Raw genomic sequence first — 223,593 nt, forward strand, 5'->3', positions numbered from 1 at the left:
TGCTGCAAGCCATCGCCCGGCGCGTCGACCAGACCCCGGCGCGCAAGCAGCGCAAGGCGCCCAAGGAGGCCGTCGCCCCGGCCGAGGCCTTCCACCTGTACCGCCAGGCCCAGGCCCAGCGCGCGCGGGTACTGAACATGCTGCTGCTGCCCATCAACGCCGACTACACCGTGCCCTTGCGCCGCGCGCCCAATGTGCATGCCGCTTGTTTAGCGGCCTGGGGCCCGGCGAATGCCGCCGAAGGCCCGGCCGTCATCACCCTGCGCGAACTACAAGGCCTGACCAGCACCCACGAATGGCGCCGCAAGGGCCTGGAAATTCCGGCGCTGGGCGAGCCGCCGCTGAACCGCATCCACCCGCACTACGGCGTGTTTTCGCCGGTGCGCGGCGAATACATCGACCTGGTGGCCAAAGCTCCCTTGCCGGTGGCGGGTACGGCGTTCGACATCGGCACCGGCACCGGCGTGCTGGCGGCGGTGCTGGCGCGGCGTGGTGTGGCCCAGATCGTGGCCACCGATACCGACCCGCGGGCCCTGGCCTGCGCCCGGGACAACCTGGCGCAACTGGGCGTGGCCAAGCAGGTACAGGTGGTGCAGACCGACCTGTTCCCCGAAGGCCAGGCCACGCTGATCGTGTGCAACCCGCCCTGGCTGCCGGCCCGGCCGGGCTCGCCGATCGAACACGCGGTGTACGACGAGAACAGCAGCATGCTGCTGGGCTTTCTGGCCGGGCTGAAGGCGCATCTGGCTCCGGGCGGCGAGGGCTGGCTGGTGTTGTCGGACTTTGCCGAACACCTGGGCCTGCGCAGCCGCGAAGAGCTGCTGGCGGCCTTCGAACGCAACGGGCTGCAGGTGCTGGGCCGGCTGGACGCCAAGCCGCTGCACCCCAAGGCAACAGATGCCACCGCCGCCCTGCATGCGGCGCGGGCGGCCGAAGTCACCTCGCTGTGGCGACTGGCCGCAGCGGCCTAAAACTTAGCGGTTCAGCAGGCGCGCAGCGGCCGGCCCGCCAGCGCCGGCTTCAGGCCGTCCAGCTGGGTCTTGATGGCTGCGTCCACCGCCGGCAGGCGCAGCTGCACGCCGCGCACTTCAGGGTGCTCGAGCACCACCCGGGCGGTGCGCACGCCGCGCTGGGTCAGGTCGCCCAGCGATTTGTTGGCGGCGGCTTCGCTGTCGAAGCCGCCCAGCGACAAACCGGGCTCCAGCGCCTTGGGCGGGGCCTCGTATTTGACGCGCAGGCCGCGCAGCTCGGCTTTCTTGCGGTCCACCCAGTCGGCATTCGGGTAACGGCCCATGTAGACGATCCAACGGCCGGGCTCGACAGCCTCGTCCAGGGTCCAGGAGCCGGCCGGCAAAACGGCCAGCGACTGGGCCAGCGCCGCACCGCGGGCCGCGTCAAACGGGCCGGCAGTCAGGCATTCGGTGGTCTCGGCGGCGGCAACGGCCGCGCTGGCGACCGGCGTGGGGGCCGGGGCGGCAGCCGCGCTGTTCGGCGGCAGCACTTCCACCATCTCGGGGTGGATCTGCTGCAGCAGGCGCTGCGGCTCGGATTCCACCGTGGGCGCCAGGCCGTAGGCGGCCAGCAGGCCTTGCGACCAGGCGTAGTACAGGCCATTGGCCAGCAGCAAAAACAGGATGACGGCGCGCAGCATGTGGCTAGACCGCCGGGGTGGAAGTGGCGGCCGGGCGCACGCTGACTTCGGCACTGGTCACGGTTTGCAGGCCGTTCGGCGTCTGCAGCAGCAAACCACCCTGGGCATCGACGCCGCGCGCCATGCCCACCGTGCCATTGCTCAGGTTCACCGCCCGGTCGCGCAGCAGATCGCGCTGGTCGAACTGCGCCTGGAACGGCGCAAAGCCGCCGATTTCAAAAGCCTTGAGCGCCTGCACCAGCGGCGCGGCGATGCGCAGCAAGGCCTGGCCCGCGTCCACGTCCGGCAGCACTTCCTGCAGCCAGGCCGGCGCGGTGGACAGGCCATCGCCCGCGCGGGGTGCGATGTTGATGCCGATGCCGACCACCGCCACCCGCTGATCGCCCGTACTGGCGGTTTCGATCAGGATGCCGGCCAGCTTGCGGCCTTGCAGCCACACGTCGTTCGGCCATTTGAGCTGCAGATCGGCATGCAGGCTGTCCACCACGCTGACGCCCACGGCCAGCGACAGGCCCGACCAGTCGGCCGGCGCCAGCGGCAGGGCCAGCGAAAAGGTCAGCGAATCACCGACCTGGCTATGCCAGTCGCGCCCCAGGCGGCCACGGCCGGCGGTCTGCTGCTCGGCCACCAGCAGGGTCGGCTCGCACTGGCCGGCGCGGATGCGGCGCATCAGCTCGCTGTTGCTGGAGTCGATCTGCGGCAGCACCTCGACCGTGAAGTCGGGCAGCAGCGGATACACCGCCTCCCAGATGGATTCGGCGGGCCAGATCATTTGCGCAATTTGCTGATACGGCGTTTGGGGGCCAGCAGGGTGCCGCGGCAACTGGGCGCACCGCACCAGCACGGGTATTCGGCCTTCAGCTTGGGGGTGTAGCGCTCTTCCAGCATCAGGCCGTAGTCGTAGTTCAGCTCTTCGCCGGCCGCGATGTCCTGCAAAGCCACGATGAAAATGCGGCCATCCTGTTCGTCGGTTTCGCAATTCGGCTCGCAGGCATGGTTGATCCAGCGCGAGGCATTGCCGCCGTAGTTGGCGTCGATGACCCGGTCTTCGTCCACATGGAAGTAAAAGGTGTGGTTGGGCTGGCTGGGGTCGTGCGGGTGCCGGTCCTGGGCTTCCTGCCAGGAAATGATCTCGCCCACGTATTCGGCCACGACCTCGCCAGCGGCGATGTCCTGCAGCGCGAACACGCCTTTGCCATGGACGCCGGAGCGCCGAACCTGGATGCGTCGCCCGCTATTTCTAGCGGCTTTAACGGGGGTTTTGGAAGTCACGGGCAAAACTCTGTTAACTTAAATAAGGTGCTCAAGTGTGCGCAATTGCCTTGGTGCAGGCGCAAACCGGCAAATAGGGATTGTAGAAGTGGCCCCGGCTCCAGAAGGAGCAAGGCCTGGCAAAGCCCTCCACAGAATTCAAAAATTAGCGAAAAAACTATGACAAAAACCTTGGTGATTGCAGAAAAACCCTCGGTGGCGCAAGACATCGTGCGCGCACTCACGCCGACGGCAGGCAAATTCGAGAAGCACGACGAGTATTTCGAGAGCGAAAAATACGTGGTCACCAGCGCGGTCGGCCATTTGGTGGAAATCCAGGCGCCAGAGGAATTCGACGTCAAGCGCGGCAAGTGGAGTTTTGCCCATCTTCCCGTCATTCCACCGTATTTCGACCTAAAACCCGTCGATAAAACCAAAACCCGCCTGAACGCCGTGGTCAAGCAGGCCAAGCGCAAGGACGTGACCGACATCATCAACGCCTGCGATGCGGGCCGCGAAGGTGAGCTGATCTTCCGCCTGATCGAGCAGTACGCTGGCGGCTCCAAGCCCCTGGCCAAGCCGGTGCGCCGGCTCTGGCTGCAGTCGATGACGCCGCAGGCGATCCGCGACGGCTTCAACGCGCTGCGCTCCGAAGCCCAGATGCAAGGTCTGGCCGATGCGGCGCGCTCCCGTTCCGAAGCCGACTGGCTGGTCGGCATCAACGGCACCCGCGCCATGACAGCCTTCAATTCGCGCGACGGTGGCTTCTTCCTGACCACCGTGGGCCGGGTGCAAACCCCCACGCTGTCGGTGGTGGTGGAACGCGAAGAAAAAATCCGTAAGTTCGTCAGCCGCGACTACTGGGAAGTGCATGGCAGCTTCGACGCCGAAGCCGGCAACTACCCGGGTAAATGGTTCAACCCCGACTGGAAGAAGCCGCCCCCCGGCCCGGACGGCCAGCCCGACGCCGAGCAGCGCGCCGACCGCGTCTGGAACGCAGCCGAGGCGCAAGCGATTGCCAACGCCGCCCGCGGCAAGCCCGCCACGGTGACGGAAGAAAGCAAGCCCACCACGCAGGCCTCGCCCGCCCTGTTCGACCTGACCTCGCTGCAACGCGAGGCCAATAGCCGCTTCGGCTTCAGCGCCAAGACGACGCTGGCCCTGGCCCAAAGCCTGTACGAACGCCACAAGGCCCTGACCTACCCGCGTACCGATTCGCGTGCCCTGCCCGAAGACTACCTGCCGGTGGTCAAGGAAACCATGGGCATGCTGGCCAATAGCGGCATGAAGCACCTGGCGCCGTTTGCCAAACAGGCGGTAGACGGCAACTACGTGAAGCCCACCAAGCGCGTGTTCGACAACAGCAAGGTCAGCGATCACTTTGCGATCATCCCCACGCTGCAAGCCCCCAGCGGCCTGAGCGAAGCCGAGCAGCGTCTCTACGACTTCGTGGTGCGCCGCTTCATGTCGGTGTTCTTCCCCAGCGCCGAATACCAGGTCACCACCCGCATCAGCACGGTGGCGACCGAGGGCAAGAAGTACGCGTTCCGCAGCGACGGCAAGGTGCTGGTCAAGCCGGGCTGGCTGGCCATCTACGGCAAGGAAGCCGTCAACGACGACGATGAAAAAGATGGCAAGAACCTGGTGCTGGTGAAGCCCGGCGAAGTAGTGCAGACCGCCTCGGCCGACCCCAAGGCGCTGAAGACCCGGCCACCGGCCCGCTACTCCGAAGCCACACTGCTGGGCGCCATGGAAGGTGCGGGCAAGACGATTGACGACGACGAGCTGCGCGAAGCCATGCAGGAGAAGGGCCTGGGCACGCCAGCCACCCGCTCCAGCATCATCGAAGGCTTGATCGCCGAAAAATACATGCTGCGCGAAGGCCGCGAGCTGATCCCCACGGCCAAGGCCTTCCAGTTGATGACGCTCTTACGCGGCCTGGACGTGGAAGAGCTGTGCCACGCCGAGCTCACCGGCGAGTGGGAATACAAGCTGTCGCAAATGGAGCGCGGTCAGATCAGCCGCGCCAGCTTCATGGCCGAAATCGCCGCCATGACCGAGCGCCTGGTCAAGAAGGCCAAGGAATACGACCGCGACACCATCCCTGGCGACTACGCCACCTTGTCCACGCCCTGCCCGAACTGCGGCGGCATCGTGAAAGAAAACTACCGCCGCTACACCTGCACCGGCGCCGACGGCCACAGCGATGGCTGCGGCTTCTCGTTCGGCAAATCGCCGGCCGGCCGCACGTTTGAGCAGGCCGAGGTCGAACAATTCATGCGCGACCGCCGCATCGGCCCGCTGGACGGCTTCCGCTCCAAGGCCGGCTGGCCGTTCACCGCCGAGATGACCATCAAGTTCGACGAAGAAACCAAGAACTACAAGCTGGAATTCGACTTCGGCGACGACAAGAAGGCCGAGGAAACCGGCGAGCTGGTCGACTTTGGCGATGCTCCATCGCTGGGCAACTGCCCCAAATGCGGCAGCCCGGTGCACGAATACGGCGCCAACTTCGTCTGCGAAAAAACCGTGCCGACCCTGGCCCACCCAACCCCCAGCTGCGACTTCAAGAGCGGCAAGATCATCCTGCAGCAGCCGGTGGAAAACGCCCAGATGGCCAAGCTGCTGGCCACCGGCAAGACCGATCTGCTGGACAAGTTCGTCTCCATGCGCACGCGCCGCAACTTCAAGGCCTTCCTGGCCTGGGACGCGGAAGCCGGCAAGGTGAACTTCGAGTTCGCGCCCAGCAAGTTCCCGCCACGGCCCGGTGCCGCCGCAAAATCCACGGCAGCCAAGTCGGCCGCGGCGAAAAAAGCCGCACCGGCCAAGAAGGCAGCGCCCGCTAAAAAGGCCGCCGCCAAGAAAACTGCCGCGGCCAAAACACCGCGCAAGACTGCCAGCACGGGCGGCCTGACCCCCAGCCCGGCGCTGGCCGCGGTGGTTGGCAGCGAGGCCGCGTCGCGCCCACAGATGGTCAAGAAGATGTGGGACTACATCAAGGCCAACAACCTGCAGGACGCCACCAACAAGCGCAACATCAACGCCGACGCCTTGCTGGCACCGGTGTTTGGCAAACCGCAGGTGACGATGTTCGAGCTGACCGGCCTGATCGGCAAACACCTGGCCTGAGCGGCCCGGCTGCAGGGGTCGGCCCGCTTCCGTCTGGCGCGCGCCAAGCGCATAGTGGTGGGCTCGCCACCACCGCCAGGAGGAGCCATGCCTTCGACCATCCGTCTGCCGCGCCTGTGCACAAGCCTAGCCGCCTGCACGGTGACGGCCACCCAGGCCCAGCCCAGCGCCTGGACACCACCCACGGCTTGGCTGCTGTACGGCGTGCCGCTGCTGGCGCTGGTGGGTGCGGTCATCGCGATCTGGATCATCCGCTCGGCACTGCTGCAGGCGCCCAATTGGTCGCTGGCCGATGCCTTGTCCGAGCCCACCGATCTGCCGGTCTATACCGAAACCACCGATGCCGCGGGCCATATGACCCGCAGCCTGCAGTTGGGTGCCGACGGCCAACCCCTGCTGGCGCCGCAGATGCGTGCCAGCAGCAGCCGCGTGATTGCGCTGATGGGCATGGTGGCGATTCTGTTCTTGTTCATCGGCTTCGGCGCGCTGGCCTTGTTCGGCCTGGGCAGCACCGGCCAGGTGCCGGCGCAGATGGACCGCGTGGTCAACTTCCTGGTGGCCGGCATGACGCTGTTTGCGCCCTACGTGGTGAACAAATTCAGCGCGCTGTTCCAGGGCCTGGCCGGCCGCAAATACGCCGCGCTATCTAAAACATAGCTGCCAGCGCAGGTGTTATATGCGCTGGCGGCCTATTTTTTATAAATTCAGGACTTCAGCGCAGCCGTCACCATGATCTCGACCTTGATCTCGGGGCGGGCCAGGCGGGCTTCTACCGTGGCGCGGGCCGGGCCGATGCCGGCCGTACCCAGCCAGGCGTCCCAGACTGCGTTCATGGCGGCAAAGTCGGCCATCGCGGCCAGGTAGATGGTGGCGGTGAGGATGCGCGACTTGTCGCTGCCGGCCTGGGCCAGCACGCTATCGATCTGGTCCAGCACGCTCTGGGTTTGCGCGGCGATCGGCAGGCTGTTGTCTTCCGGCACCTGGCCGGCCAGGTAGGCCACGCCGTTGTGGATGGTGGCGTCGCAGAGTCGGTTGCCGGGGTTGATGCGTTGGATGGTCATGGCTTGGGCTTTCTTGAACAGGGGTGGAAATAAAACCCCTGATCGTAGCGCGCTCAGGGCAGCAGAAAGTTGCGCATCGCGCCGCTGCCGGGCTCCAGCGCATCCACGGTTTCGTCCTTCAGGTCCACGCCCGACAGCTGGCGCCGGCGCGACTCGCGCAGCAGCATGTGCAGCTTGTAGGCCGCATCGAAGTAAGACAGGCCTTCGGGCCGCACGTTCGAGATGCAGTTGCGCGCCGCATCGGTCAGGCCGACCCGCGGCCCCCAGGTCAGGTACAGGCCCATGCTGTCGGGTGCGCTCAGGCCTGGGCGCTCACCGACCAGCACCACCACGGCCTTGGCGCCCAGCAGCTGGCCGACCTCGTCGCCCACCGCCACCCGGCCCTGGGTGACGATGGTGGTCGGGGCCAACGACCAGTCTTCGGTGCCCAGGCGCTGCAGCAGGGCGTGGATGAAGGGCGCGGCGTTCTGGGCTATCGCCAGCGCCGACAGGCCATCCACCACCACCAGCGCCAGATCGAAGGGCACGACCGGCAGATAGCGCTCGGCCAGCTTGCCGTGCGATACGGCGTCGAGCCGGCGGCCCAGGTCGGGACGCTGCAGATAGGTGCTGCGGTCCGGCGCGGCGCTGGCCAGCTGCAGGGCATCGGGGTGGCCGGGCAGCACCGCGCCCAGGTCCTGAGCCAGCTGCGCGGTGTCCAGCGGCAAGTGCACGGCATCGCGGGCCCGCGCATGGGCCAGCTGGAAGTCGAGCTGCGGCTTGGTCGGCAGGCTGATGCCGGTGCGGCCCAGGGCGATGCGCGCGGCGGTCAGGCTGCGCAAGGCCTGCCAGGGGTTGGAGATCACATTCATCATGTCAGGGCCAGTAAAGCGTGGGCAAAGGGCTCGGGCATGGCGCTGCCCAGTTGGGCCATGCCATCGCTTTCGAAGATCTGCATGCGCTGCAACCAGGCCTCGAACTCGGGCGCGGGGCGCAGACCCAGCAGGCGGCGCACATACAGCGCGTCGTGAAACGAGGTGGTCTGGTAGTTCAGCATGATGTCGTCCGAGCCGGGGATGCCCATCACAAAGCTGCAGCCGGCCGCGCCCAGCAGAGTCAGCAGCACGTCCATGTCGTTCTGGTCGGCCTCGGCGTGGTTGGTGTAGCAGACGTCGCAGCCCATGGGCAGACCCAGCAGCTTGGCGCAGAAATGGTCTTCCAGGCCGGCGCGGATGATCTGCTTGCCGTCGAACAGGTATTCAGGCCCGATGAAGCCGACCACGGTGTTCACCAGCAGCGGCTGGAAGGCGCGGGCCACGGCGTAGGCGCGGGCCTCGCAGGTCTGCTGGTCCATGCCATGGTGGGCGTTGGCCGACAGCGCGCTGCCCTGGCCGGTCTCGAAGTACATCACGTTGTCGCCCACCGTGCCGCGGTTCAGCGACAGGGCGGCGCTGCGCGACTCGGCCAGCAAGGCCAGGTTGATGCCGAAGCTGCGGTTGGCTGCCTCGGTGCCGGCAATCGACTGGAACACCAGGTCCACCGGCGCGCCGCGCTCGATGGCCTGGATGGTGTTGGTGACGTGGGTCAGCACGCAGCTTTGGGTGGGGATCTCGTAGCGCTGGATGATGGCGTCCAGCATGGTGACGATCTTCACCACCTGGGGCACGTTGTCGGTGGCCGGGTTGATGCCGATCACCGCGTCGCCGCTGCCGTAGAGCAGGCCGTCGAGCACGCTGGCGGCGATGCCGCTGGTGTCGTCGGTCGGGTGGTTGGGCTGCAGCCGGGTCGACAGGCGCTGCTCCAGGCCGATGGTGTTGCGGAAGGCGGTAATGACCCGGCACTTCTTGGCCACCAGGATCAGATCCTGGTTGCGCATGATCTTGCTGACGGCCGCCGCCATCTCCGGCGTGATGCCTGGCGAGACCGCGGCCAGGGTGGCGCTGTCCACCGGGTCGCTGAGCAGCCAGTTGCGGAAGTCGCCCACCGTCAGATGCTTGATGGGGGCGAAGGCCGCCGCCTGGTGGCTGTCGATGATCAGGCGGGTGACTTCGTCGCTCTCGTAGGGCACGACCGGCTGCTGCAGAAAAGTGGCCAGCGGCAGATCGGCCAGCGCCATTTGCGCGGCCACGCGCTCCTGCGCATTGCCGGCGGCCACGCCGGCCAGCAGGTCGCCGGAGCGCAAGGGCGTGGCTTTGGCCAGCAGCTCGCGCAGATCGCGGAAGCGGTAGGTGTGGGCACCCACCGTATGGGCAAACTGGGGCATGCGGGCCTTTGCAGTGGTTTAGGCAGCGACGCCGGGCAGCGCGGCCTGGCGCTGGCCCTTGGTCAACAAAAAGTAGACCAGGCCGACCGCCAGGAAGCCCACGAACAGGCCAAACACCAGCGGGTTGAAGTAGATCATGGTGACCATGCAGACGCATGCGCCCAGCAAGGCAAACGCCGGCAGGATGGGGTAGAACGGCGCCCGGAACGGCCGCACCATGTTCGGCTCGGTGCGGCGCAGCTTGAACAGGCTGAGCATGCTGATGATGTACATCAGGATGGCGCCGAACACCGACATGGTGACGATGTTGGCGGTCAGGGTCTGGCCGCCGATCTTGATCAACTCGTCGCTGAAGATGGCCGCAATGCCGATCACACCGCCGGCCAGGATCGCCCGGTGCGGGGTGTTGAAGCGCGGGTGGATCTTGGCGAAATACGAGGGCAGATAGGCCTCGCGCGCCAGCGCAAAAATCTGCCGCGAATAGCCGAGGATGATGCCGTGGAACGAGGCGATCAGGCCGAACAGGCCGAGCCAGACCAGCATGTGCAGCCAGTTGCTGTTTTCACCGACGATCAGCTTCATGGCCTGGGGCAGCGGGTCGTTGATATTCGCCAACTTGGTCCAGTCGCCGGCGCCGCCGGCAAACACCATCACGCCCACGGCCAGCAGCACCAGGGTCAGGATGCCGGCGATGTAGGCGATGGGAATCGAGCGTTTCGGGTCCTTGGCTTCTTCGGCGGCCATGGCCACGCCTTCAATCGCCAGGAAGAACCAGATGGCAAACGGAATCGCCGCAAACATGCCGGGAATGGCGGCCATGCTGAAGCCGTCGGCGCCCGACCAGCCGCCCTTGGTGAAGTTGGCCAGCGAGAAGCCGGGCGAGACCACGCCCATGAACACCAGCAGCTCGAAGATGGCCAGCAAGGTGACGGCCAGCTCGAAGGTGGCGGCAATCTGCACGCCCACGATGTTCAGCGTCATGAACACCAGGTAGGCGCCAACGGCGGCCACCTTGGGGTCGAGCGCGGGGAATTGCACGTTCAGGTAGGCACCGATCGCCAGCGCAATCGCCGGCGGGGCAAACACGAACTCGATCAGCGTCGCCGCCCCGGCGAAATAGCCGCCTATGGGGCCGAACGCGCGCTTGCTATAGGCAAACGGGCCGCCCGCATGCGGGATCGAGGTGGTCAGCTCGGTAAAGCTGAAGATGAAGCAGGTGTACATCGCGGCGATGAACAGCGAGGTGACGGTAAAGCCCAGCGTGCCCGCCGAGGCCCAGCCGAAGCTCCAGCCAAAGTATTCGCCGGAGATCACCAAGCCGACGGCGATGCCCCATAGCTGGACGGTGCCCAGGGTTTGCTGCAGCGCGGGTGATTTAGAGGGAGTGGCCATACGGGTTCCTTGCACTGGGTTGGTGTTTGCGCAAAGGAAACCTCTACCCCCTGTGGTGCATAGGCCTTTGCGCCACAGGGGTATTGCAACTTTGATGCCACTATCAGAATTCTGTCGCGGCGGCGACAGTGCTACTTTATTTGTAGCTGCCTGCGCTTATCTTGTCTGCGCAAACGTGGGTTTTATCCCTGAACGCCATCACGCCTGGCGCAGATGCCAGGCTTTGGGCCGGGTAAAGGTCTGGATGCCGTAGGTCGACAGGGTCAGGCCCATGCCCGAATCGCCGTAGCCGCTCCAGGGCAGGCGCGGGCTCACGCGGTCGCAGCAGTTCCAGTAGACGCTGCCGGCGCGCACCTGGGCCAGCACGGCGCGGGCGCGGGCTTCATCGGGGCTGAACACGCCGGCGGTCAGGCCGTAGCGGGTGTCGTTCATCAAGGCCACGGCTTCGGCGTCGCTGGCCACCTTCTGGATGCCGATGACGGGGCCAAAGCTTTCCTCGACCATCAGGTCCATGGTGTGGTCTACGCCGGTGAACACCGTGGGCGCATAGCTGTTGCCGGGCAGGCGCTGGCCGCCGGTCAGCAGGGTTGCGCCCTTGGCGATGGCGTCAGCCACCTGGGCGTCCAGCACGTCCAGCTGGGCGCTGCGGGTCAGGGCGCCGATGTAGGTGGCGTCATCCATCGGGTCGCCCACCCGGAAGCCGCGCACCGTGTCCAAGAAGGCTGCCACAAAGGCGTCAAAGATCTTCTCGTGCACGTAGATGCGTTCCACCGAGCAGCAGCTCTGGCCGGTGTTGTACATGGCGCCGTCGGCCAGCGAGGCGGCGGCGATGGCCGGGTCGGCGTCCTCGCACACATAGGTCGGGTCCTTGCCGCCCAGCTCCAGCTGCAGCTTGACCATGCGCGGCCCCAGGGTCTGGGCGATTTTGGCACCGGTGGCATACGAGCCGGTAAAGAACAGGCCGTCGATGCGCTGCGCCTGCAAGGCCGTGCCCACGCCCGCGCCGCCCACGCAGAGCACGAACACATCCAGCGGCACGCCGGCCGCATGCAGCAGGCGGGCGATTGCCAGGCCGGTCAGCGTGGCGTATTCCGAGGGCTTGTAGAGCACGGTATTGCCGGTCAGCAGCGCCGGGATGATGACGTTGCAGCCCACGAACCAGGGGTAGTTCCAGGCCGAGATATTCGCCACCACGCCCAGCGGCAGGTGCTCGATCTGCTCGGTCATGCCGCCTTCATGGAACACGGTCTGGGTGGCAGTGCTGGCGTCGACCTCGGCCAGAAAGAAGTCGATGCGGCCCAGCAGGCCGTTCAGCTCATTGCGCGACATGCTGATGGGCTTGCCGGTCTCGGCCGTCATGGTAGCGGCCAGGGCCTGCAGCTCGGCCACCACGGCGGCGCGGAAGCGAACGATGCAGTCCTTACGGTGCGCCAGAGGCAGCGCCGCCCAGGCCGGCTGCGCGCTGCGGGCAGCCAGGGCTTTGGCCGCGATGGAGGCCGCGTCGTCGCAGGGCAGCTCGCGGATCAGCGTGCCGGTGGCGGGGTTGTGGATGGCGAGGGTTTTCATAGCGTGCGGAGTTGATCCTTGGCCGCCTGGGCGGCTTGCAGAAAGTCGGTGAGCAGTGGCGTGTCGTCCAGGGTGCCAAGCGCGGGCTGGTGGAATTCGGGGTGCCACTGCACGGCCGCCACGTAGGCGGGGCCAGTGCCGCGGATGGCTTCGACCATGCCGTCCTCGGGGCAGCGCGCCTCGACCACGAAACCCGGCGCCAGGTCCTTGATGCCCTGGTGGTGGATACTATTGATTTTGTAGCTGCTAGCGCCCGCCAATAGTGCGCCAAGCCGGGTTTTCTCTACGATTTCCAGCTGGTGGAAGTGCTGGTCGTAGGTGTCGGCGTCGCGGTGCAGCACGGCCTCGGGGCGCTGGGTAGCGATGTCCTGGTACAGCGTGCCGCCAAACGCCACATTGATCAGCTGCAACCCCCGGCACACGCCGAACACCGGCTTGCCGGCCGCCACAAAGGCATGCACCAGCGCCTGCTCGTAGCCGTCGCGGATACGGTCGCCGCTCCAGCGCTCCTGCAGCGGGGTTTCGCCATAGCTGCCGGGCCAGACATCGGCGCCGCCGTGCAGCACCAGGCCGTCCAGCCACTGTGCGTAGTCGTCGAAATGCACCTCGCCGCGCGCGGTATCGCCCACCGGCGAGGGCACCATCACCGGCAGTGCACCGCCCGACATGATCCAGTGCGCCATCGACTGCTCGACGTACTGCAAGGTCTTCTTGGCAAACGCTGCACGCGCCGGGTCGGGGTGCAGAAAGCAGGCGCTGATACCGATCTTCAAACGGTCTTTCACCATCACAAAGCTGCCTTGAAAAGATTCTCGAAGTCCTCCGCCGTGCAGGGACGCGGGTTGGTCTGGTGGCACATATCGGCGGTGGCGATTTCCACCAGGCGCGGCAGGTGTTCGGAATGCACGCCGTGGTCGGCCAGCCGGCCGCTGATGCCAATGTCCTGCTTGAGCTCGCGCAGCCAGGGCACAAAGGCCTTACCCCCGCCCTCCAGCTTGCACACATGGGCCAGTTCGTCGAACTTGTGCGGCACGGCCACCTGGTTCCAGACCAGCACGGTGTCGATCATCAGCGCGTTGGCCAGGCCGTGGTGCAGATCGCAGACCGCGCCCAGCGCGTGGGCGCAGGAATGCACCGCGCCCAGGTCTTTCTGAAAGGCGATGGCACCCATCATCGAGGCCATCATCATGTCGGATCTGGCCTGCAGATTGCTGGGCTCGTGCACCGCGGTGCGCAGCGCAGCGGCGGCGATGCGCACGCCCTCCAGCGCAATGCCGTCGCACAGCGGGTGGTAGGCGGGCGAGAGGTAGCTTTCAATGTTGTGGGTCAGCGCGTCCATGCCGGTGGCGGCCGTCACGTGGGCAGGCAGACCCAGGGTCAGCTCGGGGTCGGCAAACACGGTCTTGGCCAAAATGTGGGCGCTGAAGACCACACGCTTGAGGTGCGTGTCGTTCTCGCTGACCACGCTGGAGCGGCCGACTTCCGAGCCGGTGCCCGAGGTGGTCGGCACAGCCACGAAATACGGCAGGGGTTGGCTGATGGGCCGCACCTGCGGGTGGTCCCACACGTATTCCAGGATGTCGCCAGGGTGCGTGGCCGGGATGCCGACCACCTTGGCCACGTCCAGCGCCGCGCCGCCGCCAAAGCCGATCACGCAGTCGGCGTTGTGTGCCTTGAACGCCTCGGCGCCTTCCATCACCTGGCTGCAGGTCGGGTTGCCGTGCACGCCGCTGTACACGGCCACCACCAGGCCGTTCAAATGGCTGACGAACTCGGCCATCACCGGCAGGGCGGCCAAGGCCCGGTCGGTGACGATCAGCGGGCGCTGCAAGCCCTGGTCTATCAGATGCTGGGCGACGAGCTTGCGCGCGCCGGCGCCGAACTTGATCGGTGTGGGGAAGGCGAAGGATTGGACGGTCATGGTGTAAAAAATCAGAGTGGATTTCAGTCGTAATAGCCTTTAGCACCCCTTAGCAGGCAACCAACCTTGCTGGCGGGCACCCCATTCCAGAACACCGCGGAACCGGCTTTGCCGGGCCGCTGGTGTTGCCCCCTGCAAGGGGGTTGGCGAAAGACGCGAAGCGCTGCAGCCTGGGGGTGTTCATATGATCTCGAAGTAGCGTTTCATTTCCCAGTCGGTCACGGCATCCAGCCACTGGCGCCATTCCCATTCGCGGGTGGCGGCGAAGTGGTCGACAAAAGTATCGCCCAACCAGTCGCGCGCAACCGCAGATTTTTGAAACAGCCGGGTGGTTTCGATCAGGGTGCGCGGGGCGCGGGCGATATGCTCGGCGCCGCCATTGGTGCCGGTGATCGGCGGGGTGCTGAGCTTCAAGCCTTTTTCCACCCCGTCGAGACCGGCGGCGATGACGGCGGCCATAGCCAGGTAGGGGTTGACGTCGGCGCCCGGACAGCGGGTTTCCAGCCGCGTGGCCTTGGGGCTGCCGGCAATCACACGGAAGCTGGCGGTGCGGTTGTCCACGCCCCAGGTGGGCTTGACCGGCGCCCAGCAGCCGTCGACCAGGCGCTTGTAGCTGTTGATGGTGGGCCAGATCATCGGGCCGAAGTCGACCATGCAGGCCAGCTGGCCGGCCAGGTAGCTTTCGAACAGCTTGCTCATCTTGCGCGGGTTCTTGGCATCGAAGAACAGGTTGTTCTTACCGTCGCTCAGGCTTTGGTGGATATGCCCGCTGCAGCCCGGCAGCTGCTGGTGCGGCTTGGCCATAAAGCTGGGCATGATGCCGAAGCGCGCACCGATCTCCTTGGCCCCGGTCTTGAACAGCACCGCCCGGTCGGCCTGGGCCAGGGCCTCGCTGAAGCCGATGGCCACCTCGAACACGCCCGGCCCGGTCTCGGTGTGCAGGCCTTCGATGGGCACGCCGAAATCGCGCATCTCGTCCATCAAGGCGTTGAAGAACGGCCGGTTCTGGTTCATGCGCAGCAGCGAATAGCCGAACATGCCCGGGGTCAGCGGGGTCGCGCCCACGCCCTTCTTCTCAGCCCAGCTGTGCGGGGTTTCCAGGAAGTTGTACCACTCGAATTCCATGCCGGTCATCACCTGCAAGCCCATTTTCTCGGCCCGCTGGAGCACACGCTTCAGCGTCTGGCGCGGGCACAGCGGGTGCGGCGTGCCATCGGCCAGCACGAATTCGCCCAGGAAGAACGGCACCTGGCTGTCCCAGGGCACATGGCGCGCCGTACCCAGGTCGAGCCGGGCCAGCGCATCGGGGAAGCCGTGCTGCCAGCCGGTGACGCTGGTGTTGTCGTAGCAGGTGTCGGTCATGTCCCAGCCCAGCACCACGTCGCAGAAGCCGAAGCCGCCCGCCGGGTAGGGCTCGGCCGCGCCCAGGAACTTGTCGATGTGCAGGTACTTGCCGCGCAGCACGCCGTCGATGTCGGTCACCGCGACCTTGACCTTGGCGGCGCCGGATTTCTGCAGCGCAGCCAGCGCAGGATGGTGGGAAACGGATTTGGAGTTGGATGCCATCTTGTCTCTTGTGGTTGTAAGCCAAGGGCAGGCACATGGCACTGCATGCGGGCCTACCCGGCTTTGTGGTCTTGTGTCGAGGCCGTTCTATTGAAACGCGTGTGCCGATGGATGTCAATCGGGGAATGCAGATTGTTAACAATCTGCATTTTTTCTTGCGCTGCGCGAGCTTCGCGGTTACACCGTGCAGCGGCGGTGCGCATGTGCACGCCGACCTTGGCGGTCGGCGCAGAGCGCAGCAAGGCACCGCCGGAACATCCGGGCATGCGCGGCACACCCTGCCGCCCGATGGGCTTGGATGGTCAGACACATACGCACTTCAACCCCTTATTCGGGAGCTACATCTGATGAATATTCCAACCGCCAAGGTGGCCGAGCTGAGTGACGACGCACGCGTCTTGCAGGGCATGGGTTACACCCAGGAACTGTCGCGCAGCATGAAGCCGTTCTCCAATTTCGCGATCTCGTTTTCCATCATCTGCATCCTGTCCGGCGGCATCAACTCGCTGTCGCAGGGCATCTCGGGCGTCGGTGGTGCAGCCATTGGCATCGGCTGGCTGATCGGCAGCGCGATCAGTTTTGTGTTTGCGCTGGGCATGGCGCAGATCGGCTCGGCCTATCCCACGGCCGGGGGCTTGTACCACTGGAGCTCCATCCTGGGCGGGCGCGGCTGGGGTTGGCTGACCGCCTGGCTGAACCTGCTGGGCCTGGTCACCGTGCTGGGTGCGATCAACGTGGGCACCTTCTACTTTTTCATCGGCGCCTTTGGCCCGGCGCTGGGCTGGGAGCCCACGTTTACCACGCAAGCCAGCTTTGTGATCGGCATCACCGCGCTGCAGGCGCTGGCCAACCATGTGGGTATCAAACTCACCGCCTTCCTGACCGACATCAGCGGCTACCTGATCTTTGCCACCGCGATTGCACTGACGATTGCGCTGCTGGCCTTTGCGCCCAGCTACGACTTCGCCCGGCTTATCACCTTCAAAAACTACAGCGGGCCGGCCGGCGGCGACGTCTGGCCCGCGACCGACAGCCTGTGGATGCTTTTCGGCCTGGGCTTGCTGCTGCCGATCTACACCATCACCGGCTTTGACGCATCGGCCCATACCGCCGAGGAGACCGTGGGCGCCTCGCGCGCCGTGCCCAAGGGCATCGTCACCTCGGTGCTGTATTCGTCGCTGTTCGGCTACCTGATGCTGTGCGCATTTGTCATCGCCATTCCCGACATGGACAAGGCCGCGGCCAGCGGCGGCAATGTGTTTTTTGCGACGATGGAAGCCGTGCTACCGATGCCGCTGAAGACCGCTTTGTACGTGGCCATCACCGCGTCGCAGTTTCTGTGCGGGCTGGCCACGGTGACCTCGGCCTCGCGGATGATTTTTGCCTTTGCCCGCGACGGCGGCCTGCCGGCGTCCAGCGCACTGAAGCGGGTGCACAGCACGCTGCGCTCGCCGGTGGCGGCGATCTGGACCGCGGCCAGCATTGCGGTGCTGTTTACGCTATACACCCCGGCCTACACCACCATCGTGTCGGTGACGGTGATCTTCATCTTCATCTCATACGGGCTGCCAGTGGCACTCGGTGGCATCGCCTACGGCCGCAGTTGGACCCAGATGGGCCCCTGGGACATGGGACCGGCGTACCGGCTGGTAGCGCTGCTGGTGGTGGCCAGCGTGGCGCTGATTCTGTTCCTGGGCGTGCAGCCGCCGAACGACGCGGCGCTGAAGATCACGATGGTGTTTCTGGCGCTGACAGCGGTGGTCTGGTTCGGCTTCGAACGCCGCCGTTTCAAGGGCCCGCCGGTCACCAGCCTGGGCCGGCGCTAGGGCGAAACCGCCGCAATCTGTGATCCAATTCGGGCCATGCAAGCCGCCGCTCCCCACCAGACCATTGCCCTGCTGCAAAGCAGCTCGCTGACCAGTGTGGTGCAGCAAGAGATCGAGCGCGCCATCCTGGCCGGTGAATACAGCCCCGGCACCAAGCTGATCGAGGCCACGCTGGCGCTGAAACTCGGCGTCTCGCGCGGCCCGGTGCGCGAGGCCTTTCGCATGCTCGAAGAAGGCGGCCTGGTGCGGGTGGAAAAGAACCGCGGCGTGTTTGTGCGCGACATCCACACCGACGAGGCGGTAGAGATCTTTGACCTGCGCGCCCAACTAGACGAGCTGGTAGGCCGCCAGCTGGCACTGCGCATCACGCCGGCCGAGCTGAAGGAAATCAAGGCCATGGTCACCGCCATGGAGCGCAAGGTGAAGTCCAAGGATGCCTACAACTACCACCTGCTGAACCTGCAGTTCCACGACCGGCTGGTAGAGCTGGCCGGCAACCGCAAGCTCACCGAGATTTACCGCAAGCTGATCAAGGAACTGTCGCTGTTCCGCCGGCTGAACCTGGCCGATGGCTGGCTGATGCCTATCACCGCCAGCGAACACCGCCCCATCGTCGACGCCATCGCCTCCCGCGACCCCGAAGCCGCCGGCCGCGCGATGTTCGACCACGCCATGGAGAGCAAGGCCCGCACTGTCACCCACGACCTGAGCCGCGCCGCCACGGAGGCAGAGACCGCGCCGGTGCCCAAGCGCCGCAAAGGCGCAGCCTGAATCTCGCCGGACCCAAGGCCCGCTAAAGCCTGGGTCAGGCGTCCTCGGCCACCCGCGCTTGCAGGGCTGCGGCCAACAGGGGAATGACCGTATCCCAGCCCCCCCCAGCCGGTTGGCGGAACAGCCGCAGCACACCCGGGTACCAGGGCGAGTCGCTGCGCGCGGTCAGCCAGCGCCAATCGGGCAGGTAGTCGGGCAGCAGCAGCCATACCGGTTTGCCCAGGGCGCCGGCCAGGTGGGCCACGGCGGTGTCCACCGTGATCAGCAGGTCCAGCTGGTCCAGAATGGCGGCGGTGTCGGCAAAGTCGCGGATCTGCGGGCCCAGCGCGGTACCCAGCCAAGGGGCGGATTCGCCTTCTCCCGCGCCTTTTTGCAAGCTGATGAAGCACACCCCCGCCACCCCGGCCAGGGGCTGCAGCGTGGCCAGGCTGGGCAGCGAGCGCTCGGCATCGTTTTCAAACTTCGGGTTGCCCTTCCACACCAGGCCGACACGCAGGCCGGCCGTCGGTAGCCGGGGCGCCCATTCGGCGCGCAGCGCTGGTTCGGCGCGCAGATAGGGCAGCGCGGCCGGAATGCTGTCCAGCCGCGTCTGGCAGTAGTAGGGCAGGCTCAGCAGCGGGGTCCAGTAGTCCCAACGCCCGGTGGGCAGCTCTTCGTCGAAGCCCAGCAGCGCATCCACGCCGGGCAGCGTCGCCAGCAGGCGCTTCAGCGGCGGGTGGCACAGCAGGGTGATGTGGCCGGCGCCGCGCGCCTTCAGCTCGGCCGCATAGCGGCCAAACTGCAGCATGTCGCCATGCCCGGCCTCGTAGCCGATCAGCACCGACTGGCCGGCCAGCGGCTCGCCCTGCCAGCGCGGGCAATCCATGTGCGCGGCCAGGGCCGCATACCAGTCGCGCGACTCGAAGTGCGCCCAGCCTTCCTCCAGCCGGCCCTGGCGCAGCAACAGGTAGGCCAGGTTGAAGCGGGTCTTGGCGTGCTGGGGGTCCAGCGCCAGGGCTTCGAGGCAGCAGTCTTCGGATTCCTGCTCCAGGCCCATGCGCGCATACACCACGGCCAGGTTGCACCAGGTGTCGGGGTCGTCGCGGCGCAGCCGCAGCGCCTGGGCGCAGGCCACCTCGGCATCGTCCAGCTGGCGCTGCAGGATCAGCACGCCGGCCAGGTTGAGGTAGGTGGGCGCCAGCGTGGGGTTGTGGGCGATGGACTGGCGGTAGCTGGCCACCGCCTGGTCGAGCGCACCCCGCGCCTCCAGCGCCAGGCCCAGGTTGGCATGGGCTTCGGCCAGGGTCGGCGCCAGCACCAGCGCCTGGCGCAGGCTGGCCTCGGCACCCGCGGCATCGCCGGCCGCCAGGCGCCGCGTGCCGTCGAAGAACAGCGCCTCGGCGCTGGAAGCTGTGTCTGCCATCGGGTAAAACTCCTCTGTCGCCCATGGTACGCGGTGCCGCTTCAATCCTAAAAACATAGCTGCTTGCGCAGGCAGAATAAGCGCTGCGGGCCTGTTTTATCTAAATTTACACCGCCAGCACGGCCAAGCCTTAGGATCAGCCATCCACGCAAGGAGAGACGATGTTCACAGGAATTCTGGTAACCAAGGACGACGCGGGCTACCGCGCCACGCTGCAGGACATTGACGACAGTCTGCTCGGCGAGGGCGACGTCACGCTGCGCGTCGAATGGTCTACGCTGAACTACAAGGACGGCCTGGCGATCACCGGCCAGTCGCCGGTGGTGCGGCGCTTTCCACTGGTGCCAGGCATCGACTTTGCGGGCACGGTGGTGCACAGCAGCCACCCCGCCTGGCGGCCCGGCGACCAGGCCATCCTGAACGGCTGGGGGGTGGGTGAAAGCCATAGCGGCGGCCTGGCCCAGATGGCGCGGGTACACGGCGACTGGCTGGTCGACCTGCCGCCGGTGTTCAGCACCCGCCAGGCCATGGCCATAGGCACGGCCGGCTATACCGCCATGCTCTGCGTGCTGGCGCTGGAGAAGCACGGCATCCGCCCGGCGGACGGCGAGATCCTGGTGACCGGCGCCAACGGCGGCGTGGGCAGCGTGGCTATCGCCCTGCTGGCCGGGCTGGGCTACACGGTGGTGGCGTCCACCGGCCGGCCGGCCGAGGCCGACTACCTGCAGTCGCTGGGCGCCGCCCGCACCATCGACCGGGCCGAACTCGGCACCCCGGGCAAGCCGCTGGGCAAGGAGCGCTGGGCCGGCGTGGTGGATGCGGTCGGCAGCCACACCCTGGCCAATGCCTGCGCGACGACGAAGTACCGCGGCGCGGTGGCCGCCTGCGGCCTGGCCGGTGGCATGGATTTCCCGGCCAGCGTCGCGCCCTTCATCCTGCGCGGCATCACCCTGTACGGCATCGACAGCGTGATGGCACCGCTGGCGCTGCGCCAGCAGGCCTGGCAGCGGCTGGCCAGCGACCTGGACGTGGCCAAGCTGGAAGCCATCACGCAGGAGATCGGCCTGTCGGAAGCGATTGCCGTGGGCACCGAACTGCTCAAGGGCTCGGTGCGCGGGCGGGTGGTGGTGGATGTGCAGCGCGGCCTGGCAGCGGGGAGCGGGCCGCATGCCGGTCAATGACCCGAACCTGGCCTGGGTGCTGCTGGGCAAGGGGCTGGACCTCTACCAGGATGGCGTGTTCATCACCGGCGAGGACGGGCACTTCGTCTATGTGAACGATGCCGCCACCCGCGCCTTGGAATACAGCCGTGAAGCGCTGCTGGCCATGGGGCCGCCGGACATAGACCCGAACATTTCCAGGGAGCGCTGCCTGGAAATACTGCAGAGCCCCCAGGGCCAGGCCTTCGTCATCGACACGGTGCACAAGACGCAGAGCGGCAAACGGATTGCGGTGCAGGTGCATGGCGTCACACTCGGGATGAACGGGCAACTTTTTGCGGTGGCCATTGCCCGCGATATGTCGGAATCCCAGCGGATGCAGGAGACCCTGCAGCAGCGCCAGCAGTATTGGCGCACCTTGCTGGACGAGTTTCCTTTTTTTGTTTGGCTGAAGGACGAACAAAGCCGCTTGCTGGCAGCCAACACCGCCTACGCCAAAGTGGCGCGGGTGGCATCCACGGCGGAGCTGGAAGGCCGGACTGAATTCGATTTCTTTCCGAAGGATCTGGCCGAAATTTATATGGCCGACGACCAGGCCGTCATGGCGGCGGGCGTGGCCCACTATGTGGAAGAGCTCTACCTCGACGAGCACGACCAACGGCGCTGGATGGAGGTGTGGAAGTCCCCGCTGCACGAGCATGGCAAGGTGGTGGGCACGGTCGGCTATTCCCGCGACATCACGGACCGCAAACATACGGAGAGCGAGCTCCAGAAGGCCTTGGCCTTTGCCCAGGGGGTCATTGATGCTTTCCCGGACCTGTTGTTCGAAACCGACCGGGCGGGCCGCTACCTGAATGTGTGGACACGCAACCCCGAGTTATTGGCGGCAAGCCGGGAGGCTTTGCTGGGGCGCACGCTGCAAGAAGTGCTGTCGCCCGAAAGCGTGGCGATTGCCGAGATCGCCTACGTAGAGGCCGAACAGGCGGGTATTTCTTTAGGCCATGTCATCTCGGTCATGACCCCTGTGGGCCTGCGCCAGTTTGAGTTGTCGGTATCGCAAATGCGTGCCATCGGTGACGCAGGTCCGCATTTCATTACGGTTTCACGCGATGTAACGCAGCGGCTGGAGCTGCAGCAGGAGCTGACCAACCGGGAGCACGAATACCGCACCCTGGTCGAAAATTCACCGGATGTGATTGCCCGTTTTGACGTGCAATTCGGCTGCCGCTACGCCAATCCGGTGCTGCTGCAGGCCTTGGGGCAGTCCAGCACGCGGGTGCTCGGATGTTCGCCCGAGGCGCTGTGGGGCGCACAGGCCGGAGCGGTGCTGACGCAGCATTTAACCTACGTGATGGACAACAAGGAATCGGTGGAGTTTGAGCTGCACTGGGCCGATGCCCTGGACCGCAGCATCTGCAGCTTGGTCAGTTTGACCCCCGAAGTCGGCGACGCTGCCAGCGTCAGCAGCGTCTTGATGGTGGGGCGCGATATCAGCCAACTCAAGGCCTACCAGGACAAGATCCACCAGATGGCGTTTTACGACCCGCTGACCGGGATGCCCAACCGGGTGTTGTTCAACGACCGCCTGGCGCAGATGCTGAAGGATGCGGCCTACCACCACTACCAGGCCGGGGTGGTGGTGGTGGATCTGGACCGCTTCAAGCAGATCAACGACACCATGGGCCATGCCGCGGGCGACGCCTTGCTCAAGGAAGTGGCCGTGCGCCTGCGTGCCAGTGTGCGCAGCTATGACACCGTCGCCCGGCTCGGTGGAGACGAGTTCGGCATCCTGTTGCCGCAAATCCGTACGGGGGCCCATCTGGCGCGCGTGGCGGGCAAACTGCTGGCCGCCTTCAACCAGAGCTTTTGGCTGGAGGGGCGGGAGATTTTTGTGTCCTGCAGCGTCGGTATTGCGGTGTACCCGTCAGACAGCGAGGTGGCAGAAGAGCTGCTCAAGTACGCCGACTCGGCGATGTACTCGGCCAAGCGCTTCGGGCGCAACAATTTCCGGTTTTACTCCAAGGACTTGACGGTGCACGCCCAGCAGCGGCTGACGCTGGAGTCCGAGCTGCGCCGCGCACTGGAGCGCGGCGAGCTGGCGCTGCACTACCAGCCCAAGGTGCTGCTGGAATCTGGCACGATAGTCGGCTGCGAGGCGCTGTTGCGCTGGACCCATCCCCGCCTGGGCATGGTGTCGCCGGAGCAGTTCATCCCGGTGGCGGAAGACTCCGGCTTGATCAACGAGCTGGGGGCCTGGGCGCTGCGCGAATCCTGCCGGACCGCCGCCCTGTGGAATGCTGCGGCAGCGCTGCCGCGCAAGGTGGCACTCAACCTGTCGGTCCGCCAAATCCAGGCGCCGGGCCTGGTCGCGCAGGTGGCGGGCATCCTGTCCGAAACCGGTTGCCAGCCCCAGTGGCTGGAGTTCGAGATCACCGAAAGCCTGCTGCTCGGCGAAGACAGCATGGTGGTCAGCGCCCTGCAGGCGCTGCGCGACATGGGTATCACCATCGCGATTGACGACTTTGGCACCGGCTATTCGGCCTTGTCCTATCTGGCCCGGTTTCCCATCGACACGCTCAAGATCGACAAGTCCTTCATCCACTCGGCGACGACCGACCATTTCCGGGCCGAGCTGGTGCGGGCGATTCTGTCGATTGCGCGCTGCCTGAACCAGATCGTGGTGGCCGAGGGCGTGGAAACGCGGGAACAGGCAGACTTTCTGGCTGCCGAAGGCTGCCAGCTGGCCCAGGGCTTTTTGTTCAGCGAGGCGGTGCCCCTGGCGCAGTTGCTGGCTTTTCCCGGTGCCTGCCTGGCACCTCGCATAACTCCCAAGCCACCCGACGGATAAAGCGCCGCCGAAGCATGCAATAGACTGGGTGCGCCAGGCCACCAACCCCCAGGAGAAACCCCATGGAAAGCCCTGAAATCGCCATCACCCGCACCGTCCACGCGCCGCGCCAGCGGGTCTGGGACATGTTCACCCAGGCCGAGCACATCCAGCACTGGTGGGGACCGAACGGCTTCACCAACACCATCAGCGCAATGGATGTGCGGGTCGGCGGCCTGTGGCGCTATGTGATGCACGGGCCTGCGGGTGCAGACGGTAGTCCGGGCACCGACTACACCAACTGGATCCGCTACGCCGAACTGGAAGCGCCCGCGCGCATGGCCTACGCCCACGGTGGCGACGACCCCGAGCACGCCGAATTCCATGCCGAGGTAACGCTGCAGGACCTGGGCGACAGCACGACCCAGGTCACGCTGCGCCTGCTGCTGGCCAGCGCCGAGCAGCGCGCCCAGCTGGTCGAATTTGGCGCGGTGCAGGGCGGCGAGCAAACCCTGGCGCGGCTGGACGCCTATGTATCGGCCACGCCCGACGCCCAGTGCTTTGCCATCGGCCACAGCTTCCCGGCCCCGCTGGCCCAGGTCTGGCAGGCCTGGAGCGAGCCCGCGCGCTTCGCCCAATGGTGGGGACCGGCCGGCTGCGCCGTACAAGTCAAAAAGATGGACTTCCGCTCGGGCGGCGAAACCCATTACGCCATGGCCTGGCCCGGCGTGCCGCCGATGTGGGGCAAGTTTGTCTATGGCCAGATCGTGCCGCAGCAGAGCATAGAGTTCATCAATTCCTTCTCCAACGAAGCCGGCGATATCACCCGCGCGCCGTTTTTCGACGACTGGCCGCTGCGGGTTTTCAACACCGTGACCTTCAGCGAACAAGCCGGCCAGACCACCATCAGCCTGCGCGGTGGCCCCATCCAGGCCACCGAGGCAGAGCGCAGCCGCTTTGCCGGGCATTTCGACTCCATGACCCAGGGCTTTGGCGGCACGTTTGCGCAGCTGGAAGCGTATTTGCTGCGGAAAGAATAGCTGGTTGCGCAGGTAGAACCTGCGCTAGAGGCTGATTTTGTTTGAATCCATCACCAACGGATCTGCTCAAACAAGCCCATCAGCTTAGTGGCCCGGGCCGCATTGAACTGCCCAACCCAGCCGATGCGGCCTCGCAGATGCCCGCGGAAGTCCATCAGGTCGGCAGGGTTCTGCGACGCCGGCCCGTGTTGCACGCACTGGTACAAACAGGCCTTAAGCCGGTCAAAATCCTGCCGCGGCGTATTCGGCTGCGCATTCACCACCACGCCGGTAATGCGTTGCTGTCGGTGCTGCGGCAGGCAGCGGGTTTTGGCCGGATGCAGGGCAAAGCCTTCGTCTTCGGCAATCGCCGCCACCCAGGCCTGCAGCGCCCGAAACTGCGGTCGCAAGGCCGCCGGCCCAGAGAACACCAGGTCATCCGCATAGCGGGTGTAGCGGGCGCCAAACGCCCAGGCCAGGCCGTCCAGGCGTAAATCCAGTCCAAAGGCGCACAGGTTCGCCAGGGTCGGAGACGTTGGCGCGCCCTGGGGTAAATGGGCCGACCGCAGGCGCTTGGCACCCAGCCAATCCAGGCCACCGTCGTCGCGCAATCTGTCCACCACCATCGGGGCGGTGCGGTGGGTGCACAGCGCCGTCAGGCAACGCGCCACACCAACGGGATAGCCCAGGGTGCGCCACAGCGCCATGACCCGGGCCGCGCGTATGCCGCCGAAGAAATCGCGCAGATCGAACCGGATCACCACCGCCTGGCCCGCGTGCGTAGCCGCATGGGTGGCGACCGAACGACCCGGGACAAAGCCGTGCGCCGCCTCGTGTAAGGGGACGTGCTGCAGCAGGCCGGTGTAGAGGGTGCGCTGCACCTGTTTCAGGTCTACCTTCGGAATCTCCAGCAATCGCAATCCGCCGGTGCGCTTGGGCTGCAGCTTGTAGCGGTAGTGCTCGGCCCCCAAGGGAGTTTCGGGGCCCAACCAGGCCAAGCGATCCAGCGGCAGCTTCAGCCATTCGGCCAGATCATGCACGGTCGGCAGATCGGACAGCTGGCAGTTGTCCAGGCCCAGGGGGCGCGGCTGCATGCTGGCCGGGCGCAGTATCAAGCGACGGATGTGCGGTCGTGCGCCGTCGGCAAAGGCTGCGTCGAACGGGCTCTCGGCTTGGATTTCTTCGTCGTCCACTACGGTGGGCTGCCCTGGTGCAGGCGCCAGAATGCGCTGCGTCAGGGAATCAAGGTCCATTTTTTGCCAGCTGACGGCGGGCAGCTGGGCCAGCGGCGCAACAACGGCGTGGAGCCATGCCGGGTTGTCACCCAGCGTGGCAGCAGCCCGCGCCTGCAGGGCGGCTGCACTGGTGCCGCCCGGCTGACCGGCATCGGCCAGCATCGCGCGCGCCAGGCTGCGGGCAATCCAGGTTCGGTAGGAAATGTCGCGCATACACCCCAAAAATAGGTGGCGACCAGCGCGTCAACCAGCAGGTCCGGCGTGGGCAATCTGCGCAAGATGCGCATGCGGCGCACGCACCGAGATGGCTCGGCAAAAAACAACCATGGGGGTACCCCACAGTGCGAGTCAGAGCAACGTATCACCCTGGGCTCACAACACTTGGCGCGCTGGCGCCGAGGCCATTCTACGGGGCGGCTAGGGCAGCGAGACAACAGGTATTCAGCTATTAAATGTGTAGCTGTTAGCGCTGGTGAAATATGCGCTAGAGAGCGATTTTCTTTAAATTTTCAGCAGCCATCGCGCGGAATTCTGCGGAGATGCGCACATCGCCCGCAGCCGCGCTCCAGAACACCCGGGCCAGCGCTGTGGCGCGCTCCCAGGCGGGCAGGGTGGCCGTAGTCGGCTGCAGCCGGCCGGCGGCGAAGTCACGCGGCACCAGCTCACCGCCGACCGGGGCGTAGAGCATGGGCAGCATGTCGTAGGTGGGCGAAAGCGTCCAGTCGTCGTGGTCCAGCAGCAGCGAGATATTGCCGTAATGCCGGTCGGTGTTGGCGATCAGCACGCCAAAGGCTTCGAGGAAGCGCAGGTGCTCGGCGTCGGCGGCGGTGAGCAGGCCGCGGGCCTGCATGCGCTCGGCGGTGGCGGCCCAGTTGTCCATCGCGCCCACGTATTCGGCGTCGTAGACCATCAGCGAGACCATGCCGATACGGCCTTTTTCGGTGCGGTCGAAGCGCTCGGACTCCAGAAACACCCGGCCTGCGCCGCTGTGGATTTGCGTCTTGGCGGCAGGCACACCGGCCTGGGCCAAGGTCTGCAGCGCCAGGTGCTCGCAGACCAGCAAGTCGCGGGTGCGCTGGTCGGTGGGCGCGTCGCCAGCCGGCGAGAACTTGACGATCACGTGCCGGCCGGCGTTGATGGTGCAGAACTTGGGCTGCTCGCCGCCAGCCGACGAGCCCGACAGCGTGCCCTGCATGGCCTGCTCGGCCAGCCGCGGATAGTCGTCGACCGAGGCTACGCGCGAGGCCCGCTCCGGCAGGCTGTGGAAACGCTGGAATGCGGCTTCGCCGACCACCAGATTGCCCGGCAGGTCGTCGCCAAACAGCGCCAGCGCGCGCAGCACATCGTCGTCGCTCCAGTAGCGCGGGTCGTTGCCGAGTTGCAGGTCCGGGTGCGCATGGGCGAAGGTGCGGCCCATGAAGCCCTGGGGACGCATATCGTCCAGAAACCAGGGCAGGCCGTCGAAGCGCTTGCTCAGGCCATCTGCTTCATCGACCCAGACCGCGCCGCTGGCCAGAGGCACCAGGCGCGCAAACGGGCTGGGCCGGCCCTGGGCGTCGATGCGCACCACCGGAATGCTGCGACCCACATCGCGCACCGTGCGCGGCAGCACATAGCGCTGCGAGCGCGCCGCGCCGACTTTCAGCAGCTCGCCCGCCTGCAGCAGCGGTGCCAGCGCCCGCGACACCGTAGGCTGGCTGACGCCCAGCGCGGCCTGCAGCTCGGCCGCCGACACCACGCCGCCGCGCTGGCGCAGCGCTTGCAGGATCTGGGGAGCGAGGGAGGGCATGGCTTTATCTATGTATGAATAGATAAATTCTAGAGTATTCTCAATTTATTCAATAACTTAACTTAGTTCATGAATAGATACTTTAGATAAAAATCACGCCTGTCGATGGCGCCGGGCCCGCAGGGCCAGCTGCCAGGCGCGTTTGATCACCGGGCTCAGCCACAGGGCTTGCATGGCCGCATAGGCGATGACGGCAAAGCCGGCACCCATCAGCGGCAAACCGACCAGCAAGGGCCAGCCCATGGCCTGTACCCAGTCCATCAAGCCCGCCATCCAGTCGACGGCGCCGGCCCCAAAGCTGGGCATGGCCGGCAGGGCATAGGCACCCGGCAGCACCCACTGGCCGAGCTGGAAGGCCAGCATGTACAGCGGCACGATGGTCAGCGGATTGGTATAGCAGGTGGCCAGCGCACCGGCAATCGCGTTGCCGCGCAGCCAGGCACACAGCAAGAAGGTGGCCGGCACCTGCAGCGGCCCGGGAATCAGGCCGCAGAACATGCCTATGGCCACGCCCAGGGCCAGCGGACGGCGATTGAAGTCGAACACGTCGTGCCGGTCCAGCCAGGGCCGGGCGCGCTCCAGCAGGGGGCCATGCAGATGGCTGAGCACCTTGGGTTCCAGGCCGCGCAGCCAGTGGCGCAGTTTTTGTGAGTAGCTGACCATCAGTGTGCGGGCGGACCCGATTTACGCGATGTAGCGAGCGAGGCCACGATGGAGGCCGCAATCAGCGCCGTGGTCACCAGCAGGGCGTAGCCGATGGGGATCTTCACCAGGTCGATCAGCAGCATCTTGCCGCCGATGAAGATCAGCACCAGCGCCAAGCCGTAGGCCAGCAGGTGGAAACGGTCCGCCAGGTCGGCCAGCAGAAAGTACAGCGCGCGCAGACCCAGGATGGCGAAGATGTTGGCGGTGAGCACGATGAAGGGGTCGCTGGTGATGGCGAAGATGGCCGGGATGCTGTCCACCGCAAAAATCACGTCGGTGGTGCCGATCAGCACCAGCACCACGAACAGCGGCGTGTAGTACTTGACGCCATCGATCTGGGTCGACAGCTTTTCACCGTCAAACTCGTTGCTGATTTTCATGCGACCGCGCAAGAAGCGCAGCACCGGGTTTTGCGCAATGTCGGGCTCCTTGCCGGCGGCCAGCCACATCTTGGCGCCGGTGAACACCAGGAACGCGCCGAACACATACAGCAGCCAGTGGAAGGTGGCCAGCAGCCAGGCGCCGGCCAGGATCAGGATGGCGCGCAGCACGATGGCGCCGATGATGCCGGTGATCAGCGCGCGCTTCTGGTACTGCGGCGGCACGCCGAAGTAGCTGAAGATCATCAGGAACACGAAGATGTTGTCCACCGACAGGCTTTTCTCCACCAGGTAGCCGGTGATGAACTGCATGGACACGGTATTGGCCACCGTGCGGCCCTGGCTGGAGTCCAGGTAGGCCCAGAGCAGGGCCACGAACACAAAGGCCAGCGAGAACCACAGCACGCTCCAGCCAGCCGCCTCTTTCATGGTGACCTGGTGTGCGCCCTGGCGCTCCATCACCCACAGGTCGATGCCGATGGCCACCACCACAAAGACGGCAAAGCCCAGCCACATCCACCAGGTTCCGATTGTTTCCATGCTCTGGTTCTCCGCTACGTTGATGCAAAAAATGTTTAAGAGGAGGTGCCCAGGTCCACCGGGGCCAACTCCAGGCGCTTCAGCGGCTGGGTATGGGGCGGACGGGACTGCTGCAGGTGCTTGACCACGCGGCTGACGGCGCGCCGGATGGCGGCTTGCAGCGCGGCATACCAGTCGCTGGCGGTGGTCTTGACGACGATGTTGCCACGGCCACGCAGATGCAACTGCACCTGGCACTGCTTGTCCACACCGCCGCGTGGGCCGTTGGCGTCGCGGTAGCTGACCCGCACCGTGTCAACGAACGCGGCCAGGCGGCGCAAGGCAAAACGCAGCCGCTGTTCGCTGGCCGAGCCCAATTGCTTGGTACCAGGCTTGGTATCTGCGCCTTGGGTTTCCACAATGATGTGCATGGTGACTCCTTGTTCAAGTGAGAAACAGGTCCGTCAGACCGGGAATGTGTCGCCTGGGCCACGACAGGCTGGCGCACAAACGCAATTCTAAAAACCCATCTCTTCGCAAAAAACATGCTTAATGCATATGGACACTTCGTTATTTGCGAAGTATTGCGAAACCGCTATCAGGCCATGGCGACGCGCCGGCTGCTCCACCAGCCCTCCAGGCTGTAGACCAGCAGTGCCGCCCAGATCAGCGCAAAGCCCAGCAAGCGCGAGGCCTGGAACGGCTCGTTGAAGATCCACACCCCCAGCGCAAACTGCAGGGTCGGCGAAATGTATTGCAGGATGCCCATGGTGGCCAGCGGGATGCGCCGGGCGCCGGCAGCGAACAGTAGCAGGGGTATGGCGGTCAACGGCCCGGCCAGCAGCAGCCAGCCGATAGACGCCGCATCGCCGTGCAGCAGCACGCCCTGGCCCTGCCAGGCCCAGTAGCCGAGCACGCCTATGGTCACGGGCGCCAGCAGCATGGTCTCCAGCGCCAGGCCTTCCAGCGCGCCCAGCGAGGCCACCTTGCGCAGCAGGCCATAGAAGCCAAAGGTCAAGGCCAGCACCAGCGCGATCCACGGCAGACGCCCGGTCTGCACCGTCAGCCACAGCACGCCGGCCGCCGCCACGGCCACCGCCAGCCACTGGCCAGGGCGCGGCCGCTCGTGCAGAAACACAAAGCCTAGCGCCACATTCACCAGCGGCAGAATGAAATAGCCGAGACTGGCATCGACCACATGCTGGTGCTGCACCGCCCACACGTAGACCACCCAGTTGGCCGACAGCAGCAGCGCCGACAACGCAAATGCCCCCAATACCCGGGGCTGGCGCAGCAGGGCCGGCATCCAGGCCCAGCGCCGGAGCACGGCCAGCACGACCAGCAGAAACACCAGCGACCACAGCGTGCGGTGCAGCACCACCTCCAGCGCAGGTATGCCCGCCAGTTGGTGGAAGTACAGGGGGAACAGGCCCCAGGCCGTGTAGGCCAGGACCGCGTACAAAACGCCAGGATGCATGGGGAGGAGGGAGTGAAACGAGACAGCGTATAGCTTACCCGCCCACCTGGCCCCACCCTGCCTGCAAGACGGGAATCTTAGGTGGCAGCCTCCGTGGCCACGCGTTGCGCAACGCCCAGGCGGCGCTGTATCTCGGCGTTCACCTCCAGGCGCAAGTGCAAGGCAAAAGCCGTTTCTGCGGTGAGAAACAGCGGCCCCACCAACAGCCCCACGATGTCATCGACAAAAGCGGGGTTTCGGCCCTCGAAGTAATGGCCTACAAACTGGATCACCCAGCCCGCGACAAACAGCCCCAGGCCCCAGCCCAACCACACGAAGGTGGCCTGTGCGGCAAACCACTGGCTGGCCCAGATGCTAAGCGCCAGTTGTGCGGCCATCGCCACACCGAAGCGCACATCCAGCCGAAGGTAAAACAGCACCGACAGCACGGCCACCACGATGGCAGGAGTGAGGGCCACACCGGCCAGCATCCAGCCGGGGCGCGACAACAAGATAGTGACGGCCAGCACGATCATGGGAATGCCCACAAAGTGGGTGGCGACATTGCGCGGGTCCTGGTGGTAGGCCGCATATTGCGTCAGGTGGTCGGTGAGGGTTTTCATACGGGTCTTGTTCTAGCGGGATATTGACGACGCGCCATGATCGGCTTAGCTTTGGCATCCCGTCTGTCGGCTACCCGACACAAACCACCGCAGCCGCACAAACCCTATGCCCGACCCCTCCCGCTATTTGCCGATATTGAATTCTGGACGCTGGTTTGCCCAGCTGCCCGCGGAGTTTGCCCAGGCCCTGTTGCGCATGGCCAAGCTGCGCACACTGCAAATGGGCGATGCTCTCTTTTTGCGTGACAGCCCACCCTGCGGCCTGTATGCACTGGTATCGGGCGCCATTCGCATCTCGGGTCAGAGCGGCCAAAGCAACGACGCGCGCGAGGCCTTGCTGGTGCTGCTGACCCCGCCGCAATGGTTTGGCGAAATTTCGGTGTTTGATGGATCGGCCCGCACCCACCACGCCCACGCCGCCGAGCCCAGCACGCTGCTGCAGGTACCCCACGAGGAACTGCTGGCCTGGTTGCAAGCCCACCCACAGCACTGGCGCGACCTGGCGGTACTGATGGCCGACAAGCTGCGCATGGCCTTTGTGAACATGGAACAGCAAACCCTGCTAAACGCCCCCCTGCGCCTGGCCCGCCGCCTGGTGGACATGGCCCAGGGCTACGGCCAGCGCACCGACGATGGCAGCACGCGCCGTGTACTGGCCGTCACGCAGGAGGAACTGGCGCTGATGATTGGCGTGTCACGCCAAACCACCAACCAGATCCTCAACGGGCTCAAGGACCGTCACATCCTGCGCCTCCAGCGCGGGACGCTGGAAATCCTGGACCTGCAAGCGCTGCGCGCCCTATGCCCATAAAAAAAGCCCGCACCGGGTAGGCTGCGGGCTTCACAGACCGGGGTCTGTAGCAGAGCTTACTTGGCGACCACGCGGGCCATTTCCAACACTTTGTTGGAGTAACCCCATTCGTTGTCGTACCAGCTGACCAGCTTGACGAAGGTGCCGTCCAGAGCGATGGAGGCTTCTGCGTCGTAAATCGAGGTACGGCTGTCACCACGGAAGTCGGTTGCGACGACCTTGTCTTCGGTGTAGCCCAGGATGCCCTTCAGGGCGCCTTCGGACTGGGCCTTCAGCTCGGCGTTGATCTCGGCCAGGGTGGCCGAGGTGTTCAGCTCGACCGTCAAGTCGACCACCGACACATCGCTGGTCGGCACGCGGAAGGCCATGCCGGTCAGCTTCTTGTTCAGCTCAGGAATCACCACGCCCACGGCCTTGGCTGCGCCGGTGCTGGAAGGAATGATGTTTTCCAGAATACCGCGGCCGCCGCGCCAGTCTTTGTTCGATGGGCCGTCCACAGTCTTTTGCGTGGCGGTGGCGGCGTGCACGGTGGTCATCAGGCCGCGCTTGATGCCGAACTTGTCATTGATCACCTTGGCCAGCGGGGCCAGGCAGTTGGTGGTGCAGGAGGCGTTGGAAATGATGGCTTGGCCAGCGTAGCTCTTGTCGTTCACGCCAAACACGAACATGGGGGTGTCGTCCTTGGAAGGAGCGGACAGGATGACCTTCTTGGCACCTGCGTCGATGTGCTTTTGTGCGGTTTCCTTGGTCAGGAACAGGCCGGTGGATTCGACCACGATGTCGGCGCCGACTTCGGCCCACTTCAGGTTCGCGGGGTCGCGCTCTTGCGTCAGGCGGATCTTCTTACCGTTGACGATCAGCACGCCGTTGTCCACCGAGACTTCACCCTTGAAGCGGCCATGCACGCTGTCGTACTGCAGCATGTACGCCAGGTAGTCGGGCTCCAGCAGGTCGTTGATGCCGACGATTTCCACGTCGTCAAAGTTTTGGATGGCGGCACGGAACACCATGCGCCCGATACGGCCGAAACCGTTGATACCGATCTTGATTGCCATTGTCTTATCTCCAGTAGTTAAATCTCAACCCAGCGATGGTAGGCCCGGTGTGCACCGGGCCTACGCCGTTTACTTCTTCTTACGCAGGACTTTTTCGACCGTCATCGCCACGTTCTCGGAGGTGAAGCCGAAGTGCTTGAACAGCACTGGTGCGGGGGCCGATTCGCCGTAGGTGTCCAGGCCGACCACGGCTGCGCAGCCGTATTTCCACCAGCCGTCGGTAACGCCCATTTCGACAGCGATGCGGGGCAGATTGGCCGGCAGCACTTCGGTTTTGTAGGCTTCGGATTGGCGGTCAAATACCGTGTTGCTGGGCATAGAGACTACGCGGACAGCTATGCCTTTGGTAGCAAGCAGGGCTTGGGCAGCGATTGCCAATTGCACTTCGGAGCCGGTGGCGATGATGACGGCCTGGGCCTTCTTCTTGATGCCAACGGCTGCGGGTTCGGACAGCACATAGGCACCACGGCTGATCTCGCCCAGATCCGCCTTGGCGGCGTAGGCGATGTTCTGGCGGCTCAGCAACAGGGCCGAAGGACGGTTCTTGTTTTCCAAGGCCACGGCCCAGGCCACGGCGGTTTCGGCCGTGTCGCCCGGACGCCAGACGTCCAGGTTCGGGATCAAACGCAGGCTGGCGGCGTGCTCGACCGACTGGTGCGTCGGGCCGTCTTCGCCCAGACCGATGGAGTCGTGGGTGAACACGTGGACCACGCGCAGCTTCATCAGCGCGGCCATGCGGATGGCATTGCGGCTGTAGTCGCTGAAGGTCAGGAAGGTGCCGCCGTAGGGAATGAAGCCACCGTGCAGGGCCACGCCGTTCATGATGGCGGCCATGCCGAATTCGCGCACGCCGTAGTTGATGTGGCGGCCACCGTTGCCGACGCCGGTGTGGCTGTCGAAACGCAGATTCGGCGTGCTCTTGGTGTTGGTCAGGTTGGAACCGGTCAAATCGGCCGAACCGCCCAGCAGTTCAGGCAGGGCTGCGGTGAAGGCTTCCAGCGCCAGCTGCGATGCCTTGCGGGAGGCCACGGTTTCGCCCTTGGTGTGGGCGCCGATGACGGTGTCCACAGCAGTCTGGGCAAAGTTCTTTGGCAGATCGCCCTTCATGCGGCGCAGCAGTTCCTTGGCTTCGGCGGGGAAGGCGGCCTTGTAGGCAGCGAACTGGGTGTTCCAGGCGGCTTCGCGGGCGGCGCCGGCGCTCTTGGCGTCCCAGGCGGCAGCGATGTCCTTGGGGATGGTGAACGGGGCGTAAGGCCAGTTCAGCACTTCGCGGGTCAGCTTGATTTCCTCGGCGCCCAGCGGTTCGCCGTGGGCCTTGGAGGTGTTGGCGCGGTTCGGACTGCCCTTGCCGATGTGCGTCTTGCAGATGATTAGCGTGGGCTTGTCGGCCGACTTCTTGGCATCGGCGATGGCTTGCGATACGGCGGCGGTGTCGTGTCCGTCGATCGGGCCCAGCACGTTCCAGCCGTAGGCCACAAAACGCAGGGCGCTGTTGTCGATGAACCAGGGGGCGACCTGGCCGTCGATGGAGATGCCGTTGTCGTCGTACAGGGCGACCAGCTTGTTCAGCTTCCAGGCGCCGGCCAGAGCGGCGGCTTCGTGGCTGATGCCTTCCATCAGGCAACCGTCGCCCAGGAAGGCGTAGGTGTGGTGGTCGACGATGGCATGGCCTTCGCGGTTGAACTCTTGCGCCAGCAGCTTCTCCGCCAGGGCAAAGCCAACGGCATTGGTGATGCCTTGGCCCAGCGGGCCGGTGGTGGTTTCCACACCAGGCGTGTAGCCGAATTCGGGGTGGCCTGGGGTCTTGCTGTGCAGCTGGCGGAAGTTCTTCAGCTCAGCTATTGGCAGCTTGTAGCCGGTCAGGTGCAGCAGCGCGTACAGCAGCATGGAGCCGTGGCCGTTGGACAGGATGAAGCGGTCGCGGTTCAGCCAGTTCGGGTTCTTGGGGTTGTGCTGCAGGTGCTCGTCCCACAGGGCGACAGCCATGTCGGCCATGCCCATGGGCGCGCCGGGGTGGCCGGAGTTGGCCTGTTGCACCGCGTCCATGGCCAGCGCGCGGATGGCGTTGGCCATGGCGGTGGTGGGCTTTGCAGCAGCCGGAGCCGCAGCAGGAAGAACCGCCACTTCGGGGGTGTTTTCGTTCAGGGGGGTGTCGGCCATCGAGGTCAGCTCCGGAGAAAGTTCGGGGTGGATATTCTGGTAAGCCCGTTATTTTACGGGGCTGACACCTTGCGCCTTGTGCTGCCCTGGTAACCCGGAGCGGGTGCGGCAAAGACAGCACAATAGACAACCCCTCGCCCACACCCCCATAACCGCCATGCCGCTTGCCAAAATTGAAGTCCGCCGCAGCCGTCCTGCTGCCGAAGTTGCCGCGTTGATGGAGGCGGTCTACCTGTCCATGCGCGAAGCCCTGAAAGTGCCGGAAGACGACCGCCAGGTGCGCTATATCGAGCACCGCCCCGAGCACTTCTGGGTGGCCCCCGGCAAGACCGAAAACTACACCCTGGTCGAGGTGATGATGTTCCCCGGCCGCAGCATCGATGCCAAGCGCACGCTGTACCAGGGCATCGTGCAGCGCTTGGGCACACTCGGCATTGCGCCGCTGGACGTGTTGGTGGTGCTGACCGAGCCACCCAAGGAAAGCTGGGGCGTGCTGGGTGTACCGGCCTCAGACACCACACCCAAGGTTTAAGCCTTTTAGGCCGCTAGCGCAATAACCATCTGCGGCAGCAGCTATTTATTCAATAGCAAATGCAGCCGTAGCATGACCCGCCCGATAATCCACACCATGCCCGCCCACCCCCTGATTACCCATGCCATCGTGCTCGCCGCAGGCCGCGGCGAGCGCATGCGCCCGCTGACCGACCACACGCCCAAGCCGCTGTTGCCCGTACAAGGCAAACCGCTGATCGTCTGGCACCTGGAAGCGCTGGCGGCAGCTGGTGTGCGCTACGTCGTCATCAACACCGCCTGGCTGGAAGAGCAGATCCCCGCCGCGCTGGGCGATGGCTCGCGCTGGGGCCTACGGATCAGCTATTCCATGGAAGGCCGCGACCACGGCGGAGCACTGGAAACCGCCGGTGGCATCCGCAAGGCGTTGCCGCAGCTGGGAGATGCTTTCTGGGTGGTGGCCGGCGATATTTATGCGCCAAGCTTCCGCTATGAGGCCAGCGCCGCCAATGACTTCGCCCGCAGCAGCGCCCTGGCCCAGCTGTGGATGGTGCCGAACCCGCCCTACCACCCGCGCGGCGACTTCGGCATTGCCGACAACGGTCTGGCGCTGGACGGCCCCGGCCCCGACGGCCAGCGCTGGACCTATAGCAGCCTGGCCCTGGTGCGCGCCGAACTGTGCCGCGCCGTGCCCCTGGGCAGCAAGGCCGCGCTAGGCCCGCTGCTGTTTGACGCGATACGCCAGCAGCGCATCACCGCATCCCGTTTTGACGGCCCCTGGCACAACGTGGGCACCCCCGAACAACTGGCCGAACTCCACTGAAGCGACACACCATGAGCACCCACATCTACGCCCAACGCCGCGCCCAACTGGCCCGTGAAATCGGTCCCGGCGGCATCGCCATCGTTCCCACCGCGCCCGAGCAGCAGCGCAACCGCGACAGCGACTTTCTGTACCGTGCCGACAGCTATTTCTACTACCTGAGCGGCTTCACCGAGCCGAATGCCTGGCTGGTGGTGACCGGCGAAGGCCAGTCCACCCTGTTCTGCGCACCAAAAGATCTGGAGCGCGAAATCTGGGACGGTTTCCGGCTCGGACCGGACGCAGCACCCGCAGTGCTTGCGGTAGATGCTGCATATTCTGTAGCAGACCTGGACACCCAGCTGCCGCGCCTGCTGGAAAACCGCAGCGCTGTGTGGACGCCGTTCGCCACCCACAAGGGGCTGGAAGGCCGTATCGATGGCTGGTTGAACAAGGTGCGCGCGCGGGTCCGCTACGGCGCCCTGTGCCCGGATACCCAGCGCGACCTGTGCAGCGTGCTGGACGAGATGCGCATGTTCAAAGACGCCAGCGAGCAGGACACGATGCGCCGCGCCGCACAGATCAGCGCCGGCGCCCACATCCGCGCCATGCAGCTGTCGGCCCGCATGCTGCGCGCCGGCCAGGACGTGTTTGAGTACCACCTGGACGCCGAACTGCTGCACGAATTCCGCCGCCAGGGCTCGCAGTACCCGGCCTACGGCTCCATCGTCGCTGCGGGCGCGAATGCCTGCGTGCTGCACTACCGCGCCGACAAGGCCCCGGTGCGCAACGGCGAGCTGGTGCTGATCGACGCGGGTTGCGAGCTGGACGGCTACGCCAGCGACATCACCCGCACCTTCCCGGCCAACGGCAAGTTCAGCGGCCCGCAGCGCACGCTGTACGAGCTGGTGCTGGCCAGCCAGGATGCGGCCGTCGCCGCCACCAAGCCCGGCGCCCGCTTCACCGATCCGCATGACGCCACCGTGAAAGTGCTGGCCCAGGGCATGCTGGACGTAGGCTTGCTGGACAAGAACAAGGTCGGCACCGTGGACGACGTGATCGCCAGCCGCGCCTACTTTGCCTACTATATGCACCGCACCGGCCACTGGATCGGCATGGACGTACACGACTGCGGCAGCTATGTGGAGCAGTCGGAGATCGGCGCCAGCAGCCAGCGCAAGGACCCGCTGAGCGGCGAAACCATCACCAACCGGCCGAGTCGCATCCTGCAGCCCGGCATGGCGCTGACCATCGAGCCCGGCATCTATGTGCGCCCCGGCCCGGGCGTACCCGAGGCCTTCCACAACATCGGCATCCGCATCGAGGACGACGCCATCGTCACGGCCACCGGCTGCGAACTGATCAGCCGCGGCGTGCCGGTGGATCCGGACGCGATCGAGGCCCTGATGCGGGATTAAGCAGCTTTTACGGCTCTACGCTATAATAATGATCTCGGTAGATGGGCTTCGCCATGGAGCTCCGCGATGCAACCCAACACATCGCACCACCACGCCGAGCCTGCACCCCCGAGTTTGTCCGCACCCTGTCATGCTGTGCGGACCCAGGGCTCCAAGTGCTTTGCGCGCAAAACCCCTCCCCACCGGGTGCTGCGCAAGACCTGCCTCCAGTGCAATTCCATCGGAAGCCTGTCTAAAACCCGCAGTGTGACAAGACGTATTTCTGGCGCGCCCATTAGTAAGGCCGCCTTGTTTTCCATAATGAATAAAAATAATTCGATTGCTGCCGGCAAATATTTGCTCTCGCCGCTGACCCGTGAACAGGCCGATGGTCGTTTTGGCTCCTCCGTGTCGATCCGTAATGGCTCGCACGACCGTGTCATGCGTTTCGTGGCCCTGTTCGACGATGCCACAACCGCGACACAATACGCAGTTGAGCAAGGTTTGCAGTGGGTGCGCGCGCGCCACGCCAATCCGAGCGCCGCGCACGCCTAAAAACGCCTAAAAGTTACTTACATACTGTCCAATTCTCAAGGAATTTATCCATGGCAAAAGAAGAACTGATCGAAATGAAGGGCCTTGTGTCCGAAGTGCTGCCCGACTCGCGCTTTCGCGTGACGCTGGAAAACGGCCACGTACTGATTGCCTACACCGCGGGCAAGATGCGCAAGAACCACATCCGCATCCTGGCCGGTGACCATGTGTCGCTGGAACTGTCGCCTTACGATTTGTCCAAGGGCCGTATCACCTTCCGCCACATTGCCGGCCGAGCGCCCACCTCTACGCGCTTCGCGTAATTCTGGCGTAAGCAAAACCCCCTACGGGTGCCGCCTTTGGGCGGACCCTACAATCGCAGTCCCTTTGACACAGTGGCTGCCCGGCGCGTTTCCGGTCGGCGGCCATGGCAGGAGACACGCCAGATGAGCAACCCCACGGCTAACGCCGAAGAAAAACGCGCCGAGCTGCGTCGCGCTGCCCTCGAATACCACGAGTTCCCCACGCCCGGCAAGATCGCCATCGCGGCGACCAAACAGCTGGTCAACCAGCATGACCTGGCCCTGGCGTACTCGCCCGGTGTGGCCGCGCCATGCGAAGAGATCGTCAAAGACCCGAACAACGCCTTCAAATACACCAGCCGGGGCAACCTGGTCGCGGTGATCACCAACGGCACGGCCGTGCTGGGCCTGGGCGATATCGGCCCGCTGGCTTCCAAGCCGGTGATGGAGGGCAAGGGCGTGCTGTTCAAGAAGTTCGCCGGCATCGACGTGTTCGACCTGGAGATCGACGAGAAACATGATCTCGACAAGCTGGTCGACATCATTGCCTCGCTGGAACCGACCTTCGGCGGCATCAACCTGGAAGACATCAAGGCCCCCGATTGCTTCTACGTCGAGCGCAAGCTGCGCGAGCGCATGAAGATTCCGGTGTTCCACGACGACCAGCATGGCACAGCCATCTGCGTGGGCGCAGCGATTCTGAACGGCCTGAAAGTCGTGGGCAAAGACCCGAAAGACGTCAAGCTGGTCACCTCTGGCGCTGGCGCTGCGGCTCTGGCCTGCCTGGGCCTGCTGGTCAAGCTGGGTATCCGACGCGAAAACATTTATGTCACCGATCTGGCCGGCGTGGTCTATGAAGGCCGAACCGAACTGATGGACGAAGACAAGATCGTCTATGCCCAAAAGACTTCGGCCCGCACCCTGGGCGAAATCATCGAAGGCGCCGACGTGTTTCTCGGCCTGTCGGCCGGTGGCGTGCTGAAAAAAGACATGGTGGCCAAGATGGCCGCCAAGCCGCTGATTCTGGCGCTGGCCAATCCGAACCCCGAAATCTCGCCCGAAGACGTGAAGTCGGTACGCAGCGATGCCATCATCGCCACCGGCCGCACCGACTACCCGAACCAGGTCAACAACGTCCTGTGCTTCCCCTACATCTTCCGCGGTGCGCTGGACGCAGGTGCATCCACCATCACGCTGGAGATGGAAATTGCCGCGGTGCACGCAATTGCCGAGCTGGCCCAGGCCGAGCAGAGCGAAGTGGTGGCTGCCGCCTACGCGGGTGAGCAACTGGCCTTCGGTCCCGAATACCTGATCCCCAAGCCGTTCGACCCGCGCCTGATGATCAAGATCGCCCCGGCTGTGGCCCAGGCTGCCGCCGACAGCGGCGTGGCGCTGCGCCCCATCCAGGACATGGATGCCTACCGCGACCGCCTGCAAAACTTCGTCTACGCCTCCGGCACGACGATGAAACCAATCTATGACGCGGCCAAGAATGCGGCCAAGAAGCGTGTCTGCTACGCCGAAGGCGAAGAAGAACGCGTGCTGCGCGCTACCCAGATCGTGGTCGACGAAGGCCTAGCCCGCCCGACTCTGATCGGCCGTCCGGCCGTGATCGCCGAGCGGATCAAGAAATTCGGCCTGCGTCTGCGCGAAGAGCTGGACTACGACGTGGTGAACGTCGAGCAAGACCACCGCTACCGCGATTTCTGGCAGACCTACCACCGCATGACCGAACGCAAGGGCGTGACGGCACAAATGGCCAAGATCGAGATGCGTCGCCGGCTGACCCTGATTGGCAGCATGCTGCTGCACAAGGGCGAAGTCGACGGCATGATCTGCGGCACCTGGGGCCACACCTCCATCCACCTGCACTACATCGACCAGGTAATCGGCAAACGCGCTGGCGGCTGTGACAGCACCCCGCAAGATGTGCCGGTGTATGCCTGCATGAACGGCTTGATGCTGCCGGGCCGCCAGGTATTCCTGGTGGACACCCATGTCAACTACGACCCCACGGCCGAAGAGCTGACGGAAATCACCGTCATGGCCGCCGAGGAAATGATGCGCTTCGGCCTCAAGCCCAAGGCCGCGCTGCTATCCCACAGCAACTACGGCCAAAGCAACCAGCCGACCGCGGTAAAGATGCGCCGGGTGCTGGAATTGCTGAAAACCGAGGCCCCCTGGCTGGAAGTGGACGGTGAAATCCACGGAGACATGGCACTGGACGCCGCCGCGCGCGCTGCCGCCATGCCGCACAGCCCGCTCACCGGCAGCGCCAATTTGCTGGTGTTTCCAAATATCGATGCGGCGAATATTTCCTACAACCTGCTGAAAACCGCAGCTGGTGGCAACATCGCCATCGGCCCGGTGCTGCTCGGTGCTGCCAAACCTGTACACATTCTGACCGCCAGCGCCACGGTGCGAAGAATTGTAAACATGACGGCTTTGACCGTGGCCGACGCCAACGTGGTGCGATAAGCCCAAATTCGCCAGCAAGTACTAACTTATTGGCGCCAAAACCCTGCAGAGGCTGCTCATTTTTTGGGCAGCCTCTTGCTTTTTCAGGGTACATGCGGCACACTAGCGCCTTGAAATTTTCGGGTTAACCCGAAGTTCGCAGAAGCCGCATTCACCATGTTCCCGAACGCACACCCCATTACCCGCAGGCATCTAATTGCATTGCTGATAGGGGCCGCATCGGTACTGTGCACCCCTTTGGGGTATGCGCGTCAATCCACCGAGCCAAGCAATTTGCAGGCCATCCGGGTTGCCGAGCTACCTGTACAAGGGCGTGCCACCTACTTGCTGATCCAGCAAGGTGGGCCATTTCCTTTTGATAAGGATGGTACGGTGTTTGGCAACCGTGAACGTATTTTGCCTTCCCAGCAGCGCGGCTACTACCGCGAATACACCGTGAAAACGGTGGGTGTACGCCACCGGGGCGCCCAAAGAATTGTTTGCGGTGGACGTCCCAGAACGCCAGATGCTTGTTTTTATACCAGTGACCACTACGCTAGTTTTCGCCAGATCGTCGAATGAGTTGTAAGGGTCTGGTTCCACAGAATTTTGAAGCCGGGGTAAATTAGATGATTGAAAAGAAAGCGGAGACGGATATGCCTCTTCGCAACGTTAGAACCAATATCGTGCAGTCCATACGCGCCTTCCGGGTGCAGGATCTGCAAGACGCCGCCCTGGGCCTGGGCCAGCATTTCCTGTACGCCAACCTGGCCAATGCCCAGAGCAAACAGGACGTGCTGGACATGATCGCCCAGCAGTTCACTTTTCCGACCCACTTCGGCAAGAACTTCGACGCGCTGTACGACTGCATGACCGATCCATTGCACAAATCGGGCCCGCAGCCTGGTTTTGTGGTGGTTCTGGAGCAAATCCCTGCGCACGCCAAGTTCGACAAGGAAGCGCGCGAGCAGCTGCTCGACATCTTCCGCGAAGCTGCCGACTACTGGGGGGACAGGAAGATTCCGTTCCGATGCTTCTATTCTTTTCTGTAGCCCGTTCTGCACAAAACAGCCAAGCAGAACGGGCGAACGAGGCAGGCAGCGATGCCGTCTCGGGCATTGAGTTGGAGTCTGGCGAAAAGATGCCAACCGACAAACTGGTAGATGTATCCCCATTGGCGCTGCGCATGAGCAGCCCCTTTAACGCGGGATACTGGTTGGCCGCCGCTTAAATCTGAGCTGCGCACCTCCCAACAAAAAGCCCGTCCTTGGACGGGCTTTTTTACATTTGGGCGGCAGTCACTACCAAGGCCAGGGCGATGTACTCGTCCACCGGCACTTCCTCGGCCCGGCGCTGCACGTCGAAGGTGCCGGCAAAGCCCTTGTCGGTCAACCACTTGCCCAGGGTGTGGCGCATGATCTTGCGGCGCTGGCTGAACGCCACCTGGACGATCTCACTCAGCAGCTTCACATCCACGGCCGCCGGATCGGTGCGCGGCAGCATGCGCACCACGGCGCTGTCTACGCGCGGCGGCGGGTCAAAGGACTCGGGCGGCACGAACAGCACGTTTTCCATCGCATAACGCCATTGCAGCATTACGCTCAAGCGGCCATAGGCGGCGGTGGATGGCCGCGCCACCATGCGGTCTATGACCTCTTTTTGCAGCATGAAATGCTGGTCTTCCACCACCGCCACCGCGTCCAGCAGATGGAACAGGATGGGCGTGGAGATGTTGTATGGCAGGTTGCCCACCACGCGCAGCTTCTTGAACGTCGATGCTATGGAATCCGTAGCTGCTTGTGCAGCCTGCAGCTGCGTAAAGTCGACTTTTAATACATCAGACTCGACCACCGTGAGCTGGGGATGCTGGCGCAGGCGCTGCGCCAGATCCCGGTCCAGCTCGACCACGGTGAGGTGGCCCAGGCGCTCCACCAGCGGCTGGGTCAGGGCGGCCAGGCCCGGGCCGATCTCCAGCATGCGGTCGCCGGGCTGCGGATTGATGGCATCGACGATGGCATCGATGATGCCGCGGTCGGACAGGAAATGCTGGCCAAAACGCTTGCGCGGGATGTGTTTCACTGGGGCGCTTCGCGGAATTCGACGTAGGCCCGCGAACGCAGGTCCTGGATCCAGCGCGCATAGGCTTCGTCGAGCTTTTTCTCGCGCACGATGCCGCGCGCAATCTCGCGCCGCTCGCGCTCGGTCAGCGTGGCTTCGCGGCGTTCCAGGAGCTGCACCAGGTGCACGCCAAAGCGCGACACCAGCGGGTCGGCGATCTGGCCCGGTTCCAGATTGTTCAAGACCTCTTCGAACTCGGGCACGAACTGGCCGGGGCTGGACCAACCCAGGTCACCGCCCTGGCTGGCGCTGCCGTCCACCGAATTCTCTTTCGCCAACTGGGCAAAATCCGCCTGCTTGTTCTGGATCCGGCGCTTGAAATCCGCCAGCCGCTCAACAGCCGCAGCCTCGGTCAGGCGCGGGCCGGTGCGCAGCAAGATATGCCGTGCGTGCTGCTGCTGCACCGTGGTGGCCACGCCGCCCTGGCGCTTGTCCAGCACCTTGAGCACGTGGAAGCCGGCGCCAGAGCGCAGCACGGCGCTGATACCACCGACCTCAAGGCCCCGGGTGCCATCGACAAACAATTCGGGATAGCGGTCAGCCGAGCGCAGCCCCAAGGTACCGCCATTGCTGCGATCTGGTGCGTCGGACTGCTCGCGCGCCAGGGCCGCAAAATCGGCACCGGCCACGGCCTTGGCGCGCACGCTCTCGGCCTTGGCCTGCAGTGTGGCGACTTGCGCGGGGGTGGCGTTCTCGGGTACGGCGACCAGCACCATGCCCAGGTTCAGCTCTAGCGCCGACATATCGGTGTTCGCCTGCTGGTCACGCAGGTACTGGTCGACATCGGAATCGCTGATGCGCTGGCGGGCATCGATTTCGCGGTCGCGCAAACGGGTGATCAGCAGCTGGTTGCGCAGCTCTTCGCGGAACTGGGCGGGCACCATGCCGTCCTGGGCCATGCGCTTGCGCAACTCAGGCACGTCCATCTGGTTCTGCCGTGCCACATTCAATTCGGCGCCGTCTACCGTGGCATCGTCCACCTTGATGCCGGATTCGCGGGCCAGCTGGAGCTGGGCTTTTTCGATGATCAGGCGTTCCAGCACCTGGCGCGCCACCGCGCCGGTGTCGGTGGACGGGTTGCCCTGCTGCGCCATTTGCTGCATTGCCCGCAGCACCCGGGTACGCACCTCGTTGTTGGTGATGGGCTCGGAATTGACCACGGCAACGATGAAGTCCGCCTGGCGCTGAGGATCTGCCGCACGCGGAGCCCCCATGCCCGCCAGGCCGGTGCCGGAAGGAGACGTGGGGCGCAGGCCCTGGGCGGAGACGGTCAAGGCCGTCAGCGCCGCCAAGCCCAGCAGCGTCATGCGAGAAATTCGGTGGCTCATGGTACGGGTAGGGGACATATTGGAAGAACGTAAAGGCTAGTCGTACTGGCTGAAGCGGCTGGGGGTGGAAATCTGTTCACGCAAGTACTGGTAGCGGGGGATGTTTTCTTTCAGGACCGACAAGGGGTTGGTGCCCACACCCAGGCGGGTGAAGCCGACAAACTCCAGCTGGAACGCGATTTTCTGGCTTGCGGTGGAGGTACTGGTTTGGGTCCGGCTCAGGACCACCCGGCCCAGCCAGCAACCCGCATCGTATTCAAAGCCCAGCACCGCATCCACCATCTTGCGGTCCTGCATGCTGTAGTTCATGCGGCCCACGCTGTACCAGCGGCCGGCACTAGGCTCTGCGTCGCCCCATGGCGCGCTCAGCGGCCATTGCCAGCCGATGTCGATCTGTTCGCTGGTGCCACGCTGGTAGCGGTAGTTGGCACTGATCACGCGGTAATTGCCCGGGTTCCAGCGTCCGCCGACGGTCGAACGCTCGGAACGGCCGGTCTTGGGGTTGTACTGCACCGTGGAGTCGAAACTCCAGCGCGGGTCCCAGTTCAGCTGTGCGCCGACCAGCACATCGCTGAGCCGATCCGACACCGGCGTGCCGCCAGGCAGGGTGACGTTCTGGTCCGCAAAGCGCAGGCGCTGGGCAATGCCGAAGCGGGCCAGTTCGGCACCGGTATCGGGCTCCAGGAAGCGGGTGGTCAGGCCCAGGGTCAGCAGATTGCTGTCGGAAATCCGGTCATTGCCGGAAAACGCGTTCTCGGTAAACACCGTGGCAAAGTTGAAGTCGTTCGCGCCCGTGTCGTAAATCGGCAGATTGCTCTGGTTGCGGTACGGGGTTCTGACATAGAAGGCCCGCGGCTCCAAGGTCTGGCGCAGCGCCTTGCCCCAGAAACTGGCGTCGCGCTCGAAAATCAGACCGCTATCCAAGCTGAAGGTCGGCACCGTGCGATCGGCGGTGGTGGCGCCATTGACCAACGCTTCGTCAAATGTGTACCGGGTCGCATGCAGCTGCACTTTGGGCGTGAGGAACCAGCCAGGCGCCACCCAGGGACGGCTGATCTGGCCGAGCACAAAGGCCCGCTTGGCGTTCGGCTGCAGCGTCAGGCTGCGGTCGGCGGAAAACTCGGTGTAGTCGCCGTCCACCGAGGCATCCAGGCCGCCCGGCAGGTCATAGCGGGCGTAACGCGCCGTCAGCTGGGGCAGACGGTCGTAGGGCGGCACGATGGGCGAGCTGATGCTCTGTATGGTTTGCCACTTGAGAGTGCGCACGCTGGTCGAAAAATTACCCCGGGCCCAAGACAGCGTAGCGTCGTTGGACAGCAGACGCTGGGTCAGCGTGGACGAGGTTTGCGTAAAGTCGGTCCAGTAATTGTCGTCACTGACCCGGTTCAGGTTCAGGTTCAGGCCCAGCTTACCGACACCCGACAAGCCGGAATCAATCGTTCCGGTATGCGTAAAAGCGTAGCCCCAGCGCGAGCTGTCGCGCAGCTTGTCGTCGGGCATGTAATTGGCGCGCAGCGTGCCACGGTAGTCGGGTTCCAGATAGCGGAATTCGCCCCCGAAATCGACGCCGCGCTTGCTCATCACGGTCGGAAACAAGGTCGCATCCCGATTCGGCGCGATGTTCCAATAATAAGGCACCGTCAGCTCGGCGCCGTTGGTGCTGTCCAGGCCGATGGTCGGCGGCAAAAATCCCGATTTGCGCTTCTCCGACAGTGGAAAGTCCATGGCCGGGAAGGCCATGATGGGCACGTCCTTGAAGCGCAGCACCGCGCCATCGGCCACGCCCACCTCTTCTTCGGTATCGATGCTGATCGAGGTGGCTTTCAGGATCCAGTCGGGCAGCCAGTCCGGGCCAGGCTGGCGGCGGCAGGTACTGTAGGTAGCGTTGTGCAGCACCACGCGCTTGTCGTCGATGAAATCGGCGCGGCTGGCTTCGCCATAGGCCCCGTTTTTCAGGATCTGGTAGCGCGGCTGGTCGAAGAAGCCCTCGAACGCATCCACCTTGAGCTGCAGCGTCGGGCCTTCGTAGATATTGCCGGCGCTGTTAATGTGCACATTGCCACGGGCCTTGAGCAAGTCGTCGGGCTGGTAGTACTCCACCCGGTCGGCCTTGACCACCATATCGCCCTTGCGCATCACCGCATTGCCCTCGATCACCGTGTCCAGATCGGGCCGGCCCAGGGTATGGTCGCCCGAAAAGAAGGTCGGCATCTGGTCGCGCATGGCCTGCGGGATCTGCTCCTGCAGCAAGGGGCTGGACTTGAGCACCAGCGGTGGGTCCATTTCTGGGGCGCCCTGGGCGTGCAAGGCGAACGGCAGCAGCGCGATGGCGACAAAGGCCACCGGCGTCAGGGTGAAGCGGCTACGGCGAAAGCTGCGCTGGAATTCAGGCATCAAAGAGGTGACTCAGTCAGGCGAAGGGGTTGTACAAAGCGGCGGGTCCGTGATCCAGCCAACCCGGATTTGTAGAATGGATTATCCATGAGCCCTCACTCCCCCTCGCCGTCCGCGGCAACTTCTTCGCCATCCACCCCCATCGTCTGGGCTGACGCCCAGCGCGCAACGGCCTTCCACGCCTGGTTGAACGGGCTCGCCGCCCCCCACCAGCTGCAGCTGGACAGCCTGCACCTGGCGGCGGCCGATGCCGGTTTCCGGCGTTACTTCCGCTTGCAAACCGCCACCGGCAGCTGCATCGCCATGGACGCCCCGCCCGACAAGGAGAACTGCCAGGCCTTCGCCCAGGTCGCCACGCTGATGGCCCAGGCTGGCCTGCGCGCTCCCGAAGTGCTGGCCTGGGATGAGCCGAACGGCTTCATGCTGCTCACCGACCTGGGCACGCAAACCATGCTCGACGTACTGCAGCCCGAGACACCGCTGGCCAACACCGGCCTGTACCACCAGGCGGTGGACACGCTGATCACCTGGCAACGCGCGTCCCAGCCCGGCGTGCTGCCGGCCTACGATGCTGCCGTGCTGCAGCGCGAACTGGCCTTGTTCCCCGACTGGTACGTGGCCCAGCACCGCGGCATCACCCTGGACGACAGCCAGCGCGCCACGCTGGCATCGGTATTCGCCCAGATCGTCGCCAACAACCTGGAAGCCCCCAGCGTCTACGTGCACCGCGACTTCATGCCTAGAAACCTGATGGTCGGCGCCGACAAACTCGGTGTGTTGGATTTCCAGGACGCGCTCTACGGCCCCATCACCTACGACATCGCCAGCCTGCTGCGCGACGCCTTCCACAGCTGGGAAGAAGACTTTGTGCTGGACATCACCATCCGCTACTGGGAGCGCGCGCGCAAGGCCGGCCTGCCGGTGGGCGACGACTTTGGCGCCTTCTACCGCAGCGTCGAATGGATGGGCCTGCAGCGGCATCTGAAGGTCGCCGGCATCTTCGCCCGCCTGACCCTGCGCGACGGCAAGCCCAAGTACCTGGCCGACACGCCGCGCTTCATCGCCTACATCCGCGCCACCGCCGGCCGCTACCGCGAGCTGAAGCCGTTGCTGCACCTGGTCGACAAGATCGAAGGCACACAGGCAACTACGGGTTTTGCTTACGGAAGGATGTAGGTCGCCACTCGGCTCGGCGCCACTTTATGCATGGTGACTTTGGCGATTCGCATGTATAAAGAGGCAGCAATTTCTCACGGAGCGTCCCCCATGGCATACGGTACCCGGATGTATTCGGTCTTAGGTTTCTGCCTGGTGCTGGCACTTCCGGGATACGCACAGCCAGCCCCTCCACCCAGCAAGCCAGCCGTAGCTGTGGAGCTGAGCCTGGACGCCATGCGACAGGTGGTCGCCGATGCGAGCAAGCACGGCGCTCCCTGGAACGGCCCCGAATCTGGTCCTGCGGCATACGCGGGCGCCACGGTGGCAATAGTCAGTGAAGATCTGCGCAATGGCGGAATTCTCGGTGTCGGCAAGGGCATCCAGGAAGCCGCCAAAACGATCGGCTGGAACACCAAGATTTACGACGCGGGAGGAACGCCTGCAGGGCGCGCCAAGGCTCTTGCCACAGCGCTGGCTTTGAAACCGGACGGCGTCATCCTGGTCGGCATCGATGTCAAAGAAATTCAAGCCCAGCTGGCCCCATTTGAAGAACGTAAAGTGCCCATGGTGGGCTGGCACGTCGGCCCCAACGCCGGCCCGATTGTCGGCAGTCCGATCGCCATGAACGTGTCCACCAACCCACTGGATGTGGCGCGTATCACGGCCATGGCGGCGGTGGTCGCGTCCGAGGGGCGGGCGGGTGTAGTGGTCTTCACCGACAGCAACTTCGAAATTGCCATGGCCAAGTCCAACGCCATGGCGGATGTCATACGTGCCTGCAAGGGCTGTCGCTTGCTGGAAATCAAGGACGTGGCGATTTCCAAAAGTGCCGAATTGATGCCTGCCGCGACGCAAGACCTGCTCAAACGCTATGGCACGCAGTGGACGCATGCGCTGGCCATCAATGACATCTACTTTGACTATGCCGCGCCAGAACTGACCCATGCCGGCAAATCCAGCAAAAGCGTCAACATGCTTTCCGCCGGCGATGGCAGCGCCGCCGCCTTCCTGCGCATCCGGGCGGGCACGTTCCAGACCGGCACGGTTTCCGAGCCGCTGAATCTCCACGGCTGGCAACTGGTGGACGAATTGAATCGCCTGCTGGCCCGCCAGCCGGTCAGCGGCTACATCGTTCCCGTGCATCTGGTTACCGTCGACAACATCGCTTTCGATGGCGGCGCCCAACGCCAATACGATCCCGACAACGGCTACCGCAACATCTACCGACGCATCTGGAAACGTTAAGAACACACGCAGGAATTCATTGCTGAATATGCACTTGCGGCTACCCCGGTCTCTGCGCAACCAGTTCATACTGGCCCTTTCGGCACTGGCGCTGCTGGTCTTGGCTGGCGGCGTAACTGCCGTGTATGCCTTGCGTGTCAACACGGATGCCACCCAGCTGCTGGCCGAAAAGCGCCTGGTGCAGATGCAGGACGCGCAAGACCTCGTCCGCCGCACCTTGCTCATCGAGCGTGAGGCCTACCAATTGGCCACGGCTGCATCCGTCGACGCCATGCGCGAGAGCTATACCGACATCCTCAAGCAACTGGAAGTGTTCGACCGCACCATAGACCGTCTCGCTGCTGCCGACGAAGATCTTGGTGTGCTCGACCTGCACCAGTCCAGCCAGTTGTTTCGCAATACCGTGAACATCGTCGGGCAACTGCGAGAAAGCGACTTGCAAGCCGCCGCGCCTGCCCAAGGTGGTGCCGAGGCAAACCAGCAGTTCCACACAGAACTGCGCGAACAGGCCGGGCTGATGGTAGAGACGACCCAGGCGCAGTCCGACCGCGTCACCCAGGACTACCGGGACGCCATGCTCGCACTGGCGGAAACCTCGCAGAAAAACCAGCGTTGGGTCACGGTTTTACTGTCGGCCAGCTTGCTGCTGGCATGGCTGGTGGCGCAAAGCTTTCTCGGCAAACATGTGCTGGCGCGCCTGCAATTGGTCAGCAAGAGCCTGCGCAAAACCGAGGTGGGCGAGGGGCATTTTGTGGTTCCGGTACAGGGAAGCGACGAGATTGGAGCCATGGCCCGCGCCGTCGAGCAGTTCCAGGAAGACCGCCAACAGCTGGCCCTGGCCAACGCCGCCTTGCTGGTCGAAAAAACCCGGCAAGAAGAGCTCATCCATAAACTCGCAGAGGCCCACAGCCAGTTGCTGCAGTCGGAAAAGCTGGCCTCCATCGGCCAGCTGGCGGCCGGCGTGGCGCACGAAATCAACAATCCCGTTGCTTTTGTGAACTCGAACCTGGGCACCTTGCAGGGCTATGTGGAAGACCTGTTCAAAACCCTGGCCGCGTACGAGCAGGGCGAAAAAGAAATGAGCCCGGCAACCCAGCAGGCCATGCGTGAACTGAAGCAGCAGATCGACATCGTCTACCTGCGTGAAGACGTAAGCAGTCTATTGGCCGAATCCATGAGCGGCTTGCAGCGCGTCAAACGCATCGTGCAGGACCTGCGGGACTTTTCCCACGTGGACGAGACCGACAAGCAGTGGGCCAACCTGGAATCCGGCCTGGACAGCACCCTGAACGTCGTGGGGAGCGCGCTCAAGGACAAGGCCGAGGTGGTCAAGGAATACGGCAACATCCCGGAAATCGAGTGCATCCCCTCGCAAATCAACCAGGTGTTCATGAATCTGCTGATCAACGCCGGGCAGGCCATCGAAGAGCATGGCCACATTACCTTGCGCACCGGCCTGGACGACGAGAACGTCTGGGTAGAAATACAGGACACGGGCAACGGCATCCCACCTGAAAATCTGGACCGTATCTTCGACCCCTTCTTCACCACCAAGCCCGTTGGCACCGGCACCGGCCTGGGTCTCTCCATCTCTTACGGCATCATCAGCCGGCATGGCGGACGGATCGAAGTGAGAAGCGAGCCCGGACAAGGCGCCACCTTCAAGGTGCTGCTGCCGCGGCATGGCGTCGCCGCACGCGCGAAGGCCCATTCCGAGGTGGCATGAACGAGGGCTGCGCCAGCGCCACACCGGGAAACCGCATAATTGCCCCCTCTCAAGAATACGCAAGCCGCTGCAAAGCCAGACCTCTGGGTCTGAGGGGCACTTGCCCACACCAAGCTCTTGCGCCAGCTTCTTGCGCCTGAACCTGCCATTAAAAATGGCAGTTTCCGCATATACAACAAAGCCTTACAGCTACATAAACAATAGCAATTACCTGTATGCCCCGTTTTTACTGCCCCGCCCCTTTGGCTACCGGGGCCGTTCTCGATTTACCCGCCGGCCCCGCCCGCCACGTGCAGGTGCTGCGCATGCAGCCCGGCCAGAGCATCACGCTGTTCAATGGCCAGGGCGGCGAATTTGAAGCGGTGATCGACCGCATGGGCCGCAGCGATGTGACCGTGACCGTCGCCAGCCACGACCCGGTGGAGCGCGAAGCCGCGCGCGCCGTGCACCTGGTGCTGGGCATGCCGGCCAATGAGCGCATGGACTGGCTGGTCGAAAAAGCCGCCGAGCTCGGCGTGGCCAGCATCCAGCCGCTGGTGACCGAGCGCAGCGTGCTGCGCCTGAACGGCGAGCGTGCCGACAAGAAGCGCGCCCACTGGCATGCGGTCGGCGTCGCCGCCTGCGAGCAGTCGGGCCGGAACCGCGTCCCCGATGTCTTCCCCGTACGCAGCTTTGCCGACTGGGTGGCCTCGGCCCCGGCCGAATCCGCCTTGCTGCTGTCTTTACGCAGCGGCAGCCGGCCCTTGCTGGCCGCCGCTCCCGCCAGCGGCCCCCTCCATTTCCTCAGCGGCCCCGAAGGCGGACTCAGCCCGGCCGAAGAAGATGCCGCCATCGCCCGCGGCTTCCGCCCCGTGACCTTGGCGAACCGCGTGCTGCGGGCCGAAACCGCCCCGCTGGTCGCCCTGGCCCAACTCCAGTTCTAGCCATGGACGATTTACTCCCCACCGACAGCGACACCCGGCTGTCGGATTACTTCCGCGACGCCGACTTCGCCAGCGAATCCATCACCGCCTGGCGCATCGACGCGCAGGGCGCGCTGGTCGACGCGCTGCGCGGCCTGTTCCACGGCCCGTCCGGCCTGGTGCGGCTGCGGCTCTGGGTCTTCATGGGCCTGCTGGGCCAGAGCGAAGCCAGCCTGAACCGCGATGAACTGAATGAGTTGTTCCACGCCGTGCGCCCCGAAGCGCTGGAAACCGTGTTCAAACGCTTCCGCGACACCGGCCTGCTGCTGTGGGACGAAACCCAGCGCCGCACCAGCCTGACGCCGCTGGCCCAGCAACTGGCCGGCGTGCTCGGCGTACTCAACACCGCCCCCCCCGGCGACGGCGAAGACGGCGACCTGGCCAGCCTGCTCGGCCAGGTCGTGGGTGCCGACCAGCTCGGCACCCTGGACGCCGCCCAGGTGCAAATGCTGCAAGCCCAGCTGGGCCGCCTGCACGCCGAATTCGAGGACGCGATTGCCAGCGGTTCCGAATTCCGCCTGCGCGAGGCCCGCAAACGCTACGACCGCGCCGCCCGGCTGATCGACAAGGCCTCCACCGCCATCACCGCCATCATCGGCCACGCCCACGGCCATGTGACCATGGAGCGGGCTGCCCGGGCCCTCGGCCAGGCGCAGAGCCGCCTGCTGGCCATGGCCAGCCAGTTCAACCGCGCGCTGCAGCAGGTCGACCGCGAGCGCGTAACCCTGGGCACCACCGGCATCACCAGCACCGACGTGAAACGCTGGCTGCAAACCCTGGCCAGCCCTGAACACCTGCTGAAAGACGCGCTGTCCCACCCGGTGGGACTGGTCGCGCTGGCCCCCCATGAATTGCTCGATGTGACCGAAGCCGAATTTGAACGCGACCGCCCCACGGCCAGCCTGCCCGATGCCCTGCCCGAATCCCAGGTCGCGCCGGTCGGCGAACTCAGCGCCGTGGCCTTGCCGCAGGCACTGGCCGATCTGTCCGAACTGCTGGCCGCCTGGCATACCGACACCCCCAGCCCGCGCACCGCAGTCGACGCGCTGCTGGGCGATATGCCACAGGACGCGGCCTATGCCGAAGTCGCCTACAAGGCCCAGCTGCTGCCGCTCCTGGGCGACGCCCAGGCCTGCCTGCTGCCCGGAGCCACCGGCGACCTGGCACGCCAACCCTGGCGTGTCGAATGGAGCACCGACTTCCTGACCCTGGACCATCCGACCCTGGCCGGCGTCAGCGCCGGCCAATTGCTGTCCACCGCAACCCCTGAAAAAAGCGAATAAGCCATGGACGAAGCCGCCCTGTTAGTCGCCGAGCTGCTGGCCCGCCGCAGCCTGCCGCGCACCCATCCGCGTGTGAAGCGCGCGCTGGTGAATGCCGAACTGTTTGCCCAGACCGAGCAGCGCCTGGCCGACATCGGCCTGCGCTGGATGGACAACATCTATGCCGAGCACGTCAGCCTGGCCCTGCTGCCCGCCGCGCAAACCAGCGTGATGGGCGAGGCCGGCCTGAACGCCAACAACAACCTGGAGCTGCCGCGCGACGGCGTGGCCCTGCTGGTGGTGCTGTGGTCGCTGATCATCCTGCCTAAGCGCGAACGCCAGACCAGCCGCGCCCCGGTGGCCGAGCCGCAGAACGAGATGTTCGCCAGCAGCAAGCCGCTGCCACCGGTGCGCGATGTGAGCCCGGTGCTGTCGTACAAAGCCTTGCTAGAAGACTACGGCCCGCAGCTCGGCAAAAAGACCCGGCTCGACGGCAACCTCAAGCTGCTGGAGCGCCACGGCTTCATCCTGCGCCGCCAGGACGACATCGCCGAGGGCCCGCTGCTCGACGTGCTGCTGGACTACGACATCCTGGCCCCGCGCATCCTGGATGGCGCCTTGGCCGATGTCCTGGCCCGCGAACAAGCCGCCCGCCAAGCCGAAAAACCTTCCGAAGACTGAAGCCATGTTCCACCTGCAAAGCCTGGAGTTGGTCCATTGGGACTACTGCCAACGCGTCAGCCTGCCGCTGGACGCCTCCATCATCACCATCGCCGGCCCCAACGGCTCGGGCAAGACCACGCTGCTGGACGCGATGCGCACCCTGCTGGGCCTGAAATGCTCGTCGCCGCGCGACTACAAGACCTATGCGCGGCATGCCGGCGCGAATATCGCCTGGCTGCGCGCCGTGGTCGACAACACGGCGCAAACCCGCCAGACCAGCAGCCGCCCGTTCGCCAAGCGCCTGCTGTACAGCGACCAGGTGACCCTGGCCTGCCGCATCGAACGCAACGGCGGCGACTGGCAGCGCCGCTACATGGTGGTCGAGGGCGACGCCAGCATCGAACAGCTGAGCGCCACGCCCGACAAAGACCTGGGCCTGATGGGCATCGAGGCCTGGGGCCGTGTCCTGTCCGCCGCCGGCCTGTCGCCAGCCATCGCCAAGGTGCTGTCGCTGGAGCAGGGCCAGACCGACCGCCTCTGTGAATTCAGCCCGCGCGAGCTGCTGCGCCTGGTGTTCGACGTGTTCGGCGACCAGGAGGTACTGAACCACTACGACACCGCCCGCGAACACCAGCAGCAGCTGGGTCGCGAAATGGCCCAGGCCGAACACGAGCTCGACCACAGCAAGGCCCAGCTGGCCGAGCTGCAAAGCCGCGTCAGCAACTACCAGAACTGGCAGCACAAGGTGCAGGAGCAAGAGCGCCTGGCCACCGAGGTGGTGCCGGTGCTCGAATGGCACGGCCAGCGGCAAAAGCTCACCGAGCGCAGCCGCGAGCAGCGCCGCCAGCGCCAGCAGCACCGCCAGGCCCTGGCCGAACGCGCGCGGCAGAACGCCCAGCTGCTGGAGCTGCTCGAAGTGCGCAGCCAGGCCGACGCCCACGCCAGCCAGCTGCTGCAGGAGCGCGATGCCGCCGCCGTACAGCGCGACAGCACGCGCGACTTCGAACGCCCGCTGGAAGACCTGGCCAAGCGCGAAACCGAACTGCTGGCCCTGGTCGACAAGGAAAGCGACGCCGAAGCCCTGACCGCCCATCTGCAAACCCTGCACACCCAGGAAGAAGGGCTGCAGGCCCGGCACAGCGCCACACTACAAAAAAGAGAGCTAGCAGCGCAGGCACTATCTGCGCTAGAGGGCAAAAACACTCCGCCGCATCCGGAAGACGCGCGGCGCCTGCGCCAGCGCCTGCAGGCGCAGAAAATCGGCCACCGCTTCCTGGCCGAGGTGGTCGAGGTGCGCGACGAGCATTGGCGTGCCGCCATCGAAGGCGTGCTGCGCCCGCTGCGCTGGATGGTGCTGCTGGAAAAAGCCGACGACGTGGCCCAGGCCGACAGCATCGCCTCGGCCGACCGCTACCGCCACTACATCACCGCCCCCGGCGACAGCGTGCCCCCGGCCGACGCCGCATCGCTGCTGGCCCAGGTGCGCTTCGACGCCAAGCTGCCGCGCTGGCTGATACAGCAGCTGCAGAACCTGCGCTGCGTGGCCGACCCGAGCGAAGGCCGCAAGACCAGCGGCAGCTGGATCACGCCCCAGGCCTATAGCTTCGACGGGCGCGGCGCACGCTCGGTCTGGGTCGAGCCGCGCGACCACCAGTTCGGCGCCGCCGCGCTGATCGCCCGGCGCGACGCTGTGGAGCGCGACCTGCGCAAGCTGGATGCCGAACTCGGCCCGCTGACGCAGGAGCTGCTGGCCCTGAAGCGGCAGATCAAGGACTGCCAGAAATCGCTGGAAGGCCATAGCGCGGCCCAAGAGCTGGCGCGCCGCAACGACGAGTTCAGCGCCGCCCGCCAGGCCCTGCCCGGCGCCAAGCAGGCCCGCGTCGCTGCCGCCCAGCATTGGCAGACGCTGGACAAGGCCTATGGCGACGCCAAGACCCGGCACCAGCAGACCGACACCCAGTACCGCCAGCTGGAGCAAAGCCTGCGCCAGAAGAACCAGGACGCCGACCGCCTGGTGGCCGAGCTGCTGCAGACGCGCAAACAGCAGACGGCGAACATCGACACCTCGAACCACCGGCGCCGCCAGATTCCCGAAAAATGGCGCACGGCCGAGGTGCTGCAAGCCCTGGTCAAGACCTACCAGAACGACACCCAGGCCCGGCTGCGCCTGCAGTCGGTGCACGAAGAACTGCAACTCGACACCTGGGAAAAAGACGCGACCGTGGAGGAACGCTACCGCCGCATGGAAGTGCTGGTGCGCGAGCAGGGCTACAGCCTGGGCGACCACCAGGCGAAGAATGCCCAGGCCGGCATCGCCGTACACAACGCCCGCGAAAGCTATATCGAAGTGCTGCGCAGCACGGTGCGGCGCTACCGCAAGAACATCCAGGAACTCGGCGAGCTGGCCGGCGTGGCGGTGAATGCCGACCTGCCGGTGCTGGAGAACGAAGACGCGGTGCTGGCCCAGGCCGGGCTGAAGGTGCACTTCAACTTCGACGGCAAGGGCAGCATCGGCCTGAACGACGGCGAGGCCTCCGGCGGCCAGCAGGTCATCAAGTCGCTGATCCTGCTGGTGGCGCTGCTGAAGGACGACGAAACCGCCTCCGGCGGCTTTGTCTTCATCGACGAGCCCTTCGCCCACCTGGACGTGCGCAACATCCAGCTGGTCGGCCACTTCCTGCGCTCGACCCAGGCCCAGTACGTGCTGACCACGCCGATCACCCACAACCTGGAGGTCTTCGAGCCCGCCGAGATCACCCTGATCACCAGCAAGAAGCCGAAGAACGCGCGCTGGGCGCCGCCAATCGCGGTGGCCAAGCGCCGCCCTCCGTTGGACAAAGCCGCCTGATTTAGATAAAAAAGGCCTGTAGCGCAGATAGTACCTGCGCTACCAGCTACCAAAACAATAGCAATCAGGAGGCGAGTTGCTGCATCTCCTGGTACAGGTCGGCCTTGCCTTCGAAGCCTATGCCGGGCAGCTCGGGCAGGGTCACATAGCCGTTGTCCACCTTGACGCCATCCGGGAAGCCGCCGTAGGGCTGAAACAGGTCGGGGTAGGACTCGTTGCCGCCCAAGCCCAGGCCGGCGGCGATCATCAGTGACATCTGGTGGCCGCCGTGCGGGATGCAGCGGGCTGGCGACCAGCCGTTTTCTTTGAGCATATCCAGGGTGCGCAGGTATTCGACCAGGCCGTAGCTGAGCGCGCAGTCGAACTGCAGCCAGTCGCGGTCGGGCCGCATGCCACCGTAGCGGATCAGATTGCGCGCGTCCTGCATGGAGAACAGGTTTTCGCCGGTGGCCATGGGGCCTGGGTAGTGCTGGGCCAGCTCGGCCTGCAAGGCGTAGTCCAGCGGGTCGCCGGCTTCCTCGTACCAGAACAGGTCGTACTGCGACAAGGCCTTGGCGTAGCTGACGGCGGTTTTCAGGTCAAAGCGGCCGTTCGCGTCCACCGCCAGCTTCTGGCCCGGGCCCAGCAGCTTGAGCACGGCTTCGATGCGCTGGCAGTCTTCGGCCAGCGAGGCGCCGCCGATCTTCTTCTTCACCACCGAATAGCCGCGGTCCAGGTAGCTGCGCATCTCGCGCTCCAGGCCGGCGATGCCCTGGCCCGGCCAGTAGTAGCCGCCGGCGGCGTAGACGAAGACCTTGCGGTTCGCCGTGCCGTTGCCATAGCGCTCGGCCAGCAACTGGTACAGCGGCTTGTCAGCGATCTTGGCGACCGCGTCCCAGACCGCCATGTCGATGGTGCCGACCGCCACCGAGCGTTCGCCGTGGCCGCCGGGCTTCTCGTTGGACATCATCGTGGCCCAGATCTTGTGCGGGTCCAGGTTGCTGCCGTCGTCATCCAGCAGGCTGGCCGGCTCGGCCTCCAACAGGCGCGGGATGAAGCGCTCGCGCATCAGCGCGCCCTGGCCGTAGCGGCCGTTGGAGTTGAAGCCATAGCCTATGACCGGCTTGCCGTTGCGCACCACGTCGGTGACTACCGCGACCAAGCTCAGCGTCATCTTCGAGAAGTCGATGTAGGCGTTGCGGATATTCGATTTGATGGGGCGCGTGGATTCGCGGATGTCGATGATTTTCATGGTCAGAAAGTACGTGGGTGGGTGGAATTCAGCGGGCCAGCGAGGACCCGCCGCAGATCTGGATTTCTTGGCCGGTAATCGCCGCCGCCGGCGGCGACAGCAGGTAGCCGACCAGGGCCGCGACTTCCTCGGGCTGGATCAGCCGCCCCAGGGGCGGCAGCTTGGGTGGCACAGTCTGGCGCGCGGGGTCGGCCAGCATGGCGGTCTGGGTGGCGGCGGGCGACACCACGTTGACCGTCACGCCCTGGGCTACGACCTCGGCGGCCCAGCTGCGCGCCAGGCCGACCAGCGCCGCCTTGGTGGCCGCGTACTGGCTGCGCCCGGCCACACCCTGGGCGACCCGGCTGCCGACGAGCACCACCCGGCCGCGGCCGGCGGCCGCCATGCGCGGCAGCACGCTGTTGGCGATGCGGGTCACGGCGTCCACATGCAGCTGCCACATCAGTGCGCCGCCGGCCGGCTGCAGGCTGCCCAGCGGGGCGACGCGCAGCACGCCGGCCGCATGCACCAGGGCCTGCAGCGTGGGCAGGGCGTCGGCCGCGGCTTCGGTGGCGGCGCCGTCGCTCAGGTCGACCTGCACATGCTGGAAGTGGGCATGGCTGATGGCGGGCGCTGCCACGTCGAAGCCGGTGACCTGCCAGCCCTGGGCCAGCAGCGTTTCGGCAATCGTCTTGCCTATGCCGGAGCTGCTGCCGGTGACCAGCGCGTGTTCATTGTTCGGCACGGATCTTCCCTTCACTGATGATCTTGGCCGAGCGGGCCATGTCCTCGCGCTCGAAGTGCTCGAAGTCCTCGCTGCTGCCGGGTGTCAGCAGCAGGCCTTGCTCCATCAGCTTCTCGCGCATGTCGGTAGCCAGGGCCTTGTTGACTTCGGCGTTCAGGCGCTTGGTGACCTCGGCCGGCAGCTGCGCCGGGCCCCACAGGCCGTACCAGCTGTAGAACTCGTAGCCGGGCACGGTTTCGCCGATGGTCTGCACATTCGGCAGGGTGGGCACGCGCTCCTTGGAAGTCACCGCCACCACCCGCAGCAAGCCGCTCTTGTTGAACGAGGACGAGCCCAGGATGGGGTCGATAAAGCCGTCGATCTGGCCGCCGATCAGGTCCTGGTAGGCGGGCGACGAGCCCTTGTAGGGCACGACCAGGTATTCCATGCCGCTCGCGCGCTTCAGCAGCTCGGTCGACAGATGGCCGGCCGAAGCGGTGGAACCGATGGCAAACGTCATCTTGCCGGGATTGGCCTTGGCGTAGGCGATCAGGCTTTTCACATCGGTGATCGGCAGGTTCTTGTTGACGGCGACCGCCAGCGGGGCCTTGGCCACCAGCGAGATGGCGGTGAAGTCCTTGACCACGTCGTAGTTGGCCGACTTCAGCACCATAGGCGTGGTGGTGAAGGTGGAGGCATTGAACAGCAGGGTGTAGCCGTCGGCCGGCGACTTGGCCACCGCCGACGCACCGATGATGCCGCCGCCGCCCGCGCGGTTTTCCACCACGAAGGACTGGCCGGTCTGTTCGCTGAGCTTTTGCGCCAGCATGCGGCCGACCACGTCCAGCGTGCCGCCGGGCGGGAACGGGATGATGACCTTGACCGGCTTGTTCGGATAAGCCTGGGCCCAGGCAGCGGGCGTGCCCAGACTGGCGCAGAGTGCCGCCGTGACGAACACGGCATGGAGGAATTGTTGGCGTTGCATGGTGTTGTCTCCGGGGGTGCGGGCTCAGCGCTTCAGCAGGCCGGCATTCGCCACGGCGGCGCGCAGGGCGGCCATTTCGGCCTCATTCGGTGCCTCGGTGGGCGGGCGCACGGTGGGCGCGTCCAGCACGCCGGCTAGGTACATGCCCATCTTCATGCGCGCATGGGCTTCGCCCGTGGGTTCGCCGCCGCCGTAGACCGCATCCTTCAGCGGCGTGATCACGGCCTGCACGGCCATCGCGCGTTTCAGGTCGCCGGCCTTTACCGCCTCCCACAGGTCGTTGATCAGGCCGGGAATGAAGGTGGCAAAGCCGACCAGTGCGCCGTCCACGCCCTGCACCATGCTGGCTAGCAGGTATTCGTCGTGGCAGGTCAGGATGGCCTTGGAGGCATCGGCCTTGCGGATGGCGGCGATGTCGGCCGCGTATTTGTTCATGTCGCGCTGGCCGACCTTGAAGGCCTGCACCGCCGGCAGCCGGGCCAGTTCGGCCAGGGTGGCCGAAGAATAAGAGGCCCGGGTCCAGGCCGGGTAGACATGGGCCACCAGGTCCAGGCCGACTTCGGCAATCGCCGCGAAGTAATGCGTCACATGGTCGGGCCGGAAGCCGAAGCGCAGCCAGTGGTGTGGCGGCATCACGTCGAGGCCCCGGGCACCGGCGTCGCGCGCCATGGCTGCGTGCTCGCGGGCATCGGCCAGGCCCTCGCAGACGATGGAGGAAATCACCGGCAGCCGGCCTTCCAGCTCGCTGGCCACGATGCGCGTGACCTGGGCGCGTTCGCGCGCCGTCAGCGAAAACACTTCACCGGTATGGCCGTTGGTCATGATGGCGACCACACCGGGCTGTTGCGCCAGCCAGGCGGCGTGGCTGCGCAGCGCAGCTTCGTCGATCTTGAAATCCGCGGTGAAGGGGCAGGCAATCGCGGGAATAATCCCCTTGTAGTTTTGAATCGTTGGCATGTGTTTGTCTCCTGGGTGCTATGGATCTGAGTGCGAGAGCCGCGATGGTCCAACAGCTGCGCATCACTGTCCAATGCCGTTTTTCTCCTCAGCAGTGCCGGCAAAGCACTGCTTGTTCTTCATTGCTTTATTTGGCGGATATGAACCTCTCCTGGCTCGAAGACTTTCAGGCCTTGGCCGCATCGGGCAACTTCTCGCGCGCGGCCGAGCAGCGGCATATGACGCAGCCGGCCTTCGGGCGCCGCATCAAGGCGCTGGAAGAGTGGCTGGGGGTCAGCCTGTTCGACCGCAGCGGCCACCCGGTGAGCCTGACGGAAACCGGCCAGTGGTTTGTCAGCGTGGCGCAGGACATCCTGCAGCGCGTGGCCCGGGTACCGGAGGAGGCCCGCGCGGTCGCCGATGCCAGCGCCGCCAGCCTGCGCTTCGCCGCCACCCATGCGCTGTCACTCACGTTTTTGCCGACCTGGCTGCGCAGCCTGGAATCGATCGCGCCCATCGGGCCGATACAGCTGGTGTCGGACGTGGCACTGCATTGCGAAGCCCTGATGCAGCAGGGGCGCGCGCAGTTTCTGCTGTGCCATGCGCATGCCGACGTGCCCGGCCGGCTCGACCCGGCAGACTTCAGCTCGGTACGGGTCGGCACCGACACTTTGCTGCCGGTCTGCGCACCCGATACCGCGGGCAAGCCGCGCTACCTGCTGTCCCACACCGGCAAGACCGCCGTGCCCTTGCTCGCCTTCAGCACCGAGTCCGGCCTGGGCCGCATCGTGCGGGCCTTGCGCGGCGAAGCCCTGGACAAAGCCCATGCCGAACCGGTGTTTACCGCCCATCTGGCTACCTTCCTGAAGTCCATGGCGCTGGAGGGCCGGGGCGTCGCCTGGTTGCCGCTCAGCCTGATCGAAGACGAATTGCGCGAGGGCCGGCTGCTCCACGCCAGCCAGCGCAGCTGGTGGGTAGAGGTGGAAATCCACCTGTTCCGCCGCAGCAGTACAGAACCAGCAGCCGCCGAAGCGTTCTGGCGCGTAGCCTCGGGCGCACAACACAAAAGCAACGGCGTACACCATGGACTTTGAAAACGAGCTGGCCGGGCACCGCAGCTACCTGCTGCGCTTTGCGCGCCTGCAGCTGCGCAACGACACCTGGGCCGAAGACGCGGTGTCGGAAACCCTGCTGGCCGCCTTGAGCAAGCCGCAGTCGTTTGGCAACCGATCGCAGCTCAAAACCTGGTTGGTGGGCATCCTCAAGCACAAGGTGCTGGACCTGTTCCGACACCATGCCCGCGAGGTCTGCCTGGACAACGACGACGCATCGGCGGACGAGCTGGACAACCTGGTGTTCAAGGCCGACGGGCACTTCGCCCAGACTCCGTCCGACTGGGGCAATCCCGAGCAGGACTTGAACTCGCGCCAGTTCTTCCAGATCATGGAAGCTTGCACCGAGAAACTGCCGGCCATGCTGGGACGGGTGTTCCTGATGCGCGAATGGCTGGAGCTGTCCAGCGACGATATTTGTAAGGAACTGGGGCTGACGCCGACCAATCTGTATGTCCAGTTGCACCGCGCCCGTTTACGGCTGCGCGAATGCCTGGAACTCAACTGGTTTGGCCATGCCAAGGAGACTTCGTGATTCCACTCAGGCGCACTTGTAAACAAGCCGCGGCGCTGCTGATCGCGCGGGAAGACCGCCGCATCGCGTTATCGGATGCGGTCGCATTGCGCCTGCATTTGCTGGCTTGCAAAGCCTGCCCGCGCTTCGAACGGCAGCTGTTGACCATGCGCAATGCGATACAGCAGTGGCGCAACTACAGCAACGAAGAAGGGCCGGAGACGCCACAGCAAAGCTAGGCGCGGGTTCATCCCTACGCAACATCTACACAAGTTTTTTGTGGTTTCGGGCCAGATGTAGCATAATCACGAAGTACTGTCATCAGTTGGCAGTGCTAGTTTGCGGTGATTGGTCAGTTTCGCGTCTGCTTTAGTCTTCAATGGTTTGTTGATTGCGGTTATCGGACTCCATCGCGTTTTGCGTTTTTTAGAGGAGTCCTTTCATGGGCAACAAACTTTACGTAGGCAACCTGCCTTATTCTTTCCGCGATGAAGACATGCAACAGGCTTTCAGCCAGTTCGGCTCCATCTCCAGCGCCAAGGTCATGATGGAACGTGACACCGGCCGCTCCAAGGGTTTCGGCTTTGTCGAAATGGGCAGCGATGCTGAAGCACAAGCAGCTATCAAGGGCATGAACGGTCAAGCTATGGGCGGCCGTAACCTGGTTGTCAACGAAGCACGTCCGATGGAAGCCCGTCCTCCCCGCTCCGGTGGCGGCGGCGGTGGCTACGGTGGTGGCAATGGTGGTGGCGGCTACGGCGGCGGCAACGGTGGTGGCGGTTACGGCGGTGGCCGCAACAGCTACTAAAATTTGTTTGCTTGGGGCTTGCGTCCCAGCTACAAAATAAAAAAGGACCCTTGCGGTCCTTTTTTGTTGCGTGAAATTTGTCACGTTTAGATGCATCATATTTTTTATTTGAAATCTATTGATCTAGCCGCATAATGCAAAAGTGTGGGTCAGAAACCCACACAGGTTTGCGGTGTCGGTCGGTTTCGCGTCCTAAGTTTCTGTAGATTGCGTCTTCGGGACTCCGTCGCTTTATTAATGTGTTTTTGAGGAGTCCCTTAATGGGCAACAAACTGTACGTTGGCAACCTGCCTTACTCGGTGCGCGACAGCGATCTGGAACAATCTTTCAGCCAGTTCGGTAGCGTCACCAGCGCCAAAGTGATGATGGAGCGTGATACCGGTCGCTCCAAAGGCTTTGGTTTTGTTGAAATGGGTAGCGATGCCGAGGCACAAGCGGCCATCAACGGCATGAATGGCCAACCTTTGGGTGGCCGTAGCTGCGTTGTGAACGAAGCCCGTCCCATGGAAGCCCGCCCCCCCCGCACCGGCGGTGGTGGCTATGGCGGCGGTGGTGGCGGCGGATACGGCGGTGGCCGTAGCGGCGGTGGCGAAGGTGGTGGCGGCTACGGCGGCGGCGGTGGTGGTGGTCGCTCCGGTGGCGGCGGCTACGGCGGCGGCGGTGGTGGTGGCCGCGGTGACGGCGGTGGTGGATATGGCGGCGGTGGCCGCTCCGGCGGCGGGGGTGGCGACGGTGGTTTCCGTAGCCCCTACGGCTCTGGTCCCCGCGGCGGTGGCGGCGGTAATGGCGGCGGCGGTGGTCGCGGCGGTTACTAAAATCCCGGCTGCAATTCTGCAGAACTAAAAAGGCTCCTCAGGAGCCTTTTTTATTGGTCGCTTTAACCCAAATGACTCAATGGATTCCAGGTTCTGCAGTTTGCCGTGGCTTGCGGGCCCGGCCTACCAATAACTTGTCGTACACCGCATTCGGCAAGATGCGCATAAGTTTAGCCACCACACCCATTTGCCACGGAATCACGCGGTAACTGTTGCCTGCTTCAATGGTGGCAAATGCCTTATCTGCAAAATCTTGCGGCTGCATCAGAAATGGCATGCCATAGCTGTTTTTCTGTGTCAGCGGCGTATCGATATAGCCAGGGCAAATGGTGACCACCTTGACCCCGCTCGCGCGCAATTCCCCACGCAAGCTTTCGCAATAAGCGATCACTCCCGCTTTGCTGGCGCAATACGCACCGTGGCCCGGCAGCCCCCGGATGCCAGCCACACTGCCGATGCCTACCAGTGCGCCACTGCCACGCTGTGCCATGGCCTGGATAAATGGGTGAAAGCTGGCGGCCAGACCGAGGTTATTGGTGGCAAAGGTCTGGGCCATGACCGCTAGGTCTTCGTGCATGGCCGTATCCATGCCAATGCTGATACCGGCGCTGGCGATCACCACATCGGGCACGCCCTGGCCGGCAATGCAGGCCAGGCCGGCCGCCACAATGCTGTCCGGCACCGCCACATCTGCACTATAAATTTTATAGCTATCTGCGCTTATTCCTTGAGCGCCAGTCCATGATTCGACTGCCGAAGTTCGGCGCGCCACCAAGGCCAGACGGTAACCGGCCTGGAAGAACCGTAATGCCAGGGCCTGGCCGATGCCGCTGGATGCGCCGGTGATGAAAACCAGTTTGGACATGGTCGGGCTTATGGCGCCGCCTGGGGCAGCAGAATGCCCCGCACGCGTCCGTTCAATTGCATCTGGCGGTCCAGATTGTCGTAGTCCATGGTGTCCGCCGTGAACGTATCCTTGCCGCGGATCAAAGTGACAGGCTTGTTGGAACGCACGCGTTCAGTCTCCATATACGCATGCAAGAAGTCGCTACGGAACTCGAGCCGGGGCTGCACCACCACGCCTTTGCTGGTGACGGCCTCGCGCACCACCACTGCATTGCCAAACAGCTGCACCTCGGAGCCGTCGGCATTGCTCAAGCCGCGGTCGGCAGTGGCCACGGTGACCAGGCCTTCAGGGTTCACCGAGCGGATCCGGACCTTGTCGATTTCGACAGTATCGTTGTCGGGGAAATGCCGGGCTTCCACTCCCAGCACCTCGCTTTTCAAGCGGCCCAGGGCATCGAAGGTCTTGACCGAAAAAGTACGCATGAAGTAGTCGGGCTCGTGCGATACCGGCGCCGCGACACCGGCCGCAGTGAATATCGGCGTATTGCGCACCAGCCAGTAGCTGCACAGCGCAAGCACGGCCATCAAGATGATAGGCAGGTAGATGGACAGGCGCTCCCACGCCGAACGCAATACGGTCTTCACGCGAGATACTCGCGTAGCAGCGCAGCGTAATGGCCGCCGGCCACCAGCAGCAAGTCACACAGCTCCCGGGCTGCGCCATGGCCGCCGGTACGCTGGGTCACATAGTGGGCAGCGGCCAGCACCTCGGCCTGGGCGTTGGCGGGAGCGCAGGCAAATGCACAACGGCGCATCACCGGCAGGTCCGGCCAGTCGTCACCGATGGCGGCAGCCTGCGACCAATCCAGTCCGAGCTCCGCCAGGATGCGTTCGGCGGCAGGCCGCTTGTCTTCGGTTCCAAATACGGCGTGGGTGATGCCCAAAGCCTCTAGCCGCACACGCAGTGGCAGGGAATCCCGGCCGGTAATCACCACCGGGGTGATGCCGGCTTTTTGCAGCAATTTGAGGCCGTGCCCGTCCAGGGTACTGAAGCGCTTGAGGGTTTCGCCTGACTCGGAAAAATACAGGCCACCGTCGGTCAACACACCATCGACATCAAAGAAGACCACGCGGATGTCTTGCGCCTTGAGCAACAGCTCTGGCGGAAATTGAATTGCAGGTGTCGGCATCAGATGACTTTAGCCCGCATCAGGTCGCCAATATGCACCATTCCCACCAAACTGCCATCGGACTCGACGACCAGCACGCAGGTGATGCGGTGCTCTTCCATCAGTTCCGCGGCATCCACCGCCAAGGCATCCGGGCGGATGCTGCGGGGGCGCAGATGCATCACGTCCTTTGCGCATTTGGTCCGCAGATCGATGCCGTTTTCTATCAACCGGCGCAGGTCGCCATCGGTAAACACCCCCAGCACCTGCTGGTGCGCATCCACCACCGCGGTAATACCGCCTTTGGCGCTCATTTCGCGCATCATGTCGCCAAAAGCGGTATCGGGTGCTACGCGGGGCACGTCTTCGCCGGAGCGCATCACGTCGCTCACGTGGGTCAGCAATTTGCGGCCCAGCGCACCGCCAGGATGCGAGCGCGCAAAGTCTTCGGCCTTGAAGCCCCGTGCATCCAGCAAGGCCACAGCCAGCGCATCGCCCAAGGCCAGCTGCGCCGTGGTGCTGGCGGTCGGCGCCAGATTTAGCGGGCAGGCCTCTTTGTCTACGCCGCCGTCCAGCACTTCGGTGGCATGGCGCGCCAGGGTGGACTGCAAGCCACCGGTGATGGCAATCAAGGGCACGCCCTGGCGTTTGAGCACCGGCAGCAATACCGTGATTTCACCGCTCTCGCCGCTGTTGGAAATGGCCACCACCACGTCGTTGACCTGGATCATGCCCAGATCGCCATGGCTGGCCTCGCCGGGGTGCACGAACATCGCCGGGGTACCTGTCGACGCCAGGGTGGCGGCAATCTTGCGGCCGATATGGCCGCTTTTGCCCATGCCCATGACCACCACCCGGCCGCGCACCTCCAGCATCAATTGCACGGAACGGGAAAAAGCATCCGTCAGGCGGTTTTTCAGGCCGGCCACAGCGGCGGCCTCGATGTCAAAGGTCTCACGCGCTTGGCGCAAGGCCCTGGCAGCGTCAAAAGAAGGGGCAAGCGGCGGAGCGGAAGTCATGGCTGCGATTCTATCGGCGTGCCCCCTGCAGTTTCTTTTCAGGGCATGGGCGGTACGCTTGTTAGCATAGGCGTATGACCGCACTGGAACTGACGCTGATGTACCTGCTGGCCGCCGTGCTGGGGGTGGTCACGTTCCGTTCGCTGAAGCTACCGCCCATGCTGGGTTATCTGGTAGTGGGCGTGGTGATTGGTCCGAACGCGCTGGCGCTGGCGCAGAACTCTGAGGGCATCAAACACCTGGGTGAATTTGGTGTGGTGTTTCTGATGTTCGTCATCGGGTTGGAGTTCAACCTACCCAAGCTGCGCGCCATGCGCACGCATGTGTTTGGCCTGGGGATGTTCCAGGTGAGCATCACCATGTTGTCCGCCACCTTTGCCTCGCTGATGTTTGCCACCATGGCGCCCACGCTGTGGAATATGCAATGGCAGACTGCACTGGCCTTGTCGGGCGCGCTGGCGATGAGCAGCACGGCGATTGTGGTCAAGCTGATGGCCGAACGGTTGGAGATGGAGTCCGAGCACGGCAAGCGGGTGATGGGCGTGCTGCTGTTCCAGGATTTGGCGGTGGTGCCGCTGCTGGTGCTAATCCCCGCCTTGGGTTCCTCTCCCGAAGAATTATTTGCCGCCCTGGCCCTGGCGTCGCTGAAAGCCGCAGCGCTGATTACGGTGTTGCTGGTGGGTGGCCAGAAAGTCATGCGCTGGTGGCTGACGATTGTGGCCCGGCGCAAAAGCGAAGAGCTGTTTGTACTGAACCTGCTGCTGATCACCTTGGGCCTGGCCTGGCTGACCGAATTGGCTGGACTCAGCCTGGCTCTGGGCGCTTTTATCGCCGGCATGCTGATTTCGGAAACCGAATACAAGCACCAGGTGGAAACCGACATCCGGCCCTTCCACGATGTGCTGCTGGGCCTGTTTTTCATCACCATCGGCATGCTGCTCGACTGGCGGCTGGTGCTCGAACACTGGAAGCTGGTGCTGCTGCTGCTGACGGTACCTGTGCTGTTCAAGCTGACCATGGTAGCCGCGCTGGCCAAGCTGCTGGGCGGCACGGCCGGGGTATCGCTGCGCACCGGCCTGTATCTGGCCCAGGCCGGTGAATTCGGCTTTGTGCTGCTGACCCTGGCGCAAGAGAACCGGCTGGTACCGCCGGCCTTGTTGAACCCGATCTTGGCCAGCATGGTGCTGTCGATGCTGGCCACGCCCTTCATCATCATGTACAGCAACCGGATTGTGATGAAGCTGGTCAGCAGCGAATGGCTGCAGCAGTCCTTGCACATGACCAGCATTGCGCGCAAGTCCATCAATGCCAACAAACACGTGATCATCTGCGGCTATGGGCGCTGCGGCCAGAACCTGGCCCGCATGCTGGAACGCGAAGGCATTCCCTACATGGCGCTCGACCTGGACCCCGACCGGGTGCGCCAGGCCGCGGCGGCTGGCGACTCGGTGGTGTTTGGCGATGCCGCCCGGCTGCAGGCGCTGATGGCGGCCGGCCTGGCGCGGGCCAGCGCGGTGGTGATTACCTACCTGAGCGTGCCCGGGGCCCTACGCGTACTGGTGCACACCCGTGCCCACGCGCCCCAGGTGCCGGTGATTGTGCGCACCCAGGATGACCATGACCTGGAAAAGCTGCGCCAGGCCGGCGCCACTGAAGTCGTGCCCGAAGCCATCGAAGCCTCGTTGATGCTGGCCAGCCACGCGCTGGCCTTGGTCGGCGTGCCGATGCGGCGGGTGATCCGGGTGGTGCAGGACCAGCGGGATGCACGCTACAACCTGCTGCGCGGCTATTTCCATGGTGCGGATGACGATGGCGTGGACGAGCTGCACCACGAACGGCTGACCACCCTGACCCTCACCATCGCCGCCAAATGCCTGGGCAAACCGCTGGGACGGCTGGCACTGCACGCGGTGGGTGTGCGCGTCATCAGCCTGCGCCGCCAGAATGGCAAGACCGAAATACCGGCCGACGAAACCCTGCTGGAAGACGGCGACACCCTGGTGCTGTCGGGCCAAGCCGCCACCCTGGCCCTGGCCGAAGAGAAATTTTTAAAAGGCTGACCCGCCGGTACAGAAGGCACAATAGCGGCCCGCTCCACTTTGCTTGAATTTCCATGACTAGCTTCAGCGTCAACGCGTATCTCACCGCCCATATGCGTACGGTGCCCGACTGGCCGGCGCCGGGCGTGCAGTTCCGCGACATCACCCCGCTCTTGCAAAACCCCCAGGTCTTCCGCGTGATGATCGACGCCTTTGTGCACCGCTACATGGCGCCCGAGCTGCGCCCCGACGTGGTGGCCGGACTGGACGCGCGCGGCTTCATCCTGGGTGCGGTAGTTGCCTACGAGCTGAACATCGGCTTCGTGCCGATCCGCAAGAAGGGCAAGCTGCCATTCACCACGGTGGAAGAAACCTACGAGCTGGAATACGGCAGCGCCACCGTCGAGCTGCACACCGACGCCGTCAAACCTGGCGACCGGGTGCTGCTGATCGACGACCTGATCGCCACCGGCGGCACCATGATGGCGGGCAAGAAGCTGCTGGAGAAGCTGGGCGCCACCGTGGTGGAAGGCGCTGCGATCGTGGATCTGCCCGAGTTGGGCGGTTCCGACAAGCTGCGTGCCAGCGGCTTGTCGCTGTTCACCCTAGTGGATTTTGCGGGGCACTGAAGGCATGCGGGAGGCCTCTTCCAGGGCCTGGTGGAACGCGGCCACTTCATCCGCCTGGATCGGTTCGTAGCGGCCACCCGTCGCCAGGGTCGCGGGCTGCGACGATACGGCGGCATCCGGGCTGGACAGCACGCCGGGCCGGCTCATTGGCGACGCGGCCAGGTCGGCGTTGTTGCGCCAGTACACCGAGGTGATCACCAGACCATGCTCGGCTTGCGCGGCATGGATGATTTTGGACTCGATGCGGGTGCGCCAGTCGGCCACAGCGGTCCACGACGGCGCCAAATCGACCATCACCAAAAACTGCTGGCCCTGGTCGTCCAGCGCCAGCACTTTGAATTTGTAGCTGCTGGTAAGCACACCGGCCTCGATCAGCGACGCCCGCACCACGCCGTACAAGCGCTCGCGGCGGTCGATGCGGGTATCCCGCAGCCGCGAATCCTGCTGGCTGTCAGGGCCGGTTCTATCGGGAAAGGCCGAAGACGCGGGCGCAGCCGGTGCCGGCGGGGATTTACGGGAAAACCAATTCAACCAAGACATGTTTCGCTTTCCTTCATATCTGCATTCTCATGTCACCGCAGCACGGTTTCTGCTGTGCAGCAAACGCTTGGCCACCACGGCCCCGGCCGCCATGGAAATGGACAAAGCCAGTTCGGGCTTGCGGTGGGTCAATTCGGTAAACCGCATTGGCAGCAAGCCCCATAAAACACAGGCGCTGCCGGCCTGCACGGTGGCACTGCGCGGCAAGCCGGTAAAAAAACTACCCTCACCCACCACACTGCCCGCGCCCACGATCGCCAGCCGGATGCGCTTGTCGGCATCTTCGAAATGCACACTCAGGCTGCCGCTGGCGACGAAATACAAGGTCCGGTCGCTCACGCCCTGCCGGAACAGCACATCGCCCTGCGCCAAGGTCACCGGCAGCAGGTAGTTGGCCAGCAGCTCCCACTGTGCAGACGCCAGATTCAGCGGCAAGCCATCTTTGGCCTTGTTCACCGCGATGGCATCCACAAGGCTTTGCAGCTTGGGCGTATCGTTCGCGGACAAAAATGCATTCATGGCAAAGAGGGCGCTGCTATGCGGGTTAACGCGGTTAATTGTATTCACCACTCCGCGGCTGCGGCGGCACTTACTTACCGATACAAAAGCTGGAGAAAATCACGCCCAGCAGGTCGTCGGCACTAAAGGCCCCGGTGATCTCGTTCAGGGCATTCTGGGCCAAGCGCAGCTCTTCTGCCAGCAAGTCCAAAAACTGGGCCTGCGCCGCGAGATGGGCTACGGCCAAAGCCACATGCGCATCCACGCGCTGCAAGGCCTGCACATGGCGGGCCCGGGCAATAAACACCCCTTCGGGCGAAGCCTGCCAACCCGCGACCTCCAGCAGCTTGTGGCGCAAAGCATGCAGGCCGGCACCGGTTTTGGCCGATAAAGCCAGTACACCGGGCTGCGCCTGGGGCATGGAGTCCAGCTTGTTCCAAACGTCGATCACCGGCACCCTCGGTGGCAGCTTTTGCAGCAGCTCGGCCGCAATCGCCGTATCTGCGGCCTGGTAATCAGGCAGAGCGGCGCGGGTCAGGTCGTGCAGGAACAGCACGGCATCGGCGGTCTCGATCTCGGCCCAGGCGCGCTCGATGCCTATGGCTTCGATCGCATCCTCGCTGCTGCGCAGGCCTGCGGTATCGATCACATGGATGGGCACGCCCTCGATCTGTATGGTTTGCGCCACCTTGTCGCGCGTGGTGCCGGCAATCGGGGTGACGATGGCCAGCTCGGCCCCGGCCAGGGCGTTCAGCAGCGAGGACTTGCCCGCATTCGGCTGACCGGCGATCACCACCTTGATACCCTCACGCAAGAGCGCGCCCTGGCGCGTGCGCTGCATTACTATTTGCAGGTTTTGCTGTAATTTTGATAGCTGCCCGTGCGCATCTGCCTTGCGCAAGAAGTCGATTTCTTCTTCAGGAAAGTCCAGCGTGGCCTCGACCAGCATGCGCAGATGCACCAGGCCGTCGCGCAAGGCGTGGATCTCCTGCGAGAACTCGCCCGACAAGGACCGGGCCGCGCTGCGGGCCGCGGCCTCGGTACTGGCGTCGATCAGGTCGGCAATCGCCTCGGCCTGGGCCAGGTCGATCTTGTCGTTCAGGAACGCGCGCTGGGTGAACTCGCCCGGCTGGGCCAGGCGCAAGCCAATCTCCGCGCCCGCCTCCAGGCAGCGCGCCAGCAGCAGCTGCAGCACCACCGGCCCGCCATGGGCCTGCAACTCCAGCACGTCTTCACCGGTATAGGAATGCGGGGCCGGGAAGTGCAGGGCCAGGCCGTGGTCTATGGCGGTGCCGCCGGCATCGCGGAACGGCAGATAGGTCGCCTCGCGCGCTTTTAGCGGGCGGCCGCACAAGGCTTCGATGACGGCGGCGATATGTTTGCCGCTGACCCGGACGATGCCTACCCCACCCCGGCCAGGGGCGGTGGCGATGGCGGCAATCGGATCTGCATTGCGGGCTTGCATAACTGGCACTTTCAAGAAAAAAGGCCGTTCAACCCAGCAGGTTGAAGCGGCCTTTGGATTTCAACACGGGCGCTGGGCACCCGCTCCGCCCTTAGAACTTGGGCAGATGGAACTTGGGTGGCACGCCCATGCGGGTGTTGATCAGCCATTGCTGGGCAATCGACAAGGCATTGTTGGTAATCCAGTACATCACCAGACCGGCCGGGAAGAAGAAGAACATCACCGAGAACGCCAGCGGCATGAACCACATCATCTTGGCTTGCAGTGGGTCCGGCGGCGCGGGGTTCAGCGAAGTCTGCAGCATGGTGGTCAAAGCCATGACGACGGGCAAGATATAGAACGGATCGGGCGAAGACAGGTCGTGGATCCACAGCGCCCAGGGTGCGTTGCGCATTTCTACGCTGGACAGCAGCACCCAGTACAGGGCAATGAACACCGGAATCTGGATCATGATGGGGAAGCAGCCGCCCATCGGGTTGATCTTCTCTTCGCGGTAGATCTTCATCATCGCCTGCTGCATTTCTTGCGGCTTGTCTTTCAGGCGCTCGCGCATCTCGGTGATGCGGGGGTTGATGGCCTTCATCTTGGCCATGCTGGCGTAGGCCTTGGCATTCAGCCAGTAGAAGGCGATCTTCAGTAGCAGCACCAGAGCCACAATCGACCAGCCCCAGTTCTGGATCACGCCGTGCAGCTTGTCGAGCAGCCAGTACAGCGGCTTGGCCAGAATCGTCACCCAGCCGTAGTCCTTGACCAGCTCCAGGCCGGTGGCCGTGGCTTCCAAGGTCTTTTCCAGCTGCGGGCCCACAAACATGCGCGCCTCCACCGACTTGCTGGCACCGGGTGCAATGCTGTCCAGCGGAGTGATCATGCCCACGGCATACAGATTGGTGTCGACCTTGCGCATGAACAGGTCGCGCTGGATGCCGTCACCCAGCAGCCAGGCGCTGGCAAAGTAATGCTGGACCATGGCCACGTAGCCGTTGGTCGCATGTTTCTCAATCTCGACCTTGTTCTCTTCGATGGCCTTGAATTCGACCTTCTGGTACTTCTTGGCTTCGGTGTAGACGGACGGACCGGTGAAGGTGGAGTAGAACGAGGACTCGCCTGGCGGCTTGTTGCCATCGCGCACCAGTTGCAGGTACAGCTGGGGCGATACCGCGGCGGCACCGGTGTTCACCGCCTCGTGCTTGACATTCATCACATAGGCGCCACGCGCCAGGGTGTAGGTCTTGACCAGCTTCACGCCGCCGACATCGGGCGACTCGAAGCGCACGACCAGCTCGTTGGCGCCGTCTTTCAGGCTGCGTTCGCCAGGCACCACGCTCATCAGCGTCTTGTGGCTGGGCAAGGCCGCTCCCGTTGCGCCGGCTCCGGCGATCAAGCCGGTCTGGGCCATGTAGACACGTTCCTTGCTGTCGTCCAGCAAGACAAAGTTACGCGACTTGTCGGCCATGTCCACCTGTTTGAGCAACTCGCTGCGCACCAGGGAGCCGCCTTCGGTGTCGAAGGTCAGCTTCAGCACATCGGTGCTGACTTCCAGACGTTCACGGGCAGCTGCCGGAGCGGCAGGGCTCGCAGGCACTTGGGCAACGCCGGCCCCAGGCGCGACAGCCGCTACGGGCACAGGAACGCTGGCCGGATCGGCGCTGGGCTTGGCCACCACCGCCGCCTGCTGGGAGGGCATAGGGAAGAAAGTGGCTTTATGGCCGCTAAATACCTGCCACTTGTCCCATAGCAACACCATAGAAAAACCAAAAATCACCCACAGGATGGTTCGGCGGATATCGTTCATGAAGAGGGCTACTTATGTGAAGAAGAGGAAAGCAGATGGCCGAAAAGCCGGGGACTGTCTTGCGGCAATGGGTCGTGCCCACCGTCACACCAGGGCTGGCAACGCGCCAGCCGACGCAATGTTAAGTAAGAGCCGCCGGCAGCACCGTGGCGCTCCAAGGCCTGCAGCGCGTATACCGAGCAAGTCGGCTCGAAGCGGCAGGCCGAGCCCAACCACGGGCTCAACAGCAGACGGTAGCCGCGCACCACGCCCACCAACAGAGCTTGCATCATGCCGATGTCACCCCGGTGACAGCCCGGCCAAACAACTGTTCCAGCTCGGAGCGGACAGCCTGCTTGAGCTGGTCGGAGGTGGCGCTGATGAACAGCTTGCGGTCGAACACGCTGCGCAGGCGCACCACATGGGCGGCCTGCGGAAAGCGGGGTTCAAAAGCCTGGCTCACTTGGTAGATCTGGCGCTTGATGGTGTTGCGCGTCACCGCCCGTTTGGCCCAACGCTTGGGCACCATGGCACCCAGCCAGACGCCCTCTACGCCAAACAGGGCCTGCGGTCGCGTGGACTCGGGCCCTGTGGAAGATGGCATTGGCTTGGCAGCAGCTGGGGTCGGCACAGCACACACATCTAGCGCTGCGCGGTGCAACGCAAAGTGCGCCGTACGTGCAACCGTATGACCTGCCAGCACGGCCTGGAACTGCGCGCGCGTTTTTAGTCGCTGCACGGCAGAGGATGGGCCGAAGTCACAACAAGAAATCGGGAGCGGGGATGCGCGCCAACCGAGGCGCGGACTTAGACAGCCAGACGCTTGCGGCCTTTGGCGCGGCGTGCGTTGATGACAGCACGGCCGCCGCGGGTTTTCATGCGGACCATGAAACCATGGGTGCGGGCACGCTTGATTTTCGACGGTTGGTAAGTGCGTTTCATGATGACATCCTAGAAGAGTTCGGTTCAGCGACCCCCCAAGCGAACCCCAGGGACAATTGCCGAAAAATGAGGGCCTCAGCTTAAATAAAGCCCCTAGATTGGCCCTGAAATCATGACTGCCGCAGTACTAACCGTACTACGCCGAGCCAAGCAACCCACCTTTTCCCGCTTCCGTAGCGTGTAGCCCGAAAAGCTGGCGAGATGAATTTAGTCAGGGAAACCCGGCATTATGGCAAATAATTCGAACACTGGCAAGGCGCACAGCGTTAAAGTGCGGGCCTGGTCGGCGCACAAGCCATCGCCGCCAAATTGTGGATAAGGGCGGGATAAATTACAATGGTCGGTTCGCCGATCCCTAATTTATCCACAGAAGTAGAAGCCTCCATAATGACCGAGGGAACCCCAGCCAACACCGGCGCCGGCCACAGCCTCTGGCAAGCCTGCGTAGAACAGTTGGCCCAGGAACTGCCAGAGCAGCAGTTCAATACCTGGATCAAGCCCCTGGTGGCCCAGGTGCACGATGACTTTTCCAAAGTAACCTTGTTTGTCGCCAACCGCTTCAAGCTGGATTGGATTCGCGCGCAGTACGTGGGCCGCATCGGCGTTCTGCTGGAGAAGCTGTATGGCCAGACCATCCCACTCGAGTTAGTCCTCACTCCGCGGGAAGCACAGGTACGCACACACGCAACTGCATTGGTCTCGCAAGGCGTAGGCCCGATCCCCGAGGCTGCGCCGGTGGGCGAAGACCCGGCTCTGGCCCAGTTTAAAAACCGCCTGAATACCGCGCTGACCTTTGACACCCTGGTCGAAGGCACGGCAAACCGCATGGCACGGGCCGCCGCCATGCATGTTTCCGGTACGCCCGGCCAGTTGTACAACCCGCTGTTCATCTATGGTGGCGTGGGCCTGGGCAAGACGCATTTGATGCACGCCGTGGGCAACCGCCTGCTGGCCGACCGCCCCGATGCCAAAGTTCTCTACATCCATGCGGAGCAATTCGTTTCGGATGTGGTTAAGGCTTACCAGCGCAAGACTTTTGATGAATTCAAGGAGCGTTACCACTCCCTGGATCTGTTGCTGATTGACGACGTGCAGTTCTTCGCCAACAAGGACCGTACGCAGGAAGAGTTCTTCAACGCCTTCGAAGCCTTGCTGACCAAAAAATCGCACATCGTGATGACCAGCGACACCTATCCCAAGGGTCTGGCCGACATCCACGAGCGCCTGGTATCACGCTTCGATTCGGGCCTGACGGTGGCCATAGAGCCGCCCGAGCTGGAGATGCGGGTCGCGATTCTGATCAACAAATCGCGCGCCGAGGGCACCGAAATGCCCGAGGAAGTGGCGTTTTTCGTCGCCAAGAACGTGCGTTCCAACGTGCGCGAGCTCGAAGGTGCGCTGCGCAAATGCCTGGCCTATTCACGCTTCAACCAAAAGGAAATGTCGATCCAGCTGGCACGCGAAGCCCTGCGCGACCTGTTGTCCATCCAGAATCGGCAGATTTCGGTGGAAAACATCCAGAAGACCGTGGCCGACTACTACAAGATCAAGGTCGCCGACATGTACTCCAAGAAGCGTCCGGCCTCGATTGCACGGCCGCGCCAGATTGCGATGTACCTGGCCAAGGAGTTGACGCAAAAAAGCCTGCCTGAGATCGGCGAACTGTTCGGCGGCCGCGACCATACGACGGTATTGCATGCCGTGCGCAAGATTGGCGGCGAACGCCAACAGCTCACCGAGCTGAACCAGCAATTGCACGTGCTGGAGCAAACCCTTAAAGGCTAGCCAAAAGTGCAGGTAAAAACAGGGAAAATCACGTGTTGGTCGAAACCGACGCGCTGGTTTCTCGCAAGGCTCATTTATATAAACATGGGGTTGACATGATCGTTTTGAAGGCAACACAAAGCAAGGTGCTCGCGGTTCTGCAGTCGGTGGCGGGTATCGTCGAACGGCGCCATACTTTGCCGATTCTGGCCAATGTGATGCTGCGCAAAACCGGTGCCACGGTACAGCTGACCACCAGCGACCTGGAAATCCAGATCCGTACCAGCGCCGAGCTGGATGGCGATGCCGGCGACTTCAGCACCACCGTGGGTGCCCGCAAACTGATCGACATCCTGCGCACCATGCCGTCCGACCAGACCGTGAGCCTGGAGTCCAGCCAGAACAAGCTGATCCTCAAAGGCGGCAAGAGCAAGTTCACCTTGCAAACCCTACCGGCCGAAGACTTCCCGCTGGTGCAGGAAGCCGCCAACTTTGGCCCGGCCTTCAGCGTGCCGCAAAAAGTGTTGAAAGCTTTGCTCAGCCAGGTGTCGTTCGCCATGGCCGTGCATGACATCCGCTACTACCTGAACGGCATTCTGTTCGTCGCCGAAGGCACGCAGCTGAGCCTGGTGTCCACCGATGGCCACCGCCTGGCGTTTGCCTCGGCCGCGCTGGACGTGGAAGTGCCCAAACAAGAAGTGATCCTGCCACGCAAGACGGTGCTGGAAATGCAGCGCCTGCTGAGCGACGCCGAAGGCGCGATCGAGATGCAATTTGCCAACAACCAGGCCAAGTTCAGCTTCGACGGCATGGAATTCGTCACCAAGTTGGTCGAGGGCAAGTTCCCCGATTACAACCGCGTGATCCCGAAGAACCAGCAGAACCACATCACCCTGGGCCGCCAGGCGTTCTTGTCCAGCCTGCAGCGCACCGCCATCCTGACCAGCGACAAGTTCAAGGGCGTGCGCCTGAACGTCGAGCCTGGCAGCCTGCGCGTGGCCTCGAACAATGCCGAACAGGAAGAAGCCGTGGACGAACTCGACGTCGATTACGGCGGCGACACCATCGAGATCGGCTTCAACGTGACCTATCTGATCGATGCCTTGGCGAATATGCAGCAAGACATGGTGACCATCTCGCTCAGCGACGGCAACAGCTCGGCGCTGCTGACCATCCCCGAGAACGAGACCTTCAAATACGTGGTCATGCCGATGCGTATTTAACACTATAAAAATAGTAGCTACCCACGCATAACCTATCTGCGCAAAAGGCAGATTTACCTTATAAATTATGCAGCCTCTGGAGCCTGGCTCCAGACAAGCACCGTATGCCATGACCGAAGAACACAAGTCCGCCCCTCCTGTCCCCACCGATGCCGAATCCATGGAAGCGGTGAACACCGGCGACAGCGCAGATAGCTCCAACTTTCAGCCAACGATCGACACCAACCAGGCCGGCGCCACCGAAGCCTACGGCGAAGGTTCGATCCAGATCCTGGAAGGCCTGGAGGCGGTGCGCAAGCGCCCGGGCATGTACATCGGTGATACGTCCGACGGCACGGGCCTGCACCATCTGGTGTTCGAGGTGGTGGACAACTCCATCGACGAGTCGCTGGCCGGCCATTGCGACGACATCCTGGTCACCATCCACTCCGACAACTCGATCAGCGTGGTCGACAACGGCCGCGGCATCCCCACCGGCATCAAGATGGACGACAAGCACGAGCCCAAACGCTCGGCCGCAGAAATCGCCCTGACCGAGCTGCACGCCGGCGGCAAGTTCAACCAGAACAGCTACAAGGTTTCGGGCGGCCTGCACGGCGTGGGCGTGAGCTGCGTGAATGCGCTGTCCAAAATGCTGCGCCTGACCATCCGCCGCGACGGCAAGATCCATGTGATGGAGTTCAGCAAGGGCTTTGTGCAAAACCGCCTGCTGGACACCGTGGACGGCGTTGAAGTCTCGCCCATGCACGTGATCGGCGACACCGAGAAGCGCGGCACCGAGGTGCACTTCCTGCCCGACACCGAGATCTTCAAAGAGAACAACGACTTCCACTACGAAATCCTGAGCAAGCGCCTGCGCGAACTCAGCTTCCTGAACAACGGCGTGAAGATCCGCCTGAAGGACGAGCGCAGCGGCAAGGAAGACGACTTCTCGGGTGCCGGCGGCGTCAAAGGCTTTGTGAACTTCATCAACAAGGGCAAGACGGTGTTGAACCCCAACATCTTCCACGCCATGGGCGACCGCCAGAGCGACCAGAACACCAACATCGGCGTCGAAGTGGCGATGCAGTGGAACAGCGGCTACAACGAGCAGGTGCTGTGCTTCACTAACAACATCCCGCAGCGGGATGGCGGTACCCACCTGACCGGCCTGCGCGCCGCCATGACGCGCATCATCAACAAGTACATCGACGACACCGAAGTCGCCAAAAAAGCCAAGGTTGAAGTCACCGGCGACGACATGCGCGAAGGCCTGACCTGCGTGCTGTCCGTCAAGGTGCCCGAGCCCAAGTTCAGCAGCCAGACCAAGGACAAGCTGGTCTCCAGCGAAGTGCGCGGCCCGGTGGAAGACATCGTCAGCAAGCTGCTCTACGACTACCTGCAGGAACGCCCGGCCGATGCCAAGATCATCGTCGGCAAGATCATCGAAGCCGCCCGCGCCCGCGAAGCCGCGCGCAAGGCCCGCGACATGACCCGCCGCAAAGGCGTGCTCGACGGCATGGGCCTGCCCGGCAAGCTGGCCGACTGCCAGGAAAAAGACCCGGCCATGTGCGAGATCTACATCGTCGAGGGTGACTCCGCCGGCGGCTCCGCCAAGCAGGGCCGCGACCGTAAATTCCAGGCCATCCTGCCGCTGCGCGGCAAGATTCTGAACGTCGAAAAAGCCCGCTACGAAAAGCTGCTGACCAGCAACGAAATCCTGACGCTGATCACCGCGCTCGGCACCGGCATCGGCAAGGCCGGCGGCACCACCGGCAACGACGACTTCAACGTCGCCAAGCTGCGCTACCACCGCATCATCATCATGACCGACGCCGACGTGGACGGCGCCCACATCCGCACCCTGCTGCTGACCTTCTTCTACCGCCAGATGCCCGAGCTGGTCGAACGCGGCCACATCTACATCGCCCAGCCGCCGCTGTACAAGGTCAAGGCCGGCAAGGAAGAGCTGTACCTGAAGGACGCCAGCGCGCTCGACGGCTTCCTGCTGCGCATCGCCCTGGTCCACGCCGCGGTCTACACCGGTGGCGACAACGGCACCACCCTCAGCGGCGACACGCTAGCCGAACTGGCGCGCAAGCACCAGCTGGCCGAGGCCGTCATCGCCCGCCTGCAGAACTTCATGGATGCCGAAGCCCTGCGCGCCATCGCCGACGGCGTAGCCCTGAACCTCGACACCGTGGTCGACGCCGAAGCCTCCGCGACGGCGCTGCAGACGCGCCTGCTGGAACTAGGCAGCGGTGCCGAAGTGGCGGGTGAATTCGATGTGCGCACCGACAAGCCCATCCTGCGCATCAGCCGCCGCCACCACGGCAACATCAAGAGCAGCGTGCTCACCCAGGACTTCGTGCACGGCGCCGACTACGCAGCCCTGGCCGAAGCCGCCAACACCTTCCGCGGCCTGCTGTCCGAAGGCGCCAAAGTGCAGCGCGGCGAAGGCGAACGCCAGAAGGAAGAAAAAGTCACCGACTTCCGCCAGGCCATGGCCTGGCTGATCGCCCAAGCCGAACACGCCACCAGCCGCCAGCGCTACAAAGGCTTGGGCGAAATGAACCCCGCCCAACTCTGGGAAACCACCATGGATCCCACCGTGCGCCGCCTGCTGCGCGTGCAAATCGACGACGCCATCGAAGCCGACCGCGTGTTCACCATGCTGATGGGCGACGAAGTGGAGCCGCGCCGGGAATTCATCGAGACCAATGCGCTGCGGGCGGGGAATATCGACGTTTGATCTGTTGCGCGACGCGGTGGCGCTGCAAGCGCTACGCGCAAGTGTTTTCACCATGGAGCTGCGGCAAGTCCACCCTGCCCACGCCCACTGGCTCATCGTTAATGGATATTCGCAGGCACCGTGTACACACGGCTGCAGCACCCATATAGCCACATTGAGCCCGATTGCCACTACCTCCTGGGGGCAAAGGAATCTTTTTGCGCACGAACTTCAGCAGTTCCAAACTTGTTCGCCTGCTTGGTGACCCGGCCTCCGTCGGCAAGGCTGGCGCCAGCGTGGACTCTGCCGAGCAGCTGAGCGTGCTGCTGGGCGTGTTCGACGCGGTGACGCTGCGCAGCGCGCTGCAGGCGATACACACCATGCGTGCAGCCCCTCTGCCCGCAGGCAAGCCGGCGCAGGTGGGGCGCGGTGTGGATGTCGCCGCACAGGTGCAGCAGGTGCGCCAGGTCCTGGCCCACGCCATCACCACCAAGCCGGTGGCGGTGGCCGATGCGGGTGCCAGCCGGCGGCGGGGTCGCAACCCCGAGCCCATGCCGGTGCCAATACCGGCCGAGCCCGAAGAAACGGTGGCTGACTACGCGGTATTCCGCCAGCGCCATCTGGACCTGCAGCGCCAGATGGATTTGATGCTCCCTCCCTTGCGCGTGAATGTGCGCGAGGCAATTTCAGCGGTGTCGCCCAGCTTGCGGCAACTGGCGGCGCTGGACGCCGTGTGGGAACAAATGCTGGCAGCACGCGAGCAGAAGTTACTGGCCACCATCCCAACGCTGCTGAAGCACCGGTTTGAACAATTGCGCACAGACCCGTCGCAGCCATCCGCCAGGTTGGCGCCCGCCCTGTGGCACCAACCTGGCGGATGGCTGGACCGGTTTGACAAGGAACAGCAGGCCGTCATGTTGGCCGAGCTGGACCTACGGCTGGAGCCTGTCATGGGCCTGGTAGAGGCATTCCAGCGGGAAACCGCGCTTGAGCGTGCGCCCACTGCGGTGCCGCACAAGAATATTGAAAAAGTTGAGAACGCAGTATGAATAGGTTTGTTTTCGCCGCCATCTTCGCCATCGGTCTGCTGGGCGTGGCCTGGGTAGGCTATGGATTTGTGGGCACGAGCGCGCTGGCGCTGGCCGTGACCGCGGTGATAGCCGGGGTGTACCTGCTGGGGGCGTTGGAGCTGCGACGCTTCAGGGCCGACACGGCATCGCTGGCCACTGCGCTGGCCGAGCTGGCGCAGCCGCCCGCTGACTTGCCCACCTGGCTGGAGCGGGTGCCAGCACTATTGCGCAACCCCGTGCGCATGCGTGTCGAGGGCGAGCGCAGCGCTCTGCCTGGCTTGGCGTTGACGCCCTATCTGGTGGGCTTGTTGGTGATGCTGGGCATGCTGGGCACCTTCCTGGGCATGGTGGTGACCTTCAAGGGCGCGGTATTTGCGCTGGAGGGCTCCACCGATCTGCATGCCATCCGCTCCGCCCTGGCGGCGCCCATCAAGGGCCTAGGTCTGTCGTTTGGCTCCTCGGTCGCCGGGGTAGCGGCGTCGGCCGTCTTGGGGCTGCTGTCGGCCATGGCCCGGCGCGAGCGGCTGGACGTGGTGCGTCTGCTGGATGCACGCATTGCCACCGCCTTACGGCCCTTCTCCATGGCGCAACAGCGCCATGACGCCTTCAAGGCCGTGCAATTGCAGGCCCATGCGCTGCCCGAGGTGGCCGCGCGCCTGCAGACCATGATGGACGGCATGGAGCGCCGCAGCCAGCAGTTGAGCGAGCAGTTGCAGGGGCAGCAGGCGCAGTTTCACCGCGAGGTGTCGGGGGCGTATGGCGAATTGGCCAGCTCCGTCAGCGCATCGCTGCAGGCCAGCCTGGCCGCCGCGGCACGCGCGGCAGGCGACAGCATCCAACCCGTGGTCCAGGCGGCGATGGCCGAAATGGCGCAGGAATCCACGCGGCTGCACCAACGTGTCTTTGACGCCACGCAAAGCCAGCTGCATGGCCTGGCCCAGAGCTGGGACGCAGCGGCCGTACGCACAGCCGATGGCTGGGCCGCCGCGCAACACAACCATGTGCGCAGCAGCGAGGCCCAGGCGGCACGATTTGACGCGGCCCTGCAAGGCTTTGCCGATACGTTTGAGCAGCGCTCCAGCACGCTGCTGGCTTCGGTACAAACGGCTGCAGCCCAGTCCCGGGACGCGCAAGCGGCCGCGGACCAACTGCACCTGCAAGGCTGGACGCAGGCATTGCAGTCCACCACCCACACGCTGCAGGGCGAATGGCGTGCCATGGGAGAACAGGCCCTGGCCCAGCAACAGGCCGTGTGCCAAACGCTGGAGAAGACCGCTGGCGCGATGGTGGAGCACACCAGCCAACGCGCCGAAACCACCCTGACACAGGTGGCTGATCTGGTGGCGCGGTCTGAAGCGTTGTTGGCCGCGCATACCGCCGCAGAGGCCCGCTGGACACAGGACCAGAGCGAGCGCCTGGCGCAATTGGCCAAGCTCTCGCACACCGCGCTGCAAGGCTTTGCCGATACCTTCGAACAACGCTCCAGCACACTGCTGGCTTCGGTACAGGCGGCTGCAACCCAGTCCCGCGAGGAACAAACGGCCGCCGATCAGCTGCATCTGCAGGGCTGGACGCAGGCATTGCAGTCCACCACCCACACGCTGCAGGGCGAATGGCGCGCCATGGGCGAGCAGGCGCTGTCCCAGCAACAGGCGGTATGCCAAACACTGGAGAAGACCGCAAGCGAAATGGTGGCACACACCAGCCAACGCGCCGAAACAACCCTGGCACAGGTGGCCGATCTGGTGGACCGGTCTGAAGCTTTGCTGGCCAGCCATACCGAGGCAGAAGGCCGCTGGACGCAGCAGCAGGGCGAGCGCCTGGACCAATTGGCCAGCCTCTGGCGCACCGAGCTGGCAGCATTGCGCGCCGAAGAATCCACCCGTGGCCAGGCCGCAGTGGACCGGCTGGCGCAATTGCAGTCGGCCGTGGTGACCCATTTGGCGACCTTGGGCACGGCCCTGGAAGAGCCCATGGCGCGCCTGATGGCCACGGCAGCCGAGGCGCCCCAGGCTGCAGCAGAAGTGATTGCCCAGCTGCGCAAACAAATGGCCGGATTCAGCGAACGGGACAACCAGGCGTTTGCAGAACGCACCCAGCTGGTGGCGCAACTCGACACACTGCTACAGACGCTGAACCAGGCGGCTGGCGATCAGCGCACCGCCATCGAGTCGCTGGTGGCATCCGCCGCCAGCGTGTTGGACTCTGCGGGCGGCCAGTTTGCCCAAGCGGTGGAGGCGCACACCAGCCAGACCGCACAGGTGGCGGCGCAGGTCACCGGCAGTGCCGTGGAATTGGCCAGCCTGGGCGAAGCCTTTGGCCACGGTGTGCAGTTGTTCAGTACATCGAATGAAAAACTGGCGGACAGCCTGCAGCGCGTAGAGGGCGCCATCCAGCAGTCGGCGACACGCAGCGACGAACAGCTCGCCTACTACGTGGCCCAGGCGCGCGAGGTGATTGACCTCAGCATCGCAGCACAGCAAACGGTGGTGGAAGACATGCGCCGCCTGCGCAGCGCGGAAGGGGTTGCGGGATGAGCGGCGCGGAAGACTGGGACGACGGAGTCGAACAGACCGCGCCCGTCTGGGCGGTGTTCGGCGACCTGATGTCGGGCCTGCTAGGGGCTTTTGTGCTGGTGCTGGTCGGTGTGCTGGTGGTGCAGATGGACCTGGTCACCAATCTGCAGGCCGAAGTAGCCAAGCGCCAGAGCGAAGAGCAGCGCCGCATGGCCCTGGAAAAGGCCCTGGCCGTGCCCTTGGCCACAGGCCGCGTGACCTTGAACAACGGCCGCATCGGCATCAGCGGCAACGTGCTGTTCCCGGTGAACTCGGACCAGTTGCGTCCCGAAGGGCGGCAATTGCTGAAAAGCCTGGTGCCGCCGCTGCAGGTCTACCTGGGTGCGCGGGACGACATGCTGATGGTCAGCGGCTTTACCGACAACCAGCCCATCATCGACCGCAACCAGCATTTCACCGACAACCTGGAGCTGTCGGCCCAACGTGCGCTCACGGTATCGCGCGCGCTGATCGAATCCGGCATGCCCTCGTCGCGGGTGTTTGCGGCCGCGTTTGGTGCCGAGCAACCCGTGGCGTCGAACGATGACGATAAAGGCCGCGCACAGAACCGCCGAGTGGAAATGGCGCCAGTGCCGCGCTCAACAGCCGAGAAGCCACCGACACTATGATGCCGCCAGAGGCTTTCGATGCAGCGGCTGTGCTGGCGTCCTTGCGCAGCGCAGGCGCGCAACATTGGGACCCTGTGCGCTTTCGCTACCTGGAAGCCCTGCAACAGCGTTTGCAGGCTGCACCCGAGCCCGTACGGCGCATCGTGGATGGCAAGCTGCAAACTGCGCTGGCCGCCTATGCCGAGCGTGGCGGACGTAGACCCCGCACAAGTCAGTCCGAATCCATCCCCCCGCCCACCTCGCCACTGGCTGCGTTGAACGCCTACATCCGCACAGCCACGCAGGCAGATGCGGCAGTCAACGGGCCTCCCGTTGGCTGGGGCGGGCGGCCCGAGCTGAAGAGTGTGCAAGGCTTCCGGGAAGTCTGGTCCAAGTTTGCTGTTGTGGACCAGGTGGAGCAGTCGCTCAAACGGGGCCCGGAAAACGCGGGGCCCTTGAATTCCCACATGCTGGTGCTGCGCTCCCTGGCCACGATGCGCGAGCTGTCGCCCGAGTACCTGCGCAGATTTTTGTCGCATGCCGAAACCCTGCTGTGGCTGGACCAGGAAAGCCAGCGCCTCAGGGCTCCGCAGGCGCGGTCTGCACGCCCCAGCCGACGGAAGAAAAAAGGCGACGCTGAATAAGGCTGCGCGCACTGGATCGGAATGGGATACAAGGCGCAAACCGCAGACACAGCTATAGCTATAGCGAGGATTTGCAACGCCGCAGAGCGTTCATTGCAGGGCAGATCGTCAGTTAGCCTGCGATACGTACAGGAGCGACAACGACCTAACTCTGTCGTCCAAAGAATTTTTCACTTATCGTGCGAACCGACAAAGGTTCTTCGATTGGTTCGCACACGGCGATCCCGGTTATTGCAATTTTTTGTCTTCGCGCTTGGCGTCTTCCATAGCCTCAGGCTCCAGTTCCTCGGCAGAACGGTTCAGGTGCACGAACACGCCCCAGGCGGCTAGCAGCAAGGCGGTAGCCACGAGTGCGCTGGCGGCATAGGGTAGCTGCGTAAGGTCTTCGTGCAGCGCCTTGAACGTGGCCACCAGACCTTCGATAGCCAGGGCGACGATCACCACCACGAAGAAGCGCGACAGAAAGCGCCGCGCCCGAGTCGGCGCACTGATGTCGGCATCGCGGATAACTTCTTCTTCGGTGATGGTTTCGGCAATCTGCAAGGCCACCACGGCCGCCGCCAGCAGCCCGATCGCCTCAATGATGGCCTGCGCCGCCACCGCATCCCAGCCGCTGGCAAACGCCAGCCAACCCATGCGTGCAGCAATGGCGATCAGCATGAGCGCAGCGCAGGCAAACAGCAGGGCGATCAGCCCATGGACGATACGGAACAGCGGCAGCAGGGATTTCATGGGACCTATCTTGGCATGGAAGCCATGGCGGAGGAACTGTGGGAACAGTCTGCCTGGTTACGGTTTTTCATTTATATGCAACAGGCAACCAGCGCTTATTAAGCATACGCTAGCAGCTACTTTATTTATAGCAAAGTGATGGGCACTCTATTTGCTAATGGCATCTGATTGGTCACCAAGGCAAGCCAGTAGCCGCGGAACATTGACTGGTTTCACAAAATGAAAGTCGAACCCCGCATCCCTTGCCAAGCTACGGTCCGCATGCTGCCCCCATCCAGTCAATGCGATCAATAAGGGTTGCTTACCCGGTAGCAGGCGCCTGATTTCACGGGCTGTGTCATAGCCATTCATCCCGGGCATCCCAATATCCATCACGACTGCGTTCGGTAAACGCTGGCAAACCGATTCCACGGCCGAATAGCCATCGTAGACAACGGAGACTTCTATCCCTTGTAGTGCAAGAAACTCGGCGAGGCTGTCGGCAGCATCTTGGTTATCGTCCACGACCAATACATGTCGAGGCAAGTTTTGGGCAGAGGGTGCGGTCTGCGCCACCTGCGATGACAGCGGATGCCCCTGCGGCGTGACGGGCACCTGGATGGTGAACTCGCTGCCCAGTCCCAGCCCGGGGCTGCTCGCAGAAATGGTGCCGCCGTGCATCTCGGCGAACACCTTCGCCAGGTGGAGCCCGATCCCCAAGCCAGTCGAGGGCTCACCCGCGGCCCGTTCCTGGGCAAACATGTGGAATATGCTTGCCAGGCCTTTTTTGCTGAGGCCTTTGCCGCTGTCTTTCACCCGAAAGAACACAGAGACGGCATCGACCTCGGCTTTGACCGAAATCTTGCCTTCCGTCGGGGTAAATTTGGCGGCATTGACAATGATGTTTGCCAGACTTTGAACCAGGCGCACTTGGTCTGCGCACAGCGGAATGTCTTGCTGCGGCAGTAGCACCTCCACCTGGTGCCGCCGTTCGCGCAGCGAAGCATCGGCGATTTCAAGTGCATGGCTGACCACTTGCGCCACCGAGGTTTTCGCAGGCTGCAGCTCAATCTTCCCCGTGTTGATGCGGGCCACTTCCATCAGGTCGTCGACCAGCCGCGTCAGGTGTTTAATCTGCCGGTTGACCATGTCCACCAGTTTGGTGGTCTGGGCGGAGGGATACAGGCGCTCGAAAATACCCGCGGCGTTGAGGATCGGCGCCAAAGGATTGCGCAATTCGTGCGCCAGCGTAGCCAGAAACTCGTCTTTGCGCTGGTTGAAAGCCCGGACCTGGTACTGGCGCTCGCGTGCCCGGAGTGCCGATTTGACAAAGCTCAGGAGCGCCATTGTTCGAACCGGCCTCTCCAACAGCGTGACATTTCCCAAATGCTCCACAGCACTCTGTATTTCCAAAGAGTCCATGCCGTTCTTTGTCAGTAATAACACGGGTAAGTCCGACCATGCGTCCTGCTGCGCGATGAATTGGCGCAGCAAACCTATGGTGCCGCCCAAGACCTCTTCCGCCAATAGCAAGGCGCCAACCCCCTCGCTCAGGCGGGTCTCCAACTCTAGGGGGCATCTGCAGATGCGGACTTTGATCTGTGCAGCGTCGAGGAGTTTTTGCGTCAAAAACGCGTCTTGCCCCGTGGGCAAGTAGATGAGTACACCGAGTTCCATCAGGGCGCCGCTGCCGGTGCCTTGTGTTCCGTCAGAGACACTGGCACGCCGGTGAGGATGCCGCGGTAGCCTCGCAAAACCTTGCCCACCTTGATGCCCTCTTCGGACATGGAAAAGGCCCGGATCGTGCGTTCATGGGTGCTGCCGCGCTTCTTGAATACCGATACGGCCTGCTTGATTTCTCCGTCGTCTTCAAAATAGCGCAGCATCAAAACGTTGTCCGCAACGTAGCTGGCATCCAAGGCCGTAGACATGGTGCTTCCCAGCATGCCTTGCTGCACACCCACCAAAATGGTGGCCACTTTGTTCTGTCCCAGATACGTCAAAATTTCATGTAGATGTGTGACCAGGAATCGCTCATCCGGCACCGCCTGTAAATAACCGTTCAAGCTGTCAATCACGACCACGCGGGTACCACGCTGCACCGCTGCCACAATGGCCGCGGAGAACTGCCCCGGCGTTAGTTCCGCAGGATCTACCTGCTGTATGGTTAACTGGCCGGTGGCTATGGCACTGCGCAGCGTCATATTGAGTCCATCGGCACGGTGCAGCAGGTTGCTGGCAGATTCCTCGAACAGGAACATCGAAGTCTTTTCACCGCGCGAGTGGGCCGCTGACACGAACTGCGCCGCCAGCGAAGACTTTCCGGTACCAGGAGGGCCCACTATCAGCGTGCTGGTGCCGTCCTCAATCCCCCCGCCCAACAAAAGATCCAAGTCTTCCAAGCCACTGCTCAGTTGCCGACGTGCATTGATCGATCGTGTCGCAGAAGCCACCAACCGCGGATGGACTTCCAATCCACCTCGATGCAGTACATAGTCATGCAGCCCGCCGACAAAGCTGTGGCCGCGGTATTTGACGATGCGCAGCCGGCGACGCTCTTTTCCGTAGTCCTTCACGGAGTGGTCCAACTGAATGACCCCATGGGCAATGCTGCGGACCTGCAAATCACCCAGTGAAGAGGTGCGATCGTCCAGCAAAAGCACGGTGCACTGGCGCCTTGCAAAAAACTGTTTGAGCGCTAGAACTTGCCGCCGGTAGCGCAATGGGGACTCCGCCAAAAGTTGCAATTCGGACAATGAATCCAGCACGATGCGGACAGGCTTTTTCTCCTCCACTGCGGTCAAGATCGTTTTCAACATATCGGACAACTCCACCTCCGAGGGGTGGAACATCGTGTATTGCGTATCCGAGTTCAGCATATCTTCCGCCGGCAGCACTTCGTGGATATGCAGGCCGGTTATGTCCCAACCATGGGATAAGGCAACCGCAGCAAGCTCCTGCTGGGTCTCTGCCAAGGTGATGTACAGAACCGATTCACCCAGGCGCATGCCCTCCAACAAAAACTGGAGGCCGGTGGTGGTTTTGCCAGTACCTGGTTCACCCTCCACCAGATAAATGCGGTCCTTGGTTAGCCCACCTTCCAAAATGGTATCGAGCCCCGGTATTCCTGTGGAAAGCATATACATCACTCCCAATACGTAACGCGACTATTCAGCAAAACAGAAACATTTAGAAACTGTGCCCTATGCCAGAATGGCTTGGACATAGATGGAGGAGCAAGCCAATGAAAGCAAATTCATTCAAATCAGATGTTATCGATATTTTGATAGTGGATGATGTACCTGATGCAGCGGAATCGCTGGCGATGCTGCTTGAAATCGACGGCTACAGTGTGCGCATGGCTTTCAGTGCACAGGATGCATTGGACGCGATCGAAACCTCAACACCCCTGTGCGTATTGCTAGACATTTCAATGCCCGGAATGGATGGCTTGGATCTCGCACGCCACCTGCGCGCTAAATTTGGCGACGACGTGATTTTGGTTGCAGTAACCGGAAGCAGTACTTTGGATCCACGCGTGAATGAGGCTTTTGCCTTGGTCGACCACCATTTTTTAAAACCTGTACTGGCCAGCGATATTCAAAAGCTCTTTCCGCCGCAGCGCACATAAACATCCCGCAAATTAACAAGACCACTGCCTGTGAAATTTCCGGCAGTGGCCTGGATGACGGAGCTAGGCTGCGGAACCCGGAGTCAAGCTATTCTTCCGGCCAGCAACTCGCTCTTGCGCGACGCCATCTGGGCACCCAGCGCGAGCATATCCAAATTGGTTTTCTTGGCTTTGGGGAACATCTCTGTCTGTTCTTCCTTGACGTGGTGCTTCACGTACTCGGACAGAACCTTGACCTTCGCATCGAACATTTCACCGTCGGGAGTGATCCCATCCACTTGGGCGATCAGGTCCTTTAGCGTCGCGTGTTCCACCGTAGCTTCTGGAACCAGTTCTTTGTCGCGCAGCGCACGTTTGACGGCGGGGTAGAAGATTTCCTCCTCGACTTGTGCGTGCACGCTCAGCTCTGTGCAGATGGTGCTGACCAGGTCTTTTTTCTTTCTGTCGGAACGGGCCTTGTCGTACTCCGCAAACAGCTCGCTAACCCGCTTGTGGTCGGCCCGCAGCATGGCGGTTGCCTCCTGGGGTTTCGAAGATGCTGAATTGGTGGGTGTCTTGGATGGGGTCGCCATGGTTTGATTCCTCAAATGGTTTGTTGTGGCAGAAGCTCTGCCGCCTAGTGGACGAAAAGGGCAATCAGAATAATGATGGGGATCGGGATCCCCAGAAAAAACAAAAGCAGTGAACGCATCAGATGCCTCCTTGGTTTGGGTTTTAGAAAAGGTCACGCTGACGACCGCCGTAGGTCGCGGCCAGGCTGGCACAGAAGGCACCAATCAGCAAGGAAACGAATAGCCATAGCGCGCTGTAAGCAGAGGCTTTTCTGGCCTTGTCGGCCGCATTGCGGGCTGCCGCTTCTGCGTCTTGGGCGCTGGCCTGCAAGCGTCTGAACGCTTCGGTTACCCGTTTCTCGGCATCTGCCTGGGGTATGCCGGTACGCTGTGCGACCAGTTGGCCCAAATACTTCACATCGTCAGCCGGCAAAGTCCCCTTGCCCATAGCGCTCGCAAAGATACGGCCCGCTTCGGCGGAAGAAGAAGAAAAAGAAGACGATGCAGCCTCATCCTTGCTGACACCTGTAGGCGCACTGGCCGCAGCATCCGGGGTTGGAACACCCATGCTCTTTCGGAACAGCCCGTCGACGAAGTAGCCATGGTCTGCCAATACGCCGTCCGGCCTGTTTGCAGCGCTCAACGCAGGTATTGCATTGGCTGCAGTGCTCGCGGCCCCAGAAACCATATGGGCACTGGCTTGCACGCCACCGCTGACGATGCCACCAATAGTGGATGTGAGCAGCGCGGCAGTCACCAAAGTGGCAATCGCCCAAGCCAGAAATCCATGGGCTGTGTCGCGAAAGTACACCTCGTCCGCATCGACACCCGCCCAACGCGTGCGCAGGCGGCCCGCCAAGTAACCGCCCATGCCGGCCGCGGCAAGTTGGGTAAATGAAATCCACACAATCGTCGAAATGCCGAAGGTGCTTGCGGCAGCACCTTGACCAGACCATGGGGAAACCGAAGAAAGCCCCAGGCCCACCCCAAGGATGAGCAGGATCAACGACAGTGCAGCAGCACCAGCGGCCCCTGCGACGATGGCCGCCCATGAGACGGCACTTGCCGGTGGGGCCGGGTTTTGTGGAAAAGTAGACGCAGCCCCTTGGGCAATATTCCTTGGACTAGGCAGTATGGTTTCGTTCACGCTATGTCTCCAAAAATATGGAATTGCATGGTGCTGCGGGCCACCAAAAACGACTGTCGGCTTCGCTCCTGGAATGTCGTAGGACGGCATGCCGCATGCTTTTCGTTGCACTCCTTGGCTGCACACAACGCCCAAAGATGGCGCCGTGGGTTCGTGCTCACGCAGGACGCGCTACTGTCCTTCCGCATGGCCACACAGGTACCTAGACCCGTGGGGGAGCCGTTTCACGCTCCGGGTGACGGTGCCGGCCAATGCCCTTGATGAACGCCTGGACCGTGGAGCTACGGAACGGGCCGATAAATATTCCGGGGTCTTGCCCACCGCTGGGCGTCAGGTCGGAACCGCCGGCCTGCGCGAACAATGTTTGCGAGCCCGAGAGGACCAGGATGGGCTTGCAGTGGCGGTACTGGTCTTTGATGAACTCGGCGGTATGCCCGTCCTTGGACAGTGCATCCACACCGGCCTTGCCGTTGGGCAGCACCAGCGCGTCGAACAAAAAACCCGGCTCATTCTCAAGAGAAGCATCGGCTTCGATCTCGGTCCCATCGCTCGTGACAACACGCCCGATATGGGGTGCGACAAAGCGGGGTACCGCATCCTGGGCCAGCAAGGCCGCATGGATCTTCAAGAGGCTGTCGCCATCCACGCCGTCGGCCACCAGCAGTGCGACCTTGCGACCGGCAATCGATCCGTCACCCGGTCGGGCCTTCAGCGACAGAGTGGCCGAGACCGTCACCTCCGGGGTCTCAACGGTTTCCAAGGCTTTAGGAAGCGGCGCTGGCAAGTTCGCCATACCCAGGCCAGCGGCCACCGTCTTCGCCAGCGCCTCGGACACATTGAGGAGGGATGCCACCATCCGCTCGCGGATGGCCGGCACCGTCACCTTGCTCAGCTCAAAGCGGAACGCAGCGGCGATATGGGCACGCTCTACCTCGGTCTGGCTGTCCAGAAACAGCGTGGCCTGGGTGTAGTGGTCGGCAAATTTCTCGGGCTTGGCGCGGACTTTGCCCTGCGCTTCCTTGGCTTCCAGGCGGGCCGGCACGCTGACGAAACCCTGTGCAGCACCGGCCTGGAACGGGCAACCACCCCCCAGCGAATTGGGTTCGTAGGCTACACGGCCACGGGGAATTGCCTGGCGGTGCATGCCGTCGCGCTGGTTGTTGTGTACCTGGGCGATGGGCGCATTGATGGGCAGCTCATGAAAGTTCGGTCCACCCAGGCGCGAGATCTGGGTATCCACATACGAGTGGATGCGTCCGGCCAGCAGCGGGTCGTTGCTGAAGTCGATGCCCGGCACCACGTGCGCGGTGCAGAAGGCCACCTGTTCGGTCTCGGCAAAGAAGTTGTCCGGATTGCGGTTCAGCACCATGCGGCCGACCAACTGCACCGGCACCAGTTCTTCAGGAATCAGCTTGGTGGCGTCGAGGATGTCGAAGCTGAAGGCCTGGGCTTGTTCTTCGGTGAAGATTTGCACGCCGAGCTCCCATTCCGGGAACACGCCGGATTCAATCCGCTCCCACAGATCACGGCGGTGGTAGTCCGGGTCAGCGCCAGAAATTTTGACAGCCTCGTCCCACACCAGCGAATGGGTTCCATACTTGGGCTCCCAGTGGAATTTGACGAACACCGACTCACCGGCGTCATTCACAAAGCGGTAGCTGTGCACGCCAAAACCCTGCATCGTGGCGTAGCTGCGCGGGATGGCCCGGTCGCTCATCACCCACATCAGCATATGGGTGGACTCGGGCATCAGCGAGACAAAATCCCAGAAGGTGTCGTGCGCGCTGGCCGCCTGCGGCATGCCGTGGTGGGGCTCGGGCTTGACGGCATGCACCAGGTCGGGGAACTTCATCGCGTCCTGGATAAAGAACACCGGCATGTTGTTGCCCACCAGGTCCCAGTTGCCTTCGTCGGTATAGAACTTGACCGCAAAACCGCGTACATCGCGCGCTGTGTCTTTCGACCCGCGCTCGCCCGCCACGGTGGAGAAGCGGACGAACACCGGCGTCACCTTGCCCGACTCCTGGAAGGGCGCGGCCTTTGTGAATTGCGTCAAAGGCTCGTAGCACTCGAAATAGCCATGCGCTGCAGAGCCGCGGGCATGCACGATGCGCTCGGGAATGCGTTCGTGGTCAAAGTGCGTCAGCTTTTCGCGCAGCACGAAATCCTCCAGCAGCACCGGGCCACGTACGCCCGCCTTCAGTGAGTTCTGGTTGTCGGCAATCGCCACGCCCTGGTTGGTGGTGAGCGGCTGGCCACCAGAGTCGACCCGCACCCGGTCCAGCGTACCGATCGTCGCGTTGACGCCCTGCGGTGCCACGGTGCCCACCTTGCCAGCGTGGTACGACTCCGACAGCGTGCTGGCTGTCGTCATCCGCGAAGGCGGCTCTGCCGTCTGCCCGGCTGGCGGCGAGATGCCATTGTCAAATCCATGCTCAGATGCTTTCAATGCATTGAATGGAACTGCCGCAACCACTGCCTGCGTCTCGGCCATTTTCTTGGCAGCGGCGTCCCTCAGCTCTAGCGGTGCCGGGCCTTCCGACGGGCCGCTGTCGGTGTTTTTCGCACTGGCTATGGCCTGGTCGGTCTTTGAGCTTGCGGGGGCGGAAGGGCTTTTGGGTTTGGGCATTTCTGGGCTCCAGTGGGTTGGTCTAAGCAGGTACCGCGGAATCCTTGAGCACGCTGATGTCTCCATCGGCCTCAAGAAATAGAAACTTCATATCTTTCAGGTCGCAGTCCGCTTCGCGCAGCGCCTGCTTGGCATCGCCTAAAGGAATACGCTGCGCCCGAAGGACGTTTTCAAAGATCACGCTGTCGCGGCCTATCAGGATGGGATCACCCTCGACCACGCGACGAAAGCCTGTGCTGCGCGAGGTGATAAATGCGACGGATAGGTTGAGGGCGACCAAGGTCATTGCAGCCAGGAGCGCGCCCGTCACGGAGTCTTCTCCGCCACTCAAACCGTTGGACACGCTTTCGCTCAAAAGCATGACTACGAGCAGATCAAACGGCGTGAATTGGCCGACAGTACGTCTGCCGGACACCCGCACCATCACCAAGAGAGCGATGTAGATAATCGTGGCTCTCAATGGCAGTTCCCACCAGTCTGTGTGCATTGAAAACACGGTCCATCTTTCTTGCAAGCGGGAATAAACCGCAACTGATCATCTGTAATCAGCGCTCCTAGTGCTCAAACGCCAAGCCCGTGCCAATCGCCCGAAGCGCAGAGCGCAGCCTGCACGGGCTCTTCGTCTGAACCGCAAGAATTAACTATTGCATGCACCTCGGCGCCGCGTTGAAGGACATGCGCTGAGCTCTTTGTCAGCGATTTCTGACAATTCTTGAGGGACGCTCTCGCCGGCACAAGCAGCAACCACCGAACAGGAAATCGGCTACCGGGAACGCGATGCAGAAGGTTTCATCACCCGTAGGACACGGGTGTAAAAGACACGGTTGCCCTACGCCAAGATGGCGCTCGCAAAGGTTCGAAAATTCAAATAAAACTGTGCTCTAGCGCATATGTTGTCTGCGCAACACGCTATAAAAACAAGAGCGATTGGCGCCGTACTACTTCTGCTGCAGGCGCTGCAGCAAGTCCAGATCAGGATAGCCATCTGCCGGCAGGCCGATGCTGCGCTGGTAGCGCCGAAGGCCGTCGCGCGTGGCCGGGCCCATCATGCCGTCGGGGGTGCCGCTGGCAAAGCCGCGCTGGTTCAAGGCCGTCTGCAGTTCCAGCAACTGGCTGCGGGTCAGCGCGCGCAAATCGCGTGGCCAGGGTGCTTGCACGCCGGGGCCATTGCCTAGGCGCTGCGCCAGCAGGCTCACGCCCAGCGCGTAGCTGGTGGAGTTGTTGTAGCGCAGGATGGCGCGAAAGCTCGGCCCCACCAGAAAGGCCGGGCCGCGCGCGCCGGCGGGCAGCAGCAGGTCGGCGTCGGCCAAGTCCGGCAGCGGCGTGCCGTCCATGCTGCGCAGGCCTTCGGCGGCCCATTGGGCCGAGGACTGCCGCACGCCGGCATCGGCACGGCCTACGTCAAAGCCCGGCGGCAGCTGCACCTCGGTGCCCCAGGGCTGGCCGGCCTGCCAGCCCGAGCGCGCCAAAAAGTTCGCCGTCGAGGCCATCACATCGGCCATGCTGCCCCAGATGTCGCGCCGGCCGTCGCCATCGGCGTCCACCGCGTAGGCCAGGAAGTTCGACGGCAGGAACTGGGTCTGGCCCATGGCGCCAGCCCAGGAGCCGACCATGTGCGCAGCGTCGATGTCGCCGTTCTGCAGGATCTGCAGCGCCGCCACCAGCTGGCCACGCGCCCAGTCTTCGCGCCGGCCCTCAAAGCCCAGGGTCGCCAGCGCGTCTAGGGTCGGGATGTCGCCATAGTTGCTGCCGTAGTTGCTCTCCATGCCCCAGATGGCGGCCAGGATGTTGGCGGGCACGCCGTAGCGCGCGGCCGCAGCGTCGGCCTCGGCGCGCACCTGCAGCAGCTTGTCTTGGCCACGCGTGACACGTTGCGGCGACACCGCGCTGTCCAGGTAGTCCCAGACCGTGCGGTTGAATTCGGGCTGCGCCCGGTCCAGCTCGACCACGCGCGGCAGGTAATGGATGTTGTCGAGTGCCGCATGCAGGGTGGCCTCGCCAATACCGGCAGCGCGCGCCGTGGCGCGGAAACCGTCGACCCAGCGCACAAAACCCTGCTGTGGGGTAAGTGCATCGGTCGTGGCCTCTGCTGGACGGGTTGACGCCGCTGGCGCTGGGAGCGGTTTGGATGGTGTAGCGGCGCAACCTGCGAGCAACACGATCAGCGACGTGGAAATCAGCCAAGACCGGCGTACCGGCTGAGAAATAGATAAATGCATTCCGCCGATTTTCACCCACACGCCGCTGGCGCTCTTACAGCGGCCGGCTAAGCCGACAAAGACCCTTGGCAGACGTACTTGAAGTGCATGTATTCGTCCAGGCCATGGGTCGAGCCCTCACGCCCATAGCCCGAATCCTTGACACCGCCAAAGGGCGCAGCCTCGGCAGCCAAGGCGCCTTCATTGATGCCGACAATGCCGGACTCCAGCGCATCGGCCAGCCGCCAGATGCGGCGTACGTCGTTCGAATAGAAGTACGCAGCCAACCCGAAGGGTGTGGCATTGGCCGCCAGGATGACCTCTGCCTCGGTATCGAAGCGGGTGACAGGAGCCACCGGACCAAAGGTTTCCTCGCACGAGCAGGCCATGCTGGCATTCGCATCCACCAGCACCGTGGGCGCGAAGTAGTTGGCACCCAGCGCCGGCAGGCGGGTGCCGCCGGTCAGCACGCGGGCGCCGCCGGCCACGGCGTCCTGCACATGGCGTTCGATCTTTTCGACGGCGCGGGCATTGATCATGGGGCCGATCTGCGAGGCCGGATCGCTGGCCGGGCCGACCACCAGCGCACCGACCCGCGCCGCCAGCTTGGCGACAAAGGCGTCGTACACACCGGCCTGCACATAGATGCGGTTCGGGCACACGCAGGTCTGGCCGCCGTTGCGGAACTTGGACACCATCAGGCCTTCGACAGCAGCATCCACATCCGCATCGTCGAACACGATGAAGGGCGCATTGCCGCCCAGCTCCAGCGACAGCTTCTTCAGCGTGTCGGCCGAGCGGCGCGCCAGATGCTTGCCCACCGGCGTGGAGCCGGTGAAGGTGATCTTGCGCACGCGCGGGTCGTCAAGCCATACGTCCACCACCTCGGGCGTGCGTTCGCGCGAGGCGGTCACGATGTTCAGCACGCCGGGCGGCACGCCGGCTTCCTCGGCCAGCTTAACCAGCGCCAGCGAGGTCAGCGGCGTGTCTTCGGCCGGCTTGCAGACCACGGTACAGCCCGCAGCCAGGGCCGGCGCGATCTTGCGCGCGATCATGGCGGCGGGGAAGTTCCAAGGTGTGATGGCGGCGATCACCCCCACCGGTTCCTTGAAGGCAAACATGCGCCGGCCCGGCACCGGCGCGGGGATGATGTCGCCGGTGATGCGCGTAGCTTCCTCGGCAAACCATTCGACATAGCTGGCGGCGTACAGCACTTCGCCCTTGCCCTCGGCCAGGGGCTTGCCCTGCTCGCGCGAGATCAGCCGGCCCAGATCGTCCTGGTGGGCAACGATCAGGTCGTTCCAGCGCTTGATGGTCTGCGCACGCTGCTTGGCCGGTACCTTACGCCAGCCATCGAAGGCGGCGTGGGCGGCTTCCACTGCGGCGCGTGCATCGGCCGCCGTGCCATCGGGCACGCTGGCAAACACGGCATTGGTCGCCGGGTCGCTCACGTCCAGGCGGCGGGCGTCGCTGGCTTCGCACCATTCGCCGCCGATGAAGTGGCGGGCGGGCAAGAGGTCTTGGCGTTGAAGGGTCAGTGGCATGGTTGGTTCGAAAGAATGTTTCAGGCTGCAGCTACGCGTTCTGCAATGGCGATGCCGACGTCGGTGGTCGATGCCGTGCCGCCCAGGTCGGGCGTGCGCGGGCCGTCGCGCAGCACGGCTTCGATGGCCTGCACGATGGCATCGTGGGCCGCGCGGCCCACACCTTCGCTGCGGGTCAGGAAGTCCAGCATCAGTGCGCCGGACCAGATCATGGCAATCGGGTTGGCGATGTTCTTGCCGTAGATGTCGGGCGCCGAGCCATGCACCGGCTCGAAAAGCGAGGGAAAGCAACGTTCAGGATTCAGATTGGCCGAGGGCGCCAGGCCGATGGTGCCGGTGGTGGCCGGGCCCAGGTCGGACAGGATGTCGCCGAACAGATTGGTGGCCGCCACCACGTCGAAACGGTTAGGCTGCAGCACAAAACGCGCGGTCAGGATGTCGATGTGCTGCTTGTCCAGCACCACCTCGGGGTAGTCCTGGGCCACCACATCGGCGCGCTTGTCCCACCAGGGCATGCTGATGGCGATGCCGTTGGATTTGGTAGCCAGGGTGACATGCTTGCGCGGGCGGCTCTGGGCCAGGTCGAAGGCGAAGCGCAGCAGGCGGTCGGTGCCGCGGCGCGAATACACCGACTCCTGGATCACGATTTCCCGGTCCGTTCCTTCGTACATGATGCCGCCCAGCGAGGTGTATTCACCCTCGGTGTTTTCGCGCACCACGTAGTAGTCGATGTCGCCGGGCTTGCGGCCAGCCAGCGGGCAGGGCACGCCTTCGAACAGGCGCACCGGGCGCAGGTTGATGTACTGGTCGAATTCACGGCGGAACTTCAGCAACGAGCCCCACAGTGACACATGGTCGGGCACGGTGGCCGGCCAGCCGACGGCACCAAAGAAGATGGCGTCCACGCCCTTCAGCTGTTCCTTCCAGTCGTCGGGCATCATCTGGCCGTGGGCCAGGTAGTAGTCGCAGCTGGCCCAGTCCATGGTGCGGCATTCGAGTTCGAAGCCGAAGCGCTCGGCGGCGGCCTGTACCACGCGCAGACCTTCGGGCAGTACTTCTTTGCCAATGCCGTCGCCGGCGATCAATGCGATGCGGAATGTAGGTGTCATATCGGGTTCTCCGTTCAAGTAGTCAGCCGCGCAGTGTCCATCTCGTCCAGCCAGCCGCGGCGGAGCTCGGGCACGGAGCGCTCCAGCAGTTCGTAGTAAGGATGGTGCGGGCCGCGGTCGTAGTCGGCGCGGGCGACCTGGGCGAGCTTGTGGCCGTCCTTCATGACGACGATTTCATCGCAGACGGCACGCACGGTATGCAGGTCGTGGCTGATGAACAGATAGGACACGCCGAGTTCGCGCCGCAGCTCGGCGATCAGGTCCAGCACGGCAGCGCCAACGACGGTATCCAGCGCCGAGGTCACTTCGTCACAGAGTATGAGATCGGGGTCGGCCGCCAGCGCGCGCGCCAGGTTCACGCGCTGCTTTTGCCCGCCCGACAGACCGCCTGGCAGGCGCGATGCCACGGTGTGCGGCAGCTTGACCAGGTCCAGCAGCTCGCGGATGCGCTTTTGCAGTGCCGGTCCGCGCAGGCCCTTGTAGAAGACCAGCGGCCGCGCCAGGATGGCCTCGATGGTCTGCGAAGGATTGAGCGCCGTATCGGCCATCTGGAACACGATCTGGATCTGGCGCAGCTCTTCCTTGCTGCGCTCGGCCAGCGTAGGCGCCAGTTCGCCGTTCTTGAAAATGATGCCGCCGCCGCAGGGCTTGATCAGCCCGGCTACGGCGCGCGCCAGCGTGGTCTTGCCCGAGCCCGATTCGCCGATCACCCCGATGGCCTGGCCGCGGTACAGCTTGAGGTCGATGTGCTGCAGGATCAGCTTTTCGGGTTGGCCCTTGAGGTCGGTGGGACCGTAGCCGGCCGAGAGGTCGTGGATGTCCAGCAACAGCTCGCTGCCACAACCTTGCGGCGACACACGCGGCGCCGGCCGCGCGGCAGCCAGCAGGCTTTGCGTGTACGGCTGGGCCGGCTGGGAGAGGATCTCTTCGGTCGCGTTGATTTCCTGCATCTGCCCGTTGCGCAGCACCAGAATATGGTCGGCCATCTGGGCAACCACAGCCAGATCGTGGCTTACGTACACCGCCGTGGCGCGGCGTTCGCGCACCACGCGGCGGAAGGCGCGCAGCACCTCGAGCTGGGTGGTGACGTCAAGCGCCGTGGTGGGTTCGTCGAGGATGACCAGGTCCGGATCGGTGATCAGCGCCATCGCTGCCATCACGCGCTGCAGCTGGCCGCCGGAAACCTGGTGCGGATAACGGTCGCCAATCGTCTCGGGACTGGGCAGCGCCAGCTCGGTGAAGAGTGCGATGGCCTTGGCTTCGGCTTCAGCACGTTTCATGAGGCCATGGATGAGCGTTGGCTCCACCACCTGGTCCATCAGCGTGCGTGAGGGGTTGAAGGACGCTGCTGCGCTCTGTGCGATGTAGGACACGCGGCGCCCACGCAATGCGCGCTGTCCGGCGGGGTCGAGTGTCAGCACATCGGCATCGCCGATGCGCACGCTACCGCCGGCAATCGTGCAGCCATTGCGCGCATGGCCCATGAGCGCCAGCGCGGTAGTGGTCTTGCCGGAACCGGATTCGCCGATCAAGGCCAGCACTTCGCCGGGCTGGATGGCGAAGCTCAGATGGTCGACCAGGGTCTGGCCGCCCGCGGTGATGTGCAGGCCTTTGACTGTGACTGGTGCGCCCATCAGTGTGCTCCCCGGCGGCGTTCGCGGGCCGCGCGGCCCGGCAGGTTGTCGATGACCAGATTAACCGAAATGGTCAGGCTGGCGATCGCCAGGGCCGGAATGATCACGGAGGCACCGGCGTCGGGCAGCGCGCCGATGTTCTCGCGTACCAGCGAGCCCCAATCGGCCGCCGGCGGTTGGATACCCAGTCCCAGGAAACTCAGGCCCGCCAGCAGCAGCACCACGTAGACGAAACGCAGTCCCAGATCGGACAGCATGGGGCCCAGGATATTGGGCAGAATTTCACGCAGCATGATGTACAGCGTGCCTTCGCCGCGGGTGCGCGCCACCACGACGTAGTCGAGCGCGTTGATATTGACCGCCAGTGAACGGGCGATGCGGAAAGCGCCTGGGATGTAGATGATGGCGGCCGTGGCCACCAGCATGGCCACCGAAGAACCGAAGCCCGCCACCATGATGAGCGCGAACATCTTGCTGGGGATCGCAGTCAGCGTGTCGAGGCCACGACTGAGCATCGCGTCCAGCGCCTGGCTTCCACTGGCAGCCAGCAAGGCCAACACGGTGCCGGTGCTGCTGGCAATCAGCGTGGCGATAAGGGCTACACCCACGGTGTAACGCGAGCCATTGATCACACGCACCAACATGTCACGGCCGAGGTAGTCCGTACCCAGCCAATGCAGCGCACTGATGGGGGCAAACACGGCATTGCTGCCCGAGCCGGCCATCGTGCGCGACAGCATCGCCGGGCCGAACAGCGCGGCGAGTATCCAGAAGGCCAGCACGGCCAGACCCACGAGGCCGGACAGGCCGAATCCCGATAGCCAGCGCCGACAGACGCCGCGCGGAGCCGCCACCGAGAGTGTGGCCAGGGTTTGCACAACAGGTTCCATGGGGTATCGCTTATGTTGTAGGGACGTGGGAGGATGTGACGGGATAGCGTGAACCAGGCATACGCATCTCAGCGGTGGCGCAGGCGCGGGTTGGCAACAATGCCGCAGACGTCAGCCAGAGTCACCAGGATCAGGTAGCCGGCGCAGAAGATCATGGTGCAAGCCTGCACCAGCGGCATATCGCGCTGCGTGACCGCATCGACCATCAGCTTGGCGATGCCGGGGTAGTTGAAAATGGTCTCGATGATGATCACGCCGCCCAGCAGGTAGGACAGGCTGAACGCCACCGCATTGGCGATGGGGCCGATCGCATTGGGCAGCGCGTGGGCCATCACCGTGCGCAGCGGCGATGCGCCCTTGAGCCGCACCATCTCGATATAGGGGGCCTCCAGCTGGTCAATGACCGCAGCGCGGGTCATGCGCATCATCTGCGCGATGATCACGCAGCACAGGCTGAGCACCGGCATCGCAAATGCACGCAGCATCTGACCGATGGATTCGATATCGCTCGCATAAGAGAGCGCGGGCAGCCAGCGCAGCTTGACCGCGAACACCAACACCGCCAGCGTCGCAACCAGGAACTCGGGCACCGATACCACGCCCACGGCCGTCGTGGAAGCGAGGCGGTCGAACCACGAGCCGCGCCACACTGCCGAGGATATGCCCAGGGCCAGTGCGATGGGGACCGAAAACATCGCCGTCACGGCGGCGAGAAGCAGCGAATTCGGCAAACGGCTAGCCACCAGCTCACTCACGGCCGTGCTGGTGGTAGCGGAATGGCCAAGGTCGCCCTTGGCGACGCCACCCAGCCAGTAGAGGTAGCGCAGTGGCGCGGCCACATCCAGACCCATCTGCGTGCGTAGCGCGGCCAAGGCCTCGGGTGTGGCCTCCTGGCCGAGCTGTTCCTGTGCGGCATCGCCGGGCAACACGGCGGTGATCGCGAAGACCAGCGCCGAAACGGCCAACAGCGAAAGCAGCCCAATGGCGACGCGTCGGCCAAGAAGCTTGAGGATCAGGGCGTTCATTTCAGTCTTTCAATTGGCGGGCGACCTGCCGCACACACAGCGCTCGCAAGAAACGGGCGCGCGGTGCAGGGCGGTCGGTGGCTATTCACGCTCTCACGCAACGGCGCGGGCAGGCGCCAAAGCGTTTAGGCCTCCAGCCAGATATGCTCGGCGAAGGAGAAGCCCATCAGCCCGCCCAGCGGCCTGGCTTCCAGGCCCTTGACCTTGGAACTGTAGCCGTCGATGCTGGCGATAAACATCGGAATGCCGATGCCTGCTTCCTGGTGGATCATGGTCTGCATGTCGGCGTACTGTTGCTTGCGTTTGGCCTGGTCGGTTTCGGCCCGCGAAGCCAGCAGCAGCTGGTCGAACTTTGGATTCTTCCAGCGCGACTCGTTCCAAGGGGCATCCGACTGGAAGAACTGGCTCATCAGCGTGTCGATGCTCGGCCGGGTGTTGACGTTGCCGAAGCCGATGGGGCTGTTGAGCCAATGGTTAGACCAGTATCCGTCCGCGGGCATGCGCTTGACGTCCAGATCCAGTCCGATGCGCTGGCCGGTTTCCTGCATCAGCAGCGCGATCTCCGTAGAGTAGGTGGCCGCAGGTGAGGTAACCACAGGGATTTTGCCGGTCAAGCCGGATTTCTGCAGGTGGAACTTGGCCTTGTCCAGGTCCATCGTGCGCTGCGGCAGGCCGGCGAAGTAGAAACGGTTGGTCGGGTCGACGGGCTGGTCGTTGCCGACCGCTGCATAGTCCAGCGCGATGGTCTTTTTCATCTGCTCACGGTCGAGCATGTACTTCATGGCCATGGCGAAGTCGGGGTTGGCACCCGGGCCGAGGTCGCGGCGCATGATCAGGTCGGTGTACTGACCGGACTGCGACGTCAGGATGTTGTAGCCCGGTGTGCCTTTGACGCGAGCCACGGAGCGCGGATTGATGCCGTTGATCAAATCCATGCCACCGGACAACAGCGCATTGAGCCGGGCACTTTCGTCGCCGATGCCGACGAATTCGATCTCGTCGAGGTAAGGCTTGCCCGGCTTCCAGTAGGCGTCATTGCGGACCACGATAGACCGGATACCCGGCTTGAATTCCTTGAGTTTGTAAGGGCCGGTGCCGATACCGGCCGTGAAATCGGTAGTGCCGTCCTTGACGATGTGGAAGTGGAAAGTGGCGACGATGGTCGGCAGATCGGCGTTGGCTGCGGTCAATACGATCGTGACCTCGTTGGGGCCCGTAGCCTTGACGCTTTCGATCTGGTCGGCCAGCACCTTGGCCTTGGAGGCGGTGGTGGGGTCCTTGTGGCGCATCAACGAGTACACGACGTCGGCGGGCGACAGAGCCTTGCCGTCATGGAAGGTCACGCCCTTGCGTAGCGTAAAGACCCAGGTCTTGGCATCGCGGGTGGTGAAGGATTCGGCCAGGGCAGGCTGCGGAGTCAGGCTGGCGTCGAGCACGGTCAGACCATTGAAAAGCATGGTGCTGCGGCAGTAGTCGGCCTGGTTGGACTGCTTGGCCGGGTCGAGCGTGTCGGTGGCGGCAGTCTGCTGGCCGGAGACCCGAATGCGCCCGCCTTTGCGCGGCGTCTGCGCGTGTGCCGACATCGCGAAGGTGGCAGCGCCACCTGCCAGCGTAGCCTGCATGCCACCCGCCATGAGCATGGCGAGTACGTCGCGGCGCGAGGCGCCGCGGCGCAAGGACTCCATGACGCGGACACTGTCTGCGGGATGGACAAGGCTGTCGAACTTGTTGCTGCTGTCGCTCATGGTGGTGTACTCCTGGTAGACCTGTTGGGGGTGGGGAAGGTTGAAGGGAAACTGAAAACGCTGGCTTCAGGCCAGTTTGTCCTTGAGGCGGTAATACATACCCACCGCCGGTAGGAACCATGGGGCACCGAAGTGCCCAGGGATGGCTGGCCAGCTCCGGCCCTGCCAGGGATTGGCTGCAGTGTTGCCCGCCATCACCTCGGCCATGCGCTCGCCCATGTGTACCGACATTTGGGTGCCGTGACCGCTGTAGCCGGTCGCAAAGTAGAGGCCATCGCGCTCGCCCGCATGCGGCAGACGGTCCTGGGTCATATCGACCAGACCACCCCAGCAGTAGTCCAGGCGCACCTTGCCGAGCTGCGGAAAGGTTTCTGCCAGACCGGCGCGCAGGATTTCGCCGCTGGCCGCGTCCGACTGTGGGCTGGAGATGGCAAAGCGCGCACGCCCGCCGAAGACCAACCGGTAGTCGGCCGTGAGCCGAAAGTAGTGGTGGATGTTCGCCACCGTGGTGTAGGTGCGGCGTTCGGCCAACATGGCGCGTGCGCGCGCTTCACCCAGCGGCTCGGTGACGACGATGAAGCTGCCGATGGGGACGATGCGGCGGCGCAACCAGCCAAAGCTGCCATAACCACCATGGCGCGAAGCACCGGTAGCCAGCAGCACCTGTTTGGCCGTGACCGGGCCACGCGCAGTCTGCAGTGTGTGGGCATGGCCCTTGCCGATGCGGGACAGCCGCTGCACCGCGGTCAAGGTGTGGATTTGTGCACCCGCGCGTTCCGCCGCACCCGCCAGGCCTGTCGCAAAGTGGCCCATGTGCATCTGCGCGCTGCGTTTGTAGAGCAGGCCGCCGTGAAAGCGTTCGCTTTGCACTTCGCTGGCGACGCGGGCTGCATCCAGGACTTCCACGTCACTGTCGACACCATCGTCCCTGAGCCGCTGCGCGCTGCGTTGCAAGGCCGCCATCTGCTGCGGCCGTGTGGCCATCTTGAGCTTGCCGTGGCGCATGAAGTCGCAGGCGATGGCTTCGTTCTTGACGATGCGGGCCACGGTGTCCACTGCATCGTCGTAGGCGTGGTACCAGGCCCGTGCCTGCGCCACGCCGACCTTGGCAGCGACGTCCGCATAGTCCATCGCCAGACCGTTGTTGACATGGCCGCCATTGCGCCCCGAGGCCTCGGCCGCCACCCGCTCCCCCGCCTCCAGTACCACCACCTTGGCGCCTTGGCGGGCCAGCGCCAAACCGGCAGATAGTCCGGTGAAGCCGGCGCCCACCACGGCCACGTCCACCTGCGCCGGCAATTCGCGTGCAGCGGGGCGAAAAGCAGGGGCCGAATCGGTCCAATAGGAATCGAGCTTCATGGGCGGGGCGAGTAGGTGGTGCAAGCGCGTAAATGAACTGGAATCAGAGGCCAACGACGCCTGGCAGGCCACCAATGTCTTGGATTTCGGTGTAGCCATAGGCCGGATTCCCAGGGCCGTGGCCGCGGTTCACGAAGACCTTGTTGACGATGCCTATGTCGGCAGCCGACATCAGGTCATAACGCAGGCTGGAAGAGACATGCAGCACGTCTTCAGGGTTGCAACCCAGCGAGTCGAGCATGAACTCGAAGGCACGCAGGCGCGGCTTGTAGGCCTGGGCTTGCTCAGCGGTATAGACACGGTGGAACGGTGCACCGAGCATGGCAACGTTTTTCTGGATCTGAGCGTCCGCTGCGTTGGAAATAATCACCAGTGGGATCTCATGCGCGATCTTCGACAGGCCCGCGGCCACGTCTTCGTGCGGACCCCAGGTAGGTACGGCGTCGTAGTACTGTTGCGCGTCGCTGTCCAGGTACTGGATCTTCCAGGCCTTGCACAGGCGGCGTACTGCATTCTTCAGTACGGTTTCGTAGGGCTTCCAGTCACCCAGCACTTCGTCGAAGCGGTAAGCACTGAAATCGGCGATGAACTGCTCCATCCGGTCGGCCGGAATGCGGTCCGCAAAAATGACACGGGTCATCTCGGGCATGCGGAAACGCGTGAGCGTGCCGTAGCAATCGAAGGTGATGTACTTGGGACGAAAAGCCATGGTCTCTGATCCTTGGTATGCCGGTTTCCGACCGGGAGCGGGCCGCTTCCTAACCGATTTCTGCGACGTCTTGATGTGAAAGATTGAATCACGTAGCGTCACAAGGGTTGTATGGAAATTAACGCTGTTTTAGCCCCAAGCTGCGGTTTGATGTGGGGGCCGCGGCATGGCGTGCGGTTCGCACCGCATGCGTGCGCCGTGCACCTAAGTATTCGGTGGCGAAGTCGATCGGCACGCTTTTGAAGCGCAACGGAGTCTCAGCGATTCGGACCTGAATGTCCTTGCCTCTGCGCGCGGCTGAGCTGCGGCGGTTGCACGCCACCAGTACCCACACCTCCTCTTCGCCGGCTAGAAAATGTTGCCTGCGTACGGCGCCAAAGCGGTTCTTCCGCATGGCGGGAACGATCCCATACAAACCCCCATCAACCCCCATGGAATGGCCAGAAGGCGGGTGGATACAGAGCGGGTCGAATTGGCGCATGGCAATGGCGTCGGATGTATTTCTGACAAAAGATGACCGTCTTGTGAAAGCCGGCCCTGCAAGACCGGATACTAGGCAACAAGCCGCAGCATTTGTGTGCGTTTCCGAAGCTGTAGCGGCACTGAATTGCAAAGCCGGGGACTTTGACGGGAGATGCTTGCGAGTTATTGCGACAAGCATTTTGGGGCTGGCGCAGTGGATCAATGTGGGCCAATATCTACTGCATTCACATGTTCGCAAGAGAGATTTCCCGCATGCCTTCTTCCTCCCCTTCCGAGCTTTCGCTGGCCCCTGTGGTCTTCAGGGCAATGACCGCCGACGACATCGAACAAGCCTACGCCTTGTCAGCCGAACTTCGCTGGCCACACCGACCGACCGACTGGGCGCAAGTCTTTGCACATGCCGAAGGCACGGTGGCTGAGCAAGCGGGCCAGATCGTGGGTACCGGACTGCGCTGGCGCTGGGGCAAACAGCATGCGTCCTTGGGCTTGATCATTGTGAGCCCCGCATGCCAGGGCCGCGGCATTGGCCGCCAACTCATGGATGCCTTGCTCAACGGCCTGGAAGACCACACCGTGCTGCTGCAAGCCACCGAGGCGGGCCGCCCGCTGTATGAGAAGCTAGGCTTCAAAGTGACCGGCGGCGTGCGACAGCACCAAGGGCTTGCCACCCCCACCCCCCTGATCGCGCAGCCGCCCGGCTGGCGGATGCGGCCCGCGGGCCTGAACGAGCTGGCCGCGCTGCAGTCGCTGGACGCGGCAGCGCGCGGAATGCCGCGCCCTGCGCTCATTGAAGGCCTACTGGCCAGTGCGGAAGCCTGCGTAGTGCTTGACCATGAACAAACGCCGCGCGGCTTCGCCATGCTGCGCCGCTTCGGCCGCGGCCACATCATCGGGCCGGTAGTCGCACCTGACGTAGAAGGCGCCAAGGCACTGATCGCCCACCTGGCTGGACAGAACGCCGGCCACTTCACGCGTATCGACGTTGATGCTGCCGCGGGCCTGGGCGATTGGCTGGCCGCTATCGGCCTTGCTGAAGTCGATGCACCGACCACCATGGTGCGCGGTAAACCACTGGCCTATTCCAACAACGGCCCCGCACTTTTTGCCATCACCTCACAGGCCATTGGTTGAGGGAGGCATGATGTACGAGTTCAGTTTTGTCTACAAATCGGACCCGGTGCGCGGCCGCCAGTGGGCAGAGGTGTTCCGCGAACAGGCGCCCCACATCGATTTCCGCATTTGGCCTGACGTCGGCGATCCAGAGCATGTGCGCTTCCTCGCGGCCTGGGTACCACCGGACGACATCGCGAGCCGCTTTCCCAAGCTGCAGGTGCTGTTCTCCTCGGGCGCGGGTGTGGACCAATTTGACTTCCATGCGCTGCCGGCCGACCTGCCCGTGGTCCGCATGGTCGAGCCTGGCATCGTCAGTGGCATGGTGGAGTATGTAACCCACGCCGTGCTGGACCTGCACCGAGACATGCCGCAGTACCGTCGCCAGCAGCAGCGCGCCGAATGGCAACCGCGGCAGGCCAAACTGGCGGCCGACCGTCGCGTTGGAGTGCTTGGCTTAGGCTCACTCGGACAGGCCGTGCTGGGGCAGTTGAAGGCCATGGGGTTTGACTGCGCAGGCTGGAGCCGTTCGCAGCACCACATCGAAGGTGTGCGATGCCACTCGGGAAGCGAAGGCCTGGCCGACTTCCTGGCAAGCACCGACATCCTCATTTGTTTGCTGCCATTGACCGAGGCAACACGCGGATTTCTCAATGCACAACTGTTCGAACAGTTGCCCAGGGGGGCCGGCCTCGTGCATGTCGGGCGTGGACCGCAATTGGTTGACGTCGACTTGCTGGCAGCCCTCGATGCGGGTCAGATCGGCGACGCCATCCTTGACGTGACCGACCCCGAACCGCTGCCGGCCGCACACCCGTTTTGGTCGCATGCGCATATCGCGCTGACGCCGCACATCGCCAGCATGACGCATCCGCTGAGCGCGGCGCGCGTGGTGCTCGACAACCTGCACCGCTTTGATAGAGGTGAGCCCATGGTGGGCTTGGTGGACCGCATGCGAGGCTACTGAAAGACTGCGCAATCTGCCGGCAAACCGTGCCGGCAGATTGCGCTGCGAGGGGCCGCGAATCGGCAATTTCCCACTGTTGGCGGCACCAGCTTCGGCACCCATATTGCAACCTGCGCCCTAGCATAGAGGCATCAAGCAAGCAACTTTGGATAAGGCCTCTTCCATGTCAAAACTTCTCGTCTCCTTCAACCTCGACCAGCTCGGCGAACCACGCGAATACCGGCCGCCAGCGGACCGCGTTATCGAGGGCGATATCGTCTGCCGCAACTGGGATGTCGATAGCGCCAAGGATGGCCAGGTGCGTGCCGGCGTGTTCGAGTCGACGGTCGGCGTCAACCACTCCATCAAGGGCGAAACCTGGGAGTTCTGCCTGATCCTTTCTGGCGTGGTGGAAATCACCGAGGCCGGGCAAGCACCGGTGACCTACAAGGCTGGCGACTGCTTCATCATGAAGCCCGGCTACATCGGCACCTGGCGCACGATTGAAACCGTGCGCAAGGTATGGGTCATGGCCTGAAGCAACGGCCCCCGGACAGCACGGACCACCCTATAAGCACAGAAAACCAGACCATGGCAGCCCCCAACCTCACCCTCAACGACGCGCGGCTCTATATCGACGGCCAATGGCTCGACCGATCCAGCGCTGCGCAGATCGCCGTAGTCAATCCATACACCGAGCAGGTGGTGGGGCATGTCGCCGCCGGTTCATCGGCCGATGTCGATATGGCCGTGGCTGCAGCCCGGCGCGCATTCGAGACTTTTTCGCGCAGCACAGTAGAGGAGCGACTGGCTCTGCTGGGCCGCATCCTGGCACTACTGGAAGAACGCGCGGAACTGTTCGCACAGGCCATCGTGACCGAGATGGGCGCTGCGATCAGCTTCGCCCGGGCATCCCATGTGCCCTATGCCATCGCCCATGTGCGCGTACAGATGGAGGTGTTGCAGCGCTACGCCTTTCTCACCAGCGAGAGTGGCACGGCCTTGGCCAAAGAGCCGATCGGCGTCTGCGCACTGATCACGCCCTGGAACTGGCCGCTGTACCAGATCACCGCCAAGGTGGCGCCCGCCATCGCAGCCGGCTGTACCGTAGTACTCAAGCCCAGCGAGCTCTCGCCTTACAGCGCACAACTCTTCGCGCAGGTGATGCACGACGCCGGCGTACCGGCCGGTGTGTTCAACTTGGTGGGAGGCACCGGCGAAGTCGTCGGTGCGGCGCTGGCGTCGCACCCGGACGTCGATATGATTTCCATCACCGGATCGACGCGCGCGGGTGTGCTGGTGGCACAGGCGGCCGCCGTGACAGTCAAACGTGTAGTGCAGGAACTGGGCGGCAAGTCGCCCAATGTGTTTCTTGACGATGCCGACTTTGAGAACGGCGTTGCCAAGGGTGTGCTCGCAGGCATGCGCAACGTAGGCCAGTCGTGCAGCGCACCGACACGGATGCTGGTGCCGACGTCACGCCTGGCCGAAGTGGAAGCTTTGGCGCAAGCGGCCGCGGCCAACATCGCGGTAGGCGATCCGCGCGATGAAAAGACGGCCATGGGCCCGATCGCCAATGCCGCGCAGTTTGCCCGGGTGCAGGACATGATTGCGGCCGGCATGGACGAAGGCGCCAAGCTAGTCTGCGGTGGGCAGGGCCGACCGGCCGGACTGGCGCACGGCTTCTTCGTACAGCCAACCGTGTTTTCCAATGTGACACCCGGAATGCGGGTAGCACAGGAGGAAATTTTCGGCCCGGTGCTGGTGATCATGCCGTATAAGGATGAGGCAGAAGCTATCGCCATAGCCAACAACACGGTTTACGGCCTGGGTGCCCACCTGCAATCGAGCGACTTGGATCGCGCCCGCCACGTGGCGGGCCGCATCCGCGCCGGACAGGTGCATATCAACTACCCCACCTGGAACGGACACGCACCGTTTGGCGGCTACAAGCGCTCTGGCAATGGACGCGAATATGGCGTCCACGGCCTGGAGGAATACCTAGAGACCAAAGCCATCATTGGCTACTGATGGTGCCGCCAAGGAACCGGATTGAGTGCTTGACGCAGCATCGCGAGAAAGGCGGTTGTCCGCGCGCTGCGACCACGCCGCGAGCCCAACATGGCCACCACGTCGGCACCAGGCAGTTCCCATCCCGGCAGCACCGCACGCAAGCGGCCTTGCGCGATGTCATCCGCGACATTCCATTCCGAGCGGATGGCAATACCCATGCCGGCCAAGGCCCAGTCCCGTACCACGGCGCCATCGTTGCTGGACATCACAGGGTTAATGCGAACCGTCACGGGGTCGCGCCTGGCGGCACTGAAGCGCCAGAGCGTGACATCCTCATTGTTCTCCCGCACCACCAGGCAGCGGTGTCTGGCCAGGTCGCCAGGCTCGGCAATCGGCTCGGCGTGCTCCAGATACGCAGGGCTGGCGCACAAGATGCGCCGGTTCGGCGCCAGCGTAGTCATGATCTGGTTCGGCGGGCCTGCCGGCCCGATGTGGATCACCACATCGCAGCTTTCAATAAGCTGCGCGCCGGGGTGGTCAGAAAGCTCCAGCGAAATGCTCACGCCCGCATGCGTACGTGCGAAGGTCTCCGCGACCGGCGCCACGTGCAGCCTGCCAAAGCCATGCGGTGCGGCGACACGCAGGTGCCCGCTCACCTTGCTCGTACGGTCGCCAAGTGCTTCAGCGAGCGCGTCGATGGTGTCGGCGACCATACGGCCGTGTGCAGCGACCAGCGCGCCTTCGTCGGTCAGGCTAGAACGCCGGCCTGTGCGATCCAGCAGCTGCACCCCGGCACGGGCTTCCAAAGCTTGCAAGCGCTGCGACACCGCGGGCGGCGTGACGTTGAGCTTGCGCGCGGCTTCGGCCAGCGAACGGGAATCTGCCAGCACGGCAAAAAAGGCGAGATCTTCAGAGGTAATCATTAAGGCATAGCTTAATGTTTAATGCAGAAAACGTAAATTGCAAACTTATAGGTCGACACGGAAAATTCCTCCATCAACCGACCTGGAGAACCCGCATGAACGAAGCAATGACCGCCGTAGACCTGGCGCCGCAAGCGACCACCGAAAGCAGCTTGCACACACTGGAAACCCCTTGCCTGGTGCTCGACGCCGCACGCATGGAGCGCAACGTGGCACGTTTGCGCGGGCGTATGGCGGATCTTGGCGTGCAGCTGCGCCCGCACCTCAAGACCGCCAAGTCGGTCGAGGTGGCGCGCCGGGTCATGGACTCGCCGCACGGCCCGGCCACCGTGTCGACACTCAAGGAGGCAACACTGTTCGCAGCCGCCGGTGTTCGCGACATCGTCTATGCGGTCGGCATTGCGCCGGCCAAGCTGGCCCAGGTGCTGGCGCTGCGTGCCCAGGGAATCGACCTCGCCGTGGTACTCGACACGGTGGCGCAGGCCGAAGCGGTTGCAGCCGCCTCCCGCGAGGCCGGCGCCCCCATTCCCGCACTGATCGAGATCGATTGCGACGGCCACCGCTCCGGCGTGCTGCCGACCGATGCCTCCGCTTTGCTGGCCATCGGCAAGGCGCTGGAACAAGGCGCATCGCTGCGCGGCGTATTGACCCATGCCGGCGGTAGTTATGCCGCACGCGGCGCTGAGGCTTTGCAGCAATGTGCGGAGGACGAACGGCGCAGTGTCGTTGTGGCTGCCACCATCTTGCGCAATGCGGGCTGGCCCTGCCCAGTCGTGAGCATGGGTTCCACCCCGACCGCGCACAGCGCTTCGAACCTGACCGGTATCACCGAGGTGCGGGCAGGCGTATTCGTGTTCTTCGACCTCGTGATGGCGGGCATCGGCATCTGCCGCATCGACGACATCGCGCTGTCTGTCATGGCGACAGTAATCGGCCACCAGCGCGACAAGGGCTGGATACTGGTCGATGCCGGCTGGATGGCGCTGTCGCAGGACCGCGGCACCTCCAAACAAGCGGTGAACCAGGGCTATGGCGTGGTTTGCGACATCGCCGGCAAGCCTTATCCCGACCTGATCGTCTCCGATGCCAACCAGGAGCACGGCATCATCACCGTCCGACCTGGCTCCAGCAGCACGCTGCCCGATCTGGCCATCGGCGACCGCGTGCGAATTCTGCCCAACCATGCCTGTGCCACCGGAGCCCAGCACGGCCGCTACCACGTCGTGCGCGGTGACAGCAGCACGCTCGAAGCCGAATGGCCAAGATTCGGCGGCTGGTGATCGCGAATTCCTTTTTTGATCTTCATCCACTCTGACCCAACGTCCTAACCATGCCAGCACCTCTCACCGCTGTAGAAACCACGCCAGACCTGCCCACCCACGCCGATGTGGTCGTCATCGGTGGCGGCATCATCGGGTGCTTTACCGCCTATTACCTGAGCCAACGCGGACTGAAGGTCGCGCTGGTCGAGAAGGGGCGCATCGGTGCGGAACAGTCGAGCCGCAACTGGGGCTGGTGCCGCCAGCAGAACCGCGATGCCCGCGAGCTACCTATGGCCACCAAAAGCCTGGACCTGTGGGAACAGTTCAGCGCCGAATCCGGCGAAGACACGGGCTTCAAACGTTGTGGCCTGCTCTACCTCAGCAACAGCGAGGCGGAGCTGGCCGGCTGGGCGCGCTGGGGCGAGTTCGCCCGCACCGTTGGCGTGAAAACACACATGCTGACGGCCGAAGAGGCCGCCCAGCGCGGACGCGTGACCGGCAAGCCCTGGAAAGGCGGCGTCTTCTCGCCCACCGACGGTACGGCGGACCCATCGCGGGCAGCCCCGGCGGTGGCCCGGGCCATCATGCAGCTCGGCGGCAGCGTGCACCAGAACTGCGCAGCGCGCGGTATCGAGATGGAAGGTGGCCGGCTGTCTGGCGTTGTCACGGAGAAGGGCACGGTACGCACCAAGATCGCCGTGCTGGCGGGCGGCGCCTGGGCGTCCTCTTTCTGCCGCCAGTACGGCATCCGGTTCCCGCAGGCAGCCATCCGGCAGACGGTGCTGGCGGTCTCGCCAGGGGCCAGCGAACTGCCGCCCGCGCTCCACACCACCGCCGTGTCCATGACCCGGCGCAGCAATGGCGGCTACACCGTGGCCATCAGCGGTCGCGGGCGGGTGGATCCCACACCGCAATTGCTGCGCTTCTCCGCCCAGTTTCTGCCCATGTTCCAGCGCCGCTGGCGCAACCTGACACCGGGCGGACTGGAAGGCATGCGGTCGGGCCATGAAGGAATGTCTCGCTGGCGGCTGGACCAGCCGACACCGATGGAGCGCATGCGCACCCTCGATCCAGCGGTGGACAAGGCGGTCGTGCGCTTGACCTACCAACGCGCGTTGGACCTGGTTCCGGCGCTGAAGGACCGCGAAGTCACGGCCGCATGGGCCGGTTATGTAGACAGCACGCCGGATGGAGTCCCTGGCATCGGCGAGATAGCCAGCGTTCCCGGCCTGGTTCTGGCGGCCGGCTTCAGCGGACACGGCTTCGGCATTGGTCCCGGCGCCGGTCATCTGATCGCCGACATCGTCAGCGGCGCTACACCTCTTGTGGATGCACGCCCCTACCACCCAGACCGCTTCCAGTCGTCGGCCTGGGGCAAGGTGGCGGAGTTCTAAAAATATGCCATCTGAGCCTATCCGCGACTTGTCATCGGGTGTGGACAAGCTGGCGCCCCGCTTGATCCCGCTACGCGCCGATCATCTTCCTCTTGCGGTGGACCTGTCGCCGGAAACGCGGGTGCTGAGGCGCTAACGTGACGCCGCAGGATCTGCTGCCAAAACGTAAACAACCGCAGGCTGCGTCATGCCAACGCCCCAATCCAGCACCACACGATTTCGCTCCCCACCTAAGCTAAAGGCATTGAAACGCACCATCGTTGCGCCCCAACGAACACCGCCATGAATCTACTGTCCGACCTGCCAGACCTGGCCTCCCTGAGTGCCATGGACCGCGCCCATCTGATCCACCCCGTATCACCGTGGCGCCAGCACGAACAGCGCGGCCCGACCGTGCTGCAATCTGGCAGCGGCGCCTGGCTCACCGACAGCCAGGGCCACCGCTTGCTCGACAGTTTTGCGGGCCTGTGGTGCGTGAACGTGGGCTATGGCCAGGAGAGCGTGGTGCAGGCCGCGGCCGAGCAGATGCGCCAGCTGCCTTACGCCACCGGCTACTTCCATTTCAGCAGCGAGCCGGCGATCCGCCTGGCCGAAAAACTGGTGCAGATCACGCCGGCCTCGCTGACCCGTGTGTACCTGACGCTCGGCGGCTCCGAGGCCGTGGATGCGGCCGTGCGCTTCATCGTCCAGTACTACAACGCGATCGGCAAACCGGCAAAAAAACACTTCATTGCGCTGGAGCGCGGCTACCACGGCTCGTCTTCCACCGGCGCCGGTCTGACCGCCTTGCCCGTGTTCCACCGCGGCTTCGACCTGCCGCTGCCGACCCAGCACTACATTCCCTCGCCCAACCCCTACCGCCATGCCGCAGGCGCCGACCCCCAGGCGCTGATCGCAGCGTCGGTGGCATCCTTGCGCGCCAAGGTGGCCCAACTCGGAGCCGACACGGTGGCCGCATTCTTCTGCGAACCGATCCAGGGCTCGGGCGGCGTGATCGTGCCGCCCAAGGGCTGGCTCAAGGCCATGCGCGACGCAGCGCGCGAGCTCGACATCCTGTTCGTCGTGGACGAAGTCATCACCGGCTTCGGCCGTACCGGCCCGATGTTCGCTTGCGAAGCCGAAGGCGTAGAGCCCGATCTGATGACCATGGCCAAGGGCCTGACTTCCGGCTACGTGCCCATGGGCGCGACCATGGTGAGCGAGAAGATCTACGCCGGCATCGCCGACGGCGCGCCCGCTGGCGCCGCCATCGGCCATGGCGCCACCTACTCGGCCCATCCCGTCGGTGCCGCAGTGGCATTGGAAGTGCTGCGGCTCTACGAAGAAGGCGGTGTGCTGGCCAATGGCCAACGCGGTGCAGCCCACTTCGCGACCGGCTTGGATGCACTGCGCAGCCACCCCTTGGTAGGCGATGCGCGCCACCGCGGCCTGCTGGGCGCGCTGGAGCTGGTCAGCAATAAAACCACCAAAGCCGGCTTCGACCCGGCGCTGGGCCTGCCCGACCGCATCTTCAATGCCGGCTACCAGAACGGCCTGATCTTCCGCTCCTTCGGCGACCACATCCTGGGCTTTGCGCCCGCGCTGATCTTCAGCGAAGACGAATACGCGCAGATGTTCACGCGGCTGAAGAAGACCCTCGACGATGTGCTGGCCGCACCCGACGTGCGGGCGGCGCTGGCAGGCTGAGCACGCTGCCGTGCCCGTAGCAGAATCGGAGCTTTCCACCCCCAGGACCTCGCCATGAACGAAGCCTTCAAGATAGACCGGCTGGACCTGCGCATCCTGGCCCAGCTGCAAAAAAATGGCCGCATGACCAATGTGGACCTGGCCGATGCAGTCGGCCTGTCGCCCAGCCCCTGCCTGATCCGCGTGAAACGGCTGGAGCAGTCCGGCTACATCGCCGGCTACGGCGCCCACCTGCGGTTGGAGAAACTCGGCGACACACTGACCGTGTTCACCGAGGTCACGCTGTCCGACCACCGCCGCGAAGATTTCACCCGCTTCGAAGCCGCGATCCGCGAGGTCGATGAGGTGCTCGAATGCCATCTGGTCAGCGGCGGCTACGACTACCTGCTGCGCTTTCTGACGCGCGGCGTGAACCACTACCAGGAAGTGGTGGAGGAACTGCTGGAACGCAATATCGGCATTGCCAAGTACTTCAGCTACATCGTCATCAAGTCGCCATTCATCAAGGCGCACTGCCCCGTCGAAAAACTGTTTCCCCACCAGCGCTGAAGCGCGCATCTGACCGCATGCCAGACTCATCGTCCCACCGCCGTTCGCCCGCCCGCTTTGTCCGGCTTGCAGAGACCAACCGCCCCGCTCTGTCGATGCTGATCGACGGCGAACCCGCCACGGCCCTGGTCGGCGACACGCTGCTGGTGGCCCTGCTCAGCCACGGCCGCCGGGTGCGGGATAGCGAATTCGGCGACGGCCCGCGCGCTGGCTTCTGCTTGATGGGCGCCTGCCAGGACTGCTGGGTCTGGACGCCGCAAGGCCAGCGCCTGCGCGCCTGCAGCACGCCGGCCGAGCCCGGCATGGCCGTGCTGACCCAGCCGCCGCTGCAGCATTGGCCAGTCACCCCCGACCTGCAGCAATCTCTGCAGCAGCAGGCGGCAAAGGGGCCTCTGTGAGCACCGCACCCCGTATCGTGGTGGTCGGTACCGGCCCAGCCGGTGTACGCGCTGCCCAGGCCCTGGTCCAGGCCGGCCTGCGGCCCACCGTGGTCGACGAAGGCCGGCGCGACGGCGGCCAGATCTACCGCCGCCAGCCCGAGGGCTTCAAGCGCTCCTACGCCAAGCTCTACGGCACCGAAGCCGGCAAGGCCCAGGCCCTGCACCAGGACTTCGACGCGCTGCGCCCCCACATCGATTACCGCAGCGACACCCTGGCCTGGAACGTGACCGAAAAAGCCCTGCATCTGGTCCATGCCGGCCAGGCCGAGACGCTGGGCTTCGATGCCTTGCTGGTCTGCGCCGGTGCCACCGACCGGCTGATGCCGGTGCCTGGCTGGCACCGCGCCGGCTGCTATAGCCTGGGCGCGTCGCAGATAGCCTTGAAAGCCCAGGCCTGCGCCATCGGCCAGCGCGTGGTCTTCATGGGCAGCGGCCCGCTGCTGTACCTGGTGGCCTCGCAATACCAGCAGGCCGGCGCCCAGGTGGCGGCCGTGCTGGATACCGCGCCCGCAGCCAAGTCCTGGGGCGCCATCGCCGGCCTGCTGGCGCGGCCCACGCTGGCGCTGCGCGGGCTCGGCCTGATCCGCGGGCTGCGCCGTGCTGGCGTGCCGGTGTTGCAAGGCGTGACGCCGCTGCTGATCGAAGGCGACAAACACCTGGGTGTGCAGGCGGTGCAGGTGCGTGACGCGCAAGGCCGCACGCAGCGTTTCGAATGCGACGCGGTCGGCCTGGGCTGGCACCTGCGTGCCGAAACCCAGCTGGCCGACCTGGCCCGCTGCGAATTCGCCTTCGAACCCGTGAGCCGCCAATGGCTGCCGCGCATCGATACCGATGGCCGCAGCAGCACGCCAGCGGTTTACCTCGCAGGCGATGGCGTGCGCATACTCGGAGCCGACGGCGCCGAAGCCGCCGGCCGCCTGGCCGCGCTGGCCGCGCTGGCCGACCTCGGGCATGCGCAGGGCCAAGCCCTCTATCAGAACGAATCGGCCACGCTGCGCCGCACCATGGCGCAGATGGACCGTTTCCGTGTGGGCCTGGCCCGCGCCTTCCCCTGGCCGCACGCGCAGGCCACAACCCTGCCCGACGACGCCGTGGTCTGCCGCTGCGAAGCCGTCACCGTGGGCGAACTGCGCCGCTGCGTGAACGAACTCGGCAGCCAGGAAGTCAACCGCGCCAAAGCCTTCAGCCGCGTCGGCATGGGCCGCTGCCAGGGGCGTTTCTGCGGACACGCCGCGGCCGAGATCGTGGCCCAGGCCTGCGCAATACCGGTAGAACAGGTAGGACGGCTGCGTTCGCAGGCGCCGGTCAAACCGCTGATGATGGACACGCTGGAGGCGGCGGAATGAGCGCAACCACATTCGACACCGACGTGCTGGTGCTGGGCGGCGGCCTGATGGGCACCAGCACCGCGTTCTTCCTGCGCCAGCACGGCAAGTCGGTCACGCTGCTCGAGCGCGAACTCGTGGGCCGGCAGGCCAGTGGCACCAACTTCGGCAACGTGCGCCGGCAGGGCCGCGAACTGCACCAGATGCCGCTGGCCAACCGCGCGCGCGCCGTCTGGGGCCGGATCAAGGAGCTGCTCGGCGAAGACGTGGAATTCGTGCCCTACGGCCATCTGCGCGTCTGCTACACCGAGAAGCAGGCCGCGGTGATCGAGAAGCACGCGCGCGACGTGAAACCGCTGGGCCTGGACCTGGAGCTGTTCAGCGCCGAGCAGTTAAAGAAGCGCTGGGGCATCTTCGCGCCCAGCGTGGTGGCCGGCTCGTATTCACCGCAGGACGGCCACGCCAATCCCCGCCTGGCCGGCCCCGCCTTTGCGCGCGCGGCACAACGGGCTGGCGCCCACATCGTCGAGCATGCCGAGGTGGTGCAGGTCGAACGCGACGGCAATGGCTTCGTCGCCCACACGGCCGATGGCCGGCGCTTTCGCGCACCGCAGATGCTGGTGGCCTGCGGCGCCTGGTCGAACCGCATGGCCGAACAGTTCGGCGAGCGCGTGCCGATGGAGGCCCGCGGCCCGCAGATGGGCGTGACCGAGCCGCTGCCCTATGCGATCGGTCCGTCCATTGGCCTGTCGTCGCCCATAGAAACCGAAGGCCTGTACTTCCGCCAGATCGCGCGCGGCAACATCGTCTTTGGCGGCGGGCTCAAGGGGCCAGCCCATGCCGACCTGGTCCGCGCCTATGTGAAACCGGACAACGTGCTGCGCCAGTTGCGCGAACTGCGCCGCTTCGTGCCCGCCTTTGCGCAGGTGCAGTTGATCCGCGTGTGGAGCGGCATCGAAGGCTACACCAGCGACTGGCAACCCGTGATGGGGCCTAGCGCCAAGGTGCCCGGCCTGCACTACGCCTTCGGCTTCAATGGCGAGGGCTTCGCCATCAGCCCCGGCGTGGGCGAGACCATGGCCGAACTGATGGCCACGGGCAATACGTCGATTCCGCTGGCGCCGTATTGGATTGGGCGGTTCGCAGCCCAGCAGGATGCGCAAAAGGCCGCATGACCTAATGGCGCGGCTGCCGCCGGGGTGAAACCTCGGTCGAGTCGGCAGCTTGAGGCCCGCTTGACTGCCATGTGCCTTGTTGCACAATTGCTACAAAATATATAGCTACTTGCGCTTATTGAATAAGCGCAAGAGCCTTATTTGATTCAAAACCCGTTGCCGGGAAATTTGCTAGATGGCAGCCGCTGTGTGGACTTCGTCGACCACCTGTGCCAGTGCCGCGACGAAATCGTCGAGCTCGCTTTTCCGCATGTACAGGCCCGGTGAAACGCGCAGTCCCTGCAGGTGCCGGATCTGGCGGTACTTAACATGCACATGGTGCCGCTCCCTCAACTCCCGCTCAATGTTCTTCGAGTCCACGCCATCGACCGAGAACAGCACCACGCCGGCCAGGTGCTCGGTATCGATGGGGGTGTGCAGTCTGAATCCCGGAATCGAACGTGCGCGATGCACCCAATGGCGGCTCAGCTCGCGCAAGCGGGCATGGATGGCCGCGGTGCCTATCTCCTGGTGGAAGCGGATCGCCGGTGCAATGCCGGCCTGCAGCGCAGAGTTGTAGGTACCCAGATTCCAGTGATCGAACTTGTCGATGCGCAGCGGCGGCGGGTCGAAGGGGGCGAGCAGTGGCCAGCTGGAATCAATGCGGTCTTCCTTGACGATCAGCATGCCATTGCCTACCGGTGCCCCCAGCCATTTGTGCAGACTGGTCGCCAAATAATCGCAATCCAGGTCGCGGAAGCTGATTTCCATTTGCGCAAAGCTTTGCGCGGCATCCACGATGGTGGCGATACCCTGCATGCGCGCCAGTTGGCACAAACGCTTGGCCGGAAGCACACGCCCGGTCCAATGGAACATGTGTGTCAGCTGCATGACCCGGGTGCGCTCGGTGAGCCTAGCCTGGTAGGCCGTGGCGATCGCATCGTCGCCGTCCATCAGGTCGAAGTCGACTTCCACGACTTCGATACCCTCCCGCTGCGCGCGCTGCAGCCATGCCGCGCGCACGCTTGGGTAGTCCCAGGCAGAGACAAGCACCTGGTCCCCTGCAGCCAGCGGGATGCCGAAGATGGCCGTACAGAGTCCCTCCGTTGAGTTGCGGTTCAGCGCAATCTCACTGGGGCTGCAGTCGGCGAGCCGAGCAAGCTGCTGTTTGACTTCGGGCAGAGCGGCATCCAACTTGCTCCACATATTGACGTCTGGGTTGCGGCTGATCAGCCGGTATGCGTCCACTACGGTCTGCTCGACCACCAGCGGAGGCGGGCTGACCGCTGCATTGTTCAGGTTCAGCAAGGGTTGCTGCACCGGATAAGCAGCGCGGACACGTTCCCAGCGTTCTTCTGGGTTTGTTTCATGGGTAGACATCGATTCCTGCTCCAAATTAAGCCGCATCCGGCCATTGCAATAAAAATATTCCACTGCGTTTCGGCACCTGACCTGCGCTGCGGGTGTGCGCCGCGAAGAAGCTGGCGCCAGCGGCGATATATGTCACTTCGGCCCTGGTATTGCTACCGCAAGTGCACGCTCCGCCACCTCGCAGAACCAGCGCACGCCCAGGGGCAGCGCGTCGTCGTTGAAGTCGTAGCAAGGATGGTGCAGCGCACGTTCGCCGTCGGGTCCGGGGTCGGCACGGCCCTGGCCCAGCCACAGGTAGGCGCCGGGGCTGCGCTGCAGCATGAAGGCGAAGTCTTCCGAGGTAAAGGCCGCACGCGGCGCCACGGCCGCCTGCAGGCCTATCGCCTGGGCCGCGTCGAGCGCCAGCATGGCTTCGGCCGCAGTGTTGATGGTCGCGGGGTAGTAGCGCAGGTAGTTCAGCTCGGCCTGCACGCCATTGGCCAGGGCCACGCCCTCTACGCAGGCGCGCAGCGCGGCTTCGATGCGGTCTTGCGTGGCGGGGTCGAAGCTGCGCACCGTGCCGGTGATGCTCACCTCGGCCGGCAGCACGTTGTGGCTGTGGCCGCCCTCGATGCGCGTGACCGACAGCACGGCCGATTCACCGGGGTCGATGCGGCGCGAAACGATGGTGTTGAGCTGGGTGACCAGCAGGCTCGCCGCGAGGATGGCGTCCGGCGTGTGCTGCGGCTGGGCCGCATGGCCGCCGCGGCCGCGTAGCACGATGTCGAAGCGGTCTGCCGCCGCCATGATGGGCCCGGGCCGGGTCTGCGCCTGGCCCAGCGGCAGGTCGGGCCAGTTGTGCAGCGCGTAGACGCTGTCGCAGGGGAAACGTTCGAACAGGCCGTCGTTGACCATGGCCCGCGCGCCGCCCTTGCCTTCTTCAGCCGGCTGGAAGATGAAATGCACAGTGCCGTTCAAGCCCCGCGTACGGGCGGTACGGACCAATTGCCGCGCCGCGCCGATCAGCATGCTGGTGTGGCCGTCGTGGCCGCAGCCGTGGTGCACGCCCGGCGTGCGGCTGGCGTAGGCGGTGCGGCCCAGCTCGGCCATCGGCAGCGCATCCATATCGGCGCGCAGGCCCACGCTGCGCCCGCCCTCACCGCAGCGCAGCGTGCCAACCACGCCGGTGCCGCCCAGGCCTTCATGCACCTCCAGGCCCAGCAGGCGCAGGCTGTGTGCCACGATGCCGGCGGTGCGGCGTTCGGCAAAAGCCAGCTCGGGATGGGCATGCAGGTCGTGCCGCAATGCCACCAGTTCGGCCAGCAGGTCGGCCACCGGTGCCGCGATGTCGTTCAGCACCATAGGCACCGCGCGGAGGTAGGGGCATTGAAAGCCTTGAGACGCATGGGAACTCCTGGGAATGGAAGGAATAGATCACGTCCAAGCTTACGAAGATCCCACCGCCGATATGGCCGATTCACGGCCCGTACCCGACAGCAAATTGCGTTTTCGGCGCAACGCACGCAGATTCTTCGGTGGGCTTCTTGCGTTGCCCCAAATCGGCAATGGGCGACCTCTTTTTGGGCTGTAGCGCCTATTCTTTTTGCACTGACAGCTATCAAAACTATAGTAGTTTCAAAAATGCGGTTTTTACTTTGCATTGAAATTCCTACATTGGAAATTTGATCTTCAAGGAGAATTTTTCAACTTTCTTGAATATCCGCTACTGAAGATTCAGATTTCAAAAAAACTGAATTTAAAATCGCATCCCCATGATTGACCGCGCCGACCTCCAAAACCGCCTGCACCAGCTGCTCAAATCCTTCCGTGCGGTAGAGCTGGTAGGGCCCCGGCAGGTGGGCAAAACCACCTTGGCGCGGGACTTCGTTTCGACCGAATCGCCGAACTACTTCGACCTGGAAAATGCGGCTTCGCGCCGCCGCCTGGCCGAACCCATGGCCGCGCTGGCCGATCTGGACGGCCTGGTGGTGATCGACGAGGTACAGCACATGCCCGAGCTCTGCGAGGTGCTGCGCGTGCTGATAGACCGGCCCAGCCATATCCACCGCAAAGGCCAGTACCTGCTGCTGGGCAGCGCCAGCCCCAGCGTCATGCACAAGACCGAATCGCTGCTGGGCCGCGCGGTCACGCTGGAAGTCACCGGCTTCAACCTCAACGAGGTAGGCGCCGACAGCGATGCCGCCAACCGGCTCTGGCTGCGCGGTGGTTTTCCCGATGCATTTCTGGAAGCATCCGACAGCGTGAGCGCCACCTGGCGCGATGCCGCCATGCAGCGCTTTCTGTACAGCGACCTGCCGCAGCTGGGCATGAACGTGCCCGCGCCGCAGATGCTGCGCTTCTGGCAGATGCTGGCCCATACCCATGGCCAAATCTGGAACTCGGCACCGCTGGCGCGCTCGCTGGGCATCAGCGAAACCACGGTGCGCCGCTACCTGGACCACCTGACGCAGACCTTCATGGTGCGTCAACTCGCGCCCTGGTACGAGGACTTGGGCAAGCGCCAGGTCAAAGCCCCCAAGCTGTACCTGCGCGACTCCGGCCTGCTGCATGCGCTGATGGGCGTGCACAGCCTGCCGCAGCTGCTGGCGCACCCCGTGTGCGGTGCCAGCTGGGAAGGCTTTGCGCTGGAACAGGTGCTGCGCATCGCCCGGCCCGACAGCGCCTGGTACTGGGCCACCCACGCGGGTGCCCGGCTGGATCTGCTGATGCTCAAGGGTGCGCAGCGCATAGGCGTGGAATTCCAGCGCGCCGATGCGCCCAAAGTCACGCAGTCGATGCGCATCGCCCAGCGCGACCTGAAGCTGGATGCGCTCTACGTGGTCTATCCCGGCCAGCACCGCTACCGCATGGCCGACGGCGTGGAAGCCGTGCCGCTGTGGGCGGTATTGCCAGGGCCGGCCGCATGACCCGATTAGCCGTCATCGACTTCGAAACCACCGGCATCTCGCCAGGCCAGGGCGACCGCGCCACGGAGGTCGCCATCGTGCTGCTGGAGCAGGGCAGGGTGGTGGACCGCTACCAGAGCCTGATGAACGCCGGCGTGCGCATCCCCAGCTTCATCACCCAGCTGACCGGCATCACGAATGCCATGCTGACCGACGCACCCAGCGCGGCCCAGGCCATGGCCGAAGCCAGCCGCTTTGTTGGCGACACGCCGCTGGTGGCACACAACGCCGCCTTCGACCGCAAGTTCTGGCAGGCCGAGCTGGCGCGCATCGATCTACCCGCCACCCAGCCCTTCGTCTGCACCCTGCTGTTGTCACGCCGCCTGTACCCGCAGGCGCCCAACCACAAGCTGGGCTCGCTGGTCGATTACCACCGCCTGCCACGTACGGGCCAGGCGCACCGGGCGCTGGCGGATGCCGAAATGGCCGCCCACCTGCTGGGCCAGATCCAGCACGACCTGCGCCAGCGCTGGGGCGTGGCGACACCGCACAGCGCGCTGCTGATGGATTTACAGCGCTGCAGCAAGGCCGCGGTTGACAAGCTGCTGGCCCAACACCGCTCCCTTGCAGCCTGAATTTTCAAGCCAAATAGGCATCTAGCGCATATTCCATCGGCGCAAGCAGCTACGAAAAGCATAGTATTTTCTAACTCGATAACCCTGCAATGTCCCTGGGAGGCTGCAGGGTTATTCTGTTTTAGACTTACTTTCGATTTAATTTAGATATATCGTAATGGCATCTAAATGATATCGAGAACACTATGCGACATTTTGAAGAAGGACTGGACCGCGGCGGCCGCGGCGGGGGTCGCCACGGCGGCGGCGGCGGACGGGTGTTTGGCCATGGCGGCCTGCGCCTGGTGCTGCTGCAGCTGATTGCCGACAAGCCGCGCCACGGCTACGAGCTGATCAAAGAAATCGGCGACCGCCTGGGCGGCAGCTACAGCCCCAGCCCGGGCGTGATCTACCCCACGCTGACCCTGCTGGAAGAGCTGGGCTACACCACCATGGATGAGAGCGGCGGCGGCCGCAAGCTCTACACCATCACCGACGCCGGCCAGGCCTTTCTGGCCGACAACCGCGCCGCTGCCGACGCCATGCTGGCGCGCATGCAGGACGCTGGCGGCAGCGCCCCGGGCCGCCCACCGCAGGTGGTCCGCGCAATCGAGAATTTCAAAATGGCCGTGCGCATGCGGCTGGCCTCCCCCCTGAGCGATGAACAAGCCCATGCATTTGCCCAATTGCTGGACCAAACCACCCAAAGTATTGAACGGATCTGAGCTATGACGACGACCTCTGCCACCACCCCCGACCGCGCCATGCAGCGCGTACGCCACGAGCTGCGTTTTCGCGTGCTCGATGTCGTGCGCATCCAGAAGACCAGCGCCCATATGCTGCGCATCACACTGGGCGGGGCCGACCTGGAGGGCTTCCACAGCCCCGGCTTCGGCGACCACGTGAAACTGATTTTCCCCGACCTGGCCACCGGTGAACTGGTGCGCCCCAGCGAAGACGGCCCGCGCCCCACGATGCGCGACTACACGCCGCTGAACTACAACGCCCAGGCGCTGACCCTGGACATCGACTTCGCGCTGCACGACGCCGGCCCGGCCACCGCCTGGGCGCTGCAGGCCCAGGTAGGCCAGCGCATCGGCGTGGGTGGACCGCGCGGCTCGCTGCTGATCCCGGTCAACTTTGACGGCCACCTGCTGGTCGGCGACGACACCGCACTGCCGGCCATCAGCCGGCGCCTGCTGGAACTGCCCGCGGGCGCGCCGGTGGTGGTGCTGGCCGAGGTCGACGGTCCGGACGACGAGTTGCAATTCAAGACCGCCGCCGACCTGACCGTGGTCTGGGCCCACCGCCAAGGCCGTACGCACGGCAGCCAGCTGCTGGAAGCGCTGCGGACGCTGGAACTGCCGGCGGGTGACATCTTTGCCTGGGTGGCCTGCGAATCGACCGCCGCCAAGGCCGCGCGCAGCCTGCTGGTAGAGCGCGGCCAACCCACGCAGTGGATCAAGGCAGCTGGTTACTGGCGCCTGGGCAGCGCCGACAGCCACGAATCGATAGAGGGCTGAAACCGGCCTCGGTGGGGCCGAATGCGGGGCAGCATAAGCGGCCAAAAATGGGGGGAGAGCGCGGCAACTTTACTTTCGCTTACGATCCGATGCAGACTTTCGCCTGCACCACTGGATACCCCTTAGCAACGGCCCCCTCTGCGATGGGCGGCTGCAGCCACTTTCATGCCCACCAACGACGCCCGCACAGTCCCCCCTTTTGAACAGCTGACCCAGCTGGCGGCGCAGCTTTGCTGCTGCCCGCTGGCGGCCTTGACGCTGGTGGAAGACGGCCAGCACCGCCTTGCCGCGCAACTGGGCACAGACGCGTTGCACCTGGGCGCGCTGCAGGCGCTGGGCACGCAACTCGGCTCCTCGCCACAGGTCCAGATACTGGTACCGCCGGGCAACGGCACCATCCGCTTCTGCGCGGCGGTCCCTGTTTGTGACGCCGACCAGGGCTGCGTTGCCGTGCTGTGGGTAATGGACCTGCAGCCCCGCGCGCTGGACCCGGCCCAGACCGACGCACTGGCCAGCCTGGCCGCGCAGGTACAGCGCCTGCTGCAGTTGCAGGCTTCCGAGCAGCAGTACCGCCAGCTGTTTGAAAACAACCCCCAGCCGATGTGGGTGCGCGAGCAGCACACCCGGCGCATCCTGGCGGTCAACGCCGCCGCCATCGCGCATTACGGCTACACCCAGGACGAATTTCTGGCGCTGACCAGCTGCGCAGTGCAGCCCGACAGCCCCGATCCGCTGGCCGAGGCCGCCGCGCAAGACGACAACCTGCGCGCCCTGCCGCGCCGCCATCTGACCAAGGACGGCAGCGTCATCGATGTGGAAATGTCGACCAGCAGCATCCAGTTCAACGGCCAGACCGCGCGCCTGGTGATGGTCCACGATGTCACCCAGCGGCTACGCGCCGAGCGCGACTTGGCCCGGCTCAGCCGGGCCCAGCGCATGCTGAGCGCCTGCAACGAGGCGCTGATCCGCGCCAGCAGCGAACCGGCTTTGCTGGACGATATCTGCCGCATGACGGTAGAAATCGGCGGCTACCGCTTGGCCTGGGTCGGCTTTGCGCAGGACGATGCCGACCAGTCGATACTGCAAGTCGCATCTGCGGGCGCCATGCCAGCGATTGCCAAGGCCTGGCCACTCACCTGGTCGGCCGATTCGCCCTATGGCCAGGGTCCGGCCGGGCGGGCGGTGCGCTCTGGCGAGGCCGTCATCGTGCCCGACATCCGCACCGACCCGGCGTTCGAACGCTTTCTGGCGCTGAACCCGATCCAAGGCCAGCGCAGCGTCGCCTGTCTGCCGCTGCGCAATGCCAGCCGCTGCTTTGGCCTGTTTTACCTGGCGGCCAACGAAACTCTGGAGATCGGCTCCGACGAAGTTGTCTTGCTGCAGCAGCTGGCCAACGACATCGCTTTTGGCATAGACCATTTACGGGCCCAGGCCGCCCAGCGCGTGGCCGATGCCCACATCCACCACCAGGCCTCGCTGCTGGACAAGGCCCAGGACGCCATCGTGGTGCGCAGCATCGACCACCGGGTGCTGTTCTGGAACAAAAGTGCCGAACGCCTGTACGGCTGGAGCGCCGCTGAGGTGCTGGGCCGCTCCATGGTCGACGACGTGTACACCGACAACCCTGCGGCCTACGCCGCCGCCACCCAGGCCGTGCTGGCGCACGGTGAATGGCATGGCGAGATCACCCAGAACCGCCAAGACGGCAACAGCATGGTGGTCGAAGCCCGCTGGACCCTGGTGCGCGACGCCGACAACCAGCCGTATTCCATCATGGCGGTGAACACCGACATCACCCAACGCAAGGCCGCCGAACGCGAGGTGCAAAAGCTGGCTTTCTATGACCCCCTGACCCAGCTGCCAAACCGCCAGCTGCTGATGGACCGGTTGCAGCATGCGCTGGCCAGCAGCGCACGCAGCGGCCAGGGCGGGGCGTTGTTGTTCATCGACCTGGACAACTTCAAGACCTTGAACGACACCCTGGGCCACGACAAGGGCGATCTGCTACTGCAACAGGTGGCTCTACGCCTCAGCGCCTGCGTGCGCGGCGCCGACACCGTGGCCCGGCTGGGCGGCGACGAGTTCGTGGTGATGCTGGAAGACCTGGGCCCGAACCCGCAGGCCGCCGGCACCTGCGCCAAGAACATCGGCGAGAAAATCCTGGCCGCGCTGAGCGCGCCCTACCAGCTGGACGGCAAGGAGCACCTCAGCACCTCCAGCATCGGCATCGCGCCGTTCTGCCGGCAACCCGAGACGGTGAGCGAACTGCTCAAGCAGGCCGACATCGCCATGTACCAGGCCAAGGGCGCGGGGCGCAACACCCTGGGCTTCTTCGATCCGCAGCTGCAGGCCGAGGTCACCGCGCGCGCCGCCCTGGAGGCCGATCTGCGCCTGGCTGTGGCCCTGGGCGAGCTGTTCCTGCACTACCAGACCCAGCACAACGCGCAAGGCCGCATGACCGGCGTAGAGGCCTTGGTGCGTTGGCGCCATCCGCAGCGCGGCCTGGTGTCGCCCGCCGCCTTCATCCCGCTGGCCGAAGAAACCGGCCTGATCCTGGAACTGGGCCACCAGGTGCTGGTGCAGGCCTGCACCCTGCTGGCCAGCTGGAGGGCATCGGCGGAGACCCAGCACCTGACCATGGCGGTCAACGTCAGCTCGCGCCAGTTCAAGCACCCGGACTTCGTGCAGCAGGTGGTGGACACCCTGGCCCAGACCGGTGCCAGCCCGCTGCAGCTCAAGCTGGAGCTGACCGAAAGCCTGCTGGCCGACGACATCGAGCAGATCATCCGCAAGATGGAAGCCCTGCAAACCCATGGCGTGGGCTTCTCGCTGGACGACTTCGGCACCGGCTATTCCTCGCTGTCCTACCTCAAGCGCCTGCCGCTGGACCAGCTAAAGATCGACCAGTCGTTTGTGCGCGACGTGCTGACCGACCCGAACGACGCAGTCATCGCCCGCACCATCATCGGCCTGGGCCAGAGCCTGGGCCTGAATGTGATCGCCGAAGGCGTGGAAACCGCCCAACAGCGCGACTTCCTGGCCCGCCACGGCTGCCAGGCCTACCAGGGCTACCTGTTTGGCCGCCCCATGCCGGCCGAGCAGCTGGCGCCGTTCATGGACACCTTGGCTACCGTCTAGGAGCCTGACTGGCAGCAATGCCGGCTTTTCCGTGAGAACATGGAGGCTCGCTCCTACCCTCAGATCGCCCAGACGGAAGTAGAAACGGAATATGGCAGAGACGTCTCCCAGCGCTAGCCCTGCAACGCCGCCGCCCTCCGAGGCCGCGCAGCTGCAGGCGCTGCGGGTGTCCGAGCAGCAGTACCGCACGCTGTTTGACAGCAACCCGCTGCCGATCTGGGTCACCGACTGGCACAGCCACCGCATCCTGGCGGTGAACCAGGCCGCCGTCTCCCGCTATGGCTATACCCAAGCCGAATTCCTGGGCATGGACCTGCGGCAGGTGCAGGCCGACATCACTGCAAGCGACGCAGCCCTGCACGCCCAGCCCAGCCGCCACCGCACCAAGGACGGCCGCGAGATCGATGTGGAGATCTCCACCGACAGCCTGCTGTTCAACGGCCAGCGCGCGCGCCTGGTGCAGGCCCACGACGTGACCCAGCACCTGCGTACCGAGAAAGACCTGGCACGGCTAAGCCGCGCCCATTCCATGGTCACGGCCTGCAACGAAGCCCTGGTGCGCGCCACCTCCGAGCTGACCCTGCTGCACGAAATCTGCCAGATCGCGGTGGACATCGGCGGCTACCGCATGGCCTGGGTCGGGTTTGCGCAGGACGACGCCGAAAAAACCATTTTGATCGTCGCCCATGCGGGCGCGATTGCCGAGCATTTCACCCTCTGGCCCATGTCCTGGTCGGCCGATTCGCCTTATGGCCAGGGCCCCGCCGGCCGGGCCCTGCGCTCAGGCGAAATGGTGATCGTGCCGGACATCCGCGCCGAAGCCATCTTCCAGAGCTGGCTGAAGGAGCCCTGGGTCGACAACTTGCGCGGCGTGGCCAGCCTGCCGCTGCGCAACAGCGAGCGTGCCTTCGGCCTGTTCTACCTGTACGCCAACGACACTGTCGACATAGGCTCGGACGAAATACCCTTGCTGCAGCAGCTGGCGGGCGACATCGCCTTCGGCATCGACCACCTGCGCGCCCAGGAAAGCAAGCGCGCATCCGATGCCCGCATCCACCACCAGGCCACGCTGCTGGACAAGGCGCAGGACGCGATCGTGGTGCGCGGCATGGACCAGCGGGTGCTGTACATGAACAAAAGCGCCGAGCAGCTCTACGGCTGGACCGCCGAGGAGGTGATTGGCCGCTCCATGCTCGAGCATGTGTACCGCAATCCGGCCGCCGTGGCCCAGGCGCTGCAGTCGGTGCTGGAGACCGGTGAATGGCGCGGCGAGCTGTCCATCTACCGCAAGGACAACCGCCAGGTCGAGGTCGAGGTCCGCTGGACACTGATCACCGACGCCGAGCAGCAGCCGCACTCCATCTTGGCCCTGAGCACCGACATCACCCAGCGCAAGGCGGCCGAGCGCGAGATCCAGAAGCTGGCCTTTTTTGATCCGCTGACCCAGCTGCCAAACCGCCAGCTGCTGCTGGACCGGCTGCAGCATGCGCTGGCCACCAGCGCGCGCAGCGGCCAGGGCGGGGCGCTGCTGTTCATCGACCTCGACCATTTCAAGACCCTGAACGACACCCTGGGCCACGACAAGGGCGACATGCTGCTGCAGCAAGTCGCCCAGCGCCTGAGCCACGCCGTGCGCAGCATGGACACGGTGGCCCGGCTGGGTGGCGACGAATTCGTGGTGATGCTGGAAGAGCTGGGCGACAACCCGCACAGTGTGGCCGAGCAGGCCAAGCGCGTGGGCGAAAAAATCCTGGCCGCACTGGGCAGCCCCTACAAGCTGGACGGCCACGAGCACCAGAGCACCTCCAGCATTGGCATTGCACCCTTTGGCAGCGGCCTCAACACCGTGGGCGAGCTGCTCAAGCAGGCCGACATCGCCATGTACCAGGCCAAGGCCGCGGGGCGCAATACCGTTGGCTTTTTCGATCCGCAGCTGCAGGCGGCGGTGACCGACAAGGCTGCGCTGGAAGCCGATCTGCGGCTGGCGCTGGAGCAGGACGAGCTGTTCCTGGTCTACCAGACCCAGCACGACGCCCAGACCGCGCTGACCGGCGTCGAAGCCCTGGCACGCTGGAAGCACCCGCAGCGCGGCATGGTCTCGCCCGCGGCCTTCATTCCGCTGGCCGAAGAAACCGGCCTGATCCTGGAACTCGGCCGCCAGGTGCTGCTGCAAGCCTGTTCGCTGCTGGCCACCTGGCAAGACCACAGCGCCACCCAGCACCTGACCATGGCCGTCAACGTCAGCGTGCGCCAATTCAAGCACCCGGGCTTTGTGCAGCAGATCCAGGAAACCCTGGCGCTGACCGGCGCCAAGCCCAGCCAGCTCAAGCTGGAGCTGACCGAAAGCCTGCTAGCCGACGACATCGAGCTCATCATCCACAAGATGGAGGCGCTGCAGGCCTTTGGCGTCAGCTTCTCGCTGGACGACTTCGGCACCGGTTATTCATCCCTGTCCTACCTCAAGCGCCTGCCGCTGGACCAGCTGAAGATCGACCAGTCCTTCGTGCGCGACGTGCTGACCGACCCGAACGACGCCGTCATCGCCCGCACCATCATCGGCCTGGGCCAGAGCCTGGGCCTGAACGTGATCGCCGAAGGTGTGGAAAACGACGAGCAACGGGCCTTCCTGGCCCAGCACGGCTGCGCGGCCTACCAGGGCTATCTGTTCGGCCGGCCCATTCCCGCCGAACAGCTGGTGCAGTTTCTGTCACTGCCCGCGGCCGCCAACGGCTGATCTCCGTCTCGAAATTTAAGAGAAATCAGTGCCTGGCGCAGGCACTGATTGCACTAACAGCTACGTTTTTTGTAGCAAATCTCCTTGCAATGCCTGTCTGTAGCACGGCGCTGGCTTCTGCACGGAAGTTTTATTAACTCTTCTTCTAATACTTCTATTAATAAATAGTAGTAGTAGTAAGCCTGGTCCTCTTCTGTGGATAAGCCGGTTTTCCTGAACCCTGGCGCGCACTTAGCCAAGGTCAAGCACTGTGTGCGGCCGTGCTTCCGTGGTGTACGCCAAATATGAACAACTTTGGCCCAAGCAGCCATCCTGTGGATAAGCCATGGCTTATGCCAGAACTATCCACAGGCTTGTTAGCTTGAAAGCCTGTCCACTGTCTGGGCTATGCTGGAAGTTTGTTGCAAGGACTGCCCCATGCCCCGTTCCCTTCTGGAAGAAGCCCGTATCCACCCGGCGATCCGCGAAAAAGTCGCCACCCACCAGCAGGCCATCGTGCAAGAGGTGCAGGCTGCGGTGGCAGCCCATGCGGTGGTGGTGGTGGGGATGGGCATCAACCCGTGGCCTAAAAAGGCCTGTAAGGCGCTGGAGGCGGCGGGTATCGCCCACCACTACCTGGAATACGGCAGTTATCTGAGCCAGTGGCGGCCGCGCGGAGCGCTGAAGATGTGGACCGGCTGGCCCACTTTTCCCATGGTGTTCGTGCAGGGCACGCTGGTGGGTGGTTTTACCGATCTGGAACGCCTGGTCCAGAGCGGCGCGCTGGCCAAGATGCTGGCCAGCGCCTAGGTTTCACAGACGGGTATCAGCCCTTGTGCGACCGGTCTTCCGGTCCACCACGGCCGTCAGCACCACGGTGGCCGTCGGCACCGCGATGGGGCATGGCATTCGCGTCAAACACCTTTTGCTGCTCGGGGCTCAGCACGGCGTAGAAAGCCTTGGTGGCATCGCCGCGTTTGTCCATTTCGGCATCGCGTTCGGCGCGCAGAGCGCGCATCTTGTCGATGCGTTCCGGCGTGCTGAGCTTGTCGAACTCGGCGCGGTCGGGCCGCGGGCCGTGGGCGGGCGGCTGCATGCTGGCGGTGAAGGTGGTCCAGGCGGCCTCCTGGGCGGCGGTGATCTTGAGCTTGGCTTTCAGCTCGGCCTGGCGCTTGAGCATATGCGCCTGCATCTTGGCCGGGTCGTGCTTGGCCATGCGCTCGGCGGGGGGCGGCGGGGGAGCCGCCGGGCTTTGGGCCATGGCCGCCTGGCCCAGGCCCGCCAGCAGGCCGGCAACGACCAAACCTTGGATGGATGTACGTACGGATGCCATATGAATCTCCTTGCTATAAATCGAGAGTAACTCGCCTGTCACCGAGATTGGCTGCAGGTTGAAAGCAAGTGTGGAGGCCGCGTGTATCCCCGCCATAACCCGGCGATATGCATTTGTAAAGTTAGCCGGCCACCCCAGCGGCGACAATAAGCCCATCTTGAGATAACGCGAAAAAGGATCCCTGTGTTCAAAAATGTGATGGTCTACCGCATCGCTCCAGGCTGGACCGCCGACCTGGTCAAAATCGAAGCCGCGCTGGACAAAGAGCGCTTTGCCGAATGCGGCGCCAGCCAGGAAATGTCCATGGGCTGGACCGAGCCGCGCAACGTGGCCAACGGCCCGCTGCTGGAATCTATCGGCGGCCAGCTGATCCTGAAACTGATGTTCGAAAGCAAGGCCGTGCCCAGCTCGGTCATCAAACGCAAGGCCGAAGAACGCCTGGCGCAGATCGAGGCCACCACCGGCCGCAAACCCGGCAAGAAAGAGCGCAAGGAAATCAGCGAAGACGTAAAGCTGTCGCTGCTGCCCATGGCCTTCACCAAGCGCGGCGCGGTGCTGGTGTGGATAGACCCCACCGCCCAGGTGCTGGTGATTGACGCCGGCAGCCAGGGCCGGGCCGACGAGGTGATTACCGCCCTGGTCAAGGCCATCGACGGCTTTGGCGTGCTGCAGATCAACACCGCGATTTCGCCGGCCACCGCCATGGCCAACTGGCTGACCACCCAGGAGCCACCGGCTGGCTTCAGCATCGACCGCGAATGCGAACTCAAGGCCGCCGACGAATCCAAATCGGTGGTCAAGTACGCGCGCCATGCGCTGGACATCGACGAGGTGCGCCAGCACGTGGCCGACGGCAAGCTGCCGACCAAGCTGGCCATGACCTGGGACGGCCGCGTGTCCTTCATGCTGACCGAAGGCCTGCAGATCAAGAAGGTCACCTTCCTGGACGGCGTGTTCGACGGCACTTCGCAGGAGAAGGAAGACGGCTTCGACGCCGATGCCGCCATCTCCACCGGCGAAATGCGCCAAATGATCCCCGACCTGCTGCTGGCCCTGGGCGGCGAAATGGCGCTTAGCGAGGCTGGCACTACGCCCGATGCCGCGCCTGCGCAGCCGCTGCAGGCAGTGAACCTGGCCGAATCGCCGTTTTAAGCCAAATAGGGCTCTAGCGCAGGCAGTACCTGCGCAGAGCGCTATAAAAATAATACTAAGGCTGCCGCGGCGGCAGGGCCGCTTGGGCGGCTGCCGTGACCGCCAGCTTGCCGGCAAAAATATCCCACACGGCCATGAACATGGCGGCGATCACCGGGCCGATGACAAAGCCATTCAGGCCAAAAATCGCCATGCCGCCCAGCGTGGAAATCAGCACCAGGTAGTCGGGCATCTTGATGTCCTTGCCGACCAGCACCGGGCGCAGCACGTTGTCGACCAGGCCGATCACCAGCACGCCGTAGGCGATCAGGGACACACCCTGCCACACTGCGCCGGTGACCAGAAAGTAGATCGCCACCGGCAGCCAGATCAGCACCGCGCCCACGGCCGGCAGCAGCGACAGAAAGGCCATCAGCACCGCCCACAGCACGGCCGCATGGATGCCCAGGAACCAAAATGCCAGGCCGCCCAGCAGGCCCTGCACCACGGCCACCAGCACATTACCCTTGACGGTGGCGCGGACCACGGTGGTGAACTTGCCGAACAGCTGGCGCTTGGTCTCGCTGTCCAGCGGAATCGCGTCGCGCATGCGGCGCAGCAGGCTGGCGCCGTCGCGCAGCAAGAAGAACATCAGGTACAGCATGATGAAAAAGCTGACCACGAAGTCCAGTGTGTTCTGCCCGATGCTGAATGCCTGGGTGGCCAGGGTCTGGCTGGCCTCGGCCAGCACGCTGCTGAGCTTTTCCTGCAGATCGCCCAGATTGCCCAGGCCGAAGCGGTCCAGCAGGTTGGACACCCAATGGGGCAGGGCCGCCACGATCTTGCCGAAGTAGGCGCCGAAATTCAGCTCGCCCGACTGCATGCGCAGGTACAGGCCGTTGCCCTCCTTGACCAGCATGGCGGCGATCAAGGACATCGGCAAGATCACGATGACCAGGATCACCAGCAACGTGCACAGCGCGGCCAGGGTGCGGCGCTGCTTCAGCGGCCGCAGCAGCCAGCGGAACAGCGGCGCAAACAAGATGGCCATCACCACGCCCCAGAAGACCGCGCCATAGAACGGCCACAGAATCCAGCCAAACGCCAGGGTTACGCCCGCCAGTAGGAGGAAGAAGGTTTTGTTTTCAAGTTGCGACCAGGGCCGCGGGGGGGAGGATGGGGTCATGGAAGCGGCGCCGTAAGCGCAGAGGTGTGCGATACGCCCATGGTATCGGCAAGCGCGCCCCGGGGCGCTTCAGCGGCTTGCCAGCGCCATCAGCTCGGGTGACAGGCCGGTCCAGGCACCGTCCAGCGTGGCTGGGCCAGCGCCTGCTGCCGGAGCAGCCTGGGCCTGGCGGATGCCGGCCAGCACGCTGTCGATCACCGGCACGCGCACCTGGTTTTGCAGCTGGGCCGCCATGCCGGCCAGGCCGGCACCACCCAGGATGACGGCTTGCACGTCGTGCTGCTCGGCCACGCTGCGGCAGGCGGCAGCCAGCAGGGCCAGGGCCGCCACCGGGTCAGCCGCCAGCTCGGCGCCGGTGGCTTCCACGGTGTGGATGTGCACCAGGCTGTCGGCATAACCCAGGCTGTGGGCCAAGCGCTGCAGCATGGGCTTCCAGGCCGCGCCGCCGGTGACCACGGCAAACCGGCCATGCTGGGCGGCTTCGAAAAACGCAGCTTCAGCCAGGCCGGTCACGGGCGCCGGGCTGCATTCGCGCAGCGCCAGCAGGCCGGGGTCGCCAAAGCAGGCTATCAGCACCGCATCGGGTGTGGGGCCGCCGTCGGCCTGCCAGGCAGCCCAGGCGTCCAGCGTGGCATGGGCGGCGACGGCATAGCTGGTTTCGCTGGAGATATAGCGCGCACCGAAGCGCGCGGTGGTGGTGTGCACCGCCACATCGGGCGCGCTGGCCTGCAGCATGTGGGTGCGCAACAGCGCGGTCACGCTGTCGCTGGTATTCGGGTTGATGACCAGCAGGTGGCGCATGCCTACGCGACCTGGCCGAACAGTTCGACCAGGTCGGGATTCGTGGCGGCTGCGGGTTCGAACTGCAGCTGGGCTTCCAGGTGGCTCAGGTGCTCGCGCATCAGCCGGCTGGCGGCTTCTCCATCGCGCAGGCGGATCGCATCCAGCACCGCGCGGTGTTCCAGGCAGCCACAGGCGCCGGCCCGGGCGCTGGAGGCCGACAAGGCCACCGGGCCCCAGGTCATCAGGATCAGCGAGGTGCGCGATACCAGCTCGCGCAGGATGCGGCCCAGGGTCTGCTGGCCCGCGCGCTCGGCAATCGCCAGGTGGAAGTCGCCCGACATGCGGATCGCATGCCGGGTATCGCCGCTGGCGCGTGCGCCTTCTTCTTCGGTGATGAAGCGGGCCAGGGCGGCGATATCTTCCGCCGTGGCCACGGCCATGAAGCGCTCCAGCAGCGGCGGCTCGACCAGGCGGCGGGCTTCAAAGACTTCGCGGGCTTCCTGCTCGGTGGGCTGGGCCACGCAGGCACCGCGGTTCGGCGTCATGGTGACGATTTGCTCGTTGGCCAGCCGCACCAGTACCGGCCGGATGCGGGTGCGCGATACGCCGAAGGCCGCGCCCAGTTTGTCTTCGACCAGCTTGGTGCCAGGCTGCAGCCGGTGGTCCAGGATGGCGGAGACGATGCGCTCGTAAATCTCGGTATCGCTGAGCGCGGGAACGGGGGCGGTGGACACTATGAACGGCCTTTTTGTTTGTGCCCCAAGAATTTTACGAGCAGCAAGGTAATGCCCATCACGAGAAAGGACACCACGGTGGTGACGGTACCGACGGCGTAGATCGACGGCGTGGTGACGGTGGTGGTCAGGCCTTGCAGCTCCAGCGGCAAGGTGTTGACGTCACCGATCGCCTGCGAGGTGCGGGCGATCTCGTCCCAGCTGAGCGTGAAGCCGAACATGCCGATGCCGACCACCGAGGGCGCGATCAGCGGCAGCACCACGTGCCGGAAGCTCTGCCAGGGCGTGGCGCCCAGGTCGCGCGCGGCTTCTTCATAGGCCGGGTTGAAGCGGTTGAAGATGGCAAACATGATCAGCAGGCCGAAGGGCAGGGTCCAGGTCAGGTGCGCGCCCAGGGCCGAGGTGAACAGGCCCAGTGCGGTGCCATAGCCGTCCAAGGTGTCCTGCATACCCAAGAATTCCAGCGCCCATTTGATGCCGCCGTCGAGCAGGCGGAACTCCAGGCCTATGCCCAGCGAGACGATGATGGACGGCATGATCAGGCTGGCAATGACGATGAAGAACAGCGCATTGCCGCCGGCCAGCTTCTTGCGGAAAGCCAGGCCGGCCAACACCGAGAACACCACGGTGCAGGCCATCACCGCCAGGCCCAGGCCCAGCGAGCGGCGCAGCGCCGCACCGATGTCGACCACGCCCAGGCCTTCGGCCAGCTTGTAAAACCAGTGCAGCGACAGGCCGCGCAGCGGAAAGGTCAGGCCGCCTTCGGGGCCCTGGAAACTCAGGATGAAGATCACCAGCATCGGCCCGTACATGAACAGCACGAACAGGGCGAAGACGATGGCCAGGGGCAGGAAGCCAGGAGCGCGTTTTTCGGACATTTTTAGAGCTCCTTGCGGATGTCGACCAGGCGGGTCAAGGCCCAGATGATCATCAAGACGATGGCCAGCAGGATCACCGCATTGGCGGCAGCCAGCGGGAACTGCAGGTACGAGGTCTGCACCTGGATGATCTTGCCGATGGACGCGATCTGCTGGCCGCCCATTACGCCCACGGTAACGAAGTCGCCCATGACGATGGTGATGACGAAGATCGAGCCGATGATGATGCCGGTGCGGCACAGCGGCACGACCACGTTCCACAGGGTTTGCCAGCCGGTGGCGCCGCTGTCATTGGCGGCTTCCAGCAGGCTGCGGTCTATGCGCATCATCGAGTTGAAGATGGGCACGATCATGAACATGGTGTAGAGGTGCACAAAGGCCAGGGTCACCGAGAAGTCGGAGAACAGCAGCCACTCTATCGGCTGGTCCACCAGCCCAGCGCTTACCAGGCCCTGGTTCACCAGCCCGTTGCGGCCCAGCAGCGGCACCCAGGAGATCATGCGGATCACGTTCGAAGTCCAGAACGGGATGGTGCACAGCACGAACAGCAGGGTCTGCATGCCCGAGGAGCGGATATGGAAGGCCAGAAAGTACGACACCGCAAAACCCAGCACCAGGGTGATCAGCCAGACCACCAGGCAGAACTTGAAGGTCGACAAATAGGTCTTCAGTGTGGTGCACATCTCGGCGGTGTTGCCGCAGCCGTCGAAGATGGCGATGTAGTTCTTGAAGGTGAAGCCGGGCAGCAGCTCGTATTCGTTGAAGTCCCAGAAGCTGACCATGATGATCAGCGCCAGCGGCACCAGAAAGAACACCGCAAACACCGCCGTCAGCGGCGTAGCCTGCCACCAGGCAGACAGGCTGCGGCCCGGCGCGGGCGTAGCCGATGGAAGTGGGGCGCTAGGTGTGCTCATGGGTATGTGTCCACGTTACTATCAAAATCGTAGCTGCCAGCGCAGACAAAACAAGCGCCAGAGCCCAATTTCATTTAAATTTCCGGCATTCCTTTCACCACACAACGGAAGTGAAAGGAATGCCCCCAAGCAAGGCGAGCGCAGCAACGCCCCCTCGTGGGATACCGCGGAACCGGCTTTGCCGGGCCGCTGGTATCGCCCCCTGCAAGGGGGTTGGCGCTGCCACACGCAGTGGGCAATCCTGGGGGTGAGCCTATTTATGCTGCGACGAACTCATTCCATTTCTGGACCATGTAGTTGTTCTCGTCCATGAGAGCATTCCAGCAGGCGATGCCACCCATGCGGGACTCGTAGCTGCCGCCGTCGCGGATCTGGCCGACCTTGGCCAGCAGGTCACCGTTCGGGCTCTTGATGTCCTGGGTGGCGGACTTGCCTTCCATCCAGTACGCCCATTCGTAGGGTTCCATCTTGGCCTTGGCGGTTTCCAGCACGGCGCTGTAGTAGCCCTGGCGGTTCAGGTAGGCGCCGGCCCAGCCGTCGAGGAACCAGTTGATGAATTCGTAGGCACCGTCCAGGGTCTTGCCCTTCAGGGTGGCGGGCAGGCCGAAACCGGCAGCCCAGGCGCGGTAGCCTTCCTTCAGGGGCTGGAAGTTGCAGGCAATGCCCTTGGTGCGCACGGCAGTCACGGCGGGCGACCACATCGACTGGATCACCACTTCGCCGGAGGCCATCAGGTTGACCGACTCGTTGAAGTCCTTCCACAGCGCGCGGAACTGGCCTTGCTTCTTGGCTTCAATCAGGGTCTTGATGGTCAGATCAATTTCCTTCTTGGTCATATTGCCCTTGTCCGGGTACTTGTAGATGCCCATGGCTTCGACCACCATGGCGGCGTCCATGATGCCGATGGAGGGGATGTTCAGGATTGCGGCCTTGCCCTTGAATTCGGGGTTCAGCAGCTCGGCCCAGGAGCTGATCGGGCGCTTGATCAGATCGGGGCGGATGCCCAGCGTGTCGGCGTTGTACACGGTGGGGATCAGGCTCATGAACTGGGTCGGCGTGGCCGAGAATTTCTTCGACTTTTCGCCTTCCAGGAAGATCACTTTCTTGGGCGCCGTGCCTTGGTCGCCCACGGCCTTGCCGTTGACCATGCCGGTGGTGAACAAGGTGGTGATCTTGTCGGCGTTCTTGATGCGCTTGACGTCGATGCCCTTGAGGTTGCCGGTGGGCACGATCTTCTTCAGCGAAAAGTATTCGGTGTCGATCAGGTCAAAGCTGTTCGGCGCGGTGACGGCGCGCTTGGTCACGTCGTCGGTGGTCACAGCCACGTACTGGATGGTGATGCCGGTATCGGCCTTGAATTTTTCGGCAATCGCCTTGTCCTGGTTCACCGCGGTGCCCAGGTAGCGCAACACGATGGGCTCGGCCGAGTGCACTGCCGGGAAAATGCCGGTGGCCAGGATGCCGGCCGTGCCTTTGAGCAGCGAGCGGCGCTGCATCGTCGCCTGCAAGGCGTTGGTGGATTCAGGAACTGCGTCAGACATGGTGAAAACTCCTAGGGGGTTGCGGTAGGGGAAATTTTTTAAGCAGCGACGGGAACGGAAACTAGACCGAGCGGGTGCGCCGCTTCGGCGGCCCAGGCCAGCTGCACGGCCTCAGACACTTGGTAGGGCCGGGCCGCAAACTGCGCCTCGGACACCATGACGGAAAATTCGGCGGTGCTGCTAGCGGTTTGCGCCACACCGGGTTTTTGCAGGCCCAGCAGCACGTAAGTGCCCTGGTATTCGACATCGCTGACCACCGCGCGCATGTTGTGCGGGCCATCGGGCAGGGCGGCCTCGGCCGGGATGATCTGCATGTGGTCAGTGCGCACGCCGATCTTGCCGGCCGCGGTATCCAGCACGTTGTGGCCGCCCATGAAGCGGGCCACGAATTCGCTGGCGGGCCGGTTGTAGATCTCGTGCGGTGAACCGACCTGTTCGATCAGGCCGTGGTTCATCACCACCATGGTGTCGGCCAGGGCCATGGCCTCTTCCTGCGAATGGGTCACGTGGATGAAGGTCAGGCCCAGCTCCTTCTGCCAGCGGCGCAGCTCGGCACGCATCTGGATGCGCAGGAACGGGTCCAGCGCCGACAAGGGTTCGTCCAGCAGCAACACCTTGGGCTGGGTGATCAGCGCCCGGGCCAGGGCCACGCGTTGCTGCTGGCCGCCCGACAGTTCGCCCGGCGTGCGGTCGGCCAGATGGCCCATGGCCACGCGCTCCAGCAAGTCCTTGGCCTTGGCATGGCGCTCGGCCTTGTCCATGCCCTTCATCTTCAGGCTGAAAGCCACGTTGTCGAGTGCCGACAGGTGGGGGAACAATGCAAAGCTCTGGAACATCATGGCTGTGCCGCGCTCGGCCGCGGGCAGGTCTGTGATGTTGCGGTTCTCTAGCAGGATGTCGCCGCTGCTCACCGATTCGTGGCCGGCCACCATGCGCAAGGTGGTGCTCTTGCCGCAGCCCGACGGCCCCAGCAGGCAGCAGTAGCTGCCGCTGGCAATGCGCAGATTGATGCTGTCGACTGCCGGCTTACCCGACCCGTAGCGCTTGGTCAGCGCGACGATTTCGATGGCCGAGGGCGAAGAGGTGGGGATGGAGGCTTGCATGGCCATGGCCTATGCATAGGCCGTGCCAGCTCTGCATCCAATGCAAACCGCAGATTGCGTACAAAAATGCACCGGCAATGTGCACAAAGCAAAAAGCCAGCGCATTTGCTAGCGCTGGCTTGGTGCGCCGGGCTGATTCCGCCTATTCGGCGGCGGCGATCTGGCGCAAAGCCTGCTCGAACACCTCGGGCGGCTGGCCGCCGGAGATCAGATGCCGGTCGTTGATGATGACGGCCGGCACCGAATGGATGCCGTGGCTGGTATAGAACTGCTCGCGCTCGCGCACCTCGTCGGCAAACTCGCCGGATTCCAGGATCGCCTGCGCGCGTGCCGGGTCCAGGCCCACTTGTTGGGCGACCTGCACCAGCAAGGTGTGGGAGCTTGGGTCCTGGCCCTGGGTGAAATAGGCGTCGAACAAGGCCTGCTTCAGCGCATGCTGCTGGCCTTCGATTTCCGCCCAGTGCAGCAGGCGGTGTGCATCGAAGGTGTTGTAGATGCGGTTGCGCTTGTCCATATTGAAGGTAAAGCCGAGCTCCGCGCCACGCTGGCGGATGGTTTCGCGGTTACGCGCAGCCTGCTCGGGGGTGGAGCCGTATTTGCGCGCCAGGTGCTCGGTGGTGTCTTCGCCTTCGGCGGCCATCTGCGGGTTCAGCTCAAAGGGCTGGAAGTGCAGCTCGGCGCGGATACTGTCGTCGGCGACCCGCGCCAGGGCTTGTTCCAGCGACTTCAGGCCGACCGCGCACCAGGGGCAGGAAACGTCCGAAACAAAATCAATCTTGAGAGCCGTAGCCATATCTGTCCTCTGTTTAAAAAGCTGTGGATAGTTTAGGAACAACCGGATAGTTATCCACAGGAGATGCGCGCGCCGCAAAGTTGTTCATATTTGCGTGACACCAGAAAACCGAGGTCACACACAGGCCACAACACTAGGCAAGCCTTTGATTGCAAAGGATAAAACAGGCTTACCCACAGACCGGCGCAATGCTTACTACTACTACTATGTATTAATAACTACATTAGAAGAATAGCCAATACAACAAGTCCGCAAACCAGGGGAGGGGGTGTAAAACCTGGCTTGCAGGGTGTATTGCTACATTTTTCATAGCTTTCAACGCAGGCTATCACTGCACAAAACCCCGATTTGTCTGTTGTATTGAAAATCTTGCGTAAAGTGCGTCCAGGGTTTTGCCAGCCTGGCTTACGCCGCCAGGGCTGGATAGTCGGTATAGCCCTCGGCACCGCCACCATAGAAGGTAGCCTGATCAGCCGGGTTCAGCGGCGCGTTCTCGCGCAGGCGGCGCACCAGGTCCGGGTTGCTGATGAAAGGCTTGCCAAAGGCCACTAGATCGTCTCCATGGCGCACGGCCTGCTCGGCCAGGGCCTTGGTGAAGCCGTTGTTGACCATCCAGGCCGCCTGGCCGCCGGCATCGCGGTAGGCGGCTTTCAGGGCTGGATAGTCAAACGGACGGTCTTCCAGTACCCGCGGGCCGCCGGTCGCGCCTTCCACCACATGTACATAAGCCAGGCCCAGCGGCCCCAGCGCACGCACCACGTACTCGAACAGCGGCTGCGGATCGGGGTCGTGGATGTCGTTGGCCGGGGTGACCGGCGAGATGCGCAGGGCGGTGCGGCCGCCGCCGATCTCGCCGGATACGGCGCGCATCACTTCCAGCAGCAGACGCGCACGGTTTTCGATGCTGCCGCCAAAGTCGTCGGTGCGCTGGTTGGCACCGCGCTTGAGGAACTGGTCGAGCAGATAGCCGTTGGCCGCATGCACTTCCACGCCGTCAAAGCCCGCCTCGATGGCGTTGCGTGCCGCATGGCGGTAGCTTTCGACGATGCCGGGCAGCTCCTCGGCCAGCAGCGCGCGTGGCTGCGAGGTTTCGGCAAACTGGCCTTTGCCGTCCTTGACCAGATAGGTTTTGCTCTTGGCGGTGATGGCGGATGGTGCCACCGGTGCCTGGCCGCCGGGCTGCAGGTCTACATGCGAGATGCGGCCCACGTGCCACATTTGCACCACGATCTTGCCGCCGGCGGCGTGTACCGCGCTGGTGACGCGCTTCCAGCCGTCGAGCTGCTCGGTACCGTACAGGCCGGGCACGTCGGCATAGCCCTGGCCTTGCGGGCTGATGGCGGTGGCTTCGGTGATCAGCAGGCCGGCGCTGGCGCGCTGCGCGTAGTACTCGGCGACCAGGGGGGTGGGGATGGCATTGGGCGAGCGGTTGCGCGTCAGCGGGGCCATCACGATGCGGTTCGCCAGTTGCAGGCTGCCGGCTTGTACCGGGTCAAACAAAGAAGTCATGCGGGTTTCCTGTCAAAAAATGCAGGGTAAACCCAAATAAAAAGCCTTGTCGGATGCGCCTAAGCCGGCGCTGTGCTAGGTTGGGTGGCGATTTCCAGCTGGGTTAAATAGCGCATCGCGTGGTCGTTATGGCTGCCGCACATGTCCAGCGCCGGCTGCAGCTGGCCGCAGACCGCCGGGCGCTCGGGCTGGCCAAAAATGCGGCACAGGTTGGCCGCATCCAGCTGTACGCAGCGCACACCCGCAGGTTTGCTGATGCCATTGACCACCGGCATGCCGGGGATGGGTGAGCTGATGCTGGGTGCAATACAGCAGGCACCGCAGCCGGAACGGCATTCCATGGTTATGCTATGGATTTGAGAGCTGCTGGCGCTGCTGAAATAAGCGCCAGCGGCCGATTAGGCGTGTAACTTCTGGGCCGCCCAGAGCACCTGGTCGACCACGGCCTGCACGCCGGCGCGGTGTGCGTCCTGCTTCAGGCTGCCGTCTTCGGCAAAGGCTTCGAAGGCCCGGGCCAGGGCGAATTGCTTGGGGGCCACCCAGCACTGCATGTTCATCATCAAGGGCGTCAGATGGCTGAGCGAGCGCAGGCCGCCCAGGCCGCCGGGCGAGGCGCTGAGCAGACCGACCACCTTGCCGCTGAAGGAGCGGAAGCCGTCCTTCCACACCGGGTCGGATTTCACCGGACTGGAGGCCCAGTCGATGGTGTTCTTCAGCAGCGCGGTGTAGCTGCCGTTGTATTCGGGCGCGCAGATGATCCAGGCCGGGTGCTCGAACATCAGCTGTTTCAGGCGCATTACATCGGGCGGCGTGCCCTTGGCTTCGAGGTCGGCGTTGTACAGCGGGATGTCGAAGTCGGCCAGTTCGATATGGCTGACCCGGGCCCCGGCGGCGGTCGCCAGCTGTGCCGCGGCGTGGGCGAGCTGGCGGTTGTACGACTGTTGGCGGGTGCTACCCGCGAAGATGAGGGTTTTCATGGGCCGATTTCACCACAGCCCGGGCTTCGCGGTAGGCCTTGGGTGTTTGCCCATGCTGGGCGCGGAAGGTGTGGATGAAATAGCTGGCATTGGCAAAGCCGCAGGCCCAGGCGACTTCTTTCACCGCCAGCGCGCTCTCGGTCAGCAGCCGGGCGGCGCGGGCCATGCGCATGCGGTTGATGTAGGCCACCAGGGCCTCCTGGGTTTGTTGGCGGAACAGGTGCGACAGGTAGTCGGCGGTGCAGCCGCATTGGCTGGCCAGGCCGCGCACGCTCAAGTCCTGGTCGCCCAGCTGGTTCTGCACCAGCACCCGCAGCTTGCTGACCCAGCCGGATTCGGGCGCGGCCTGCGGGTCGGTAGCGGCCAGGGCTTGCAGCACGCCGGCAGTGGCGGCGGCCAGCAGGGCGCGCACCTGGGTACTCTGGGTGCTGGCCCAGGCCGGCGCATCGCCCTGGCCGAGCCGGGCCGCATCGGCCAGCCAGTCGTGGATATGCCGGGCCTGCGGGTGCTGGCGCATCTCCAGGTGCTGTATGCCGGGCCGGCCGGCGCTTTTTTCATAGGCCAGGTGGCAGGTCAGCGCATGGGCTTCGGCATAGACCACCAGGTTGGCAAAGTCCTGCCCCGGCGCGGCGCGCACTTTTTCGGAGTGCAGCAGCTGGGGCGGCATCAGCAAGGCCTCGCCCGGACCCAGGGTTTGCGTGCCGTGGGGAAATCGGAAGTCGGTCCAGCCGCTGGTTTGCAGAAACAGCTCGGGGCCGACGTGGAAGTGGCCTTCGCCGCGCGCTACCGGCGCCCCGCTGGGCAGGTGCACGACCAGGCTGCCGGCCATGGCGCGCTGCAAAAAGTCCGCCAGATGCCCGCGCATGGCCTGGGCATTCGGGCCGCCGGCAGGGGCCGAGGGGGTGGTTTGCAGGCAGGAGCTGGCTTGTAATCGGACATCCATGTTTTTTGCTATTGATTGCGGATTTTTGGCAGATATTGCGCTTGGTGGGCTGCGGACTGCGGCTTAAAGTTTCGATCCATTAGGGCTAGCAAGCCTATATCCGCCCCCCAAGGAGACTCTCAGTGAAAACCCGGATTTCTGTCATCGTCTGGAACGAATACCGCCATGAACGCGAAAACGCCATGGTCGCGGCCATCTACCCCGAGGGCTTGCACACCACCATCGCCCAGGCCTTGCAAGCCACGCCGGGGCTGAACCCCGGCGCCTTGCCGCTGGATGTGGGCACCGCCACGCTGGACGAGCTGGAGCACGGCCTGAGCGAAGAGCGCCTGGCGAATTGCGATGTGCTGGTCTGGTGGGGCCACAAGGTGCACAACCTGGTAGACGATGCCGTCGTCGACCGGGTACAGAAGCGCGTGCTCGAAGGCATGGGCCTGATCGTCTTGCACTCAGGCCATTTCTCCAAGATTTTCCGCCGCATGATGGGCACCAACTGTTCGCTCAAATGGCGTGAAGCACACGAGAAAGAGCGGTTGTGGGTGGTCGAGCCCTCGCACCCGATTGCCGCCGGCCTGGGCGAATATTTCGAACTGCCGAACGAAGAGATGTACGGCGAGCGCTTCGACATTCCGCAGCCCGACAGCACGGTGTTCATCTCCTGGTTCGAGGGCGGCGAGGTGTTCCGATCCGGCTGCTGCTGGGAGCGCGGCCACGGCCGGATCTTCTACTTCCGCCCCGGCCACGAGGCCTACCCGACCTACCACGATAGCAATGTGCAGCGCGTGATTGCCAATGCCGTGCAATGGGCGGCGCCGCGGGTGAACATCGTTGATGTGTGCCCGAATGCCCAGCCTTTGGAGCCGATCAGCTTCAAACCCGGTTTCACCAATGTCGGCATTACCCAAACCCAGGCGGACTTGGTATGAGCGAAGTAAAAAAACTGCGCGTTGGCGTGATCGGCCTGGGCATGGGCCGGGCCCACATCCAGGGCTGGCAAGAGCATCCGCAGGTGGAAGTGGTGGCCCTGGCCGACCCCGATGCGGCGCGCCTGGCCCTGGTGGGGGATGAGTTTGCGGTGGCCGGCCGCTACGCCAGCGCCGAGGCCATGCTGGCCGTGGAGCCGCTGGACGTGGTCAGCGTCTGCACGCCGAACAAGTTCCACAAGCAGCTGACCCTGGCCGCCCTGGCTGCCGGCTGCCATGTGCTGTGCGAAAAGCCCATGGCCATGGACGCAGACGAAGGCCGCGAAATGCTGGAAGCCGCCAAGGACGCGGGCAAGCGGCTGATGATCAACTTCTCGTACCGCTTCAGCGCGGCCTCGCGGGGCCTGAAGGCCCAGGTGGATGCGGGCCTGTTCGGCGACATCTATTTCGGCCGCAGCGTCTGGCACCGGCGCCGCGGCATGCCGGGCTTTGGCGGCTGGTTTGGCACCAAAGCGCTGGCCGGCGGCGGGCCGCTGATCGACCTGGGCGTGCACCGCCTGGACCTGGCACTGTGGCTGATGGGCTACCCCAAACCGACCTGGGTGATGGGCAGCAGCTACAACGCCATCGCCAGCCCCTTGGCGGAGAAGGCCGGCAAGACCTTTGACGTGGAAGACCTGGCTGCCGGCTTCATCCGCTTCGAAAACGGCGCCACGCTGGTGCTAGAGGCCTCCTGGGCCGCGAATATCCAGGAGGAGGAGCTGATGGAGACCCGGCTGCTCGGTACCAAGGCCGGTTTGCTGCAGAAGAACCTGGATGGCGGCTATACCTTCGACGCCCATGTGTTCACCGAGGTGAACGGCGCGCCCGTCGATATGCACCTGTGCCCGCCGACCAAGCTGGCCCCATCGGCCATGTTCGACTACGCCGAGGCGATTTTGACCGGCCAGCCACACCCGGCGGATGGCGAGCAGGGCCTGGTGGTGATGCAGATTCTGGACGCGTTGTACGCCAGTGCGCGCAACGGTGCACCGGTGCAGATCCAGGCTTAACACCAGCGGTTTACCATGCCGCATGAACGATCTGAACGCCCTGCAATCCATGGGCCTGACCCTGCCCAGCCCGGCTTACATCCTGGGCGCCATCATTTTTGGCCTGGTGGGTTTTGCGGCGTTCCGGCAGGGGCGTAAGGCCTCCAGGCGCGACCTGAGTTTTGCGGGCCTGGGCTTGATGCTCTACCCCTACGCCGTGGCGCAAACCTGGTTGCTGTGGCTGGTGGGCGCAGCCCTGACGGCCTGGGTGGTCTGGAAGTGGAACTGATCCGCAGGGCGGGGGCTCCTACCGGCCATTACAGTCGGGCCGGTATGCATATCCAAAAAAGTTTCTGTGTCTTCTCGGCCGCCGCGGCTTTGCTGCTGGGCGGTTGTTCCACTGCGCCCAGAGCGCCCGAACCATCTGCGGCCAGCACGGTACCGTCACGCCTGTCGCCCGAGCAGGCGACCGACATCACCATCTACGCGCTGAGCCTGGTCGGCACGCCGTACCGCTATGGCGGCAACACACCGGATGCGGGTTTTGACTGCAGCGGCCTGATCGGCTACGTGTACCAAAACCGCGCTGGCCTGAAGCTGCCGCGCACCGTGGCCCAGCTGCAAAGTGCCGGCCAGGCCGTGCCGCGCGAAGAGCTGCGTTCCGGCGACCTGGTGGTGTTCGGCCGCGGCACCCATGCGGGTATTTACGTGGGCGAGGGCCGGTTTGTGCATGCGCCGTCCAGTGGCGGTGAGGTGCGCTTGAATCCGCTGGATTCCGGCTACTGGGCGACGCAGAAAATGGCGTTTCGCCGGCCCTGAGGTGCGGCTGTCGGTTTCACGTGAAACCGATCCGGGGCTGCCATCTATGCGCAACCGGGCTTTAGGACTAGACTGGGCTTGGTTCCACCGGCGTGCCCTGCGGCCACATCATGAACATCAACGACTTCGTCAAAGCCCAATCGGTGGCCCTGTACCTGGGCAGCCGGAGCCGCGCGACATCGGGCAGTGCGGCCAGCACCGGCCTGTCGGCGCAGCCGGGCTTCCAGCGCGTTGAAAAGCGCATCCAGGCCCAGGTGGACAGCACTACCGCCCAGCTGTCCTCGTTTGGCAAACTCAAATCGGCGTTGTACGACACCCAGGTGGCGGCGCGCGCGCTGGAGGGTGTGGCTGCGGCCAGCCCTACGGCCGCGGCGCTGCAAACCGCGGTGCGCAATGTGGCCACGGCCTTCAACAGCGCGGTCGAGGCCGCCAAGGCCACGGCCTCCAGCCAGAACGCCAGCCGGCCCGGCAAAGACCTGGTGGCCGCGTTGAGTACCAACCTGCCCATCACCGATGCGCTGAAAAGCCTGGGTTTCAATTTGGGCCTGGACGGCAAGCTGGTGCTGGACCGCAGCGCCTTCGACACCCAGTACAAGGCCGACCCCACCGCTGCTCTGGCCAGCCTGGCCACGCTGGGCCAGCAGGTCTATGCAGTAACCAGCAAGGCGCTGGGCGCCGAGGGTTCGCTGGGGCTGGCGCTGTCGTCGCTGAACCAGCAGTCGAGCATCCTGAAAACCCAACAGGCCATGCTGGCGTCTCTGGGGACTATCGGCAGCAACAGCAGCAGCAACACCTCTAGCCAGACCAGCTACGGCAACGGGGCCTACGATTTCGGCCTGGCCGCTTACCGCAAGAGTTTGGCATCAAATACCTAGCCAACGCAGGTAGTACCAGCGCCAGGCGCTATTAAAAATATAGTTTCAGTCTTTGCGCCGGTACAGGTACCAGGCGGCCAGCGCGGTGAACACCGCCACCATCGAGACGATGGCCATGAAGCCATGCGGGTACTCGGCCAGCGGGATGCCGCCCACGTTCATGCCCAGCAGGCCGGCAACGATGTTGATCGGCAGGGCCAGCACGGTGACCATGGTCAGGGTGAAAACGCTGCGGTTGGTCTGTTCGCTGACCTGGGCGGCGATTTCTTCCTGCAGCAGCTTGATGCGCTCCTTCAGCTCCGACATGTCGCGGATGGTCAGCGAGAACTCTTCGGTGGCCTGGCGCAGCTCTTCCAGGTCGTGCTCGCTGATCCAGGGTGGCGGCAGCCGCAGCAGGCGGAACAGCGCCCCCGGCTCGGGCGCCAGCAGGCGCTGCAGCCGCACCAGCACGCGGCGCAGCTTGCCCAGGTCGGCGCGCCGGTTCTGCAGCCGGCCGACCAGGAACTTGTCTTCGATCACATCCACCTGCACCGTGGCGTCGCGCACGATGCGCACCAGCACGTCGCCCTGCTCCTGCAGCAAGGTGTTCAAAAAGGCCACCGAGGAGGGCAGGGGCTTGCCGCTCTTTACCGCGGCGCGCATCCGGTCTATCGAGCGCAGCGGGTGCGAGCGCGCGCTGATGGCCATGTGCGGGCCGACGTTCAGCCACAGGCTGGCGATCTCGGCCGGGTCGAAGGCGAACTCGTAGGCCACGTCGTTGACCACCGCGATCAAGGTGTCGTGCGCGTCCTCGATGCGGGTTGAGCGTGAGCCTTCGTGCAGGGCTTCGAAGAACTCGGGCACCACGTCTAGCTGCTTGCGGATGCAGGCCTCGGCCGCCGCGTCGCTGAGGTTGAAGTGCAGCCAGACAAAGTCGCCCGCGGCCTTGGCCTCGCCATTGCGCAGCCAGGCCGTGGCTTCCGCCAGGTCGATGGGCTGGCCAGGCGCGCCGTTTTCAAACCTGTAGCCGCACAAAAGGCCGTTCTTGTCGGAGCCGTAGCTAATGTCCATGGTGCAGCAAGCGCCTGTGAGCAAAGCGACAAGTCTCTTGCAGTACGGTGACAGTTGTGTGACAGAACCCGGTTTAATTGAGAAGAAAAAGGCTGCTAGCGCAGACAGTACCTGCGCTAGCAGCTATGAAATACATAGTATTCAAGCAGTCGTCTTGGCGGGCAGCACGCGCTTGACCAGGCTGACCACCGCCAGCACGGCGGCGCCGGCCAGCACGCCGGTAATGCCGTCCAGCAGCAGCGGCGCCAAGGCGTGCAGCAGCGGGCCGATGCCGGCTATGTTCGCAGCCTGTTGCGTGAGCGCTTCCACCAGGTGGTGCAGGGCCGGCCAGCCGTGCGTCAAAATGCCGCCGCCGACCAGGAACATGGCGGCCGTGCCGACGACCGACAAGGTCTTCATCATCCACGGCGCAAACACCAGAATCCCGCGGCCCAGGCTGCGCTGGAAGGCGCTGGCCTGCTGGCTCAGGTACAGGCCGGCGTCGTCCAGCTTGACGATGCCGGCCACCAGGCCGTAGACGCCGACCGTCATGATCAGCGCAATGCTGCTCAGCACCGCCAGCTGGGTGCTGAAGCCGCTGTCCTGCACCGTGCCCAGGGTGATGGCGATGATCTCGGCCGAGAGGATGAAGTCGGTGCGCACCGCGCCCTGGATCTTGTCCTTTTCCAGCGCCACCAGGTCGACTGCCGGGTTGGCCACGGCCGCCACCAGGGCTGCGTGCTCGGCCGCGTCGTCCTGCGCGCTGTGCAGGTATTTGTGCGCCAGTTTCTCGAAGCCCTCGAAGCACAGAAAGGCGCCGCCGACCATCAGCAGCGGCGTCACCGCCCAGGGCGCATAGGCGCTGATGGCCAGTGCCGCCGGCACCAGGATCAGCTTGTTGCGCAGCGAGCCTTTGCACACCGCCCAGACCACCGGCAGCTCGCGCTCGGCCTTCACGCCGGTGACCTGCTGGGCGTTCAGCGCCAGGTCGTCGCCCAGCACGCCGCTGGTCTTCTTGGCCGCCACCTTGGTGAGCAGGGTCACGTCGTCCAGGATGGAGGCGATGTCGTCGATCAGGGCGAGCAGGCTAGAGGCCATGGAGCTGGGTCTTTACTAGAGGGTCGCCGCACCATGCAGCGGTATTGGCCGGATTGTCGCTGGCGTGGCGAATCGGTTGCGCAAAGGGATCAAAAACTTATACAAAACAAGGCGCTAGCGCAGGTAAATGCTGCGCAGACAGCTACCAAATAAATAGCAAATCACCTTGGCGCATGCGGGGCTTATTTGGCCCGGCCCTTGGCCGCGCGCTCGTACTTGCGCCAGTAGGTGAACGGGTCTTCGTGGACCTCGATGTCGACCTCCATGATGCGCGCCTGCAGCCGCTCCTGCACATCGGCCACGCCCTGGTTGTAGACCAGCGGGCCGATTTCTTCGAGGAAGAAGCCGAGCAGCGCGCCGGCGGCGATGTTGCCAATCTTTTCTTCCATGTTCTCCTGGAAGTAGCGCTCGATCGAGGCAATGGCTTCTTTGCGTGCGTCTTTGGGGATTTCGATGGTCATGGGCGTAGTGGGTCAGGGTTGGCGCATCAGCGCGCGTTTGGAGGAGATCTGCACGGTGGTGGCGGCCATCACCGCAATGCCGAATGCCCACGCCATGGGCAGGCGCGGTAAAGCGACAGACAGCGTAAAGCAGAACGCCACGGCTGCATACTGCCCCGTGACCATCGCCTTCAGCAAGGTGGCGGTAAAGGCCGGCCCCTGGCTGCGGTGCGAAAACACCGCCAGGACGGTACCCAGGACGGGGAACACCGCCAGCAAACCGCTCCAGCCCGGACCTACGTAGGCGGCGCTCAGGGTTACGGCCACCGTCAAAAAAGCACCTGCCAGCATGCGCAAGCCCAATTCCACCGTGCTGAGCGGACGGGCGCGCACGACGGCCGTGCTGCGCGGAAAGCAGCGCGGTGCCGTCAGCAGGGCGAGCAATGCCGCCAGCAGGGCCATGGCCTGCGTCAGCGGATAGGCCGACAGGCACAGCGCGGTCGCCGTCCAACCCCCTAAACCCAGGGCCATGGACGCTTGCCAGGGCAGGCGTTGCGCCGCATGCGCATAGGCCAGACTGAAGGCCACCGACGCCAGTACTGCCGACAGCGCCGCCGTCGCCGCGCGGGCGGTGAACGGAATGCCATGCTCTATGGCCAGGAAGAACAGGATGGGGCCGGCGACCACCGGTAGCCCGGCCAGCCAGCCGGCAATCGCCGGCCCCCAGCGTTTACCGGCCAGCGTGACCAGCAGCAGAAATGTGGGGACCAACAATAGTTTGAGAGTGAGCACAGTAGAAGAGGGAGGTGGTGTCAGGCCAGCGGGAATGCCGGCTGTTGCAGGGACGGGTGAGATGGGACGGCTTGCTTTAGGGCATCCAGGGCGCCGCGGATGGTCTGCGAAACGGCTGGATCGGCCAGCATGCCGTCTTCGCTGAGCTGCGCGCCCAGCAGCGGGATGCTGATGGAGGCGGCTTCGACCATCTCGGCCGACATGGTTTTCAGTATCTCGCGCAGTGCGGCATCGGCCAGGTGGGCGCGCGGCGAGGCGTTGAGTACGGCCACCGGCTTGGCGACGAAGGGCTCGAAGCTGACCAGCCAGTCCAGCGTATTCTTCATCGCGCCGCTGATGCCGTGGGCGTACTCCGGGCTGGCGAGCAGCAGCGCATCGGCGGCTTGGACCTCGGCGTACAAGGCGCAGACGGCGGGTTGCTGGGCCGGGTCCAGATCGGGGTTGAACAGCGGCAGCTGGCCCACACAGTGGCTGACGTGGACCTGCACATCCGGTTCAGCCAGGCGGGCGGCGGCGCGCAGCAAGCTGCTGTTGATGGAAGCAGCGCGTAGGCTGCCAGACAGGGCAAGGATGTGCATGGGACCAGAGGGGGAATGGGGAATCGGGCGCCGGGGGCCAGAAACGGTCCGGCCCACTAAAATATACAACCCCCAGCTTGAACCCTGCACGCCGTCCCTTTCGGGGCATTCTGCGCCGACGCGTCCGTGCAATCCGAGTAGGGCGCTTGAACCGATAGAGGAATGTGTATGTTGTACCCCCAGGAATTTGATGTGATCGTGGTTGGCGGCGGCCATGCGGGCACCGAGGCCGCGCTGGCCGCTGCGCGCATGGGCAGCAAGACGCTGCTGCTGACGCACAACATCGAGACCCTGGGCCAGATGAGCTGCAACCCGTCCATCGGTGGCATCGGCAAGGGCCATCTGGTGAAAGAGGTGGACGCACTCGGCGGCGCGATGGCCTTGGCCACCGACGAAGGCGGCATCCAGTTCCGCATCCTCAATTCCAGCAAGGGCCCGGCCGTGCGCGCCACCCGCGCCCAGGCCGACCGGGTTTTGTACAAAGCCGCGATCCGCCGCATGCTGGAGAACCAGCCGAATCTGTGGCTGTTCCAGCAGGCGGTGGACGACCTGATGATAGAAGGCGACCGCGTGGTGGGCGCCGTCACCCAGGTTGGCATCCAGTTCCGCAGCCGCACCGTGGTGCTGACGGCCGGCACTTTCCTGGACGGCAAGATCCATGTGGGCCTGAACAACTACGCCGCCGGCCGCGCCGGTGACCCGCCGGCGGTCAGCCTGAGCGCACGACTCAAGGAACTCAAGCTGCCGCAAGCCCGGCTGAAAACCGGCACGCCACCGCGTATCGACGGCCGCAGCATCGACTACAGCAAGCTCGCCGAGCAACCCGGCGACGGCATGCCGGGCGGGGTAGGGGACCAGATTCCGGTGTTCAGCTTCATGGGCAAGCGTTCCATGCATCCGGCGCAAATGCCGTGCTGGATCACCCATACGAATGCGCGCACCCACGAGATCATCCGCTCGGGTTTTGACCGCAGCCCCATGTTCACCGGCAAGATCGAGGGCGTGGGCCCGCGTTACTGCCCGAGCGTGGAAGACAAGATCAACCGCTTTGCGGATAAAGAAAGCCACCAGATCTTCCTGGAGCCCGAAGGCCTGACCACCCACGAGGTCTACCCCAACGGCATCTCCACTAGCCTGCCGTTCGACGTGCAGTACGACCTGGTGCGCTCCATGGTCGGCCTGGAAAACGCCCATATCCTGCGCCCCGGCTACGCCATCGAATACGACTACTTCGACCCGCGCAGCCTGAAAAGCAGCTTTGAAACGCGCCAGATCAACGGCCTGTTCTTCGCCGGCCAGATCAACGGCACCACCGGCTACGAGGAGGCGGCGGCCCAAGGCTTGTTCGCCGGCATCAATGCTGCGCTGCAATGCCGGGGTGAAGCCAGCTGGCTGCCGGGCCGCGACCAGGCCTACGTGGGCGTGCTGGTGGACGACCTGATCACCAAGGGCGTGACCGAGCCCTACCGCATGTTCACCAGCCGCGCCGAGTTCCGCCTGCAGCTGCGCGAGGACAACGCCGACATGCGCCTGACCGAAGCCGGCCGCCAAATGGGCCTGGTGGACGATGCGCGCTGGGAGTCATTCAACCGCAAGCGCGATGCTGTTTCACGTGAAACAGAACGCCTGCGTGGCCTCTGGATCAGCCCGAAGAATCTGGCGGCCACCGAGTCCGAGCGGGTGCTGGGCAAGGCCATCGAACATGAATACAGCCTGGCTGAATTGCTGCGCCGGCCCGATGTGAGCTACGGCCAGCTGATGACCTTGGCCGATGGCAAGTTTGCGGTGGAAGAGTTTTCTGCCGCTGTTCCACGTGAAACAGCCGAGGCCGATTTCGTTGCAGCGGTGTTGGAGCAGGTAGACATCAACGCCAAATACTCAGGCTACATCGAGCGCCAGAAGTCCGAGATCGACCGCGCCGCGCATTACGAACACCTGAAGATTCCGGCCGACCTGGACTACCTGGCCGTCACCGCACTCAGCTATGAAGTGCGCCAGACTCTGAACAAGCACCGCCCGGAAACCCTGGGCCTGGCTTCGCGCATGACCGGCGTGACACCGGCAGCGATCTCGCTGCTGCTGGTGCATTTGAAGAAAATGGGCTGGAAGGACCGCCCCACGGTAGAAGAGGCCGTTCTGTGAGCGACCGTCTGCGAACCCTGACCCATGCCGCCGAACAACTCGGCCTGGCTTTATCGACCGAGCAGCTGCAGACCTTGCTGCGCTACCTGGACCTGATCCTGAAGTGGAACAAGGTCTACAACCTGACGGCGGTGCGCGACCCGGACGAGGCGCTGACCCACCACTTGATCGACAGCCTGGCGGCCGTGCCGCCGCTGCAAAAGCATCTGGCGACTTTGGCGCCGGGTGCGTGCTTGCTGGATGTGGGCTCGGGTGGTGGTCTGCCCGGCGTGGTGTTCGCCATCTGCTGCCCGGACCTGCAGGTGAGCTGCGTGGACACGGTGGGCAAGAAGGCCGCGTTTGTGCAGCAGGTGGCGCTGGAGTTGAAGCTGCGCAATCTGCGCGGCGTGCATGCGCGGGTAGAAAACCTGAAGGAAAAGTTCGAGGTGGTGAGCTCGCGGGCCTTTGCTTCGCTGCTGGATTTCACCACCTGGTCGGCATCGAGCCTGGCAGAGCAGGGCGTTTGGTTGGCCATGAAAGGCAAGCACCCGGACGCTGAACTGGCAGTTTTGCCCGCCACGGTGGATGTGTTTCACGTGGAACAGCTGGCTGTGCCGGGCCTGGATGCCGAGCGCTGCATTATCTGGATGAAGATTAAAAACGCCGTCGCGTAAACTCGGCTCCTCACACGCGAGGAGTTTTCCATGTTTGGCATTGCAAATTACGGCGCATTTGTCGCTGCCATCATCGTTTTCTTGATGATCCCCGGCCCCGGTAATCTGGCCTTGATCACCTCTACCAGCAAGGGTGGTATCCGTGGCGGACTTGCCGCGACCCTGGGTGTGATCCTGGGCGACCAGGTGCTGATGTGGACTGCGGTGGCGGGCGTGGCCGCTTTGTTGGCCAGCTATCCGGTGGCTTTCGCGGCAGTGCAGTGGGTGGGTGCCGCCTACCTGGCCTACCTGGGTTTCAAGATGCTGCTGGCCAAGGCCGGCGACGCGCCGATTCTGAACATCAAGCCCTCCCACTTTCTGCGCCAGGCCTTGATGATTACCTTGCTGAACCCCAAGGCCATCGTTTTCTACATGGCCTTCTTCCCACTGTTCGTCGACCCCGCACAGCACCGCGGCCTGCTGACCTTTGCGGTGATGGCGTTGACGATTGCCGCACTGACCTTTGCCTACGGCCTGGTTGCTACCTTGCTGACCCATTTTCTGGCCGAGCGCATGCGGGCCAACCCGGTCGTGTCCCGCGCGCTGAACAAGCTGGCGGGTGTGTTTCTGATCGGCTTTGGCGTCAAGCTGGCTCTGTCTAAATAATCTGCGTCGAAAGTATCCATGGCCAAAGTATTCTGTGTAGCGAACCAAAAGGGCGGTGTCGGCAAGACCACCACCACGGTGAATCTGGCCGCCGGTTTGGCCAAGGTTGGGCAGCGGGTACTGATGATCGACCTGGACCCGCAGGGCAATGCCACCATGGGCTCGGGCGTGGACAAGCGGACCCTGGAGCTGACGGTGTACGACGTGCTGCTGGAATCGGCCAGCATCGCCGAGGCGCGGGTCAAGTCGGAGAAGTGCGGCTACGACGTGCTCGGCTCCAGCCGCGAACTCAGCGGCGCCGAGGTCGAGCTGGTGGCCATGGAGCGGCGCGAAAAGCGCCTGCGCGCCGCCATCGAGGCCGTGGCCCAGGACTACGACTTTGTGCTGATCGACTGCCCGCCTTCTCTGTCGATGCTGACCCTGAACGGCCTGTGCGCCGCCAACGGCGTGATCGTGCCCATGCAGTGTGAATACTTTGCGCTCGAAGGCCTGACCGACCTGGTCAACACCATCAAGCAGGTGCATGCCAATCTGAACAAGGACCTGCAGATCATCGGCCTGCTGCGCGTGATGTTCGACCCGCGCATCACCTTGCAGCAGCAGGTCAGCGACCAGCTGAAGGCGCACTTCGCCGACAAGGTGTTCAACACCGTGATCCCGCGCAATGTGCGCCTGGCCGAAGCGCCCAGCTACGGCCTGCCGGGCGTGGTGTTCGACCTTTCGGCCAAGGGCAGCGTGGCCTACGTCGATTTCGCCGAAGAAATGGTCTTGCGTATCAAAACCATGTAACAAATACGCCGTTGGCGCAGCTACTACCTGCGTAAGCAGCTACTAAATCAATAGCAAATGACATCTCCACGCGTACTCTTGCTGCCTGGCTGGCAAAACTCCGGGCCTGGCCACTGGCAAACTTTGTGGGAAACCCATTTTGGCGACTTGCGGGTCGAGCAGCACGACTGGATGCAGCCGCTGCGAGGCGACTGGATCACCCGCCTCGAAGAGGTAGTGCAGCAGCAGGACAGCCCGGTGTTGCTGGCCGCGCACAGCCTGGGCTGCCACCTGGTGGCGGCCTGGGCAGCGGTGTCGGGCAGCCTTGGCAAAGTGCAGGGCGCTTTGCTGGTGGCGCCGCCCGACGTGGCCCAGCCGGATTTCCCGCCGCAGCTGCACCGCTGGGCCCAGCCAGTGCTCAGCGCGCTGCCGTTTCCGGCCGCGCTGGTGGCATCCACCGACGACCCGTATTGCAGTTTTGAAGCCGCGGCCGGGTTCGCCGGGCATTGGGGCGCGGCCTTGCACAACATCGGCGCGCGCGGCCACATCAATGCCGAATCCGGCCTCGGCGACTGGCCGCAGGGCAGGGCGCTGGTACTGAATCAAAAATAGAAAGCACATCGATATGGCAACCCCCAAACGCAAAGGCCTGGGCATGGGCCTGGATGCTCTGCTCGGCCCCAAGGTGCAAGACCCGGTGCCGCAAGAGCCCGGCCTGCCCACCGAGCTGCTGCTGACCGAGCTTGTCGCCGGCCAGTACCAGCCGCGCACCCGCATGGACGAGGGCGCGCTGTACGAGCTGGCCGAGAGCATCAAGGTCCAGGGCATCATGCAGCCCATCCTGGTGCGGCGCCTGACCAGCGGCGACAACGCTGGCAAGTACGAAATCATCGCCGGCGAACGGCGCTTCCGCGCGGCGCGGCTGGCCGGTCTCGACCGGGTGCCGGTGCTGGTGCGCGACGTGCCCGACGAATCCGCTGCCGCCATGGCGCTGATCGAAAACATCCAACGCGAAGACCTGAACCCGCTGGAAGAAGCCCAGGGCCTGCAGCGCCTGGTGAAGGAATTCGGCCTGACCCACGAACTGGCGGCCCAGGCCGTGGGCCGTTCGCGCAGCGCCGCCAGCAACCTGCTGCGCCTGCTGAACCTGGCCGAGCCGGTGCAAACCATGCTGATGGCCGGCGACCTGGACATGGGCCATGCGCGGGCCCTGCTGGCGCTGGACAAGGCCTCGCAGATCACCGCCGCCAGCCAGATCGCGGCCAAGAAGATGTCGGTACGCGAGGCCGAGGGCCTGGTCAAGAAGCTCAGCGCCGAGTTCTCGCTGACCCCTTCGCCCAAGCTGCAAAAAGAAAAGTCGCGCGACCTGAAACGGGTTGAAGAAGAACTCTCCGACCTGCTGATGGCGGACGTAGAAATCAGCATCAAGAAGCGCGTCAAGCGCCACGGCAAGATCGAGGAAATGGGCCAGCTGACGGTGCAGTTCGGCTCGCTCGACGAGCTCAATGGCCTGATCGACAAACTCAGCCGCGGCGCCGCCCGCTAAGCCCATGGCCCGCATGCCATGGCCTTTGCCGTGGCCGCTACCGGCGCTGCTGGCCTGGGGCGGCGCCTGGGCGGTGTTTGTGCTGCTACTGCAGCTTGGCCTGCCAGGCATGGTCGCCCTGCTGCTGGCGACGGCCTGTGGCGCTGCCTGCAGCCTATGGGGTGCGACCTGGTGGCGGCGCGGGCTGATCGCCGCGGGCTTTCCGCTGTCGCTGGCCTTGTCCGGCACGCTGGCGCTGCCGGCCTGGGCCTGGCTGCTGCCGCTGGCCTTGTTCTTGTTGGTCTACCCCTTGAATGCCTGGCGCGATGCGCCCCTGTTTCCGACCCCGGCCCAGGCCTTGCAGGGCCTGGCCGCTGTCGTACCCCTGGCGCCGGGCGCGCGGGTGCTGGATGCGGGCTGTGGGCTCGGCCATGGCCTGCAGGCGCTGCGCTTGGTCTACCCGCAGGCCCAGCTGCACGGCCTGGAATGGAGCTGGCCTTTGCGTGCGGCCTGCGCGCTGCGCTGCCCCTGGGCCCGGGTGCGCCAGGGTGACATCTGGCGCGCCGACTGGAGCAGCTATGCGCTGGTCTACCTGTTCCAGCGGCCCGAAAGCATGCCGCGCGCGCTGGCCAAGGCCCGCGCCCAGATGGCGCCGGGCAGTTGGCTGGTGAGTCTGGAGTTCGAGGTGCCGGGTGTGCTGGCCACCGGCCGGCTGGAGGCCCCGGACGGTCGACCGGTATGGCTGTACCGGGTGGCGTAATACAGCAAAAGTTGCTTTCTTTTTCCTCAATATGGGTGATGAAGGCCGACAACCGCATCGTTAGAATTGCGCCGGAATTCATCTAGTGCGCCTGTAGCCTTCATAAAACCTCACTCTCCCGCTATCAAATTGTTTGGCGCATCAATGCACCAAAGTTATTAAAGCGCGACTTCACAAAAATTTGTAATTCTTTGCAATACCATATTGCACCGTTGTTGCCCCGCCTTGCCGGTCTAGGTAACGGGAAAATCTTTAAGGAATTGAAATGATCCACCAATCCCGTGCCTTGACGGCGCTGGCGTTGTCCCTTGTCTTGTCCGGCTGCGTGACCATGCAAAGCCACGACAAGAAAACGTCGAATATCGAGTCAGCCTCCCGTACCGGTGGCTTACCTGCTGCGATTGCCCAGCTGGAATCTACGGCGACGACCGAAGAAGAAAAGACCGCTCTGCTGTACAACATGGAGCGTGGTGAATTGCTGCGCATGAACCGCCAATATGCGGACAGCACCAACGCATTTTTACTTGCCGATGTGCAGGTCAAGAACTGGGAAGAATCTGCCAAGACCAACCCGCAGAAACTATTGGGTACGGCCGGCGCCGCGCTGATCAGCGAACGGCTGAAGGTGTACGAAGGCCAGGACTACGAAAAAGTCTGGCTGACGACCCGTTTGGCGTTGAACCGCGTGGCCGCAGGCGATTTCGAAAATGCCCGGGTGGATATCAAACGCACCCATGAACGGGAAGCGGTGATTGCCGAATTCCGTGCCAAGGAAACCGTAGCGGCCGAAGAGGCGGCCAAGTCGAAGGGGGCGAATACCGAGGGCAAGCAGCTCAATGGTTATCCGGTTGAAACCCTGAACGATCCCGAAGTCCTGGCGTTGAAAAATGGTTACCAGAATGCGCTTAGCCACTATCTGGCCGGGTTTTTGTACGAAGCCATGAACGAGTCTGGCCTGGCGGCACCTGGCTACCGCAAAGCGATTGAACTCAAGCCGAACACCGCCGTACTGGAAGAAGGTCTGCGTGGTCTGGACGACCGTACGGGCTTTACCCAGCGCCGCCGCCAGAAGATGACGGACGTATTGTTTGTTGTCGAGTCGGGCACCGCGCCTGCGCGCAAACCCACGGCGTTCACCATTCCTGTGCCTGTGAGCGGCTCGATCCGTACGATCAGCATTTCGTATCCGGTCATCGCGCCTTCCAACGAGCCGCTGCTCAGCACCATGACTGTCTCCGGTACACAGTTCAAACTGGAAAAAGTGGTAGACGTGAATGTGATGGCCCGGCGCGCGCTGAAGGACGAAATGCCCGGTATGGTGTTGCGCGGCGTAACCCGTGCGGTTGCCAAGGGTGTGGTGCAAGACCAGCTGCAAAAGTCCGGTGGCATCTTTGGCGCTGTCGTCGGATCGATTGGCTCGGTTGTGACCGAGCAGGCCGATGATCGACTCTGGCGCATGTTGCCCGGCCGCGTCTACGTGGCGCGTGGGTACCTGCCACCGGGCGAGCACACCGTGAACATCAACGGGCGCGACTTGAACGTGAAGATCAATGTCGATGGCCAGTACGCGTTGGTGCCTCTGCGTTTCTACGAAAACACGACTTTGGCGGGCGATGTCGGCATGTTCGGCAGGCTGCCTACGCTGGCCGTGGCACCTACCCCTGATCCTGTGCCAGTGAAAGCCGTGGTCACCACCAAGCCGGCGGCAAAAACACCGGCCAAACCGGTGGTTAAAAAGCCGGTACCAGTCGCCACCAATTGAGCATCACATCTTCCGAGGAGCCCTTCATGTTTAAACGAATCCTGGTTCTATGCGCCGCCAGCCTGGCCTTGACCGCGCAAGCCCAGAGCCAAGACCCTGGCACGCCTGCTGCCGTGGCAGCCAAAGTGGCCTTGCGCGGTGAATCCCAAGGCGTGCGTGTCAGCGAGATCCGTATTACCCGCCCGAACGACATTCTGGTGGTGCAGGCTGATCTGGCCAATGGCGAGCGCGCCGACCGCACTGTGTTCTATCGGTTCCGTTGGCTGGACACCGTGGGCAACCAGGTGGGCGACGGCGAATCCTGGAAGCAGATGGGTTTGCTTGGCAAAGGCCAGCAAACCGTCAAAAGCGTGGCGCCTTCGGGGATTGCCACCGATTTCCGCCTCGAAATGAACGTCGAGAAATAAATCTTTTTAGAAAGTATTGGTATGAAAACAAGCCGTCTGTTGTCGCTGAGCGTATTGGGTAGTGTGTTGGTATTGGCGGGTTGTCAAACCCAGGTGTCGTCTCCCGTGGTGCGCTTTGACCGCCAAGTCAACTATGGTGACGCCAAGGCTGTGGAACTGGTCACCAATGAATTCGGTTCCACCGACCTGCAAATGATTGCCGAGAAAATGACCGGCGGCTTGCTGGAAACCGGCATCTTCCAGGGCCGTCCCACGGTCACCATTTCCACCGTGAAGAACAAGACCAGCGAATACATCGACACCACGAATGTGATGAATTCGATCCAGACGACGCTGGTCAAATCTGGCAAGGTGCGTTTCACCCGCTCCATCAACGAGATGCAAGCCGGTGTTGACGAGTTGCAACGCCAGAACCAAAGCGGTCTGTACAAGCAAAACTCCACCGCCAAGATCGGCCAGATGACCGCAGCCAAGTACAGCCTGGAAGGCGAATTGACCAGCATCGTCAAGCAAAACGCCAATACCAAGGACGTGTTCTACAAGTTCACCCTGAAGATGTTTGACGTGCAAGAAGGCACGATCGAATGGCAGGACGAAAAAGAAATCCGCAAGACCAGCAAGCGCTAAGGAGTTCACATGCAACGCCGCACCGTCTTATCGACTGTTGTTTTGGGTTTCGTATTAGCAACCCAGGCCTACGCCCAGGTTCCGGTCAAGATCGCCGTGACCGATCTGGCCTATACCCAGGCCGTGGCCCAGTATTTTGAAGCGGGTACCTACCAGTCCAGCAGCCAGCTGAACGCCAACCGCAATAGCATTTCGGCGTCCGAGCAGTCCAGCGGCACCTACGTGGCGGGCCGCTACAGCTACATGGAACAACGCGAGCTGGGTTCATTCACCAATGACATCAAGGGCGCGCTGCTGCGCGGCACGGTATTCCATCTGGTGCAAGGCAAAGGCTTTGACACTGGCGCTCCGCAGCCGACCAAGGCCGAACAGGTGCTGAACCAGATGCAGACTGGCAAGATGGCCAAACCGGTGCGCCAACCTGAAGTCAAAGACATCATTGCCCGTATCCGCAAGGGCGAATTCAACGGGGCCGACTATGTGCTGTTCGGCACCTTGTCCAGTGCCGAATTCCGTGACTCGCTGTCGCCGTTGCAAGGTACCTCCAGTGCCAGCTACCAATACAGCCTGGACATCCTGGCCGACTTCTCGCTGATCAGCACCAAGACCTTTGAAATAAAGGCCGCTTTCTCTGCCCAGGGCGCGGGCAACGACACCAAATTGCTGTCCACCCGTGGCGATATTGCGCCGCCCAATCGCGCCAAGGTCATGCGTGAAACTTCGCAGACCCTGGCTGGCAGCGTCTACGAGCAACTGACCGACCAGTTGGGTTACAGCGACCCGAACATGGCCCGTGGCGTGCGCCAGCCCATGCAGCAGGGCCAGCCCATGCAGGTTCAGCCACAGGTGCAGCCCCAACCCCAGGCCATTATCTTGAAATGATGTGCATGCGTGCCGCCTTGGCGGCCGGGTTGTTGATCGGGGGCTGCGTGCAAGCGCAGCCCCTTTTTGCATCTGGCACGCTGCCTGGCCTGTCTTCCGACACCGTGGTGCCGGTGCTATGGCGAGAAGCATTGGCGCCCCCGCTGCGCTATCGGGTGATTGTGTTACCGGGGTCCGGTTGCGCAGGTATGGCCCCTGTTGCCGAGCGTTACTTTGCGGGCTTGCTGCATGGGCAGGTGTTGGTGTTGCACAAGCCGGGTGTCGACCTGAACGCCGGCTCCGCCCCCGGTATCTGTCCGGACGGTTTTGTCCAGCGCGACAACCTGTCCCGCTGGCAAGAGCAGGCCCGTGCCGCTTTGCGTGCCGATGCCCAGGCCCACCAGAATGGGCCGCCGCTACCCCAGCTGTTGGTCGGTATCTCGGAAGGCGCGGAGTTATTGCCTGAGTTGGCTGCAGAGGTGCCCCAACTGGCTGGACTGGTGTTGTTGTCCGGCTCGGGCCTGGACCCACTGGAGGCTGGCGGTTTGCAGGCGCAGCGTTTAAACCAGTCGCTCGCCTGGCAGGCGCTGGAGCGAGCCCAGTCCTCCGACGCACCAGACAGCACCGTGCAAGAGGGTCGCAGTTTGCGCTATTGGCGCGACCTGTGGCGCTGGCGCGTCGCGCGTCCATTGGTCGAATCGCCCTGGCCTATATTGCAAGCCTGGGGTGATGCCGACGACCTGGTGCCCGCCGAGGCCTACCAACGTTTTGCTGAACGCGCCAAAGGGCGTGCCGCACCGTTCTGCTCCCTGCGTTTGCCAGGAGCCGACCATGGTTTGCAGCAGGGAAGCGTGGACGGTGTGCAGCGCGTGTGGGCCTGGGTCGAGAATTGGGGCCGGACGCCATCGCTGGGTTTGTGTGGTGCAGGCGGCTAAGCTTCAATGGCACACGCTTTGCATCGATTCGGAAAAAACAGCTAAAGGTGCTTATTCGAAGGGCGATGAATGCTCTCAATAAGATAGCAAATAAAGCGACTGAGCGATGAACGATGCTGCCCGCATCCCGCTAAAAAACCGGTGCAGCATCGGGCTATAGTGGCCGCTGATAGCGTGTTCTGATTATTTTGGAGATGCGATGGGTTCCCTCCGCCGCACGGCGATCACCGACACCCTACGGACCACCTGCGCTGTTCTGGCGGCCTGGGTTTATGCTGCAGCGTGCGCGCAGGCGCAGCCCCTTTTTTCATCCTCCACGCTGCCCGGCCTGTCGCCGGCGAATCCGGTGCCGGTGCTGCAGCGCGAGCCCTCCCAGCCGCTGCGCTACCGCATGATCGTGCTGGCCGGCGACGGCTGCGCGGGCCTGCCACCGCCGCTGGCGCGCAGCCTGGCCAGTCTGCCGCATGCCCAGTTGCTGGTGCTGTACAAGCCCGGTGTTGACCCGCTGGCCGGACCGGGCAGCTGTGCGCCCGGCTTCACCCAGCGTGACAGCCTGTCGCGCTGGCAGGAGAGCGCCCGTGCAGCCCTGCGTGCCGACGCCCGGGCCCAGACCGGCAGCACCCCGGTACCGCAGCTGCTGGTGGGGGTGGCCGAAGGCATCAATCTGCTGCCTGGCCTGGCCGCCGAGGTGCCGCGCCTGGCCGGCCTGGTGCTGCTGCAAGGATCGGGGCTGGACCCGCTGGAAGCCGGCGTGCTGCAAGCCCAGCGCAGCGGCCAGCTGGCGGCCTGGCAGGCGCTGGACGAGGCCCAGCATTCGGATGCGCCCGACAGCAGCGAAGTCCAGGGCCGCAGCCTGCGCTACTGGCGCGACCTGTGGCGCTGGCATACCGCCCGGCCTTTGGCCGAGTCGGAATGGCCCATCCTGCAGCTCTGGGGCGATGCCGATGCCCAGGTGCCGGCCGCAGCCTATCTGCGCTTTGCCGAGCGCGCGGCGGGCCGCAGTGCGCCGCTATGCACCCGGCATATAACGGGCGACGTCCAGGGATTGCAACAGCTGGGGCTTTGGCTGGAGCGCTGGGCCCAGGCCCCGTCGTCGGGCTTGTGCCAGGCCACCGCGCCCTGAAGTTTTTAGGCCCAGCTGGTGATCAGCGGGCGCAGCGCCTCCAGCAGGGGCGCGGGCGAGACCGGCGCTCCGCCGTCTTCCCAGGCAATCTGGAACTCTGAAATCTCCAACCCGACCACTTCGCTGCGCGCCAGCACCGCGCACGCGGCCTGCAAATCGGCCAGCTTCAGGCCGCCCGCGTGGCGGTACTCGGTGGGAACGATGCCGGGGTTCAGTACATCGCAGTCCAGGTGCACATAGACCGGGCGCCCGGCGATTGCAGCCTGGAGTTCGGCGGCCAGATCCGCTTGCGGCCTGATCAGGCGGACGGTGCCGGCGTCAATCAGGGCCTGCTCTGGCGGGTCGATATCGCGCGCGCCGACCAGCAGCACGTTGGCGCTTTGCAGTGACCCGCCCAGGCCCGAATCCCACAGGCCCAGCGGGCCGGATAAGGCCATGCCGCCCAGGTAGCCGCTGGTGGTGGTGGCCGGAGTATGCAGGTCGGCATGGGCGTCGAACCAGACCACGCAGGCGTCCGGCCGGTGCCTGGCCAGCACCGGCAGGGTGGCCAGTGATACCGCACAGCGGCTGAGTGCCGTGAGCGGTGTGCAGCCCTGCGCAAAAATGGTCTCAAAGCGGTCGGCCATAGCCTGCAGGGCGGGGCGGGCGGCCTGCAATTCCTGCTGCCAGCCTGCATTCAGCGCGGGGGCTGGCGTGCCGATCCGCTGGGGCTGGATATTCAGCTGCTGGGCGAACCAGTCGCCAATCGCTACCGCACCGGGCTGGGCCAGGTTGTTATGGTCGCCAGCGCGCGTCTGGTATACGCTGAGCGCTATGTTTTTTGCTGTGTTCCGGTGGTTCATAGGCGGAAAATCTTGCCCGGATTCAGGATGTTCTGCGGGTCCAGCGCCTGCTTGATGGCGCGCATCATGGCCACTGCGCCGGCGCCGGTTTCGGCCAGCAGAAAGTCCATCTTGTGCAGGCCCACGCCGTGTTCGCCGGTGCAAGTGCCTTCCAGCGCCAGTGCGCGGCTGACCAGGGCGTGGTTCAGCTGCTCGGCCTTCTCGCGTTCTTCGGTGTTGTCGGGGTCGATCAGATAGCCGAAGTGGAAGTTGCCATCGCCCACATGGCCAACCAGGAAGTAGGGGATGCCCGAGGCGTCGGCCTCGGTGACCGAATCCAGCAGGCAGTCGGCCAGCCGCGAGATCGGCACGCAGGTGTCGGTGGAGATCACCTTGCAGCCCGGGCGCGACTGCACGGCGGCGAAATAGGCGTTGTGCCGGGCGGTCCATAGGCGGGTGCGTTCTTCGGGTGTGCTGGCCCATTCAAAGGCCTGGCCGCCGTGGTCGGTGGCGATTTCTTGCACCAGCTCGGCCTGTTCCTTGACGCCGGTGGGCGAGCCGTGGAACTCCATCAGCAGCAGTGGCTCCTCGCGCAGGCCCAGCTTGGCGTAGGTATTGACCATGCGCACGGTATTGGCGTCGATCAGCTCGACGCGGGCAATCGGCACGCCCAGCTGTATCACCTGGATGGTGGAGCGCACCGCGGCTTCGATGCTGGGGAACGAGCAGATCGCCGCCGAGATGGCCTCGGGCAGCGGATAGACCTTGACCGTGGCGGCGGTGATCACGCCCAAGGTGCCTTCGCTGCCCACCATCAGCCGCGTCAGGTCGTAGCCGGCGCTGGACTTCTTGGCCCGGGTGCCGGTGTAGATAACTTCGCCGCTGGCGGTGACTACTTCCAGCGCCAGCACGTTCTCACGCATGGTGCCGTAGCGCACGGCGTTGGTGCCGCTGGCACGGGTGGCGCACATGCCGCCAATCGATGCGTCGGCACCGGGGTCGATGGGGAAGAACAGGCCGGTGTCCTTGATGGCTTCGTTCAGCTGCTTGCGCGTCACGCCGGGCTGCACGGTGACCGTCAGGTCGTCGGCGTTGACGCTGAGGATGGCGTTCATGCGGCTCACATCCAGGCTGATGCCGCCTTGCACGGCCAGCAGATGGCCTTCCAGTGAGGAGCCGACGCCGAAGGGAATGACGGGTACCGCGTAGTCGCTGGCCAGCTTCACCGCGTCGGCCACATCGGCGGTGCTTTCGGCAAACACCACGGCGGCCGGCGGCGGCACCGAGAACGAGGATTCGTCGCGCCCATGGTGCTCACGCACTGCCATGGCGGTGCTGAACTGCTTGCCAAAGCGGGCCTGCAGCGCATCCACCAGGGCAGCGGGCATGGCACGGATGGCGATGGTCGGCAGCAGGTGCTGGGGGGCGGTGGGGGCGTTCATGGGCAGACTCCGGTAGAGGGCGTGGATACCGCACAATTCTCGCTCTATTCACACAAGGAGGCCGCCATGGCCAATCGCCTGACGCAAATTGCCACCCGCACCGGCGACGACGGCACGACCGGCCTGGGCGACAACACCCGGGTCCGCAAGGACAGTCTGCGCGTGCAGGCCATGGGCGACGTGGACGAGCTGAACAGCCACATCGGCCTGCTGCTGTGCGAACCCCTGCCCGAGAGTGTGCGAGAGCTGCTGGTGGAAGTGCAGCACCAGCTGTTCAACCTGGGCGGCGAGCTGTCGATTCCCGGCTTCGAGCTGCTGAAACCCGAGGCGGTGTTGGCGCTGGACCAGGCACTGGCCGAGCACAACGCCGCGCTGCCCCGGCTGGCCGAATTCATACTGCCCGCCGGCAGCCGCGCCGCCTCGCAAGCCCACGTCTGCCGCACTGTGGCGCGCCGCGCCGAGCGCACCGTGGTCGCGCTGGAGCAGCTGGAAAGCCTGAAGGACACGCCCCGACAGTACCTGAACCGGCTCAGCGATCTGCTGTTCGTGCTGGCCCGGGTGCTGAACCGGATGGACGGCGGGGATGACGTGTATTGGAAAAGCCAACGCCTGGCGCGTGGCAGCGAGTAGCTATATTTTCAATAGCGGCTACCGCAGGCAGAATAAGCGCCAGCGGCCTAAAACACTAAAACCACCGAGGAAACACCCCTTCCAGAGATACCACGGGACCGGCTTTGCCGGACCGTCGGTATCGCCCCCTGCAAGGGGGGAGGAGGCCACACGCAGTGGGCAAGCCTGGGGGTGTTACACCAATACAGCCATGGTGATGCGGGATGCGCAGACCATCTTGCCGGCGTCGTCCACCAGGTCGATTTGCCAGACCTGGGTGGTCCGGCCTATATGCACCGGCCGTGCCGTGCCGGTGACCCAGCCGCTGGTCACGCCACGCAGGTGGTTGGCGTTGATATCCAGGCCCACGGCCTTGTGGCCTTCGGGCGAAGCGTACATCGCGCCGCAGGAACCCAGGGTCTCGGCTAGCACCACGCTGACCCCGCCGTGCAGCAGTCCGTAGGGTTGACAGGTGCGCGTATCCACGGGAACGCGGGCGCTGATAAAGTCGTCGCCTACTTCCAGAAATTCGATCCCCAGGTGGGCTATCGCCGTGCCCAGTGCCATGGTGCTGAGTGCTTCGACCGAGATCGGTTTCTTCCAGATAGACATACCCGTGTGCCCTGTGTTGGCGCCACTTTCAATGCAGTGGCGCTTGCGTGGTTTTCCCAGGCGCCAGCATAAACCAAGAGCCCCACCGCCGTGCGGGCTTGCTTTCGGAGACATCCACGTGCCTGCTGCTACCGCTCTCAGACCGACCGCTTCGGAAAACCTGCGCGGCATCGTCGCCATGGTGATCGCCGTGGGGGCTTTTTCGATGATGGATGCGGCCATGAAATCGCTCACCGCCAGCTACCCGCCGCTGCAGGTGGCGGCGATGCGCGGCGGCGTGGCCCTGCCGCTGGTGCTGATGTATGTGCTGTGGCGCAAGGAGCTGGGCAATGTGTTCAAGGTGCGCTGGCCGCTGCATGCGCTGCGCATGGTGATCGGCGTGACCATGCTCAGCTCGTTTGTCTACGGGCTGCAGACCCTGGGCCTGGCCGAGGCCTACACCATCTTCTTCATCGCGCCGCTGCTGATCACCGTGCTGTCGATTCCGGTGCTGAAGGAAAAGGTGCGGCCTAGCCACTGGCTGGCGCTGGGCGGCGGCCTGTGCGGCGTGGTGGTGGCGCTGCGGCCCGACCAGGGCATGTTCTTGTCGCTGGGCGCGCTGGCGATCCTGGTGTCGGCCCTGTGCTACGCCGTGTCGGCGCTGACCGGGCGCATCGCCAGCCGCACCGATTCGGCCGCCAGCCTGGTGTTTTGGGGTACCAGTGGCCTGGCCTTTGGCGCGGGTGCGCTGGCCTGGCCGCACTGGGTGCCGGTGCAGGCCGCGCACGCGCCGGTGCTGGGGGTGATTGCGGTCAGTGGATTTGTCGGTCAGCTAGCGATCACCCACGCGTTTCGCCACGGCCAGGCTTCGGTGGTGGCGCCGTTCGAGTACACCTCGCTGGCCTGGGGCATCGCGTTGGACGGACTGCTGTGGAACAGCCTGCCTGACAGCAACACCTTGCTGGGCGGTGCCATCGTCATCGCCTGCGGGCTGTACGTGGTGCGCCAGGAGCGGGTCAAGGAACTGGTGGTGACACCGTGATGCGGCACAACCCCAGGCTTGACCGCTGCGCCTGGCAGCGCCGGTTCACTGGTATCTCTGGAAAGGGTGTCTGGGCGTTGGATTTTTGTCTTTTTGCAGAGTGAGGAGCTATCGAAAACTAGCTATAGGGCGGTGCCGTCGCCGCGGAACACGGCCTTGAAGTCACGGTAGCCGTGGAAGCCGAAGTGCTTGGCAAAGCGCACCACGGCCGAGGGCTGGACGTTGCAGCAGCGCGCTAGGTTCTCGATCTTCTCGCGGCCGATGGCAGCATGGTGCTGCTGCACGTAGCGGGCGATGGTGCGCAGCTGCTTGCTCAGGCGGCCGCACTCGCTGTCGATGCAGGCCAGCAGCGGCTCCACGTGGGTCGGGGGCGGGGTCGTCGGCATGTCACTTACAGTATTTGTCCACGTAGCGCCGGATCTCGCTGCGCATCGGGGTAGACACGTGGCTGGGCCCACCATTCGAGGAAGTCGGCGCGCGGCGAGAGTTCAATGTACTCGTAGCCCAGTTCGACTGTCTTGCGGCAGATCTCGGGCAGCGACAGGTGGCGGATCATGTACGGGTCGAGAGCGATCTTCATGGCGTCTTCTTGCGAGGCTATCGACTGATGGTTTGCTGCAAGGCGTCTATTGAAGTGAGTACGCCGGCCTCGATCGACATGGTCAGGTCTTCCATTTCCAGCGACACATAGCCGTCGTAGCCCACCATGCGGCAGACCGAGAAGAACTCCTTCCACCACTGCAGATCCTTGCCGCAGCCCACGGCGACGTAATTCCAGCTGCGGTTTTCCGTGTCGGTGACGGGTCGGGTCTCCAGCAGGCCATTGATGTCGCACAGGCCACGCTCGATGCGCGCATCCTTGCCGTGGATGTGGAATAGCGCGCCCTTGAGGTTGCGCGCCGCGGCGATGGGGTCGGCGCCCATGGCGATCAGGTGCGAGGGGTCCAGGTTCATGCCGACGATGGGGCCGACCGCATTGCGCAGCCGCCACAGCGTGGCTGGGTTGTAGACCAGCATGCAGGGGAATTCCTCGATGGCAATCTGCTCCACGCCGTGGGCCCTGCAGTGTTCGGCGAACTTCTTCCACCAGGGGATGGCCACTTCGTTCCACTGGTAGTCCAGTGCCGGTGCCAGGTAGTCGGGTACGGTCACGGTAGAGGTGATCCAGTTCGGTATCTTGTCACCAGGCGCGCCAGCCGGGCAGCCGGACATCATGACGATTTTCTTGACGCCCAGCTTGCCCGCCAGCACCACAGTGTCGTAGGTGGACCGGGTGTGCTTTTCGCCCATTTCGCCGGGGCAGAGTGGGTTGCCGGAGCAGTTGAGAGCGGCGATTTCCATACCGCGCTGTTCCAGCTCGGCCTGAAAGGCCTGCAGCTTGCTTTCACTGGCCAGCAGCTGGGCCGTGGGTACATGGGGGCAGGTGGCCCAGCCACCAGCGGTCATTTCGACGGCGTTTACGCCCAGGGATTGGACCTTGTCCAGCATGTCGGGGTAGGACAGATTGTTGTAGACGTCGGTGCAGATGGAGAGTTTCACGGTGGTTTCCTGAGAGATTATTTGGAATAAAAAGCGGGGCGTTCGGCCAAACGGATCGGCACGATGGCTTTGCTGTGGCGCGCTTCCACGCAGGCTTCGGCGGTGGCGGAGGCGAAGTAGCCATCCCAGGCCGTAGGGCCGTTGACCTGGCCGCGCTGGGTGGCATCGATCCATTCCTGCAGCTCGACGTCATAGGCATCGATGAAGCGCTGCTTCCAGTCGGTCTGGATGGCGGTGGAGGCACGGCCCTCCAGGCGCAGGGCCACGCTGGCGGGCTCAGGCAGGAAGGCGGCACCGATTTCACCCACCACCTGGCATTGGATGTCGTAGCCAAAGCGGCAGCTGACGAAAATTTCGGTGTCGATGCGGATGCCCTTGCTGGTTTCCAGCAGCACCATCACCGGGTCGTGCAGGCCAGCGTGGGCATTGCGGCTTTTGCGGCCTTCGACCACCTGGGCGCTGACGTAGTCGTCGTCCAGCAGCCAGCGCAGCACATCGATCTCGTGCACAAAGGTGTCGGTGATGCACATATCGCCCACGTACATCTCGGGCACGCTGGGGTTGCGGTGGGCGCAGTGCACCATCAGCGCATCGCCAATGGTGCCGGCATTCAGGGTCTTTTTCAGGGCACGGTAGCCCGCATCGAAGCGGCGCATGAAGCCCACCTGCACCAGCTTCTTGCCGGCCTGGACTTCGGCTTCGACCACGCGCAGGCCGCTCTCGGCCGAGGTGGTCATGGGTTTTTCGCAGAACACCGGCTTGCCGGCAGCGATGCAGGCCAGCAGTTGGTCGGCATGGGCCGGGCCCCAGGATGCCAACAGCAGCGCATCTACATCGGATGCGTTGATCAGATCCTGGTAGTTCTCGTACACCTTGGCGTCCAGGCGGGACGTATCGTTAAAGGCGTGTGTCGCCGCCAGGTTGATGTCGTTGAGGGCCACGATGCGTGCGCCGCTGAGTTTGCGGTGGATGCGCAGTGCGTGGTCCTGGCCGATGGCGCCGCAACCAATCACGCCGATTCTGAGTTCCATGGAGCTATTTCTTTCTTTGGAGGTAAGACTTGCACAACGGCTTTCAGGCCAGGAACCCACGGGACCGGCTTTGCCGGACCGTCGGGTTCACCCCCTGCAAGGGGGTGGCGAAGCCTGGAGGCGAGCTTTATTTCGTGTAGTTGTTGACGTTTTCTTTGACGATGGACTCGAACGGAACCAGCTTTTCCTTAGGCAAAGGCTGGCCTTTTTCGATCATCTGCACGACTTCGAACGCGCCCAGGGCCTGGCCCTTGGCGTTCTGGAAGATGGACTGGGCCATGTCGCCGGACTTGATGGCGTTCAGCGCGTCGGCGGTGCCATCGATGCCGGAAATCAGTACACCCTTGCGGCCGGCGGTCTTCAGCGCCTGCAGGGCGCCCAGCGCCATCTGGTCATTGGCGGCGATGATGGCGTCGAACTTGGGGAAGCGTTGCACCCAGTCTTCGGTGATCTTCATGCCTTCGGCGCGGTCGTAATTGGCGGGCAGGTTCGCCAGCACCTTCACGTCGGTGCGGCTGGCCATCGCCTTGGTGAAGCCGTCCAGGCGCTCCTTGGAGTGGGACAGACCAGGCTGGCCTTGCAGATACAGGATCTGCGCGCCCTTGGGCAGCTTGTCCTTCATGAACTCGCCCTGCATGCGGCCGGCGTCCAGGTTCTTGGAGCCGACAAAGGTGTACTTGCCGCCCGCCGATTCGATGCCCAGCGCGATCACCGGAATGCCGGCCTTGTTGGCTTTTTCCACGCCGGGCACGATGCCCTGGTAGTCCACCGGCACGATGACCAGGGCATTCACCTTCTGGGCGATGAAGTTGTCGATTTGGTCCAGCTGTTTGCTGATGTCGCCGTTGGCGTCGGCAAACGAGACGCTGACATTGGCGTCGGCCTTGACCGCATCGATGAAGGCGGTCTTGCGGCTCATGGTGAACACATCGGTGTCGGCCAGGTTGGCATAGCCGACGACGAATTTCTTGGCCTGGGCGAAAGCCGCGCCAGGGGTGACGGCCATCATGACGGCGCAGGCGGCAAAGGTGTAGATGAATTTTTTCATGGTGCTATTTCCTTGGGATATTTATGGGTGGTTTTGTGCAAACCGGTATTTGCACAAGGTCACGGCTGTCTCAAAACCTTATGACCCGGATTAGCGTGGTGGTTTCATCGCTCGATAGGAAATCCTCCTGTGGATAGGATGGTTAATTCAGACTTTTTTGCGGGCACTGCCGGATTTGGTCTTGACGTCCAGAATCACGGCCACTGCGATAATCACGCCCTTGACGATTTGCTGCCAATATGAGCTGACATTCATCAGGTTCAAGATATTGTTGATGACGCCTATAATCATGGCGCCAATCACCGTCCCGGTAATCGTTCCGGTACCGCCCATTAAACTGGTGCCACCAACCACCACGGCGGTAATTGCGTCAAACTCATAAGCCACACCAGCGGCAGGCTGTCCAGAATTAATCCGCGACATCAGCACAATTCCGGCAATGGAAACCAGAATGCCGTTAAAGACAAAGGCCCGGCGCAATATGCCATCGGTGTTGATACCCGATGCCAGCGCGGCCTTGGCATTACCGCCGACCGCATAGACATGGCGGCCAAACTTGGTACGGTTTAGTAGTACCCAGGACACCATCACCACGAAGATCAATATCAGCACCGAAATAGGCACCGGCCCGATATTTCCCTGCCCAATCACCTGAAAATCCCCTAAGCCGCTGACCGGTACGCCCGCCGTGTACAGCAGAATCGCGCCGCGTGCCACCGTGGTCATGGCCAGGGTCATGATGAAGGATGGAATCTTAAAGTAAGTGATTACATACCCGTTGATCAGCCCTGTAGCTATGCCTGTTGCGATGCCAGCGGCAATCGCCAGGTAGATGTTTTGGGTCTGCGCCATTACGCTGGCGGCGATAGTGCCGGTCAGCGCCACCACCGAACCCAGCGACACATCGATATGGCCCAGGATGATGATGAAAGTCACGCCGCAGGCCAGCAAACTCACCACCACCACCTGGCGCAATACATTGGTCAAATTGCCCGTGGTCAGAAAGGTTTCATTTAAAAATGATGAAAGTACAAAGATTCCAATGAATATCAGAATCGTGCCGTATTTACGGTAGATCTCCGAAAATCCCATTTCTCGTATTTTTGGCAACATGCTGGTTCTGCTTGGTAAATTGGTTTTTTCGATATGCGCGTTCATGCGTGTGCTCCTGTTGCAAGTGCCATGATGTTTTCTTGCGTGGCGTCGGTGCGGTCGAGTTCGCCGCGCATTTTTCCCTCCTGCATCACCACGACACGGTCGCTCATGCCCAATATCTCGGGTAACTCGGAAGAAATCATGATGATGGCCAGACCTTGTTTGGCGAATTGGGTCATGAGCCGGTGGATTTCCGATTTGGAACCCACGTCGATACCGCGCGTGGGTTCGTCCAGAATCAATACCGTCAAATCCCGCAGCAGCCATTTGGCAATGGCGATCTTTTGCTGATTCCCGCCGCTCAGGGTGCCGACCACGGTATTCAGATTGGCAGTCTTGATTTGCAGCATATTGCGCATCTTCTGCCCCGATTCGGCTTCGGCTTTCAGATCCAGGAATAATCCGGGGGCGAATTTCTCCAGATTGGCCAGGGAGATGTTTTCCTGGACCGAACGGCATAGCACCAGGCCTTCGGCCTTGCGGTCTTCGGACACCATGGCGATGCCGTGGCGGATGGCGTCGGTGGGCTTCTTTAGATCCAGCTGCTGGCCATGCAGCCAGACTTCGCCCGCGTCCAGCGGGTCCAGTCCGAAGATGGCGCGGACCACCTCGGTGCGGCCGGCGCCTATCAGCCCGGCCAGGCCGAGGATCTCGCCCTTGCGCACCTCGAAGCTGATGTTTTGGAATACACCGTGCCGGGTCGCGCCGCGCACCGACAGGGCGACTTCGCCGATAGCTACGGTTTCCTTCGGGAAGATACTGGAGATGGTGCGACCCACCATCAGCCCGATCAAGCTGTTCTGGTCGTAGTCGGCCGCTTTGCCCGAGCCGACGTACTGGCCGTCGCGGATGATGGTGATGTCGTCAGCGATCTGGAAGATCTCGTCCATCTTGTGGGTGATATAGATGATTGCCACGCCGCGCGCCTTCAGATCGGCGATCTGGCGAAACAGCATCGCCACCTCGGTGTCGCTGATGGCTGAGGTGGGCTCGTCCATGATCACCAGCGCAGCGTTGCGCGAGATGGCCTTGGCGATCTCCACCAGCTGCATGCCGGCAATGCTGAGTTCGCGCATCTTCTGGCCGGCGCGGTAGGGCAGGCCCAGGCGGTCCAGCAGGGCTTGGGTTTCATGGGCCATGCGTTCGAAGTCGACGAACAGGTTCAGCCACCGGCTTCGCATGGGCTCGCGGCCCAGGAAGATGTTCTCGGCGATGGTCATGTCCAGCACCGGGCTGAGTTCCTGGTGGATCATGGCGATGCCCAGTTCCAGCGCGGCGCGAGTGTTCTGGTGGGTCAGCTGCACACCTTTGAAGAAGATCTCGCCCGCGTCCACGGCATGCTCGCCGCTGAGGATCTTCATCAGCGTGGACTTGCCGGCGCCGTTTTCGCCCACCAGCACATGCACCGAGCCGGCGCGCACCTGCAAGTTCACGCCGTCCAGCGCTTTCACGCCGGGGAAGGACTTGGTGATCTTGTGCATCTCCAGCACCAGGTCGTCGGTTGTGACTTTCATCAGCACTTTGTCTCCTTGTTGCGCTGGCTTGGCCGGCGCTATGGGGCGAATTCTAGGAGTGCGATAGAAAAAAAGTTCTAAAATGAAATAAAAACTGTCATAAACTGGCATTTCATTAGGGTTAGTATTGAAAGAAAAATGTCAAACACACCGCACCCCAGCCGAATCACCATTGCCGACGTGGCCAAGGCCGCCGGCGTCAGCCTGTCCACCGTCGATCGCGTGCTCAACGGCCGGGCACCCGTGCGGCTCGACACCGCCCAGCGCATCCACGCGGTGGCCGAATCCATAGGCTTTCATGCGGCCGGCGTGATCCGCGAGCGGGTGCACGGCAAGCGCGTACGCCATACCTTGGGTTTTCTGCTGCAGCGCACCGACGCGGCCTTCTACCAGGAGCTGGGCGAGTCGCTGGCCTTGGCCGCGCAGGAGCACGGCGAGTTCTGCACCGAGCCGCAGATCGACTACATGGACGATCTGTCGCCCGAGGCGGTATCGCTGCGTCTGCGTGACATGGGCGAGCGTGTCGATGCCGTGGCTTTGATTGCGGTGGACCATCCGCTGGTCTGGGCCGAGGTCGAGCGCCTCAAGGCCAAGGGCGTGCCGGTGTTCGCGGTGATCTCCGACCTGAGCACCCCGGCCCGCGCGGGCTACGCCGGCCTGGACAACCGCAGCGTGGGCCGTACCGCGGCCTGGTTCATCACCCGGCTGGCGCGCGAGCCGGGCAAGCTGGCGACCTTCGTCGGCAGCCACCGCTTCCAATGCCAGGAGGTGTGCGAGATGAGTTTTCGCTCATTTGTACGCGAGCACGCACCGGGTTTTGAGCTGATGGAGCCGCTGTTCACGCTGGAAAACGACCAATTGGCCGAGGAGGGCGCGCGCGATCTGCTGCACCGGCACCCGGACATCGTCGGCGTGTTCGTCGCTGGCAGCGGTATCGATGGCGTGGTGCGGGCGCTGCGCGAACACTACAGCGGCGCACCCGGCACCCGGCCGATCTGCGTGGTGCGCGAGCTGACGCAGCATGTGCGCCAGGGTCTGCGCGCCGGCGATCTGCATGCCGCGCTGTCGCACCCCCTGCCGCGGCTGGCCAACGGGCTGGTCGAGATGATGATCAATGTGCTGAACCAGCCCGGCCTGGGCTTGCAGCAGTGCGTGGTGCCACTGGACACCCAGACGCCCGAGAGCGTTTGATGGCTATTTTCTAGCAGCTACTTGAGCTCCATCTCGACAAACACGAATTCGTAGTCGTTGGCGTTCACTACGTTGTGCTCCACGCCGGTCAGCCGGGTGTAGGACTGGCCGGCGGTCAAGCTGCTGTGCACCTCGCCGTCGGGGGTCTCCAGTAGCAGGGTACCGCTGGTCATGGGCACCACCACATAGTCCATGCCGTGGCGATGCCAGCCGGTATGGGCGCCGGGTGGAAAGCGCCATTTGGTGACCTTGACGCGATCGTTGTCGATTTGCAGCGTGGGTACCGCCGAAGGGCGCTGCGCGGCGCTTGTTCCGCTCATCCCACTCAGGCCTGGGCGTTCAACGTTTCGCCCAGGGCGTTCACCATGCTGTCGATCTCGGCGGGGGTGATGACAAAGGGCGGCGCCATCTGGATGGTGTCGCCGCCGTAGCGCACGTAAAAGCCCTTCTTCCACATCGCCATGGCGATCTCGTACGGGCGGCGGGCCGGCTCGCCAGGTACGGCGGCGATGGTGATGCCGGCGGCCAGGCCGTAGTTGCGGATGTCGGTGGCATGCTTGGCGCCCTTCAGGCTGTGCACCGCATTCTCGAAATGCGGGGCAATGGCTTGCACGCGCTGCACCATGTTTTCCTGCACCAGGATGTCCAGCGTAGCCAGGCCGACCGCGCAGGCCACGGGGTGGGCCGAGTAGGTGTAGCCGTGGGCAAACTCCAGCATGTAGTCGGGGCCGCCAGCTGCCATGAAGGTGTCATAGATGTCCTTCTTGACCAGCACCGCACCCATGGGCTGGGCGCCGTTGGTGATTTGCTTGGCCACGTTCATGATGTCGGGCGTGACGCCAAAGGCCTCGGCGCCAGTCATTGCGCCCATGCGGCCAAAGCCGGTGATCACTTCGTCAAAAATCAGCAGGATGTTGTGCGCGGTGCAGATCTCGCGCAGGCGCTGCAGATAGCCCACCGGTGGCACCACCACGCCGGCCGAGCCGGACATGGGCTCGACGATCACGGCGGCGATGTTCGACGCATCGTGCAGCGCAATCAGGTCCAGCAGCCCGTCGGCCAGCTCGGCGCCGGTCTTCGGCATGCCGCGCGAGAAGGCGTTACTTTTGAGCTGGGTGTGCGGCAGGTGGTCGGCCTGCAGGGCTTCGCCAAACATCTTGCGGTTGGCACCGATGCCGCCCACCGAGATGCCGCCGAAGTTCACGCCGTGGTAGCCCTTTTCGCGGCCGATCAAACGGGTCTTGCTGGCCTGGCCCTTGGTGCGCCAGTAGGCGCGCGCCATCTTCAGCGAAGTGTCGGCGGCTTCCGAGCCGGAGCCGGTGAAGAACACGTGGTCCAGGCCGTCGGGCGTCAGTTCTTTGAGCTTGTTGGCCAGTTCGAACGACAGAGGGTGGGCGAACTGGAAGGCGGGTGAGTAGTCCAGCGTGGCCAGCTGGCGGGTGGCGGCGGTCGTGATCTCAGTGCGGCCATGGCCCAGGCCACAGCACCACAGGCCGGAGAGTCCGTCCAGGATCTGGCGGCCGTCGATATCGGTGTAGTAGCTGCCCTTGGCGCCGGTGATGATGCGCGGGTCGGCCTTGAAGTTGCGGTTGCCCGAGTAAGGCATCCAGTGCGCGTCCAGCCAGGCGGCGTCGGTACGGGGGCGGGGGCTGAGTTGCTGGCTGTCGGTCATGTCCATGGATGCTCCAGTAAAAAGTGGATCACGCATTCTTGCGGTGTCTGTTACTCTTATAAAGCATTAAATATCCATATTCAGTTAGCAATATATGCAAGTAAAAAATCGCGCCGTGTTGGGCCAGCTGACCGATATGGACATCCGCCTGCTGCGGGTGTTCAAAAGCGTGGTCGAATGCGGCGGCATGGCGGCGGCCGAGCTGGAGCTGAACATCGGCACCTCCACCGTCAGCCGCCATGTCAAAGACCTGGAAACCCGGCTGGGCTTGACGCTGTGCCGGCGCGGCCGCAGCGGCTTTGCGTTGACCCCCGAGGGCCAGCAGATCTATACCGAGACCCTGCGCCTGCTGGCGGGCGCCGAGGCCTTTCGCGCCAGCGTCGATGCGCTGCACCAGCGCATGGGTGGCGAGCTGCACCTGGCGGTGTTCGACAAGACCGCCAGCAACCCGCAGGCCCGCATCCATGCGGCCATTGCCCAGTTTGCGCAGCAGGCCCCGGATGTGCGCCTGTGCCTGCACGTGGCCACCATCCACGCCATCGAGCGCGGGGTGCTGGACGGCCAGTTCCAGCTGGGCATCATCCCCGGCCACCGCAACGCCGACAGCCTGGCCTACGACGCGCTGTTTGGCGAAACCATGCTGCTGTACTGCGGCGCGCAGCATGTGCTGTTTGGTCAGAGTCCACAGATGATGCAGGCGATGGGCTGGGACGACTTGCGCCGCTACCCGTTTGCCGGCCTGGGCCAGCATTCGCCCAATATGGAGATCAGCCAGCGCGAGCGCCTGCCGCGCAAGGCCACGGGCTTCGACCAGGAGTCCATCGCCACGCTGATCCTGAGCGGCCACTACCTGGGCTTCCTGCCCGACCACTATGCCGAGGGCTTTGTGCAAAAAGGCCAGATGCGCGCGGTGCAGCCCGCGCTGTTCCACTACGCCTGCCAGTTCCTGGGCATCACCCGCCGCACGCCCGAGCCCTCACCGGCGACGCGGCTGTTGCAGGAGTGCCTGCGCCTCGCGCACGGGCTCTGATGGCGGGGGCTAGGGACTGCGCGCAACCTCTTGCGTGAGCGCCGCGCTCAGAAAATCCACAAAGCTGCGCACCCGCACCGACATCTGATGCTGCTTGGGGATTACCGCGTAGATGTCGGCCTCGGGCGTCTGGCAGTGGGCCAGCACTTGCACCAGGCGGCCGCTGTCCAGGTGGTGGGCCACGTCCCACACGGCGCGCAGCACGATGCCGTGGCCATCCAGCGCCCATTGCACCGCGATCTCGCCGTCGTTGGTGCTGAGGTTGCCGCGGGCCTTCAGGGTCTCGGTCTTCTGCTTGTTGCCGCGGCCGCTGAAGATGCGCCACACGCCATAGGCCTCGTCGCCCTGGCGGATGCCTATGCAGTTGTGCCGGGCCAGCTCGTGCGGCGTCTTGGGTATGCCGTGCTGGGCCAGGTAGGCGGGGGCGGCGCACAGCACGCGCTGGTTGGCGGCCAGGCGCCGGGCAATCACCCGCGCATCCGGCGGCGCACCGAAGCGGATGCAGACGTCGAAGCTGTCGTCGGTCAAAGGCGGCGGGTGCACCGACAGCTGTAGCTGCACCTCGACCTCAGGGTAGGCGCGCACAAAACGCGAGATCACCGGCGCCACCTGGCGCCGGCCAAAGCCCAGCGTGGCGTTGACGCGCAGCAAGCCCTTGGGCGCCACGCGGGCCGTGCCGATCAGCTGGTCCAGGTCGTCCATGTCGGCCAGGATGCGGCGCGCGTGGCCCAGGTAGGTTTCGCCCTCGGGCGTCAGGCCCATACGCCGGGTGCTGCGCGTCACCAGGGCCACGCCCAGGCGCGCTTCCATCTGCGCCAGGTGCTTGCTGACCGCCGCCGTGCTGATGCCCATTTCGCGCGCCGCCGCGCTCAGGCTGGCCTTGCCGGCCAGGGTCGAGAAAAACTGCAGGTCGGTGGCGTTGGCCATGACAGCGTTAACCCATAGTTAAAGATGCTTTCACTTTAGCAGTGAATTTTTCCCAGCGGAACCGGAAGAATCAGCACCACCGCAACCCCTTAGGAGACCCCCATGAAGACTTACACAATTGCCAGCATCCCTGGCGACGGCATCGGCAAGGAAGTCGTGCCCGCCGGCCAGACCGTGCTGCAGGCCCTGGCCGCCGCCGGCAACAGCTTCCAGTTCGCGTTCGAAAGCTTCGACTGGGGCGGCGACTACTACCGCCAGCACGGCGTGATGATGCCCGCCGACGGCCTGGACGCGCTGCGCGACAAAGACGCGATCCTGTTCGGCTCGGCCGGTGACCCGCACATCCCCGACCACATCACCCTGTGGGGCCTGCGCCTGAAGATCTGCCAGGGCTTCGACCAGTACGCCAATGTGCGGCCCACCCGCATCCTGCCCGGCATTGACGGCCCGCTGAAGCGCTGCGGCCCGAAAGACCTGGACTGGGTCATCGTGCGTGAAAACTCCGAGGGCGAGTACTCGGGCGTAGGCGGCCGCGTGCACCAGGGCCACCCTATCGAGGCCGCTACCGACGTGTCGATGATGACCCGCGTCGGCGTCGAGCGCATCCTGCGCTACGCCTTCAAGCTGGCGCAGAGCCGGCCACGCAAGCTGCTCACCGTGGTCACCAAGAGCAATGCCCAGCGCCATGCCATGGTGATGTGGGACGAAATCGCGGTGCAGATTTCCAAGGAGTTCCCTGATGTCACCTCGGACAAGGAACTGGTCGACGCCGCCACCGCCCGCATGGTGAACCGCCCGGCCACGCTGGACACCATCGTCGCCACCAATCTGCACGCCGACATCCTCAGCGACCTGGCCGCCGCGCTGGCCGGCAGCTTGGGCATTGCGCCCACCGGCAACATCGACCCCGAGCGCCGCTACCCCAGCATGTTCGAGCCCATCCACGGCTCGGCCTTCGACATCATGGGCAAGGGCCTGGCGAACCCGGTCGGCACCTTCTGGAGCTGCGTGATGCTGCTCGAACACCTGGGCGAGCCGGCCGCCGCCAAGCGCCTGATGGCCGCCATCGAGAAGGTCACCGCCGACCCGGCCCTGCATACCCGCGACCTGGGCGGCCAGGCCACCACCGCGCAAGTGACGCAGGCCGTCTGCGCCTTCCTGCAGGCCTAACGGCCGATCCACGCTAGGAGACAAACATGCACACAAGAATCCGTTGGATCGCCGCCGCCGTTGCCTTGCACAGCCTCAGTGCCCTGGCCCAGAGCTACCCCAGCCGGCCGATCAGCCTGGTCGTGCCCTTTCCAGCGGGCGGCACCACCGACGTGCTGGCCCGGGCCCTGGGCCAGGAGCTGTCCAAAAGCCTGGGCCAGCCGGTGATCGTGGAAAACAAGCCCGGCGCCGGCGCCACCCTGGGCGCCGACTACGTGGCCAAGGCCAAGCCCGATGGCCATATCCTGCTGATGGGGGCGGTACACCACACCATCGCGACCAGCGTCTACAAGAAGCTGCCTTACGACTTCCAGAAAGACTTCGCGCCCATCACCACCGTGGCCCTGGTGCCGAATGTGCTGACCGTCAACCCGCAGCTGCCGGCCAAATCGGTGAAGGAGCTGCTGGCCCTGGCCAAGGCCGAGCCCGGCAAGCTGACCTTCGGCTCCAACGGCAATGGCACGGTGCAGCACCTGATCGGCGCGCAGGTCGAAGGCATGGCCGGCGTACAGCTGCTGCACGTGCCCTACAAGGGCAGCGGCCCGTTGACCACCGACCTGCTGGGCGGCCAGATCACCATGTCCTTCGACACCATCACCCCGGTGCTGCAGCACATTAAGGGCGGCAAGCTGCGTGCGCTGGCGGTGACTACGGCCAAGCGCTCCAGCGCCTTGCCCGAGGTGCCCACGCTGGACGAAGCCGGCCTGAAAGGCTTTGACCTGGGCACCTGGTTCGGCGTGCTGGTGCCTGCGGCCACGCCCAAGGACGTGGTGCTGCGCCTGAACACCGAGATGGTGAAGATCATCCACAGCCCCGACTTCCGCAAGAAGATGGACGACATCGGCGCCGAGCCCGTGGGCAACAGCTCCGAGCAGATGGCCCGCCAGATCAAGGACGACACCGAGCGCTTCGCCAAGCTGGTCAGCGCCGCCAAGGTCAGCGTCGACTAAAGCCCTGGCGTGCGGTCTGGCGTTAGCCCGCCTGCCGCCACCGGCCGGAACTTGGGCACACGCTGGCCGGTGCGCCATTCCACCAGACCTGCTCCTCATCCAGTTGCGCCGCGGTTGCAGGATCGATGTCAAAGCAAACCCCCAGCGCGCGCGCTACATCGGTGTTCTTGATGGGCAGCTCCCAGGTCAGAAAGACTTGGCTGCAGTCCCGGTCGGGCGGGAAGTCGGCCACATCGAAGCCGGTGCTGCGGCGGTCAACCACGGCGTGCGGCTGGCCGGTATCGAACACCACCACCGTCCCTTTGACCAGGGGGATACGCAGGCCGGCAGAGGGGAAGTGCAAGTCCAGCCCCTGGTCTTCGCTCAGGAACAGATTGCAAAACGCCGCGCTACCGTACTGCGCGCCGTCATGGTGGTAGCGTGCGCCGCGGCAGGCCATCAGGGCGACCTCGGCGGACGCCAGTACCTCCTGCAGACCGAGCGAGTGCGTCCAATCGGCTACCGCCTGCACGCAGAGCTTGTAGTCGGGCCAGCGGGTCCGTGCGCGCGGCAAAGGCAGGGCCTCTACGTCGCCGGGCTCCAGGCCCAAGCGCTCCGATATATCCCGCTCCCAATCTGCCACCAGCCGGGCAGGCGGCGCCGGCACATCCACCTTGCCTGACAGCACGGCGCTTCCCACGCTGCGGCTGCGGATGGCATCGCCGCTCCAGAAGTAGGAACTGAGCAGGTCTTGCACGCTGTGCGGTGGAGGGGGCTGGCGCATCGGAAGCAGTGTAGTCAGGCCCTGACCCGGCCTGTGCAAGGCCCCGGCAATCAGCCCAGCTTCACCAGATTCAGTATCGCCAGCGGACCACCGGGGAACTGCACCAGCCGGCCTTGTTCCACCCCGCCCAGGTCCACCGGCGCAAAGCCCAGGCGGGTGATCAGCGCGCTGACGGTCTGCTTGGCCTCGGCATCCGGGCCTGACAGGAACAGCACGCGGCGGCCGCCATCGGCTTGCGGATCGGCGCCCAGTAGCGCGGCCTGCAGGTGGTTGAAGGCCTTGACCACGCGGGCGCCGGGCGCCCACTGCGCCACGGCTTCGCTGGAAGCCCGGCCGCCCAGGTCGACGGCCTGGTACGACGGCACTTCCACCGCATTGTTGGCGTCCACCAGGATGCGGCCGTTCCACGGGCCCAGCTCTTTCAGCGCGCCGGATAGCCGGTTCCAGTTGACTGCTAGAAACACCAGGTCGGCCTGGGCGGCTTCTTGCACCGTGACGGCTTGGATGTGTGGGCCCAGTTCGTCGGTCAATGCTTTGAGCGATTGCGGGCCGCGGCTGTTGGCGATGCTGGCGTTTATGCCGTGGCGGGCCAGTTGGCGGGCAATGGCCGAGCCGATGGCGCCGGCGCCGATGATGGAGATCGTCATGGTGTTTCCTTTCGGTGCAGAGACTGCGTTGTGGTGATGGACCGAACTTTAGGCGTGGCCACCTTCTATCGCTAGTTGCAATCAACGAGAATCAGTTTCAAGCATTTGTTGAAGGTGAAGCATGGAAACCCTGGCCAATCTGGAGTCCTTTGTGCGCAGCGCCGAGACCGGCAGCTTCTCGTCGGCCGCGCGCCGGCTGGCGCTGACGCCGGCGGCCGTGAGCCGCAACGTCGCCCAGCTGGAGCGCAACCTGGGCGTGCGCCTGTTCCAGCGCAGCACGCGCGGCCTGACCCTCAGCGAAGCGGGCGAGCGCTTCCTGCAGTCGGTGCAGGGCGGGCTGGACAGCATCCAGGGCGCGATTGCCGACGTCACGGTGAACGCCGGCCAGCCGGCCGGCATGCTCAAGCTGAACTCCGCGCCCGGTTTCGGCATGGACTACCTGCTGCCGCTGATGCCGGCCTTCCTGGCCCGCTACCCGGCGGTGACGCCCGACTGGTCTTTCGACAACCGCCCGCTGGACCTGATCGCTGGCGGCTTTGATGTGGCCTTTGGCGGGGGCTTCGACCTGCCGCCCGGCATGGTGGCGCGCGAGCTGGCGCGCATGCACTGCATCACCGTGGCATCGCCGGCGTTTCTGCAAGGCCAACCCCGGCCCACCGATCCGGCCGGCTTGGCCGATTTGGCCAGCATCGTGATGCGTTCGCCCCTGAGCGGCCGCTTGCGCATCCACACCATGCGCAATAGCGCCGGCGTTGAAATGGTGATAGGCCACAAGCCCGCGCTGCTGGTCAACGGACCGGACGCGATCTGCCCCGCGGCGCTCTTGGGCCTGGGCGTCGGCCTGGTATCTGTACCGCATGCGCTGCCGCATCTGCAGAGCGGTACGCTGGTGCGGCTGCTACCCGATTGGTATTGCGATGTCGGCCCCATCTCGCTGTACTTCGCCAGCCAGAAACTGCTGCCCGCCAAGACCCGCGCCTTTGTCGACTTCGTCACCCAGACGTTCCGCGAACAGCAGCTCGCGCATCGGCTGTCGGTCCAGAGCCTGGCCAGTGGCAAGACCGCCTGACGTTAACGGCGCGCCGAACTCACGGCGCCTTCAAGAACTCTGCCACCGCCACGGTTGTGGCCACCGCCACCAGCCAGGCACCTATGCGCTTGAGCAAGGCCGTGTCCAGGGTTCTGGGGTTGGCCATCCGGCTGCGCCCGAAGCCCAGCACAAAGGCGTGTGCGGGCAGCGCGACCACGAGCAGGAATGCCACGACCAAGCCGATGCTGTCCGCCGAGCCTGGACCACCGAAGCGCGACCAGAGGAATGGCAGCACGAGGGCCGAGAACAGACCGGCGAGTGCGGCGGTGATGGGGGTTGGGGTGATGTTCACTTTGTTGTGCTGACTTTCTCGATATTTTTAAAGCGGCAGCAATCAATTTTTTGCAAGTGCCACCAGGTACGGGACAGCTGTTCTCAGCATAAACGTCGCGCCGGCGATGCAACCAAGAAACGTTGCGACTCTGACGGCCATCGATCGGTGACATTTCAACGTGTTGAGTCCAGGACCGAACGCAAGCCATATCGCCGTTCCTCCAACTACGCACGTAATAGCAATATCGATGGAAGCAGTTGGTCTTTTGTACAGCCACGCGCAGAGCATGCTTGCCAATGCAAGCCACAGAGAAGACCAATCCCGCTTTTTGAGTGGGGTATACCAAGACTTTTCGGTTCGAGCTGCATGGTTACGTGTAGGGAGCCTAACGTGATACACCCCGCACAGGTTGCGGTACGACGTGGCGACTTTAACTGCTAGAACGGTATTCACGCAGGCTTCATGTGGAAAGTTTGCTCCATTAAAAGTAGCGATAACCTCACCTTAATCCCCCAAAATTCGCCGCCCCTTAATCAACTTCCCAAACCCCGCCAGCGCCATCGATGCCGCTTCACCACCCAGCCCAGCGATCCGCTCCTTCACCGCTTGCATGTCCACAATCTTGTTGATCTCGCCGTGCCAAGCAAATGGCATGCTGTTCCCAGTGCTCTAAGATCCGGCGCATTTGGTCCCGTTTTCAGAGCATGATCGAACAGATGACTTACGCTGCGCCTATCCCCCCGGACGAAGACGAGAGGTTGAGCCGGCTACGGTCGCTACAGGTTCTGGATACGGGAGCGGAGCCGATATTTGATGCCATCGCGCGTATGGCGTCGTCGGTCTGCGGTGTGCCGATTGCGCTGCTGAGTTTGGTGGATTCCGATCGGCAGTGGTTCAAGTCCAACGTCGGCCTGCCAGGGACTTCGCAGACACCCCGTGAAGTGGCTTTCTGTGCCCATGCCATCCTGCGCCCCGAGCTGATGGAGGTGCCCGATGCGATGCTGGACCCCCGCTTCAGCACCAACCCCCTGGTGACCAGTCAACCCCACATCCGTTTTTATGCAGGGGCGCCTATCGTGATGCCCGGCGGTGCAAGCATGGGAACCCTGTGCGTGATGGACCGGCAGGCGCGCGTGCTGACCGACGACCAACGCGCCGCCTTGACCGATCTGGCGCTGGTGGCGGCACAGGCGCTGGATATGCGCCAGGCCGCGTTGGAGCGGGACCGCCTCAATGCCTTGGCTGTCCAGCAAGCGCAGGAAGCCAGCGCCAAGGCCACCATTTACCACGCGATTGTGGAGGACCAAAGCGACATGGTCTCGCTGGCTCTGCCCACGGGGGAGCTGACCTTCGTCAACCAGGCCTATGCCAGGCATTTTGGATTAACCCCTGCATCCATGCAGGGGCACAACCTGCTGGAGTATGTGGCGGCCAACGACCGGGAGTCCGTTGCCTCCCATCTACAGGCCCTGTGCCGCGAACCGGGTACCGCGCACAGCGAAAACCGCATGTACTCTGTGGCGGGCAACGAGTGCTGGGTAGCCTGGACGAACCGCTCGATGGGCGATGCGAACGGCAAGGTGGTTGCGCTGCATTCGGTGGGCCGCGACATTACCGACCGCAAGCGCACGGAACGCGCGCTGCTGGCCAGCCAGAACAGCTTTCGTGCCTTGTACGAAGCCACCCCGGCCATGCTGCATTCCATCGATCCGCAAGGCCGCATCCTGTTTGTCAGCGATGCCTGGCTGGCCAATCTGGGCTATGCGCGGGAAGAGGTGGTGGGGGTTTCGTCCGCCGATTTTTTGACGCCAGCGTCACGAGAATACGCGCGCTCGGTGGTCATACCGAATTTTCTGCAGTCTGGCCGCTGCGACGACATCTCCTACCAGATGGTGCGCAAGGACGGCAGTGTCATCGAGGTTCTGCTGTCCGCGGTGCTGGAGCGCAATGCCGATGGGCAACCGGCCCATTCATTGGCCGTGATCCAGGACGTGACGGAAAAAAATGCCTTGTCCGCCGCATTGCGCGTGAACCAGGAGCGCCTGTCCTTGGCAACCAGCGCGAATGGCATCGGCATATGGGAGTTCGACCTGGCCACCGGACGGCTGGAGTGGAGCGACACCATGTTCAGCATTTTTGGTGGTAGCCGTGCGACTTTCGGTGGCACTTTGGAGGATTGGTCGCGCAAGCTGCACCCCGCTGATCTGGATGCCTGCACCCGCGCGTTCGACTGGGCGATAGCCGCTCACGCGTCCATGGATTTCGATTTTCGCGTGCTGCAAGACGATGGCGAAGTACGCCACGTCAATGCCAGGGCGATGGTGATCGATGATGCGCAAGGCAAGGCCGTGCGGGTGCTGGGCACCAACTACGACATCTCGGAACGCAAGAAGATCGAACAAGCGCTGGAGTACAGCGAGCAACGCCTGCGCCTGATCGCCAACAACCTGCCGATTCTGATCTCCCACATCGACACCGAGTACCGCTACACCTTCACCAACGACAAATACCAGGCTTGGTTTTCTCTGGGCGAAGGCGGCACCGTAGGCAAGACGGTGGCCGAGGTGTTTGGCCCGACCGCCTTCGCGCAGGTCAAACCCCACCTGGACCAGGCCTTGGCCGGCCAGGACGTTTCTTTTGAACTCAGGAGCTCGCTGCCTAACGCGCCCACCCATATGTTCGTGCACTACGTACCCGATCGGAATGCGCAGGGCGTGGTGAAGGGCGTGTTCGGCATGGTGCGGGACCGTACCGAGCAGCACCAGGCGCGGACGCGTCTACAGGCCAGCGAACGCCAGCTGCGGGCGGTTACCGACAATCTGCCGGTTGTCATTACCTACATCGATACCGAGGAGCGCTTCCGCTACCTGAACGAAACCTTCCATGACTGGCTGGGTGTGAGCCTGGATTGGGCGATCCATCGCCAGGTCGCCGAAGTGGTGGGCCCGGAGCTGTACGCGCAGCGCCGCGCCTACCTGCGCCGGGCCTTGGAGGGTGAGCGGGTCGAGTTTGATGTGGAGTCCATGATGCAGGGCCAGCGCCGCCATCTGCGGGTGTCCTATATCCCGGACGTGTGGACCGATGGCATCGTCCACGGCATCTTTACTCTCAGCAACGACGTGACCGCGTTCAAGGAGATCGAGCAGGCGCTGCAGGATATGGCCCGCGTCGACGTGTTGACGGGTCTACCCAACCGCCGCCAGTTCAACGAGAGAATGCCCGAAGTGCTGGCCCGCGCAGCCCGTACCGGGGCCGCCATTGCCCTGATGTTCCTGGATGTGGATTTCTTCAAATCCATCAACGATACGCTGGGCCATGGCGCGGGCGACAAGGTGCTCAAGGAGTTTGCCGATCGGCTGGTGGCGAGCGTGCGCGCCACCGATATGGTGGCCCGGCTGGGTGGCGACGAATTCGTGATCGTGCTGGAGCACCTGAACGACGAAGACGAGGCCCGTGGCGTCGCGCAAAAAATCGTGGAACAGGTGCGGTCGCCGTTGTTCCTGGGAGCGCAGAAGCTCAAGGTCAGCACCAGTGTGGGGATCGCCTACCAGGCGAAAACCACGGTCATCCACAGCGCGCACCGCCTGGTGTCCACCGCCGACCATGCCCTGTATGCGGCCAAGGCCGCCGGTCGCGACACCTTCAAACTGGTCGTGCTGGGCCCCGAAGGCGAGGCCGCTTGAGCGCTGGGGCGGCCGCGTGCGTGCTTAGTCGCCCAAAATCCGCCGTTCCTTGATCAGCTTGCCAAACCGCGCCGTGTCCTCGTGCGCCTTGGCCCCAAAGGCCGCGGGCGTCATCGGCGCCACCTCGCCACCGAGGCCGGCGATCCGGTCCTTCACCGCTTGCGTGCCCAGGATCTTGTTGATTTCGGTATTCAGCCGCGCCAGGATCTCGGCGGGCAGGCCGGCGGGGGCGTAGAAGCCGAACACGGTGTCGGCGTCGAAGCCTTTCAGGCCCACCTCGTCCAGCGTCGGCACATCGGGGAACAAGGGTGAGCGATGCGGGCTGCCGACGGCCAGCAGCTTGAGCTTGCCGGCGCGCACCTGGTTCAGGCCGATGCCGGGGTCGAACATGAAGTCCACCTGGCCGCCCAGCAAATCCTGCATCGCGGGGGCTGCGCCGCGGTAGGGCACGTGCACCGAAAAGCTCTGCGTCATGTCCTTGAACATTTCGCCCGCCAGGTGCGGCGACGAGCCGTTGCCGGGCGAGCCATAGGTCAGCTTGCCGGGGTTGGCCTTGGCGTAGGCGATGAATTCCTTTACGTCCTTCACCGGCAGGCTGGGCTTGACCTCCAGGAACACCAGCACCCGCGCGGCGGCGGCCACCGGCACGATGTCTTTGGCCGGGTTGAAGCTCATCTTCGGGTAGATCGCCGGGTTGATCGACACCAGGCCGCCCGAGGTCAGCAGCAGGGTGTAGCCGTCGGGCGCGGCCTTGGCCACGGCCTCGCCGCCGATGTTGCCGCCGGCGCCCGCGCGGTTGTCCACCACCACCGGCTGGCCCAGCGCCTCCTGCAGCGGCACGCTGATGGCGCGGGCAATCTGGTCGGCCGCGCCGCCGGGCGGGAAGTTGACGACCACCTTGATCGGCTTGGCCGGCCAGGCTTGGGCAAGCGCCACCAGTGGCAGCAAGGCGGCTACTCCTAAAGTGATAGCTGCCAGCGCAGGTGTAATCTGCGCTAGAGGCCGATTTTTTATAAATTTTGTCATCGTGTTTGTCTCTTGTAACTCGGCTCAGAACGGGTAGTGGCGCGGCGTGGTCTGCACCGTCACCCAGCGCAGGTCGGTAAACGCCGCGATGCCGGCGGCACCGCCAAAGCTGCCGATGCCGCTGCCCTTGACGCCGCCGAAGGGCATCTGCGGTTCGTCGTGCACCGTCGGGCCGTTGACGTGGCAGATGCCGGACTGGATGCGCCCGGCCACCTGCAGCGCGCGCGCAATGTCGCGGCCGAACACTGCGCTGGACAGGCCGTAGGCGTTGTCGTTGGCGCAGGCCACGGCCGCATCGACGCCGCTGACGCGGACGATGGCTTTCACCGGGCCGAAGGATTCTTCGCTGTAGATCTTCATCGCCGGCGTCACATGGTCGAGCAGGGTGGCGGGCATCAAGGTGCTGTCGGCCTTGCCGCCGCAGAGCAGCTTGGCGCCTTGGGCCAGCGCGTCGTCGATCAACGCGTTGCAGCGCTGTACCGTGCTCATATCGACCACCGAGCCGAGCACGACCGGACCTTTGCGCGGGTCGCCCAGCGGCAGCCCGGCGGCCTTGGTGGCCAGTTGGGCCACGAAGGCATCGGCGATTTTTTCGTCCACGATGATGCGCTCGGTCGACATGCAGATCTGGCCCGAATTGGCGAAGGCGCCAAAGGCGGCGGCGTTGACGGCGGCGTCCAGGTCGGCGTCGTCCAGCACCAGCAGCGGGGCCTTGCCGCCCAGCTCCAGCACCACCGGCTTCAGGTACTTGGCGCAGACGCCGGCAATGATCTTGCCCACATGGGTCGAGCCGGTGAAGTTGACCCGCCGCACGGCCGGGTGGGCCACCATAGCTTCGACTACCGCCGCCGCATCGGCCGGCGCGTTGGTGATGAAGTTCACCACGCCCGGCGGCAGGCCGGCCTCTTGCAGGGCCTCGATGATCAGGCCGTGGGTGGCGGGGCAGAGCTCCGAGCCCTTCAGCACCACGGTGTTGCCGCAGGCCAGCGGCACGGCGACGGCGCGCACGCCCAGGATCACCGGCGCGTTCCACGGCGCCATGCCCAGCACCACGCCGGCGGCCTGGCGCACGCCCATGGACAGGCTGCCCGGCACGTCGGAGGGAATCACCTCGCCGTTGATCTGCGTGGTCAGCGATGCGGCTTCCAGCAGCGTGCCGGCCGCCAGGTGTACGTTGAAGCCCGCCCACATCGCCGAGGCGCCGGTCTCGGCAGCCATGGCGGCGATAAAGGCCGGGGCTTTGGCCTCCAGCGCGGCAGCGGCCTTGGTGAGCAGCGCGCGGCGCTGGCCCGGGCCGGTGGCCGACCAGGCGGGGAAGGCGGCGGCTGCCGCTTCGACGGCGGCGATTGCGTCCTGCACCGAGGCCGCGGGCGCGCTGGTGGCCACGCTGCCGTCCAGCGGGTTGCGGCGCTCGAAGCTAGCGCCGGTGCTGGCGCCGCGGGACTCGCCGTTAATGAGCAAGGAAATGCTGGGCATAGTTGTCTCCTAGGGTTGTTTGCTATAAATACCGTAGCTGCTTGCGCAGATAGATCCTGCGCTACCGGCCTTTTTCTTATAAATCAGCGGATCAGGCCACGCCCACTTCCACCAGTATCGGCCTGGGTGAGGCCAAAGCCTCGCGCAGTACCAGGGCCAGTTGCGCGGGGTCGCTCACCGTCACCGCGTCACAGCCCTGGCCGCGGGCCAGCGCGGTGAAGTCGATCTCCGGCAGGTCCGTGCCCTGCAAGGTGTCGCCGGCTTGGAAGCCGAAGGTCGGCGCGAATTCCTGTAGCGCGGCGTAGCGGCGGTTTTTCAGGATGATGAAGGTGATGGCCAGCTTGAGCTGGGCCGCGCTCCACAGCGCCTGGATCGAGTACAGGCTGGAGCCGTCGCCCATCAGGGCAATCACTTTCTTCTCCGGTTGGGCCAGCGCCACACCCACGGCGGCTGGCATGCTGTGGCCCAGGCCGCCGCTGCACATGGTGTAGAAAGTGCCGCTCTGGGTGATGGGCAAATAGCCGTGCATGACGGAGCGGGCGCTCGGGGCTTCTTCGACCACGATGGACTCGGGCGCGCGCAGCCCGGCCAGGGTTTGCAGCACATAGGCCACGCTCATCAAAGGGCTGGGTTCGGCGCGCGGGCGCGGCTGGCGGGGCGCGGGCAGGGCGCGTTGCGCCAGGTTGGCCGGCACGGGCCGGGCCAGCAAATCCTGCACACCCAGGCGGATGCTGCCCACGGCCGAGGTGCCTGTGGGTGCCCAGGCGGCGATCTGCGGGTCGTCGATCAGCTGCACCAGGGCTGCGCCGGCCGGCAGGTGCGGGCCAGCGCCCTCCACGTGGTAGGTGAAGGCCGGCGCGCCGAGCGCAAACACCAGGTCGTGGCCGCCCAGCAAGGCGACGATTTTTTCGCGCATCGCCGGCAGAAAGCCAGCGAACAAACGGTGGTCTTCGGGGAAGCTGCAGCGGCCCGACATGGGCGCGACCCAGACCGCGGCGTTGTGGCGCTCGGCCAGCTGCAGCACCGCGTCCCAGGCCTGGTCGCGGTCCACCGCGGCGCCGACCACGATGGCCGGGCGGCTGGCCTGGTCGAGCGCGTCGGCTATCAGGCCCAGCACCTGCGGGTCGGGGCGCATGGCCTGGCTGACCACGCGCGGCAGTACCGGTTCACACTGGCGCTGCCAGTCGTCGGCCGGGATGGACACCAGCACCGGGCCTTGCGGCTGCTGCATGGCGATGTAGTAGGCGCGGGCGATGGCCAGCGGCACGTCTTCGGCGCGGGCTGGCTCCACGCTCCATTTGACGTAGGGCTTGGGCAGCTCGGTGGCCTGGTTGGAGAACAAAAACGGGTCGAACGGCAGGATGGCGCGCGCCTGCTGGCCGGCGGTGATGACCATGGGCGTGCGGTTCTTGTGCGCGGTGAAGATGTTCCCCATGGCGTGGCCGACACCGGCGGCCGAGTGCAGGTTCACAAACGCGGCGTTGTGCGTGGCCTGGGCATAGCCGTCGGCCATGCCGACCACCACCGATTCCTGCAGGCCCAGGATGTAGCGGAAGTCGCTGGGGAAATCCAGGAACAGCGGCAGCTCGGTGGAGCCGGGGTTGCCGAAGATGGTGGTCATGCCGAAGGCGCGCAGCAGGTCCAGCACGGCTTCGCGCACGGTGACGGTGGGTGGATTCGGGGGATGGGGTTGCATGCAGAAGTCTCCAGGAATGGGCTGGATCTTCGGCCGCGCGGCATCATTCGTCCATACAATGATCCGACTAAGCAATATTAGATTCATGCATATAAACGCCATCGACCTGAACCTGCTGCGGGTGTTCGACGCCATCTACAGCACGCGCAATGTGAGCCGCGCTGCCGAGCGCCTGGGCCTGACCCAGCCCGCTGCCAGCCAGGGGCTGACGCGGCTGCGCCTGCTGCTGGGCGATGCGCTGTTTGTGCGGGCTCCGGGCGGGGTGGCGCCCACGCCGCGCGCCGAACGGTTGGCAGTGGCCGTGCAGCAGGCGTTGGCCACGCTGGAACAGGCCCTGGGCGAGGCCAGCCAGTTCGACCCGGCGGCGTCGGGCAAGACCTTCCGCATGCACCTGAGCGACATCGGCGAGGCCCGCTTTCTGCCCCCGCTGATGGCCGATCTGCACCAGCGCGCGCCCGGTGTGCGGTTGGAGTCCAGCCCCTGGCCGCATGAGCAGATCGCCGAGGCGCTGGACAGTGGCGCCATCGACTTCGCGCTCGGCTACCTGCCCTCGGTGGCCAACACCCAGAACACCCAGCGCGCCCAGGTGCTGCAAGACCGCTACAGCATTCTGCTGCGCGCCGGCCACCCCTTGCTGGCGCGGCAGCAGCCTGGCCAGACCCTGGCGCTGGCGGACTTGCGCCAGCTGGACTTTGTGGCCGTGCGCTCGCATGCGCAAACCCTGCGTATCCTGCAGTTGCTCAAGCTCGACGGCCAGGTGCGGCTGACGGCCGCGCACTTCCTGGCGCTGCCGTCCATCGTGCGCGAGAGCGACCTGGCCGTGCTGATGCCGCTAAACATCGCGCGCGGCTTTGTGGCGGCCGGCGGCTACGCCATCGCCGAGCCCGACCTGCCGGCGCGTGACTTCACCGTGTCGCTGCATTGGAGCCGGCGCTTCGAGACCGACCCCAGCAATGTGTGGCTGCGCCAGCGGCTGCTGGCCTTGTTTGCCGACATGGGTGAAAACCCGGTCTAATTCAGAATTAGATCTTCTAATGCACTATGGCGTAATAAATTAGACCAACTTATATTGCGGCTTGTTACCACTTTTCACAAAAGCGAGCGCCGCATGAAAGTTCTGATCCTGGGCAGTGGGGTGATTGGCACCTGTACCGCGTACTACCTGGCCAAAGCCGGCCACCAGGTGACGGTGGTGGACCGCCAACCCGGCCCTGCGCTGGAGACCAGCTACGGCAATGCGGGCGAGGTGTCGCCCGGCTACTCGTCGCCCTGGGCCGGCCCGGGCGTGCCGCTGAAGGCGATCCAGTGGATGCTGATGCACCACAGCCCGCTGGTGATCCGCCCGCTGCTCGACCCGGCGATGTGGCGCTGGGGACTGCAGATGCTGCGCAACTGCACCGAGGCCCGCTACCAGGTCAACAAGGCGCGCATGGTGCGCCTGGCCGAGTACAGCCGCGACTGCCTGAAACAGCTGCGCGCCGATACCGGCATTTCTTACGACGAGCGCAGCCAGGGCACGCTGCAGCTGTTCCGCACCCAGAAGCAGCTGGACGGAACGGCCAAGGACATTGAGATCTTGCAGCAGTACGGAGTGCCGTTCCAGCTGCTGGACCGCGAGGCCTACCTGCAATACGAGCCGGCGCTGCAGCTGGTGAAGGAAAAGTTCGTCGGCGCGCTGCGCCTGCCGGGCGATGAAACCGGCGACTGCTTCAAGTTCACCAATGCGCTGGCCAAGATGGCCGAGGCCCTGGGCGTGCAGTTCCGCTACGGCGTGCAGATCGACCGCATCGCGGCCGACGGCGCCCAGATCACCGGCGTGCACACCAGCGCCGGCCTGCTGCAGGCCGACAGCTACCTGGTGGCGCTGGGCAGCTATTCGCCGATTCTGCTCAAGCCGCTGGGCTTCAACCTGCCGGTGTACCCGGTCAAGGGCTATTCGATCACCGTGCCCATCACCGACGCGGCCAGCGCGCCCGAATCCACAGTCATGGACGAAACCCACAAGGTCGCCGTGACCCGTCTGGGCGACCGCATCCGCGTCGGCGGCACGGCCGAGTTGGGCGGTTACAACCTGCAGCTGCGTGAAGAGCGCCGCGCCACCCTGAACCACGTGGTAACCGACCTGTTCCCCAAGGGCGGAGATACCTCCAAGGCCGAGTTCTGGACCGGCTTGCGGCCGATGACGCCGGACGGCACGCCAGTGCTCGGCGGCACGCCGTATCCGAACCTGCAGATCTCCACCGGCCACGGCACCCTGGGCTGGACCATGGCCGCCGGCACCGGCCGGGTCATGGCCGATCTGCTGTCGAACCGGTCGCCCGAGATCAGCATGGACGGGCTGACGCTGGCGCGTTATGGCAATGGTTTCAGCGGATTGAGGAACACCGGGTAAATTCGGGGCCCATGAGCACCTTAGATCCTGACGCACTCGAATGCCTGGCCGCCATCGTGGAAGAGGGCGGCTTCGAGCGCGCCGCCCAGCGGCTGAACATCACCCAGTCGGCGGTGTCGCAGCGCCTGCGCTCGCTGGAGGCGCAGGCCGGCACGGTGCTGGTGGTGCGGAGTCGCCCGCTCAAGCCGACGGCGGCTGGGCATCTGCTGATCAAGCACACCAAGCAGCTGCGCCTGCTGCGCGCCGACCTGGAGCGCGACATGCAGGAGCTGGCACCCAGTGCCATGGGTGGTGCGCGGGATGAAGAGCGGGTGTCTATCGCCATCAATGCCGACAGCATCGCCACCTGGGCCATGGGTGCGCTACAGGCCGTGGTGGCCCAGGGCTTGCCACTGGAAATCATCACCGACGACCAGGACTTCACCCAGGAATGGCTGCGCGAAGGCCAGGTGATGGGCTGCGTGACGACGCTGAAGCAGGCTTTGCGCGGCTGCAAGGTGGTGCCGCTGGGCGCGATGCGCTATGTGGCTGTGGCCCAGGCCGACTACGCGCGCCAGCACCTGCCGCACGGGCTGACCGCGCACAACTTCCGCAACGTGCCGTTTGTCGCCTTCAACCGCAAGGACGATATGCAGCGCGAGTTCGTCAACCAGGTGTTCGGCCTGAAGCGCGTGGCCTTGCGCCAGGTGTTCGTGCCCAGCTCCGAAGGCCAGGTGCGCGCCGTGCGGGCCGGCTGGGGGGTCAGCGTGCTGCCCGAGCTGCTGGTGCGCGGGCTGATCGCGCAAGGCGAGCTGATCAACCTGGCGCCGAGCCAGGCACTGCCGATCCAGCTCTACTGGCATTGCTGGAACCTGCAGTCCGAGGTGCTGGACACCTTGAGCGCGGCCCTGACCCAGGCCGCGACCACCGCTTTGCTGGAGCCTATCGTCTAGGCTCTGCGCGGGTCACCAGAACGACAGGCTCTTGGCCAGGATCTTCTGGATCCAGGAGCGTGATGCGGCGTCCGACACATCGCCGCGGCCCACCAGCTCCAGCCGCGCATCCACCACATCGCCGGACGCCACCACATTGCCGTTGGTGATGTCGAGCGGGTTCACCACGCCCGAGAAACGCAAGGTGCTGATGCCGCTGTTGAAAGCGATGCTGCGCTCGCCGGCCACCACCAGGTAGCCGTTGGACTGCACATTGATCACCGCGGCGGCCAGGCGGCCCGAGAACTTATTGGTGCTTTCGGTGTTGCCGGAACCCTTGTAGGTATCGCTGCCCGAGGCGCTGGCATCGATGTTCATGATGCCCTTGAGGATGCCGCCCAGCGAATTCGAGTTAGAACCCGGGCCTTTGGAGGCCAGCGTGGTGGCCCGGCTTGTGTCGGTGCTCAGCTCGCTGCTGGCGCTGAGGTTTTCGGCAATGTCGATCTTCAGCGCGTCACCGATCTTGTGCGGCCGGCGGCGGTCGGAAAACAGCGAGCCGCTGGTCATATGCTTGCGGAAGATCGCGCCGGTCACGGCGGGTTCCACATCCATGGGCTGGGGCAGCGGATTGGCGCGTACCGGCGGCGGGATGATGCTGTCGCTGCTAGCGCAGCCCGAGACGAGCGCCACCACGGGCAGCAGAAGCGCGAGCAGGCAGCGGGTGAGGGCGTGTGGGAGAGCGTGTTGCATGGGAGTCCTTTGCGGGTTATCTGCGTAGCGGCGGCACTGGCGGCGCCACTCAATTCTCAAAACCGGTGACGACGGCCGTCACAACGGGGGCGATCTTGCTGCGCACCGACGACCACTTGCCCATGCCGTACACCGGGTCCAGGGCATAGCTGCTGCGCGATAACACCTTGCCGTCGGCATTGCGCAAGGTCAGGGTGGCGGTGGTGAGATAGGTCTTATATTCATTGGTGAATGGCGGAATCGCCCATTCAATATAGGCCACATAATGCAGCCATATTTCACAGTTATTTCCACCCGTACCCGCTTCGTAGATTCGGCTTTCAATCTGGTGCAGGCGCAATTCCGATTGCAAGGCCGGAAGTATTTCTACTGCCTGTGAATGCGGATTCAGTTCGATACACACTTTTTTGAAAGTCGGGTGGATATGGTAGACCGTATCCGTGGCTTTGCTGGGGCCGACTGCAATCACCGTGCTGGCGGCGATACCCGATACTTTGACCAATTCCCATAACGGAACCGGCGTAAATAGGGAGCATGCCGTTTGCATTCCGCACAAGCCACCAATCCACAGCAGGCGATAAAGTTTCGGGAAAATAACCATGGCTTTATGCACTGTGGACTGATCGGGTTTAAACCAGCGCGCTCACCGTTTGTACAGTGGCCGACAGCCCTGCATCAGCGTAGCCGGCCATCGCGCTGGCAGCGCTGCCGATGCCGCTGGCGGCCGAACTTACGCCGCTGGACACTTTGTTGTAGGCCGACTTCAGCCCTTCGGTACTGTCATTGGCCAGGGCGATGGTGTTGTTGGCCGCTTCCTTGACACTGTTTTCCACGCTATTCACTACTTTGCTGAGTGTGCTGCTGTTTTCTACTGCAGCCTTGCCCACCCCAATTGCCGAAGCGGCAATCGGGCCAAATTCCTTGGAATTTTTTTCAAATGCACCCATTGCCGATTTTTTGGCGGTGGTTGCAGCAGCCAATGCGGTATTGCCCGTTGCGGCAGTCGAATTGTTGACTTTCATGAATATCCCTTTGGTAGTTGAGTGGGTAAATAAATTCTGCCACGTAACTACGAGTTACAAAATTAATAAGCCGTGGGAAAACCAGCTTGATTACCTTGCTTTACACAACTCAACCTATTTGGTACACGGGGTATATATATCGAAACATAAATACGGATATATAGTGTGTTTGTCGATTTTTGGTGCTGTAGAATTAATGGTCCATAATGGATAAAATAATATCCAAGGTGTTTACGGGACAGGGCGCATGCGTACCAAGACTTGACCTGTGTTTTGTGACTGTGCAGTAGCGAAATAGCCACGTACATTGTTCCAAGAACGCAGGGGCTAAAATCGTGGCATGAAACCCGCCCTCACGCCCAAATCCCCCAAAGTCTCTTTCAAGCAGCAGATGCTGCAGGCGCGGGAAGAGGCCATCGTGCAAACCGTGAACCGCCTGCTGGCCGAGAAGGGCTTCGAGGCCATGACGGTGGACGAAGTGGCGGCCGGCGTAGGCATTGCCAAGGCCAGCTTGTACAAGCATTTCCCCAGCAAGGAAGACCTGGCTGCTGCCGCCATGGTGCGGGTGCTGCACCGCACCCAGGCGTTTCTGCTGACCCTGCCACCCACCGACACGCCGCTGGCCAAGCTGAAAGCCATGGTGCGCTGGGCCATGGAAGTCCAGCTGGCGGGCGAAATGCCGTCGCTGCCCAGCCAGAACTCCAGCTTGCGGGCGAACCTGATGGGCAACCAGGCTTATCTGGAAGCGCTGGTGCAGGTCAGCGACCAGCTGGGCGGCTGGATCCAGGCGGCGCAGAAGGCCGGCCAGATCAACCCGCAGTTCCCGGCGATTGCGGTGCTCTATACCTTGTATGCGCGCGCCTGCGACCCGGTGCTGGGCTTTTTGCAGGCCAGCGGCCAGCACAGCGACAGCCAGATCATCGACTGGGTGCTGGGCACCTGTTTTGAGGGTCTGAATGCACGCTAGCGCGCATCCAATAAGCGCAAGAAGCTATGAATAACGTAGCGATTGGATAGCCGGCCGCTGCTGCCGAAGTGGCGCCAATTCACAACACATGGGGCTGCAAATGTGAAGCATGTATGTCCCATTTGCGAATTAATTCCGTAATGCCGAAGAGTGTGCGCGGGCCAGGTGGCTATTGCTCTGGGCATACCTTATCTTCGCCCCCTGCGCACGAGGTTTGCAGGGGTGACTCGCGAACCCGGGCGCTGCAGGAGACAGCGGCCAGCAGATAGGCCGGCCCCGATAAGTTTTACGGAATGCATATGGCCTTCGCCCACACCCCGACTCTTCAGGCTATTGGCCATTTTTTGCCTTCGGCGCCAGCGCGGCTGGCGAGGCAGGCCGGTATGGCCAGCGTGTGTATTGCATTGCTGGGGGCCGTGGGCGGGGCCCATGCGGAGGTTGACGCGCTGCAATCGCTGGCCTCTATGTCCCTGGGCTCACTGCTGGACGTGGAAGTCAGCGGGGCCTCGAAGTTCAACCAATCCTTGCGCAGTGCGCCTTCGTCGGCCACGGTCATCACCGCTGCAGAAATTTATGCGTTGGGCTACCGCAGTCTGGCGGATGTTCTGCGGTCGATCCGTGGCCTGCAGGTGAACTCGGACCGTACCTATTCCTATCTCGGTGTGCGCGGCATGATTGCGCCGGGCGACTACAACACCCGCGTGCTTTTGCTGATCGACGGTAACCGCATCAATGATGCTGTATTCGATCAGGCTTTTCTGGGCACCGAGTTCCCGTTGGATCTGGCCTTGGTCGAGCGGGTCGAATTCATCCCGGGACCTGGCTCTGCCGTGCATGGGGCGAATGCGCTTTTTGGGGTCGTCAATGTGGTGACCCGCCGCAACCTGGGTGATCGTACGGCGATGGGCTCGGTGTCCCTAGGCTCGGGCGGGGGGCGGTCGGCCATGGCGGCATTGCAGACCGGCGAGATGGGGGGCCCCAGGTTGATGCTGTCGGCGTCGCGCATGCTGTCGCGCGGACGCGACCTGTACTTTCCGCAATACGACGTCGCCGGGGTGTCAAATGGCATTTCTGCAGGCACCGACGGCGAAGCGCAAAACCGGCTGTTCATGCGGTTTGAAGACGGGAAGGGCCTTTCGGCAACCCTCATCCATGCGGACCGGGACAAAAACTCGTCAGCCACTGCGGGCACGGTTTTCAATGACTCCGCGACCCGCATGCGTGACATGCAGACCCACGCATCCCTGCAGTGGAGCGGCCAGGTATTGCCGGAAACTGAGCTGACCGCCCGCGCTTACACCAGCCGCTATGTATTCGAGGGCAACTACGTTCTCGACTATCCGCCGCCGACCATCAACCGGGACACGGTGGAGGCGCAATCCGTAGGGCTGGAATTGCGTGCTCTGACCTCCCGCTGGGCGGGGCACAAAGTGGTGGTGGGGACCGAGCTGCAAGCCACGCCGCACCGCGACCAGGGCAATTTTGACGTGGAGCCGTACACCAGCTATCTGGACGACCGGCGCCACGGCCACCGGATGTCGTTCTTTGCCGAAGACCAGATGGAGATCACGCCGCAGTGGACGCTGTCGGCTGGCGGCCGCTACGACCGTACGGAGGTAGGCAAAGGGGTGTTCAGCCCGCGCTTTGGCGCTGTGTGGCAGCCCTCGCCGCAGTGGGTGGGCAAGTATTTATATGGTTCGGCATATCGGCAAGCGAACGCGTTCGAGCGCTATTACGCCTATCCGGGCGTGGGGGGCTACAAGGCCAATCCCGGACTGGAAACCGAGCACGTGCGCGGCCACGAGTTGGCTTTCGAGTACCACCCGAGCCCATCGCTGAAATGGACTGCATCGTTGTTTCGTAACCAGGTGGACGGGCTGATCGGCCAGCGCCTGGACCCGCAGGATGGGATGCTGCAGTTCGAAAACCAGGGGCGGCTGTCCGTCCAAGGCTTCGAAATCGAAGCCGAAGCAGCGCTGCCCCACCAAAGCCATTTGCGCGTCAATTACTCGCAGCAGCAGGCCCGTGGCGGCATTCTTTCCGAGCAGAGCGCCAGCCGTATCGCAAACGCCACGCTGGTGGTTCCGCTGACCGCAAGCTGGGTTGTCGGGGCTTCCGCCACGGCAGTGGCGCAGCGTGCCAGTGCGCCGGGCTATGCGACGGCAGACCTCACGCTGTCGAACGACGCACCATGGCGCCCGTGGCGAGTAGCTTTCAGCGTGTACAACCTGCTGGACCGGCGCGTTAGCGACCCCAGCTCGGACGCTGCGCGCCCCGGCATCGTGCCGCAAGACCGCCGTGGTGTCCGCGTGAGGCTGGATCTCCGGTTCTAAGACGATGCTGAGTTGTTTTTTTACCCGACATCCACGGTTGCGAAAGGCGGTATTGTGGGCTGCGCTGGCTTCCTTGCCCACTGTGGGGGCGGCCGTCGAAGAGTCCGAACTCAAGGCGGCGATCGTCTACAACCTGCTGCTGTTCGTGGATTGGCCGGCTGAGCGCGCGCCTTCGCCGACAAATGCCTTGGTGTTGTGCCTGCGTAGCGGCAGCGAGCTGCAGGCGCCACTGGAAAAGCTGGCTCTGCGGCCTGTGCGCGAGGCGCGGATCGAGCTGCGCCAGCTGTCCCCGCAGAGCGACGTGCGGCCATGCCATGTTCTGTACTGCGATGGACCGGAGGGTGAGAGGGCGGCACTGTACCGCCGTATCGCAGGCCCGTCGGCGCCCGTGGTGATTGCCGACGAGAGCAACTTTGCCAGTGAGCTGACCGCCATCCAACTGCGTCGCAAGGAGAGCAAGTTCGCGCTGGAAATCAGCATGGCCGCGGTCCGCCATGCCGGCGTGCAGGTCAGCTCCAAGCTGCTGCGAATGGCCAAGGTCACCCAGGAATGAAAAACAGCCATTTTTACCAGGAAGGCGAGCCAAAGCTTGGCCGCCGGCTGGTGGTCGCAGCGCTGCAAGCCGCCGGGCTGTCCTTGCTGCTGGCCGGGGTGCTGATGAGTGTGTATGCCTATTTCTCGCTGCGGGATGATCTGCACGAGGCTATCCGGGTGCAGGCACGCGTGTCGGCCTACAACAGCGCCGCGCCGATCTTGTTTGAAGATGCCGAGGCGGCGCGGGAAACGCTCAGCGCTTTGCGGGCGGCGCCAGCAGTGGTGTGCGCAACCCTGCACCGCGTCAATGGGAGTCTGTTTGCGCGGTACGAGGGTGCGGCCCCGCCAGGTGTTGCCCAGAACGAGAGATGCACTGACCTCCACAATGGCGAGCGCCGCGACTGGCATCGCGCGGGCATGCTGTACGCCAGCGAGCCGGTGATGCAGGACAAGCGGGTGATCGGATGGATCGTCATCGGCGCAAGCATGGCGTCCCTGTTCGACCGGGTGCTGGCCTATGTCTCCATGGGGCTGCTGTCGGCCGCGCTGGCACTATTGCTGGCTTATCTGCAGGTGCTGCGCATCCGCAAGGACATGGACCTTACCGAGCAGCGCCTGGAAAGGTTGGTATATGTGGACCCGGTCAGCAACCTGCCTAACCGGCGCGCCGCCAACAGCGAGCTTGAGTTTCTTGAGCGGACGCAGGCGCACAGCGGCTTCCTTCTGGCCTTGCTCGATCTGGATGATTTCAAGCTGGTCAACGACACCTTTGGCCATGCAACAGGCGACGCGCTGCTATTGGTCATGGGTGCACGACTTACTTCGCAGTTGGGCCAGAATGCCTCGATTTACCGGTTCGGAGGCGATGAATTCATCGTCCTCGTCCCCGGCGGCTTGGCGGCGGAAAAAGCGCAGTACGGGGAGCGCATTCTGCAGATTTTTGGACAAGCCGCGATGGTGGGCTCGCAATCCATCGTGGTACACGGCAGTGTGGGGCTGGCGCACTTTCCTGACGATGCGCCGGATGCCTCGACGCTCCTGCGCGCTGCCGATATCGCCATGTACCGCGCCAAGCAAAGCGGCAAGAATGCCTACGCCAGCTTTGATTCGAGCATGGACGTGCAGCTGCGCCGCCGGATGCGGCTGTTGTCCGAACTGCGCCGGGCTATCGATTGCAATGAGTTGATGCTGGAATACCAGCCCATCGTTGCGCTATCGGACGGCAGCTTGGTGGGTGTGGAGGCGCTGGTGCGTTGGAACCACCCAGAGCTGGGGCTGATCGGGCCCGTGGAATTTATTCCGGCAGCGGAGGAGAGCGGGCTGATTCTGGATGTGGGCCATTGGGTGCTGAATGCCGCTTGTTTGCAGCTGAGCCATTGGCGCAATGGTGAAGTGGAGCAATTGCGGGACTTGTATGTGGCCGTGAACGTGTCCGCCAAGCAGCTGAGCCGGGGCCTAAGCGAACAGGTCCTGGCGGCCCTGGCACTTTCCAATGTGCCACCGCAGGCATTGCAGATAGAGATCACCGAGTATTCGCTGGTCGAGGCGCTGGATACCAATGTGGTACAGCTCGCACGCTTGCGCGCCAGCGGAGTGAAGGTGGCGATCGATGATTTTGGTACTGGGCTTTCCTCCCTGGGCTATTTGAAGCGCCTGCCTATCGACAAGCTCAAGATCGATCGCACCTTCGTAAAGGACTTGCCGGGCAGTGCCGACGATGCGGCGATTGCCATGGCCATCGTCTCACTAGCCCACAATTTAGGACTGGAGATCGTGGCAGAGGGCGTCGAAACGGGCGAGCAGGCCGCGTGGTTGCGCACGGCAGGCTGCAACTTTGGGCAAGGTTATTTCTTCAGCCGTTCTGTGTCGGCTCTGGAAATCGAGCGGACTTTTGTACGCCAGGCTTTTTCCATGGAGCCGGTGCTGGAGCATTCCTAGAACCTGCCCACGCTAGAACTCAGGTGGATGCCAGCTCGATCACCAGTTCCTCGCGAAAAGCCTCTTGCTCGCCTTTGCTGACGTAGCCCAGCGGATTGGCCACCACCCGGCATGCGAAGTCCTTGCCCGCCGAGGTGCCGCGCACCACATAGTCGTTCGCGCAATGCAAATGTCCGTGCATCCACACTTGGGCCAGCGCCAGCAAATCATCCAGGCCGTTGCAGAACCCGGCGGTGCCAGCGGTCAGCCCGTAGCGTGGATCGGCGCTGCGCAGGCTGGGTGCGAAGTGGGTCACTACGACGGTGCTGCCCTCGAAGGGAACGGCCAGAGCTTGGCGCAGCCAGGCCTGGCTACTGAGCGCCATTTCGCGCATGTCCTCGGCCAGAAGGGGGACGCTGTCTCGCAAGGTGGTGTTTTTTCGCAGGTAAAAGTTGGCCGCCCGGTAGGCTTTCTCTCGCAGTTTGAGCTGCCCGGCCAGGCTGGTTTCCGCATTGGCAAAGACGTCGAAGTCGCTCCACAGGGTGGAGCCCACAAAGCGCACATTGCCCAGGGTAATGACTTCACGCTCCAGCCATTCGATGCCGAGCTGGTCGCAAATGGCCCGAAGCCTGGCGTAGGTGGGGTCGAACTCCAGAGAATCGAATTCATGGTTTCCGGGGACGAAAAGCACCTTCGGCCACGGCGAGCCCGGGCGAAGGGGCGAGAAGCGGCCCAGGCCGAAGTCGTCCGAGGCGAGGCGCGAGCCCGCTTGGTAGGAGCCTATATCTCCGGCCAGTACCAGAACGTCAACGTCCTTGGCCGCCTTGGGGCAGAAGTCTGGGTAGCGTTCAAGATGGAGATCGGAGACGAGTTGGATGCGCATGGGCCAAGTTTACGTTTGCGCCGTCTTTGCGCGCTGTACCAGCCTGGCTCCGCCATGTAGCACCAGGCCCAGCGAGACAGGTTATGCAGCACCGGCATGGATGAGGTCTTGTGATCCTAGGGAAAACCCTTATTCTTCCTATATCTCCACTTTGCACCGCCAATAGGGCGGGGTTTCCATGTTCAGCCTGTTTGTTCAATACGTTCTTTTCCTCACAACCCGTCGCCTTGCTTCTGTAGAGCAAGCCGCGATGGATGCATCCAATGTTGCCAATGATTTGTTCGAAAGCGCCGATGCGCGTGCAGGCCGTGACCCGCACCATTCGGCCGAACTGCGTGCCGCGGCGCTGGCTTCCTTGAGCTTTGTGCGCTGAAGCGCTTGGTAAGTTTTTCTTTCTGTTCCTAAGGGTTGTCGGTCGCGTAAGCCAGAGTGGCCGCCCGCGCCACCGCCTGGCGTAGCCACTGGTGGGCCGGGCTGGACTCCATGCGCCGGTGCCAGAGTGCATCCACATGCACGGCCGGCACCTCGAACGGCAGCGCCTGCTGCACCAGGCCATTCACGCTGCCCGCCACCCTGGCGAAATGCTGGGGTAATACCGTCAGCAGATCGGTTTGCGAGGCGATATAGCCGGCGGTAAAAAACTGGTTCACCGTCAGCACCACCCGGCGCTTGCGCTGGATCAAGGCCAGCGCCTCGTCGATAAACCCAAATGAGCGGCCCGCAAAGCTGACCAGCAGATGGCGCGCCGCGCAGAACTGGTCGAGGCTCAGCGTGCCCTGGGCCAGCGGATGGCCGCTGCGCATCGCACACACGTAGTGGCCGTCGTACAGGCGCTGGTGCGCATACGGAATGCCCTTGCCCACCTGCGCGCGGGCCGCCAGATCGGCCAGCACGGCCGGGAAAAAGCCCACCGCCAGATCCAGGCTCTCGTCCTCCAGCAGCTTGCGCGGGTCGCGCGAGGCCAGCGGCAGCACGTGCAGCGACACGCCCGGGGCCTCGGCTTCCAGCAGCCGCACCAGTCCGGGCATCAGCTCGGCCGCGGTGGCGTCGGCCATGGCCAGCACAAAGCTGTCGTCGGCCTCGGCCGGCTCGAAGGTGCTGGGCGCCAGCGCGGTCTGCAGTTGGCGCAGGGCTTCACGCACCGTGGGCCACAGGGCCAGCGCCTGCGGTGTCGGCTCCATGTTCTGGCCGTTGCGCCGTACCAGCTCGTCGTCCAGGCTTTCGCGCAGGCGCCGCAGCGCATTGCTGACCGCCGGTTGGGTCAGCGACAGGTTGTGCGCGGCCCGCGTCAGGCTGCGCTCGGCCATGACTTCGTCGAATACGCGAAGCAGGTTCAGGTCAAAGGTGCGGAAGTTGGGTGGGTTCATGGCAGCTTGCACAAGCTTTGGCAAAGAAACAATGGAAACCTGTTGTTTTATTCAAACACAGGGACAGCTCTCTAAATCTGCACCTGCTGGCATTTGGCCGGCTAACCCCAGCAGGTTGTGAACCACCTCGGAACACCAAAAGTGTATGCACACAGTGCTATTGTTTATGTAGCTGCTAGCGCTGGTGCAATATGTGCCAATGCCACTTTTTACTAGATAAATTGATTCATCCGCAGCGCATGAGCCCTGCCAGCCACCGCGGCTTCGTGGTGCTGCAGTTTCTTTGGATCATCACCGTTGTGAATGAAGATCATCACAAAGATAAAGTAGAACGACACTAGTATTAACCCTAATATTCGTTTGCGTCTACGGCGATCCCGTCCAGGACGCTCGTTACAAAGGAAATTACCATGACCAGTTTTATTCAACCTAGCTTCCCCACCGTACACCCGGGTGTAGCCCGCGCTGAATCGGTCGTCGGCGCAGCACGCAGTCTGTACAAAAATTTTGACTCCACCAAGGGTTTGTCGACCATGCTGCTGGCAGCTGTGGTGTCGGCTCTGGTGGTCGTAGCCGACCAGTTGGTCGATACCTGGGCTGAAGGCCATTTGCTGGCCGCTTGGGTGGCTGTCTGGGCTGTCGGCTTCGCCGCCATCGCCTTGTTTGCCGGCAGCGCCCGCCGTACGGCTGTGCGTGTAGTGGCAACCTTGGATGCCTGGTCGTTGCGCCAAGCCCGTGCCCGTGCCGACCAGCGCCTGTGGGCGACGGCTCTGAGCGACCCACGCATCATGGCAGATCTGCAAGTCGCCATGGGCCGCCGCGAAGTGGCTGAAGTCGCCGCATCAGCTGAAAAGGCGCCCCAGTCGAATCGCATTGCCGCTGCGATGCTGCGCACTTTTGACGCCATGGATGCCAAGGCGCTGAATGCTGCCAACTACCGCATGAGCGCTTTCCGCTAAACCGGCAAGCTTTTAAAAGCACACAGCCCCGGCTATCGCGAGATAGCCGGGGCTGTGTCGTTTCAGGCCTTCAACTTAGGCGTTCAAACGCTTTTCGATGGCGGCCTTGGTGTCCACCAGGGCTTGCGGTAGGTGGTGCGCCAGCTGGGTGAACAGCTCGGTGTGCAGCACCAGTTCCTGTTGCCAGGCGGCTTTGTCGATGCTGGTCACGGTGTCGAACTGGGCTTGTGTGAAGTCCAGGCCGGTCCAGTTGAGTTCGCCGTAGGTGGGGCTGACGCCGAAGATGTTTTCCTGGCCGGCGGCCTGGCCTTCAATGCGGTCGATCATCCACTTCAGCACGCGCATGTTTTCGCCGTAGCCGGGCCAGACGAACTGGCCGTCGGCGCCTTTGCGGAACCAGTTGGTGCAGAAGATAGCGGGTTGCTTGGCGCCCGATGCGGTGATCTTGTCGCCCATGTTCAGCCAATGCTGGAAGTAGTCGCTCATGTTGTAGCCCATGAAGGGCAGCATGGCGAACGGGTCGCGGCGCACCACACCCATCTGGCCGGCGGCGGCAGCGGTGGTTTCCGAGCCCATGGTGGCGGCCATGTAGACGCCTTCGGTCCAGTTGCGGGCTTCGGTCACCAGCGGCACGGTGGTCGAGCGGCGGCCACCGAAGATGAAGGCGTCGATGGCCACACCGGCGGCATCGTCCCAGGCTTCGTCCAGCGCCGGGTTGTTGGTGGCGGCGACGGTGAAGCGCGAGTTCGGGTGCGCGGCTTTGGCGCCAGTGGCTTTGGCGATTTCCGGCGTCCAGTCATTGCCTTGCCAGTCGATCAGGTGGGCGGGCAGGCTGCCGGTGTCTTTTTCCATGCCTTCCCACCACACATCGCCGTCGTCGGTCAGCGCGACATTGGTGAAGATCACGTTCTTGTCCAGGCTGGCCATGCAGTTGGGATTGGTGTGGTAGTTGGTGCCAGGGGCCACGCCGAAGTAGCCGGCCTCGGGGTTGATGGCGTACAGGCGGCCATCGGCACCGGGCTTGATCCAGGCGATGTCGTCACCGATGGTGGTGACCTTCCAGCCGTGGAAGCCGGCGGGCGGCACCAGCATGGAGAAATTGGTCTTGCCGCAGGCGCTGGGGAAGGCGGCTGCCACGTGGTACTTTTTGCCTTCGGGGTTGGTTACGCCCAGGATCAGCATGTGCTCGGCCAGCCAGCCCTGGTCGCGGCCCATGTTCGATGCAATGCGCAGCGCAAAGCACTTCTTGCCCAGCAGCGCATTGCCGCCGTAGCCCGAGCCGTAGGACCAGATTTCGCGGGTTTCCGGGAAATGCACGATGTACTTGGTCTTGTTGCATGGCCATTTCACGTCGGCCTGGCCTTCTGCCAGCGGCGCGCCCACGGTGTGCACGCAGGGCACGAAGGCACCGTCGGTACCCAGCAGCTCGACCACGGCCCGGCCCATGCGCGTCATGGTGCGCATGTTCACGGCGACATACGGGCTGTCGGACAGTTCCACGCCGATGTGGGCGATCGGGCTGCCCAGCGGGCCCATGCTGAACGGCACCACATACATGGTGCGGCCGCGCATGCAGCCGGCGAACAGCGGGTTCAGCGTGGCGCGCATCTCGGCGGGCTCCATCCAGTTGTTGGTGGGGCCGGCGTTTTCTTTCTGCGCCGAGCAGATATAGGTGCGGTCTTCGACGCGGGCCACATCGCTGGGGTCGCTGCAGGCCAGGAAGGAGTTGGGGCGCAGCTCGGGGTTCAGGCGCTTGAAGGTGCCGGCATCCACCAGCTGCTGGCACAGGCGTGCGTATTCTTCTTCGCTGCCGTCGCACCAGTAAATGGCGTCGGGCTGGGTCAGCGCCGCCATGTCGGCGACCCAGGCGACCAGCTGGGTGTGTTTGACGTAGGCAGGGGTGGCGTGGGCCAGGCCCTCGAGGGTGCGTGCGTTCATGGGGAGCTCCTAAGTTGAAAATCGTCTTTTCAAAAGAGGGCTCCACGCGGTATGTGCTGAGAGCGGCCTTTTCAGAAAACGGCTTTGCTACTCAGTCGGCGGGCGGTGCCTGGCACCGCAGGTCGGCTGGGAACTCGATTTTAGGGAGGCCGCAGCCAGTTACGGAGCGATTACATGGAAAATCTATGCAAACGTTGCATCACTTTATGCATGAAATGAGCGATGCCGCAGTGCGCCAGAATTGGTAATAAAAATGGCCACACGCGCAGACAGTAACTGCGCAGATAGCTATGAAAAAAATAGCAATCAATGCAGTGGAGCCAGTGGCTGCCAAAACACACAGAAGGGGGAGGGAGACGAAAACCAGGTCTTACGTTGCGTAACACCCCGCGCCAGCCCTGCGAAGGGGCCTGGCGCACTACACAGCAAGCAGCTAACCCATGCCGGGCCAGCGCTGGTGGCCTTTAGGCCATGGAGACAGCGATAAAGGCCAGCAGGAAAATCAGCACGCCACCCACGATAGGCAGCACGATGGGGATCATCGGCACGATGGATTCGACAGCATCGGCAGGTGCGCGGGCTGGCGTGCCATGGTCATCGGCGTGGGGAGTGCTCATAGATATTCCTTAGTCTGGGGTCGGCGCAATTCTAAGCGGACTTGCAAGTGCTAGAAGTGCTAGGCCGCGAAACGGGGAGACGGCAGTTGTTCGCGTTCCGGCAAATTTCAATGGCAAAGTCTTCCCATGCCCCATGCGCTGCGTTATGGTCCGCTAACGAAGCATTTCGTTGCTAGGAGCCTTTCCATGGTGAAGCGCTTGGTTTCTGATTCCGCCCACGCACCCTTGATCCCGTCGCCGGGGCTGAAGGCTGCGCCGGTGCTGGATTTGATGTGTTCGCACTTCGTGCTGACCCTGGTGGCCCGCCAAGGCCCCAAGTTCAATGTACGGCGCGACCTGAACAGCCTGCTGGCCATGGCCGGCAGGCACCTGGTGTGGCCGCAGCCGGTGCTGCTGCGGCTGCGCGAATTCCTGTCCCGGCGTTGCAAGGACAACGAGTTCTGGCGCGGCCACACGGCCCTGGGCACCACCGAGTTTCTGGAACGCCACGGCATCTGGCGCGGCCCCTACGAAGAAGGCACGCTGTTCTTCTACCTGGACGAATACGCCAAGGACCAGCCCAAAGACCTGTTGTCTGCCCTGGCCGTCACCGGCGAATGGCTGACCCACGCGCTCAAAAAACAATCCACCCTGGTGGAAAAGAACATCGACGCCCTGTCAGGCCTGCTGCAGCTGAACAAGGCCGAGCGTGCGCTCTTGCTCTACGGCACCCTGGCCCGCTACCAGCGCGACCTGCGCACCATCCTGGTCGAGGTCAAGGTGAACAACGCGCCCGAAGCCTATGCGGCGATTGCCGAAGTTGCCGGCGTCAGCCCGGCCGAGGTGGGCGAAGCCTTGCGCGCCGGCTCCCGGCTGGAGCGCATCGGCCTGGTGGAAAACCTGATCTCCGAACACAACATCACCGATCTGGCCGACCTGATGAAGGTCAGCGAAAAGCTGCCACCGGTGCTGATGCGCGAATACCGCGACCAGAGCGAGCTGATGGCCGTCTTCACCCGCCCGGCCACCAAGAGCGCGCTGGCATTGACCGACTTCACCTATGTGCTGGACGACGCCCAGGTGCTGGTCAGCCTGCTGCGCAACGCCGTGGCGCGCAAGGAGCCCGGCGTCAATGTGCTGCTCTACGGGCCGCCCGGCACCGGCAAGACCGAGCTGGCCCGCGTCGTGGCCCAGGCCGCTGGGCTGGACCTGTTTGAGGTGGAATATGCCGACCGCGACGGCAATTCGCTCAGCGGCCGGGACCGCTACCGCTCGCTACAGATCGCCCAGGTGTTCCTCAAGGGCAGCGTGCAGGCCGCGCTGCTGTTCGACGAGGTGGAAGACGTGTTCCCGCCGATCAGCTCCGAGGCCGCACAGTTGATGGCCCGCGCCGAACAGGTGACCGCGCCCGGCAGCGCCTCGGTCAGCGGCAAGGCCTGGGTCAACCAGATCCTGGAATCGAACAGCGTGCCTACGCTGTGGGTGACGAATCGCATCGAGCAGATCGACCCGGCGTTCCGCCGCCGCTTCGCCTACCACCTGGAGCTGAAATCGCCGCCGCCCGGCGCCCGCGAAGGCCTGGTGCGCAAGACCCTGGAAGGCCTGGCGGTGTCCGATGCCTTTGTGGCCAAGCTCACCGAGCGCAAAGGCCTGACTCCCGCGCAGATCCGTACCGCGGTGCGTTTCGCCGGCCTGGTGGCGCCGGCCGCCGATACGAGCTTCGAAGGCTTGATAGACCGCCAGCTGAAGAACGCCGACAAGGCCTTGGGCAATGGTGCGGCCGACCAGGCCGCGCGCCCCTCGTCCACCACCTACAGCCTGGACATGCTGAACGTGGAGAGCCGGTTTGAAATCCCGCGCATCGTCCAGGCGCTGCAGGCGCGTGGCCACGGCACGCTGTGCTTTTATGGCGCGCCGGGCACCGGCAAAACCGCGCTGGCCGAGCACATCGCCCAGGCGCTGGCCAAGCCGCTGATCATCAAGCAGGCCAGCGACCTGATGAGCAAATACGTGGGCGAGACCGAGCAAAAAATGGCCGCCATGTTCAAGGAGGCCGAGGCCGAGAAAGCCGTGCTGCTGCTCGACGAGGCCGACAGCTTTCTGCAAGACCGGCGCGGCGCCCAGCGCACCTACGAGGTCACCGAGGTCAACGAGATGCTGCAAGGCATGGAGCGCTACCGCGGCATCTTCGTCTGCACCACCAATCTGCTGGACCGCATCGACCAGGCGGCGCTGCGCCGCTTTACCTTCAAGATCCAGTTCAAGCCGCTGCTGCGCACGCAGCGCGAAACCATGTTTCTGGTGGAAGCGCTGGGCGGCGATGCCAGCCGCTGGACCGAGGCGCTGAAAACCCGGCTGGCCCGGCTCGACCAGCTGTGCCCCGGCGACTTCGCCGCGGTGAAGCGCCAGGCCGAGATACTGGATGCCGCCCTGGCCGCCGACGAGTTCATGGAGCAGCTCGAAGCCGAGCACCGCATCAAGCCCGAGGTGCGCGAGAGCCGCGGCATCGGCTTCATGCCCTCCTGAAGCCGCGCCGAACCCCCAGCGGGCGGCGTCAGTGGCTCAATCGGTCCAGCCACGACAGATCGCAGCATTCGGCAAACCGGTCGCCCATCAGCCAGACCAGCAGTCCGCAGAACAGCACCGCCAGCACGCAGACCACCAGAAGGCGACCGAACCGCGGTGTGGAGGGCGAGCGGGAGGGAGCTTTGTCGGCCATGGGATTCCATTGTTTTTAAGATAAAAATGGCCTCCAGCGCAGACAGAATAAGCGCGAGAAGCTATGGTTTAAGTAGCATTCTGCGCGCAAATCCATCGCTTCAGCTCAGGCCGGTCACCGGCAAGGCTGCGCCATGCACGGCGCGCGCCGCATCCGAGGCCAGGAAGACGATCACCTGGGCCAGATCGTCGAGCTTGACCCATCGCGCCGGGTCGGCATCTGGCATGGCGGCGCGGTTCTCCGGGCTGTCCAGGATGGTCGGCAGCACGCAGTTCACATTGATGTTTTGTTCGCGCAGCTCGGCGGCCATGGCCTCGGTCAGGCGGATCACGCTGCTCTTGGACGCGCAGTAGGCGCCCATCTGCGCCACACCCTTTTGCGCAGCAAAGGCGCCGACATTGACGATCTTGCCGCCGCCCTGGGCCAGCATGTGCGGCACCAGGCTGCGCGCCATGTTCAGCAGGGTGCGGGCGTTGGTGTCGAACAGCAAGTCCCAGGTGCTGTCGCTGGTGGCGTGCACGGCCTCGCCCATGCGGAAGCCGCCGGCCAGGTTGCACAGCACGTGGATGCGGCCGAAGCGGGCCTCTGCCGCCGCCAGCGCCGCGGCGATCTGGCCGGGGTCCAGCAGGTCGGTGGCCAGCAGCAGGCGGTCCGGGCCGGTATCGCCGAAGCTGTGCTGCAGCGCGTCCAAGCGGCGGTCCAGCAGCACCAGGCGCGCACCCTGGGCAGCAAAGGCGGCGGCCACGGCCTGGCCGAGGTTGCCGGCCGCGCCGGTCAGCATGACGGTGTGGTTCTGGAAGCTCATGCGGTGGCTCCTTGGCGTTTGGCGTCGTGGTAGCGGCCCGTGCCGCGGCTGAACACCTGGTCGCTGCCCAGCACGGTGCCGGGCGCGTAGTCGGGCTGGCCCTGCACCCGCGCGTAGCTGGCGGCAAAGTCGATCTGCGCCAGCGCCAGCAGCTCGTCCAGGTCGTTGATGACGAAATAGCTTTCCTGGAAATCGTCGATCCGGTATTCGGTGCGCATCACCCGTTCCAGGTCGAAGCGCAGGCGATTCGGCGAGGGGTCGTCCAGTGCGAACACGCTTTCCGAGGCCGACGAGGCGATGCCGGCGCCGTAGATGCGCAGCCCGTCTTTTTGCTGTACCAGGCCGAACTCCACCGTGTACCAGTAAACCCGCGCCAGCTTGTCCAGCACGCCCAGCTTTTGCGCCCGCAGCCCGCCCACGCCATAGGCCTGGATGTAGTCCGCAATCGCCGGGTTCATCAGCATGGGCACGTGGCCGAACACGTCGTGGAACACATCCGGTTCCTCCAGGTAGTCGAGCTGGTGCCGCTGGCGGATGAACTGGCCGGCCGGGAAGCGGCGGTTCGCCAGGTGTTCAAAAAACACGTCGTCGGGTACCAGGCCCGGCACCGCCACCACCTGCCAGCCGGTGCGCTGCATCAAGGTGTCGGACAGGCGGCGGAAGTCGGGAATCTGGTCGGCGCCTATGGGCAGTTGGGCCATGCCTTGCACGAAGGCATCGCAGGCGCGGCCGGGCAGCAGCCGGCTCTGGCGTTCGAACAAGGTCTTCCAGATACCGTGTTCTTCGGTGCTGTAGCGCTCCCAGCCCTGGTCTATGGTCCAGTCGGGGCGCTCGGGTGGGCTGGCGTCGCCAGCGGCGAGGCCGTGTTTGCTGCTGGCGGTGGCGGTGTTTTGCATGCGGTTCTGCCTAGCGGTTGAGGGTGTTCAAGGCGGTGTAGAGGGCGTCGGCCTGCTGCGCCAGATCGATGTCCTGGTTCGACAAGCCTGGTACATCGTGGGTGGTCAGCGTGATGGCGACCCGGTTGTAGACGTTCGACCATTCGGGGTGGTGGTTGCGCTTCTCCGCCACCAGGGCCAGCTGGGCCATGAAGCCGAAGGCCTGGGCGAAGTCGGCGAACACGAATTCGCGCCGGACCAGGCCGCCGCGCGCATCGCTGAATTGCCAGGCGGGCAAGGTGGTGGGCAACTGGGCGATCTCGGTGGGGCTGAGGGGGTGCATGTTTGCTCTCTTATTCATAGCTTCCTGCGCAATCTGGATCAGCGCTAAGACGTGGTTTTGCATAAAAAAAGACCGGGTGCCGGTAGGGCCCGCTACCGGTACCAGGTCTTCGGATGGCGACCGTGGGCTCCCTGTCAGGACAGCAAAAATTGCTGGTGGATGGGCAGGGCGTTTGGCCTACTCCATCATCTCCAGGTGCTGCGCAGTTTTATTGCAAAGGTGGGAGCCGGGAAATCCTCCGGCACAGCTTTTGAGCTTCTTGGCGTCAATCCCGCTCACGCTGTTCAGGCCACCCGCCATGACTGGCAGCGCCCGTCACCGGAACCGCGTAATGCATCACCGAAGAGGCCGAGCTTGGGTCGAAGCCCGCTCCGTAGATTTCCAGATCAGGGCCTGATGTGTGTTCGCGGCCAGAGGCTGCCATCCAATTGGAATAGATGTAGTTCACCGTATGGTCGATCGCATGGGCAAATCCCCGATGGCAAAACCGGGCATAGGTCGCGCCATCAATCTCCAAGCTGACCATTCCGCTAGGCAAAGCTCCGATTTTCGTGACTGCAATGGCCGCGTGGTATTCCAATTCATCACCTAGCGGCCGCAGTGCATTGACCACGCCGTAGCAGGTGCCCGGCACGGTGTGCGGGACTTCACCCAGCCGCGAGATGAATGCGGCCCAGAGCGGTGGCAGGCGTTTGCCAAGATTGTTCTTCTCCGAGTCAACCCCAAAGAATTGCGTGCGCATGCCCACCAGCCGCATCGGCTCTTGCGCGCAAACCTCCGGCGCCAAGGAGACGTTGCTGTGAAGGTGGCGCATGTAATTTTCGTCAATATGGAGCTTCTTGACGAATTGCGTCCGGTGGCCAAATCTTCGGTAATGGTTGGGCGTGATGTGAAAGCAGGTTTTGAAGGCGCGTGTAAAACTGGCCTGCGTCTCAAAACCGGACGCCAGTGCGATATCGAGAATGGGCAGCTGCGAGTGCAGCAATTGATCGAGTGCCTTGGCAAATCGCCGCGAGCGAATGTAGGTCTTCAGCGTCTCATTGGTCAGCGCTTTGAATATCCGCTGGAAGTGCCACTGGCTCAGGCCCGCAGCCTCCGCCACGGCATGGGCATCGATTTCAGTCTGCAAATGCGCTTCAATGAAATCAATGCCCCGCTGAACCCGTTGGAGATAAAACACGTCTCGTGCCTGCGGCTAGGCGACTTCGTAGAAGCCGGTCATGGAAGTCAATTTCCCCGTGGCGTTGTACTGGCCAAAACTGTAGCCTTCCCCAATCACCTCGCCTTGCCGGTTGACCATATTCCATTGCGCCATGCAACGCTGGTGGTGGCTGGCAAACTTGCGGGTGACAAAGTGCCCCCCTGGCACTTGCAGGTGAAAATTGGCGATGTACGCGGCCAGCTCATCCCAGCCACTGGCCATACCCAGCGGGTCGCGGTACACACAGTCCGTACTGAGGGCTGCTGCAAACAGAGCGCGCTGCTGATCGACCGTCCCTTCTCGCCACGAGGCGGTGTAGTTTTCCCATGTTTGCATCAATAGGTCGGTCATGTTCGCTCCAGTTGGTTGAAGCGCGATCTTGTCAGCCGCGGCCAGGGCGTTTTGATATTTTGTGCTTTTTTCTGTCCGTACTGGCAAATTGAATAGCCAACAGCGGCGCGTTAATCTGCCGCGCCCACGCAGACCCGCAGCACGGCTTCGCCATAGGCTTCCAGCTTCTTGGCACCGATGCCGCTCACGCCTTCCAGATTGCCCAGGGTCTGCGGCGCTAGCGCGGCGATGGCCGCCAGGGTCGCGTCGTGGAAGATCACATAGGCCGGCAGATTGTGCTCACGCGCCACTTCGGCGCGCCAGGTTTTCAGCGCGGCGAAGCGGGTTTGCGCGCTGTCGTCCAGCGCGGCCACCACGGCGGATTTGGCCGCAGCTTTTTCGCGCTTGGGTTTGCGCTCGGCCGGGCCGGACAGGGATGCGCGCAGCATCAGCGGCACCTCGCCCTTCAGTACGGCGCGCGAGCCTTCGGTCAGGCATAGTGTGCTGTATTCGCCTTCCACCGCCACCCCGCCAATCGCAATCAGCTGGCGCAGCACGCCGCGCAGCTGCTGTTCGCTGTACTCCGCACCCAGGCCAAAGGTGCTCAGCGTGCTGTGGTTGAACTGGTTCACCTTGTCGGTGGTCTTGCCGCGCAAGATGTCCATGATGTGGCCCGTGCCAAAGCTAATACCGCTCATCTGCTGGATGCGGTAGATGGTGGACAGCAGCTTGCGCGCGGCCTCGGTGCCGTCCCACACCTGCGGCGGCTCCAGGCAGTTGTCGCAGTTGCCGCAGGCGTGGGAGGTTTCCCCAAAGTATTTCAACAGCCGGACCCGGCGGCAGTCGGTGGCCTCGGCCAGTCCCAGCAGTGCATCCAGCTTGCCGCGCATCACCTGCTTGAATTCCTCGCCGGCCGGGCTCTCGTCGATCATGCGGCGCTGGTTCACCACGTCCTGCAGGCCGTAGACCATCCAGGCGTCAGCGGCCAGGCCGTCACGGCCCGCGCGGCCGGTTTCCTGGTAGTAGCCCTCGATGTTCTTCGGCATGTCCAGATGCGCGACAAAGCGCACATCGGGTTTGTCTATGCCCATGCCGAAGGCGATGGTCGCCACCATCACAATGCCTTCTTCGCGCAGAAAGCGGTCCTGGTGGGTCTGGCGCAGTTTTGCGTCCAGGCCGGCGTGGTAGGGCAGGGCATTGATGCCGTGCTCGCACAGCATCTGCGCCACCTCTTCGACCCGCTTGCGCGACTGGCAATAGACCACGCCCGCATCCTCGTCGTGCTCGCGTTCGATGAAGCGCAGCAGCTGCGTCGTCGCGTCCTTCTTCTCGACGATGGTGTAGCGGATGTTCGGCCGGTCAAAGCTGCTGACGAAATGCTGGGCCTCTTCGAGTTGCAGCCGCTCCACGATGTCGGCCCGGGTCAGCGCGTCGGCCGTGGCGGTCAGCGCGATGCGCGGCACGCTGGCGTAGCGCTGGTGCAGCACCGTCAGCGCGCGGTATTCGGGGCGGAAGTCGTGGCCCCACTGGCTCACGCAATGCACCTCGTCGATGGCAAACAGGCTCAATTGTCGGCGCGCCAGCAGGTCGTCGAGCAGGTCCAGAAAACGCGGCGTGGTGATGCGCTCGGGCGCTGCGTACAGCATGGTGATGTCGCCGCGCATGAGGCGCCGCTCCACGTCCAGCGCCTCGTCGAACGACAGGGTGGAATTCAAGAACGCCGCCTTGACACCGGCTTCGTGCAGCGCGCCCACCTGGTCATGCATCAGCGCGATCAGCGGCGAGATGACGATGGTGATGCCATGCCCGTCCAGCTGCCGCGCAATCGCCGGGATCTGGTAGCACAGCGACTTGCCGCCGCCGGTAGGCATCAGCACCAGCGCGTCGCCGCCCGCGACTACATGCTCGACGATGGCCTGCTGCGGCCCCCGGAACTGCTCGTAGCCAAAGGTTTCATGCAGGATGGCGAGAGGGGACGAGGACAATGCTTTTGCTCTGGAATGTGTAGCTGCTGGCGCAGGTGGCGATTGCGCTAGGGGCTGATTTGAGGGGTAAACCAGCGTGGGGCTGGTGGGAAGGCGCTATTGTGCCCGTGCCGACAGGGCCCTAAAAAACTGTCGATGTAGATGCGGGCCTGCCCAGGACGCTGGCGCAGCGTCCTGGGCAGGCCCTGGTGGGCTTGTGTAGGAAAGTTTCTAGAACGCCCCATCCGTCGTCACCGACAAGGCCTGCCAAGCCTCCAGTTCCCCCCGCAGCGCCTCAATCTTCGCCCCAACAATCCCCACCGCATCGCTACCTGCCGCGAAGCGCAGAGGTGGCGCGGGATGTGCCGCCAGCTGCAGCAGCACCGCAGCCAGCCGCGCCGGGTCGCCGGGCTGCAGGTGGTTGCGGGCACCAAAGCCTGCGCTGATCTGTGCCGACTGCGCGGCGTAGTCGGCGATGGCCTGGCTGCCAAAGCGCATCGACTGGCCGTCCAGAAAGTCGGTGCGGAATGCGCCCGGCTCCACGATGGTGACGCGGATGCCGAACGGGGCCAGCTCTTGCGCCAGCCCTTCGGAGAAGCCTTCCACAGCGAACTTGCTGGCGCAGTACAGCGAGCCGCCCGGGATGCCGCGCATGCCGGCGATGGACGAGAGGTTGAACACCCGGCCGGCGCGCTGCTGGCGCATTACCGGCAGCACGGCCCGCGTCACGTGGAACAGGCCGAACACATTGGTGGCGAACTGTTGCTCCGCATCGGCCGCCGTGCTTTCCTCAAACAGACCTAGCTGGCCGTAGCCCGCGTTGTTGACCAGCACGTCGATGCGGCCAAAGCGGGCCACGGCGGCCTGCACCGCGGCCTGGGCCTGGGCGGCGTCGGTGACGTCCAGGTCCAGCGCCAGCAGGCGGTCGTCGGCCAGGGTGATGCTGTCGCGCTTGCGGGCCGTGGCGACCACGTTGTGGCCGGCGGCCAGCGCGGCCTGCACGGTGTGGGCGCCGATGCCGCGCGCTGCGCCGGTGATGAACCAGTTGTGGGGTTGGAAAGACATGGTGTGGCTCCTGAATGGTGAAGAGCTTGACTATCCGCCTGGAGGCCCGTGCAGCGGTAGCCCGATGCTGCGCAGCTCTTGCATAATCCTCGCATGTTGCCCTTGCCTACGCCAGACTCGCTCAAAGAGCTGTGTGCCTTGATTGCACAACACTGCCATGAGCGCCGGACCAGCACCGCCATCCCCCGCGTCGGCCTGGTACGCTCCGATACCCCGACCCTGCCCATGGGCGTGGTCTACCAGCCCATGCTGTACATCGTGGCGCAAGGTGCCAAGCAGGCGCTGCTGGGTGACAACATCGTGGAATACGCTGCCGGCCAGTATTTGGTGGTGTCGGTGGACTTGCCCATCACCGGCTCGGTCATCCAGGCCTGTCCGGAGGCGCCATATCTGGCGTTGTCTCTGGAGCTGGACCCGGCGGTGCTGTCCGACATGTTGCTGAGCCTGCCTGGCACAGCCCAGGACGCCCCCTTGCCCGGCCTGGCGGTCAGCCCGGTGACGCCCGATCTGCTGGATGCAGCCGTGCGCCTGCTGCGGCTGCTGGGCCGGCCGGCCGACATTCCCATGCTGGCGCCGCTGGCCGAGCGCGAGATCCTGTACCGATTGCTGACCGGCGCCCAGGCGCCCATGCTGCGCCAGATCGCGCTGGCCCACAGCCGCATGGCCCAGGTGGGCCAGGCCATAGGCTGGATACGCAGCCACTTTGCCGAGCCGCTGCGCATTGACGATGTGGCGCAGCGCGCCAACATGAGCGCCTCCACCTTCCACCGGCATTTCAAGGCCGTCACGGCCATGAGTCCGCTGCAGTACCAGAAGCAGATCCGCCTGCAGGAGGCCCGGCGCCTGCTGCTGGCCGGCCAGGCGGACGCGGCCAGCATCGGCTTCACCGTTGGCTACGAGAGCCCGTCGCAGTTCAGCCGCGAATACGCGCGCATGTACGGCCAGCCACCGCTGCGCGACGCCGTACGCCTACGCGGACTGGGGCCACTGGTCGCGGTGTAACGCAGCCGTGCCGGGGTTTCCTACAATCGAGCCCTCATGAAAACGCCCACCTACACCCGCGCCCAACAACTGCCCGCCATCCTGGCGCAACGCATTGCCATCCTGGATGGCGCGATGGGCACCATGATCCAGCGCTTCAAGCTGACCGAAGAGCAATACCGCGGCGAACGTTTCAAGGACTTCCACAAGGACGTGAAGGGCAACAACGAGCTGCTGAGCCTGACCCGGCCCGACGTGATCCGTGACATCCACGAAGGCTACCTGGCCGCTGGCGCTGACCTGATCGAAACCAATACCTTCGGCGCCACTACCGTGGCCCAGGAGGACTACGACATGGCCGACCTGGCGATCGAGATGAACTTCGAGTCCGCCAAAATCGCCCGCGCTGCCTGCGACAAATACAGCACGCCGGACAAGCCCCGCTTCGTCGCTGGCGCCCTCGGCCCCACGCCCAAGACGGCCAGCATCAGCCCCGATGTGAACGACCCCGGCGCGCGCAACGTCAACTTCGAACAGCTGCGCAAAGCCTATTACGAGCAGACCAAGGCCCTGGTCGAAGGCGGCGCGGACGTGATCCTGGTCGAGACAATTTTCGACACGCTGAACGCCAAGGCCGCGCTGTTCGCGGTGGACGAATATTTTGAAGACTCGGGCCAGCGCCTGCCGCTGATCATCAGCGGCACGGTGACCGATGCCTCGGGCCGCATCCTCAGCGGCCAGACCGTCACCGCCTTCTGGCACAGCGTGCGCCACGCCCAGCCGCTGGCAATTGGCCTGAACTGCGCGCTGGGTGCGGCGCTGATGCGCCCCTACATCCAGGAGCTGCACAAGGTGGCGCCCGATACCTTCATCAGCTGCTACCCCAACGCCGGCCTGCCCAACCCGATGAGTGACACCGGCTTCGACGAAACGCCTGAAGTCACCTCGGCCCTGGTGCGCGAATTCGCCGCCGAAGGCCTGGTGAACATCGTCGGCGGCTGCTGCGGCACCACGCCCGACCACATCGCCGCCATCCACAAGGCGGTGAACCCGCTGCCCGGCCGCGTGCTGCGGCCCTTCTTCTACAAAGAGGCTGCCTGATATGCAAAAAGTGCGCTGGGGCGTGTTGAGTACCGCCAAGATCGGCATGGAAAAGGTCACCCCGGCGCTGCTGCGCAGCCAGTGGTGCGATGTGCAGGCGATTGCCTCGCGGTCCCTGCCCTCGGCGCGCGCTGCGGCCGACAAGCTGGGCATTCCCACCGCCTATGGCTCCTACGAAGAGCTGCTGGCCGACCCCAGCATCGAGGCCATCTACAACCCGCTACCCAACGACCTGCACGTGCCCATGACCCTGGCCGCAGCCCGCGCCGGCAAGCATGTGCTGTGCGAAAAGCCGATCGCCCTGAACGCCAACGAGGCGGCCCAGCTGCGCGAGGTGGCCGGCAAGGTGCACATCATGGAAGCCTTCATGGTGCGTTTCCACCCGCAGTGGCTGCGCACCCGCGAGCTGGTGCAAAGCGGCGCCCTGGGCGAGCTGCGCACGGTGCAGGCCTGGTTCTCCTACTTCAACCGCAACCCCGACAACATCCGCAACGATGCGGCCAAGGGCGGCGGCGCGCTGTTCGACATTGGCTGCTACCCCATCGTCGCCGGGCGCTTTCTGTTCGGCGCCGAGCCGGTGCGCGTGATGGCGCTGGCCGACATGGACCCCGAGTTCAATGTGGACCGTACCTTCAGTGCGCTGCTGGACTTTGGTGGCGGCCGGCACCTGGACTTCACCGTGTCCACCCAGTCCACGCCCTACCAGCGCGTGCAGGTGGTGGGCACGCAGCAGCGGGTGGAAATCGAAATCCCGTTCAACGCGCCGCCGTTTGAGGCCACGCGCATTTTCATCGACAACGGCAAGCAGCTGGGCGGCGCCAGCGCCACGGTGGAGAGCTTTGCACCCTGCGACCAGTACAGCCTGGAAGGCGATGCGTTCTCGCTGGCGATCCGCGGTGAAGCGCCGCTGCTCTACGGCGTGGAAGACGCGGTCCAGAACATGCGCATCATCGACGCGCTGTTTGCCTCGCAGCGCAGCGGGCGCTGGGAAACCCTGGCTGCTATTTAATTGGTAGCTGCTAGCGCAGGTGCTACCTGCGCTAGAGGCATGTTTGACGGTTGTTTTTCCGTCAGGTAGCACGTAGCCTCTGCGTCAGATCGCTGGCGGTGCTGACCAGGCAGTCCAGATATTCCTTCTGATTGCGCTGCCCATCCTCACGCGGGGCAACCAGGCACAGCGTGGCGATGCACACCTTCTCGCCCTGGTACACCGGCGCTGCGAAGCACTGGGTGAAGCTGTCCACGATGCTGCCGCAGGTGAAGTACCCGGCGGTGCGGGCCTCGCGGGCTTCTTGGAGGAAGGCCTGGGTATCGAGCCAGTCGCCGTTGGGGAGCTTGAAGTCTTCCTTGGGGATCAGGTTCAGAA

General features: G+C 64.0%; 208 protein-coding genes and 3 pseudogenes (2 of these 211 only partly in view). 97 read left to right on the top strand and 114 right to left on the bottom strand.

Translation table 11 applies throughout. The features are described 5' to 3' along the window. Window positions 1-971 carry the 3' portion of a methyltransferase gene (locus J2X19_RS16765; protein ID WP_310374973.1) on the top strand. The gene continues 211 nt to the left of window position 1, outside the view, so only the last 971 of its 1,182 coding nucleotides appear in the window; its start codon lies beyond the left edge, outside the window; the stop codon is at window positions 969-971. A gap of 11 nt (window positions 972-982) precedes the next feature. On the opposite strand, the gene J2X19_RS16770 is transcribed toward J2X19_RS16765, so the two are convergent. The 3 genes from J2X19_RS16770 to J2X19_RS16780 are packed head-to-tail and all read right to left on the bottom strand — an operon-like array spanning window position 983 to window position 2,923. After that, window positions 983-1,651 carry an SPOR domain-containing protein gene (locus J2X19_RS16770; protein ID WP_310374975.1) on the bottom strand — a complete coding sequence of 223 codons (669 nt, stop codon included), beginning with the start codon at window positions 1,649-1,651 and terminating at the stop codon, window positions 983-985. Window positions 1,652-1,655: 4 nt separating this feature from the next. Then, the gene (locus tag J2X19_RS16775) at window positions 1,656-2,423 is read right to left on the bottom strand and encodes a biotin--[acetyl-CoA-carboxylase] ligase (RefSeq protein WP_310374977.1); all 768 of its coding nucleotides are present in this window, start codon (window positions 2,421-2,423) and stop codon (window positions 1,656-1,658) included. Next, window positions 2,420-2,923 (bottom strand): SET domain-containing protein, encoded by a 504-nt coding sequence (locus tag J2X19_RS16780; protein ID WP_116607865.1) that lies wholly within the window; start codon window positions 2,921-2,923, stop codon window positions 2,420-2,422. The genes J2X19_RS16775 and J2X19_RS16780 overlap by 4 nt, the downstream gene beginning before the upstream one ends. 159 nt (window positions 2,924-3,082) lie before the next feature. Here J2X19_RS16780 and J2X19_RS16785 point away from each other — a divergent pair, with 159 nt between their 5' ends. Both J2X19_RS16785 and J2X19_RS16790 read left to right on the top strand, forming a co-directional pair. Next, window positions 3,083-6,031: a DNA topoisomerase III gene (locus tag J2X19_RS16785; RefSeq protein ID WP_310374978.1), complete on the top strand. Its 2,949-nt coding sequence runs from the start codon at window positions 3,083-3,085 to the stop codon at window positions 6,029-6,031. An 87-nt stretch (window positions 6,032-6,118) separates the two neighbouring features. Further along, on the top strand, window positions 6,119-6,688 hold the full coding sequence (locus tag J2X19_RS16790; RefSeq protein WP_310374979.1) for a hypothetical protein: 570 nt from the start codon (window positions 6,119-6,121) through the stop codon (window positions 6,686-6,688). 47 nt (window positions 6,689-6,735) lie between these two features. On the opposite strand, the gene J2X19_RS16795 is transcribed toward J2X19_RS16790, so the two are convergent. From J2X19_RS16795 to J2X19_RS16830, 8 genes are all read right to left on the bottom strand, one after another. Further along, window positions 6,736-7,092 (bottom strand): RidA family protein, encoded by a 357-nt coding sequence (locus J2X19_RS16795; protein ID WP_116607758.1) that lies wholly within the window; start codon window positions 7,090-7,092, stop codon window positions 6,736-6,738. A gap of 53 nt (window positions 7,093-7,145) precedes the next feature. After that, entirely contained in the window at window positions 7,146-7,946 is an 801-nt protein-coding gene (gene eutC, locus J2X19_RS16800) for an ethanolamine ammonia-lyase subunit EutC (protein WP_310374980.1), read from the bottom strand. Continuing rightward, entirely contained in the window at window positions 7,943-9,334 is a 1,392-nt protein-coding gene (locus tag J2X19_RS16805) for an ethanolamine ammonia-lyase subunit EutB (protein ID WP_116607756.1), read from the bottom strand. The genes eutC and J2X19_RS16805 overlap by 4 nt, the downstream gene beginning before the upstream one ends. An 18-nt stretch (window positions 9,335-9,352) precedes the next feature. Continuing rightward, window positions 9,353-10,726, bottom strand: coding sequence for an ethanolamine permease (eat, locus tag J2X19_RS16810; protein WP_310374981.1), 1,374 nt, complete (start codon window positions 10,724-10,726; stop codon window positions 9,353-9,355). 198 nt (window positions 10,727-10,924) lie between these two features. Then, a complete protein-coding gene (locus J2X19_RS16815) occupies window positions 10,925-12,292 on the bottom strand; it encodes an aldehyde dehydrogenase family protein (protein WP_310374982.1) in 1,368 nt (455 codons plus the stop codon). Next, window positions 12,289-13,080 (bottom strand): gamma-glutamyl-gamma-aminobutyrate hydrolase family protein, encoded by a 792-nt coding sequence (locus J2X19_RS16820; protein WP_116607753.1) that lies wholly within the window; start codon window positions 13,078-13,080, stop codon window positions 12,289-12,291. Before J2X19_RS16820 ends, J2X19_RS16815 begins: the two co-directional genes overlap by 4 nt. After that, window positions 13,080-14,213: an iron-containing alcohol dehydrogenase gene (locus tag J2X19_RS16825; protein WP_310374983.1), complete on the bottom strand. Its 1,134-nt coding sequence runs from the start codon at window positions 14,211-14,213 to the stop codon at window positions 13,080-13,082. The genes J2X19_RS16820 and J2X19_RS16825 overlap by 1 nt, the downstream gene beginning before the upstream one ends. A 180-nt stretch (window positions 14,214-14,393) precedes the next feature. Beyond that, a complete protein-coding gene (locus J2X19_RS16830; RefSeq protein ID WP_310374984.1) occupies window positions 14,394-15,779 on the bottom strand; it encodes a glutamine synthetase family protein in 1,386 nt (461 codons plus the stop codon). Window positions 15,780-16,126: 347 nt separating this feature from the next. Between J2X19_RS16830 and J2X19_RS16835 the strand changes: the two genes are divergently transcribed. Both J2X19_RS16835 and J2X19_RS16840 read left to right on the top strand, forming a co-directional pair. Then, window positions 16,127-17,605, top strand: coding sequence for an amino acid permease (locus J2X19_RS16835; RefSeq protein WP_310374985.1), 1,479 nt, complete (start codon window positions 16,127-16,129; stop codon window positions 17,603-17,605). Between the two features lie 36 nt (window positions 17,606-17,641). Further along, the gene (locus tag J2X19_RS16840; protein WP_116607750.1) at window positions 17,642-18,376 is read left to right on the top strand and encodes a phosphonate utilization associated transcriptional regulator; all 735 of its coding nucleotides are present in this window, start codon (window positions 17,642-17,644) and stop codon (window positions 18,374-18,376) included. Between the two features lie 34 nt (window positions 18,377-18,410). On the opposite strand, the gene J2X19_RS16845 is transcribed toward J2X19_RS16840, so the two are convergent. Further along, on the bottom strand, window positions 18,411-19,778 hold the full coding sequence (locus tag J2X19_RS16845) for a tetratricopeptide repeat protein (RefSeq protein ID WP_310374986.1): 1,368 nt from the start codon (window positions 19,776-19,778) through the stop codon (window positions 18,411-18,413). Window positions 19,779-19,939: 161 nt separating this feature from the next. Here J2X19_RS16845 and acuI point away from each other — a divergent pair, with 161 nt between their 5' ends. The 3 genes from acuI (at window position 19,940) to J2X19_RS16860 (ending at window position 24,805) form a co-directional block, all read left to right on the top strand. Further along, complete coding sequence (acuI, locus tag J2X19_RS16850) at window positions 19,940-20,959, top strand: acrylyl-CoA reductase (NADPH) (protein WP_116607748.1); 1,020 nt, start codon at window positions 19,940-19,942, stop codon at window positions 20,957-20,959. Further along, window positions 20,946-23,786 (top strand): sensor domain-containing protein, encoded by a 2,841-nt coding sequence (locus J2X19_RS16855; protein WP_310374987.1) that lies wholly within the window; start codon window positions 20,946-20,948, stop codon window positions 23,784-23,786. The genes acuI and J2X19_RS16855 overlap by 14 nt, the downstream gene beginning before the upstream one ends. 62 nt (window positions 23,787-23,848) lie before the next feature. Next, a complete protein-coding gene (locus J2X19_RS16860; RefSeq protein ID WP_310374988.1) occupies window positions 23,849-24,805 on the top strand; it encodes an SRPBCC family protein in 957 nt (318 codons plus the stop codon). A 50-nt stretch (window positions 24,806-24,855) separates the two neighbouring features. Here J2X19_RS16860 and J2X19_RS16865 read toward each other — a convergent pair whose 3' ends face one another. The 7 genes from J2X19_RS16865 to J2X19_RS16895 all read right to left on the bottom strand — a co-directional run bounded on the left by J2X19_RS16865 (window position 24,856) and on the right by J2X19_RS16895 (window position 31,491). Continuing rightward, window positions 24,856-26,232: a reverse transcriptase family protein gene (locus tag J2X19_RS16865; RefSeq protein WP_310374989.1), complete on the bottom strand. Its 1,377-nt coding sequence runs from the start codon at window positions 26,230-26,232 to the stop codon at window positions 24,856-24,858. A 271-nt stretch (window positions 26,233-26,503) separates the two neighbouring features. Beyond that, window positions 26,504-27,808, bottom strand: a complete 1,305-nt coding sequence (gene yjjJ, locus J2X19_RS16870) for a type II toxin-antitoxin system HipA family toxin YjjJ (RefSeq protein ID WP_310374990.1) — start codon at window positions 27,806-27,808, stop codon at window positions 26,504-26,506. Between the two features lie 93 nt (window positions 27,809-27,901). Next, window positions 27,902-28,471, bottom strand: a complete 570-nt coding sequence (locus J2X19_RS16875) for a DUF2062 domain-containing protein (RefSeq protein ID WP_310374991.1) — start codon at window positions 28,469-28,471, stop codon at window positions 27,902-27,904. Continuing rightward, complete coding sequence (locus J2X19_RS16880) at window positions 28,471-29,433, bottom strand: TerC family protein (protein WP_310374992.1); 963 nt, start codon at window positions 29,431-29,433, stop codon at window positions 28,471-28,473. The genes J2X19_RS16875 and J2X19_RS16880 overlap by 1 nt, the downstream gene beginning before the upstream one ends. A 35-nt stretch (window positions 29,434-29,468) precedes the next feature. Continuing rightward, window positions 29,469-29,843, bottom strand: coding sequence for an HPF/RaiA family ribosome-associated protein (locus J2X19_RS16885; RefSeq protein WP_310374993.1), 375 nt, complete (start codon window positions 29,841-29,843; stop codon window positions 29,469-29,471). Between the two features lie 167 nt (window positions 29,844-30,010). Beyond that, window positions 30,011-30,889, bottom strand: coding sequence for an EamA family transporter RarD (gene rarD / locus J2X19_RS16890; protein ID WP_310374994.1), 879 nt, complete (start codon window positions 30,887-30,889; stop codon window positions 30,011-30,013). Window positions 30,890-30,966: 77 nt separating this feature from the next. Beyond that, window positions 30,967-31,491, bottom strand: a complete 525-nt coding sequence (locus J2X19_RS16895; RefSeq protein WP_310374995.1) for an Mpo1 family 2-hydroxy fatty acid dioxygenase — start codon at window positions 31,489-31,491, stop codon at window positions 30,967-30,969. Window positions 31,492-31,597: 106 nt separating this feature from the next. Between J2X19_RS16895 and J2X19_RS16900 the strand changes: the two genes are divergently transcribed. Continuing rightward, complete coding sequence (locus tag J2X19_RS16900) at window positions 31,598-32,302, top strand: Crp/Fnr family transcriptional regulator (protein WP_310374996.1); 705 nt, start codon at window positions 31,598-31,600, stop codon at window positions 32,300-32,302. 56 nt (window positions 32,303-32,358) lie between these two features. Here the strand turns inward: J2X19_RS16900 and gap are convergent, their stop codons facing one another. Further along, entirely contained in the window at window positions 32,359-33,357 is a 999-nt protein-coding gene (gene gap / locus J2X19_RS16905; protein ID WP_310374997.1) for a type I glyceraldehyde-3-phosphate dehydrogenase, read from the bottom strand. A 69-nt stretch (window positions 33,358-33,426) separates the two neighbouring features. Beyond that, window positions 33,427-35,430 carry a transketolase gene (gene tkt, locus J2X19_RS16910; RefSeq protein ID WP_310375348.1) on the bottom strand — a complete coding sequence of 668 codons (2,004 nt, stop codon included), beginning with the start codon at window positions 35,428-35,430 and terminating at the stop codon, window positions 33,427-33,429. A gap of 244 nt (window positions 35,431-35,674) precedes the next feature. On the opposite strand from tkt, the gene J2X19_RS16915 reads away from it, so the two are divergent. The 8 genes from J2X19_RS16915 (at window position 35,675) to J2X19_RS16950 (ending at window position 42,571) form a co-directional block, all read left to right on the top strand. Next, complete coding sequence (locus J2X19_RS16915) at window positions 35,675-36,049, top strand: tautomerase family protein (protein WP_310374998.1); 375 nt, start codon at window positions 35,675-35,677, stop codon at window positions 36,047-36,049. Between the two features lie 96 nt (window positions 36,050-36,145). Next, window positions 36,146-36,850 carry an N-acetylmuramate alpha-1-phosphate uridylyltransferase MurU gene (gene murU, locus J2X19_RS16920; protein ID WP_310374999.1) on the top strand — a complete coding sequence of 235 codons (705 nt, stop codon included), beginning with the start codon at window positions 36,146-36,148 and terminating at the stop codon, window positions 36,848-36,850. 11 nt (window positions 36,851-36,861) lie between these two features. Beyond that, complete coding sequence (locus tag J2X19_RS16925) at window positions 36,862-38,247, top strand: aminopeptidase P N-terminal domain-containing protein (protein WP_310375000.1); 1,386 nt, start codon at window positions 36,862-36,864, stop codon at window positions 38,245-38,247. A gap of 186 nt (window positions 38,248-38,433) precedes the next feature. Beyond that, the gene (locus J2X19_RS16930; RefSeq protein WP_310375001.1) at window positions 38,434-38,781 is read left to right on the top strand and encodes a hypothetical protein; all 348 of its coding nucleotides are present in this window, start codon (window positions 38,434-38,436) and stop codon (window positions 38,779-38,781) included. Between the two features lie 50 nt (window positions 38,782-38,831). Further along, on the top strand, window positions 38,832-39,083 hold the full coding sequence (infA, locus tag J2X19_RS16935; protein ID WP_092757223.1) for a translation initiation factor IF-1: 252 nt from the start codon (window positions 38,832-38,834) through the stop codon (window positions 39,081-39,083). Window positions 39,084-39,206: 123 nt separating this feature from the next. Beyond that, on the top strand, window positions 39,207-41,540 hold the full coding sequence (locus J2X19_RS16940) for an NADP-dependent malic enzyme (RefSeq protein ID WP_116607734.1): 2,334 nt from the start codon (window positions 39,207-39,209) through the stop codon (window positions 41,538-41,540). Between the two features lie 156 nt (window positions 41,541-41,696). Beyond that, a complete protein-coding gene (locus J2X19_RS16945) occupies window positions 41,697-42,101 on the top strand; it encodes a guanyl-specific ribonuclease (RefSeq protein ID WP_310375002.1) in 405 nt (134 codons plus the stop codon). A gap of 74 nt (window positions 42,102-42,175) precedes the next feature. Then, window positions 42,176-42,571, top strand: coding sequence for a barstar family protein (locus J2X19_RS16950; protein WP_369821586.1), 396 nt, complete (start codon window positions 42,176-42,178; stop codon window positions 42,569-42,571). A gap of 229 nt (window positions 42,572-42,800) precedes the next feature. On the opposite strand, the gene rsmA is transcribed toward J2X19_RS16950, so the two are convergent. From rsmA to J2X19_RS16965, 3 genes are read right to left on the bottom strand one after another with little or no spacing between them, the layout of a single operon-like run. After that, window positions 42,801-43,598, bottom strand: a complete 798-nt coding sequence (gene rsmA, locus J2X19_RS16955; protein ID WP_310375003.1) for a 16S rRNA (adenine(1518)-N(6)/adenine(1519)-N(6))-dimethyltransferase RsmA — start codon at window positions 43,596-43,598, stop codon at window positions 42,801-42,803. Then, window positions 43,595-44,983 (bottom strand): peptidylprolyl isomerase, encoded by a 1,389-nt coding sequence (locus J2X19_RS16960; protein WP_405048676.1) that lies wholly within the window; start codon window positions 44,981-44,983, stop codon window positions 43,595-43,597. The genes rsmA and J2X19_RS16960 overlap by 4 nt, the downstream gene beginning before the upstream one ends. An 18-nt stretch (window positions 44,984-45,001) precedes the next feature. Then, the gene (locus J2X19_RS16965; protein WP_310375352.1) at window positions 45,002-47,359 is read right to left on the bottom strand and encodes an LPS-assembly protein LptD; all 2,358 of its coding nucleotides are present in this window, start codon (window positions 47,357-47,359) and stop codon (window positions 45,002-45,004) included. 87 nt (window positions 47,360-47,446) lie between these two features. Between J2X19_RS16965 and J2X19_RS16970 the strand changes: the two genes are divergently transcribed. The 7 genes from J2X19_RS16970 to J2X19_RS17000 all read left to right on the top strand — a co-directional run bounded on the left by J2X19_RS16970 (window position 47,447) and on the right by J2X19_RS17000 (window position 57,223). Continuing rightward, on the top strand, window positions 47,447-48,535 hold the full coding sequence (locus tag J2X19_RS16970; protein WP_310375004.1) for an aminoglycoside phosphotransferase family protein: 1,089 nt from the start codon (window positions 47,447-47,449) through the stop codon (window positions 48,533-48,535). A 90-nt stretch (window positions 48,536-48,625) separates the two neighbouring features. After that, on the top strand, window positions 48,626-49,762 hold the full coding sequence (locus tag J2X19_RS16975) for a substrate-binding domain-containing protein (RefSeq protein WP_310375005.1): 1,137 nt from the start codon (window positions 48,626-48,628) through the stop codon (window positions 49,760-49,762). A gap of 28 nt (window positions 49,763-49,790) precedes the next feature. Beyond that, window positions 49,791-51,488 (top strand): ATP-binding protein, encoded by a 1,698-nt coding sequence (locus J2X19_RS16980; protein ID WP_310375006.1) that lies wholly within the window; start codon window positions 49,791-49,793, stop codon window positions 51,486-51,488. A gap of 215 nt (window positions 51,489-51,703) precedes the next feature. Beyond that, window positions 51,704-52,411 (top strand): 16S rRNA (uracil(1498)-N(3))-methyltransferase, encoded by a 708-nt coding sequence (locus tag J2X19_RS16985; RefSeq protein ID WP_310375007.1) that lies wholly within the window; start codon window positions 51,704-51,706, stop codon window positions 52,409-52,411. A 2-nt stretch (window positions 52,412-52,413) separates the two neighbouring features. Beyond that, window positions 52,414-53,733, top strand: a complete 1,320-nt coding sequence (locus tag J2X19_RS16990; protein WP_116607725.1) for an efflux RND transporter periplasmic adaptor subunit — start codon at window positions 52,414-52,416, stop codon at window positions 53,731-53,733. Between the two features lie 3 nt (window positions 53,734-53,736). Then, entirely contained in the window at window positions 53,737-54,393 is a 657-nt protein-coding gene (locus J2X19_RS16995; RefSeq protein WP_310375008.1) for a hypothetical protein, read from the top strand. 4 nt (window positions 54,394-54,397) lie between these two features. Continuing rightward, window positions 54,398-57,223, top strand: coding sequence for an ATP-binding protein (locus J2X19_RS17000; RefSeq protein WP_310375009.1), 2,826 nt, complete (start codon window positions 54,398-54,400; stop codon window positions 57,221-57,223). Window positions 57,224-57,287: 64 nt separating this feature from the next. On the opposite strand, the gene J2X19_RS17005 is transcribed toward J2X19_RS17000, so the two are convergent. The 4 genes from J2X19_RS17005 to J2X19_RS17020 are packed head-to-tail and all read right to left on the bottom strand — an operon-like array spanning window position 57,288 to window position 61,099. Then, window positions 57,288-58,454, bottom strand: coding sequence for a mandelate racemase/muconate lactonizing enzyme family protein (locus tag J2X19_RS17005; protein WP_310375010.1), 1,167 nt, complete (start codon window positions 58,452-58,454; stop codon window positions 57,288-57,290). Window positions 58,455-58,482: 28 nt separating this feature from the next. Then, complete coding sequence (locus J2X19_RS17010; protein WP_116607721.1) at window positions 58,483-59,178, bottom strand: SDR family NAD(P)-dependent oxidoreductase; 696 nt, start codon at window positions 59,176-59,178, stop codon at window positions 58,483-58,485. Beyond that, on the bottom strand, window positions 59,165-60,142 hold the full coding sequence (locus tag J2X19_RS17015; protein WP_310375011.1) for a Bug family tripartite tricarboxylate transporter substrate binding protein: 978 nt from the start codon (window positions 60,140-60,142) through the stop codon (window positions 59,165-59,167). The genes J2X19_RS17010 and J2X19_RS17015 overlap by 14 nt, the downstream gene beginning before the upstream one ends. A gap of 24 nt (window positions 60,143-60,166) precedes the next feature. After that, window positions 60,167-61,099 (bottom strand): dihydrodipicolinate synthase family protein, encoded by a 933-nt coding sequence (locus J2X19_RS17020; protein ID WP_310375012.1) that lies wholly within the window; start codon window positions 61,097-61,099, stop codon window positions 60,167-60,169. A 140-nt stretch (window positions 61,100-61,239) separates the two neighbouring features. On the opposite strand from J2X19_RS17020, the gene J2X19_RS17025 reads away from it, so the two are divergent. The 5 genes from J2X19_RS17025 to J2X19_RS17045 all read left to right on the top strand — a co-directional run bounded on the left by J2X19_RS17025 (window position 61,240) and on the right by J2X19_RS17045 (window position 64,327). After that, window positions 61,240-62,172, top strand: coding sequence for a LysR family transcriptional regulator (locus J2X19_RS17025; protein WP_310375013.1), 933 nt, complete (start codon window positions 61,240-61,242; stop codon window positions 62,170-62,172). Next, window positions 62,162-62,725 carry a sigma-70 family RNA polymerase sigma factor gene (locus tag J2X19_RS17030; protein WP_310375014.1) on the top strand — a complete coding sequence of 188 codons (564 nt, stop codon included), beginning with the start codon at window positions 62,162-62,164 and terminating at the stop codon, window positions 62,723-62,725. The genes J2X19_RS17025 and J2X19_RS17030 overlap by 11 nt, the downstream gene beginning before the upstream one ends. Next, window positions 62,722-62,943 carry a zf-HC2 domain-containing protein gene (locus J2X19_RS17035; protein WP_310375015.1) on the top strand — a complete coding sequence of 74 codons (222 nt, stop codon included), beginning with the start codon at window positions 62,722-62,724 and terminating at the stop codon, window positions 62,941-62,943. Before J2X19_RS17030 ends, J2X19_RS17035 begins: the two co-directional genes overlap by 4 nt. 203 nt (window positions 62,944-63,146) lie before the next feature. Next, window positions 63,147-63,512, top strand: coding sequence for an RNA recognition motif domain-containing protein (locus J2X19_RS17040; RefSeq protein WP_092757204.1), 366 nt, complete (start codon window positions 63,147-63,149; stop codon window positions 63,510-63,512). A gap of 260 nt (window positions 63,513-63,772) precedes the next feature. Next, a complete protein-coding gene (locus J2X19_RS17045; RefSeq protein ID WP_310375016.1) occupies window positions 63,773-64,327 on the top strand; it encodes an RNA recognition motif domain-containing protein in 555 nt (184 codons plus the stop codon). A gap of 76 nt (window positions 64,328-64,403) precedes the next feature. Here J2X19_RS17045 and J2X19_RS17050 read toward each other — a convergent pair whose 3' ends face one another. From J2X19_RS17050 to J2X19_RS17065, 4 genes are read right to left on the bottom strand one after another with little or no spacing between them, the layout of a single operon-like run. Further along, window positions 64,404-65,192, bottom strand: a complete 789-nt coding sequence (locus tag J2X19_RS17050) for an SDR family oxidoreductase (RefSeq protein WP_310375017.1) — start codon at window positions 65,190-65,192, stop codon at window positions 64,404-64,406. Between the two features lie 8 nt (window positions 65,193-65,200). Next, window positions 65,201-65,818 carry an LPS export ABC transporter periplasmic protein LptC gene (gene lptC, locus J2X19_RS17055; protein WP_116607713.1) on the bottom strand — a complete coding sequence of 206 codons (618 nt, stop codon included), beginning with the start codon at window positions 65,816-65,818 and terminating at the stop codon, window positions 65,201-65,203. Continuing rightward, window positions 65,815-66,363, bottom strand: a complete 549-nt coding sequence (locus J2X19_RS17060; protein WP_310375018.1) for a KdsC family phosphatase — start codon at window positions 66,361-66,363, stop codon at window positions 65,815-65,817. Before J2X19_RS17060 ends, lptC begins: the two co-directional genes overlap by 4 nt. Further along, on the bottom strand, window positions 66,363-67,361 hold the full coding sequence (locus J2X19_RS17065; RefSeq protein WP_310375019.1) for a KpsF/GutQ family sugar-phosphate isomerase: 999 nt from the start codon (window positions 67,359-67,361) through the stop codon (window positions 66,363-66,365). Before J2X19_RS17065 ends, J2X19_RS17060 begins: the two co-directional genes overlap by 1 nt. Window positions 67,362-67,435: 74 nt before the next feature. On the opposite strand from J2X19_RS17065, the gene J2X19_RS17070 reads away from it, so the two are divergent. Then, window positions 67,436-69,421, top strand: coding sequence for a monovalent cation:proton antiporter family protein (locus tag J2X19_RS17070; RefSeq protein WP_116607710.1), 1,986 nt, complete (start codon window positions 67,436-67,438; stop codon window positions 69,419-69,421). 53 nt (window positions 69,422-69,474) lie between these two features. Next, on the top strand, window positions 69,475-70,029 hold the full coding sequence (locus J2X19_RS17075; RefSeq protein ID WP_116607709.1) for an adenine phosphoribosyltransferase: 555 nt from the start codon (window positions 69,475-69,477) through the stop codon (window positions 70,027-70,029). Here J2X19_RS17075 and J2X19_RS17080 read toward each other — a convergent pair. From J2X19_RS17080 to rpmH, 7 genes are all read right to left on the bottom strand, one after another. Beyond that, the gene (locus J2X19_RS17080; protein WP_310375020.1) at window positions 70,006-70,569 is read right to left on the bottom strand and encodes a hypothetical protein; all 564 of its coding nucleotides are present in this window, start codon (window positions 70,567-70,569) and stop codon (window positions 70,006-70,008) included. The genes J2X19_RS17075 and J2X19_RS17080 overlap by 24 nt on opposite strands. 27 nt (window positions 70,570-70,596) lie before the next feature. Next, complete coding sequence (locus J2X19_RS17085; protein WP_405048678.1) at window positions 70,597-71,076, bottom strand: Crp/Fnr family transcriptional regulator; 480 nt, start codon at window positions 71,074-71,076, stop codon at window positions 70,597-70,599. 82 nt (window positions 71,077-71,158) lie between these two features. Beyond that, complete coding sequence (mnmE, locus tag J2X19_RS17090; RefSeq protein WP_310375021.1) at window positions 71,159-72,532, bottom strand: tRNA uridine-5-carboxymethylaminomethyl(34) synthesis GTPase MnmE; 1,374 nt, start codon at window positions 72,530-72,532, stop codon at window positions 71,159-71,161. A 91-nt stretch (window positions 72,533-72,623) separates the two neighbouring features. Then, window positions 72,624-74,324, bottom strand: a complete 1,701-nt coding sequence (gene yidC, locus J2X19_RS17095) for a membrane protein insertase YidC (protein WP_310375022.1) — start codon at window positions 74,322-74,324, stop codon at window positions 72,624-72,626. Between the two features lie 8 nt (window positions 74,325-74,332). Next, a complete protein-coding gene (gene yidD, locus J2X19_RS17100; protein ID WP_310375023.1) occupies window positions 74,333-74,596 on the bottom strand; it encodes a membrane protein insertion efficiency factor YidD in 264 nt (87 codons plus the stop codon). Then, window positions 74,593-75,042, bottom strand: coding sequence for a ribonuclease P protein component (locus J2X19_RS17105; RefSeq protein ID WP_310375024.1), 450 nt, complete (start codon window positions 75,040-75,042; stop codon window positions 74,593-74,595). The genes yidD and J2X19_RS17105 overlap by 4 nt, the downstream gene beginning before the upstream one ends. A gap of 68 nt (window positions 75,043-75,110) precedes the next feature. After that, window positions 75,111-75,245, bottom strand: coding sequence for a 50S ribosomal protein L34 (gene rpmH, locus J2X19_RS17110; protein ID WP_092757190.1), 135 nt, complete (start codon window positions 75,243-75,245; stop codon window positions 75,111-75,113). Window positions 75,246-75,632: 387 nt separating this feature from the next. On the opposite strand from rpmH, the gene dnaA reads away from it, so the two are divergent. From dnaA to J2X19_RS17145, 7 genes are all read left to right on the top strand, one after another. After that, window positions 75,633-77,030: a chromosomal replication initiator protein DnaA gene (dnaA, locus tag J2X19_RS17115; RefSeq protein ID WP_310375025.1), complete on the top strand. Its 1,398-nt coding sequence runs from the start codon at window positions 75,633-75,635 to the stop codon at window positions 77,028-77,030. A gap of 95 nt (window positions 77,031-77,125) precedes the next feature. Then, window positions 77,126-78,232 carry a DNA polymerase III subunit beta gene (gene dnaN, locus J2X19_RS17120; RefSeq protein WP_092757188.1) on the top strand — a complete coding sequence of 369 codons (1,107 nt, stop codon included), beginning with the start codon at window positions 77,126-77,128 and terminating at the stop codon, window positions 78,230-78,232. Window positions 78,233-78,341: 109 nt separating this feature from the next. Further along, a complete protein-coding gene (gene gyrB / locus J2X19_RS17125; protein WP_405048679.1) occupies window positions 78,342-80,963 on the top strand; it encodes a DNA topoisomerase (ATP-hydrolyzing) subunit B in 2,622 nt (873 codons plus the stop codon). 197 nt (window positions 80,964-81,160) lie between these two features. Beyond that, window positions 81,161-81,991, top strand: a complete 831-nt coding sequence (locus J2X19_RS17130; protein WP_310375026.1) for a DUF3348 family protein — start codon at window positions 81,161-81,163, stop codon at window positions 81,989-81,991. Next, complete coding sequence (locus J2X19_RS17135) at window positions 81,988-84,549, top strand: DUF802 domain-containing protein (protein ID WP_310375027.1); 2,562 nt, start codon at window positions 81,988-81,990, stop codon at window positions 84,547-84,549. Before J2X19_RS17130 ends, J2X19_RS17135 begins: the two co-directional genes overlap by 4 nt. Next, window positions 84,546-85,196, top strand: a complete 651-nt coding sequence (locus J2X19_RS17140; RefSeq protein ID WP_310375028.1) for an OmpA family protein — start codon at window positions 84,546-84,548, stop codon at window positions 85,194-85,196. Before J2X19_RS17135 ends, J2X19_RS17140 begins: the two co-directional genes overlap by 4 nt. Further along, a complete protein-coding gene (locus J2X19_RS17145; protein WP_310375029.1) occupies window positions 85,193-85,819 on the top strand; it encodes a DUF2894 domain-containing protein in 627 nt (208 codons plus the stop codon). Before J2X19_RS17140 ends, J2X19_RS17145 begins: the two co-directional genes overlap by 4 nt. Before the next feature lie 228 nt (window positions 85,820-86,047). Here J2X19_RS17145 and J2X19_RS17150 read toward each other — a convergent pair whose 3' ends face one another. The 3 genes from J2X19_RS17150 to J2X19_RS17160 all read right to left on the bottom strand — a co-directional run bounded on the left by J2X19_RS17150 (window position 86,048) and on the right by J2X19_RS17160 (window position 89,670). Continuing rightward, window positions 86,048-86,551: a hypothetical protein gene (locus J2X19_RS17150; protein WP_310375030.1), complete on the bottom strand. Its 504-nt coding sequence runs from the start codon at window positions 86,549-86,551 to the stop codon at window positions 86,048-86,050. Window positions 86,552-86,698: 147 nt separating this feature from the next. After that, window positions 86,699-88,207 carry a response regulator gene (locus J2X19_RS17155; protein ID WP_310375031.1) on the bottom strand — a complete coding sequence of 503 codons (1,509 nt, stop codon included), beginning with the start codon at window positions 88,205-88,207 and terminating at the stop codon, window positions 86,699-86,701. Next, window positions 88,207-89,670 carry an ATPase domain-containing protein gene (locus J2X19_RS17160; protein WP_310375032.1) on the bottom strand — a complete coding sequence of 488 codons (1,464 nt, stop codon included), beginning with the start codon at window positions 89,668-89,670 and terminating at the stop codon, window positions 88,207-88,209. The genes J2X19_RS17155 and J2X19_RS17160 overlap by 1 nt, the downstream gene beginning before the upstream one ends. Window positions 89,671-89,774: 104 nt before the next feature. Here J2X19_RS17160 and J2X19_RS17165 point away from each other — a divergent pair, with 104 nt between their 5' ends. After that, window positions 89,775-90,161, top strand: coding sequence for a response regulator (locus J2X19_RS17165; RefSeq protein WP_310375033.1), 387 nt, complete (start codon window positions 89,775-89,777; stop codon window positions 90,159-90,161). An 83-nt stretch (window positions 90,162-90,244) separates the two neighbouring features. Here the strand turns inward: J2X19_RS17165 and J2X19_RS17170 are convergent, their stop codons facing one another. The 15 genes and pseudogenes from J2X19_RS17170 to J2X19_RS17235 form a co-directional block, all read right to left on the bottom strand. Further along, complete coding sequence (locus tag J2X19_RS17170) at window positions 90,245-90,733, bottom strand: hemerythrin domain-containing protein (RefSeq protein ID WP_116607695.1); 489 nt, start codon at window positions 90,731-90,733, stop codon at window positions 90,245-90,247. Window positions 90,734-90,875: 142 nt separating this feature from the next. Next, the gene (locus tag J2X19_RS17175) at window positions 90,876-91,859 is read right to left on the bottom strand and encodes a hypothetical protein (RefSeq protein WP_310375034.1); all 984 of its coding nucleotides are present in this window, start codon (window positions 91,857-91,859) and stop codon (window positions 90,876-90,878) included. Window positions 91,860-92,061: 202 nt separating this feature from the next. Continuing rightward, window positions 92,062-92,544: pseudogene (locus tag J2X19_RS25925) on the bottom strand (DJ-1/PfpI family protein); the annotation flags it as partial. A gap of 171 nt (window positions 92,545-92,715) precedes the next feature. Continuing rightward, window positions 92,716-94,554 (bottom strand): annotated as a pseudogene (locus J2X19_RS17180) (catalase); the annotation flags it as partial. Beyond that, a complete protein-coding gene (locus J2X19_RS17185; protein WP_405048680.1) occupies window positions 94,511-94,984 on the bottom strand; it encodes a DUF421 domain-containing protein in 474 nt (157 codons plus the stop codon). The pseudogene J2X19_RS17180 and the gene J2X19_RS17185, both read right to left, overlap by 44 nt. Window positions 94,985-95,426: 442 nt before the next feature. Next, window positions 95,427-96,707, bottom strand: coding sequence for a lytic murein transglycosylase (locus J2X19_RS17190; RefSeq protein ID WP_310375036.1), 1,281 nt, complete (start codon window positions 96,705-96,707; stop codon window positions 95,427-95,429). Window positions 96,708-96,754: 47 nt separating this feature from the next. Further along, on the bottom strand, window positions 96,755-98,230 hold the full coding sequence (locus J2X19_RS17195; protein ID WP_310375037.1) for an NAD-dependent succinate-semialdehyde dehydrogenase: 1,476 nt from the start codon (window positions 98,228-98,230) through the stop codon (window positions 96,755-96,757). A 20-nt stretch (window positions 98,231-98,250) separates the two neighbouring features. Next, window positions 98,251-99,339, bottom strand: coding sequence for a tartrate dehydrogenase (locus tag J2X19_RS17200; RefSeq protein ID WP_310375038.1), 1,089 nt, complete (start codon window positions 99,337-99,339; stop codon window positions 98,251-98,253). Between the two features lie 14 nt (window positions 99,340-99,353). Continuing rightward, window positions 99,354-100,973, bottom strand: a complete 1,620-nt coding sequence (locus tag J2X19_RS17205) for an ABC transporter ATP-binding protein (protein WP_310375039.1) — start codon at window positions 100,971-100,973, stop codon at window positions 99,354-99,356. Next, window positions 100,973-101,863 carry an ABC transporter permease gene (locus tag J2X19_RS17210; RefSeq protein ID WP_310375040.1) on the bottom strand — a complete coding sequence of 297 codons (891 nt, stop codon included), beginning with the start codon at window positions 101,861-101,863 and terminating at the stop codon, window positions 100,973-100,975. Before J2X19_RS17210 ends, J2X19_RS17205 begins: the two co-directional genes overlap by 1 nt. Before the next feature lie 68 nt (window positions 101,864-101,931). After that, a complete protein-coding gene (locus tag J2X19_RS17215; protein WP_310375041.1) occupies window positions 101,932-102,888 on the bottom strand; it encodes an ABC transporter permease in 957 nt (318 codons plus the stop codon). 125 nt (window positions 102,889-103,013) lie between these two features. Next, window positions 103,014-104,633 carry an ABC transporter substrate-binding protein gene (locus tag J2X19_RS17220; RefSeq protein ID WP_310375042.1) on the bottom strand — a complete coding sequence of 540 codons (1,620 nt, stop codon included), beginning with the start codon at window positions 104,631-104,633 and terminating at the stop codon, window positions 103,014-103,016. Between the two features lie 66 nt (window positions 104,634-104,699). Next, window positions 104,700-105,992, bottom strand: a complete 1,293-nt coding sequence (locus J2X19_RS17225; RefSeq protein WP_310375043.1) for an NAD(P)/FAD-dependent oxidoreductase — start codon at window positions 105,990-105,992, stop codon at window positions 104,700-104,702. A 43-nt stretch (window positions 105,993-106,035) separates the two neighbouring features. After that, window positions 106,036-106,701, bottom strand: coding sequence for a haloacid dehalogenase type II (locus J2X19_RS17230; protein WP_310375044.1), 666 nt, complete (start codon window positions 106,699-106,701; stop codon window positions 106,036-106,038). Between the two features lie 118 nt (window positions 106,702-106,819). Then, window positions 106,820-107,182 (bottom strand): hypothetical protein, encoded by a 363-nt coding sequence (locus J2X19_RS17235; protein WP_310375045.1) that lies wholly within the window; start codon window positions 107,180-107,182, stop codon window positions 106,820-106,822. Between the two features lie 254 nt (window positions 107,183-107,436). Here J2X19_RS17235 and J2X19_RS17240 point away from each other — a divergent pair, with 254 nt between their 5' ends. The 4 genes from J2X19_RS17240 (at window position 107,437) to J2X19_RS17255 (ending at window position 111,271) form a co-directional block, all read left to right on the top strand. Beyond that, entirely contained in the window at window positions 107,437-108,315 is an 879-nt protein-coding gene (locus J2X19_RS17240) for a GNAT family N-acetyltransferase (RefSeq protein ID WP_310375046.1), read from the top strand. Between the two features lie 7 nt (window positions 108,316-108,322). Further along, entirely contained in the window at window positions 108,323-109,261 is a 939-nt protein-coding gene (locus tag J2X19_RS17245; RefSeq protein ID WP_310375047.1) for a 2-hydroxyacid dehydrogenase, read from the top strand. Window positions 109,262-109,424: 163 nt separating this feature from the next. Further along, window positions 109,425-109,778 carry a cupin domain-containing protein gene (locus tag J2X19_RS17250; protein ID WP_116607683.1) on the top strand — a complete coding sequence of 118 codons (354 nt, stop codon included), beginning with the start codon at window positions 109,425-109,427 and terminating at the stop codon, window positions 109,776-109,778. A gap of 53 nt (window positions 109,779-109,831) precedes the next feature. Then, window positions 109,832-111,271 carry an aldehyde dehydrogenase family protein gene (locus J2X19_RS17255; RefSeq protein ID WP_310375048.1) on the top strand — a complete coding sequence of 480 codons (1,440 nt, stop codon included), beginning with the start codon at window positions 109,832-109,834 and terminating at the stop codon, window positions 111,269-111,271. Here J2X19_RS17255 and J2X19_RS17260 read toward each other — a convergent pair. Then, the gene (locus J2X19_RS17260) at window positions 111,265-112,176 is read right to left on the bottom strand and encodes a LysR family transcriptional regulator (protein WP_310375049.1); all 912 of its coding nucleotides are present in this window, start codon (window positions 112,174-112,176) and stop codon (window positions 111,265-111,267) included. The genes J2X19_RS17255 and J2X19_RS17260 overlap by 7 nt on opposite strands. Before the next feature lie 95 nt (window positions 112,177-112,271). Here J2X19_RS17260 and J2X19_RS17265 point away from each other — a divergent pair, with 95 nt between their 5' ends. The 7 genes from J2X19_RS17265 to J2X19_RS17295 all read left to right on the top strand — a co-directional run bounded on the left by J2X19_RS17265 (window position 112,272) and on the right by J2X19_RS17295 (window position 120,007). Beyond that, window positions 112,272-113,456 (top strand): DSD1 family PLP-dependent enzyme, encoded by a 1,185-nt coding sequence (locus J2X19_RS17265; RefSeq protein ID WP_310375050.1) that lies wholly within the window; start codon window positions 112,272-112,274, stop codon window positions 113,454-113,456. A 50-nt stretch (window positions 113,457-113,506) separates the two neighbouring features. Continuing rightward, on the top strand, window positions 113,507-114,832 hold the full coding sequence (locus J2X19_RS17270) for an NAD(P)/FAD-dependent oxidoreductase (RefSeq protein ID WP_310375051.1): 1,326 nt from the start codon (window positions 113,507-113,509) through the stop codon (window positions 114,830-114,832). A 282-nt stretch (window positions 114,833-115,114) separates the two neighbouring features. Continuing rightward, complete coding sequence (locus J2X19_RS17275; RefSeq protein WP_310375052.1) at window positions 115,115-116,518, top strand: aspartate aminotransferase family protein; 1,404 nt, start codon at window positions 115,115-115,117, stop codon at window positions 116,516-116,518. A 54-nt stretch (window positions 116,519-116,572) separates the two neighbouring features. After that, entirely contained in the window at window positions 116,573-117,067 is a 495-nt protein-coding gene (locus J2X19_RS17280; protein WP_092757145.1) for an Lrp/AsnC family transcriptional regulator, read from the top strand. Window positions 117,068-117,084: 17 nt separating this feature from the next. After that, window positions 117,085-117,465 carry a (2Fe-2S)-binding protein gene (locus tag J2X19_RS17285; RefSeq protein WP_310375053.1) on the top strand — a complete coding sequence of 127 codons (381 nt, stop codon included), beginning with the start codon at window positions 117,085-117,087 and terminating at the stop codon, window positions 117,463-117,465. Next, complete coding sequence (locus J2X19_RS17290; RefSeq protein ID WP_310375054.1) at window positions 117,462-118,853, top strand: FAD/NAD(P)-dependent oxidoreductase; 1,392 nt, start codon at window positions 117,462-117,464, stop codon at window positions 118,851-118,853. Before J2X19_RS17285 ends, J2X19_RS17290 begins: the two co-directional genes overlap by 4 nt. After that, the gene (locus J2X19_RS17295; RefSeq protein WP_310375055.1) at window positions 118,850-120,007 is read left to right on the top strand and encodes an NAD(P)/FAD-dependent oxidoreductase; all 1,158 of its coding nucleotides are present in this window, start codon (window positions 118,850-118,852) and stop codon (window positions 120,005-120,007) included. The genes J2X19_RS17290 and J2X19_RS17295 overlap by 4 nt, the downstream gene beginning before the upstream one ends. 171 nt (window positions 120,008-120,178) lie before the next feature. Here J2X19_RS17295 and J2X19_RS17300 read toward each other — a convergent pair whose 3' ends face one another. Beyond that, window positions 120,179-121,366 (bottom strand): aminotransferase class V-fold PLP-dependent enzyme, encoded by a 1,188-nt coding sequence (locus tag J2X19_RS17300; protein ID WP_310375056.1) that lies wholly within the window; start codon window positions 121,364-121,366, stop codon window positions 120,179-120,181. Between the two features lie 123 nt (window positions 121,367-121,489). After that, window positions 121,490-122,698 carry a M20 aminoacylase family protein gene (locus J2X19_RS17305; RefSeq protein WP_310375057.1) on the bottom strand — a complete coding sequence of 403 codons (1,209 nt, stop codon included), beginning with the start codon at window positions 122,696-122,698 and terminating at the stop codon, window positions 121,490-121,492. A gap of 410 nt (window positions 122,699-123,108) precedes the next feature. Between J2X19_RS17305 and J2X19_RS17310 the strand changes: the two genes are divergently transcribed. From J2X19_RS17310 to J2X19_RS17340, 7 genes are all read left to right on the top strand, one after another. Next, the gene (locus tag J2X19_RS17310) at window positions 123,109-124,263 is read left to right on the top strand and encodes an ATP-binding protein (RefSeq protein ID WP_310375058.1); all 1,155 of its coding nucleotides are present in this window, start codon (window positions 123,109-123,111) and stop codon (window positions 124,261-124,263) included. Next, entirely contained in the window at window positions 124,260-124,877 is a 618-nt protein-coding gene (locus J2X19_RS17315; RefSeq protein WP_310375059.1) for a 3'-5' exonuclease, read from the top strand. The genes J2X19_RS17310 and J2X19_RS17315 overlap by 4 nt, the downstream gene beginning before the upstream one ends. A 185-nt stretch (window positions 124,878-125,062) precedes the next feature. Then, on the top strand, window positions 125,063-125,581 hold the full coding sequence (locus J2X19_RS17320) for a PadR family transcriptional regulator (RefSeq protein ID WP_310375060.1): 519 nt from the start codon (window positions 125,063-125,065) through the stop codon (window positions 125,579-125,581). A gap of 3 nt (window positions 125,582-125,584) precedes the next feature. Continuing rightward, window positions 125,585-126,379: a siderophore-interacting protein gene (locus tag J2X19_RS17325; RefSeq protein ID WP_310375061.1), complete on the top strand. Its 795-nt coding sequence runs from the start codon at window positions 125,585-125,587 to the stop codon at window positions 126,377-126,379. 165 nt (window positions 126,380-126,544) lie between these two features. Beyond that, window positions 126,545-129,517 (top strand): sensor domain-containing protein, encoded by a 2,973-nt coding sequence (locus J2X19_RS17330; protein WP_310375062.1) that lies wholly within the window; start codon window positions 126,545-126,547, stop codon window positions 129,515-129,517. 91 nt (window positions 129,518-129,608) lie between these two features. Further along, window positions 129,609-132,251, top strand: coding sequence for a sensor domain-containing protein (locus J2X19_RS17335; protein WP_310375063.1), 2,643 nt, complete (start codon window positions 129,609-129,611; stop codon window positions 132,249-132,251). 417 nt (window positions 132,252-132,668) lie between these two features. Then, the gene (locus J2X19_RS17340; RefSeq protein ID WP_310375064.1) at window positions 132,669-133,040 is read left to right on the top strand and encodes a glutaredoxin; all 372 of its coding nucleotides are present in this window, start codon (window positions 132,669-132,671) and stop codon (window positions 133,038-133,040) included. Between the two features lie 16 nt (window positions 133,041-133,056). Here the strand turns inward: J2X19_RS17340 and J2X19_RS17345 are convergent, their stop codons facing one another. Further along, window positions 133,057-133,563: a Spy/CpxP family protein refolding chaperone gene (locus tag J2X19_RS17345; RefSeq protein ID WP_310375065.1), complete on the bottom strand. Its 507-nt coding sequence runs from the start codon at window positions 133,561-133,563 to the stop codon at window positions 133,057-133,059. A 183-nt stretch (window positions 133,564-133,746) separates the two neighbouring features. Here J2X19_RS17345 and J2X19_RS17350 point away from each other — a divergent pair, with 183 nt between their 5' ends. Further along, window positions 133,747-134,715, top strand: a complete 969-nt coding sequence (locus tag J2X19_RS17350) for a recombination-associated protein RdgC (RefSeq protein WP_310375066.1) — start codon at window positions 133,747-133,749, stop codon at window positions 134,713-134,715. 55 nt (window positions 134,716-134,770) lie between these two features. Here the strand turns inward: J2X19_RS17350 and J2X19_RS17355 are convergent, their stop codons facing one another. The 12 genes from J2X19_RS17355 to J2X19_RS17410 form a co-directional block, all read right to left on the bottom strand. Then, complete coding sequence (locus J2X19_RS17355) at window positions 134,771-135,880, bottom strand: AI-2E family transporter (RefSeq protein WP_310375067.1); 1,110 nt, start codon at window positions 135,878-135,880, stop codon at window positions 134,771-134,773. Between the two features lie 69 nt (window positions 135,881-135,949). Further along, on the bottom strand, window positions 135,950-136,681 hold the full coding sequence (locus tag J2X19_RS17360) for an aspartate/glutamate racemase family protein (protein WP_310375068.1): 732 nt from the start codon (window positions 136,679-136,681) through the stop codon (window positions 135,950-135,952). 2 nt (window positions 136,682-136,683) lie between these two features. Next, window positions 136,684-137,400 (bottom strand): GntR family transcriptional regulator, encoded by a 717-nt coding sequence (locus tag J2X19_RS17365; protein WP_405048688.1) that lies wholly within the window; start codon window positions 137,398-137,400, stop codon window positions 136,684-136,686. Next, window positions 137,397-138,275, bottom strand: a complete 879-nt coding sequence (locus J2X19_RS17370; protein ID WP_310375070.1) for an ABC transporter permease — start codon at window positions 138,273-138,275, stop codon at window positions 137,397-137,399. Before J2X19_RS17370 ends, J2X19_RS17365 begins: the two co-directional genes overlap by 4 nt. A gap of 2 nt (window positions 138,276-138,277) precedes the next feature. After that, on the bottom strand, window positions 138,278-139,189 hold the full coding sequence (locus J2X19_RS17375) for an ABC transporter permease (protein WP_116607656.1): 912 nt from the start codon (window positions 139,187-139,189) through the stop codon (window positions 138,278-138,280). A gap of 257 nt (window positions 139,190-139,446) precedes the next feature. Beyond that, complete coding sequence (locus J2X19_RS17380) at window positions 139,447-140,730, bottom strand: ABC transporter substrate-binding protein (RefSeq protein ID WP_116607655.1); 1,284 nt, start codon at window positions 140,728-140,730, stop codon at window positions 139,447-139,449. Between the two features lie 38 nt (window positions 140,731-140,768). After that, a complete protein-coding gene (locus J2X19_RS17385) occupies window positions 140,769-141,833 on the bottom strand; it encodes an ABC transporter ATP-binding protein (protein WP_310375071.1) in 1,065 nt (354 codons plus the stop codon). A 142-nt stretch (window positions 141,834-141,975) separates the two neighbouring features. Further along, window positions 141,976-142,626: a DsbA family oxidoreductase gene (locus J2X19_RS17390; RefSeq protein ID WP_310375073.1), complete on the bottom strand. Its 651-nt coding sequence runs from the start codon at window positions 142,624-142,626 to the stop codon at window positions 141,976-141,978. 405 nt (window positions 142,627-143,031) lie between these two features. Then, complete coding sequence (locus J2X19_RS17395; RefSeq protein ID WP_310375075.1) at window positions 143,032-144,135, bottom strand: alkene reductase; 1,104 nt, start codon at window positions 144,133-144,135, stop codon at window positions 143,032-143,034. A gap of 59 nt (window positions 144,136-144,194) precedes the next feature. Continuing rightward, complete coding sequence (locus tag J2X19_RS17400) at window positions 144,195-144,476, bottom strand: YkgJ family cysteine cluster protein (protein ID WP_310375078.1); 282 nt, start codon at window positions 144,474-144,476, stop codon at window positions 144,195-144,197. A gap of 57 nt (window positions 144,477-144,533) precedes the next feature. Further along, a complete protein-coding gene (locus tag J2X19_RS17405; protein WP_116607651.1) occupies window positions 144,534-145,112 on the bottom strand; it encodes an NADPH-dependent FMN reductase in 579 nt (192 codons plus the stop codon). Then, a complete protein-coding gene (locus tag J2X19_RS17410) occupies window positions 145,087-146,055 on the bottom strand; it encodes an AraC family transcriptional regulator (protein WP_310375081.1) in 969 nt (322 codons plus the stop codon). Before J2X19_RS17410 ends, J2X19_RS17405 begins: the two co-directional genes overlap by 26 nt. A gap of 122 nt (window positions 146,056-146,177) precedes the next feature. On the opposite strand from J2X19_RS17410, the gene J2X19_RS17415 reads away from it, so the two are divergent. From J2X19_RS17415 to J2X19_RS17435, 5 genes are all read left to right on the top strand, one after another. After that, on the top strand, window positions 146,178-146,981 hold the full coding sequence (locus J2X19_RS17415; protein ID WP_310375083.1) for a ThuA domain-containing protein: 804 nt from the start codon (window positions 146,178-146,180) through the stop codon (window positions 146,979-146,981). Next, window positions 146,978-148,030, top strand: a complete 1,053-nt coding sequence (locus J2X19_RS17420) for a Gfo/Idh/MocA family protein (protein WP_310375085.1) — start codon at window positions 146,978-146,980, stop codon at window positions 148,028-148,030. Before J2X19_RS17415 ends, J2X19_RS17420 begins: the two co-directional genes overlap by 4 nt. Window positions 148,031-148,052: 22 nt before the next feature. Continuing rightward, window positions 148,053-148,298 (top strand): hypothetical protein, encoded by a 246-nt coding sequence (locus J2X19_RS17425; protein WP_310375087.1) that lies wholly within the window; start codon window positions 148,053-148,055, stop codon window positions 148,296-148,298. 44 nt (window positions 148,299-148,342) lie between these two features. Continuing rightward, complete coding sequence (locus tag J2X19_RS17430) at window positions 148,343-148,828, top strand: C40 family peptidase (protein ID WP_116607647.1); 486 nt, start codon at window positions 148,343-148,345, stop codon at window positions 148,826-148,828. Between the two features lie 110 nt (window positions 148,829-148,938). Next, window positions 148,939-149,703 (top strand): hypothetical protein, encoded by a 765-nt coding sequence (locus J2X19_RS17435; RefSeq protein ID WP_310375089.1) that lies wholly within the window; start codon window positions 148,939-148,941, stop codon window positions 149,701-149,703. Between the two features lie 45 nt (window positions 149,704-149,748). Here the strand turns inward: J2X19_RS17435 and J2X19_RS17440 are convergent, their stop codons facing one another. The 5 genes from J2X19_RS17440 to J2X19_RS17460 form a co-directional block, all read right to left on the bottom strand. Next, window positions 149,749-150,753: a transporter gene (locus J2X19_RS17440; protein ID WP_310375091.1), complete on the bottom strand. Its 1,005-nt coding sequence runs from the start codon at window positions 150,751-150,753 to the stop codon at window positions 149,749-149,751. Window positions 150,754-150,894: 141 nt separating this feature from the next. Next, window positions 150,895-151,830, bottom strand: coding sequence for a DUF808 domain-containing protein (locus tag J2X19_RS17445; RefSeq protein WP_310375093.1), 936 nt, complete (start codon window positions 151,828-151,830; stop codon window positions 150,895-150,897). 182 nt (window positions 151,831-152,012) lie between these two features. Then, window positions 152,013-152,291 (bottom strand): DUF2164 domain-containing protein, encoded by a 279-nt coding sequence (locus J2X19_RS17450; RefSeq protein ID WP_116607643.1) that lies wholly within the window; start codon window positions 152,289-152,291, stop codon window positions 152,013-152,015. A gap of 12 nt (window positions 152,292-152,303) precedes the next feature. Further along, window positions 152,304-153,041: a hypothetical protein gene (locus tag J2X19_RS17455; RefSeq protein ID WP_310375096.1), complete on the bottom strand. Its 738-nt coding sequence runs from the start codon at window positions 153,039-153,041 to the stop codon at window positions 152,304-152,306. 41 nt (window positions 153,042-153,082) lie between these two features. Next, window positions 153,083-153,640 carry an NADPH-dependent FMN reductase gene (locus J2X19_RS17460; protein ID WP_310375098.1) on the bottom strand — a complete coding sequence of 186 codons (558 nt, stop codon included), beginning with the start codon at window positions 153,638-153,640 and terminating at the stop codon, window positions 153,083-153,085. A 168-nt stretch (window positions 153,641-153,808) separates the two neighbouring features. Between J2X19_RS17460 and mnmG the strand changes: the two genes are divergently transcribed. The 13 genes from mnmG (at window position 153,809) to J2X19_RS17525 (ending at window position 165,848) form a co-directional block, all read left to right on the top strand. Further along, window positions 153,809-155,782, top strand: a complete 1,974-nt coding sequence (mnmG, locus tag J2X19_RS17465) for a tRNA uridine-5-carboxymethylaminomethyl(34) synthesis enzyme MnmG (RefSeq protein WP_310375100.1) — start codon at window positions 153,809-153,811, stop codon at window positions 155,780-155,782. Continuing rightward, the gene (rsmG, locus tag J2X19_RS17470) at window positions 155,779-156,435 is read left to right on the top strand and encodes a 16S rRNA (guanine(527)-N(7))-methyltransferase RsmG (RefSeq protein ID WP_310375103.1); all 657 of its coding nucleotides are present in this window, start codon (window positions 155,779-155,781) and stop codon (window positions 156,433-156,435) included. Before mnmG ends, rsmG begins: the two co-directional genes overlap by 4 nt. Window positions 156,436-156,465: 30 nt before the next feature. After that, complete coding sequence (locus J2X19_RS17475; protein ID WP_310375105.1) at window positions 156,466-157,080, top strand: LysE family transporter; 615 nt, start codon at window positions 156,466-156,468, stop codon at window positions 157,078-157,080. Between the two features lie 18 nt (window positions 157,081-157,098). Then, on the top strand, window positions 157,099-157,869 hold the full coding sequence (locus tag J2X19_RS17480) for a ParA family protein (RefSeq protein WP_310375107.1): 771 nt from the start codon (window positions 157,099-157,101) through the stop codon (window positions 157,867-157,869). 57 nt (window positions 157,870-157,926) lie between these two features. Next, entirely contained in the window at window positions 157,927-158,460 is a 534-nt protein-coding gene (locus J2X19_RS17485) for an RBBP9/YdeN family alpha/beta hydrolase (protein WP_310375109.1), read from the top strand. Window positions 158,461-158,473: 13 nt separating this feature from the next. Beyond that, complete coding sequence (locus tag J2X19_RS17490) at window positions 158,474-159,394, top strand: ParB/RepB/Spo0J family partition protein (RefSeq protein WP_310375112.1); 921 nt, start codon at window positions 158,474-158,476, stop codon at window positions 159,392-159,394. A 13-nt stretch (window positions 159,395-159,407) separates the two neighbouring features. Further along, entirely contained in the window at window positions 159,408-160,133 is a 726-nt protein-coding gene (locus J2X19_RS17495) for a class I SAM-dependent methyltransferase (RefSeq protein WP_310375114.1), read from the top strand. 265 nt (window positions 160,134-160,398) lie between these two features. Beyond that, on the top strand, window positions 160,399-161,895 hold the full coding sequence (locus J2X19_RS17500; RefSeq protein WP_310375115.1) for a COG3014 family protein: 1,497 nt from the start codon (window positions 160,399-160,401) through the stop codon (window positions 161,893-161,895). A gap of 26 nt (window positions 161,896-161,921) precedes the next feature. After that, the gene (locus J2X19_RS17505; RefSeq protein WP_310375117.1) at window positions 161,922-162,302 is read left to right on the top strand and encodes a YcfL family putative periplasmic lipoprotein; all 381 of its coding nucleotides are present in this window, start codon (window positions 161,922-161,924) and stop codon (window positions 162,300-162,302) included. 21 nt (window positions 162,303-162,323) lie between these two features. Beyond that, a complete protein-coding gene (lpoB, locus tag J2X19_RS17510) occupies window positions 162,324-162,929 on the top strand; it encodes a penicillin-binding protein activator LpoB (protein WP_116607633.1) in 606 nt (201 codons plus the stop codon). Between the two features lie 9 nt (window positions 162,930-162,938). Then, entirely contained in the window at window positions 162,939-163,811 is an 873-nt protein-coding gene (locus tag J2X19_RS17515) for a hypothetical protein (RefSeq protein WP_116607632.1), read from the top strand. A gap of 188 nt (window positions 163,812-163,999) precedes the next feature. Then, window positions 164,000-164,725 carry an alpha/beta fold hydrolase gene (locus J2X19_RS17520; protein ID WP_310375121.1) on the top strand — a complete coding sequence of 242 codons (726 nt, stop codon included), beginning with the start codon at window positions 164,000-164,002 and terminating at the stop codon, window positions 164,723-164,725. Window positions 164,726-164,924: 199 nt separating this feature from the next. Next, on the top strand, window positions 164,925-165,848 hold the full coding sequence (locus J2X19_RS17525) for an alpha/beta hydrolase (protein ID WP_310375124.1): 924 nt from the start codon (window positions 164,925-164,927) through the stop codon (window positions 165,846-165,848). A 5-nt stretch (window positions 165,849-165,853) separates the two neighbouring features. Here the strand turns inward: J2X19_RS17525 and J2X19_RS17530 are convergent, their stop codons facing one another. Further along, on the bottom strand, window positions 165,854-166,690 hold the full coding sequence (locus J2X19_RS17530; RefSeq protein ID WP_310375126.1) for an arginase family protein: 837 nt from the start codon (window positions 166,688-166,690) through the stop codon (window positions 165,854-165,856). Continuing rightward, window positions 166,687-168,111 (bottom strand): FAD-binding oxidoreductase, encoded by a 1,425-nt coding sequence (locus J2X19_RS17535; protein WP_310375127.1) that lies wholly within the window; start codon window positions 168,109-168,111, stop codon window positions 166,687-166,689. The genes J2X19_RS17530 and J2X19_RS17535 overlap by 4 nt, the downstream gene beginning before the upstream one ends. Window positions 168,112-168,177: 66 nt before the next feature. Between J2X19_RS17535 and J2X19_RS17540 the strand changes: the two genes are divergently transcribed. Beyond that, window positions 168,178-168,741, top strand: coding sequence for a cob(I)yrinic acid a,c-diamide adenosyltransferase (locus J2X19_RS17540; protein ID WP_310375128.1), 564 nt, complete (start codon window positions 168,178-168,180; stop codon window positions 168,739-168,741). A 174-nt stretch (window positions 168,742-168,915) separates the two neighbouring features. Here J2X19_RS17540 and J2X19_RS17545 read toward each other — a convergent pair whose 3' ends face one another. Next, window positions 168,916-169,332, bottom strand: coding sequence for a hotdog fold thioesterase (locus tag J2X19_RS17545; RefSeq protein WP_116607626.1), 417 nt, complete (start codon window positions 169,330-169,332; stop codon window positions 168,916-168,918). A gap of 118 nt (window positions 169,333-169,450) precedes the next feature. Between J2X19_RS17545 and J2X19_RS17550 the strand changes: the two genes are divergently transcribed. After that, complete coding sequence (locus tag J2X19_RS17550) at window positions 169,451-170,353, top strand: DMT family transporter (protein ID WP_310375129.1); 903 nt, start codon at window positions 169,451-169,453, stop codon at window positions 170,351-170,353. Between the two features lie 122 nt (window positions 170,354-170,475). On the opposite strand, the gene J2X19_RS17555 is transcribed toward J2X19_RS17550, so the two are convergent. The 7 genes and pseudogenes from J2X19_RS17555 to J2X19_RS17585 all read right to left on the bottom strand — a co-directional run bounded on the left by J2X19_RS17555 (window position 170,476) and on the right by J2X19_RS17585 (window position 176,640). Beyond that, window positions 170,476-170,739, bottom strand: a complete 264-nt coding sequence (locus J2X19_RS17555) for a MurR/RpiR family transcriptional regulator (protein WP_310375130.1) — start codon at window positions 170,737-170,739, stop codon at window positions 170,476-170,478. A 56-nt stretch (window positions 170,740-170,795) separates the two neighbouring features. Further along, window positions 170,796-170,933, bottom strand: a pseudogene (locus J2X19_RS17560) (sugar phosphate isomerase/epimerase); the annotation flags it as partial. Between the two features lie 17 nt (window positions 170,934-170,950). Further along, window positions 170,951-171,892, bottom strand: a complete 942-nt coding sequence (locus tag J2X19_RS17565; RefSeq protein ID WP_310375131.1) for a sugar phosphate isomerase/epimerase family protein — start codon at window positions 171,890-171,892, stop codon at window positions 170,951-170,953. Between the two features lie 17 nt (window positions 171,893-171,909). Further along, the gene (locus J2X19_RS17570) at window positions 171,910-172,923 is read right to left on the bottom strand and encodes a Gfo/Idh/MocA family protein (protein ID WP_310375132.1); all 1,014 of its coding nucleotides are present in this window, start codon (window positions 172,921-172,923) and stop codon (window positions 171,910-171,912) included. 127 nt (window positions 172,924-173,050) lie between these two features. Further along, window positions 173,051-173,971: a sugar ABC transporter substrate-binding protein gene (locus J2X19_RS17575; RefSeq protein ID WP_116607621.1), complete on the bottom strand. Its 921-nt coding sequence runs from the start codon at window positions 173,969-173,971 to the stop codon at window positions 173,051-173,053. Window positions 173,972-174,118: 147 nt separating this feature from the next. Beyond that, entirely contained in the window at window positions 174,119-175,129 is a 1,011-nt protein-coding gene (locus J2X19_RS17580) for an ABC transporter permease (RefSeq protein WP_310375133.1), read from the bottom strand. Next, the gene (locus J2X19_RS17585; protein ID WP_310375134.1) at window positions 175,126-176,640 is read right to left on the bottom strand and encodes a sugar ABC transporter ATP-binding protein; all 1,515 of its coding nucleotides are present in this window, start codon (window positions 176,638-176,640) and stop codon (window positions 175,126-175,128) included. Before J2X19_RS17585 ends, J2X19_RS17580 begins: the two co-directional genes overlap by 4 nt. 138 nt (window positions 176,641-176,778) lie before the next feature. On the opposite strand from J2X19_RS17585, the gene J2X19_RS17590 reads away from it, so the two are divergent. Then, entirely contained in the window at window positions 176,779-177,831 is a 1,053-nt protein-coding gene (locus J2X19_RS17590; RefSeq protein WP_116607618.1) for a LacI family DNA-binding transcriptional regulator, read from the top strand. A gap of 17 nt (window positions 177,832-177,848) precedes the next feature. On the opposite strand, the gene J2X19_RS17595 is transcribed toward J2X19_RS17590, so the two are convergent. Next, a complete protein-coding gene (locus J2X19_RS17595) occupies window positions 177,849-178,151 on the bottom strand; it encodes a cupin domain-containing protein (RefSeq protein WP_310375135.1) in 303 nt (100 codons plus the stop codon). A gap of 5 nt (window positions 178,152-178,156) precedes the next feature. Then, window positions 178,157-179,509, bottom strand: a complete 1,353-nt coding sequence (gene aptA / locus J2X19_RS17600; protein WP_405048681.1) for an omega-aminotransferase AptA — start codon at window positions 179,507-179,509, stop codon at window positions 178,157-178,159. Window positions 179,510-179,597: 88 nt separating this feature from the next. On the opposite strand from aptA, the gene J2X19_RS17605 reads away from it, so the two are divergent. Beyond that, window positions 179,598-180,533, top strand: a complete 936-nt coding sequence (locus J2X19_RS17605) for a LysR family transcriptional regulator (protein WP_310375136.1) — start codon at window positions 179,598-179,600, stop codon at window positions 180,531-180,533. 9 nt (window positions 180,534-180,542) lie between these two features. Here J2X19_RS17605 and J2X19_RS17610 read toward each other — a convergent pair whose 3' ends face one another. Beyond that, window positions 180,543-181,460 (bottom strand): LysR family transcriptional regulator, encoded by a 918-nt coding sequence (locus tag J2X19_RS17610; RefSeq protein WP_310375137.1) that lies wholly within the window; start codon window positions 181,458-181,460, stop codon window positions 180,543-180,545. 102 nt (window positions 181,461-181,562) lie between these two features. Here J2X19_RS17610 and J2X19_RS17615 point away from each other — a divergent pair, with 102 nt between their 5' ends. Further along, window positions 181,563-182,630, top strand: a complete 1,068-nt coding sequence (locus J2X19_RS17615) for a tartrate dehydrogenase (RefSeq protein WP_310375138.1) — start codon at window positions 181,563-181,565, stop codon at window positions 182,628-182,630. Window positions 182,631-182,656: 26 nt separating this feature from the next. Further along, entirely contained in the window at window positions 182,657-183,619 is a 963-nt protein-coding gene (locus tag J2X19_RS17620) for a Bug family tripartite tricarboxylate transporter substrate binding protein (protein ID WP_310375139.1), read from the top strand. A 22-nt stretch (window positions 183,620-183,641) separates the two neighbouring features. Here the strand turns inward: J2X19_RS17620 and J2X19_RS17625 are convergent, their stop codons facing one another. Together J2X19_RS17625 and J2X19_RS17630 are read right to left on the bottom strand one after the other, a co-directional pair. Beyond that, window positions 183,642-184,382 (bottom strand): hypothetical protein, encoded by a 741-nt coding sequence (locus tag J2X19_RS17625; RefSeq protein WP_310375140.1) that lies wholly within the window; start codon window positions 184,380-184,382, stop codon window positions 183,642-183,644. A gap of 50 nt (window positions 184,383-184,432) precedes the next feature. After that, window positions 184,433-185,029, bottom strand: a complete 597-nt coding sequence (locus J2X19_RS17630) for an NADPH-dependent F420 reductase (RefSeq protein ID WP_310375141.1) — start codon at window positions 185,027-185,029, stop codon at window positions 184,433-184,435. A gap of 121 nt (window positions 185,030-185,150) precedes the next feature. Here J2X19_RS17630 and J2X19_RS17635 point away from each other — a divergent pair, with 121 nt between their 5' ends. After that, window positions 185,151-186,098, top strand: a complete 948-nt coding sequence (locus J2X19_RS17635; protein WP_310375142.1) for a LysR family transcriptional regulator — start codon at window positions 185,151-185,153, stop codon at window positions 186,096-186,098. Window positions 186,099-186,117: 19 nt separating this feature from the next. Here the strand turns inward: J2X19_RS17635 and J2X19_RS17640 are convergent, their stop codons facing one another. Beyond that, window positions 186,118-186,411 carry a hypothetical protein gene (locus J2X19_RS17640; RefSeq protein ID WP_310375143.1) on the bottom strand — a complete coding sequence of 98 codons (294 nt, stop codon included), beginning with the start codon at window positions 186,409-186,411 and terminating at the stop codon, window positions 186,118-186,120. Window positions 186,412-186,897: 486 nt separating this feature from the next. After that, a complete protein-coding gene (locus J2X19_RS17645) occupies window positions 186,898-187,047 on the bottom strand; it encodes a hypothetical protein (protein WP_310375144.1) in 150 nt (49 codons plus the stop codon). A 62-nt stretch (window positions 187,048-187,109) separates the two neighbouring features. On the opposite strand from J2X19_RS17645, the gene J2X19_RS17650 reads away from it, so the two are divergent. After that, entirely contained in the window at window positions 187,110-190,076 is a 2,967-nt protein-coding gene (locus tag J2X19_RS17650; protein ID WP_310375145.1) for a PAS domain S-box protein, read from the top strand. Window positions 190,077-190,100: 24 nt separating this feature from the next. Here J2X19_RS17650 and J2X19_RS17655 read toward each other — a convergent pair whose 3' ends face one another. The 3 genes from J2X19_RS17655 to mdlC form a co-directional block, all read right to left on the bottom strand. Then, window positions 190,101-191,102 (bottom strand): Bug family tripartite tricarboxylate transporter substrate binding protein, encoded by a 1,002-nt coding sequence (locus tag J2X19_RS17655; protein ID WP_116607605.1) that lies wholly within the window; start codon window positions 191,100-191,102, stop codon window positions 190,101-190,103. Between the two features lie 24 nt (window positions 191,103-191,126). After that, the gene (locus J2X19_RS17660) at window positions 191,127-192,578 is read right to left on the bottom strand and encodes an aldehyde dehydrogenase family protein (RefSeq protein WP_310375146.1); all 1,452 of its coding nucleotides are present in this window, start codon (window positions 192,576-192,578) and stop codon (window positions 191,127-191,129) included. A gap of 91 nt (window positions 192,579-192,669) precedes the next feature. After that, window positions 192,670-194,274 (bottom strand): benzoylformate decarboxylase, encoded by a 1,605-nt coding sequence (gene mdlC / locus J2X19_RS17665; RefSeq protein ID WP_310375147.1) that lies wholly within the window; start codon window positions 194,272-194,274, stop codon window positions 192,670-192,672. Window positions 194,275-194,359: 85 nt separating this feature from the next. Here mdlC and J2X19_RS17670 point away from each other — a divergent pair, with 85 nt between their 5' ends. The 3 genes from J2X19_RS17670 (at window position 194,360) to J2X19_RS17680 (ending at window position 197,598) form a co-directional block, all read left to right on the top strand. After that, window positions 194,360-195,289, top strand: a complete 930-nt coding sequence (locus tag J2X19_RS17670; protein ID WP_310375148.1) for a LysR family transcriptional regulator — start codon at window positions 194,360-194,362, stop codon at window positions 195,287-195,289. 93 nt (window positions 195,290-195,382) lie between these two features. Continuing rightward, entirely contained in the window at window positions 195,383-196,666 is a 1,284-nt protein-coding gene (locus J2X19_RS17675) for a D-amino acid dehydrogenase (RefSeq protein WP_310375149.1), read from the top strand. Between the two features lie 11 nt (window positions 196,667-196,677). Beyond that, window positions 196,678-197,598 carry a LysR family transcriptional regulator ArgP gene (locus tag J2X19_RS17680; RefSeq protein ID WP_116607601.1) on the top strand — a complete coding sequence of 307 codons (921 nt, stop codon included), beginning with the start codon at window positions 196,678-196,680 and terminating at the stop codon, window positions 197,596-197,598. 12 nt (window positions 197,599-197,610) lie between these two features. Here J2X19_RS17680 and J2X19_RS17685 read toward each other — a convergent pair whose 3' ends face one another. Genes J2X19_RS17685 through J2X19_RS17695 form a run of 3 tightly spaced genes read right to left on the bottom strand, consistent with a single transcriptional unit; the run spans window position 197,611 to window position 199,349 of the window. Beyond that, complete coding sequence (locus J2X19_RS17685) at window positions 197,611-198,327, bottom strand: flagellar basal body L-ring protein FlgH (RefSeq protein ID WP_310375150.1); 717 nt, start codon at window positions 198,325-198,327, stop codon at window positions 197,611-197,613. 49 nt (window positions 198,328-198,376) lie between these two features. Next, a complete protein-coding gene (locus J2X19_RS17690; RefSeq protein WP_310375151.1) occupies window positions 198,377-198,928 on the bottom strand; it encodes a cell division protein FtsI in 552 nt (183 codons plus the stop codon). A gap of 28 nt (window positions 198,929-198,956) precedes the next feature. Then, window positions 198,957-199,349, bottom strand: a complete 393-nt coding sequence (locus J2X19_RS17695) for a hypothetical protein (protein WP_310375152.1) — start codon at window positions 199,347-199,349, stop codon at window positions 198,957-198,959. A 340-nt stretch (window positions 199,350-199,689) separates the two neighbouring features. On the opposite strand from J2X19_RS17695, the gene J2X19_RS17700 reads away from it, so the two are divergent. The 4 genes from J2X19_RS17700 to J2X19_RS17715 all read left to right on the top strand — a co-directional run bounded on the left by J2X19_RS17700 (window position 199,690) and on the right by J2X19_RS17715 (window position 205,121). Beyond that, complete coding sequence (locus J2X19_RS17700) at window positions 199,690-200,316, top strand: TetR/AcrR family transcriptional regulator (protein WP_310375153.1); 627 nt, start codon at window positions 199,690-199,692, stop codon at window positions 200,314-200,316. 299 nt (window positions 200,317-200,615) lie between these two features. Next, window positions 200,616-202,649: a TonB-dependent receptor plug domain-containing protein gene (locus J2X19_RS17705; protein WP_310375154.1), complete on the top strand. Its 2,034-nt coding sequence runs from the start codon at window positions 200,616-200,618 to the stop codon at window positions 202,647-202,649. Window positions 202,650-202,731: 82 nt separating this feature from the next. Then, a complete protein-coding gene (locus J2X19_RS17710; RefSeq protein WP_310375357.1) occupies window positions 202,732-203,202 on the top strand; it encodes a YfiR family protein in 471 nt (156 codons plus the stop codon). Beyond that, window positions 203,199-205,121: a putative bifunctional diguanylate cyclase/phosphodiesterase gene (locus J2X19_RS17715; RefSeq protein ID WP_310375155.1), complete on the top strand. Its 1,923-nt coding sequence runs from the start codon at window positions 203,199-203,201 to the stop codon at window positions 205,119-205,121. Before J2X19_RS17710 ends, J2X19_RS17715 begins: the two co-directional genes overlap by 4 nt. A gap of 19 nt (window positions 205,122-205,140) precedes the next feature. Here J2X19_RS17715 and J2X19_RS17720 read toward each other — a convergent pair whose 3' ends face one another. After that, window positions 205,141-205,983 carry a metallophosphoesterase gene (locus tag J2X19_RS17720; RefSeq protein WP_310375156.1) on the bottom strand — a complete coding sequence of 281 codons (843 nt, stop codon included), beginning with the start codon at window positions 205,981-205,983 and terminating at the stop codon, window positions 205,141-205,143. A gap of 178 nt (window positions 205,984-206,161) precedes the next feature. On the opposite strand from J2X19_RS17720, the gene J2X19_RS17725 reads away from it, so the two are divergent. Continuing rightward, entirely contained in the window at window positions 206,162-206,356 is a 195-nt protein-coding gene (locus tag J2X19_RS17725) for a hypothetical protein (RefSeq protein WP_310375157.1), read from the top strand. Between the two features lie 28 nt (window positions 206,357-206,384). Here the strand turns inward: J2X19_RS17725 and J2X19_RS17730 are convergent, their stop codons facing one another. Then, window positions 206,385-207,350, bottom strand: coding sequence for a LysR family transcriptional regulator (locus J2X19_RS17730; RefSeq protein WP_116607593.1), 966 nt, complete (start codon window positions 207,348-207,350; stop codon window positions 206,385-206,387). Window positions 207,351-207,760: 410 nt separating this feature from the next. Here J2X19_RS17730 and J2X19_RS17735 point away from each other — a divergent pair, with 410 nt between their 5' ends. Next, window positions 207,761-208,309, top strand: a complete 549-nt coding sequence (locus tag J2X19_RS17735) for a hypothetical protein (RefSeq protein WP_310375158.1) — start codon at window positions 207,761-207,763, stop codon at window positions 208,307-208,309. A 75-nt stretch (window positions 208,310-208,384) separates the two neighbouring features. Here J2X19_RS17735 and J2X19_RS17740 read toward each other — a convergent pair whose 3' ends face one another. Together J2X19_RS17740 and J2X19_RS17745 are read right to left on the bottom strand one after the other, a co-directional pair. After that, entirely contained in the window at window positions 208,385-210,247 is a 1,863-nt protein-coding gene (locus J2X19_RS17740; protein WP_116607591.1) for a phosphoenolpyruvate carboxykinase (GTP), read from the bottom strand. A gap of 464 nt (window positions 210,248-210,711) precedes the next feature. Then, window positions 210,712-210,864: a hypothetical protein gene (locus J2X19_RS17745; protein ID WP_165830864.1), complete on the bottom strand. Its 153-nt coding sequence runs from the start codon at window positions 210,862-210,864 to the stop codon at window positions 210,712-210,714. Between the two features lie 186 nt (window positions 210,865-211,050). On the opposite strand from J2X19_RS17745, the gene J2X19_RS17750 reads away from it, so the two are divergent. After that, window positions 211,051-213,369: an ATP-binding protein gene (locus tag J2X19_RS17750; RefSeq protein ID WP_116607590.1), complete on the top strand. Its 2,319-nt coding sequence runs from the start codon at window positions 211,051-211,053 to the stop codon at window positions 213,367-213,369. Between the two features lie 28 nt (window positions 213,370-213,397). Here J2X19_RS17750 and J2X19_RS17755 read toward each other — a convergent pair whose 3' ends face one another. The 8 genes from J2X19_RS17755 to J2X19_RS17790 all read right to left on the bottom strand — a co-directional run bounded on the left by J2X19_RS17755 (window position 213,398) and on the right by J2X19_RS17790 (window position 220,145). Next, window positions 213,398-213,562, bottom strand: coding sequence for a hypothetical protein (locus J2X19_RS17755; RefSeq protein ID WP_310375159.1), 165 nt, complete (start codon window positions 213,560-213,562; stop codon window positions 213,398-213,400). Window positions 213,563-213,662: 100 nt separating this feature from the next. Next, window positions 213,663-214,367, bottom strand: a complete 705-nt coding sequence (locus J2X19_RS17760) for an SDR family oxidoreductase (protein WP_310375160.1) — start codon at window positions 214,365-214,367, stop codon at window positions 213,663-213,665. Then, window positions 214,364-215,263 (bottom strand): phenylalanine 4-monooxygenase, encoded by a 900-nt coding sequence (gene phhA / locus J2X19_RS17765; RefSeq protein ID WP_310375161.1) that lies wholly within the window; start codon window positions 215,261-215,263, stop codon window positions 214,364-214,366. Before phhA ends, J2X19_RS17760 begins: the two co-directional genes overlap by 4 nt. A gap of 10 nt (window positions 215,264-215,273) precedes the next feature. Continuing rightward, the gene (locus tag J2X19_RS17770; protein WP_310375162.1) at window positions 215,274-215,585 is read right to left on the bottom strand and encodes a 4a-hydroxytetrahydrobiopterin dehydratase; all 312 of its coding nucleotides are present in this window, start codon (window positions 215,583-215,585) and stop codon (window positions 215,274-215,276) included. A 265-nt stretch (window positions 215,586-215,850) separates the two neighbouring features. Further along, complete coding sequence (locus J2X19_RS17775; protein ID WP_310375163.1) at window positions 215,851-216,765, bottom strand: AraC family transcriptional regulator; 915 nt, start codon at window positions 216,763-216,765, stop codon at window positions 215,851-215,853. Between the two features lie 15 nt (window positions 216,766-216,780). Continuing rightward, the gene (locus tag J2X19_RS17780) at window positions 216,781-217,137 is read right to left on the bottom strand and encodes a nuclear transport factor 2 family protein (protein ID WP_310375164.1); all 357 of its coding nucleotides are present in this window, start codon (window positions 217,135-217,137) and stop codon (window positions 216,781-216,783) included. 110 nt (window positions 217,138-217,247) lie between these two features. After that, on the bottom strand, window positions 217,248-219,101 hold the full coding sequence (recQ, locus tag J2X19_RS17785; protein WP_310375165.1) for a DNA helicase RecQ: 1,854 nt from the start codon (window positions 219,099-219,101) through the stop codon (window positions 217,248-217,250). A 210-nt stretch (window positions 219,102-219,311) separates the two neighbouring features. Next, window positions 219,312-220,145 (bottom strand): oxidoreductase, encoded by an 834-nt coding sequence (locus tag J2X19_RS17790; RefSeq protein ID WP_310375166.1) that lies wholly within the window; start codon window positions 220,143-220,145, stop codon window positions 219,312-219,314. Window positions 220,146-220,238: 93 nt separating this feature from the next. On the opposite strand from J2X19_RS17790, the gene J2X19_RS17795 reads away from it, so the two are divergent. The 3 genes from J2X19_RS17795 to J2X19_RS17805 are packed head-to-tail and all read left to right on the top strand — an operon-like array spanning window position 220,239 to window position 223,236. After that, window positions 220,239-221,147: an AraC family transcriptional regulator gene (locus J2X19_RS17795; RefSeq protein WP_310375167.1), complete on the top strand. Its 909-nt coding sequence runs from the start codon at window positions 220,239-220,241 to the stop codon at window positions 221,145-221,147. Window positions 221,148-221,183: 36 nt separating this feature from the next. Next, window positions 221,184-222,227 carry a homocysteine S-methyltransferase family protein gene (locus tag J2X19_RS17800; protein WP_310375168.1) on the top strand — a complete coding sequence of 348 codons (1,044 nt, stop codon included), beginning with the start codon at window positions 221,184-221,186 and terminating at the stop codon, window positions 222,225-222,227. Window position 222,228: 1 nt separating this feature from the next. Then, window positions 222,229-223,236, top strand: coding sequence for a Gfo/Idh/MocA family protein (locus J2X19_RS17805; protein ID WP_310375169.1), 1,008 nt, complete (start codon window positions 222,229-222,231; stop codon window positions 223,234-223,236). Window positions 223,237-223,297: 61 nt separating this feature from the next. Here J2X19_RS17805 and J2X19_RS17810 read toward each other — a convergent pair whose 3' ends face one another. Next, window positions 223,298-223,593, bottom strand: the 3' end of a protein-coding gene (locus J2X19_RS17810; RefSeq protein WP_116607578.1) for an IclR family transcriptional regulator. It continues 481 nt past the right edge of the window; 296 of the gene's 777 nt are visible here — the last part of the coding sequence; the start codon falls outside the window, past its right edge; the stop codon is at window positions 223,298-223,300.

This window comes from Rhodoferax ferrireducens, from assembly GCF_031458075.1.
GTDB lineage: Bacteria > Pseudomonadota > Gammaproteobacteria > Burkholderiales > Burkholderiaceae_C > Rhodoferax_B > Rhodoferax_B ferrireducens_A.

What these genes read in the sequence shown, in the direction of transcription:
- J2X19_RS16770 (WP_310374975.1), bottom strand. Translation starts at nt 1,651, where the DNA reads ATGCTGCGCGCCGTCATCCTGTTTTTGCTGCTGGCCAATGGCCTGTAC.
- J2X19_RS16775 (WP_310374977.1), bottom strand. Translation starts at nt 2,423, where the DNA reads ATGATCTGGCCCGCCGAATCCATCTGGGAGGCGGTGTATCCGCTGCTG.
- J2X19_RS16785 (WP_310374978.1), top strand. Translation starts at nt 3,083, where the DNA reads ATGACAAAAACCTTGGTGATTGCAGAAAAACCCTCGGTGGCGCAAGAC.
- J2X19_RS16790 (WP_310374979.1), top strand. Translation starts at nt 6,119, where the DNA reads ATGCCTTCGACCATCCGTCTGCCGCGCCTGTGCACAAGCCTAGCCGCC.
- J2X19_RS16795 (WP_116607758.1), bottom strand. Translation starts at nt 7,092, where the DNA reads ATGACCATCCAACGCATCAACCCCGGCAACCGACTCTGCGACGCCACC.
- eutC (WP_310374980.1), bottom strand. Translation starts at nt 7,946, where the DNA reads ATGATGAATGTGATCTCCAACCCCTGGCAGGCCTTGCGCAGCCTGACC.
- J2X19_RS16805 (WP_116607756.1), bottom strand. Translation starts at nt 9,334, where the DNA reads ATGCCCCAGTTTGCCCATACGGTGGGTGCCCACACCTACCGCTTCCGC.
- eat (WP_310374981.1), bottom strand. Translation starts at nt 10,726, where the DNA reads ATGGCCACTCCCTCTAAATCACCCGCGCTGCAGCAAACCCTGGGCACC.
- J2X19_RS16815 (WP_310374982.1), bottom strand. Translation starts at nt 12,292, where the DNA reads ATGAAAACCCTCGCCATCCACAACCCCGCCACCGGCACGCTGATCCGC.
- J2X19_RS16820 (WP_116607753.1), bottom strand. Translation starts at nt 13,080, where the DNA reads ATGGTGAAAGACCGTTTGAAGATCGGTATCAGCGCCTGCTTTCTGCAC.
- J2X19_RS16825 (WP_310374983.1), bottom strand. Translation starts at nt 14,213, where the DNA reads ATGACCGTCCAATCCTTCGCCTTCCCCACACCGATCAAGTTCGGCGCC.
- J2X19_RS16830 (WP_310374984.1), bottom strand. Translation starts at nt 15,779, where the DNA reads ATGGCATCCAACTCCAAATCCGTTTCCCACCATCCTGCGCTGGCTGCG.
- J2X19_RS16835 (WP_310374985.1), top strand. Translation starts at nt 16,127, where the DNA reads ATGAATATTCCAACCGCCAAGGTGGCCGAGCTGAGTGACGACGCACGC.
- J2X19_RS16840 (WP_116607750.1), top strand. Translation starts at nt 17,642, where the DNA reads ATGCAAGCCGCCGCTCCCCACCAGACCATTGCCCTGCTGCAAAGCAGC.
- J2X19_RS16845 (WP_310374986.1), bottom strand. Translation starts at nt 19,778, where the DNA reads ATGGCAGACACAGCTTCCAGCGCCGAGGCGCTGTTCTTCGACGGCACG.
- acuI (WP_116607748.1), top strand. Translation starts at nt 19,940, where the DNA reads ATGTTCACAGGAATTCTGGTAACCAAGGACGACGCGGGCTACCGCGCC.
- J2X19_RS16855 (WP_310374987.1), top strand. Translation starts at nt 20,946, where the DNA reads ATGCCGGTCAATGACCCGAACCTGGCCTGGGTGCTGCTGGGCAAGGGG.
- J2X19_RS16860 (WP_310374988.1), top strand. Translation starts at nt 23,849, where the DNA reads ATGGAAAGCCCTGAAATCGCCATCACCCGCACCGTCCACGCGCCGCGC.
- J2X19_RS16865 (WP_310374989.1), bottom strand. Translation starts at nt 26,232, where the DNA reads ATGCGCGACATTTCCTACCGAACCTGGATTGCCCGCAGCCTGGCGCGC.
- yjjJ (WP_310374990.1), bottom strand. Translation starts at nt 27,808, where the DNA reads ATGCCCTCCCTCGCTCCCCAGATCCTGCAAGCGCTGCGCCAGCGCGGC.
- J2X19_RS16875 (WP_310374991.1), bottom strand. Translation starts at nt 28,471, where the DNA reads ATGGTCAGCTACTCACAAAAACTGCGCCACTGGCTGCGCGGCCTGGAA.
- J2X19_RS16880 (WP_310374992.1), bottom strand. Translation starts at nt 29,433, where the DNA reads ATGGAAACAATCGGAACCTGGTGGATGTGGCTGGGCTTTGCCGTCTTT.
- J2X19_RS16885 (WP_310374993.1), bottom strand. Translation starts at nt 29,843, where the DNA reads ATGCACATCATTGTGGAAACCCAAGGCGCAGATACCAAGCCTGGTACC.
- rarD (WP_310374994.1), bottom strand. Translation starts at nt 30,889, where the DNA reads ATGCATCCTGGCGTTTTGTACGCGGTCCTGGCCTACACGGCCTGGGGC.
- J2X19_RS16895 (WP_310374995.1), bottom strand. Translation starts at nt 31,491, where the DNA reads ATGAAAACCCTCACCGACCACCTGACGCAATATGCGGCCTACCACCAG.
- J2X19_RS16900 (WP_310374996.1), top strand. Translation starts at nt 31,598, where the DNA reads ATGCCCGACCCCTCCCGCTATTTGCCGATATTGAATTCTGGACGCTGG.
- gap (WP_310374997.1), bottom strand. Translation starts at nt 33,357, where the DNA reads ATGGCAATCAAGATCGGTATCAACGGTTTCGGCCGTATCGGGCGCATG.
- tkt (WP_310375348.1), bottom strand. Translation starts at nt 35,430, where the DNA reads ATGGCCAACGCCATCCGCGCGCTGGCCATGGACGCGGTGCAACAGGCC.
- J2X19_RS16915 (WP_310374998.1), top strand. Translation starts at nt 35,675, where the DNA reads ATGCCGCTTGCCAAAATTGAAGTCCGCCGCAGCCGTCCTGCTGCCGAA.
- murU (WP_310374999.1), top strand. Translation starts at nt 36,146, where the DNA reads ATGCCCGCCCACCCCCTGATTACCCATGCCATCGTGCTCGCCGCAGGC.
- J2X19_RS16925 (WP_310375000.1), top strand. Translation starts at nt 36,862, where the DNA reads ATGAGCACCCACATCTACGCCCAACGCCGCGCCCAACTGGCCCGTGAA.
- infA (WP_092757223.1), top strand. Translation starts at nt 38,832, where the DNA reads ATGGCAAAAGAAGAACTGATCGAAATGAAGGGCCTTGTGTCCGAAGTG.
- J2X19_RS16940 (WP_116607734.1), top strand. Translation starts at nt 39,207, where the DNA reads ATGAGCAACCCCACGGCTAACGCCGAAGAAAAACGCGCCGAGCTGCGT.
- J2X19_RS16945 (WP_310375002.1), top strand. Translation starts at nt 41,697, where the DNA reads ATGTTCCCGAACGCACACCCCATTACCCGCAGGCATCTAATTGCATTG.
- J2X19_RS16950 (WP_369821586.1), top strand. Translation starts at nt 42,176, where the DNA reads ATGCCTCTTCGCAACGTTAGAACCAATATCGTGCAGTCCATACGCGCC.
- J2X19_RS16960 (WP_405048676.1), bottom strand. Translation starts at nt 44,983, where the DNA reads ATGTCCCCTACCCGTACCATGAGCCACCGAATTTCTCGCATGACGCTG.
- J2X19_RS16965 (WP_310375352.1), bottom strand. Translation starts at nt 47,359, where the DNA reads ATGCCTGAATTCCAGCGCAGCTTTCGCCGTAGCCGCTTCACCCTGACG.
- J2X19_RS16970 (WP_310375004.1), top strand. Translation starts at nt 47,447, where the DNA reads ATGAGCCCTCACTCCCCCTCGCCGTCCGCGGCAACTTCTTCGCCATCC.
- J2X19_RS16975 (WP_310375005.1), top strand. Translation starts at nt 48,626, where the DNA reads ATGGCATACGGTACCCGGATGTATTCGGTCTTAGGTTTCTGCCTGGTG.
- J2X19_RS16980 (WP_310375006.1), top strand. Translation starts at nt 49,791, where the DNA reads ATGCACTTGCGGCTACCCCGGTCTCTGCGCAACCAGTTCATACTGGCC.
- J2X19_RS16985 (WP_310375007.1), top strand. Translation starts at nt 51,704, where the DNA reads ATGCCCCGTTTTTACTGCCCCGCCCCTTTGGCTACCGGGGCCGTTCTC.
- J2X19_RS16990 (WP_116607725.1), top strand. Translation starts at nt 52,414, where the DNA reads ATGGACGATTTACTCCCCACCGACAGCGACACCCGGCTGTCGGATTAC.
- J2X19_RS16995 (WP_310375008.1), top strand. Translation starts at nt 53,737, where the DNA reads ATGGACGAAGCCGCCCTGTTAGTCGCCGAGCTGCTGGCCCGCCGCAGC.
- J2X19_RS17000 (WP_310375009.1), top strand. Translation starts at nt 54,398, where the DNA reads ATGTTCCACCTGCAAAGCCTGGAGTTGGTCCATTGGGACTACTGCCAA.
- J2X19_RS17005 (WP_310375010.1), bottom strand. Translation starts at nt 58,454, where the DNA reads ATGAAAATCATCGACATCCGCGAATCCACGCGCCCCATCAAATCGAAT.
- J2X19_RS17015 (WP_310375011.1), bottom strand. Translation starts at nt 60,142, where the DNA reads ATGCAACGCCAACAATTCCTCCATGCCGTGTTCGTCACGGCGGCACTC.
- J2X19_RS17020 (WP_310375012.1), bottom strand. Translation starts at nt 61,099, where the DNA reads ATGCCAACGATTCAAAACTACAAGGGGATTATTCCCGCGATTGCCTGC.
- J2X19_RS17025 (WP_310375013.1), top strand. Translation starts at nt 61,240, where the DNA reads ATGAACCTCTCCTGGCTCGAAGACTTTCAGGCCTTGGCCGCATCGGGC.
- J2X19_RS17030 (WP_310375014.1), top strand. Translation starts at nt 62,162, where the DNA reads ATGGACTTTGAAAACGAGCTGGCCGGGCACCGCAGCTACCTGCTGCGC.
- J2X19_RS17040 (WP_092757204.1), top strand. Translation starts at nt 63,147, where the DNA reads ATGGGCAACAAACTTTACGTAGGCAACCTGCCTTATTCTTTCCGCGAT.
- J2X19_RS17045 (WP_310375016.1), top strand. Translation starts at nt 63,773, where the DNA reads ATGGGCAACAAACTGTACGTTGGCAACCTGCCTTACTCGGTGCGCGAC.
- J2X19_RS17050 (WP_310375017.1), bottom strand. Translation starts at nt 65,192, where the DNA reads ATGTCCAAACTGGTTTTCATCACCGGCGCATCCAGCGGCATCGGCCAG.
- J2X19_RS17060 (WP_310375018.1), bottom strand. Translation starts at nt 66,363, where the DNA reads ATGCCGACACCTGCAATTCAATTTCCGCCAGAGCTGTTGCTCAAGGCG.
- J2X19_RS17065 (WP_310375019.1), bottom strand. Translation starts at nt 67,361, where the DNA reads ATGACTTCCGCTCCGCCGCTTGCCCCTTCTTTTGACGCTGCCAGGGCC.
- J2X19_RS17070 (WP_116607710.1), top strand. Translation starts at nt 67,436, where the DNA reads ATGACCGCACTGGAACTGACGCTGATGTACCTGCTGGCCGCCGTGCTG.
- J2X19_RS17075 (WP_116607709.1), top strand. Translation starts at nt 69,475, where the DNA reads ATGACTAGCTTCAGCGTCAACGCGTATCTCACCGCCCATATGCGTACG.
- J2X19_RS17080 (WP_310375020.1), bottom strand. Translation starts at nt 70,569, where the DNA reads ATGTCTTGGTTGAATTGGTTTTCCCGTAAATCCCCGCCGGCACCGGCT.
- mnmE (WP_310375021.1), bottom strand. Translation starts at nt 72,532, where the DNA reads ATGCAAGCCCGCAATGCAGATCCGATTGCCGCCATCGCCACCGCCCCT.
- yidC (WP_310375022.1), bottom strand. Translation starts at nt 74,324, where the DNA reads ATGAACGATATCCGCCGAACCATCCTGTGGGTGATTTTTGGTTTTTCT.
- yidD (WP_310375023.1), bottom strand. Translation starts at nt 74,596, where the DNA reads ATGATGCAAGCTCTGTTGGTGGGCGTGGTGCGCGGCTACCGTCTGCTG.
- rpmH (WP_092757190.1), bottom strand. Translation starts at nt 75,245, where the DNA reads ATGAAACGCACTTACCAACCGTCGAAAATCAAGCGTGCCCGCACCCAT.
- dnaA (WP_310375025.1), top strand. Translation starts at nt 75,633, where the DNA reads ATGACCGAGGGAACCCCAGCCAACACCGGCGCCGGCCACAGCCTCTGG.
- dnaN (WP_092757188.1), top strand. Translation starts at nt 77,126, where the DNA reads ATGATCGTTTTGAAGGCAACACAAAGCAAGGTGCTCGCGGTTCTGCAG.
- gyrB (WP_405048679.1), top strand. Translation starts at nt 78,342, where the DNA reads ATGACCGAAGAACACAAGTCCGCCCCTCCTGTCCCCACCGATGCCGAA.
- J2X19_RS17135 (WP_310375027.1), top strand. Translation starts at nt 81,988, where the DNA reads ATGAATAGGTTTGTTTTCGCCGCCATCTTCGCCATCGGTCTGCTGGGC.
- J2X19_RS17140 (WP_310375028.1), top strand. Translation starts at nt 84,546, where the DNA reads ATGAGCGGCGCGGAAGACTGGGACGACGGAGTCGAACAGACCGCGCCC.
- J2X19_RS17145 (WP_310375029.1), top strand. Translation starts at nt 85,193, where the DNA reads ATGATGCCGCCAGAGGCTTTCGATGCAGCGGCTGTGCTGGCGTCCTTG.
- J2X19_RS17150 (WP_310375030.1), bottom strand. Translation starts at nt 86,551, where the DNA reads ATGAAATCCCTGCTGCCGCTGTTCCGTATCGTCCATGGGCTGATCGCC.
- J2X19_RS17155 (WP_310375031.1), bottom strand. Translation starts at nt 88,207, where the DNA reads ATGGAACTCGGTGTACTCATCTACTTGCCCACGGGGCAAGACGCGTTT.
- J2X19_RS17160 (WP_310375032.1), bottom strand. Translation starts at nt 89,670, where the DNA reads ATGCTTTCCACAGGAATACCGGGGCTCGATACCATTTTGGAAGGTGGG.
- J2X19_RS17165 (WP_310375033.1), top strand. Translation starts at nt 89,775, where the DNA reads ATGAAAGCAAATTCATTCAAATCAGATGTTATCGATATTTTGATAGTG.
- J2X19_RS17170 (WP_116607695.1), bottom strand. Translation starts at nt 90,733, where the DNA reads ATGGCGACCCCATCCAAGACACCCACCAATTCAGCATCTTCGAAACCC.
- J2X19_RS17190 (WP_310375036.1), bottom strand. Translation starts at nt 96,707, where the DNA reads ATGCATTTATCTATTTCTCAGCCGGTACGCCGGTCTTGGCTGATTTCC.
- J2X19_RS17195 (WP_310375037.1), bottom strand. Translation starts at nt 98,230, where the DNA reads ATGCCACTGACCCTTCAACGCCAAGACCTCTTGCCCGCCCGCCACTTC.
- J2X19_RS17200 (WP_310375038.1), bottom strand. Translation starts at nt 99,339, where the DNA reads ATGACACCTACATTCCGCATCGCATTGATCGCCGGCGACGGCATTGGC.
- J2X19_RS17205 (WP_310375039.1), bottom strand. Translation starts at nt 100,973, where the DNA reads ATGGGCGCACCAGTCACAGTCAAAGGCCTGCACATCACCGCGGGCGGC.
- J2X19_RS17210 (WP_310375040.1), bottom strand. Translation starts at nt 101,863, where the DNA reads ATGGAACCTGTTGTGCAAACCCTGGCCACACTCTCGGTGGCGGCTCCG.
- J2X19_RS17215 (WP_310375041.1), bottom strand. Translation starts at nt 102,888, where the DNA reads ATGAACGCCCTGATCCTCAAGCTTCTTGGCCGACGCGTCGCCATTGGG.
- J2X19_RS17220 (WP_310375042.1), bottom strand. Translation starts at nt 104,633, where the DNA reads ATGAGCGACAGCAGCAACAAGTTCGACAGCCTTGTCCATCCCGCAGAC.
- J2X19_RS17225 (WP_310375043.1), bottom strand. Translation starts at nt 105,992, where the DNA reads ATGAAGCTCGATTCCTATTGGACCGATTCGGCCCCTGCTTTTCGCCCC.
- J2X19_RS17230 (WP_310375044.1), bottom strand. Translation starts at nt 106,701, where the DNA reads ATGGCTTTTCGTCCCAAGTACATCACCTTCGATTGCTACGGCACGCTC.
- J2X19_RS17235 (WP_310375045.1), bottom strand. Translation starts at nt 107,182, where the DNA reads ATGCGCCAATTCGACCCGCTCTGTATCCACCCGCCTTCTGGCCATTCC.
- J2X19_RS17240 (WP_310375046.1), top strand. Translation starts at nt 107,437, where the DNA reads ATGCCTTCTTCCTCCCCTTCCGAGCTTTCGCTGGCCCCTGTGGTCTTC.
- J2X19_RS17245 (WP_310375047.1), top strand. Translation starts at nt 108,323, where the DNA reads ATGATGTACGAGTTCAGTTTTGTCTACAAATCGGACCCGGTGCGCGGC.
- J2X19_RS17250 (WP_116607683.1), top strand. Translation starts at nt 109,425, where the DNA reads ATGTCAAAACTTCTCGTCTCCTTCAACCTCGACCAGCTCGGCGAACCA.
- J2X19_RS17255 (WP_310375048.1), top strand. Translation starts at nt 109,832, where the DNA reads ATGGCAGCCCCCAACCTCACCCTCAACGACGCGCGGCTCTATATCGAC.
- J2X19_RS17260 (WP_310375049.1), bottom strand. Translation starts at nt 112,176, where the DNA reads ATGATTACCTCTGAAGATCTCGCCTTTTTTGCCGTGCTGGCAGATTCC.
- J2X19_RS17265 (WP_310375050.1), top strand. Translation starts at nt 112,272, where the DNA reads ATGAACGAAGCAATGACCGCCGTAGACCTGGCGCCGCAAGCGACCACC.
- J2X19_RS17270 (WP_310375051.1), top strand. Translation starts at nt 113,507, where the DNA reads ATGCCAGCACCTCTCACCGCTGTAGAAACCACGCCAGACCTGCCCACC.
- J2X19_RS17275 (WP_310375052.1), top strand. Translation starts at nt 115,115, where the DNA reads ATGAATCTACTGTCCGACCTGCCAGACCTGGCCTCCCTGAGTGCCATG.
- J2X19_RS17280 (WP_092757145.1), top strand. Translation starts at nt 116,573, where the DNA reads ATGAACGAAGCCTTCAAGATAGACCGGCTGGACCTGCGCATCCTGGCC.
- J2X19_RS17285 (WP_310375053.1), top strand. Translation starts at nt 117,085, where the DNA reads ATGCCAGACTCATCGTCCCACCGCCGTTCGCCCGCCCGCTTTGTCCGG.
- J2X19_RS17295 (WP_310375055.1), top strand. Translation starts at nt 118,850, where the DNA reads ATGAGCGCAACCACATTCGACACCGACGTGCTGGTGCTGGGCGGCGGC.
- J2X19_RS17300 (WP_310375056.1), bottom strand. Translation starts at nt 121,366, where the DNA reads ATGTCTACCCATGAAACAAACCCAGAAGAACGCTGGGAACGTGTCCGC.
- J2X19_RS17305 (WP_310375057.1), bottom strand. Translation starts at nt 122,698, where the DNA reads ATGGTGCTGAACGACATCGCGGCACCGGTGGCCGACCTGCTGGCCGAA.
- J2X19_RS17310 (WP_310375058.1), top strand. Translation starts at nt 123,109, where the DNA reads ATGATTGACCGCGCCGACCTCCAAAACCGCCTGCACCAGCTGCTCAAA.
- J2X19_RS17315 (WP_310375059.1), top strand. Translation starts at nt 124,260, where the DNA reads ATGACCCGATTAGCCGTCATCGACTTCGAAACCACCGGCATCTCGCCA.
- J2X19_RS17320 (WP_310375060.1), top strand. Translation starts at nt 125,063, where the DNA reads ATGCGACATTTTGAAGAAGGACTGGACCGCGGCGGCCGCGGCGGGGGT.
- J2X19_RS17325 (WP_310375061.1), top strand. Translation starts at nt 125,585, where the DNA reads ATGACGACGACCTCTGCCACCACCCCCGACCGCGCCATGCAGCGCGTA.
- J2X19_RS17330 (WP_310375062.1), top strand. Translation starts at nt 126,545, where the DNA reads ATGCCCACCAACGACGCCCGCACAGTCCCCCCTTTTGAACAGCTGACC.
- J2X19_RS17335 (WP_310375063.1), top strand. Translation starts at nt 129,609, where the DNA reads ATGGCAGAGACGTCTCCCAGCGCTAGCCCTGCAACGCCGCCGCCCTCC.
- J2X19_RS17340 (WP_310375064.1), top strand. Translation starts at nt 132,669, where the DNA reads ATGCCCCGTTCCCTTCTGGAAGAAGCCCGTATCCACCCGGCGATCCGC.
- J2X19_RS17345 (WP_310375065.1), bottom strand. Translation starts at nt 133,563, where the DNA reads ATGGCATCCGTACGTACATCCATCCAAGGTTTGGTCGTTGCCGGCCTG.
- J2X19_RS17355 (WP_310375067.1), bottom strand. Translation starts at nt 135,880, where the DNA reads ATGACCCCATCCTCCCCCCCGCGGCCCTGGTCGCAACTTGAAAACAAA.
- J2X19_RS17360 (WP_310375068.1), bottom strand. Translation starts at nt 136,681, where the DNA reads ATGCGCCACCTGCTGGTCATCAACCCGAATACCAGCGACAGCGTGACC.
- J2X19_RS17370 (WP_310375070.1), bottom strand. Translation starts at nt 138,275, where the DNA reads ATGTCCGAAAAACGCGCTCCTGGCTTCCTGCCCCTGGCCATCGTCTTC.
- J2X19_RS17375 (WP_116607656.1), bottom strand. Translation starts at nt 139,189, where the DNA reads ATGAGCACACCTAGCGCCCCACTTCCATCGGCTACGCCCGCGCCGGGC.
- J2X19_RS17380 (WP_116607655.1), bottom strand. Translation starts at nt 140,730, where the DNA reads ATGTCTGACGCAGTTCCTGAATCCACCAACGCCTTGCAGGCGACGATG.
- J2X19_RS17385 (WP_310375071.1), bottom strand. Translation starts at nt 141,833, where the DNA reads ATGCAAGCCTCCATCCCCACCTCTTCGCCCTCGGCCATCGAAATCGTC.
- J2X19_RS17390 (WP_310375073.1), bottom strand. Translation starts at nt 142,626, where the DNA reads ATGGCTACGGCTCTCAAGATTGATTTTGTTTCGGACGTTTCCTGCCCC.
- J2X19_RS17395 (WP_310375075.1), bottom strand. Translation starts at nt 144,135, where the DNA reads ATGACTTCTTTGTTTGACCCGGTACAAGCCGGCAGCCTGCAACTGGCG.
- J2X19_RS17400 (WP_310375078.1), bottom strand. Translation starts at nt 144,476, where the DNA reads ATGGAATGCCGTTCCGGCTGCGGTGCCTGCTGTATTGCACCCAGCATC.
- J2X19_RS17405 (WP_116607651.1), bottom strand. Translation starts at nt 145,112, where the DNA reads ATGAAAACCCTCATCTTCGCGGGTAGCACCCGCCAACAGTCGTACAAC.
- J2X19_RS17410 (WP_310375081.1), bottom strand. Translation starts at nt 146,055, where the DNA reads ATGGATGTCCGATTACAAGCCAGCTCCTGCCTGCAAACCACCCCCTCG.
- J2X19_RS17420 (WP_310375085.1), top strand. Translation starts at nt 146,978, where the DNA reads ATGAGCGAAGTAAAAAAACTGCGCGTTGGCGTGATCGGCCTGGGCATG.
- J2X19_RS17425 (WP_310375087.1), top strand. Translation starts at nt 148,053, where the DNA reads ATGAACGATCTGAACGCCCTGCAATCCATGGGCCTGACCCTGCCCAGC.
- J2X19_RS17430 (WP_116607647.1), top strand. Translation starts at nt 148,343, where the DNA reads ATGCATATCCAAAAAAGTTTCTGTGTCTTCTCGGCCGCCGCGGCTTTG.
- J2X19_RS17435 (WP_310375089.1), top strand. Translation starts at nt 148,939, where the DNA reads ATGAACATCAACGACTTCGTCAAAGCCCAATCGGTGGCCCTGTACCTG.
- J2X19_RS17440 (WP_310375091.1), bottom strand. Translation starts at nt 150,753, where the DNA reads ATGGACATTAGCTACGGCTCCGACAAGAACGGCCTTTTGTGCGGCTAC.
- J2X19_RS17445 (WP_310375093.1), bottom strand. Translation starts at nt 151,830, where the DNA reads ATGGCCTCTAGCCTGCTCGCCCTGATCGACGACATCGCCTCCATCCTG.
- J2X19_RS17450 (WP_116607643.1), bottom strand. Translation starts at nt 152,291, where the DNA reads ATGACCATCGAAATCCCCAAAGACGCACGCAAAGAAGCCATTGCCTCG.
- J2X19_RS17460 (WP_310375098.1), bottom strand. Translation starts at nt 153,640, where the DNA reads ATGCACATCCTTGCCCTGTCTGGCAGCCTACGCGCTGCTTCCATCAAC.
- mnmG (WP_310375100.1), top strand. Translation starts at nt 153,809, where the DNA reads ATGTTGTACCCCCAGGAATTTGATGTGATCGTGGTTGGCGGCGGCCAT.
- J2X19_RS17475 (WP_310375105.1), top strand. Translation starts at nt 156,466, where the DNA reads ATGTTTGGCATTGCAAATTACGGCGCATTTGTCGCTGCCATCATCGTT.
- J2X19_RS17480 (WP_310375107.1), top strand. Translation starts at nt 157,099, where the DNA reads ATGGCCAAAGTATTCTGTGTAGCGAACCAAAAGGGCGGTGTCGGCAAG.
- J2X19_RS17485 (WP_310375109.1), top strand. Translation starts at nt 157,927, where the DNA reads ATGACATCTCCACGCGTACTCTTGCTGCCTGGCTGGCAAAACTCCGGG.
- J2X19_RS17490 (WP_310375112.1), top strand. Translation starts at nt 158,474, where the DNA reads ATGGCAACCCCCAAACGCAAAGGCCTGGGCATGGGCCTGGATGCTCTG.
- J2X19_RS17495 (WP_310375114.1), top strand. Translation starts at nt 159,408, where the DNA reads ATGCCATGGCCTTTGCCGTGGCCGCTACCGGCGCTGCTGGCCTGGGGC.
- J2X19_RS17500 (WP_310375115.1), top strand. Translation starts at nt 160,399, where the DNA reads ATGATCCACCAATCCCGTGCCTTGACGGCGCTGGCGTTGTCCCTTGTC.
- J2X19_RS17505 (WP_310375117.1), top strand. Translation starts at nt 161,922, where the DNA reads ATGTTTAAACGAATCCTGGTTCTATGCGCCGCCAGCCTGGCCTTGACC.
- lpoB (WP_116607633.1), top strand. Translation starts at nt 162,324, where the DNA reads ATGAAAACAAGCCGTCTGTTGTCGCTGAGCGTATTGGGTAGTGTGTTG.
- J2X19_RS17515 (WP_116607632.1), top strand. Translation starts at nt 162,939, where the DNA reads ATGCAACGCCGCACCGTCTTATCGACTGTTGTTTTGGGTTTCGTATTA.
- J2X19_RS17520 (WP_310375121.1), top strand. Translation starts at nt 164,000, where the DNA reads ATGGCCCCTGTTGCCGAGCGTTACTTTGCGGGCTTGCTGCATGGGCAG.
- J2X19_RS17525 (WP_310375124.1), top strand. Translation starts at nt 164,925, where the DNA reads ATGGGTTCCCTCCGCCGCACGGCGATCACCGACACCCTACGGACCACC.
- J2X19_RS17530 (WP_310375126.1), bottom strand. Translation starts at nt 166,690, where the DNA reads ATGAACCACCGGAACACAGCAAAAAACATAGCGCTCAGCGTATACCAG.
- J2X19_RS17535 (WP_310375127.1), bottom strand. Translation starts at nt 168,111, where the DNA reads ATGAACGCCCCCACCGCCCCCCAGCACCTGCTGCCGACCATCGCCATC.
- J2X19_RS17540 (WP_310375128.1), top strand. Translation starts at nt 168,178, where the DNA reads ATGGCCAATCGCCTGACGCAAATTGCCACCCGCACCGGCGACGACGGC.
- J2X19_RS17545 (WP_116607626.1), bottom strand. Translation starts at nt 169,332, where the DNA reads ATGTCTATCTGGAAGAAACCGATCTCGGTCGAAGCACTCAGCACCATG.
- J2X19_RS17555 (WP_310375130.1), bottom strand. Translation starts at nt 170,739, where the DNA reads ATGCCGACGACCCCGCCCCCGACCCACGTGGAGCCGCTGCTGGCCTGC.
- J2X19_RS17570 (WP_310375132.1), bottom strand. Translation starts at nt 172,923, where the DNA reads ATGGAACTCAGAATCGGCGTGATTGGTTGCGGCGCCATCGGCCAGGAC.
- J2X19_RS17575 (WP_116607621.1), bottom strand. Translation starts at nt 173,971, where the DNA reads ATGAAAAAATTCATCTACACCTTTGCCGCCTGCGCCGTCATGATGGCC.
- J2X19_RS17580 (WP_310375133.1), bottom strand. Translation starts at nt 175,129, where the DNA reads ATGAACGCGCATATCGAAAAAACCAATTTACCAAGCAGAACCAGCATG.
- J2X19_RS17585 (WP_310375134.1), bottom strand. Translation starts at nt 176,640, where the DNA reads ATGAAAGTCACAACCGACGACCTGGTGCTGGAGATGCACAAGATCACC.
- J2X19_RS17590 (WP_116607618.1), top strand. Translation starts at nt 176,779, where the DNA reads ATGTCAAACACACCGCACCCCAGCCGAATCACCATTGCCGACGTGGCC.
- J2X19_RS17595 (WP_310375135.1), bottom strand. Translation starts at nt 178,151, where the DNA reads ATGAGCGGAACAAGCGCCGCGCAGCGCCCTTCGGCGGTACCCACGCTG.
- aptA (WP_405048681.1), bottom strand. Translation starts at nt 179,509, where the DNA reads ATGGACATGACCGACAGCCAGCAACTCAGCCCCCGCCCCCGTACCGAC.
- J2X19_RS17605 (WP_310375136.1), top strand. Translation starts at nt 179,598, where the DNA reads ATGCAAGTAAAAAATCGCGCCGTGTTGGGCCAGCTGACCGATATGGAC.
- J2X19_RS17610 (WP_310375137.1), bottom strand. Translation starts at nt 181,460, where the DNA reads ATGGCCAACGCCACCGACCTGCAGTTTTTCTCGACCCTGGCCGGCAAG.
- J2X19_RS17615 (WP_310375138.1), top strand. Translation starts at nt 181,563, where the DNA reads ATGAAGACTTACACAATTGCCAGCATCCCTGGCGACGGCATCGGCAAG.
- J2X19_RS17620 (WP_310375139.1), top strand. Translation starts at nt 182,657, where the DNA reads ATGCACACAAGAATCCGTTGGATCGCCGCCGCCGTTGCCTTGCACAGC.
- J2X19_RS17625 (WP_310375140.1), bottom strand. Translation starts at nt 184,382, where the DNA reads ATGCGCCAGCCCCCTCCACCGCACAGCGTGCAAGACCTGCTCAGTTCC.
- J2X19_RS17630 (WP_310375141.1), bottom strand. Translation starts at nt 185,029, where the DNA reads ATGACGATCTCCATCATCGGCGCCGGCGCCATCGGCTCGGCCATTGCC.
- J2X19_RS17635 (WP_310375142.1), top strand. Translation starts at nt 185,151, where the DNA reads ATGGAAACCCTGGCCAATCTGGAGTCCTTTGTGCGCAGCGCCGAGACC.
- J2X19_RS17645 (WP_310375144.1), bottom strand. Translation starts at nt 187,047, where the DNA reads ATGCCATTTGCTTGGCACGGCGAGATCAACAAGATTGTGGACATGCAA.
- J2X19_RS17650 (WP_310375145.1), top strand. Translation starts at nt 187,110, where the DNA reads ATGACTTACGCTGCGCCTATCCCCCCGGACGAAGACGAGAGGTTGAGC.
- J2X19_RS17655 (WP_116607605.1), bottom strand. Translation starts at nt 191,102, where the DNA reads ATGACAAAATTTATAAAAAATCGGCCTCTAGCGCAGATTACACCTGCG.
- J2X19_RS17660 (WP_310375146.1), bottom strand. Translation starts at nt 192,578, where the DNA reads ATGCCCAGCATTTCCTTGCTCATTAACGGCGAGTCCCGCGGCGCCAGC.
- mdlC (WP_310375147.1), bottom strand. Translation starts at nt 194,274, where the DNA reads ATGCAACCCCATCCCCCGAATCCACCCACCGTCACCGTGCGCGAAGCC.
- J2X19_RS17670 (WP_310375148.1), top strand. Translation starts at nt 194,360, where the DNA reads ATGCATATAAACGCCATCGACCTGAACCTGCTGCGGGTGTTCGACGCC.
- J2X19_RS17675 (WP_310375149.1), top strand. Translation starts at nt 195,383, where the DNA reads ATGAAAGTTCTGATCCTGGGCAGTGGGGTGATTGGCACCTGTACCGCG.
- J2X19_RS17680 (WP_116607601.1), top strand. Translation starts at nt 196,678, where the DNA reads ATGAGCACCTTAGATCCTGACGCACTCGAATGCCTGGCCGCCATCGTG.
- J2X19_RS17685 (WP_310375150.1), bottom strand. Translation starts at nt 198,327, where the DNA reads ATGCAACACGCTCTCCCACACGCCCTCACCCGCTGCCTGCTCGCGCTT.
- J2X19_RS17690 (WP_310375151.1), bottom strand. Translation starts at nt 198,928, where the DNA reads ATGGTTATTTTCCCGAAACTTTATCGCCTGCTGTGGATTGGTGGCTTG.
- J2X19_RS17695 (WP_310375152.1), bottom strand. Translation starts at nt 199,349, where the DNA reads ATGAAAGTCAACAATTCGACTGCCGCAACGGGCAATACCGCATTGGCT.
- J2X19_RS17700 (WP_310375153.1), top strand. Translation starts at nt 199,690, where the DNA reads ATGAAACCCGCCCTCACGCCCAAATCCCCCAAAGTCTCTTTCAAGCAG.
- J2X19_RS17705 (WP_310375154.1), top strand. Translation starts at nt 200,616, where the DNA reads ATGGCCTTCGCCCACACCCCGACTCTTCAGGCTATTGGCCATTTTTTG.
- J2X19_RS17715 (WP_310375155.1), top strand. Translation starts at nt 203,199, where the DNA reads ATGAAAAACAGCCATTTTTACCAGGAAGGCGAGCCAAAGCTTGGCCGC.
- J2X19_RS17720 (WP_310375156.1), bottom strand. Translation starts at nt 205,983, where the DNA reads ATGCGCATCCAACTCGTCTCCGATCTCCATCTTGAACGCTACCCAGAC.
- J2X19_RS17725 (WP_310375157.1), top strand. Translation starts at nt 206,162, where the DNA reads ATGTTCAGCCTGTTTGTTCAATACGTTCTTTTCCTCACAACCCGTCGC.
- J2X19_RS17730 (WP_116607593.1), bottom strand. Translation starts at nt 207,350, where the DNA reads ATGAACCCACCCAACTTCCGCACCTTTGACCTGAACCTGCTTCGCGTA.
- J2X19_RS17735 (WP_310375158.1), top strand. Translation starts at nt 207,761, where the DNA reads ATGACCAGTTTTATTCAACCTAGCTTCCCCACCGTACACCCGGGTGTA.
- J2X19_RS17740 (WP_116607591.1), bottom strand. Translation starts at nt 210,247, where the DNA reads ATGAACGCACGCACCCTCGAGGGCCTGGCCCACGCCACCCCTGCCTAC.
- J2X19_RS17745 (WP_165830864.1), bottom strand. Translation starts at nt 210,864, where the DNA reads ATGAGCACTCCCCACGCCGATGACCATGGCACGCCAGCCCGCGCACCT.
- J2X19_RS17750 (WP_116607590.1), top strand. Translation starts at nt 211,051, where the DNA reads ATGGTGAAGCGCTTGGTTTCTGATTCCGCCCACGCACCCTTGATCCCG.
- J2X19_RS17755 (WP_310375159.1), bottom strand. Translation starts at nt 213,562, where the DNA reads ATGGCCGACAAAGCTCCCTCCCGCTCGCCCTCCACACCGCGGTTCGGT.
- J2X19_RS17760 (WP_310375160.1), bottom strand. Translation starts at nt 214,367, where the DNA reads ATGAGCTTCCAGAACCACACCGTCATGCTGACCGGCGCGGCCGGCAAC.
- phhA (WP_310375161.1), bottom strand. Translation starts at nt 215,263, where the DNA reads ATGCAAAACACCGCCACCGCCAGCAGCAAACACGGCCTCGCCGCTGGC.
- J2X19_RS17770 (WP_310375162.1), bottom strand. Translation starts at nt 215,585, where the DNA reads ATGCACCCCCTCAGCCCCACCGAGATCGCCCAGTTGCCCACCACCTTG.
- J2X19_RS17780 (WP_310375164.1), bottom strand. Translation starts at nt 217,137, where the DNA reads ATGACCGACCTATTGATGCAAACATGGGAAAACTACACCGCCTCGTGG.
- J2X19_RS17790 (WP_310375166.1), bottom strand. Translation starts at nt 220,145, where the DNA reads ATGTCTTTCCAACCCCACAACTGGTTCATCACCGGCGCAGCGCGCGGC.
- J2X19_RS17795 (WP_310375167.1), top strand. Translation starts at nt 220,239, where the DNA reads ATGTTGCCCTTGCCTACGCCAGACTCGCTCAAAGAGCTGTGTGCCTTG.
- J2X19_RS17800 (WP_310375168.1), top strand. Translation starts at nt 221,184, where the DNA reads ATGAAAACGCCCACCTACACCCGCGCCCAACAACTGCCCGCCATCCTG.
- J2X19_RS17805 (WP_310375169.1), top strand. Translation starts at nt 222,229, where the DNA reads ATGCAAAAAGTGCGCTGGGGCGTGTTGAGTACCGCCAAGATCGGCATG.